The sequence below is a fragment of the Streptomyces sp. NPDC001816 genome, from assembly GCF_042892235.1.
Lineage (GTDB): Bacteria > Actinomycetota > Actinomycetes > Streptomycetales > Streptomycetaceae > Streptomyces.
In genome coordinates this window covers 168,988-331,158 of record NZ_JBIATY010000012.1, presented here as the reverse complement: position 1 = coordinate 331,158, position 162,171 = coordinate 168,988, and the positions used below count along the sequence as shown (strand labels likewise).

General features: G+C 71.2%; 134 protein-coding genes, 2 tRNA genes and 10 pseudogenes (1 of these 146 only partly in view). 73 read left to right on the top strand and 73 right to left on the bottom strand.

All coding sequences use genetic code 11. The features are described from left to right. The coding region (locus ACFYZZ_RS35345; protein WP_389185018.1) for an acetyl-CoA carboxylase biotin carboxyl carrier protein subunit at positions 1-458 on the top strand (458 nt) is incomplete at its 5' end. Then, positions 455-2,143 (top strand): allophanate hydrolase, encoded by a 1,689-nt coding sequence (gene atzF, locus ACFYZZ_RS35340; protein ID WP_389185015.1) that lies wholly within the window; start codon positions 455-457, stop codon positions 2,141-2,143. The genes ACFYZZ_RS35345 and atzF, both read left to right, overlap by 4 nt. A 358-nt stretch (positions 2,144-2,501) precedes the next feature. Here the strand turns inward: atzF and putP are convergent, their stop codons facing one another. Together putP and ACFYZZ_RS35330 are read right to left on the bottom strand one after the other, a co-directional pair. Next, a complete protein-coding gene (gene putP, locus ACFYZZ_RS35335) occupies positions 2,502-6,086 on the bottom strand; it encodes a sodium/proline symporter PutP (protein WP_389185012.1) in 3,585 nt (1,194 codons plus the stop codon). A gap of 412 nt (positions 6,087-6,498) precedes the next feature. Further along, a pseudogene (locus tag ACFYZZ_RS35330) lies at positions 6,499-7,138 on the bottom strand (flavodoxin family protein). A gap of 178 nt (positions 7,139-7,316) precedes the next feature. Between ACFYZZ_RS35330 and ACFYZZ_RS35325 the strand changes: the two are divergent. After that, positions 7,317-8,266 (top strand): annotated as a pseudogene (locus ACFYZZ_RS35325) (thiamine pyrophosphate-binding protein); the annotation flags it as partial. A gap of 252 nt (positions 8,267-8,518) precedes the next feature. Beyond that, positions 8,519-9,007 carry a thiamine pyrophosphate-dependent enzyme gene (locus tag ACFYZZ_RS35320; RefSeq protein ID WP_389185058.1) on the top strand — a complete coding sequence of 163 codons (489 nt, stop codon included), beginning with the start codon at positions 8,519-8,521 and terminating at the stop codon, positions 9,005-9,007. 95 nt (positions 9,008-9,102) lie between these two features. On the opposite strand, the gene ACFYZZ_RS35315 is transcribed toward ACFYZZ_RS35320, so the two are convergent. Together ACFYZZ_RS35315 and ACFYZZ_RS35310 are read right to left on the bottom strand one after the other, a co-directional pair. Beyond that, entirely contained in the window at positions 9,103-9,273 is a 171-nt protein-coding gene (locus tag ACFYZZ_RS35315) for a hypothetical protein (protein WP_389185009.1), read from the bottom strand. Between the two features lie 1,019 nt (positions 9,274-10,292). Beyond that, on the bottom strand, positions 10,293-10,901 hold the full coding sequence (locus ACFYZZ_RS35310) for a TetR/AcrR family transcriptional regulator (RefSeq protein ID WP_389185006.1): 609 nt from the start codon (positions 10,899-10,901) through the stop codon (positions 10,293-10,295). Positions 10,902-11,019: 118 nt separating this feature from the next. On the opposite strand from ACFYZZ_RS35310, the gene ACFYZZ_RS35305 reads away from it, so the two are divergent. From ACFYZZ_RS35305 to ACFYZZ_RS35295, 3 genes are all read left to right on the top strand, one after another. Beyond that, positions 11,020-11,781, top strand: a complete 762-nt coding sequence (locus ACFYZZ_RS35305) for an SDR family NAD(P)-dependent oxidoreductase (RefSeq protein WP_389185003.1) — start codon at positions 11,020-11,022, stop codon at positions 11,779-11,781. A 283-nt stretch (positions 11,782-12,064) separates the two neighbouring features. Continuing rightward, positions 12,065-12,448 (top strand): PPOX class F420-dependent oxidoreductase, encoded by a 384-nt coding sequence (locus ACFYZZ_RS35300; RefSeq protein WP_389185055.1) that lies wholly within the window; start codon positions 12,065-12,067, stop codon positions 12,446-12,448. 311 nt (positions 12,449-12,759) lie between these two features. Then, a complete protein-coding gene (locus ACFYZZ_RS35295; RefSeq protein WP_389185000.1) occupies positions 12,760-13,980 on the top strand; it encodes a metallophosphoesterase in 1,221 nt (406 codons plus the stop codon). Positions 13,981-14,073: 93 nt separating this feature from the next. Here the strand turns inward: ACFYZZ_RS35295 and ACFYZZ_RS35290 are convergent. Together ACFYZZ_RS35290 and ACFYZZ_RS35285 are read right to left on the bottom strand one after the other, a co-directional pair. Then, positions 14,074-14,442, bottom strand: a pseudogene (locus tag ACFYZZ_RS35290) (tyrosine-type recombinase/integrase); the annotation flags it as partial. Positions 14,443-14,822: 380 nt separating this feature from the next. Then, positions 14,823-15,518 carry a type 1 glutamine amidotransferase domain-containing protein gene (locus ACFYZZ_RS35285; RefSeq protein WP_389184997.1) on the bottom strand — a complete coding sequence of 232 codons (696 nt, stop codon included), beginning with the start codon at positions 15,516-15,518 and terminating at the stop codon, positions 14,823-14,825. Between the two features lie 1,453 nt (positions 15,519-16,971). Here ACFYZZ_RS35285 and ACFYZZ_RS35280 point away from each other — a divergent pair. Beyond that, positions 16,972-17,085 (top strand): annotated as a pseudogene (locus tag ACFYZZ_RS35280) (IS5/IS1182 family transposase); the annotation flags it as partial. 58 nt (positions 17,086-17,143) lie between these two features. On the opposite strand, the gene ACFYZZ_RS35275 reads toward ACFYZZ_RS35280, so the two are convergent. From ACFYZZ_RS35275 to ACFYZZ_RS35260, 4 genes and pseudogenes are all read right to left on the bottom strand, one after another. Further along, the gene (locus ACFYZZ_RS35275) at positions 17,144-17,863 is read right to left on the bottom strand and encodes a GMC family oxidoreductase (protein WP_389185052.1); all 720 of its coding nucleotides are present in this window, start codon (positions 17,861-17,863) and stop codon (positions 17,144-17,146) included. Positions 17,864-17,923: 60 nt separating this feature from the next. Beyond that, a pseudogene (locus tag ACFYZZ_RS35270) lies at positions 17,924-18,094 on the bottom strand (GMC family oxidoreductase N-terminal domain-containing protein); the annotation flags it as partial. A 50-nt stretch (positions 18,095-18,144) separates the two neighbouring features. After that, positions 18,145-18,666: pseudogene (locus tag ACFYZZ_RS35265) on the bottom strand (GMC family oxidoreductase); the annotation flags it as partial. Between the two features lie 73 nt (positions 18,667-18,739). After that, positions 18,740-20,176 carry an aldehyde dehydrogenase gene (locus ACFYZZ_RS35260; protein WP_389184994.1) on the bottom strand — a complete coding sequence of 479 codons (1,437 nt, stop codon included), beginning with the start codon at positions 20,174-20,176 and terminating at the stop codon, positions 18,740-18,742. A 364-nt stretch (positions 20,177-20,540) separates the two neighbouring features. Between ACFYZZ_RS35260 and ACFYZZ_RS35255 the strand changes: the two genes are divergently transcribed. Then, positions 20,541-21,158, top strand: a complete 618-nt coding sequence (locus ACFYZZ_RS35255) for a TetR/AcrR family transcriptional regulator (RefSeq protein ID WP_389184991.1) — start codon at positions 20,541-20,543, stop codon at positions 21,156-21,158. A 78-nt stretch (positions 21,159-21,236) separates the two neighbouring features. On the opposite strand, the gene ACFYZZ_RS35250 is transcribed toward ACFYZZ_RS35255, so the two are convergent. Beyond that, on the bottom strand, positions 21,237-22,223 hold the full coding sequence (locus ACFYZZ_RS35250) for an NAD(P)H-dependent flavin oxidoreductase (protein ID WP_389184988.1): 987 nt from the start codon (positions 22,221-22,223) through the stop codon (positions 21,237-21,239). Between the two features lie 137 nt (positions 22,224-22,360). Next, positions 22,361-22,828, bottom strand: a complete 468-nt coding sequence (locus tag ACFYZZ_RS35245; RefSeq protein ID WP_389184985.1) for a VOC family protein — start codon at positions 22,826-22,828, stop codon at positions 22,361-22,363. 360 nt (positions 22,829-23,188) lie between these two features. Here ACFYZZ_RS35245 and ACFYZZ_RS35240 point away from each other — a divergent pair, with 360 nt between their 5' ends. Further along, positions 23,189-24,127: an alpha/beta fold hydrolase gene (locus ACFYZZ_RS35240; protein WP_389184982.1), complete on the top strand. Its 939-nt coding sequence runs from the start codon at positions 23,189-23,191 to the stop codon at positions 24,125-24,127. 63 nt (positions 24,128-24,190) lie between these two features. Here the strand turns inward: ACFYZZ_RS35240 and ACFYZZ_RS35235 are convergent, their stop codons facing one another. Next, positions 24,191-25,018 (bottom strand): sterol desaturase family protein, encoded by an 828-nt coding sequence (locus tag ACFYZZ_RS35235; RefSeq protein WP_389184979.1) that lies wholly within the window; start codon positions 25,016-25,018, stop codon positions 24,191-24,193. Between the two features lies 1 nt (position 25,019). Further along, on the bottom strand, positions 25,020-25,733 hold the full coding sequence (locus tag ACFYZZ_RS35230) for a FadR/GntR family transcriptional regulator (RefSeq protein WP_389184976.1): 714 nt from the start codon (positions 25,731-25,733) through the stop codon (positions 25,020-25,022). 164 nt (positions 25,734-25,897) lie between these two features. On the opposite strand from ACFYZZ_RS35230, the gene ACFYZZ_RS35225 reads away from it, so the two are divergent. The 6 genes and pseudogenes from ACFYZZ_RS35225 (at position 25,898) to ACFYZZ_RS35200 (ending at position 35,270) form a co-directional block, all read left to right on the top strand. Beyond that, positions 25,898-28,729: a SpoIIE family protein phosphatase gene (locus ACFYZZ_RS35225; protein ID WP_389184973.1), complete on the top strand. Its 2,832-nt coding sequence runs from the start codon at positions 25,898-25,900 to the stop codon at positions 28,727-28,729. A 322-nt stretch (positions 28,730-29,051) separates the two neighbouring features. Next, positions 29,052-30,200 carry an ABC transporter substrate-binding protein gene (locus ACFYZZ_RS35220; RefSeq protein ID WP_389184970.1) on the top strand — a complete coding sequence of 383 codons (1,149 nt, stop codon included), beginning with the start codon at positions 29,052-29,054 and terminating at the stop codon, positions 30,198-30,200. Between the two features lie 213 nt (positions 30,201-30,413). After that, entirely contained in the window at positions 30,414-31,265 is an 852-nt protein-coding gene (locus ACFYZZ_RS35215; RefSeq protein ID WP_389184967.1) for an NmrA/HSCARG family protein, read from the top strand. Positions 31,266-31,479: 214 nt separating this feature from the next. Then, on the top strand, positions 31,480-31,830 hold the full coding sequence (locus ACFYZZ_RS35210; protein WP_389184964.1) for a hypothetical protein: 351 nt from the start codon (positions 31,480-31,482) through the stop codon (positions 31,828-31,830). A 51-nt stretch (positions 31,831-31,881) separates the two neighbouring features. After that, positions 31,882-31,971 (top strand): annotated as a pseudogene (locus ACFYZZ_RS35205) (ABC transporter permease); the annotation flags it as partial. A 206-nt stretch (positions 31,972-32,177) separates the two neighbouring features. Then, complete coding sequence (locus ACFYZZ_RS35200) at positions 32,178-35,270, top strand: BTAD domain-containing putative transcriptional regulator (RefSeq protein ID WP_389184961.1); 3,093 nt, start codon at positions 32,178-32,180, stop codon at positions 35,268-35,270. A gap of 39 nt (positions 35,271-35,309) precedes the next feature. On the opposite strand, the gene ACFYZZ_RS35195 is transcribed toward ACFYZZ_RS35200, so the two are convergent. Then, positions 35,310-35,501, bottom strand: coding sequence for a hypothetical protein (locus ACFYZZ_RS35195; protein ID WP_389184958.1), 192 nt, complete (start codon positions 35,499-35,501; stop codon positions 35,310-35,312). Between the two features lie 406 nt (positions 35,502-35,907). On the opposite strand from ACFYZZ_RS35195, the gene ACFYZZ_RS35190 reads away from it, so the two are divergent. The 11 genes from ACFYZZ_RS35190 to ACFYZZ_RS35140 all read left to right on the top strand — a co-directional run bounded on the left by ACFYZZ_RS35190 (position 35,908) and on the right by ACFYZZ_RS35140 (position 48,052). Beyond that, the gene (locus ACFYZZ_RS35190; protein WP_389184955.1) at positions 35,908-37,149 is read left to right on the top strand and encodes a M16 family metallopeptidase; all 1,242 of its coding nucleotides are present in this window, start codon (positions 35,908-35,910) and stop codon (positions 37,147-37,149) included. Beyond that, positions 37,146-37,970 (top strand): hypothetical protein, encoded by an 825-nt coding sequence (locus ACFYZZ_RS35185; protein WP_389184952.1) that lies wholly within the window; start codon positions 37,146-37,148, stop codon positions 37,968-37,970. The genes ACFYZZ_RS35190 and ACFYZZ_RS35185 overlap by 4 nt, the downstream gene beginning before the upstream one ends. Then, positions 37,967-39,040, top strand: coding sequence for a hypothetical protein (locus ACFYZZ_RS35180; RefSeq protein ID WP_389184949.1), 1,074 nt, complete (start codon positions 37,967-37,969; stop codon positions 39,038-39,040). Before ACFYZZ_RS35185 ends, ACFYZZ_RS35180 begins: the two co-directional genes overlap by 4 nt. Further along, positions 39,037-40,008 carry an ABC transporter ATP-binding protein gene (locus ACFYZZ_RS35175; protein ID WP_389184946.1) on the top strand — a complete coding sequence of 324 codons (972 nt, stop codon included), beginning with the start codon at positions 39,037-39,039 and terminating at the stop codon, positions 40,006-40,008. The genes ACFYZZ_RS35180 and ACFYZZ_RS35175 overlap by 4 nt, the downstream gene beginning before the upstream one ends. Further along, positions 40,005-40,778: an ABC transporter permease gene (locus ACFYZZ_RS35170; RefSeq protein WP_389184943.1), complete on the top strand. Its 774-nt coding sequence runs from the start codon at positions 40,005-40,007 to the stop codon at positions 40,776-40,778. The genes ACFYZZ_RS35175 and ACFYZZ_RS35170 overlap by 4 nt, the downstream gene beginning before the upstream one ends. Positions 40,779-40,784: 6 nt before the next feature. Next, positions 40,785-41,600: a hypothetical protein gene (locus ACFYZZ_RS35165; protein WP_389184940.1), complete on the top strand. Its 816-nt coding sequence runs from the start codon at positions 40,785-40,787 to the stop codon at positions 41,598-41,600. Positions 41,601-41,632: 32 nt separating this feature from the next. Beyond that, positions 41,633-42,454, top strand: a complete 822-nt coding sequence (locus tag ACFYZZ_RS35160; RefSeq protein ID WP_389184937.1) for a hypothetical protein — start codon at positions 41,633-41,635, stop codon at positions 42,452-42,454. A 103-nt stretch (positions 42,455-42,557) separates the two neighbouring features. Next, positions 42,558-43,865, top strand: coding sequence for an aspartate aminotransferase family protein (locus ACFYZZ_RS35155; protein ID WP_389184934.1), 1,308 nt, complete (start codon positions 42,558-42,560; stop codon positions 43,863-43,865). After that, positions 43,865-45,124, top strand: a complete 1,260-nt coding sequence (locus ACFYZZ_RS35150; RefSeq protein ID WP_389184931.1) for a hypothetical protein — start codon at positions 43,865-43,867, stop codon at positions 45,122-45,124. The genes ACFYZZ_RS35155 and ACFYZZ_RS35150 overlap by 1 nt, the downstream gene beginning before the upstream one ends. After that, positions 45,121-46,452: an HAD-IA family hydrolase gene (locus ACFYZZ_RS35145; protein ID WP_389184929.1), complete on the top strand. Its 1,332-nt coding sequence runs from the start codon at positions 45,121-45,123 to the stop codon at positions 46,450-46,452. Before ACFYZZ_RS35150 ends, ACFYZZ_RS35145 begins: the two co-directional genes overlap by 4 nt. Positions 46,453-46,462: 10 nt before the next feature. Continuing rightward, complete coding sequence (locus ACFYZZ_RS35140) at positions 46,463-48,052, top strand: class I tRNA ligase family protein (protein ID WP_389184926.1); 1,590 nt, start codon at positions 46,463-46,465, stop codon at positions 48,050-48,052. Between the two features lie 33 nt (positions 48,053-48,085). Here ACFYZZ_RS35140 and ACFYZZ_RS35135 read toward each other — a convergent pair whose 3' ends face one another. Genes ACFYZZ_RS35135 through ACFYZZ_RS35110 form a run of 6 tightly spaced genes read right to left on the bottom strand, consistent with a single transcriptional unit; the run spans position 48,086 to position 54,850 of the window. Next, positions 48,086-49,234, bottom strand: coding sequence for a VWA domain-containing protein (locus ACFYZZ_RS35135; protein ID WP_389184923.1), 1,149 nt, complete (start codon positions 49,232-49,234; stop codon positions 48,086-48,088). Continuing rightward, positions 49,227-50,135, bottom strand: a complete 909-nt coding sequence (locus tag ACFYZZ_RS35130) for an AAA family ATPase (protein ID WP_389184920.1) — start codon at positions 50,133-50,135, stop codon at positions 49,227-49,229. Before ACFYZZ_RS35130 ends, ACFYZZ_RS35135 begins: the two co-directional genes overlap by 8 nt. Then, complete coding sequence (locus ACFYZZ_RS35125; protein ID WP_389184917.1) at positions 50,128-51,054, bottom strand: XdhC family protein; 927 nt, start codon at positions 51,052-51,054, stop codon at positions 50,128-50,130. The genes ACFYZZ_RS35130 and ACFYZZ_RS35125 overlap by 8 nt, the downstream gene beginning before the upstream one ends. Positions 51,055-51,064: 10 nt before the next feature. Beyond that, entirely contained in the window at positions 51,065-53,437 is a 2,373-nt protein-coding gene (locus ACFYZZ_RS35120; protein ID WP_389184914.1) for an aerobic carbon-monoxide dehydrogenase large subunit, read from the bottom strand. Then, positions 53,434-53,976 (bottom strand): (2Fe-2S)-binding protein, encoded by a 543-nt coding sequence (locus ACFYZZ_RS35115; RefSeq protein ID WP_389184912.1) that lies wholly within the window; start codon positions 53,974-53,976, stop codon positions 53,434-53,436. The genes ACFYZZ_RS35120 and ACFYZZ_RS35115 overlap by 4 nt, the downstream gene beginning before the upstream one ends. Before the next feature lies 1 nt (position 53,977). Further along, complete coding sequence (locus ACFYZZ_RS35110; RefSeq protein ID WP_389184909.1) at positions 53,978-54,850, bottom strand: FAD binding domain-containing protein; 873 nt, start codon at positions 54,848-54,850, stop codon at positions 53,978-53,980. A 116-nt stretch (positions 54,851-54,966) separates the two neighbouring features. Between ACFYZZ_RS35110 and ACFYZZ_RS35105 the strand changes: the two genes are divergently transcribed. Both ACFYZZ_RS35105 and ACFYZZ_RS35100 read left to right on the top strand, forming a co-directional pair. After that, positions 54,967-55,923 (top strand): LysR family transcriptional regulator, encoded by a 957-nt coding sequence (locus ACFYZZ_RS35105; protein WP_389184906.1) that lies wholly within the window; start codon positions 54,967-54,969, stop codon positions 55,921-55,923. A 101-nt stretch (positions 55,924-56,024) separates the two neighbouring features. Continuing rightward, positions 56,025-56,987, top strand: a complete 963-nt coding sequence (locus ACFYZZ_RS35100; protein ID WP_389184903.1) for an alpha/beta fold hydrolase — start codon at positions 56,025-56,027, stop codon at positions 56,985-56,987. 76 nt (positions 56,988-57,063) lie between these two features. Here ACFYZZ_RS35100 and ACFYZZ_RS35095 read toward each other — a convergent pair whose 3' ends face one another. Next, positions 57,064-58,038, bottom strand: coding sequence for a 2-hydroxyacid dehydrogenase (locus ACFYZZ_RS35095; RefSeq protein WP_389184901.1), 975 nt, complete (start codon positions 58,036-58,038; stop codon positions 57,064-57,066). A gap of 128 nt (positions 58,039-58,166) precedes the next feature. Between ACFYZZ_RS35095 and ACFYZZ_RS35090 the strand changes: the two genes are divergently transcribed. After that, positions 58,167-58,694 carry a gluconokinase gene (locus ACFYZZ_RS35090; protein WP_389184899.1) on the top strand — a complete coding sequence of 176 codons (528 nt, stop codon included), beginning with the start codon at positions 58,167-58,169 and terminating at the stop codon, positions 58,692-58,694. Between the two features lie 23 nt (positions 58,695-58,717). Continuing rightward, a complete protein-coding gene (locus ACFYZZ_RS35085) occupies positions 58,718-59,542 on the top strand; it encodes a DUF389 domain-containing protein (RefSeq protein ID WP_389184896.1) in 825 nt (274 codons plus the stop codon). Here the strand turns inward: ACFYZZ_RS35085 and ACFYZZ_RS35080 are convergent. The 7 genes from ACFYZZ_RS35080 to ACFYZZ_RS35050 form a co-directional block, all read right to left on the bottom strand. Beyond that, a complete protein-coding gene (locus ACFYZZ_RS35080) occupies positions 59,496-60,536 on the bottom strand; it encodes a cytochrome d ubiquinol oxidase subunit II (protein WP_389184893.1) in 1,041 nt (346 codons plus the stop codon). The genes ACFYZZ_RS35085 and ACFYZZ_RS35080 overlap by 47 nt on opposite strands. Beyond that, complete coding sequence (locus ACFYZZ_RS35075; protein ID WP_389184890.1) at positions 60,533-62,005, bottom strand: cytochrome ubiquinol oxidase subunit I; 1,473 nt, start codon at positions 62,003-62,005, stop codon at positions 60,533-60,535. The genes ACFYZZ_RS35080 and ACFYZZ_RS35075 overlap by 4 nt, the downstream gene beginning before the upstream one ends. A 36-nt stretch (positions 62,006-62,041) precedes the next feature. After that, positions 62,042-62,881: an SDR family oxidoreductase gene (locus ACFYZZ_RS35070; protein ID WP_389184887.1), complete on the bottom strand. Its 840-nt coding sequence runs from the start codon at positions 62,879-62,881 to the stop codon at positions 62,042-62,044. A 166-nt stretch (positions 62,882-63,047) separates the two neighbouring features. Then, positions 63,048-64,874, bottom strand: coding sequence for a glycoside hydrolase family 15 protein (locus ACFYZZ_RS35065; RefSeq protein ID WP_389184884.1), 1,827 nt, complete (start codon positions 64,872-64,874; stop codon positions 63,048-63,050). Positions 64,875-64,899: 25 nt separating this feature from the next. Beyond that, on the bottom strand, positions 64,900-65,424 hold the full coding sequence (locus ACFYZZ_RS35060; protein WP_389184881.1) for a DUF2252 family protein: 525 nt from the start codon (positions 65,422-65,424) through the stop codon (positions 64,900-64,902). 115 nt (positions 65,425-65,539) lie between these two features. Continuing rightward, entirely contained in the window at positions 65,540-67,126 is a 1,587-nt protein-coding gene (locus tag ACFYZZ_RS35055; protein WP_389184878.1) for a GMC oxidoreductase, read from the bottom strand. A 171-nt stretch (positions 67,127-67,297) separates the two neighbouring features. Beyond that, positions 67,298-68,230 carry a cyclase family protein gene (locus ACFYZZ_RS35050; protein ID WP_389184875.1) on the bottom strand — a complete coding sequence of 311 codons (933 nt, stop codon included), beginning with the start codon at positions 68,228-68,230 and terminating at the stop codon, positions 67,298-67,300. Positions 68,231-68,633: 403 nt separating this feature from the next. Here ACFYZZ_RS35050 and ACFYZZ_RS35045 point away from each other — a divergent pair, with 403 nt between their 5' ends. The 3 genes from ACFYZZ_RS35045 to ACFYZZ_RS35035 all read left to right on the top strand — a co-directional run bounded on the left by ACFYZZ_RS35045 (position 68,634) and on the right by ACFYZZ_RS35035 (position 74,157). After that, on the top strand, positions 68,634-70,208 hold the full coding sequence (locus tag ACFYZZ_RS35045) for a GMC family oxidoreductase (protein WP_389184873.1): 1,575 nt from the start codon (positions 68,634-68,636) through the stop codon (positions 70,206-70,208). Between the two features lie 74 nt (positions 70,209-70,282). Further along, positions 70,283-70,525: a hypothetical protein gene (locus tag ACFYZZ_RS35040; RefSeq protein ID WP_389184871.1), complete on the top strand. Its 243-nt coding sequence runs from the start codon at positions 70,283-70,285 to the stop codon at positions 70,523-70,525. Between the two features lie 107 nt (positions 70,526-70,632). Then, the gene (locus ACFYZZ_RS35035; RefSeq protein WP_389184868.1) at positions 70,633-74,157 is read left to right on the top strand and encodes an NB-ARC domain-containing protein; all 3,525 of its coding nucleotides are present in this window, start codon (positions 70,633-70,635) and stop codon (positions 74,155-74,157) included. A 13-nt stretch (positions 74,158-74,170) separates the two neighbouring features. On the opposite strand, the gene glpK is transcribed toward ACFYZZ_RS35035, so the two are convergent. Beyond that, the gene (glpK, locus tag ACFYZZ_RS35030) at positions 74,171-75,685 is read right to left on the bottom strand and encodes a glycerol kinase GlpK (RefSeq protein ID WP_389184865.1); all 1,515 of its coding nucleotides are present in this window, start codon (positions 75,683-75,685) and stop codon (positions 74,171-74,173) included. 45 nt (positions 75,686-75,730) lie between these two features. Then, a complete protein-coding gene (locus ACFYZZ_RS35025; protein WP_389184862.1) occupies positions 75,731-76,498 on the bottom strand; it encodes an IclR family transcriptional regulator in 768 nt (255 codons plus the stop codon). Positions 76,499-76,696: 198 nt separating this feature from the next. Here ACFYZZ_RS35025 and ACFYZZ_RS35020 point away from each other — a divergent pair, with 198 nt between their 5' ends. After that, positions 76,697-77,122 carry an ATP-binding protein gene (locus ACFYZZ_RS35020; protein ID WP_389184859.1) on the top strand — a complete coding sequence of 142 codons (426 nt, stop codon included), beginning with the start codon at positions 76,697-76,699 and terminating at the stop codon, positions 77,120-77,122. Here the strand turns inward: ACFYZZ_RS35020 and ACFYZZ_RS35015 are convergent. The 12 genes from ACFYZZ_RS35015 to ACFYZZ_RS34960 all read right to left on the bottom strand — a co-directional run bounded on the left by ACFYZZ_RS35015 (position 77,062) and on the right by ACFYZZ_RS34960 (position 92,307). Then, the gene (locus ACFYZZ_RS35015) at positions 77,062-78,288 is read right to left on the bottom strand and encodes a PP2C family protein-serine/threonine phosphatase (protein WP_389184856.1); all 1,227 of its coding nucleotides are present in this window, start codon (positions 78,286-78,288) and stop codon (positions 77,062-77,064) included. The genes ACFYZZ_RS35020 and ACFYZZ_RS35015 overlap by 61 nt on opposite strands. A gap of 99 nt (positions 78,289-78,387) precedes the next feature. Then, on the bottom strand, positions 78,388-79,146 hold the full coding sequence (locus ACFYZZ_RS35010; RefSeq protein ID WP_389184853.1) for an IclR family transcriptional regulator: 759 nt from the start codon (positions 79,144-79,146) through the stop codon (positions 78,388-78,390). Positions 79,147-79,188: 42 nt separating this feature from the next. Beyond that, positions 79,189-79,758 (bottom strand): DUF6817 domain-containing protein, encoded by a 570-nt coding sequence (locus ACFYZZ_RS35005; protein ID WP_389184850.1) that lies wholly within the window; start codon positions 79,756-79,758, stop codon positions 79,189-79,191. A 54-nt stretch (positions 79,759-79,812) separates the two neighbouring features. Further along, positions 79,813-81,036 (bottom strand): sensor histidine kinase, encoded by a 1,224-nt coding sequence (locus tag ACFYZZ_RS35000; RefSeq protein WP_389184847.1) that lies wholly within the window; start codon positions 81,034-81,036, stop codon positions 79,813-79,815. Next, entirely contained in the window at positions 81,033-81,170 is a 138-nt protein-coding gene (locus ACFYZZ_RS34995; RefSeq protein WP_389184844.1) for a hypothetical protein, read from the bottom strand. Before ACFYZZ_RS34995 ends, ACFYZZ_RS35000 begins: the two co-directional genes overlap by 4 nt. Further along, positions 81,167-82,912: a cation acetate symporter gene (locus ACFYZZ_RS34990; RefSeq protein ID WP_389184841.1), complete on the bottom strand. Its 1,746-nt coding sequence runs from the start codon at positions 82,910-82,912 to the stop codon at positions 81,167-81,169. Before ACFYZZ_RS34990 ends, ACFYZZ_RS34995 begins: the two co-directional genes overlap by 4 nt. Further along, entirely contained in the window at positions 82,909-83,259 is a 351-nt protein-coding gene (locus ACFYZZ_RS34985) for a hypothetical protein (RefSeq protein WP_389184838.1), read from the bottom strand. Before ACFYZZ_RS34985 ends, ACFYZZ_RS34990 begins: the two co-directional genes overlap by 4 nt. A gap of 113 nt (positions 83,260-83,372) precedes the next feature. Continuing rightward, positions 83,373-84,140, bottom strand: coding sequence for a LytR/AlgR family response regulator transcription factor (locus ACFYZZ_RS34980; RefSeq protein ID WP_389184835.1), 768 nt, complete (start codon positions 84,138-84,140; stop codon positions 83,373-83,375). A gap of 45 nt (positions 84,141-84,185) precedes the next feature. Then, positions 84,186-86,582 (bottom strand): glycoside hydrolase family 65 protein, encoded by a 2,397-nt coding sequence (locus ACFYZZ_RS34975; RefSeq protein ID WP_389184833.1) that lies wholly within the window; start codon positions 86,580-86,582, stop codon positions 84,186-84,188. Between the two features lie 85 nt (positions 86,583-86,667). Then, a complete protein-coding gene (locus ACFYZZ_RS34970) occupies positions 86,668-88,860 on the bottom strand; it encodes an RICIN domain-containing protein (protein ID WP_389184830.1) in 2,193 nt (730 codons plus the stop codon). Positions 88,861-88,882: 22 nt separating this feature from the next. Beyond that, a complete protein-coding gene (locus ACFYZZ_RS34965) occupies positions 88,883-90,241 on the bottom strand; it encodes a lectin (RefSeq protein ID WP_389184827.1) in 1,359 nt (452 codons plus the stop codon). Between the two features lie 188 nt (positions 90,242-90,429). After that, complete coding sequence (locus ACFYZZ_RS34960) at positions 90,430-92,307, bottom strand: ABC transporter ATP-binding protein (RefSeq protein ID WP_389185049.1); 1,878 nt, start codon at positions 92,305-92,307, stop codon at positions 90,430-90,432. 186 nt (positions 92,308-92,493) lie between these two features. Here ACFYZZ_RS34960 and ACFYZZ_RS34955 point away from each other — a divergent pair, with 186 nt between their 5' ends. Both ACFYZZ_RS34955 and ACFYZZ_RS34950 read left to right on the top strand, forming a co-directional pair. Further along, positions 92,494-93,477, top strand: coding sequence for a YbhN family protein (locus ACFYZZ_RS34955; RefSeq protein ID WP_389184825.1), 984 nt, complete (start codon positions 92,494-92,496; stop codon positions 93,475-93,477). 45 nt (positions 93,478-93,522) lie between these two features. Further along, positions 93,523-94,287 (top strand): crotonase/enoyl-CoA hydratase family protein, encoded by a 765-nt coding sequence (locus ACFYZZ_RS34950; protein WP_389184822.1) that lies wholly within the window; start codon positions 93,523-93,525, stop codon positions 94,285-94,287. Between the two features lie 276 nt (positions 94,288-94,563). Here ACFYZZ_RS34950 and ACFYZZ_RS34945 read toward each other — a convergent pair. The 3 genes and pseudogenes from ACFYZZ_RS34945 to ACFYZZ_RS34935 form a co-directional block, all read right to left on the bottom strand. Continuing rightward, positions 94,564-95,496: pseudogene (locus tag ACFYZZ_RS34945) on the bottom strand (NAD(P)/FAD-dependent oxidoreductase); the annotation flags it as partial. Then, positions 95,493-96,896 carry an FAD-dependent oxidoreductase gene (locus ACFYZZ_RS34940; RefSeq protein WP_389184819.1) on the bottom strand — a complete coding sequence of 468 codons (1,404 nt, stop codon included), beginning with the start codon at positions 96,894-96,896 and terminating at the stop codon, positions 95,493-95,495. The gene ACFYZZ_RS34940 and the pseudogene ACFYZZ_RS34945, both read right to left, overlap by 4 nt. After that, on the bottom strand, positions 96,893-98,389 hold the full coding sequence (locus tag ACFYZZ_RS34935; RefSeq protein ID WP_389184816.1) for an FGGY family carbohydrate kinase: 1,497 nt from the start codon (positions 98,387-98,389) through the stop codon (positions 96,893-96,895). The genes ACFYZZ_RS34940 and ACFYZZ_RS34935 overlap by 4 nt, the downstream gene beginning before the upstream one ends. 254 nt (positions 98,390-98,643) lie before the next feature. On the opposite strand from ACFYZZ_RS34935, the gene ACFYZZ_RS34930 reads away from it, so the two are divergent. The 3 genes from ACFYZZ_RS34930 (at position 98,644) to ACFYZZ_RS34920 (ending at position 102,474) form a co-directional block, all read left to right on the top strand. Continuing rightward, positions 98,644-99,624, top strand: a complete 981-nt coding sequence (locus tag ACFYZZ_RS34930) for a hypothetical protein (RefSeq protein WP_389184813.1) — start codon at positions 98,644-98,646, stop codon at positions 99,622-99,624. A 36-nt stretch (positions 99,625-99,660) separates the two neighbouring features. Next, positions 99,661-101,187, top strand: coding sequence for an amino acid permease (locus ACFYZZ_RS34925; protein ID WP_389184810.1), 1,527 nt, complete (start codon positions 99,661-99,663; stop codon positions 101,185-101,187). A 186-nt stretch (positions 101,188-101,373) separates the two neighbouring features. Further along, a complete protein-coding gene (locus tag ACFYZZ_RS34920) occupies positions 101,374-102,474 on the top strand; it encodes a mechanosensitive ion channel family protein (protein WP_389184807.1) in 1,101 nt (366 codons plus the stop codon). A gap of 100 nt (positions 102,475-102,574) precedes the next feature. Here the strand turns inward: ACFYZZ_RS34920 and ACFYZZ_RS34915 are convergent, their stop codons facing one another. Together ACFYZZ_RS34915 and ACFYZZ_RS34910 are read right to left on the bottom strand one after the other, a co-directional pair. Then, positions 102,575-103,015, bottom strand: coding sequence for a TolB family protein (locus ACFYZZ_RS34915; protein ID WP_389184804.1), 441 nt, complete (start codon positions 103,013-103,015; stop codon positions 102,575-102,577). Between the two features lie 99 nt (positions 103,016-103,114). Next, positions 103,115-103,240, bottom strand: a complete 126-nt coding sequence (locus ACFYZZ_RS34910) for a twin-arginine translocation signal domain-containing protein (RefSeq protein ID WP_389184801.1) — start codon at positions 103,238-103,240, stop codon at positions 103,115-103,117. A gap of 137 nt (positions 103,241-103,377) precedes the next feature. Between ACFYZZ_RS34910 and ACFYZZ_RS34905 the strand changes: the two genes are divergently transcribed. From ACFYZZ_RS34905 to ACFYZZ_RS34895, 3 genes and pseudogenes are all read left to right on the top strand, one after another. After that, the gene (locus tag ACFYZZ_RS34905) at positions 103,378-105,597 is read left to right on the top strand and encodes an NADP-dependent isocitrate dehydrogenase (protein WP_389184798.1); all 2,220 of its coding nucleotides are present in this window, start codon (positions 103,378-103,380) and stop codon (positions 105,595-105,597) included. A gap of 175 nt (positions 105,598-105,772) precedes the next feature. Further along, positions 105,773-106,564, top strand: a complete 792-nt coding sequence (locus tag ACFYZZ_RS34900) for an N-formylglutamate amidohydrolase (RefSeq protein WP_389184795.1) — start codon at positions 105,773-105,775, stop codon at positions 106,562-106,564. Positions 106,565-106,637: 73 nt separating this feature from the next. Beyond that, positions 106,638-107,284, top strand: a pseudogene (locus tag ACFYZZ_RS34895) (cytochrome P450); the annotation flags it as partial. A 60-nt stretch (positions 107,285-107,344) separates the two neighbouring features. On the opposite strand, the gene ACFYZZ_RS34890 reads toward ACFYZZ_RS34895, so the two are convergent. Genes ACFYZZ_RS34890 through ACFYZZ_RS34880 form a run of 3 tightly spaced genes read right to left on the bottom strand, consistent with a single transcriptional unit; the run spans position 107,345 to position 109,889 of the window. Next, positions 107,345-107,821, bottom strand: a complete 477-nt coding sequence (locus tag ACFYZZ_RS34890; RefSeq protein ID WP_386576956.1) for a hypothetical protein — start codon at positions 107,819-107,821, stop codon at positions 107,345-107,347. Positions 107,822-107,826: 5 nt separating this feature from the next. Beyond that, positions 107,827-108,465 carry an RNA polymerase sigma factor gene (locus ACFYZZ_RS34885; RefSeq protein ID WP_389184792.1) on the bottom strand — a complete coding sequence of 213 codons (639 nt, stop codon included), beginning with the start codon at positions 108,463-108,465 and terminating at the stop codon, positions 107,827-107,829. Next, positions 108,462-109,889, bottom strand: a complete 1,428-nt coding sequence (locus tag ACFYZZ_RS34880) for a S8/S53 family peptidase (protein WP_389184789.1) — start codon at positions 109,887-109,889, stop codon at positions 108,462-108,464. The genes ACFYZZ_RS34885 and ACFYZZ_RS34880 overlap by 4 nt, the downstream gene beginning before the upstream one ends. Positions 109,890-110,026: 137 nt before the next feature. On the opposite strand from ACFYZZ_RS34880, the gene ACFYZZ_RS34875 reads away from it, so the two are divergent. Continuing rightward, the gene (locus tag ACFYZZ_RS34875) at positions 110,027-112,639 is read left to right on the top strand and encodes a CHAT domain-containing protein (RefSeq protein WP_389184786.1); all 2,613 of its coding nucleotides are present in this window, start codon (positions 110,027-110,029) and stop codon (positions 112,637-112,639) included. Between the two features lie 21 nt (positions 112,640-112,660). Here ACFYZZ_RS34875 and ACFYZZ_RS34870 read toward each other — a convergent pair whose 3' ends face one another. Continuing rightward, a complete protein-coding gene (locus tag ACFYZZ_RS34870; protein WP_389184783.1) occupies positions 112,661-114,439 on the bottom strand; it encodes a LuxR C-terminal-related transcriptional regulator in 1,779 nt (592 codons plus the stop codon). A 254-nt stretch (positions 114,440-114,693) separates the two neighbouring features. Between ACFYZZ_RS34870 and ACFYZZ_RS34865 the strand changes: the two genes are divergently transcribed. Then, positions 114,694-115,302 (top strand): hypothetical protein, encoded by a 609-nt coding sequence (locus ACFYZZ_RS34865; RefSeq protein WP_389184780.1) that lies wholly within the window; start codon positions 114,694-114,696, stop codon positions 115,300-115,302. A gap of 33 nt (positions 115,303-115,335) precedes the next feature. On the opposite strand, the gene ACFYZZ_RS34860 is transcribed toward ACFYZZ_RS34865, so the two are convergent. Beyond that, positions 115,336-116,223, bottom strand: coding sequence for a glutathione S-transferase C-terminal domain-containing protein (locus ACFYZZ_RS34860; RefSeq protein WP_389184777.1), 888 nt, complete (start codon positions 116,221-116,223; stop codon positions 115,336-115,338). 202 nt (positions 116,224-116,425) lie between these two features. Further along, a complete protein-coding gene (locus ACFYZZ_RS34855; protein ID WP_389184774.1) occupies positions 116,426-116,548 on the bottom strand; it encodes a putative leader peptide in 123 nt (40 codons plus the stop codon). Between the two features lie 153 nt (positions 116,549-116,701). Between ACFYZZ_RS34855 and ACFYZZ_RS34850 the strand changes: the two genes are divergently transcribed. The 8 genes from ACFYZZ_RS34850 to ACFYZZ_RS34815 all read left to right on the top strand — a co-directional run bounded on the left by ACFYZZ_RS34850 (position 116,702) and on the right by ACFYZZ_RS34815 (position 123,658). Further along, positions 116,702-117,880, top strand: a complete 1,179-nt coding sequence (locus ACFYZZ_RS34850; RefSeq protein ID WP_389184771.1) for an NAD(P)/FAD-dependent oxidoreductase — start codon at positions 116,702-116,704, stop codon at positions 117,878-117,880. Continuing rightward, positions 117,877-118,179: a (2Fe-2S)-binding protein gene (locus ACFYZZ_RS34845; protein WP_389184768.1), complete on the top strand. Its 303-nt coding sequence runs from the start codon at positions 117,877-117,879 to the stop codon at positions 118,177-118,179. Before ACFYZZ_RS34850 ends, ACFYZZ_RS34845 begins: the two co-directional genes overlap by 4 nt. After that, the gene (locus ACFYZZ_RS34840) at positions 118,172-119,569 is read left to right on the top strand and encodes an NAD(P)/FAD-dependent oxidoreductase (RefSeq protein ID WP_389184766.1); all 1,398 of its coding nucleotides are present in this window, start codon (positions 118,172-118,174) and stop codon (positions 119,567-119,569) included. Before ACFYZZ_RS34845 ends, ACFYZZ_RS34840 begins: the two co-directional genes overlap by 8 nt. 120 nt (positions 119,570-119,689) lie before the next feature. Then, positions 119,690-120,586 (top strand): dihydrodipicolinate synthase family protein, encoded by an 897-nt coding sequence (locus ACFYZZ_RS34835; protein ID WP_389184764.1) that lies wholly within the window; start codon positions 119,690-119,692, stop codon positions 120,584-120,586. A gap of 51 nt (positions 120,587-120,637) precedes the next feature. Continuing rightward, positions 120,638-121,639, top strand: coding sequence for a proline racemase family protein (locus tag ACFYZZ_RS34830; protein ID WP_389184762.1), 1,002 nt, complete (start codon positions 120,638-120,640; stop codon positions 121,637-121,639). Positions 121,640-121,666: 27 nt separating this feature from the next. Then, positions 121,667-122,365 carry a GntR family transcriptional regulator gene (locus ACFYZZ_RS34825; RefSeq protein ID WP_389184759.1) on the top strand — a complete coding sequence of 233 codons (699 nt, stop codon included), beginning with the start codon at positions 121,667-121,669 and terminating at the stop codon, positions 122,363-122,365. Positions 122,366-122,471: 106 nt separating this feature from the next. Next, positions 122,472-122,723 carry a hypothetical protein gene (locus tag ACFYZZ_RS34820; protein WP_389184757.1) on the top strand — a complete coding sequence of 84 codons (252 nt, stop codon included), beginning with the start codon at positions 122,472-122,474 and terminating at the stop codon, positions 122,721-122,723. Beyond that, entirely contained in the window at positions 122,720-123,658 is a 939-nt protein-coding gene (locus ACFYZZ_RS34815) for a radical SAM/SPASM domain-containing protein (protein ID WP_389184754.1), read from the top strand. Before ACFYZZ_RS34820 ends, ACFYZZ_RS34815 begins: the two co-directional genes overlap by 4 nt. A gap of 123 nt (positions 123,659-123,781) precedes the next feature. On the opposite strand, the gene ACFYZZ_RS34810 is transcribed toward ACFYZZ_RS34815, so the two are convergent. Together ACFYZZ_RS34810 and ACFYZZ_RS34805 are read right to left on the bottom strand one after the other, a co-directional pair. Then, positions 123,782-123,855: transfer RNA gene (locus ACFYZZ_RS34810), tRNA-Pro, on the bottom strand. A gap of 45 nt (positions 123,856-123,900) precedes the next feature. Next, positions 123,901-125,328: an MFS transporter gene (locus tag ACFYZZ_RS34805; RefSeq protein WP_389184751.1), complete on the bottom strand. Its 1,428-nt coding sequence runs from the start codon at positions 125,326-125,328 to the stop codon at positions 123,901-123,903. 245 nt (positions 125,329-125,573) lie between these two features. On the opposite strand from ACFYZZ_RS34805, the gene ACFYZZ_RS34800 reads away from it, so the two are divergent. Next, the gene (locus ACFYZZ_RS34800) at positions 125,574-126,152 is read left to right on the top strand and encodes a TetR/AcrR family transcriptional regulator (RefSeq protein WP_389184748.1); all 579 of its coding nucleotides are present in this window, start codon (positions 125,574-125,576) and stop codon (positions 126,150-126,152) included. 1 nt (position 126,153) lies between these two features. On the opposite strand, the gene ACFYZZ_RS34795 is transcribed toward ACFYZZ_RS34800, so the two are convergent. The 3 genes from ACFYZZ_RS34795 to ACFYZZ_RS34785 are packed head-to-tail and all read right to left on the bottom strand — an operon-like array spanning position 126,154 to position 128,951. After that, the gene (locus tag ACFYZZ_RS34795; protein ID WP_389184745.1) at positions 126,154-127,428 is read right to left on the bottom strand and encodes a serine hydrolase domain-containing protein; all 1,275 of its coding nucleotides are present in this window, start codon (positions 127,426-127,428) and stop codon (positions 126,154-126,156) included. 48 nt (positions 127,429-127,476) lie between these two features. After that, the gene (locus tag ACFYZZ_RS34790) at positions 127,477-128,403 is read right to left on the bottom strand and encodes a dioxygenase (protein ID WP_389184743.1); all 927 of its coding nucleotides are present in this window, start codon (positions 128,401-128,403) and stop codon (positions 127,477-127,479) included. A 32-nt stretch (positions 128,404-128,435) separates the two neighbouring features. Next, positions 128,436-128,951 carry a hypothetical protein gene (locus ACFYZZ_RS34785; RefSeq protein WP_389184740.1) on the bottom strand — a complete coding sequence of 172 codons (516 nt, stop codon included), beginning with the start codon at positions 128,949-128,951 and terminating at the stop codon, positions 128,436-128,438. Between the two features lie 143 nt (positions 128,952-129,094). Between ACFYZZ_RS34785 and ACFYZZ_RS34780 the strand changes: the two genes are divergently transcribed. Further along, complete coding sequence (locus tag ACFYZZ_RS34780; RefSeq protein ID WP_389184738.1) at positions 129,095-129,439, top strand: cupin domain-containing protein; 345 nt, start codon at positions 129,095-129,097, stop codon at positions 129,437-129,439. Here ACFYZZ_RS34780 and ACFYZZ_RS34775 read toward each other — a convergent pair. Next, positions 129,429-130,433: a LacI family DNA-binding transcriptional regulator gene (locus tag ACFYZZ_RS34775; RefSeq protein ID WP_389184735.1), complete on the bottom strand. Its 1,005-nt coding sequence runs from the start codon at positions 130,431-130,433 to the stop codon at positions 129,429-129,431. The genes ACFYZZ_RS34780 and ACFYZZ_RS34775 overlap by 11 nt on opposite strands. A gap of 155 nt (positions 130,434-130,588) precedes the next feature. Here ACFYZZ_RS34775 and ACFYZZ_RS34770 point away from each other — a divergent pair, with 155 nt between their 5' ends. Next, positions 130,589-131,749, top strand: a complete 1,161-nt coding sequence (locus ACFYZZ_RS34770; RefSeq protein WP_389184732.1) for a Gfo/Idh/MocA family protein — start codon at positions 130,589-130,591, stop codon at positions 131,747-131,749. Here ACFYZZ_RS34770 and ACFYZZ_RS34765 read toward each other — a convergent pair. Next, positions 131,730-132,761: a LacI family DNA-binding transcriptional regulator gene (locus ACFYZZ_RS34765; RefSeq protein ID WP_389184729.1), complete on the bottom strand. Its 1,032-nt coding sequence runs from the start codon at positions 132,759-132,761 to the stop codon at positions 131,730-131,732. The two genes, ACFYZZ_RS34770 and ACFYZZ_RS34765, sit on opposite strands and share 20 nt — an antisense overlap. Before the next feature lie 142 nt (positions 132,762-132,903). Here ACFYZZ_RS34765 and ACFYZZ_RS34760 point away from each other — a divergent pair, with 142 nt between their 5' ends. From ACFYZZ_RS34760 to ACFYZZ_RS34745, 4 genes are all read left to right on the top strand, one after another. Next, positions 132,904-133,680 (top strand): SDR family oxidoreductase, encoded by a 777-nt coding sequence (locus tag ACFYZZ_RS34760; protein WP_389184726.1) that lies wholly within the window; start codon positions 132,904-132,906, stop codon positions 133,678-133,680. Between the two features lie 39 nt (positions 133,681-133,719). Then, the gene (locus ACFYZZ_RS34755; protein WP_389184723.1) at positions 133,720-134,724 is read left to right on the top strand and encodes a Gfo/Idh/MocA family oxidoreductase; all 1,005 of its coding nucleotides are present in this window, start codon (positions 133,720-133,722) and stop codon (positions 134,722-134,724) included. Positions 134,725-134,814: 90 nt separating this feature from the next. Then, positions 134,815-135,720 carry an RNA polymerase sigma factor SigJ gene (sigJ, locus tag ACFYZZ_RS34750; protein WP_389184720.1) on the top strand — a complete coding sequence of 302 codons (906 nt, stop codon included), beginning with the start codon at positions 134,815-134,817 and terminating at the stop codon, positions 135,718-135,720. 16 nt (positions 135,721-135,736) lie between these two features. Further along, positions 135,737-137,848: an MMPL family transporter gene (locus ACFYZZ_RS34745; RefSeq protein WP_389184717.1), complete on the top strand. Its 2,112-nt coding sequence runs from the start codon at positions 135,737-135,739 to the stop codon at positions 137,846-137,848. A gap of 79 nt (positions 137,849-137,927) precedes the next feature. Here the strand turns inward: ACFYZZ_RS34745 and ACFYZZ_RS34740 are convergent, their stop codons facing one another. The 5 genes from ACFYZZ_RS34740 to ACFYZZ_RS34720 form a co-directional block, all read right to left on the bottom strand. After that, entirely contained in the window at positions 137,928-138,119 is a 192-nt protein-coding gene (locus tag ACFYZZ_RS34740) for a hypothetical protein (protein WP_386577871.1), read from the bottom strand. 94 nt (positions 138,120-138,213) lie between these two features. Then, positions 138,214-139,122 carry a sugar phosphate isomerase/epimerase family protein gene (locus tag ACFYZZ_RS34735; protein ID WP_389184714.1) on the bottom strand — a complete coding sequence of 303 codons (909 nt, stop codon included), beginning with the start codon at positions 139,120-139,122 and terminating at the stop codon, positions 138,214-138,216. Between the two features lies 1 nt (position 139,123). Further along, a complete protein-coding gene (locus ACFYZZ_RS34730; RefSeq protein WP_389184711.1) occupies positions 139,124-140,035 on the bottom strand; it encodes an ATP-binding cassette domain-containing protein in 912 nt (303 codons plus the stop codon). A gap of 6 nt (positions 140,036-140,041) precedes the next feature. Next, positions 140,042-141,118, bottom strand: a complete 1,077-nt coding sequence (locus ACFYZZ_RS34725; RefSeq protein WP_389184708.1) for an ABC transporter permease — start codon at positions 141,116-141,118, stop codon at positions 140,042-140,044. Further along, a complete protein-coding gene (locus ACFYZZ_RS34720; RefSeq protein WP_389184705.1) occupies positions 141,118-142,137 on the bottom strand; it encodes a sugar ABC transporter substrate-binding protein in 1,020 nt (339 codons plus the stop codon). The genes ACFYZZ_RS34725 and ACFYZZ_RS34720 overlap by 1 nt, the downstream gene beginning before the upstream one ends. 173 nt (positions 142,138-142,310) lie before the next feature. Here ACFYZZ_RS34720 and iolD point away from each other — a divergent pair, with 173 nt between their 5' ends. The 6 genes from iolD (at position 142,311) to ACFYZZ_RS34690 (ending at position 150,555) form a co-directional block, all read left to right on the top strand. Then, entirely contained in the window at positions 142,311-144,203 is a 1,893-nt protein-coding gene (gene iolD, locus ACFYZZ_RS34715; RefSeq protein ID WP_389184703.1) for a 3D-(3,5/4)-trihydroxycyclohexane-1,2-dione acylhydrolase (decyclizing), read from the top strand. Between the two features lie 39 nt (positions 144,204-144,242). Then, positions 144,243-145,028 (top strand): GntR family transcriptional regulator, encoded by a 786-nt coding sequence (locus tag ACFYZZ_RS34710; RefSeq protein ID WP_389184700.1) that lies wholly within the window; start codon positions 144,243-144,245, stop codon positions 145,026-145,028. Positions 145,029-145,317: 289 nt separating this feature from the next. Beyond that, complete coding sequence (locus ACFYZZ_RS34705; RefSeq protein ID WP_389184697.1) at positions 145,318-146,631, top strand: ABC transporter substrate-binding protein; 1,314 nt, start codon at positions 145,318-145,320, stop codon at positions 146,629-146,631. Between the two features lie 8 nt (positions 146,632-146,639). Continuing rightward, positions 146,640-147,620: a carbohydrate ABC transporter permease gene (locus tag ACFYZZ_RS34700; RefSeq protein WP_389184694.1), complete on the top strand. Its 981-nt coding sequence runs from the start codon at positions 146,640-146,642 to the stop codon at positions 147,618-147,620. Then, on the top strand, positions 147,617-148,501 hold the full coding sequence (locus ACFYZZ_RS34695; RefSeq protein WP_389184691.1) for a carbohydrate ABC transporter permease: 885 nt from the start codon (positions 147,617-147,619) through the stop codon (positions 148,499-148,501). The genes ACFYZZ_RS34700 and ACFYZZ_RS34695 overlap by 4 nt, the downstream gene beginning before the upstream one ends. A 35-nt stretch (positions 148,502-148,536) precedes the next feature. Then, complete coding sequence (locus ACFYZZ_RS34690; RefSeq protein WP_389184688.1) at positions 148,537-150,555, top strand: beta-galactosidase; 2,019 nt, start codon at positions 148,537-148,539, stop codon at positions 150,553-150,555. Positions 150,556-150,963: 408 nt separating this feature from the next. Here ACFYZZ_RS34690 and ACFYZZ_RS34685 read toward each other — a convergent pair whose 3' ends face one another. From ACFYZZ_RS34685 to ACFYZZ_RS34675, 3 genes and pseudogenes are all read right to left on the bottom strand, one after another. After that, complete coding sequence (locus tag ACFYZZ_RS34685) at positions 150,964-151,563, bottom strand: hypothetical protein (protein WP_389184685.1); 600 nt, start codon at positions 151,561-151,563, stop codon at positions 150,964-150,966. 360 nt (positions 151,564-151,923) lie between these two features. Continuing rightward, a pseudogene (locus tag ACFYZZ_RS34680) lies at positions 151,924-152,130 on the bottom strand (transposase); the annotation flags it as partial. 170 nt (positions 152,131-152,300) lie between these two features. Next, a tRNA-Pro gene (locus tag ACFYZZ_RS34675) sits at positions 152,301-152,374 on the bottom strand. Positions 152,375-152,480: 106 nt separating this feature from the next. Here ACFYZZ_RS34675 and ACFYZZ_RS34670 point away from each other — a divergent pair. Beyond that, positions 152,481-153,002 carry a DUF309 domain-containing protein gene (locus tag ACFYZZ_RS34670; protein WP_389184682.1) on the top strand — a complete coding sequence of 174 codons (522 nt, stop codon included), beginning with the start codon at positions 152,481-152,483 and terminating at the stop codon, positions 153,000-153,002. 66 nt (positions 153,003-153,068) lie between these two features. Next, the gene (gene cobF / locus ACFYZZ_RS34665) at positions 153,069-153,848 is read left to right on the top strand and encodes a precorrin-6A synthase (deacetylating) (protein WP_389184679.1); all 780 of its coding nucleotides are present in this window, start codon (positions 153,069-153,071) and stop codon (positions 153,846-153,848) included. A gap of 16 nt (positions 153,849-153,864) precedes the next feature. On the opposite strand, the gene ACFYZZ_RS34660 is transcribed toward cobF, so the two are convergent. Next, positions 153,865-154,611, bottom strand: a complete 747-nt coding sequence (locus ACFYZZ_RS34660; protein WP_389184676.1) for a cobalt-precorrin-6A reductase — start codon at positions 154,609-154,611, stop codon at positions 153,865-153,867. A 69-nt stretch (positions 154,612-154,680) separates the two neighbouring features. On the opposite strand from ACFYZZ_RS34660, the gene ACFYZZ_RS34655 reads away from it, so the two are divergent. Next, on the top strand, positions 154,681-155,460 hold the full coding sequence (locus tag ACFYZZ_RS34655; protein ID WP_389185046.1) for a TIGR01458 family HAD-type hydrolase: 780 nt from the start codon (positions 154,681-154,683) through the stop codon (positions 155,458-155,460). Here ACFYZZ_RS34655 and ACFYZZ_RS34650 read toward each other — a convergent pair. Together ACFYZZ_RS34650 and ACFYZZ_RS34645 are read right to left on the bottom strand one after the other, a co-directional pair. After that, the gene (locus ACFYZZ_RS34650) at positions 155,449-156,222 is read right to left on the bottom strand and encodes a sulfite exporter TauE/SafE family protein (protein WP_389184673.1); all 774 of its coding nucleotides are present in this window, start codon (positions 156,220-156,222) and stop codon (positions 155,449-155,451) included. The two genes, ACFYZZ_RS34655 and ACFYZZ_RS34650, sit on opposite strands and share 12 nt — an antisense overlap. 203 nt (positions 156,223-156,425) lie before the next feature. Beyond that, positions 156,426-157,613 carry a thiolase family protein gene (locus ACFYZZ_RS34645; RefSeq protein ID WP_389184670.1) on the bottom strand — a complete coding sequence of 396 codons (1,188 nt, stop codon included), beginning with the start codon at positions 157,611-157,613 and terminating at the stop codon, positions 156,426-156,428. Positions 157,614-157,769: 156 nt separating this feature from the next. On the opposite strand from ACFYZZ_RS34645, the gene ACFYZZ_RS34640 reads away from it, so the two are divergent. After that, on the top strand, positions 157,770-158,627 hold the full coding sequence (locus ACFYZZ_RS34640; protein ID WP_389184667.1) for an alpha/beta hydrolase: 858 nt from the start codon (positions 157,770-157,772) through the stop codon (positions 158,625-158,627). A gap of 154 nt (positions 158,628-158,781) precedes the next feature. Then, positions 158,782-159,579, top strand: coding sequence for an SAM-dependent methyltransferase (locus ACFYZZ_RS34635; protein WP_389184664.1), 798 nt, complete (start codon positions 158,782-158,784; stop codon positions 159,577-159,579). A gap of 79 nt (positions 159,580-159,658) precedes the next feature. Here the strand turns inward: ACFYZZ_RS34635 and ACFYZZ_RS34630 are convergent, their stop codons facing one another. Next, positions 159,659-160,513: a Cof-type HAD-IIB family hydrolase gene (locus ACFYZZ_RS34630; RefSeq protein ID WP_389184661.1), complete on the bottom strand. Its 855-nt coding sequence runs from the start codon at positions 160,511-160,513 to the stop codon at positions 159,659-159,661. 171 nt (positions 160,514-160,684) lie between these two features. Between ACFYZZ_RS34630 and ACFYZZ_RS34625 the strand changes: the two genes are divergently transcribed. Together ACFYZZ_RS34625 and ACFYZZ_RS34620 are read left to right on the top strand one after the other, a co-directional pair. Further along, a complete protein-coding gene (locus ACFYZZ_RS34625) occupies positions 160,685-161,530 on the top strand; it encodes an SAM-dependent methyltransferase (RefSeq protein WP_389184658.1) in 846 nt (281 codons plus the stop codon). A gap of 55 nt (positions 161,531-161,585) precedes the next feature. Next, positions 161,586-162,171, top strand: partial view of a glutamine synthetase gene (locus ACFYZZ_RS34620; RefSeq protein WP_389184655.1) — the 5' end (the start) only. 818 nt of this gene lie beyond the right edge of the window; the window shows 586 of its 1,404 coding nt (coding positions 1-586); it begins with the start codon at positions 161,586-161,588; the stop codon falls past the right edge of the window.

Below are 162,171 nucleotides of genomic sequence, written 5' to 3'. Positions count from 1 at the left end.
GCCGGTTGGTGCCGTGTATGGTGGTGGGCTCCTTCGCGCTCGCCGCGTACCAGGGGTTTCTCGCCGAAATTGCCGCGTCGATCGACGTGTTCCGCGCCCGGCTGGGCGTCGGGTTCCGCGCGGAACGCGACGCCTGGGAGGCGGCGGGCGAGTTCGCCCGCGCCGAGGCGGCAGCCGAGGTCGCCCCGCCGGCCACCGAGGTCGAGGTCCCCGTCGGCGGCCACCTGGTCGAGGCCGAGTTCACCGCATCCGTCTGGAAGGTCGAGGTCGCCGTAGGCGACCGCGTGTCGGCCGGACAGCCACTGCTCGCGCTCGAAGCGATGAAAATGGAGTCCCGGGTCCCGGCCCCCGCCGACGGCATCGTCGCGCGGATCCTGGCCAAGCCGGGCAGTCAGGTCGAGGCCGGTGCCGCTCTCGTCGTCCTCGCTCCCGTCGAGACCATGGAGGCAGCCGCGTGATCACCGCTGTGGAACGGGTCCGGGCCGCCTACGCGCGCATCGCGCGGGTGAACCGGCCGGAGGTGTGGATCGGCCTGCGCCCGCAGGCCGAGACCGAGGCGGACGCCGCCGCGGTCGACGCGAGGACCGCCGCCGGTGAGCGGCTGCCGCTGGCCGGGACCGTGGTCGCCGTCAAGGGCAACATCGACGTGGCCGGACTGCCGACCACCGCCGGCTGTCCCGCCTACGCCTACGAGCCGGACGCCGACGCCCCGGCCGTGGCCCGCCTGAAGGCGGCGGGCGCCGTGGTACTCGGCACCACGAACCTCGACCAGTTCGCGACCGGCCTGGTCGGCACCCGCAGCCCGTACGGAGCGGTCCGGGGCGCCGTCGACCCGGAGCGCGTGTCCGGCGGTTCCTCGGCCGGTTCCGCGGTCGCTGTCGCGCTCGGCATCGCCGACATCGCGCTCGGCACGGACACCGCGGGCTCGGGCCGGGTTCCGGCGGCCTTCAACGGCATCGTCGGTCTCAAGCCGACCATCGGGCTGGTCCCGACCGAGGGCGTCGTCCCCGCCTGCGCCTCGCTCGACTGCGTCACGGTCTTCACCCGTACGCTCCCGGAGGCCGAGCTGGCGCTGTCCCTCATGACGGCGCCGCCCGGGCGTGCACCGTCGGCTCCGGCCCCACGCCGCCCCGGGCCGTGGCGGATCGCCGTCCCGGAACCCGGCCAACTGGGCCGGATGGACAGTGGCTGGACCGAGGCGTTCGGCACCGCGGCGCGGCGGCTCGCCGACGCGGGCGCCGAGATCCTGCCCGTCGACCTCGCACCGTTCACCGAGGCGGCGGTGATGCTGTACGAGGGCGCGTTCGTCGCCGAGCGCTACACCGCCGTCGGCGCCTTCATCGACGCGCACGAAGGCTCGCCGGACGTCGACCCGACCGTTGCCGGAATCATCTCGCGGGCCAGGGACATCCCGGCCCACCAGCTGTACGCCGACCAGCGGAAGCTGGCAGACCTCCGCGCCCGCGCCCTGGCCTCCCTCGGCGACGCCGACGCACTGCTCCTGCCGACCGCCCCGTGCCATCCGACCCTCACCGAGGTCGAAGCCGACCCGCTGGGCGTCAACGCCCGGCTCGGCCGCTTCACCAACTCCACCAACCTCTTCGACCTGGCGGCGGTGGCGGTTCCCGCGGGCAACGTGAACGGGTTGCCGTTCGGTGTCATGCTGATCGGCCCGGCCTTCACGGACGAGCGGCTCGCGCGCATCGCCGGGCTGCTCACCTCCCCGCCGCTGCGGCTCGCGGTGATCGGTGCGCACCTGTCCGGACAGCCCCTGAACGGGCAGCTGCTCGCTGCAGGAGGACGGCTGGTGCGTACGACCACAACCGCGCCCGCCTACCGGCTGTACGCGCTGGACACCCTCCCGCCGAAGCCGGGGCTGGTCCGGGTCGGCGACGGCGGGAACACGATCGAGGCCGAGGTGTGGCAGCTTCCCGCCGAGGGACTGGGCACACTCCTCGCCGCGCTGCCCCGCCCGATGGCGCTCGGCAGCGTGGAACTCGCGGACGGAAGCTTCGTGACCGGCTTCCTCTGCGAGCCACAGGCCGTCGAAAGTGCCCGTGACATCACGCCGTACGGCAGCTGGCGGGCGTACGTGGCCGGTCTCCCCCGCCCCGAGCAGAGACCCTGCTGCGACGCATGCTGACCTTTTGCTGACCGGGGGCGAGCCGAAGGGGCTCTGGCCTGCACAAACACCCAGATGCTAGATCTTGGACTTGAACATGGTACGAAGCACGAAGAAACTCCCCATTCGTCTGCTCCCTGCCTGCTTTCTGCAGGTCAAGGGCGATGTTCGGAGGCTACAACGTTTCGCATGTGGGGTCAGCTGTCGCCGGGTGTTTGAGGACTCACACTGACCTGTTGCTGACTTTCCTGAGGGCACGCCAGTCCATGCGCATAGGTGTGAAGCTCGTCGTCAGCGACAGTCAGCGCCCCGCTGCCCCGTCTGCGGGAGCCATCAGATCCACGTTGTGCGGCGATGGCGGATCCGCCCGCCGGCCTAGCTAGCCGGTCGCGTCGGCCGCAATGACCTGCTCCGTCCAGATGATCTTGCCGGACTTCGTGTAACGAGTGCCCCACCGGCGGGCCATCTGGGCGACGATCAGCAGGCCCCGTCCCCCCTCGTCGGTGGTCCGCGCGTGACGCAGCCGTGGCGCGGTGCTGCTCGCGTCGGAGACCTCGCAGATCAGGCCACGATCCCGGATCAAGCGCAGGCAGACCGGTCCGGCCGCATGGCGGATCGCGTTGGTCACCAGTTCGCTGACGATGAGTTCCGTGGTGAACGTGAGATCGGGGATGCCCCACTCCGTCAGCTTCTGAGCCGCGAGGCCGCGGGCATGCGCGACGGCAGCCGGATCGCTGGGCAGGTCCCAGGAGGCGACGCGGTCCGGAGCCAGGACACGGGTACGGGCGAGGAGCAGGGCCGCGTCGTCGGCAGGCGGACCCGTCAGCAGGCTGTCGATCACTCGTCGGCCGGTCTCCGCCAGGGTCGGCAGTGGGGCCGCGAGGGCATCGCCCAGCCGGGAGAGCCCGACGTCGATGTCCCGGTCGACGGACTCGATGAGGCCGTCGGTGTAGAGGGCGATGAGACTGCCGTCTTCCAGCTCGGTCTCGATGGACTCGAACGGGAGGTAGCCGAGGCCGAGTGGCGGTCCGGCGGGCAGGTCCAGAATGTCGGCGGCGCCGTCGGGAGCGACGATCATCGGCGGGAGGTGACCGGCCCGGGCCATGGAGCACAGCCTGCTGACCGGGTCGTAGACGGCGTACAGGCAAGTGGCGCCCAGGAACGCGGTGCCCGTCGCCTCGCCCTCGGCCGCCAACGGAGCATCGATGTCGTGCGCCCCCATGAGGCCGATGACCAGATCGTCCAGATGGGCCAGCAGTTCGTCCGGAGACAGGTCGAGGTTGGCGAGCGTGCGCACCGCGACGCGCAGGCGCCCCATGGTCGCCGCCGCGTTGATGCCGTGCCCGGCCACGTCCCCGACGACCAGGGCGACCCGTGCTCCGGAGAGCGGGATCACGTCGAACCAGTCGCCGCCCACACCGCTGGGGGCATCCGCCGGGAGATACCACGAGGCCACGGCGAGGGCGGACCCTCCCGTCAGGTCCTGTGGCAACAGGTAGCGCTGCATGGAACGGGCCGCCGTGCGCTCGCGGGTGAAACGGCGTGCGTTGTCGATGCACACCGCCGCGCGGGAGACGAGTTCCTCGGCGAGGCGGACGTCGTCGTCCTCGAAAGGGCCCAGCCGCCGGGACCGGGCGAACGTCGCCACCCCCAGGGTGACGCCGCGCGCCCGCACGGGGACCACCATCACCGAGCGGAAGTCGTAGTCCAGGAACGAGGCGCCCAGCGTCTCGTCCACGGTCACCCACGGACTGTTGGTGCGGTCAAGGACCCGTTCGACCAGGGTCCTGCTCTCCAGCAGACAGCGGGTCACGGGCGACGCGGGCGCACGTCGGACTGTTTCCCCCACGGCAAGGGACGCCTCGGGGCATCCCTCACGGACCGACCGCTGGGCCGCACGGCGGATGACGGGTGACATACCGACCGGCCCGGGGGCCGGCTCCTCGCCCCTCGTGACCGAGTCCAGCAGGTCGACGGCGACGAAGTCCGCGACGGCCGGCACCGCGTCGTCGGCCAGTTCCTGCGCGGTCCGCGCCACGTCCAGGGTGCTGCCGATGCGCGCAGCGGCGTCATTGAGCAGGGCCAGGCGCTCCTGCGCCCGCCACCGCTCAGTGACATCGATGATCATGTACCAGACACCGACATTCCGGTCGTGACGGTCCTTCATCGCGAAGAAGGAGGCAGAGATCGCGCGGCCTCGGTCGTGCACCGTGTAGCCGGCGCCGCGGTACTCGAAGTCCATCACCGGCGCACCGGTCCGAAGAACCTCGCGCATCTTCTCCTCGAAGGCGTCGGCCTCGGCCTGCGGCAACACCTCCGCCATCCGCCGCCCCAGCCGCCGCTTCAGCGAGATCTGGCGGTCCAGCGGCTCGTTCACCCAGACGTACCGCAGATCCGTGTCGAGAACGGCGATGCCGACCGGTGCGTGGCTGAGGAAGGGGGTGAGCATCAGCTGGCTCACCCCGCCGCCCGGCATCCGCCAGAAGGCCCGTTTCGGAGGCCGACCGATGAACCTGCCGAAGATCAGGGCCGCGACCGTGGCGACCAGGACGCCCGGAATGATCTCGTAGATGCCCGACCAGAAGGGGCCGTGCAGCGGCTTGACCACACGCCACAGGAGCACCGTGACTGCGCCGGACACGATCCCGGCCATGGCCCCCGCCCAGGTCATGCGCGGCCAGTACAGCGAGAGCAGGACCACCGGGCCGAAAGCGGCCCCGAAGCCCGCCCAGGCGTAGCCCACGATCCCCAGCAGCTCGCCGCCCCTCAGCGCGATCACGGAGGCCACGAGGGTCACGGCGACGACGGCGGAGCGACCCACCCACACCAGTGCCTCGTCCGAGACGCGCCGCTTGAGGAACGCGTGGTAGAAGTCCTCCGTGAGTGCGACGGACGACACGAGGAGCTGGCTGTCCGCGGTCGAGATGATCGCGGCGAGCACCGCGATCAGCATCACACCGGCGCCCCACGGACTGAACAGGGTCCGGCTCAGAGCGATGTATACCGTCTGCGGGTCATGGAGCGGTGTGCCGAACTGCGCGATGCCCAGCAGGCCGACCACTGTGGCACCGGCCAGCACCACGACCACCCACCCGGTCTCGATACGACGGGCCGCGGGTACGGCACTGGTGCTGCGGATGCCCATGAAGCGGGCCAGGATGTGCGGCTGCCCGAAATAGCCGAGGCCCCACGAGAGCAACGAGATGATCGAGACAGCGCCGAGCGACCCGCCGTCTCCCGACCACCGGCCGTCCGTGAAGCCGACTTTGGCACCCATGTCCAGCAGGCTGGGCGTCTTGCTGTCGAGAGAGTCACGAAGCGCACCGAAGCCGCCGAGCGTCGCGATACCCACGACGGGGAGGACCAGCAGGGCGAGGAACATCAGTGTGGCCTGCATGACGTGGGTCAGGCTCACGGCCAGGAAGCCGCCCAGGCATGAGTAGACGACGATCACCAGGGCGGTCAGGGCCACCCCGAGCCGGAAACCGGCGCCGAAGATGTGCCCGAACAGCAGCCCGCCGGCCACCAGTCCACTGGCCACGTACACAGTGAAGAACACAAGGGTCACCGCCGCCGAGACCGTCCGGAGCATCCGTGTGCGGTCCTCGAACCGCTCCTCCAGGTAGGCCGAAAGGCTCACCGCGTTCCCTGCGCGCTCGGTGTAGGTGCGCAGCCTCGGCGCGACGAACAACCAGTTGAAGTACGTACCGAGCACCAGGCCGACCGCGATCCAGCTGGCGCCGACACCGGCCGCGTACACCGCTCCGGGGAAGGCGAGGAACAGCCAGCCGGACATGTCGCTGGCCCCTGCGGACAGGGCGGCGACGAACGCGGGGAGCCTGCGGCCGCCCAGGGCGAAGTCGGCGAAGGTGTGAGTACGGCGGTAGGCCCAGACACCTGTTCCGATCATGACGGCCACATACACGAGGAACGTGGCCACGATCGGCGCACTCAAGTCGGACATAATCCCTCGCCTGCGAGGTTCATGCACGGGCCTACAACCGCACGACTGACAGTCGTGATCCCTACTGCACAAATGTACATATTCCGGTCGCCGTCGGCGGCCGGTGCCGTCCGCGCCGGTGCGGGCACGGGGACTCCGTCACGCCGATGTCGAAGAGGACCGCCATCACAGCGATCAGGCACGAAAGTCTTCTCCCTCAGGCATGGGCAGCCCGATCAGGAGCGGTGTCACGTCATCGTCATGTGTGGCCGTGTCTGGCAGGAGGGTCTTGATCAGCAGGTCGGCGGTCTTGTCGAGGCTCTCCTGAACTGCGGCGGCAGCCCGAGGCGGTGCACAGCCCTCGGGTTATGAACGGTCGCCCACGCCGCCGCAGCCGACCCCGACGGCCGCCCGCCGGTTTCCCTCGGCATCGTTACCGGTGTTCGGGGTTCTCGTAGTCGCGGCGGCAGCCGGCGTCCCAGGCGGTGCGCTGGTTGCCGTAGGCGGGGATGCCGCCGAGGTCCTTCAGCGCACGGGCCCGCCTCGCCGATCCAGCCGGCGTCCGCCTGGGGCGGGATGGTGTAGCCCAGGTGCTGCAGGCTGTAGAGGACGTTCATGGCGCAGTGCTTGACGCCGTCCTCGTTACCGGTGATCAGGCAGCCGCCGACGTGGCCGTGGTAGGCGTACTGGCCTGCTTCGTTGAGCAGGCTGGAGCAGGCGTAGAGGCGCTCGATCACCTGTTTCGTCACTGAACTGTTGTCACCCAGCCAGATGGGGCCGGCCAGCACCAGGATGTCGGCCGCCATGACCTGCCGGTACAGCTCGGGCCAGGCGTCCGTCTCCCAGCCGTGCTCCCTCATGTCGGGCCACACACCGGTCGCGATGTCGTGGTCCAGCGCCCGTACGACATCCACGTGCACGTCCTGCGCGTCCAGGATGGCGGTGCAGCGGTCGATCAGTCCCTGGGTGTTGCTCTTCTCCGGTGAGCGTTTGAGGGTGCGGTTGATCACCAGCGCACGCAGGTCGTCGTACCGGGCCGGCGGTGCGTCGGTGGCGGGCGACGAAGGGGTCACACGGTCCTCTCCCGGAGTTCCGCCGCCGCTCTGTGCATGGCGGTTCGTTCTCACTTCGCCAGCGTGCGGTCCGACCACGGCAGCCGCCAGCACAACGCCTCCAAACAGCCACAGCGGTCCACGCCCGGTCGGCGGCGGACGAGTGGCCCGGGCAGCCACGTGTACCTACGTTCGCCTCATGAGCACCGAAGGCGCGACCAAGTCGCGGACCACGGCAGCAGCGGACGACGTCGCACACCTGCTGGTGCGCTGTCTGCGAGCCGAAGGCGTCGAGTACGTCTTCGGGATCCCCGGCGAGGAGAACATCCGCTTCGTCGACGCCCTGAGCGGCTCCGGGATCCGGTACATCCTGGTGCGCCACGAGCAGGCCGCCTCGTTCATGGCCGAGATCTACGGACGGCTGACCGGCCGGGCCGGGGTGTGTTCGGCCACTCTGGGCCCCGGCGCGATCAACCTGCTGCTCGGCACCGCCGATGCCACGACCAACAGCGCACCGATGGTGGCCCTTGCCGCCCAGGGCTCGCTGCGCCGCATCCACAAGGAGTCGCATCAAGTCATCGACCTGGTATCGATGTTCGCCCCCGTCACCCAGTGGGCAGCCCGCGTGGAGTGCCCTAACGCGGTGCCGGAGATGACACGCAAGGCTTTCAAGATCGCGCAGAGCGAGCGCCCCGGTGCCGTGTTCCTGGCCGTGCCCGAGGACATCGAAGCGGAGCGGCCCGCCGAGCATGTGGCGCCCTTGCAGATCGACACAGTGCACGCCGACGTGCCGTCACTCACGCAGATCGCGCGGGCGGTCGAGGTGCTCACCACGGCGCGGCGTCCTGTCGTGCTGGCAGGCCATGGCGCCGCGAGAGCTCGGGCCTCGGACGCTCTCGTGCGATTCGCCGAACGACTGAACATCCCGGTCGCGACCACCTTCCACGGCAAGGCGTCTTCCCCGACGACCACCCGAACGCCCTCGGCGCGGTCGGCTTCATGCGCCACGACTACAGCAACTTCGGCTTCGACACCGCCGACGTGGTGATCTGCGTCGGCTACGAGATCCAGGAATTCGACCCCACCAAGATCAACCCCAACGGCGACAAGCGCATCGTGCACGTACACCGCTTCCCCTCCGAGGTGGATACACATTACCCGGTCGCAGTGGGCATCGAGGGCGACCTGTCGCAGGCGCTGGACGCACTCGCTTCGGCACTGCCCGAAGGGTTCACCTACGACTCGGAAAGCAGCGTGAAGATCCGTACGCTGCTCGACGACGAACTCGCGTACGGGCGTGACAACGACGCGTTCCCGCTGGTGCCCCAGCGTGTGGTGAGCGATGTCCGGTCCGCACTGGACCGCCACGACATCGTGCTCGCCGACACCGGCGCCGGGAAGATGTGGATGTCCCGCCTCTATCCCACCTACGAACCGGACACCTGCCTGGTCTCCAACGGCTTGTCCACTATGGGCTTCGCACTGCCGGGCGCCGTCGCCGCCAAACTGGCCCGACCCGACCGGCGCGTCCTGGCCATGATGGGCGACGGCTCCTTCCTGATGAACTCCCAGGAACTCGAGACCGCCGTCCGCGAACACATCCCCCTGATCGTCCTCGTCCTGGTGGACGAGGAATACGGGCTGATCACCTGGAAGATGGAACTCGAACTCGGCCGCCACAGCCACACCCGCTTCACCAACCCGGACCTGGTCGCCTACGCCGAAAGCTTCGGCGCACACGGCTACCAGGTCGAGTCCGCCGACCAGTTGCTGCCCGCATTGCGCCGCGCCCTCGACGACGAAGGCGTCTCCGTGATCGCCTGCCCCGTCGACTACACCGAGAACCTGCGCCTGACCGACCGACTCGGCAGCCTCAGCGGACCGTTCTGACCCGCCGGCCCAGGTAGCCGCTCGGACCGCGCAGAGGTAACCGTCCTTCGTGGTGCCTGCTGGAGTGGATCTGCTCGTGAACCCGGTAGACGTGATCAGCCACGCCATTGTTCACATTCACCGAGCGCGCCTCGCCATTTCACAAGCCGCACCCCACCGTCATGACGATCCGGTTCCTGCACCCGGAATATGTCCACCTGGTTTCCGCGCCCGACCCCGTCCGTCTCCAACTCGTCCAGGAAATGCTCGACCACGATCTGGATCACCGAGTTAAGCGTACTCCGTCATCCTCCGCTGCCGCGGCCGCCACTGGTTCGCGTATTCCGCGACCGTCTGCTGACCGAGTTCCCGGCGGGCCTCGACAACGGACGGCTCCGTCGTCCTTTTCTCCGCGTATATCTGCGTAAGGTGCTCGATCGGGCCGTCCTGCGTGTCGTAGCCGGCCTCTTCACGCTGCTTACCGAGAGCGTCCCGGAACCGAATCGTGTACGGGTTCGGGCAACGGGTCGGCCGGGCACAACCGCACTCCTTGAAGAACGACCCCCTTCCGAGCAGTGCGTGGGCGGGGCAGCCGATACCTGTCGCTGGTACAGGTCAGCAAGCCGGAAACCGTCCGGTCTGATGCTGACCGTTTGCTGACCTGGACACGGCGATCAGGGCCCCTGACTTGCGAAAACACCTAACCGCTAGATCTTGGACTTGAACATGGTACGAAGCACGAAGAAACTCCCGATTCGTCTGCTCCCTGCCTGCTTTTTGCAGGTCAAGGGCGATGTTCGGAGGCTACAAGGTTTCGCATGTGTGGTCAGCTGTCGCCGGGTGTTTAAGTACTCACATTGATCCGTTGCTGACTTTTCTGACGGCCACGGGGCGGCTGGGGTCACTCCTGGCGCGCTCCGCCATGAGTCGTAGCCCCGCCGGTGCGGTGGAAGCCGAGGGCGAGGCTTCTTCTCCGGTCAGGTCCGACTCCGCGACCTCGATCCGTACGGAGTCGACGAACTCCCCTCCGGGACAGCAGCAACCCGTGAGGCTTCCCACAAGCGCGCCGATCGGTTGGCGCCCGGACGGTGAGGGGGCTATCGTCGACAAGTAGAACGACCGGTCTTCCTCCCTCTTGAGGAAGGGTCTGTATGGGCCTTCCCGGCCGGGCTGCCTCCAGGCCGAGATCTGCCATCAGGTCGCCGGTGCACGTCGAAGAGAGATCAAAAGTTCCGTGAAACCAATCCGCGCCCCGGCCCAGCCGGGGCACCGCACAGAGCCGCTGCCTCATGAGGCTCCGACGGGATCAGCCTCCCGACCGGATCAGCCGGACCGCGTCCAGCAGGGTCTTGTGGGCGGCAGTCGAGTCGTCCAGGTAGCCAGCTGCCATCGCGCCGTCGTACAGCATCAGCAGCGCACCGGCGGCCGACACCGGGTCGGCGTGGCCGAGCCGGGTGAGCAGGTCCTGGAAGAGGTTGCGGATCCAGTCCCGGTGGGTCGCCACCAGGCCGCGGACCGGGTGGTCGGCGTCCGGGTACTCGGCGGCCGCGTTCAGGAACGGCGATCCGCGGAAGCCACGCTCGCGGGCGTGCTCGGCGATCGCCTCGAAGATCAGGTCGATCGCTTCGGCGGGCGGGTGTGCGGCGGCCAGCGGTTCGGCCACCTGCTTGTAGTAGGCGTCCTTGGTCAGCAGGTAGGCCACGACCAGGTCGTCCTTGGAGGCGAAGTGCCGGTAGAAGGTCGCCTTGGTCACCCCGGCCTCGGCGATCAACCGCTCCACGCCGATCGCGCGTACACCTTCGTAATAGAACAGCCGCGACGCGGCTCGGACCAGGCGTTCGCGAGGAGGCAGGTCTCCTTCGACCGCGCTCTCCTGACGCTTGGCGTTGGTTGTCTTCTGCCCAGTAGTACTCACTTCCCCATTGTGCCCGTGGCCCGGCCCTGAGTGGCCCCCCTCATACGGCCTACCAGGGCCGTCACCCCCTGTCCCGTACGGCCCGAGCAACGTGGCCGCGCATCGAAAGGTTTGAACGATGACTCGTCGTCTTGAAGGAACCGTCGCCCTGGTCACCGGAGCATCCAGCGGCATCGGGCACGCCACCGCCCTGGAGCTTGCCCGAGAGGGCGCCTCCGTGGCCCTGGTCGGCCGCCGCGAGGACCGGCTCACCGCCCTCGCCACAGAAATCACCGGCACCGGCGGAAAGGCCCTGGTCGTGCCTGCCGACATCACCGACGCCCAGGCTGCCGCGGAAGCGGTCGAGCGGACCGTCGAGAACCTGGGCCGCCTGGACACCCTGGTCAACAACGCCGGCCTCATGCTGCTCGGCCCCGCCCCCGGAGCGGACCTGAACGACTGGCGGCGCATGATCGACATCAACCTCATGGGGCTGATGTACAGCACCCACGCGGCCATTCCCCACCTGGTCAAGGCAGCCGCCGAGGCACCGCGTCAGGTCGCCGACATCGTCAACATCGGCTCGCTCGCCGGCCGCAGCGCCTACGCCATGACCGCCGTGTACAGCGCCACCAAGTTCGGCGTCACCGGCTTCAGCGAGGCGCTGCGCCAGGAACTGGCAAAGCAGCACGTCCGTGTGTCCGTCGTCGAGCCGGGCAGCGTCGACACCGAACTGCGCACGCACAACCCGGACGCCGTCCAGCAGTACATCGCCTCGTCCCTGGGCGACATCGAGCGGCTGCAGGGCCAGGACATCGCCGACACCGTCGGCTACATCGTCACCCGCCCCCGGCACGTGGCCGTCGCCGAGCTGCTCGTACGCCCCACCGAGCAGGTCTGAGCCCGAGCCCGAGCCCGGGGTCCGCTCCGAGACAAGCAAGGAGGCGTGGTGGCGGTCGGCACTCCTGTCGCAGCAGCCAACACCATCGTCCGTGTCTGCCTGAGTCTGGCCGCCGCCATCGCGCTCGGAGACGGCCTGCAGCAATTGGCGCAGGGAGGCCCGGCGGACGCGGACGACGTGCACCGCTTCATGGCAGGCGTCCACATCGGCTGGGCTCCCCACACAGTACGCCGCTCAAGTGGCCACCGACCCCGAACGCAAGAGCAAGGAACAGAAACGCATCATGGACGACACGCTGCTGGAGCAGCTCGGCGCCGGCAAGTACATGCTGATCACCAGCTACCGCAAGAACGGCACCCCGGTCGCCACCCCGGTGTGGGTGGTGCGCGACGGAGACACGCTGGGCGTGCGGACCCCCGCCGACTCCTGGAAGGTCAAGCGGATCCGGGCCCGCGGCGACATTCTCGTCGGCCCCTGCGACCTGCGTGGCAACCCGACGGGCGACCCGGTCCCGGCCACCGCCGAGATCACCGACGCGGCGACCGGCGCCCGCTACCGCTCACTCATCGCCCGCAAGTACGGCATCGTCGGCCGCCTCATGATCTTCAACAGCTGGCTGCGGGGAGCGGACCGGACACTGGGCATCCGCGTGCGGCTCACCCCGTGAAAAAAATGACTTACCGTCAGTTCCACGGCACACAAGGGTGAGCGATCAAGGGGGTCGGACTGTGGAGACAACGCTGAGTCAGCAGCAGGCGGCACCCGGCACCTTCACCGCCTTCGCCCAGTGGTCTACAAGAAAGCAGCCGAGCCCAACAGCTCAAAGTCCGCCTGCTGGACCCGCCACTGGAGCGTCGGGAAGGGGCCCTGTGACCGGGATGGTCCGGGCGAAGGCCGCGCCCATGAACGCCGGTCCGGCCGGCCCGAGGGCGACCGGATACATTGCGCGAGACGGCAGCCTGGTCAAGGAGGGGAAGCGTGACCGACACCAGCAACACCCGACCCGCCGACAGCGAAGCGCAAACGCCGCGGCAGAGCCGACTGCACCGCCTGATGCGCTACATCCCCCTGATCGCCCCCGTACTTCTGTGGACCGTGCCCTGCTTGGTTCTCCTGTACACCGGCCAGCACTGGCCGCTGCCCGTCACGCTGGTCGGCACCGCCCCGTTCGTCCTCGGCCTCATCGGTATGCCGCTCTCGATGGTGCGCGGCCACGGCCGGCGTCAGCAGGACCGGGCGGCGATCGTCGGTGACACCCTGCTGGGCACGAGTTGGGTTCTGTTCACCTGGTCCGTTCTGCTCGGCGTCCCTTTGCGGCTCGCCCTGACCGTGTCCGGCGTCGGCGAGAGTCAGGACCGGGCCCGAATCGTCACCTGGGCCGTCCTCGGCGTAACCGCCGTACTGCTCGCCTGGGGGTACGCCGAGGCCCGCCGCGTGCCACGCGTGCGCCGACTCGACGTACGACTCCCACGGCTGGGTGTCGGGTTGGACGGCATCCGCGTCGTCCTCATCACTGACACCCATTACGGCCCACTCGATCGCGCTCGCTGGTCGGCACGGGTGTGCGAGACGGTGAACACCCTGGAAGCCGACCTGGTCTGCCACACCGGCGACATCGCGGACGGCACGGCCAAACGCCGCCGCGCCCAGGCCACCCCACTCGGAACCGTGCGGGCCACCCATGCCCGCGTATACGTCACCGGCAACCACGAGTACTACAGCGAGGCCCAGGGATGGGTCGACCTCATGGACGAGCTGGGCTGGGAGCCGCTGCGCAACCGCCATCTGCTGCTCGAACGCGGAGGCGACACCCTCGTGGTCGCCGGCGTGGATGACGTCACCGCCGAGTCCTCCGGCCTGGCAGGCCACGGCGCCCACCTCGCCGGAGCCCTGAACGGCGCCGACCCCGACCTGCCCGTCCTGCTCCTGGCACACCAGCCCAAGTTCGTCGACCGGGCAGCAGCCGCCGGCATCGACCTCCAACTCTCCGGCCACACCCACGGCGGCCAGATCTGGCCCTTCCACCACCTCGTCCGCATCGACCAGCCCGCCCTCGCCGGCCTCAGCCACCACGGCACCCGCACACTCCTCTACACCAGCCGCGGCACCGGCTTCTGGGGCCCGCCGTTCCGCATCTTCGCCCCCAGCGAGATCACCCTGCTCGTGCTCCGCAGCCCGCACCTGCCCACCTCGCCGTAGCACTGGGCAGGCCAACACATCCGCTTGGAGGTGCGCCACCGACGCTTGACGCGTGTACCACCAGCAGACAAACCTGCTGACCTCAGCATCGAATCAGGCCGCTTCCCACAAGCCTGCATCCAAAATGCGAGCCGCCTTGGCGATGCTCCCAGGCATCAGGTGCCGGTACGTCCGATACGTCTCCTCAATGGACTTGTGCCCCATCCATTCGGCTACGTCGGTGATCGGTATTCCGTTCGCGAGCGCGTTAGAGGCGAAGTAGTGCCGGAAGCTGTACTTGCCGACACCCTCCTCCGCAGGGAGGTTCTTGAAGAGCTTCTGCACACGGCGGCGTTCCATCGGCTCGGTGTAGTAGCCGCTTGGGCCGCGCAGGAGATAACCATCCTGCGTGGTGCCGTGCTTCTCCTCAAACCGCTCCATCGCTTCCCACACCGAGCGCGGCAGGGGGACCTCCCGGAACTGCGGGGTTCTGCCCCGTGTAGAGGTTGCGGTCCACGACCGTGTACGACTCCCACGCAGGACCCCGCGGCCCCTGCCGCGGGTGCAGGTCAGCAAGCCGGAAACCGCCCGGCCTGATGCTGACCGTTTGCTGACCTGGAGGCGGCGATCATGCCTGGAGGCGGCAATCATGGCTCTGACCTGCGGAAACACCCAACCGCTAGATCTTGGACTTGAACATGGTACGAAGCATGGAGGAACTCCCGAATTTGTCTGCTCCCTGCCCGGTTCGGGCAGCTTTCCCATGTTCTTCAGGACTGATCCGGACCGAATGCCGACTTTCCTGACGGCACATCAGGCTGCGGGCTAGGGGGGCGAGGTGGCTCCTCCTGGCGCGCCTTCGGTCAGGAGAGGGCTTTGAGGACCTCCTTGGCGAGGGGGCCCGAGGATGCGGGGTTCTGCCCCGTGTAGAGGTTGCGGTCCACGACCGTGTACGACTCCCATGCAGGACCCCGCGAATACTGGGTGGGCAGCTTCTTCAGCTCGTCCTCCAGCAGCCACTTGGCCCTGTCGGCGAAGCCGACGCCAGCCTCCTCCTCGTTGCAGAAGCCCGTCACACGGTAGTTCGCGAACGGCGTTTCACCGTTCGCATCGCGGGTCGCGAGGAACGCGGCCGGGGCGTGGCAGACGACGGCGAGCGGTTTGCCGGAAGCGAGCGCCTCACGCAGCAGCGCGCCGGAGTCGGGGTCGGTCGAGAGGTCCTCCATCGGGCCGTGACCCCCGGGGTAGTAGACCGCGTCGTAGTCCTCGATACGCACCCCCTTGAGGGACATGGGATGCCTCAGCTCGTCCGCCGACTCGATGACGGCCTCTTCTTCGAGGGCGTTCTCCTCACCGCCCGCCATGCGTGGCTCCAGGCTCATCGTGTCCACAACGGGCACAACCCCACCCGGAGTTGCCACGGTGACCTGGTGTCCGGCGTCGGTGAACACCCTGTACGGCGCGACGAACTCCTCGGCCCAGTAGCCGGTCGGGTGCCGGTGGCCGTCTTTCAGCGTCCAGTAGCTCGCGCCGGTCAGCACGAACAGAATCTTGGCCATAGGAGGCTCCCATGAGCTGGCGTAGCCTGAGAAAGGCACGCGCGATGATCGACCCTTACCCATATAGAACTATTGTGGGCAAGCATTCCCGAAAGGTGCAAACTCGCGGCTGGTCCGGCCGCGATGCACTTCAGGCCGGAAGAGTTGCTCCATGTACAGGGCGGTATGGGGCACGTTGGAGGCGTGCATGAGCAGACCCACGTCGTCGGCCCACTTCCTCCTGGGCTTCTTTCTCCAGGCGGTCGTCCCAGGCGCCCATCCGCACTCACCACCGCAGTCACCGACGAGGAGCTTGAAAGGCTCCGCCGCCGAGTTCCGGGCGCTCCGTGTGCACTCGGGCCGTCAGCGCCACGGAGATGTCGTCGTGCCGAGCACCGAGCGCGGCGTGCCGGCCGCGCCGATCGCGCGCTGCAGGCTTGCCAGCCAGATGGCGGCGTCCACGGCGTAGTACAGGAGCGGGTCGGGGGTCGGCCCGACGATGCGACGCAGACGTCGTTGATCACGGTTCTGTCGGCCGGCGCGTCGTCGATGTTCCCGTCCACGACACCGGGCCGGACGTGGCCCGAGCGCAGGTCGTGGCTGAACTGCAGCGTTCCGAGCCGCAGCCGTTGGGCGGCGTCGCGCAGGTGGGCGGCGCTGCGCAGCGCCTGCGATACCTCCAGCAGCAGCGCCGGATCGGAGCACCGCGGCGGATCCGCCGCCAGGCCGTACAACGCATCGGCGGCCACCCGTCCCGCTCGCGCCAGCCGGTCCTCGTAGCGGCCCGGACCCGCCGCCGGCCACAGCCACAATTCGGCGGCGGCCATCAACACCACCCCGGCCACCAGGCCCGACAGGCGCAGTCCAAGCGTCGACGGCGCGTACGGCGGGAAGCACGGCAGGATGTAGAACAGTTGCAGCCCGTTGGCGAGCCCGAGGAATTTTGGTCCGCCGACCCCGCTGTACGCCACCAGGAACCCCACCACGAGCATCCCCAGCGCCGCCGTCCAACCGTACACGGCCAGCCACGTCCCGAGCGTCACCAGCGCCATCGCAAGCGGCAGCACCGCCAGCAGAGTCCGCGCCCGCTGCCGCGGCGTCCCCGGCACGGACGACAACCCACCCACCGCGACGGCACCGAACAGTGCGTATATCGCGACCGTCCGGTCACCCAGCCCGTATCGCGCGGCGTAGAAGCCTACGGACGCCACCACCATGACCCCGTGCCGCACGCCGCACCGCTGCCAGACCCGGATCCCGGGCCCGAAGCCACACCATCCAGCGCCGTGCTCCCACTGATCAACGGTAAGCCTCGACAGGTAGCCGGACCACCGCACGCGAAGGTACGGCGTACCGCAGGGATCACGGCCCGTCAGCCGCTGCCGACAGCACCCTTGAAGGCCAGTGAGCACTCCGCGGGCCTGCGTGCTCGGTAGCCGTCGGCGGTGACGATCACGGTGTATCGACGCTTCTCCGAGTGGAGCCAGGCCCGGTCCGCTCGCGCCGCGGCCCGAGGCGGCGCAGACCCGCCAAGCTTCACGCCGACAAGGGCTACGACTACGACCACCTGCGCAAATGGCTGCGCAGTAGTGCTGCGTTGGCTGGTCAGGCATCCTCCGCGAGACAGGACTTCCATAGCGTCGAGTTCAGCGGGGCCGCTCCCCGATCAGCTCGGCAGCTTTTTCCGCGATCATGATCGTGGGTGCGTTGGTGTTTCCACTGGTGACCGTCGGCATGACCGAGGCGTCGACGACACGGAGTCGTTCGACTCCGTAGACCTCCAGATCCGAATTGACGACGGAGTCGTGTCCGGTTCCCATGGCACAGGTGCCCACTGGGTGATATGCCGTGGCACTCCATCTGCGGACGTGCTCTTCGAGAGCCGCGTCGCCCAGGCGGTCCAGACAGTCCAGATCGTCACTGCTCGGCAGGTACGGCCGCGCGAGATGTTCGGCGAATGGTGTGCAGTGGGCGATGTCCATGACCGCTCTGAGTCCGGCGACCATGACCGACGCATCCGCGGGCGCGTCGAAGTAGCGGGGATCAATCAGCGGTGGGGTCTGAGGATCAGCCGACGCGAGACGGACGGTGCCGCGAGTCTGCGGGTGCAGCGGGACGCAGTTCATCGTGAACACCGGTCGGTCAGGTTCTTCCTCACCGCTGAGAATGAGTGCCGTGGGCCCTCCCACCAGCTGGACGTCAGGACTGCTTTGGCCGTCCGTCACGTTGAGGAACGCGCCGACCTCGCCGTAGTTGGAGGCGAAAGGCCCGTCGCCGTGGGCGCGCCACCGCTCGAGGTTGTCCGGGGTGAGCAGGTCCCTGACGATGTCAGTGGAGTTCCGGGTCTCCCACACGACGGGAGCCATCAGATGGTCCTGCAGGTTACGCCCGACCCCGGGCAGGGGGACTCGGACGTCTATCCCCACGTCGTGCAGCTCATCGGGATCGCCTATGCCCGACAGGAGCAGCAGTTGGGGCGAGTTGATGGATCCGCCGCAGAGCAGGATCTCCCTGTCGGCGTGGGCCGTCCGCTCCTGTCCGTCCCGGAGATAGGTGACGCCGGCCGCGCGTGATCTGGGCCTGCAGCGCGGCGGCATGTCACCTGGTACAAGCCGGCGCCGGCAGGGGACGCACCCGCGAAGTCGTCGTTGCGGGCCAGTCCCCATTCCACGGCGGCGTCCAGCCAGGATTGTGAGAGTTCGTGGGTGTAGACGCGGTCCTCGACATGCAGGGGTCCGTCCGAACCGTGGTAGGGCTCGCCGAGGCGGTGGTTCGACTCGGACTTCATGAAATAGGGCAGGACGTCGTCGTAGCCCCAGCCTTTCGCTCCGTACTCGTCACGCCAGCTGTCGTAGTCGTACCGGTTGCCCCGGGTGTAGATCATGACGTTGGTGGATGATGAGCCGCCCAGTGTCTTGCCCCGGGGCCAGGCGAAGGTGCGCCCCGGCTGGGGCTGCTCGACCGTCCGGTAGCTCCAGTCGGTAGGCGATCCGAAGAGCATTCCGAGCGCGGCTGGGATGTGGATGAGTTCGTCGGTGTCGGGGCCGCCCGCTTCGAGGAGCAGCACGCGGACGCGGTCGTCGCGGCTCAGGCGGTCTGCGAGTACGCAACCGGCGCTGCCGGCGCCCACGATGACGTAGTCGAATCCTTCGATTCCGGTGGAATTCATGGTGACTTCCTCGCCTGGCGGACGGCCGTCGCCTGGACTCGCCCGAGCCAGGCGACGGATGCCGGCCGTGGCATCAGGGGTGGTAGATCGATTGGAATTGCTGGTATGCCTGGAACCCCTCGGGCCCCAGTTCGCTGCCGAGTCCGCTGGCCTTCCTGCCCCCATAGGGGGAGGTGAGGTCGGGAAGGTAGCCGTTGAGCCCGACGGTGCCGGTCCGCAAACGGCGGGCCACCTGGGCACCATGGTCCAAGTCTGTTGACCATACGGTGCCGGCGAGGCCGTAGGCCGACTCGTTCGCCAGGCGCACTGCCTCGTCCTCGCCGTCGTAGGGCGTGATCGTGAGGACCGGGCCGAAGATTTCTTCCTGCGCGATGGTCGATGAGTTCTCCACGTCGGCGAATACGGTGGGTTCGACGAACCAGCCTCGATCGAGGCCGGATGGCCGGCCTCCTCCGGTGGTGAGCCGAGCGCCTTCGTTGAGGCCGGTCTTGATGTAACCCAGGACCCGTTCGCGTTGGCGCAGGCTGACGACCGGGCCGATCTGGGTGTCGGGGTCGAGCGCGTCACCGACGACGGCGTCACGGGCCATCGCCGTACAGAACTCGACCACTTCCCGATACCTGCTGAAGGGGGCCAGGACCCTGGTACTCGCATAACAGGTCTGACCGTTGTTCAGCAGACTGGCCATGAAGAACTGCTCTACGTTCGCGGCGAGGTCGGCGTCGTCGAGGACGACGGCGGCGGACTTTCCTCCCAGTTCCAGAGTCACCGGCCGCAGCAACTCGGCGCATGCAGAAGCCACTTGGCGCCCTGCTCTGGTGGATCCGGTGAACGACACCTTGTCGATGTCAGGATGGGAGACCAGATACGCGCCGGTGTCGCGGCCGCCCGGAACGATGTTGATCACGCCGTCGGGGATGCCCGCTTCCTCGACCGCCTCCGCCAGCAGCACAGAGTCGAGGACCGTCTCCGGAGCCGGCTTGAGGACGAGCGCGCAACCGGCCGCCAGAGCCGGGGCCACCTTGAAGAAGGCGATGGTCTGAGGGAAATTCCAGGTCATGATGGCGGCTACGACACCTGAGGGTTCCCGGCGGACCAGGGTGGTGCCACGGGGCAGCCCGGTACGCAGTTCCTCGGACGTCATGCTGTCGGCCAGGCCCGCGTAGTAGCGCAGCAGGGCGGACGGCACCACGCCTTCGAAGGACCGGGCGACAGTGATCGGCATGCCGTTCTGCGTGCTGACGGCCGCGGAGGTCGCCTCCTTCCTGGCGTCGAGCGCATCCGCGAGACGGATCATGGCGGCCGCGCGACGTTCAGGGCCCCAGGAGGCCCAACCGGCCGGTGCGTCGAATGCGGCACGAGCGGCTCCGACCGCCCGGTCGATGTCGCCCCGGGAACCGTCCGGCACGGCACCGAGATGATCACCGGTACTCGCGGATGCGACGTTGATGACACGATCGCCGGAAGTGTGCACCCAGCGTCCGCCGATGAACAGATGGTTGAGATCCATGGTGAACTCTCCCCACGGCATGGCCCTGGGGCCACGACACTCCGTGGTGTTCGATAGGTGGATGACCGGCGGGCACGAGGGTGCTCAGCGCGGTACTCAGCCCGCTGCCGGTCATGGCTTTCCTGCGCGGTGGCCCGGCGCGTTGAACCTGCGGGTGGGCCACATCTGCGACGCCCCTTGCGCCCCGGTACCGGCTCCGGGGAACGCTCTCATGATTCACAACTGGATGAATGCGACATTACACCCATCTGGGGTAACCTGTCACCAGATGGAAAGAATCCGGATGTAAAGGCCATCACTGTCACCCGCCCCGGTGCGTGGCCTCGCACCATGCGCGGGACGCCTCAAGGAGAGGTGGCACCTCATGAGGACATATGGCGGAGCCACAGCGGAAGAGCGCGCTTCAGTCCGCCGTCGGCGCCTCATGGAAAGCGGCCTTGAACTCTTCTCCAGCCAGGGATACGCCCACACTTCCATCCGTGCAGTACTCCGCCACGCCGGGCTGAAGGACAGGTACTTCGCGGAGAGCTTCACGTCCCTCGACGATCTCATGGCAGCGCTCATGAGAGACATCTACGAGGAACAGGTCACCCGGTGCGCCGACGCGATCGCCACAGACCAGCCGCTGCGCGACCGGGCTCGAAACGTGATCGGTGCCGTCGTCGGGCTTTCTCTGGAAGACCCGAGAAAAGGGCGCATCAAACTCACGGAATCCCTGGGGGCCGGTCCTCTCACAGCACGCGAACGACGCCTGGGCCTGCAGCGCATGAGCGGCCTCGTGGACTCCCTCCTGAGGGAAGGGCTTCATGATCCCCGGATCGATCCCACCACCCAGTCCGTGGCCGTCGTGGGCGCGGTCAGTGAGATGCTGCTGAGCTGGTTCAACGGAGAGCTGGGCATCTCAAGCGAGGAACTGGTGGAGCAGTGCCTCCTCCTCTTCGAGGCCATCACCGAGCACGCCTCGGCAACATCACGAGAATGACTTCCCGTCGGTGGTGACTCAGGCGTTCACGACCGGGCCGTCGATCTTCGTCGTTCCCGTACGAGCGGGGGTTGCCCCTTAGGTCAGCAGCGATCGAGGACGTGAGGCCAGGATTGCCTCGGCCTCGTCACCGATCGTCCGGACCACTTCTGCGGCGGGACGGACGGCATCGACGAAGATCGCCGACTGGCCATAGAGAATCGCGCTCGTGTGAGGGTCGGGCGGGCCCTCAACGGGACTGACGTCCTTCGGGGGCGCGAATTCCTCCTTGCGGTCCCGCAGCGTCGCCTCGCGCTCCGACCACTCATCGGTGAACCGATTGCGGCGGACTCGTTCACCGATGCCCGCCGGCCACGGCAGCCCCGACACGATGTCATAGGCCCGCGTCCATACGGTGTCGCCGCCATCACTCTCGACGATCAGGCGCTTGTGGGCATCGCGTACCTCGATCGCTTCGGGCGTGGCGAGAAACGCCGTGCCCAGCCAGGCGCCGTCCGCCCCGGCGGTGAGGACGGCCGCGAGTGTTCGGCCATCGCCAATGCCCCCCGCGGCCAGCACCGGAACATCGGGGTAGCGCCTCACGATCCCGGCCAGGAACGGCAGGAGGCCCATCGTCCCGGTATGGCCACCGGCCTCCGTACCCTGCGCCACGAGGACATCGGCACCCGCGGCGACGGCCGTCTGTGCGTCCTCGTAGTTCTGTACCTGGCACATCACCCGGGCTCCCGCGGCCTTGGCGCGAGCAAGCCACGGCTGCGGGTCAGCGAACGACAGCGCGATGACCTCTGGTCGTTCCTCCAGGGCGGCCTCGAATTGCGGTTCGGTGAAGGGGAGGAACGGAGTGATGAAGCCGACTCCGAACGGAAGATGAGTCGTGGCGCGGATGGTCGCGATCTCCGCACGGATCCAGTCAGGCCCTTTCCAGGGATGTGTACCCCCGAAAGAGCCGAGCCCGCCGGCCGCGGAGACCGCGGCGGCGAGTGTTCCGCCACTGTGCATGCCCATCGGGGCTGCCATCACCGGGTAGGTAATGCCGAACATTTCGGTAAATCTCGTGTGCAACATGGGTAGACGTTAGCGAACACAGTGGGCCCGGCCCGCCAGAAGCGCGCCGTCTCGCCCGCGCGACGCGATTCGATCGCAAAGCGGCACCGCGGAGCGCCAGACCGCCGTGTGCGCGCATGCTGATGTGGTGAGTGTGATCAGGAACCAGCGCCGGGCAGCTTCTGCGACAGCTCGATCATGTTGCCCCACGGGTCACGGAAGAACGCCAGTCGCCGGCTGATGTCCTCGATCTCGAAGGGTTCACCAATAAGGTCGACACCACGGCTGGCGAGCTCCGCACGTGCTTCGTCGACATCGTCGACGTGGACGCACATGTGCTGGTAGCCGCCGCGCTGCAGGCTGACTCCCAGGTCGTCGAGGACCTCGTTCGGGAAGGGTACCGGTCCAGCCAGCAGTTCCACATGGAAGTTGTCATCGTTGGGCGGGCAGAGGTACGCGAGCTTCAGCTCACCGTAGGGCCACTCCTGGAGCACTCGGAAGTCCAGCTTCTCCGTGTACCAAGCCTTCGCCTCGTCGTAGTCGGGAACGCGGATACCAACATGGTGACCACTGAAGGACGCAAAGGGGCTTGACGGGTTTTTCGGCGGGTGGGCCGGCATGGGCATCGCAATCACTCCTATCCTGCTGGACCATCAGGGCAGATTATGATCGGTGCCTTTCCGTCGCATCCAGCATTGAGGCTGCGTGCCGACGAGAGAAGCCGTCGTGGAGTTCGGTTCGGCATTCCCAGCGGACGGCGACGCGCATGAACTGGCGGAGCAGGGCGAAGGTCTGCTCAACGACGTAACGGATCCCTTGATGTTCGGCGCGCCCTTGCGGGAGATCACCGTCCGTCGACCAGGCCGAGCCCCTCATGACATCCCCTCCTGGACATTCAAGATCCACTGTCCTGGTGTCCATTCCAAGGGATCAGCTTCATTCACTCGGATGGTCCGTGCACGGGGACACGGCGGCAGGTGCCCGCGATGCTGAAATCCCGGGCGTCGCTCGATGCTTCGCGCCGAAAGAGTGAAATGCGAATACCCTGTAAGTCGCGCCGCAACCTGAACATCGTCCGTTGGAGTGCGGCACTTCTGGCGGTATCGGGAATCACCTCCGCCCTGACACTCGTAACGGCGCAGGCAGGTGGCCCGAGCGGCGATCCCGGAAGGGAGAAGCCCACCATCGTGCTCGTGCACGGCGCCTTCGCCGACTCGTCGAGCTGGAACGGTGTCGTGGAACGGCTCCAGCAGAACGGCTACACGGTGGCCGCACCGGCCAACCCCCTCCGCGGCATCCCCCAGGACTCGACTTACCTCGCGAGTTTCCTGAAGTCCGTCAAGGGACCGATCGTCCTCGTCGGTCATTCCTACGGCGGAGAGGTGATCTCGCAGGCTGCCGCCGGAAACGACAATGTCAAGGCCCTCGTGTACATCAACGCGATCATGCCCGATGTGGGAGAGTCGTTCTCCAGCCTCTCCGCGAAGTTCGCTCCCGCTCCGCTCACCGAGGCTCTGCAGCAGGTGCCCTTCCGCAACGGCGACGGCACCAGCGGCACGGACGTGTACGTGCAACCGGATAAACTGCACCGGGTCTTCGCCGCGGACCTGCCCACGAGTCAGACCGGCATCATGGCAGTCACACAGCGTCCGATCGCGCTGTCGGCGTTCGCGGACAAGCTCACCGGCGCCGCATGGCGGAACAAGCCCGTCTACGTCCTTGTCGGCAAACAGGACCAGGCGATCAACCCGAGCCTGGAACGGTACGAGGCGAAGCGGGCGAACGCCCGAAAGACAGTGGAGATCGACTCCTCGCACGTGTCCCTGGTCTCCCATCCGCAAGCGGTCAAGACTCTGATCGTGGACGCCGCCGAGGATTACATGTGGAACAGGGCGACCGGAAACAGGGCGACCACTGAGAATTAGCCTCAAGGTCGAAACAAGCCGCGTCCCAGAGACCGGCGTCCAGGATTCCGGCGGCCTTGATGTTCACCGCCTGGGTGCCCAGCCGGGCGGCCCGACCAGATACCCGGCACGGTCGCGCCAGCGTCGCGCCGCGCGGACGTCGCGCCAGACGGCCGCGAACTCGTGGAAGGCCACCCGCACCGGGTTGTAGGTGCCGATGTTCTTCGTCAGGCCGTAGACCACCCGCTCGTCCTCCGGTTCGAACGTGCCGAAGAGCCGGTCCCAGACGATGAGGATGCCGCCGTAGTTGCGGTCCAGGTAGACGTCGTTCGAGCCATGGTGGACGCGGTGGTGGGAGGGCGTGTTGAAGAACCACTCCACGGGCCGCCACAGCTTGTCCACCCGCTCGGTGTGCAGGAAGAACTGGTAGACGAGGCTGAAGGCCTGCTGGAGCAGGATCATCCACGGCGGAATGCCGAGCAGTGCCAGCGGCAGCCAGAAGGGCAGGCCCGTCATCGGCGTCCAGCTCTGGCGCAGGGCGGTCGAGAGGTTGAACCGGAGACTGGAGTGGTGGACCACATGGCTCGCCCACAGCACCCGCACCCGGTGGTGGGCGCGGTGGAAGGCGTAGTACGCCAGGTCGTCGGCGAAGAACAGCAGCACCCAGGTCCACGCGGAGGACGGTGACAGTTGCCAGGGGGCGACGGCGAAGAGAGCCGAGTACAGCACGATCGTCACCGCCTTCCAGGGCATCGCGACGACCTGGCTGCCGGCGCCCATGGACATGCTGGTGGCGGTGTCGCGCAGCTCGTAGCCGCGCTCGTCGTCGTCCGGGAGGAAGCGGTAGGAAAGTGCCTCGACGACGACCAGCAGCACGAAGGCGGGTATCGCGTAGACCACGGCCGGGATCATGTCAGCGCACCGCCTTCCGCGGCGTCGCGGGCACGCTGCGGGACAGCAGCTCGCGCGCCAGCCGTTCGGCCGCCTCGGCCTCGCGCGCCGCGATGTGCGCTGCCAGCCGCTGATGCGCTTCGACGTCGAGGAGTTCCGCGGTCCGCAGGTCGTCCGGCACGTCGGCTACCGGGAGGGTGCCGTCCACCAGGCTGTTGAAGGCCAGCAGGTAGGCGACGTTCCCGGAACCCTCCACGATCAGCCGCCACCAGGCGACGTCCGCATCGGCCAGCTCGGTCAGATCGGGCCCGGTGCGCGCGTACCGGCCCGCGGCCTCGACGATCTCCCCGGCGGTTTCCTCGGAGCACCTGATCGTGCACAGCCGGGCCGCGTCGGCGCCTATGCACGCCCGCATCTCCAGGGCGTCGCGGGCGAGGTCCTCCACCGAGGGCCCGGCGTCGGCCGCCGCGATGCCCATGGCGAGGTCGAGGCCGGCGGTGTGCCGCCAGTCCAGGACGATCGTGCGGCCGCCGTGGCTGACCTCGACCAGCCGTGCCTGCTGGAGCCGCTTGACGGCCTCCCGGACGGCATGCCGGTTCACCCCGAACTCGGCTGCCAGACCCCGTTCGGCGGTGAGCGCGGCACCGGCCGGCAGTTCACCGCCGAGGATCCTGTCGCGCAGCAGGGCGAAGAGCTGGTCGGAGACCGCCTCGCGCCGGATGAGTCCATCAGTCATGGCGATCAGGGTGAGGGCGACCAGCTCACTGGTCAACTGGTTGGACCAGATTTTCTGGCGGCGCTCCGCGCGCACAGATCGCCGTCGGCGGACCGACCTGATGCGCGAACCAGTCCGCCCCGGTCGCTTCGCGGTCGGCCACCCAGAAACGATAGAAAGGGAACATGAGCGGAGTTTCAGGTCAATCCGGGCGGGATGAGCCTGATGCGTCCAAGAGGACTCAGCGCCCCGGTCGGCCCCGCAAGGCGGGCCAGGCGTGGCGGTCGGGCTCACTGCTGAGCGTGCACAGCGTCGCGGGCCAGGTCTTCCTGTTCCAGCTGGCGGTGGTGATGCTGCTCGTCGCCGCCGCCCTGGTGGCACTCGTGGTGCAGGCTCAACGCGACGTGATGGCCGACGCCCGCCACCGGACGCTCACCACGGCACAGACGTTCGCGCACTCCCCGGGCATCGTGGCAGCCCTGGACAGCTCGAACCCGACCGCGGCGCTGCAGCCGCACGTCCAGGCGGCCCGGAAGGCCGCAGACGTCGACGCCGTCATCGTGTACGGGCTGAACGGGATCACCCTCGCCCACAGCGACCCGAGTCAGATCGGGAAACGTGTCATCGGGCCCTACGCGGCGGCGGCGACCGGCAAGCCGTTCACGAGTACGTTCAAGGGCTCACTGGGACTCTCCGTGATCTCGGCGGTGCCCGTCAGGGGTCCCGACGGCTCGGTCATCGCCATCGTCTCCGTTCCCGTCACGGTCGAGACGGTGCAGCAGCGGGTGAACCGGCAGCTGCCGTTCCTCCTCGGCGGCGCCGCCACGGCCCTGGTGGTCGCCGCAGGCGGGTCGGGCCTGGTGAGCAGGCGGTTGCGGCGGCAGACCCACGGCCTGGGGCCGACCGAGATGACCCGGATGTACGAACACCACGACGCGGTGTTGCACGCGGTGCGGGAAGGAGTGCTGATCGTCGGCGGTGACGGCCGGCTGCTGCTGGCCAACGACGAGGCACGGCGGCTTCTGGACCTGCCGGCGGACACGGAGCGGCGGCACATCACCGATCTGGGTCTTGACGAGGACCTCGCCGGGCTGCTGGCCTCCGACCGCCCCGCCACCGACGAGGTGTACCTGGCGGCCGACCGGCTGCTCGCGGTCAGCAAGCGGCTCACCGCACCTCACGGACCGGGCGGCAGCGTGGTCACGCTCCGGGACACCACCGAGCTGCGGGCCCTGTCCGGCCGCGCGGAGGTGGCGCGCGAACGATTGCAGTCGCTCTACGACGCCGGACTACGGATCGGCACCACACTCGATGTGAAGCGCACGGCCGAGGAACTGGCCGAGGTGGCGGCGACCCGGTTCGCCGACATCGTCACCGTCGATCTGCTGGACCCGGTCCTGCACGGCGAGGAAACCTCCGGTGCGCCCACCGGGATCACCGAGCTGCGCCGCAGCGCCGTCGCCGGTCTCGACGCGGGCCATCTCCTCCGCCCCGTCCGCGAGCTGGTCCGGCTCGTTCCCGCCCATCCCGTCTCCACGGCGATGGCCGAGGGCCGCCCGGTCCTGGTCGGGGACCTGAGCGCCTCCGACGCCTGGCGGGCCCAGCAGCCCGAACGTGCCCGGCGGATCCTCGATCACGGTATCCACTCCATGCTCGTGGTGCCCCTGCGCGCCCGCGGCGTGGTGCTGGGCGTGGTGGACTTCTGGCGCGCGCAGGGCTCCCAGCCGTTCGAGGACGAGGACGTGTCCTTCGCCGAGGAGCTGGCCGCCAGGGCAGCGGTGTCCATCGACAACGCCCGCCGCTACACCCGCGAGCACACCATGGCCGTCACCCTGCAGCACAGCCTGCTGCCCCGCGCGCTTCCCGAGCAGTCCGCGCTCGACGTGGCCTACCGCTATCTGCCGGCCCAGGCCGGGGTGGGCGGGGACTGGTTCGACGTCATCCCGTTGTCCGGTACCCGGGTGGCGCTGGTCGTGGGCGATGTCGTCGGTCACGGTCTGCACGCCGCGGCGACGATGGGCCGGCTGCGCACCGCCGTGCACAACTTCGCCAGCCTGGACATGCCCGTGGAGGAGCTGCTGGGCCGGCTGGACGAGCTGGTGGCGCAGATCGACGCCGAGGAGGTCGCCGCGGCGGAGGACGGGCAGGGGCTGGTCACAGGGGCGACCTGCCAGTACGCCGTCTACGACCCCACCTCGGGCCGACTGGCCATCGCCACCGCCGGCCACCCGGGGCCGGCGGTGGTCCGGCCCGACGGCACCGTCGACTTCCCTCAGTTGCCCGTCTCCCCGCCGCTGGGACTCGGAGTCGGCCTGCCGGTCGAGACCGCCGAGTTCACCGTGCCCGAGGATTCCCGCCTGGTGCTCTACACCGACGGGCTGATCGAGGACCGCACCCGGGACCTGGACGCCGGCCTGGAGGCCCTGCGCGACGCTCTGGCAGGGCCCGGTCGCACGCCGGAGGCCACCTGCTCGGCGGTGATGGAGGCCATGCTGTCCGACCGGCCACGGGATGACATCGCGCTGCTGGTGGCCCGCACGCGCCGGCTCGGACCGGATCAGGTAGCCGAGTGGGAGGTGCCCCGCGACCCGGCGGCGGTGGCCCCCGTACGCTCCGCCTGTGCCCGCCGGCTGGCCGAGTGGGGGCTGGAGCAGGTCGGTTTCACCGCCGAACTCATCCTCAGCGAGCTGATCACCAACGCCATCCGCTACGGAGCCGAGCCCATCGCCGTGCGGCTGCTCCGCACGGAGCCGGTCAGCAGCCCCGAGGCGGGCAGCCTGATCTTCGAGGTCGCCGACGGCAGCAGCACCTCGCCGCGGCTGCGCCGGGCGAAGGTCACCGACGAAGGCGGCCGCGGACTCTTCCTGGTGGCCCGCTTCGCCGAACGCTGGGGGACCCGCTACACGACCACCGGCAAGGTCATCTGGGCCGAACAGTCCCTGCATCACGACGCCGCGCCGGAGGCGGAAGGACTCGGCGAGCTGCTGCTCGACCAATGGGATGACACCGCGCTGTGAGGTGAGCCGGTACGTCCCCTCCCTCCACCGTCGCGCACGCCCGCGTGCCGAAGTGGGCCGGGCGGGGGCCCAGGGCGTACGGAGAACGTACGGGGAACGTACGGAGAAGCCGAGTGCCGGGGAGAAGACGGTGACCGCGGGCTTCCCGGGCGGCATTCCGCCGTCGAGGCGGCCGGGTACCCTGGCCTCGATGGCCACTTCGTCGGCGCCGAGAAGCCGAGGAGACCGGGAGGCGCGGCGGGAGGCCCGCCACTGCGGACCCGGTGACGCTGCCGGCAGCCGGTCGAGGCGACCACCTCATCCCCCACGTCCGGGAGCAGCCGTGACTACACCGTGTGCCCGAGCAGCGGCGGTCCTCGGCTGCTTCGCTCTCGTGGCACTGGGCCTGAGCGCTTGCGAGGACACACCGACCGCCGGCCTCGCGAAGCCGTCGACGGCCACGTCCGCCGCGAGCATGGGCGGCATGCACGCACTGATCGCCGCAGCGCAACAGGAGGGCACGCTCAGAGCGATCGCGCTGCCGCATGACTGGGCCAACTACGGCCGCCTGATCGACGGCTTCGAGAAGAAGTACGGGATCAAGGTCACGGTCGAGAATCCGCTGGGCCACAGCGAGGACGAGATCGACGCCCTGCGGAAGAGGGGGAACCGGCCGACAGCGCCCGACGTGATCGACGTGGGCGACACGTTCGCGCGGAAAGCAGCGGCGCAGAATCTTCTCGCGCCGTACAAGGTGGCTCCTTACGACTCGATTCCCGATAACCAGAAGGACTCGAAGGCTCGCTGGTCCAACAACTACGGGGGCTACATCTCCATCGGCTGCGACGCCAACCGGGTCAAACCCTGTCCGGCGACCTTCGCCGATCTGCTGAAGCCCGGTTACCAGGGCAAGGTCGCACTCGAAGGCGACCCGCCCCGGTCGGCCACCGCCTTCGCCAGTGTCTACGCGGCCGCGCTGGCGAACAACGGGTCGTTCGACGACGTGCAGCCCGGTCTCGACTTCTTCGCCGAACTCAATGATCGCGGCAACTTCACCCCCGTCAATTCCAATGCGGCGACGGTCGCGAGCGGACGGACCCCCATCAGCATCAACTGGGACTACATCAACCTCCACTACGCCGACACGCTCCGTGACAAGGGCGTGAACTGGCAGGTCGCGATCCCCTTCGACGGCAGCTTCGCCCAGTATTTCGCGCTCGCGGTCAACAAGAACGCCCCGCACCCGGCGGCTGCCCGCCTGTGGCAGGAGTACCTCTTCAGCCCGGAGGGCCAGAACCTCCGGCTGCGCGCCTATGCCCGCCCGGTCCTCATGGACGCCATGAGGCAGGACGGCACCCTCGACAAGGCCGCCGCCGAACGGCTGCCGACGGTTGAGGGAACGCCGCAGTTCCCGACGGACGCGCAACTGGAGAAGGCGAAGGAGACCGTCACCAAGGGCTGGGCCAAGGCCGTCTCCGGCCGGCCGGGATGATCCCTGTCGCCCATCAGCTGTGCGACGAACGGGCACCGACACGGAGCGGGCCCGTCATCGCTTCCCGCACTGACCATGACTGTGCGTGCACGGTGTCGAGTCCTCCAGTGCCCCGCTCCCGCCTGTCGGCACCGTGCGCCGTCGTCCGGCGCGGATGATGAACGCCGGGGCCGGCTGCCAATCCGCCCCTTCTGCTCGGAAAGGAGTTGTTCGATGGTCGATGAACCAGTCTTGGTGCTTGCGGCGACCGGTGGTCAGGGCAGGGTCGTGACCGACGCGCTGCTGGCCCGCGGGACCCGGATCAGGGCGCTGGTCCGCGACCCCGCCCGGAGTGCCGCGCGGCAACTGGCCGACCAGGGTGTGGACGTGGTGGCAGGCTCGCTGAGCGATCCCGGGTCGCTCGCCGCGGCCATGAAGGGAGTGGCCGGCGTCTTCGCGTTCACCACGCCCTTCGAGGCCGGAATCGAGGCGGAGGTGGAGCAGGGGCGGGCCATCCTCGCCGCCGCGGCGCGGGAGCGCGTCGCGCATCTCGTGTTCAGTTCGGTCGCCGGGGCCGACCAGGGCAGCGGGGTACCGCATTTCGAGAGCAAGGCTCGCATCGAGGCGGAACTGGCCGCGGGAGACGTGCCGTACACGATCCTGGGTCCGACGTACTTCTTCGACAACGCGCTCGGCGGAGCCCGGCGCATCCTCGACGGCGTGCTCGACCTGCCGCTGCCGCCCGACCGGCCGTTGCAGCAGCTCGCCCGGCCCGACCTGGGCGCATTCGCCGCGGAAGTGCTGCTCGACCCCGCTCGATACGTCGGGCAGCGCATCGAACTGGCGGGCGACGCGCCCACACCCACGCAGATGGCTGCCGCGCTCGGCGCGGCGCTGGGACGGGAGGTCCGCCATGAGTACGTACCGCTCGCGGCCATCGGCAATCCGGACATGCACGCGATGTGGACGTTCCTGAACGGGACCGGCTACCGCGTCGACATCCCCGCGCTCCGGGCCGCTCACCCGGAGATCCCTTGGACCGACTTCGCCGACTGGGCACGCCACACCTGGGCGATCGCCGACTGAGCCGGCCGTCCGCCCGCTGGGCCGCTCGCCGGGCCGCGCGTACGAGCGCGCCCGGTCGGCCTCGCCGCCCCGGATCTCACGGATTCACGCGATGTGGCCAACAAGCCGCGCCGGCACGGTGTGTCCGGAGGGTGCAGGTCGTCACCCTGGACGGTGATCCGCTGCGGGCCCTGCGCACTCGGCGCTCAACTCGGGGAGCGACAACGACGACTACGTGGTGAAGGTGCTCAGCCGAGGCGTCGCCCGGATCGGGCAGGACACGCGTGACACCCTGGTCCGGCCGGGACAGCTCTTCGTCTACGACATGGCGCGGTCCGTCCGGATGACGCTTCCCGAGCGCTTCCGGACGAAGTCCCTCGTCCTGCCTCGCGACGTGCTCGGCCTCAGCGAGTCCGAACTGTGGCACATCACGGCGTCGCCGCTCGGCTCCGAGGCGCCGCTCGGCGGATCGCTGTCGCCGTTCCTGTCACGGCTCGTGGACACCGCGAGAACGTATGACGGCCGTCCCGCTGCACGGCCCATGACGGCTGCGCCGATCGAGCCGCCGCCCAGGGAGACCGTGTAGACCGACATCACCCGCACGGACTAGGTGGGCCGCGACCGGTTCGCCGCCTGCGTGGAGGCCACCCTCGACCTCGGAACGGCCGTGCTGCCCGTGTCCGCCCTGAGCTTCCTCCGCTACGGCGCACCGCCACCCACCCCCGAGTGATCCCTCGATCTCCTGGTGCCGTCGGTCGAGCCGCGTTGTAAGCCTCCTGTCTTTACATAACCATGTGTCACCGATCGCAACCTGGGAGGAAGAGTGATCATCTTTGAAGACGAAGTGACGGTGGTGTGCAGCTTGCGAGGACGTGCCGATGAGAAGCACGTGACGGAGCAGTGACCACCCGTTCGAGCCGAGGAGACAGAGCATTGAGCGCACGGGCGGCCGAGGACCTGACGTTCCAGGTACTGGGGACGGTGCGGGCCTTACGTGGTGAGAGCGCGATACCCGTCGGCCCTCCCCAACAGGCGGCCGTGCTCTCGGTCCTGCTGCTGCGTGCCGGGCACTGCACGTCTTTCGACGAGCTCGCCGACGCTCTGTGGGAGAGCGACCTCCCCAAGTCCTCGGCGACGACGATCCGTACCTACGTGTGGCGGCTGCGCCGGGTGCTGGAGGCGAACCCCTCGGCTCCGGAGGTCCTGACGTCCGTGGGAGACGGCTACCGGCTCGCCGTGGCGGGCGACGCGGTCGACGCATGGCACGCCGAGTCGCTGGCTCGGCAGACCGCCCGGCTCAAGACCGAGGGCCGCGCCCAGGAGGCCGAGGAAACCGCCGGCCGCGCCCTTGCCCTGTGGAAGGGCACGTCGTTGGCGGGCGTCCCCGGCCCCTTCGCCGAGCGCAGGCGTGACAGGCTGGAGGAACTCAAGGTCTCACTGCAGGAAGAGCGCCTCGCGCTTGCGATCCAGCTCCACCGCTTCCAGTTCTCGCTTCCCCAGCTGGCCGAGCTCACCGCCGAACATCCGCTGCGTGAACGGCCTTACGCGCTGTTGATGCGTGCCCTGTGCGCGACCGGGCGGCAGTCCGAGGCCCTTGCCGTGTACGACCGCGTGCGCCGCCGCCTCGCCGAGGAACTCGGCGTCGACCCGGGACGCGAGCTGGCCGTGGAGTACTCGCGGATCCTCAACGGAGTGCCCGCCATCGACGACGTTCCTCCGGAAGCAACCGGGCCGCGTGCCGAGGTCGGTTCCGCTTCGCACGGCGCGTCCGACCAGCCGGAGGAACGCGACGCCGGGCCGGAGCCGACGCCGCCGTCCCGGCCGGCGGCGGACGGACCGCGCGCGGCCTTTCTGCCCGTCCCGGCCCAACTGCCCGCCGACGTGCCGTCCTTCGTCGGTCGCGAGGCGCTCACCCGACAGATGTGCGAGCTGCTCACCGCCACGGGTCAACGCGCGTTGACCACGGTGGCCGTCACCGGTATGAGCGGGGTGGGCAAGACGACCCTCGCCCTGCACGTGGCCCACCGCGTCCGGGAGCACTACCCGGACGGCCAGCTCTACGCGGATCTGCGCGGCAGCAGTGTCTCACCGGCCGATCCGTTCGTCGTCCTGGGCAGTTTCCTCACCGCGCTCGGTGCACCGGCCGACGAGCTGCCCGAGGAACTCGAAGATCGGGGGCGGCTGTTCAGGTCCCTGCTCGACCGCCGACGGATCCTGGTCGTCCTGGACAACGCGCGTGACGAGATGCAATTGCGTCCTCTGATGCCCGGCAACGCCGGCTGCGCGGTGATCGCCACCAGCCTGCCCCGTCTGTCGGGACTGGACGCCACAGCCCACATCAGTGTGGACGTGCCCACCCGGCAGGAGGCGCTGGACCTGCTGGAGGCGGCGGTCGGCGCCGCCCGTCTCGCCGCCGAGCCGGATGCGGCCGAGGCACTGGTCACCGCATGCGGTCATCTGCCGCTGGCCACGCGGATCGTCGCGGCACGACTGGCGGCACGTCCGGCCTGGACCATCGCGTCCCTGGTCCGCAAGCTCGCCGACGAACGCGGTCGCATAGCCCATCTGCGTCTCGGCGATGTCGCCATCGACGCGGCCTTCGAGCTGGGATACCGGCAATTGTCCGCCGCGCAGGCCCGTGCCTTCCGGCTTCTGGCACCGGTGGCCGAGCCCGACATCGGGCTGCCTGCCGTGGCAGCGGTACTCGATCTGGACCAGGACAGCGCCGAGGAGGTCGTGGAGTCCCTGGTGGACGGCTCCATGATGGTGTCGCCCGCGCCGGGCCGTTACCGCTATCACGACCTGCTGGGAGCCTTCGCCCGTGCTCTGCCCGCACCGCCGGATTCGGAGCCGGGCGAGGCGGCGATCCGTCGCCTGCTCGACTTCCTGCTGGCCAGTGCCTGCTCCGCGTTCCGCCATGTCGTTCCCGGTGACCCGGTGAGTGACTCCCTCGGGCCCGTGCGTTCACCGGGCCTGCGCTTCGCCGACGCGCCCGCGGCCCGTGCCTGGGTGGCCGAGGAGGCCGACGGAATGCTGACCGCCCTGATGCACACGATGCACGATCCGGCCGCGCTGCGCATGGCGGCGGATCTGCTCATCGCTCTCAGCGCCTTCGGTCAGGAAGTGCCCTCGTCCCGGCTGGCGACGGGGGCGCAGGCCCTCGCGGAAGCCGCCGCCGCCCACGGAGACCGGCGGACACTGGGCCGGGCCCGGTGGCTCAGCGGCGCCCTCGCGCTGCGGGTCGGCGATCCGGCCCGGGCCGAGCGGCTCGCCGCCGAGGCGGTGGCGGCCTGCCGTGACACGGGTGACCAGGTCATCCTGCGGCAGGCCCTCAATGACCTCGGACTGGCGGCACAGTTCCTCGGCCGCCACGAGGACGCGCTCGCCCACTTGGAGGCATCACTGGAACTGGCCGAGGAACTCGGGCACCGTTCCGGCAAGGTGGCGACCACCCTGAACGCAGCGCTCACGCGGATCCGCAACGGACAGGCCGCCGCGGCGATCGCGCCGTGCGAGGAGGTGCTGGCGGATCTGCGGTCCCGCGGTGACGACGCCGCCATGACCGCCTACGCGCTCTATGTGCTCGGGCTGGCCCTGCACGCTCTGCACCGGTGGCAGGCGGCAGCCGGGCGTTTCGGGGAGTGCCTGGACGTGTGCCGTGACGCGGGCATCCGGGATCGCGCCGCGCACGCGGGCTATCGGCTCGCGGACTCGCTGGGCCGCCTGGGTGACCTGGACGGCGCCCTCCGGCACGCGGAGGAAGCGGTCACGATGTTGCAGGACGCCGGCGGGGACCGCGATCTGGCCGCGGCCCGGCTGGTGCTCGGCCGGCTGCTGACCGAGCGTGGTGACGTCGACCGGGGCCGGTCACAACTGGAGGAGGCCCACGAGTCGTTCACCCGGCTGGGCCTGCCCGAGGCGCGGCAGACCGCCGACGCGCTCGCGACGCTGAGGGGTTCCGCGACATCCGGCCGGTCTAGCAGGGGAGGGTCGGCCGACCCCGATCGACGGGCCGGCCGACCCTGAGAGAGTGGCCGGCCCCTCCCTCACGCCCTTGAGGACGCCTCAGCTCGTGACCGTGCAGGTGCTGCAGCTGGAGCCCGTGCTGTTCCAGGCGGCGACGTGGTGGCCGGTACGGGCCCCGGCGTCGGCCCCCACGCTCGCGGCGGTGCCGATCATGCCGGTCAGAAGGCCGACGAGCCCGAGGACGGCGGCGTACTGCCACCGGGTCGGCTTCCGTTTCTTCGTGCGCATCATGTCGCGTGTCTCTCACTCCGTGCGGCAGAGCCGCTTGTACCTGTCAGCGCACAGGGTGGCACGGCCGCGTCAACAACTGATCAACGCTTGGTCGAAGTCGGTCACCGACCGGCTGTCGACGGCCTGTTGACACGCGCTGCCTAGCGTTCTCATCGGTCGGGCCTTCCGGCCACCTAGAGAACCGAGAAATCGAAGGAGAGCGACATGACTCGCAACCACGCCGTCGGCATGCGTCCCCGCCTGGACAAGGTGAAGGTCAAGGCCGCCAAGGCCTGAGGCCCCGCATGATGCGCGGCTGCCGGGGAGTTCCGTATCCCCGGCAGCCGCCGGTGCGCTGCCCCTTCCCCCTCGTTCATCCGCACATCGCGTCGGCCCGCCGCCGCGTACGGCCCCGAGAGAGTGGCCCTTGACTGACTACGACCTCACCACCCGTCCTCCGGGGCCGGCAACCGCGTCCGTCCCCCTGCTGACCGTGGTCGACGAACGGCTGAAAACCACCAGTATCTGCTGGGCACTGGCCCACGGTTCCCGCGACGACCCGCAGGACCGCGGCGGGATCGCCCACCTTCTGGAACACCTGGTGATGTCCTGCCCTCTCGGCGACGGCGGGACGCACCTGTCGTTCAGCGAGTACGTGGAGCGCCGCGGCGGTCAAGCCAACGCCCAGACGGGCCTCGAAGTGATGCTGTATTACGCACAGGTGCACGCCGACGACGCGGAGGACGTCGCCGCCGCTCTCCTGCGCGCCGTGCTCGAACCGGAGCTCGACGACAGCACCCTGGACAGCGAACGAACCGTGGTGCTGCAGGAATTGGCGGCAGCGGCCGCCGACCCCGCGGACGCCGTCCAGGACGCGGTGCTCGCCCAGCTCTTTCCCGGACATCCGCTGGGCCGCCCGGTCGGCGGTGAGCCGGACCAGCTGGGCACGGTGACCGCGGGTGATCTGAAGGCCGTCCACCGCGAACGGTTCGTCCGGGCCCCGGGTGTCCTGGTCGTTGTGGGACCGCGCGTCCCGCAGGTGCTGACCCGGGCCGCCGCCCACGCGACCGGCCGGCCGGTGGCCCGGGCGCCCCACGTACCCCTGGAGCCCGTCGGCGCCGGCGATCCACTGCCCGATCCCGCGACCCGCGACTTCGCCTGGCTCTGCTTCGGCGCACGCTCCCCCAGGGCCGGAATCCCGGGGCGCGCCGCCTATGGCGTCCTCGCCCACCTTCTCGGCTCCAGTCCCTCTTCCCTGCTGTACCGCACACTGCGCAGCGAGCACGGGCTGTCCTACTCGTTCCACGCGTGGGACCGCGGTTACCGGGAGGCCGGTGCCTGGCGGCTGCTGATCGGCGCGGAGGCGTCCGCCGCCGACCGGGTCCACGCCGTCGTGGACGAGTTGCTGGCTGCCGTCGCCGAACAGGGCCCGTCACCCGACGACTTCGACGCGGCGTTGCGGCAGGCGGAGATGAGCCTCGTCCTCGAGTCGGAGACACCCCTGGAGTACGCCAAGCTGATCGCCGAGCGCAGCTGCTCGGCCGGACGTCCCTGGAGCCTCGAGGAGGAGATCACCGAGCTGCGCCGGGTGAGCGCCGCGGACGTCCGGCGGGCCGCCGCAGACGTCCGGCGGCATCTCCTGCTGACCGTTCGATCGGTGGCCGCATGATGTATGCCGTCGAAAGCTATCTGGAGGCCGCGCGCGACGCCGGTCTGCTGCGCACGGTGTCCGGCCTGCCCTTCGTGGCGGGCGACTCCACCGATCCCCTGTCGGACGCCCGGCGTCTGCTGGTGGAGTACGCGGACCCCGGGCTGGTGTCGGACTCCGAAACCGCACCCTCCCTGTGGCGGGCCCTGCTTGCCGGCCACCCCGACACCTCGGTCGTCGTCGTGCGCACCGGTGCGCAGGTCCGGCTACCGCGACCGTGGCACCGAGAGCTCACCTACGTACGGCTGGCCGCGGACGCCGACGTCCCGGTCGCCCCGGCCGGCCCCCGCGTCACCCCGGCCGAGGAGGAACACCGGCCGCTGCTGGCGAACTGGCTGGCGCGTGCCATCCTGCACGCCGCGCGCGAGCAGGGCCGGCCGGCGGATCCCGGGGCCGCGACCGCCGAGGCCGACGCCCTGCTCGACACTCCGTCCCGGCACTCCCTGCTGGTGTGGGAGCACGGTGTGCCCGTGGGGCACGCGACCGTCATCGGCCGGGCCTGGGACGAGATCTCGGCACGGTCCCACATGGAACTGGTGGACGTTCTCGTCGAACCCGACGCGGACGCCCCCGCGGGCCGCGCGGCCCTGGTCGCCGCTGTCGCGTATCTCGCCCGGGCGGCACGGACGCCGTTGATCGGGCACGTGGTGCACGGCCCCGACGGCAACGGCGACCGGGTCACCGAAAGCCTGTGTGCGCAGGGCTGGACGGTGGACCACCGCTACTGGACGGCCCGTACCGAGGAACTGACCGCGACACTGAAGGGAGCGGGGCCGGCATGACCGTCACACGACTCGACCTCGCACTGCTGCACCGGCTGCTGCGGGTCCCGGAGCACGAGGGCGCATATCGTCTGGTGCGCCGCGCCCAGCAGACCTCGGGCACGCTCGCCCAGTTGGTCGTCTCGCTGGCCGTCGCGGAAGGCGTCGAGGCCGGCAGCGGCAGCAGGGATCTGCTGGCCAGGGCGGCCTCCCGTGCGGCCCGCTACGCCGAGCTGCGCACGGCTCTGGACGGCTGCACCGGGGTGCGTACCGTCAAGGGGCCCTCCCTCGCCGCACATTATCCGCCCGACGTCCGGCGCCCGGTCGGTGACCTCGACCTCGTCGCATCGGACGAGGAGCAGCTGTGGCGGGCCGCGGGCACCCTGTGCTCGCTGGGCGGCGAGCCGGCGGAGTTGTCGCTGTTCACCGCCGACGGGCGGCTGCACGTCATGCTCGCCGTGCTGTGGCCCTCCCCCGACGCGTTGCTGGAGGAGGAGATCCGTGTGGAGCTGTGCACGGCCGCGTTCTCCGGCGACTTCGCCACCGTGCCCGTCCGTCCAGACCTGCCCGCCGAGCAGTCTCTCGCCGACCTGCTGTCGGTGGCGGAAGAGCGCTTCCAGCGGGAGTTCCACACCAAGGACGCCGTCGACCTGCTGATGCTGCTCGACAGCGGTGCGCCGGCACCGGCGGCGGTGGCGGAGGCGGCGGCCGGCCACCGGCTGGCGCCCGAACTCCTGGAACTGGTCGATCTGCTGAGCGACGCCGTCGTGCACCCGGCAGCCGGGCAGCTTCGGCAGGCCCTGGCCGCCGGCGCGGCTCAGGAGTCCGCCCGCCGTGCCGCCGCAGGCCGGCCGGTACCGCAACAGGACCGCACGGTGGCGGCGCGGCTGGAAGCGGGGCAGCCGGTCTGGGGCATGCCTCTGACCCGTACGGCACGCCCCGGGCAGCGGTGCCTCCTCGAACACCGGGCCGCGCTGTCCCTGGCCCGCACCCCGGTCGGTGACTTCCTGCTGGTGGCGGACGAACTCGTGGATCCGGACGTGCATGCTGCGGCCCTCGCAGCGGCGACGGGCGAGGAGGCCGGCGCGTGACGAACCCGGACGTACCTGCGATCGAAGTGACCGCGCTCACCCGCGAGTTCGGCTCCCGGCGACGGCCCGGCGCGACGGTCTCCGCGCTGCGCGGCATCGACCTGACGGTCCGCACCGGCGAGGTGCACGGCCTGCTCGGGCCGAACGGGGCCGGGAAGACGACCCTGTGCAAGATCCTCACCACCGTCCTGCTGCCCAGCGGCGGCACGGCCCGGGTGTGCGGGCACGACGTGGCCACCGCGCCGCGGGCGGTCAAGCCGCTGATCGGCATCGTCTTCGGCGGCGACCGGGGCCTGTACGGCCGCATCACCCCCCGCCAGAACCTCACCCTGTGGGGCGCGCTCTACGGCCTGCACGGCCGCGAACTCGCGCGCCGGGTCGATGGGTTGCTGGAACGGGTCGGCCTGAGCGAGCGGGCGGGAGACCGTGTCGACGGCTTCTCCCGGGGCATGAAGCAGCGCCTCCACCTCGCCCGCGGACTGGTCAGCGATCCCCGGGTCCTCATCCTCGACGAGCCCACCACCGGTATGGACCCGCTGGCCGCCTTCGACTTCCGCACGCTGGTGCACGAGCTGCGCACGGAGGGCCGCACCGTGCTCATCACCACGCACGACATGGCGGAGGCCGAAGCCGTGTGCGACCAGGTCACGCTGATCGACCGCGGTCAGGTGCTGGTGACCGACCGGCCGGAGGTACTGGCCCTGCAGATGTCCGCCTACGAGTGCGTGCAGGCGGCCGGGGTGCCGGCCGCCGTCGCCGAGGAGCTACGGCGACTCACCGGCGTCTCCTCGGTCGACCGGACGCCGGACGGGCGGATCACCGTGGAGATCTCGGCCGCCGAGACCACCTCCGAGGTGCTGCGCAGGCTGGTCGCGGCCGGCGTCACCTCGCTGGCCACGGTCAGCCCCGGGCTGGCCGAGGTCTACCGGCACCTGGTGCGGGACCGCGGAATGCGGGTGGACCGGTGACCCCCGCCCTGTTCTGGCAGGTCTTCCGCCTGCAGGTGCTGATGACCCTGCGGACCCCGGACACCCTCCACGTCTTCGTGACGGCGCCGCTGTACACATGCGTCTTCCTCGCCATCACCGAACACGCCGACCGGCGCGACCTCGCCGGATTCGCCGTGCTGGCACCGGTGTTGATGTCGCTGTGGTCGATGGCGCTGATGGCGGGTGGAGAGCTGATCGGCCATGAGCGGGAGCGGGGCACGCTGGAGGCCGTGGTGGCCACACCGGCGCGCTACTCGGCGGTGGTCACGGCCCGGATCGCCGCCGTGACGGTGCTGAGCACGCTGAGCCTGGCGGAGGCCTGGCTCGTCGCCTGGGCCGGCTTCGGCCTGGTGGTGACGATCGCCCACCCGCTGCTCTTCGTGGTCGGTGTACTGCTCACCGCGGCCGCCATGGCGGGCACCGCGAGCTGTGTGTCGGCCCTGTTCGTGCTGGCCCCCTCCGCCCGGATCCTGCAGAACACACTGAGCTTTCCCTTCTTCCTGCTCGGCGGGGTCCTGGTGCCCGTGAGCTACCTCCCGGACTGGCTGCGCCCGGCCAGCAAGGCCGTGTTCCTGACCTGGAGCGCGGATGTCCTGCGGGACGCCGTGAGTCCCGGTCCGGCCCGGGACACCACAGGCGGCCTGCTGGCCGTGGTGCTGCTCGGGCTGGCCGGCTACGCCGCCGGAACGCTGCTGATCGACCGAATTCTGCGCAGGGTCCGGGTCACCGGCACCCTGGCCCGGATGTGAGGCCTCATGGACATCACTGCCTCCCGTGTGACCGGCGTCGGCCGGGTGGTCCGCGCGGCCGCCGCCAACGCCTTCGCCGACTTCCGCGCGACCTACACCTGGTACAGCTGGACGTTCGGCTGGCTGGGCCGGATGCTGTGCCAGGTCACCTTCTTCGCTCTGCTCGGCTCCTACCTGCACTCGCCCGGGCAGACCCGCTATCTCGTCCTCGGCAACTCGGTGATGACATGCGTCATCGAGGCCATGACGGTGGTGGTGTCGACCAGCTGGGAGCGCGCGCAGGGCACGTTGGCGCTGCTGGCCGCCGCGCCCAGCGAGATGGGGTGGATCTTCCTCGGCCGCAGCCTGCAGTGGCCCGTGAGCGGCTGCGCGACCTCGCTCGTCGCGCTGGTGCTGCTGGATCCGCTGTTCGGCGTGCAGTTCGCGGCGGCGCGGCTTCCGGTGCTGGTGGCGCTGGTGCTGCTGACCGCGTTCAGCACGTACTGCTTCGGGCTGTTCCTCGGCGCTTTCGTGATCGCCGCGCCGGCCGTCCGCAACATCGTGTTCAACACCGCCTTCCTCGTCACCATGGCGATCAGCGGGATCCAGGTGCCGACCGGTTTCTGGCCGTTCGGCGTGCGCCTGCTGGCCGGTGCGCTGCCGGCGACGCACGGCGTGGCAGCGGTGCGCGCTCTCGCCGACGGTGCCGGCCCGGCCGCCGTCGCACGGCCGGCGGCCTGCGCCGCGCTCGCGGGCGCGCTGTGGCTGGCCGCCGCGCTGACCGCGTTCCGTGTCTCGGCACAGCTGGCCCGCCGGCACGACGGCTACGAGTTCGCCGTATGAGCGACGAACCGTTCGAACAGAAAGGTCATCCCATGTCCCACCCGGCGGCGCCGGGGGAGCTGAGCGTCCTGGTCGTCAAGCCGGACGGCTACCGCTGCCCCCAGGTGCGCGAGTACGTCGACGAGCTCCTCGGGGCCTCGCGGCTGACCGTCGAGCTGCGCTACGAGGTCTGTCTGGAGGACGAGGACGTCATGGACACATGGCCCAAGTTCGCCGGGCCCAAGTACCCGATCACCGCAGAGTTGCTGAGGCTGTACCTGACCAGCGGACCGTGCGAGGTCATCGTGGTCCGTGGGCCGGACGTGGTGCGCCGTTGCGCGCACCTGCGCGGCGAGGTGCGGGCGCGGTTCGGTACCTCGGCGTTCGCCAACTGTGTGCACACCCCGACCGAGCCCCAGGAGATCGGCCCCAACGTGGAGAAGTACCTGGTCAGTCTGCCGACGGGGCAACCGTTCACCCGGCACCGCGACGAGGGCGTCACCGAGGGGATCAGCGGCCGGCTGGCCGCCCTGCCACGTTCCGCGCTGCTCGCGGAGGCGCGGGCCTTCTGGAAGACGGCGCAGAAGGAGGGCTGGCGCGCTGCCTGGCGTCCCCGTCCGGTGAGCGGTGGCTTCGGTGCCTGTCTGCTGCCCGGTGATCCGCATTCCGTGGACCACGGCATGTCCCTGATCGCCGACGCCCTGCCCGGACTGACCGTGCGCGAGGTGATCTCCGCCTACGTGGAGGCCGAGGTGGAGGGCTGGTCCTGTCTTCTGTCCGGTACCGGCTCACAGGCCCGGGAACTGGCCCGCCTGCTGGCAGCGCAAGGCCTGTACACCGAGGTCAGGGCTCTGACCCCTGCCCGGCAGACCTGAACGGCAGCACCGGTCCCACCCCTTGCCGCCGAGCCGCCCCCGCGCCGCCGCCCGCCTCCCGCTTCCCCGTCGAAGAGCGTCAATGAGCCTGGAGAGCCTTCGTATGCCCCTGCCCCCTCATCTCGTAGCCCCGGACCTCGTGCCCGAGCAGCAGGTCGACGACACCAGCGCCGTCTACTATCCGGTCTCCGACACCCGGATGGTGGCCGGCGAGGGCATCTACCTGTACGACTCCGAAGGCCGCGGCTACATCGACTGCGCGTCCGCGACCTTCAACCTCAGTCTCGGGTACCGCCACCCCGCGGTGGTCCGGGCCATCAAGGAACAGGCCGACCAGCTCATCCATGTCACGTCCGGGTTCCAGACGGCACCCATCAACGCTCTGGCCCACCGCCTGGTGAAGCTGGCCCCGAAGACGATCAGCAAGGCCCATCTGAAGGTGGACGGGGGCTCGGCCGCGAACGAGGGCGCGGTGAAGATGGCGCAACGCGCGACCGGACGACGGGATGTGATCACCCTCTTCCGCAGCCACGTCGGCCAGACGGTGATGATGGCCAGCCTGTCCGGCAACGCCTTCCGCAAGCAGCCGCTGGCCCAGCTCTACCACGGCGGACTTCAGGTGCCGGACCCGTACTGCATGCGCTGCTTCTACGGCCAGGATCCCCGCAGTTGCGGCCTGATGTGCGTGGACCGCATCAACGACTTCCTGGAGTACGCCAGCAGCGGCAGCGTGGCGGCGGTGCTCGTGGAGCCCATATCTGGCAACGGCGGCAACATCGTGCCGCCGGACGGGTACTTCGCCGCGCTGCGCGAGCTGTGCGACGCCCACGACATCAAGCTGATCTTCGACGAGGTGCAGACCGGCATCGGCCGCACGGGACGCATGTTCGCCGCCGAGCACTTCAGCGTGGACCCCGACGCCATCACCGTGGCCAAGGGACTCGGCGGTTCCGGCACCCAGGTCGCGGCCATCCTCACCAGTGACGAGCTGGCGGGCCTGCCCACCAACGACCACTCCTTCACCTACGGGGCCAACCTGCTGGCCGCCGCCGCGGCGCTCGCCACCCTGGACGTCATCGACGACCCGGGCTTCCTCGCCAACGTGCGGGCCACCGGCGCGCACGTCCTCGGCCGCCTGGAAAGCCTGCGCCGCACGCACCCGCACCTCGCGGACGTGCGGGGAGTGGGTCTGATGATCGGCGTCGAGATCGTCGACGAGTCCGGACGCCCCAGCGCCGCGCTCACCAACCGGCTGGCCGAACGCGCCCTGGACCACGGTCTGGTCCTGCGGACCTCGCGTTACGGACACGGCAACGTGCTGAAGGTCCGCCCGCCCCTGATCCTCACCCTCGAGGAGGCCGACGTCATCTGCGACCGGTTCACCGAACTGCTGCTGGCGGAGGGAATCTGATGTCTCACCGGCCGGCCCGTCCGACGCCGCGACAGCCCGCCGCCGACAGCGACATCGCGTTCGTCGGAGGCGGCTTCCGCACCACCACGTTCCTCTCCTCCGCCCCCGGCCTGCTGCGCCGGCGGATCCGCGTCTACGAGCGCGGCACCACGGTGGGCCCCGGCGGGTTCGCCCGGTACGGGATCACCACCACCTCCATCGGCTCCCGCTTCTTCAAACACCTGGACCCGAGCGGCCCGTTCGCATCCCTGGCCCACTCCCCCGCGCTGGCCGACGTCGTCCACGCCGAGCAGCCGGTGGCCATGGAGCGGCTGGCCACCGCCCTGACCGCACTCGGAGGCACGCTCGCGGATGCCCTCGGACCGGAGGGGCTGCGACTGGGCAGCGCGGTCGTCGCGGTGCACGCCGACAGCCGGCAGCGGCGGGTGGTGCTGCAACTCTCCGACGGCAGCACGGAGTCGGCACGGCATGTGGTGCTCGCCACGGGGCGCACCGAGCGGCCGCATCCGGAACTGGCCCCCTGGCGGGCGAAGGTACTGGCTTCGGGAACCGTGATCTCCATCGGTCACCGTCAGGACATCAAGGACAGGCTCCTCGCGGCCGCCGGCCGCCCGGTCGTCATCGCCGGCTGCTCGCACAGCGCGATGTCCGCCCTGCAGACCCTGCTCGATGCGCGGGCCGAACTGCGCGCCGAGCACCCCGGCGCGGCCATGCCCGCCCTCCGGGTCGTCCGGCGTGGTCCGGCCCGGCTCATGTACGACAGCGCGGACCTCGCCCGGCTCGGTCAGGTACCGGGCCGGGAGCGCCCGTTCGACCCCGTCGCCGACGTGTGCCCGGCCACCGGCATCGTCTACCGGGACTCGGGGCTGCGTCACCAGTCACGCGCCCTGTACTGCGCCCTCTGGGCGGGCGAGGTGCCCGGCGCCGCTCTCGTGGACGCACCCGTACTCGCCGACGCGGCCGACGGCTTCGACGAGGCCGCACTGATCGTCCAGGCACTCGGTTACCACGGTCAGGCGCCGGACATCCACGCGGACGGCGTGCTGGCGCGCCCCGGCGACTCCCCCGCCCGGCTGCTCGCCGACGACGACGGAGCACTGCTGCTGACCGGGACCGCGCACCCCCTGCTGTCCGTGCTGCGGGTGGAACCCACCCCGCTCGACCGCAGGGACGACACCGCCTACGCGAGCGACCTGTACGAACGGCTGGCGAGCCGCCTGGACCGCCTGGCAACACGGGTGGCGGAGGTGGGCGCATGAGCGGCGGACCGGTTCTGGACGCGCTGGCCGCGCTGATCGGCGAGCGGCGGAGCGGCGGACCGACACGCCCGTACGTGGTCGGCGTCACCGGAGTCGACACCGCGGGCAAGTCGAGGCTTGCCGAACGGCTGCGGGTCGCGCTGCAGGACAGGGGCGTGCCCGCCGCAGTGGTGCACGTCGACGACTTCCACCGCCCGCGGGCCGAGCGCTACGACCCCGCGCTGCCGGAGCCGCGCCAGTACTACGAGCGCAGCATCGACTTCGCCCGGCTGGCCGCCGAAGTCCTGGCCCCCCTGCGGGCCGACGGGGGGTTGCACCGTACCGTGGCGCGCCTCGACCTGCCCACGGACGAGTGGACCACGATCCGCTACGACATCGATCCCGGCAGTGTGGTGATCCTGGAGGGCGTCTTCCTGTACCGCGCGGAGACCAGGCCCCATGTCGACCTCTTCGTGCACCTGCACGCGGACGAGCACACGGTGCTGGAACGGGCCCGGTCGCGCGATCTGCCCGCCCAGGGCGAAGAAGTGATGCGGAAGTACCGCGACAAATACCTGCCGGCCCAACGGGCGTACCTGGACGAGCACGCGCCGCGGACGCTGGCGGACGTGATGCTCGACAACTCCCGCTGGCAGGAACCCGTCGTACTGTCCTGGCCCGGCGAGCGCCACGCCGTGCTGTTCGATCTGTGGAAGACCCTGGTGCCGCTGCCGGACGAGCTGAAGCGGCGCACGTTCGAGGCCACCGCCGTGGCGCTCGGGCAGCGGCCCGAGGATCTCGCGGACGCGTGGAAGCGCACCAGGGAGATACGTGAGACCAGGCCGTTCGCCGACTACCTGGACTGGCTGCGCGACCATCTGGCGGGTACCTGGTCGCCGGCCCAGGCGGCTCAGGCGGCGGCCACCCGCCGCCGACTGCACGGCGAGGCCTTCGCCACCCCGCTGCCCGGCGCCGTCCAGGCCGTGACGGCGGCGAGGCAGTTGGGCCTGCGCACGGCCCTGGTCTCCAACTGCACCTCCGACGTGCGGGAGATGGTGCGTGAGTCGGCCTTCGCGGACCGCTTCGACGAACTGCTGCTCTCCGCGGAGGCCGGTGTCATGAAACCGGATCCGGAACTGTTCCGCACAGCCGCCGACCGGCTCGGTGTTCCACCATCGGCCTGCGTCTTCGTCGGTGACGGCACCGACGGGGAGCTTGCCGGTGCCGCCGCCGCGGGCATGACCGCCGTCCTGGTGGAGTGCGGTGAGCCGCGCTCGTGGACCGGACCCAGGATCGCCGCCCTGCCCGGCCTGACCGACCTGCTCGTGACCGTCCTCGCCAAGGGGTGACCCCGCTCCCATGCACATCCATCACAAGGTCCTGCTCGTTCCCATGCAGCCGACGCCCAACGGCCGGCTGCACATCGGCCACGGCGGCGGCACCTATCTCCGGGCCGACGTCATCGCCCGGGCGCTGCGTGCCCAGGGCCACGAGGTAGCGGTCATCACCGGCAGCGACGCCTACGAGGACTGGGTGGTGGCCGCCGCCCACAGCGAGGGCCGCTCCCCGGAGGAGACCTACCGCGACCACCACGCGGGGATCGCGCGCGACCTCGCCCGCTTGTCCATCGACCTGGACGGGTGGATCGATCCGGCGGGCCCCGACCACCGGGACGCCTACCGGCGACTGCACGAGAACGTCCTGACCCGGCTGCGGACGACCGGCGCCGCCCGTCTGGAGAGGGAGCGGATACCCTACGCGCAGGACACGGGCCGGCCGCTCGTCGGCCCGTGGATCGCGGGCGACTGCCCGCACTGCGAGCGCCCGTGCGGGGGCAGCACCTGCACCTACTGCGGCGAGTACTTCGTCCCCGAGCAGATCCTTCGGGCGCGGTCCCGGCTCACGGACAGCCCCGTCGAGTGGCGCACGGAGGAGAACTGGTTCGCGACGGCCGCCGATCCGCAGGCCGTCGCCGACCGGCACCGGGCGGCCGGGCTGCGGCCCGTGTTCCTCGCTCCGCTGCTGCGTGCCCTGGACAAGCACGGCGGCCGTGTCCGGCTGACCGGACAGGGCGACTGGGGCGTCCGGAGCGGGACACTGCCCGTGGGGAAGGTCATCAGCAACGGATACTTCCTCTACAGCGTCTACTGCGGTGAGGTGCACCAGGCACTGACCGGTGCCGCCGTGAACCCGTTCGCTCCGGGCAGCGGCGTCACGACGGTCGGCCTGTTCGGCAGCGACAACTCCACCCCTGGGCTGCTCGTCCCCGACGTGCTGGCACAGGGCTCGCAGGGGACGCTGAGCCCGTTCGACGCCACGGTCGTCAACGGCATGCTGCACTTCGAGGGGCGCAAGTGCTCCACCAGCAAGCGGCACGGCATCTGGCTCTCCGAGCTGCTGGAAGGCACGTCCGTGACCTCCGACGAGCTGCGCTACGCCCTGCTCCACGCGCCACTCGACCACGGCCCCGCCGAGACGTCGACCGAGACGTTGACCGGGCACGTCAACGCCCTGCGTGACTGGGACGCCAAGGTACTGCGCCCGGCCCTCGACCGGCTGCGTCAGCAGTCCGGTCCGGTGCGGCGGGCAGACCTGGCGCTCAAGGCTGCGGCCGACCAGTACGCGCTGCTCACCCCGTACTCACCCGACCTGACGGCCGCCGTGCGGGCGCTCGAAGACTGGGCGCGCACTCCACTCGACGCCGACTCGGAGTGGCTGGTCGGCCTGGCGCTGCTCGGCCGGCCGCTGCTGCCGGACCTGGCCGGCCTCGTCTGGGCACAGCTCGGCTTCCCCGGCGAACCCGGGCTGGGACAGGCGGAACGCTTCGAACCGCTCCCACGCCAGTTCCCGGCCACTGCTCCCGCACCGGCCCGCGGGCCACTGGACGCGGCGGCACTGCAACCCTACGTTCACCTCGAGGAGCCGGACGGACAGCCCGGCCCCGGCTGACACAGCGGGGTCAAGGGCTGTTTGCAGCGGTGGTCATCGGCGCCGGCGCGGCGCGGACAGTGCGGCGGTGAAGTCGTCCAGGGCCGAGAGGTTGTGGGCGCTGACGACGGCGTCGCAGTAGGGCAGTGCCGCGGCCATGCCGGCCACGAGCGGACGGTAGCGCGGGCTCGCCGTGCGCGGGTTGACCCAGACGACGCGGTAGGCGACCCGGGACAGCCGCGCCATGTGGGTGGCGAGGTCGGCGGGCGGGCCGGTGTCCCAGCCGTCGGAGACGATGGCGACCACGGCGCCGTGCGCCATGCCGCGCCGTCCGAACCGCTCGTTGAACTCCGCCAGGCACTCCGCAATCCGGGTGCCCCCGGACCAGTCCGGGGCCGCCCGTCCGGCCCGTGCCAGGGCGTCGTCGGGCCCGGCCCGCCGGAGGACGGGCGTGAGGCGGGTGAGGCGGGTGGCGAAGGTGAAAACCTCGGCATGGGTGGCGCGGGCGGCGCAGTAGAGCAGTTGCAGCATCGCGCGGGCATAGGGCTCCATCGAGCCGGAGATGTCACAGAGCACGACGAGGTCGCGGGGTCGGGTGCGGGGCACGAAGCGGCGTAGCCGCAGCGGGTGTCCGCCGGTGCGCCTGCTGTCGGAGAGGGTGCGGCGCACATCGATGCGCGGACCGTGGTGTGCGGTGCGGTGTCGGCGGGACGGCCGGGTCGGGGTGCGGAGCACGAGGGTGCGCATCACCTCGGAGAGCAGCGCCAGTTCCGCGGCGGACAGGTCCGCGAAGTCGCGGCTCGCGAGACGGTCGAGCGGACTGGCGGCGAGGGGGACCGGAGCCTGCCGCGGCTGTGCGTCGGCCTCCCGGCCGCGTCCGTCCGCGGTGGCGGCGCGGGCGCCGGGGACGCGGCCGGGAAGGGTGCGCGGGAGCGAGCGCGCCGGGTCACCGGGCTGCCCGCGCTGTACTTCGCGGTCGGCCGGGCCGCCGAAGACGTCCCGGAAGACCGCGTCGAACGGCTCGATCTGCTCGGGGTCGGACACCAGGGTGGCGAGCGCGCAGTGCCGCAGTTCGCGCGTCGTCGACGGTGCCAGCAGGGTGAGCGCCCGGGCGAAGCCGCGGGTGCGGTCGGGACCCACCTCGATCCCCGCGTCGTGCAGGGCGGCGGTGAACGAGGCGGCCAGTTCCGGCAGATCAGGCATCGGTGCCTGCCTCGGCGTCGATCAGCTCCGCCAGTCCCGCCCGGCGCACGGCCTCAAGGTCCTCGGCGTACTTGAGCACGGCCCCCAGGGTGCGGTCGGCGGCGTCGGCGTCGAGGACGGTCAGGCCCAGTGTGTGCAGCGCGCCGGCCCAGTCGATCGCCTCGGCGATGCCGGGCGGCTTGGTGAGCTGCTGCCGGGCCCGCAGGCGCGCCACTGCGTGCGCCACGCGCGGGGCCAGCCACTCGGCCGACTCCGGCACCCGTCTGCGGATGATCGCGGCGACTCGTGCGGTGTCCGGGTAGTCGATCCAGTGGTAGAGGCAGCGGCGTTTGAGCGCGTCGTGCAGATCCCGGGTGCGGTTGGAGGTCAGTACGGCCACCGGGGGTACCGCGGCCGTGCGGGTGCCGAGTTCGGGGATGGTGACGGCGGCATCGGCGAGCAGTTCCAGCAGGAACGCCTCGAACTCGTCGTCGGCGCGGTCCACTTCGTCGATGAGGAGCACCGCGGGCCGCGGTCCCGGGTGGCAGATCGCGGCGAGCAGCGGCCGTGGCAGCAGGTAGTCCTCGGTGAACAGGTCGGCGTCCCGCAGGGGCTCCCCACGGGACTCGGCGAGCCTGATGGCCAGCAGTTGCCGTGGGTAGTTCCACTCGTAGAGGGCCTCGGCCGAGGACAGGCCCTCGTAGCACTGCAGCCGGATCAGCGGGGTGTCCAGCACGGCGGCGAGTGCGCGGGCCGCCTCGGTCTTGCCGACGCCGGGCTCGCCCTCCAGCAGGATCGGCTGCCGCATGCGCACGGCCAGCAGCAGCGCCGTGGCGAGGGCGTCGTCGGCCAGGTAGCCGACCGCGTCGAGACGCGTGCGCAGGGCGGGGACATCGGGTACGAGGGGGTCGAGGTCAGGCATGCGCGTAACGGGAGGGGTCGTCGGCGAAGGCGTGCCGGCACCCCGGCCCGCAGAAGTACACCCTGCTGCCGGCCCGGTCCAGTGAGAGGGTGTCGGGCGTGATCGCCACGGTCATGCCGCACACGGGATCCACGCCCTCGGCCGCGGTCTGCGGCGCGGCGGGGTCGGCTCCGGGGCGAACGGCCCGGGCCGTCTTCGGACGCAGGGCGATGATCTCGGCGTACACCGACAGCGCGATCTCCCCCGGGGTCCGCGCGCCGATGTCCAGACCGGCAGGGGTGTGGACGCGCGCGCGTTGTTCCTCGGTGACGTCCAGCCCGGCGAGCACCGCCGCGCCGCGCTTCGGACTGGCCACCAGCCCGATGTACGGGACCCCGGCGCGTACGGCCTCGCGCAGTACGGTCTCCTCGTCGCGGCCGTGTGTGGCGATGACGACGACGTCCAGGTCGGGCGGCAGCGGCTCCCCGGGCGAGGCCGGCCGGGCGTCGAGGCCGAGCACGCGACCGACGTCGAGCAGGGCGCGGGCGATGGGGGCGTGTCCGTAGACGTACGCCAGCGCCGGGGGGAGGTTGGCCTCCAGGAAGATGTCGAGCGTCCCGCCCGACAGGCAGGGATTGGCCACCGTGACCAGGCCTTCGACGGACTCCTGCGTGCCTTCGGTGCCGGTGTCCGCGCCGGGCGTGATCCTCAGCAGCAGCGACTCGCCGGTCTGCAGCACCCGCAGGCCCTGCAGTTGCACCGTCGTCTCGGCGCAGGTTCCGCCCACGAAGCCCTCGATGGTGCCGTCGGGCAGCACCAGCGCGCTGTCCCCGGGCTTGGCGCTCGTGGGCCGTTCCGCGTGGACGACGGTGGCCAGCACGAACGGGGTCCGGCCGTGCCGGAGCGTGTCCGCCCGGGTCAGCAGTTCGTGGTTCGTCATCGCGAGCGCCTCAGGTGATCGCCAGGTCGGTGCGCAGCGGCCGGCCCTGCGCGGCCCGCCACACCGCGGCGGGCGTCAGCGGCATGTCGACATGGCGTACGCCGAGCGGCTTCAGCGCGTCGACCACGGCGTTGACCACCGCGGCGGGCGAGCCCACGGTGGCGGACTCGCCGACGCCCTTGGCTCCGATGGGGTGGTGCGGGGAGGGGGTGACGGTCTCGCCGAGTTCCCAGGACGGGCACTCGACCGAGGTGGGCAGGAGGTAGTCCATGAACGACCCGCCGAGGCAGTTGCCGTCCTCGTCGAAGGCGATCACCTGCATGAGCGCCATGCCGAGGCCGTCGGCGAGTCCGCCGTGCACCTGACCCTCGACGATCATGGGGTTGATCCGGTTGCCGCAGTCGTCCACGGCGACGAACCGGCGGACCTTCACCTGGCCGGTGTCCGCGTCCACGTCGGCGACGCAGATGTACGCGCCGAAGGGGAAGGTGAGGTTCGGCGGGTTGTAGACGCAGGTGGCGTCCAGGTGGCCCTCGACGCCCTCGGGCAGCTCCAGGTTGGAGTGTGCGGCGAGCGCGATCTCGGCCATGGTCCGTCCCTGGTCGGGATCGCCCGTGACGAACCAGCGGCCCTTCTCCCACTCCAGGTCGTCCGGGCTCACTTCGAGCATGGCGGAGGCGACGATCTTCGCGCGTTCGCGCACCTTGCGGGCGACCATCGCGGCCGCCGCTCCGGACACCGGTGTCGAACGGGATCCGTAGGTGCCGAGCCCGAACGGGGTCTGGTCGGTGTCGCCGTGCACCACCTCGACATCCTCGGGCGGGATGCCCAGTTCCTCGGCGACGATCTGCGCGAACGTCGTCTCGTGGCCCTGCCCCTGGGTCTGCACGGAGATCCGCAGGACGGCCTTGCCAGTGGGGTGAACGCGCAGTTCAGCGCCGTCGGCCATGCCGAGGCCGAGGATGTCCATGTGCTTGCGGGGGCCGGCGCCGACGGCCTCGGTGAAGAAGCTGACCCCGATGCCCATCAGCTCGCCGCGCTCGCGTTTTTCGGCCTGCTCCCGTCGTAGGTCCTCGTAGTGCGCGATGTCCATCGCGAGGCGCAGGGCGCGCGGGTAGTCGCCGGAGTCGTACTCCCATCCGGTCTGCGTCTTGTACGGGAACTGCCCGGGCCGCAGCAGGTTGCGCATCCGCAACTCGGCCGGGTCCATGTCGAGTTCGGCGGCGAGCACGTCGACCATCCGCTCGACCAGGTACACGGCCTCGGTGACCCGGAACGAGCAGGCGTAGGCGACACCGCCGGGTGCCTTGTCGGTGTAGACGCCGGTCACGGTGCAGTGCGCGGCGGCCAGGTCGTACGAGCCGGTGAACACGCCGAAGAAGCCGGCCGGGAACTGCGTCGGCTGCGCGGTGGCGTTGAACGCGCCATGGTCGGCGATCACGTGGACGCGCAGGCCCAGGATCTTCCCGTCTTTCGTCGCCGCGATCTCGCCGTGCATGTGGTAGTCGCGGGCGAAGGACGTGCTCATCAGGTTCTCCGAGCGGTCCTCCACCCACTTGACCGGCTTGCCGGTGACGATCGAGCCGACGACCGCGCACACGTAACCCGGGTAGATGCCGACCTTGTTGCCGAATCCGCCTCCGATGTCCGGGGAGATGATGCGGATCTTGTGCTCCGGAATGCCGGCCACCATCGCGTACAGCGTGCGGTGGGCGTGCGGGGCCTGCGTGGTGGACCACACCGTCAGCTTCCCGGTGATGGCGTCCATGTCCGCGACGGTGCCACAGGTCTCCAGCGGCGCCGGGTGCACCCGCGGATACAGCATGTCCTGCGCCACCACGACGTCGGCGCCCGCGAAGACCTCGTCGGTGCGCTCCTTGTCGCCCGCCGACCAGTCGAAGATGTGGTTGTCCCGCTGGCCCTCCTTGTCGTCGCGGATCACCGGTGCGTCCGGCTCCATCGCCCGCAGGGCGTCGACGACCGGTGGCAGCGGCTCGTACTCCACATCGATCAGCTCGAGAGCGTCCCGTGCGGCGTAGGGGTCCTCGGCGACGACGAAGGCGACCTCCTGGCCCTGGAAGCGCACCTTGTCGGTGGCCAGCACCGCCTGGGTGTCGTACGAGATCGTGGGCATCCAGGCCAGCCCGAGACCGGCCAGGGTCTCCCCGGTGATCACGGCCTTGACCTTGGGGTGCGCCTCGGCGGCGCTGGTGTCGATCGACACGATCCGGGCGTGGGCCAGCGGGCTGCGCAGAATGGCGCCGTGCAGCATGCCGGGCAGCCGTACGTCGTCGACGTAGGTGCCGTGGCCGCGGACGAACCGCGCGTCCTCCTTGCGGGGCATCCGTCCGAAACCGACCGGCCGCTCCTCGGTGGTCGTCATGCCCGCACCTCCTCGCGGCCGGGCGCCGGCTCTTCGCGAGCGGGCGCCGGCTCGGTGCCGGTGTCCGCGGTCCGCGCCCCGCCGCCGTGCTCGGCGGCCCAGCGGATGGAGCGCACGATGTTCTCGTAACCGGTGCAGCGGCACACCTGTCCGGAGATGGCCTCGCGGATCTCCTCCTCGGACGGATCGGCGTTGTGGTCGAGCAGCCAGCGGGCGGTCATCATCATCCCCGGCGTGCAGAAGCCGCACTGCAGCCCGTGGCAGGCGATGAACCCCTGTTGCACCGGGTCGAGTTCGGTCCCGTGCGCCAGGCCCTCGACGGTGCGCACCTCATGGCCGTCGGCCATCACCGCGAGCACGGTGCAGGACTTGACCGGCGTCCCGTCCAGCCACACGGTGCACACCCCGCAGTTGGAGGTGTCGCAGCCCCAGTGGGTGCCGGTGAGTCCGAGTTCGTCGCGCAGGAAGTGCACGAGCAGCAGCCTGGGTTCGACGTCCCTCGTGTGCTGCTCGCCGTTCACGGTCACGGTGATCCGCATGTCATGCCTCCTGCCCCTGGGCACGCGCGGCGGCGGCGCGCAGCGCCCGCGTCGTCAGCTCCCCGGCCAGATGCCGCTTGTAATCGACCGGGCCGCGCTGGTCCGCCGTCGGCCGGCACTCCTGCGAGGCGATCCGGCCCGCCTCGGCGAAGGCCTCGTCGTCCGGCCGTCCGCCGCGCAGGAAGTCCTCGGCCTGCACGGCCACGAACCGTGGGGCACCCACCGCGGTCAGCCCGATCCCGGCCTCGGTGATGACCCCCTCGGAGATCTCCAGCACCGCGCCCGCGGCGACGACCGCCCAGTCGCCGACCCGGCGCTCGACCTTGCGGTAGGCGCTGGCGTGCGAGCGGATGGGCACGCGGATCTCCACCAGTAGCTCCGCCTCGTCCAGCGCGGTCTCGTACGGTCCGAGGAAGAACTCCCTGATCGCGATGGTGCGCCTGCCGCCGGGGCCCTGGGCGACGAGGGTCGCCCGCAGTGCCGAGAACGCCGCGGACAGGTCCTCCGACGGGTCGGCCTGGCACAGCGAGCCGCCCACGGTGCCGCGGTTGCGGACGAGCGGATCGGCGATGACCCGTTCCGCGTCCCGCAGGATGGGGAAGTGCTCGCCGACGACCGGCGAGGCGAGCAGCTCCGCGTGGCGGACCATCGCTCCGACGGCCAGGTCGTGCCCGTCCACCCGGATCCGCGCCAGCTCGCCGAGGCCGTTGATGTCGATCAGGGCTTCGGGCTGGGCCAGCCGCAGCTTCATCATCGGCAGCAGGCTGTGTCCGCCCGCCACCACCCGGGCCTCGGGGCCGTACCGTGTGAGCAGCTCGATGGCCTGCTCAAGGCTGGTGGCCCTCTCGTACTGGAATGCAGCCGGTACTTGCATCGGGCCCTCCTGGATCGCTGTGCCCGTTGCTGAAGTGATGCTGCGCTCTTCCGTACCGGCCGGGCAATGGGTGGATAAGCATTCACTTATCACCCCGAACGCGAGAAAATCGGACGGTGACCGTCACGCAGCTCAGCACGTTCGTGCTGGTTGCCCGGCTCGGTTCGGTGGGCGCCGCGGCGCGGGCTCTGGACGTGAGCGAGTCCGCGGTGTCGCAGGCGCTCGCCGCGCTGCGGAGCCACTACGGCGATCCGCTCATCCGGCGCACCGGCGGCGGTGGGATGCGTCTGACGCCCGCCGGGGCGCGGCTGCTGCCGGTCGCGTCGCGGATGGTCGCGCTGAGCGCGGATGGCGAGGCCGCGGTGCGGGCGGCACGGGGTGCGCCCGACGAACTGCGGGTCGTCGCCACGAGCACGCTGGCCGAATTCGTGCTCCCGTCGCTCGTGGAGGCCTTCGCCTGCCGCTCGGGGCGCAGGACCGAGACGTCGTTCGGGGTGGCCTCCGGCAACGAGATACGCGTACTGGTGGAGAACCGGCTGGCCGACGTCGCGCTCGGGCCGTATCTCGGTGCCGCCCGCAGGGGCGAGCTGGTCAGCGAGCCGCTGTTCCGCACCCAGCTGGTCGTGGTGACCGGCGCCAGGTCGCCGCGGCCGCCCGGTGCGCCGCCGCAGTGGTCGTGGCTGGTCGATTCCTCCGGGACCGATCCGGACGCGGACTCCGGGCGGCTGCTGCGTCGGCTCGGTGTGGCCGAAGGGCATGTGTGGGTGTTCCCCAACCAGGCCGCGACCTGGGCGGCCGCCGCCGAGGGCGCGGGGGTGGCACCGGCGTTGGCCCATCTGGTGTCGCCCCGTATCCTCCGTGACGAGCTGCGCATCCTGGAGACCCCGGCCACGCCGTCGGACGCCACGTGGCACGCCACCGTCCTGCAGCCGGAGCAGCGTTCCCCGGCCACCGACGCGTTCCTGCACTTCCTGCACACGCCCGCGGCGACCCGCATCATGCGCGCGCCCGGCGCGGGCGTCCCGCCCTCCCGGTTCCGGCCCCCGGTGTACGTCACGCTCTGGGGCGCGTGAGGGAGCAGGCCCTCCCCCGTTGGCGCAGGGGTGCGTCCGGCTTGCGTCCGGTCGGCGGGTGAAGCCGCCGGCCGAAGATCACGGCGCCTACGCTCAGGTACATGGTTGAGCATCGCATGGTTGACGTGAACGGCGTTCGGCTGCACATCGCCGAGCAGGGCGACGGCCCCCTGGTCGTGCTGCTGCACGGCTTCCCCGAGTCATGGCACTCCTGGCACCACCAGTTCGGCCCCCTGGCCGACGCGGGGTTCCGAGTGGTCGCACCCGACCAGCGTGGATACGGACGCAGCGACCACCCCCGCGATGTCGACGCCTACACCATCCTCCACCTGGTCGGCGACGTCGTCGGACTGGTCCGGGCCCTGGGTGAGGAGAAGGCGTACGTCGTCGGGCACGACTGGGGCGCGCCGGTCGCCTGGCACACCGCCCTGCTGCGACCGGACATGGTGCTCGGGGTGGCCGGCCTGAGCGTGCCGCCCCCCTTCCGGGGGACACAGCCTCCGCTGGCCGCCATGGACGAGCGGTTCGGCGGCCGCTTCTACTGGAACTACTTCAACCGGCCCGGCGTCGCCGACGCCGAGCTGGCGAAGGACACGCGCACCGCTCTGCGGAAGATCTTCTACTGGGCTTCCGGCGACGCTCCCGGCGCCGGCGAGGGCGAGCAGCCGCTGGTCGACCCCGAGCGCGGCTGGCTCGCGACCATGCCCGACCCCGAGGTACTGCCCGAGTGGTTCACCGAGGACGACCTCGACGCGCTCGCCGAGAGCTTCTCCCAGGGCTTCACCGGGGCGCTCAACTGGTACCGCAACCTCGACCGCAACTGGGAACTGACCGCTGCGTGGCACGGCGCCGTCGTCACCCCGCCCGCCCTGTACGTCTACGGCGACCGTGACGTCGTCCCCGCCTTCCCCGGCACGCCCGAACTCATCGAGCGCCTGCCCGCCCTGATGCCCAACCTGCGGCGCGAGCCCCTCAAGCTGGCGGGCTGCGGGCACTGGACCCAGCAGGAGCGCCCGGACGAGGTGAACGCAGCGCTCATCGACTTCCTCGGGGCGACTTCCTGAGTCGCGGAAGACGGAGACCCCTCCGGGGTCGCTCGTGAGCGTGCGCGCAACCCCGTAGCGGCACACCGCCGCCGTGTCACGCTCGTCGGTCTCTCCCCTGGTCCTGGGGCGTGGTCACCACGTTGGCCAGGGGCTCTCCGGCCGTGTAGCGGGTCAGCTGGGCACGGACCAGCGAAAGTGCCCGGGGGCGGAACGCGGAGGTGGTGGCGGCCGCATGAGGGCTGATCAGGGTGTGGGGGGTCGTCCACAGGGGATGGCCCGGTGGCAGCGGCTCCGGGTCCGTCACGTCGAGTGCCGCGCTCAACCGCCCGCTGCGCAGGGCGCCGACCAGTGCCGTGGTGTCCACCACCGGGCCTCGGGCGATGTTGACCAGCAGGGCTCCGTCCCTCATCCGCGCCAGGAACCGTGTGCCGACCAGTCCGCGGGTCGCGTCCGTGAGCGGCACGGTCAGCACCACCACGTCGGCCTGCGGGAGCAGGGACTCCAGCTCGTCCATGGAGTGCACCGGCCCTTGGGGCAGATGTCGTGCGGTGCGGGCCACGCGCAGCACCTGGCACTCGAACGCCGTCAGGCGCGCTTCGACGGCGGCGGCGATGGAGCCGTAGCCGAGCAGCAGTACCGTCCGGTCGGCCAGCGCGGGCCGGAAGCCGGTTGTCCAGCGCTGCGCGTCCTGGGAGCGGACGAAGTCGGGGATGCCCCGCAGTGCAGCGAGCGTCAGCGCCACCGCGTGTTCGGCCGTGCTGGTCGAGTGGACGTCTCTGGCGTTGCAGAGCGTGACTCCGGCGGGCAGGTGGGGCAGTACGTCGTCGACGCCCGCGCTCAGGGACTGCAGCACGCGCAGGGCCGGCAGTGCCGGCAGCAGGGGCAGCGCCGCGCTGGTGAAGGTGTACGGGATGACGAAGAACTCGACGGCGTCCAGGGCCCGGCCGTCAGGGGCCCGACCCGTGCCGTCCCACACCAGCGCATGCCATCCCGGAGGAAGACCGCCGAGGTCGGCGGGCGTGAACGGCAGCAGGAGGCGCTCTCTGTCCGAGGTCTTGGCGGAGGTCATCGGGCGGACTCCTGGCGCGACGGCCGGCTGCGGTCGGGGGACAGCGGATCGGCTCGTGCAGCACGTCATGAAATGACGGGTGATAGTGGATGTGCACCAGTGTTCCACCGTCACCTCAGGGAGGCTCGTTGACCAGCGCGGTCGGCGGTTCACGCGTGGTGATCGTGATGGGCGTGTCGTCCTCCGGCAAGTCCACCGTGGGACCGCGGCTCGCAGAGCGACTGGGCGTGCCCTTCCTGGAAGGCGACGACCTCCACCCCGCGGCCAACCGCGCCAAGATGACGTCGGGACACCCCCTCGACGACGCCGATCGCAAGCCTTGGCTGGCGGCTCTCACGGAGTGGATTCGCGCGACCGCGGCAGGCGGGCACGGGGGTGTCGCCACGTGTTCCGCGCTCAAACGCGCCTACCGGGACCAGTTCCGGCGCACCGGGGCGGACCTGTGGTTCATCCATCTCGCGCTGGCCCGTGATGTGGCCGCAGAGCGGATCGCCCGCCGCAAGGGTCACTTCATGCCCCCGCAGCTGCTCGACTCCCAGTACGAGATTCTGGATCCGCTGGAGGCCGACGAGCCGGGCGTCACCATCGACGCGTCCGGCGACCGGGAGCAGGTGCTGGCACAGGCGCTGCGCGCAGTGGCCGAGCTGCCCCGGTAGTCCGCGCCCCGCAGGAGGTTCGGATGGACTTGATCCACTTCCGCATGGTCATGCCGCCCGCGCTCACCGAGCGGGCCGTCGACCTGCTGACCTCCAACGACCGCGTCCTCAACCTGGTGGTCGTGAAGTCGGCCCACGTTCCGGACGGCGACGTGCTGGAGTGCGACGTGGTGAAGGGTGCCGCGAACGGCGTGCTGGACGGCTTGCGCAAGCTGGGGATCGACCGTGCGGGGGCGATCGCCGTCGACGACGTCGACCTGATGTTCTCGCACCGTGCGCAGCAGATCGAGGACGACCAGCCGAGCGCGCTCGTCCACGCGCCGCTGTGGGCCGCGGTCGAGGCCCACATCCGGGCCGCGGGGACGTACCCGCCGTCCTTCTACCTGTTCCTGGTCATCGCCGGCCTCATCGGCTCGGTGGGCATCATGACCAACTCGCAGATCCTCATCGTGGCGGCCATGGTGGTCGGCCCCGAGTACAACGCGATCACCAGCATCGCGCTCGGGCTCGACCGTCGTCACCGTCGCCGGGTCTGGGAGGGGACCCGCGCGCTGACGACCGGTTTCCTGCTGGCCATCGCGATCACGCTGGTCTTCGCCCTGCTGGCGCGGGCTGCCGACCTGCAGTCCACGGCCTTCGACCTGGGCCTGCGACCCGTCTCCCACCTCATCGACACACCGGACGCCTTCTCGGTCGTCGTCGCCGCGGCATCTGTGGCGCCGCGCGGCTCGTCGTGCCGCCGCACGGCCGCAGCACTAGCGATCCGGGCGTGTCACACCGATCGCCAGGCCCCCCGCGATGTCACCGCTCGCGACCTGCTCCGCCGTGCTGCAACTCGGCGTCGGTGAGATCCTCCAGCTCGCCATGAGTGTCCAGCCAGTACAGCAGGACGACCGCGGGAAAGACCAAGGCGACGGCGACGAGGGTGACGAGCCCGAGCCAGCGCAGTGTGGTGTGCGCGCCCGCCCCGTCGGCGACGGTGAGTGAGGTCGGGATCAGGTAGGGGCGCTGGGCCATGCCCCAGGCGATGACGGCGGACGCCACCACCCCGACCGCCGTGACCCGGGACCAGTCCGCAAAGGGGCGGGTGAGCAGCCATGCGGTGGCGAGGGTGGCCACCACGGCCACGATCACGAAGACGAGTCCCACTCCGTGGGTGAGCCCGTGCCACACATAAGGGGCGTCCCCGTGCGTGACGACCATGGTGATCACGGCGAGGACGGCGACGACCGCCAGTGCCGCAAGGGCCCGCCGCCGGAAGTAGCCGTCGAGGTCCGGCGCGGAGAAGCGCCGGGCGTCGGCGGCCAGGAACACGGCCCCGAGCAGCGCCGTGGCCGCGATGGCGAGCAGGCCGAACAACAGCGAGGTGGGGTTGGCCCAGGCGTCCGTCGACGCCGTCGCAGCCGCGGTCACCCGGCCCGAGGCCACTCCCCCGGCCGCGGTGCCCAGAAAGAACGGCGTCAGCAGCGAGGCGACGGCGAAGATCGCACCGTACAGACGTCGGCCGGCCAGCCTCGTCAGGGGCTTGCGCAGGGCGAAGCCGGCCCCGCGGAGCACGGTGCCGACGGCGGCCAGCGCCAGCGGCAGCCACATCGCCGTGAACACCCGTTGGAAGAACACGGGAAAGCCCGTCCACATGATGACCAGGACGAAGATCAGCCAGACGTTGTTGACCTCCCACACCGGAGCCATCGCGTGGTCGATCAGCCATCGGGGGCGCTTGCCGCGTTCCGCTCCGCCGGCGGTCAGATCCCAGAATCCGGCTCCGTAGTCGGTGCCGCCACCGCAGGCGTACGCGGCGACCCCGAGCAGCAGGACGACGGCGACGACTCCGGCGATCACGTCCGGCCTCCCTCGGACGAGGCGGTCGCGTCGCCTCCGGATCCGGGCGTGCCCGCGGACCCGACCGCGGAGCGCGGCCCGTACGGCGTGTCCGTCTCCGGAGCCTGCGGTGCGCCCCGCTCGTCGGCGAGCCGCCAGCGTGTGCGCATCTTCAACAGCACCACCAGGAACGACCCGAAGACGAAGACGTACACCAGGACGACCAGCCCGAACATGATCCACAAGCTGCTTGCACGCGTCGACGTCACCGCGTCCGCGACGCGCATGTTCTGGTACACGATCCACGGCTGGCGTCCCACCTCGGTGGTGACCCAGCCGCATTCGACGGCCACGACGGAGGCCACGCCCGCGCACGCGGCACTGCGGTAGAACCACTCGGATGCCGGCAGCCGGCGGTGGCGCAGCCACACGAGGCCGTACCAGAGCGCGAGCAGGAGCAGCAGCGAGCCGAGGCCGACCATGGCGTCGAACGCGAAGTGGGTGATGGTGGCTTCGGCGGCCGTCAGCCGGTCACTGGCCGGCACCGACGTCAGACCGGTGACCTTGGTGTCCGGGCGGAAACCGGCGAGGATCGAGTCGAGTTGGGGGATCTTGATGCCGCCGGAGATGGTCCCGTTCGGGTGCAGTCGGCCGAACAGGTACTCCGGTACATGGGTGTCGGTGTTCCAGACGATCTCCATGGCCGCGAACTTCACCGGCTGCTTGTGGAAGACCTGCCGGGCGATGGAGTCACCGAGCATGAACTGCACCGGTGTGCACACCGCGGCCAGGGTGAAGGGGATCGCGAAACCGAGCCGGTGGTACCGGTCCCGGCGTCCGCGCAGCCGGCCGACGGCGTAGACGCCGGCCACGACGTAGCCCGCCGTCACGAACATCGCCATGACGAAGTGCCAGTACTGCGGACCGAACATGGGCGTGAAGATCGCCTTCCAGATCTTCACGTCGACGGGGTTGCCGGCGGCGTCCAGGGTGAAGCCCCGCGGGGTGTTCATCCACGAGTTGGCGGCGAGGATGCCGAAGGCGCCGAGCAGGGCCGCGAACGGCAGGGGCAGTCCGAGCAGGAAGTGGGTGCGCGCGGGAAGTCTTCGCCAGCCGTACAGATAGATGGCAATGAGGACGGCCTCCAGGAAGAAGGCCCATGCCTCGACCCCGAAGCCGATGCCGAAGACATCGCCCCACCTGCCCATCATGCCCGGCCACAGGAGCCCGAACTCGAAGGTCAGCACGGTGCCGGTGACGATGCCGATGGCGAACTGGACCGCCATCACCGCCGACCAGCGGCGCGCCAGCAGCAGGGCGGTCTCGTCGTCGCGGCGCAGACCGTAGCCGTGCATGATCAGCGTGATCAGCGGCAGGGCCACGCCCAGCGGCACCAGGATGATGTGGGAGGCGAGGGTGAAGGCCATCTGGGATCTGGCCGGGAGCATCTGCGCCGGCGGGTCCGCCAGCAGGGTGACCGTGAAGTGCATGCGCGTCTCTCGGTGGGCCGACGGGAAGAGGGCGAGTCAGCCGCCGGTGGCGAAGCCGGGGAAGAGGGTCATCCCGCCGTCCACGTAGAGGGTGGCGCCCACGACGTAGTCCATGAGGTCGGAGGCGATGCCGACGACCGCGTTGGCGATGTCCTCGGGTTCGCCGACACGGTCGTAGGGGATCAGCCGCAAAAGGTCCTTCTGGGCCTGTGGGGTCTCCCAGGCGCTGCGGTTGATGGGGGTCTTGATGGCCCCGGGGGCGACCGCGTTCACCCGGATCTTCTTCGGGGCGAGTTCCTGGGCGAGGGTCTCCATCATCATCTGGACGCCGCCCTTGGAGGAGGCGTAGTTCACGTGCCCCGCCCACGGGATGATCTGGTGCACCGAACTCATGCAGATGATCTTTCCGGCGGCACGTGAGACCTCGGGCACGACGCCGCGCCGGAGGAACTCCTTCGTCGCCTCGCGCGCGCACAGGAACTGCCCGGTGAGGTTGACGTCCAGCACCTTCTGCCACTGGGCGACGGTCATCTCGGTGAACGGGGCGTCGCGTTGCAGTCCGGCGTTGGCGACCAGGATGTCGATCGTGCCGAACTCCTGGACCATCCGGTCCATCATGGCCACGACCTGGGCCTCGTCGGACACGTCCGCCTCGTAGGCCGCCGCCTTCACCCCGAGGGCTGTGATCTCCTCGACCACCTGCTCGGCGTCCTCACGCCCGGCCACGTAGTTCACGACCACGTCGGCGCCGGCCCGGCCCAGGGCGACGGCCGTGGCCCGGCCGATCCCGGAGTTGGCACCGGTGACGAGCGCTTTCTGTCCCTTGAGCAGATGTGCGGGGATCACGTTCTGCGGTGCACCCGCGGCGGCACTCACGATGTCTGTCTCCTCCACTGCGTGGCCCGGATCAGCCGGGCCGTGGCCCGGAGGTTCAGGCGCCACACAAACACCGTGGACGAGGAGCCGCAGCGGGAGTGAGCGCGCGTTGGGCTGACCGGCTGAGGATCTTCGCCCGATCGGAGGCGGGCTCGTGGGTCGGGGTTCAGTCGGGGGTTCGCCAGAGCCGGTCGAGCGCGTCGTTGAGCGTCGTGGCGGCCATGATGAGGGACAGATGGGTGAAAGCCTGCGGGAAATTGCCGAGTTGTTCTCCGCTCGGACCTATCTCCTCGGCGAACAGGCCGACGTGGTTCGCGTAGGTCTGCATCTTCTCGAAGGCGTAGCGGGCCTCGGCGAGCCGCCCCGCGCGGACGAGGGCGTCGACGTACAGGAACGTGCAGAGGCTGAATGTTCCTTCGCTCCCGCGCAGTCCGTCGGGAGACGCCTGGGGGTCGTAGCGGTAGACCAGGCTGTCGGAGACGAGGACCCGGTCCATGGCGTCCAGGGTGGTGAGCCAGCCGGGGCTTCGGGGGGAGATGAATCCGACCCGGGGGGCGAGCAGGAGGGACGCGTCCAGGACGTCGCCTCCGTAGTACTGGACGAAGGCCTGCTCCTTCTCGTTCCAGCCGCGTTGCATGACCTGTTCCAGGATCTCGTCCCGGGCGCGGGTCCAGCGCACGGTGTCGGCCGGCCTGCTGAACTGGGCCGCCAGCTTCAGACCGCGGTCGAATGCGGTCCAGCACATCACCCGGCTGTAGGTGAAGTCCTTGCGTCCGCCCCGGGTCTCCCAGATCCCTTCGTCGGGCCGGTCCCAGGAGTCGGCGAGCCAGTCCAGGGTGGCCGTAAGGCCCTTCCACCCGTGATAGCCCACTTGTTCGCCGATCTCATGGCCCTCGGCCAGGCCGTACAGGGCCTCGCCGTAGATGTCGAGCTGCAGCTGGTCGGAGGCGGCGTTGCCGGCCCGGACCGGGTAGGAGCCGCGGTACCCCTCGAAGTGCTCCAGGATCTCCTCCGTCAGATGAGGGTCACCGTCGACCCGGTACATGATCTGCAGGGGTTCGCCGTCCGGTCCCTCGTGAGCGCCGAGTCGGGCGCCGAGCCAGCGCATGAAGCTGGTCGCCTCCTCCACGAAGCCGAGATCGAGCAGAGCCCGGACCGACAGGGACCCGTCCCGCACCCAGGTGTACCGGTAGTCCCAGTTGCGCTCACCCCCGACCTGCTCGGGCAGCCCCATGGTGGCGGCGGCGACCGGAGCGCCCGTGGGGGCGTAGGTCAGGAGCTTGAGCGTGATGGCGGAGCGGTACACCGTGTCCGTCCAGCGGCCGCGGTAGCGCGAGGTGCGCACCCACAGCTGCCAGAAGTCGACGTTCGCCCAGAGGTCTGCGCTGACCACTTCGCTGGTGGGTGGTGGCGGCGCCTCTCCGCCCGGCGGGCACATGGTGAACACCACGGCGGCCGTCTCCCCGGCGTTGAGCGTGCGGGCGCCCCGGACGTCCTGCCCGTCCTGTTCGAGCGGGATCGCGCTCTGCAGGTGGGCGGTCGCGCCCGGGGCGTGGAACGTCGCCCGTTCGGGCGTGAGGTCGAGCCGGTGGTCGGCCCGCGCGTAGTCGAACCGCGGCCGGCACACGAGCTCGAAGCGCACGGTGCCGCGCACTGTGCGTGCGATCCGCACCAGTTGGTGCCGGTCGGTCGCTTTCGTTCCCGGCTGGACCGGCATGTAGTCGATGATCTCGCCGACTCCGTCGGGAGACATGAAGCGGGTCACCAGGACGGCGGTGTCCGGGTAGTAGAGCTGTTTCCAGGTCCCTTCGGGGTGCTCCGGCGCAAGCAGGAAGTAGCCGCCGCGGTCGTGGTCGAGCAGGGCGGCGAAGACGCTGGGCGAGTCGAAGCGTGGCGACGCGAACCAGTCGATCACGCCGTGCGACGACACCAGAGCCGCGGTCTGCAGGTCCCCGATGAGCCCGTGGTCGGCGATGGGCGGGTAGCGATCCATGGCGGTCTCCTTGCTGGTCCCCTGCTCAGGCCGCTGCCGCCGTGACCCGTCCGGTACGGACGGCGTCGACGAGTGCCTGGTGGTCCCTCTCGTTCTGGTCGGCGTACAGCTCGGCGAACGTCACGAGCGCCCGGTCGAAGAAGGGTGCCAGCACCGATTCGTCGGCCTCCTTGGCCTGCAGGAACAGCGGGTCCTCGCCGTCCCTGCCGAGCAGCAGCGCGATCCAGCAACGGGTTCCCACGCTGCCGACTCCGACCACCTTGCGGGCCATGTCGACGATCCGGTACTGCTCCAGCAGAAACCGCCGGTCCGGCTGCAGAGTCTTCGCGTACCGTTCGAGCAGCCGGCGGATCTGTTTCTCCAGCGCGCCGCGCTCGGCGTCCGGAAGCAGGTCCCAGATCACGCGGGCGCGGTAGGACCGCACCGTCGCCCGTACGACGCGGGCGCGCTCCTTCGCGCTGAAGCCGCCTGCCCTGCCCGCGATGACGAAGCCGGCGGACAGCTGCGCCGTGATCCCGGACCGCGGGGTGCCGGCCAGGCCCCCGGCCATGATGGCGGCGGCCCCCTGCTGGAACGGGGTACGGAACTCCGGGCCGCCTTGCCGAGTGCGGCCCGCTCCTGTGGCGTACGGTGCCGGATGCTGCCGTCGGCCGGGGGGTGGGAGGTCATCGCAGCCGCTCCGCGATGTGGTCGCCGACCCGCAGGGCGTTGGCCATGGCGGTCAGCGAGGGATTGACCGCTCCGATGCTCGGGAAGAAGCTCGTGTCGACGACGTAGAGGTTGTCGAGGTCGTGGGCCTTGCAGTTGACGTCCAGGGCCGACGTCGCGGGGTCGCTGCCGAAGCGGACCGTGCCCGCCTGGTGTGCCGTGGCGCCGATGGGCATCCCCTTGTGCAGGTAGATGCTGCGCGACAGGAGATGGTGTTCGTGCATGCCCAAGTGGCTGAGCATGCCCTGCAGTTTGTGCCGCAGGCGCTCAAGACCGGCGATGTTGTTCTTCTCGTCGAGGGCGAGGTGGATCCCGTCGTCCCGGTCCAGCGTGACGCGGTTCTCGGCGGCCGGCAGGTCCTCCCCGCACAGCCAGAAGTCGACCGCGTGGTGGGCCAGCACCTCGAACGGCATGTCCGGGGCGACCGCGCCGGCCCAGCGGGGGGCTTCGCCGTGGATCTGCTCGGAGTCGGACTTGCCGAGCATCTGGATCCCGCCCAGGGGGTACTCCCAGTCGTCGGATCCCAGGTACCAGTCGTGCAGCGCCAGAGTCTTCTGGAACTTGGTGTCGTTCGGTTCCCGGGACACGGCCATGAGGGCCATGTTGTTGTGCCGCATGTAGTGCCGGCCCACCACGTCCGAGCTGTTGGCCAGACCCTGCGGATGCCGGTCGCCGGCCGAACGCAGCAGCAGGACGGCGGAGTTGACGGCGCCGCAGGCCACGACCACGATGTCGGCGCTGAACTCCACGGTGGCGGGGTCCGAGTCCCCCACGGTGGCGACGACTTTGGTGACGCTCCGGCCCGTCGCGTCCGTCTCCAGGCGCCGTACGTCCGCGTGGGTGACCATCTCGACGTTGGCCTGTTCCAGGGCGGGGTCGACGCAGATGACCTGGGCGTCGGACTTCGCGCCGACCAGGCAGGGGAAGCCGTCGACGCGGTCGCAGCGGATGCAGGCGCTGGTGTGGACGGCCCGGCCCCGGTCGTCCTGGGTGAGGTTCACGCCGATGGGGAGGTGGAAGGGATGCAGCCCCTGCTTCTCCAGGTCGTGGCTGAGCTGCTCGATGCGCGGCTCGTGCTGGACCGGCGGGCAGGCGTACTGCGCGCTGGTGGGGCCCTCGGTGGGGTCCTCGCCGTGCCGGCCGTGCACCAGGTAGAGGTGTTCGGCCTGTGTGTAGTAGGGCTCGAAGTCCTCGTAGCGCAGCGGCCAGGCGGGCGAGATGCCGTCGTGGTGGCGGATCTCGCCGAAGTCCTCCGGGCGCATGCGGAAGAGCGCCGCGCCGTAGAACTTGGTGTTGCCGCCGACGTAGTAGTTGACCTCGGGCGGAAACTTGTTGCCGCTTTTGTCGAACCAGAATTCCGGAGCGCGGTACTTGCCCTTGACGAACACCGCGGTCGAGTCCCAGTTGTCGCGTTCGCGGGGCAGATAGCCGCCGCGTTCGAGAAGGAGGATCCGTTTTCCCGTGCCCGCCAGCCGGTGGGCGATGGTGCCGCCGCCCGCGCCGGTGCCTATGACAATGACGTCGTAGTGCTGCGCTTCGGTCATGCAGGCCACCGCCCTCGGAGCCTCGTCCGGTCCTGTCCGGGGTGAAGAAATCCACCCCTGCCGTCGTCCCGCCCCGCACACCAACGTAGCTCCGGGTGATCTACCCGGCGAGTTGGGCTTTTCGGGTGAGCCGGGGCGCGGTGGATATCCCCGTCCGGGCCGGGGCGCCCGTCACAGGATCGCGAGGGGATTGACCGGGGAACCGGTGGCCGAGGGCAGCCGGAGCGGGGCGATCACGCAGAGGAAGGACCAGCGGCCCTCCTGGGCGCAGACCGGCGCGAGGTCCTCGAACCGCAGGTAGTCGAGCAGATGCAGCCCCATCGCGTGGACGGCGAGCACATGCACCGGGTGCGCGACCCCCTGCACGGCGCTGGGGCCGGTGTCGTTGTTGCCGTCGCTCCCGAGCACCGACACCTCCCGCTCCGCCAGGAACTCCATGGCGGCCGGATGGAGCCCGGCACGAGCGCCGGACACGTCCCAGGGGCCGAGTTCCTCGCGCCGCAGGCGGTGCCCGACCCGCACGAGGAGAATGTCGCCCCGGCCCACTCGAAGCCCCTGCTCGGCCTCGGCGGCGGTGAGGTCGTCGGCGGTCACGTGCGACCCGGGTTCGAGCCAGGGCACGCCGTGCAGTCGTGGGATGTCCAGGAGAACCCCGCGGCCGACGATGCCGTCGCGGGCCAGATCGACGGACAGGGCCCCGGCGCCGTCCGGTGAGAGCACGTCCGCCGCCGGCAGGCCGCCGTGCAGCGTGCCGTCGTAGATGACGTGGCACAACGCGTCGAGGTGGCTGTTCACGTCACCGTGAACGTTCATGGCGAAACGGTCGCGCGCGAAATCCAGGCCGCTCGCACCAGGGCGGCCACCTTCCGGAGCGGTGAGCCGGTGCTCGGCCGGTTCGGTGTCGTCCGGTGCGACACGTGTGTTCACGGGGGCCGCGAGCGACACCGAGCGACCGGACCGCACCTCGCGGACGGCCGCCAGCACCTGTGCCTCGGTGATCGTCTCCAGGGCGCCCCGGCCCGCGCCGCCGCCGGGTGCCGCGTCCCTCAACCGTCGGTACAGCGACCGGAAGTCGGCCTCGCTCATCACCTGGGACGTCCGCATCTCCCCACCATCCGGCAGCAGCCGGATTACCGCACACCGAGTCGCCCGCGCGGTGTTGATCCGGGGCGCGGGTTCGGGTCCTTCGGTGCGTTTTTCAGCAGGACGTGGTGGAGCACGGCCTCGATGTGACCGGGATCGAGGCGCCTCCCGACTCCATGGAGGTCGGTCGCATGTTCGCCCAGCGTGGCGTACCGATCAGCAAGCTCCTGCGTGCCTTCCGGCTCTCCCCGCCGGGGGGAACCTCCTGAGCCACCTGCCTGGCCTGAATACCCCCTCGACCACTTCGACGTCCACCAGGGACCGTGGCAGTCGTCCTCGGCCGGTCAGCGGGGACGGCACCGGGCTCCCCGGACGTAGCGGCCCGGGAGCGCGGGCAATGCACGCTTCAAGCAAAGGGGACGGAATGAGCATGTACGACTACGTCATCGTCGGCGCCGGATCCGCGGGCTCCGTGCTGGCGGCCCGGCTGTCGGAGGACCCCGAGGTCCGGGTGGCGCTGATCGAGGCGGGCGGCCCCGACACCGCGCAGGAGATCCATGTCCCGGCCGCCTTCCCGCAGTTGTTCAAGTCCGGCCTCGACTGGGACCTCGACTCCGACCCGGAGCCGGGGATCTGCGACCGGCGGACCTACCTGCCCCGCGGGAAGATGTTCGGCGGCTCCAGCTCGATGAACGCGATGATCTACATCCGGGGCAGCCGCGCCGACTACGACGGCTGGGCCGCGGCCGGGGCCACGGGCTGGTCGTACGCCGACGTGCTGCCGTACTTCCGGCGCGCCGAGGACAACGAGCGCGGCGCGGACGAGTTCCACGGGGTGGGCGGGCCGCTGACGGTCAGTGACGGCCGGTCCGTGCACCCGCTCTCCTCGGTCTTCGTACAGGCCGCCCAGCAGGCCGGGCACAAGGCGAACGACGACTTCAACGGCGAGACGCAGTTCGGCGTCGGGCGCTACCAGCTGACGCAGCGCGGCGGCATGCGCTGCAGCACGGCCGTCGCCTATCTGCACCCCGCGCTCGAACGGCCGAACCTCACCGTGCTCTCGCCGGCCAGGGCCCACCGCGTGGTGATCGAGGGCGGCCGGGCGACGGGTGTGGAGGTGGAGCGGGGCGGCAGTGTCGAGGTGATCCGCGCCGAGCGCGAGGTGATCCTGTCCGCGGGTGCCTACGAGTCGCCGAAGCTGCTGATGCTGTCCGGGGTCGGTCCCGCCGCCGCCCTGTCCGCGTTCGGCATCGACGTCGTACGCGATCTGCCGGTCGGCCAGGGCCTGCAGGACCACTACATGACGCTGCTGAACTTCCGTACCGATGTCGAGTCGCTGATCAGCGCGGCGAGCCCGGAGAACGCCGCGCTGCTGCAGAACGAGGGGCACGGCCCGCTGACCTCCAACATCGGGGAGGCCGGCGGCTTCTTCCGCAGCCGGGACGGCCTGGAAGCCCCGGACGTGCAGTTCCACGCCGCCCCCGTGCTCTTCCATCAGGAGGGGCTCGGCGCGGTCACCGAGCACGGCTTCGCCTTCGGCCCGTGCGTGGTGGCCCCGACCAGCCGCGGCGCGGTGAGCCTGCGCTCCACTCGGCCGGACACCGCGCCCCGGATCCTGCACAACTACCTGGTGACGGCCGAGGACCGGGACTGCATCGTCGCAGGGATCCGGATCGCCCTGGAGATCGCGGCGCAGCAGGCGGTGGCCGACGTCGTCACGGGGCCGTACGGCGACGTGCCGGCCTCGGACTCCGACGCGGACCTCCTCGCCTGGGCGCGGCGGTCCGGGCAGACGCTGTACCACCCGGCGTCGACCTGTGCCATCGGCGCGGTGGTCGACCCCGAGCTGCGCGTGTACGACGTGGCCGGCCTGCGGGTCGTCGACGCCTCGGTGTTCCCGTCGGTGCCGCGCGGGAACACCAACGCGCCCACGATCATGGCCGCGGAGAAGGCCGCCGACCTCGTCAAGGCGGGCAACGGCGCCGAGGGAGCCGCGTGATGACGACTTCCGTACCCGCCACCGACCAGATGTAGCTCGCCGATCAGCTCCCGCAGTTCGTCGGCAGCGTCCGGGTGTTCGCTGAGCAGCGACTCCAACTCCAGCTGCCACACGCGGAGCAGGCGCTGCCGCACCCGCTCGGTGTCGTCCGCTCGCACGACCAGGGCCGTATTGTTGTCCAACTGGGCCTCGATGGCCGCCTGCTGACCCTCTCCACGGCGGCCGAACCGCTCGGCGATCCCGCCCCGCGCGACCGTCCAGGAGTCGGGGCCATGGCCCCGACCACCATCGCTCCGTACGCCCATTGTCCATCCTGATGATCAAGTCCGGCACGGGGGCGGGGCTGTCAGTCGTGTCGGGCATGCTGGTGGGTGAGTCGAGGCACAGGGGGCGGCACGTGGGCGGAGTCGATACGGCACGGGGCATGGGGTTCCAGACGGCGTGCGCCATTCTGCAGCTGATCCGCACTCCGGAGGAGCACCCGGAGGCCGACACCTTCCGGGTGGAGGGCGCCGACGAAGCCATCGACTTCGAGGTGCGTGACGCGGAGGGCCGGCCGCTGCTGCTCGCCCAGGCGAAGACCCGCGTCGAGCCGGGCTCGTGGTCCGGCCCGGAGCTGGTACGGCTGGCCCGCCGTTGGGGAGCCGCGGACCCCGGCGGTACGGCGGTGCTGCGGTTCCTCTCGGACGCCCCCGTGCACCAGTCGGGTCAGGCCCTGCGGGACGCGGTGGCGCGGGCCCGGGCCGTGCCCGACCCCGGCCGGTGGCTGGCGGAGTGCGAGGGCCTGGTTCCGGCCTCACTCGGACTCACCACCGAGGACCACGCGCTGCTGCGACGGCTGGAGATCGAGACCCGGATCGGCCCCTGGGAGCAGATCCTCGACCAGGCCCGGCTGGAGCTCCTGCGGCTCTCCCCCGTCGCGATGGCGGCGGCCGAGGTCGACAGCACCGTCGACGCCCTGTTCGTGAAGATGTTCCAGTGGTCCGGGGACCGCCGCCTCGCCCGGCGCACGGTCCGGCTGGACGAGCTTCCCGGTCTCCTGCGCGGCCGTCGGGCGGCGTCCGGGGCGGTGGCCGGCGAGGCGCCCGGGCCCGTCCGGGCCCCGTTCCGCGACGTCCCCTCGGCCGCGGGCGTGCGCGGCCGCGGCCGGGAACTGGCAGCGCTCAGGGAGCGGTTCCTGCAGGAGCCCGATGCGGGCACGGTCCGCGTGGTGGTGTCCGGACTCGGCGGGATCGGCAAGTCGAGCATCGCCCGGCTGTACGCCCACCGGCACCGGGACGCGTACGAGTTCGTCTGGTGGATCCCCTCCGACACCCGGGAGGACGTTCTCGCCGCCTACCGGCGGATGCTCGCCGAGGAGCGGCCGGAGACGGAGGCGACGACCGAGGACGAGATCCTCGCCCAGGTCGGCCGCCGCCTGGCCCACCTCGGCCCCCGGCTGCTGCTGGTGTACGACAACGTGGCCGACCGCGAGCAGTTGGCCGGATTGCTGCCCGCCTGCGACGGCGCGCACCTGCTGGTCACCACCCGCGACTCGGCGTGGGCCGCGGCGGACGGCGGGCTGGTGGTGGAGCGGATGTCGGCCGACGAGGCCACCGAGTGGGCCGGGGAGCGGCTGCCGGGTGCCGCAAGCGCAGAAGTATCCGCGCTGGTCGACGCGGTGGAGGGCATCCCGCTCGCCATCGCCCAGGCCACCGGCTACATAGCGGCGACCCAGTGCCCGGTCGACGTGTATCTGACGGAACTGGCCGACTGCCGGACCCGGTTGCTCGACGACCCCGGCTTCGTGCCGCTCGACTACCGGCAGGGCGCGACGCTGACCGCCGCGGTGACTCTGAGCGTGCGGAAGGTGCTGGAGCAGGCGTTCGACTCGCCCGCGACCTCGGGGAAACGGCTCGCCGCCGAACTGCTCACCCGGTGTGCCCTGTTGGCGCCGGACTTCATCCCGCTGCATCTCGCCACGCTCGACCTGCCGACCGGATCGGCCGTCTACGGCGCCGTGGCCCAGCTGCGCAGGTTCTCTCTGGTCGATCCCCGGGACGGTGTGCTCGCGATCCATCGCATCGTGCAGGAGATCACTCGGGGGATGATGGACGACGACACGGTGGACGGGATGCAGGGCCGCTTCGAGTACGAGCTGGCCATGCGACTGGTGGAGAGCCAGAAGCGGCACACATGGGCCGAGGCGGCCACCCTGATCGAGCACGCGGTCCATGTGGCGCGCAATGTGCGCGGCAGCGGCCGGGCGAGCGGCAGCACCGTCGCGCTGCTGGCCAATGTCGCCGGAGCGATCTCGACCGTGAACGGTGATCCGGCGCGCAGTGAGGAGCTGTTGCGCGAGGCGCTGGAGATCGTGGACGGTGACGACGGGGCGGCCGTGGACCACCCGGTGTACCGGCGGGCCGCGACGACGGTCACCCTGGCCCAGATCCTGATGAACCTGTCGCGGTTCGAGGAGAGCGCGGAGGCGGCGCGGGCCGCGTGGAACCTGCTGGAAGGCATGGACACACTCGACGCGGAGGGGCTGGAACACCTCCTGTTGGCCCATGTCTACGACATGCGCGCGGCAGTGGCGCTGGACCGGATCTTCGACTTTGCCCTGGCCCACAATCGCCTCCAGAAGGTGCTCAGGCGCGAGGACGTGGCTCCCGCACTCGCCTTCCGCATCCGACTGGAACAGATCCAGATGCTCGTGTGGATCCAGCACTGGGACACAGCTGCGATGGTCATCGAGCGAGCCACGGCGGAGGCTCCGGCTGAGGCGGAGACGAGCGCTGAGCTGCGCTTCCTGGACGCCATCGTCAAGGCCTCCACGGGCCTGGAGGAGGAGGCCCTCGCCGTCACCGCCGGGATCCCGGAGCCCGCCGAGCGGACGGCCGTGACCGTCATGCGTCGCCACGCGGACCACATGGTGGCGGCAGCCCATGCCCTGATGGTCGGCAGTCTCGACCGGCACGACGAGGGGCTCACCACGGAGGTCTGGATCCTGCAGGCCGCGGAGTCGATGATCGACCGGGCCGAGGCCTTGCTGAGAGCGCACACCAAAGCCGGGCCGGACGTGCTGGCTCCGGTCGTTCAGCGGCGCGCGGTACTGGCCTGGACCCGGCATGTGGTGGGGCATCCGGACGGCGACATGGAGCTGTGCCGCACGCTCATGCGAGAGAGCCTCGGGCTGTTCGGGGAAGCGGATCAGAGCCACCTACCGCTCGCAGCCACGACACAGCGCTTCCTGGAAGTCCTCGGGCAGGACGCCCAGGCCGAGCGTCCCAAAACGGTGGACCGGCCCGCGCCCGTCCTTTTTCCGCTGTCGCCATCGGGCGGCGGCGGTGCGCAGCCGATGCCCGCGTTCCCATGGAGGGAGGCCGTGACACTCGCCCGGGCCGTTCCGCCGGACGCGCGCCTGCTGTACAGCCTGATCGGAGTGACCTGCTACCACCTGGGCGGGCAGGAAGCCCCCTCCCCCATCTTCCTGTCCCTGGCGTTCGCCACGGCGCTGCGCGCCCTGGGGCTGAAGAGCCGACTGATCCCTGCAGAGTTGCGCGTGACCCAAGGGGACGGCGAGCCACTCCACCTGCCTGAGTGGCGGCTCCCGCCGACGGTCACGGAGGGCGGGGAGGTCCTGGGGCACGTCGCGGTCTGGTGTGAGGGCGCCGGGCGAATGGTGGACCTGGCGCTGCTGCTGGGCCAGAGCCGGTTCGGGCCCGGCGCCGCAGAGCGTGAGATCTTCCGGACTGCGGCGGTCTTCCCGGCGCCCGGGTTGGACGCTCTGCTCGGCAGCCGCCTGGCCACCCACCGAGCAGGACACCTGCTCGCGTACGAGTTCCGTCCTGACTGGGAGGAGCAGCTCAGCGCGGTGGTGGCGCGCCTGGACAGACCGGCCGTCGCCGCCTTCGCACAGGCACTTGCCACATCCGCGGCCCTGGCCGCCGAGACCGGACCGCAGCCCTGACGCAGAGCCCGGCTCAGGAAGGCCGCGGCGGTCTCACCCACCCCAGCGACCGCTCCACGGCCCGCTGCCAGTTCTCGTACTCCCACTGCCGCACCTCGGGGTCCATGTCGGGCAGCCACTGGCCGGCCCGGTGCCAGTTGCGGCGCAGCACCTCCAGGTCCGACCAGTAGCCGGCGGCGAGGCCGGCCGCGTAGGCGGCGCCGAGGGAGACGGTCTCGGCGACCATCGGCCGCACCACGGGGACGTCGAGCACGTCGGCCACGCACTGCATGAGCAGGTTGTCGGCCGTCATACCGCCGTCCACCTTGAGCTGCTTGAGGGCGAGCGAGGAGTCGGCGTTCATGGCGTCGACGACCTCGCGCGTCTGCCATGCAGTGGCCTCCAGGACGGCTCGGGCCAGGTGTCCCTTGGTGATGTACGAGGTGAGGCCGACGATGACCCCGCGCGCGTCGCTGCGCCAGTGGGGCGCGAACAGACCCGAGAAGGCGGGCACGATGTAGCAGCCGCCGTTGTCCTCGACCGACCGCGCGAGGGTCTCGATCTCCGGGGCGCTGCTGATCAGTCCCAGCCGGTCGCGGAACCACTGGACCAGTGCGCCGGTGACGGCGATCGAGCCTTCCAGGGCGTAGGCGGGCGGCGAGTCCCCGATCTTGTACGCGACGGTGGTGAGGAGTCCGTTCCGGGACCGTACGAGGTCGTTGCCGGTGTTGAGCAGCAGGAAGCTGCCCGTTCCGTAGGTGCACTTCGCCTCGCCCGGGGAGAAGCAGGTCTGGCCGAACAGGGCGGCCTGCTGGTCGCCGAGGGCGCCCGTGATGGAGACGCCCGGAAGCAGCGAGCGCGCGTCGCCGTACGTCTCGGCGGAGGACCTGATCTCGGGCAGCATCGAGTGGGGCACGCCGAAGAAGGCCAGGAGTTCCTTGTCCCAGGTGAGGCTGCGGATGTTCATCAGCATCGTGCGGCTGGCGTTGGTGGGGTCGGTGATGTGCAGGCCGCCGTCGGCGCCGCCGGTGAGGTTCCAGATCAGCCAGCTCTCGATGGTTCCGAACAGCACCTCGCCGTCCTTGGCACGCTGCTCCAGGCCCTTGACGTGGTCGAACAGCCAGCGGATCCGCAGCGCCGAGAAGTAGGTGGAGGGCGGCAGACCGCACCGCTCCAGGAAGAACTCCTCTCCGGGTTCCTGTCCGAGCGCCTCGACGAGCGGCGCCGTGCGGGTGTCCTGCCAGACGATCGCCCGGCCCAGCGGGGCGCCCGTGCGCCGGTCCCAGAGCACGGTGGTCTCCCGCTGGTTGGCCAGGCCGATGGCGGCGACCTGTCCCGTGTCGAGGCCGGCGCCGGACAGGGCCTCGGGCACGACGCGCCGCAGGTTGTGCCAGATCTCGACGGCGTCGTGCTCGACCCAGCCGGGCCGGGGGAAGTGCTGCTGGTGCTCCCGCTGCGCGACCGACACCAGCCGTCCACGGTGGTCGAACAGAATGCATCGGGTGGAGTTGGTCCCCTGATCGATGGACATTACGTACCGTTCAGCCATGATCGGGTCTGCCTTCCGACGGGTCGGGGAGCGGCGGGTCCGGGTCTACCAGCGAGTGGCCCCCAGGTCTCTGGAGATCGCCCGCGCGGCCTCGCGGATCAGGGTGATCTGACTCGGGCGGGGGTGGCCCTGGCTGTCGCAGATCCGCTCGACGGGCCCGGACAGCCCGATGGCGCCGACGACGAGGCCGCCGTGGCCCCGGATCGGCGCGGCGAGCCCCGCCTCGCCCATGCTCATCTCCTGGATCTCGGCGGCCCAGCCGAGTTCCCGTACCTCGGCGAGCGCCCGGGTCAGCTGCTCGGGAGTGACCAGGGTGTGCCGGGTGTACGACTCCAGCTGCAGTTCCTGGCCCGGCTCCAGGGACGCCGCCCCGTAGGCCAGCAGTACCTTGCCGAGCGAGGAGGCGTGCAGGGGCAGCAGCGAGCCCACGTCCAGGGTCTGGAAGGTGTCGTCCGGCCGGAACACGTGGTGGACCACGAGAACCCGGCCCTCCAGCGGGGTCCCGAGGCGCACCGATTCCCCGCTGCGGGCGGCGAGGGCGTCGGCCCAGTTGAGGGAGCGCGACCGCAGCTCGTTGACGTCCAGGTAGCTGGTGCCGAGGTGCAGCAGGGCGGCCCCGAGCTGGTACTTTCCGGTCGCCGCGTCCTGTTCCACGAAGTCCACGTGCTGGAGGGTGCGCAGGATGCCGTGGGCGGTGCCCTTGGCCAGGCCGAGCGAGGCCGCCACCTCGCCTAGCCCGAGTCGGCGGGGCCCGGCGGCCAGCAGCCGCAGGATCGCCGCCGCCCGTTCGATCGACTGGACTGGGCCGGCCATGAAGCGAGCGTATTACCGCCACGGGCGCTTCGCTTCATGGGCGGATGGGGCGGCCGCGCTTCGGGCGGGACGCGAGGCGTTCGGTAATGCCGACCGCCGTTCATTGACCCGCCTGGTTTGTCTCCATAACGTGCTTCACAGCCCGGAAAAGCGACCACGGAACGGCGCACGGTCGGCAGGAACACCCGAGGAGTGAACATGGCGGCTCAGCTCAACACGCTGGTGCGTGAGGCGTGCGAACACGTGTGTCCGCTGCCTCCCGTCACCGGCGCCGTCCCGGCCGTACGCCGCCGTGTGCGCGCCGTCCTCGCCGACTGGGACGTGTCCTTGGAGATCGTCGACGACGCTCTGCTGATGGTGTCCGAGCTGGTCACCAACGCGATCGTGCACGCCCTGCCCCCGGCCAGGCTCCGCATGTCGTGGGTTCGGTCCGACGGGCGCTGCACCCTGCGCGTCGAGGTCACCGACACCGGTCCCGCGCTGCTGGGCGGACGGTCCCGGGCCGGGATCGACCCGGACGAACACGGCCGGGGCGAGGCGATCGTGCACGCCCTCGCGACGCGTCACGGCATACGCGTCCACGCCGGCGGGGTCACCCGCTGGGCCGACCTCGTCGCCGCCTGACGCCCGGACTCCGACCGGGACTGCGCGGGGACGGGTTCGGCCACGGTCTCCTTGCGCAGCAGAAGCAGGGCGGCGTCGTCGTGCAGCCGCCCGCCCACGTGGGCCAGCAGTTCGTCATGGAGCGCGGTGAGCGTCCGCGCCGGCTCGTCGCACGCGTGCCGGGCCACTCCTTCGGCCAGCGGGTAGAACTCGCGAGCGTGATCCCGGGCCTCGGTCACCCCGTCGGTGTAGAGCAGCAGCTGGTCTCCGTCGGCGAAGGGCAGGACCTGGAGGCGCGGGGCCTGACCCGACAGGGCGCGCAGCCCGAGCGGCGGAGCGGGATCGTCGGCCTCCACCGCCTCGACCTCACCGGACGCGGAGATCATCAGCGGGGGCGCGTGTCCGCAGTTCACGACCTCCAGCTGCCCCGTCCCCGGGTAGCCGGCGACCACGGCGGTCACGAAGTCGTCGGGGCCGAGATTGCGCGCCAGGCTCCGCTCGATCCGGCCGACGACGGCGAGCAGGTCGGGCTCGTCGTAGGCGGCCTCACGGAAGACGCCGAGCACCAGTGCTGCGGTCCCCACCGCCGGCAGCCCCTTGCCGCGCACGTCGCCGACGATCAGCCTGACCCCGTGCGGGGTGGACACGAGGGCGTACAGATCCCCGCCTATCCGGGCCTCGGCCGCGGCGGCGCTGTAGCGGACGGCCACCTGGAACGGGCCGACGGTCTCCGGGACGGGCTGGAGAAGGGCGTGCTGGGCGGCCTCGGCGACCGTGCGGACGGCCGCGAGGACCCGTTCCCGGCGGCCGCGCAGCGCGCTGGCCAGGGCACTCGCCCCGGTGACGGCCAGCAGGGCGGACAGGACGGCCGCCAGTTCGCGCGCGGGAACCCCGCCCCTGGTGCCCAGCACCGCGCCCAGCACCACGGCCAGGAGACCGACGCAGAGCACGCCACGCGGCCCGTTGGTGGTGGCGGCCAGCGCGGGTCCGGCCACCAGCAGCGGCAGGCAGATCATCCCCGCGCCACCGGCGAGGTCGACGATGACGATGACGGAGACGATCAGCACCGGCAGCACGGGCAGTCCGGCAGCGAGCGGCCCGGCGGTACGCCGGCGGCCGGCTGTCCGGGGCAGGTCCGCTCGCTTGCTCGACAGCCGTATCGGCCAGTGGTGTCGCGCCTGGCTCATGTCTCGTCCGAAGTCCTCGCCTTTACGGGGTACACATCCCGGAATGTCCGGTCAGTCCAGGAAACGGGCTGAGCGTGGGCAGCCACAAGGCGTGGATTTTCAGATAGTGAGCGAGAGGCCCCTGGTCACACGGCTCGCGATCGGGATCAGCCGGGACCGGATCTCCTGGAGCTGCGCGTGCCGCTCCACCGGCAGGGAGACACCGAGCGAGCCGAGCGTGTCCCCGCAGTAGACGGGCACGGCGACGCACACCGTGCCGAGTGCGTACTCCTCGAGGTCCGTGACGGCCGGTGCCAGGGGGGAGGTGTCGAGCCTGCGCAGCAGTTCCGGACGGCTGGTGATGGTCCGCGGCGTGAGATCGGGGAGGCGGTGCCGGGACAGGTATTCCTGGCGGCTGTCCCCGTCCAGTTCCCGCAGCACGGACTTGCCCAGCGCGGTGGCGTGTGCGGCGTCCTCGAACCCCACCCACAGCTCCGCCCTGGGCGCGCGGGGGCCGTCGACGATCTCGGCGACCCTGATCTCGCCGTCCTCGTAGAACGTGAGGTAGGCGGCGCAGGCCAGCTCGTCCCGCAGCGCGGCGAGCGTCGGGCGGACGCGGGTGAGCAGGGCCTGTGTGTTGCCCGCCGAGTGCAGCAACGTCAGCTTCTCGCCCAGCACGAAGACACCGTCGTCGAGTTTGCGCAGGTATCCGTCGTGGACCAGGGTGCGCAGGAGGTGATAGGCGGTGGCCAGGGGCAGCCCGGTCTCACGTGCCAGCTGTTTCGCCGGCGCGCCGTTCTCGTGCGCGCTCACCGCCTCCAGCAGCCGGAAGGCTCGCTGCACGGACGTGATGAGCGTCGGGCCGTCCTGAGCACCCATACGAACAGCCTGCGTCGGGCACCCGGCACAGGCAAGCAGGAATCACAGGGCGGGCGCGGCCAGGACCGTGCGGCAGTCGCGCCCGGCGTCGGCGCTGAGCAGGTCCTGGAGCCGGGTGAAGAGGGCGAGGAGGTCGGGGCCCCACCGGTCGCGGAAGGCGGGGTCGATGCGGGCGAGGTCGAGTTCGTTCGCGGCCGACAGTTCGGCGAAGTCCCGGCGCAGCTGCGGCTCGGGAACCCGGGAGAGGCCGGTGAAGCGGTCGTGGACGGGGGCGTCGGGCCGGGCGAGGTCCGGGTAGGTGGCCTTGCGGTCGCAGGAGGCGTACACGTAGACGATCTCCTCGGCCTCGGCGCCGATCACCGCCGCGAGGTCCGTACGGCGGTCCACGGGCAGCAGTCCGGTGGGAAAGCCGTCGGTGCCGTAGAACGCGTGGCACAGCCCGGCGAGCTGGAGGGCGGGGCGGGCCTGCCACAGGGCGAGCCGGTCCTGGACGCGCCTCAGGTGCGCGAGCAGGGTGCCGCCGGGGTGCGCCATGCCTTCCGCTCCCAGGTCGCGCAGCAGGGCCACGGCCCGGTCGGCGGCGGGGAAGGCGGGCTCGGTGTTCGTGTCCATGCGCTCTTTCTCTCTCAGGTCGTCGCGTTCATGCCGTAGCGGTCATGTCGTCGGTCAGCTTGTCGCGGTCATGTCGTCGGGTGGGGCCGGACGGACGCCGGAGCGGAACTTCGGGACGCGTACGGTGATCTTCGTGCCGGCCCCGACGCCGGTCTCGATGACCAGGCCGTGCGCGTCGCCGTACACCTGGCGCAGTCGCATGTCCACATTGCTCAGGCCGATGCCGGCGGACGGGTCACCCCTGCCGCGCAGGATCTCGCGCAGGCGCTGCGGGTCCATGCCGACGCCGTTGTCCTCGATGACGACCCGGGCCTCGGTGCCCTCGTCCTCCGCGATGATCGTGATGCGGCTGCGCTCGACGGAGTCCTCCAGACCGTGTTTGAGCGCGTTCTCGACGAGGGGTTGCAGGCAGAGGAAGGGCAGGGTGACCGGCAGCACCTCGGGGGCGATCCGCAGGGTCACCTCCAGGCGTCTGCCGAAGCGGGCGCGGGCGAGTTCGAGGTACTGCTCGATGGAGCGCAACTCCTCCGCGAGGGTGGTGAAGTCGCCGCCCCGACGGAAGGAGTAGCGGGTGAAGTCGGCGAATTCCAGGAGGAGTTCACGGGCCCGCTCGGGGTCGGTACGGACGAACGAGGCGATGCTCGCCAGGGAGTTGTAGATGAAGTGCGGGGAGATCTGGGCGCGCAGGGCCCGGATCTCGGCCTCGATCACGCCGGAGCGGGCCCGGTCCAGGTCGACGAGTTCGAGCTGGACGGAGACCCAGCGGGCCACTTCCTCGACGGCCCGCACGATCACGGCGGACTCCTGGTCGCCGAACGCGGCGAGCGTGCCGGGAGCCCGGCCGTCGACGCTGAGCGGTGCCACGACCCCCCGGCGGACGGGGCAGGTGTCGTCGTCGCAGGACAGCGCGAAGGTCTGGGTGCGGCCGGTGCGCAGGGCCTGGGCGAGGTGTGCCTCGGCCTCGTCGCGGTGGTGGTCGCCGACGCCGTCCCAGGCCAGCACGGCCTCCTCGTCGGTGAGGGCGAGGGCGACCGTGCCGAGCAGGGGGCGCAGTCGCCGGGCCGCCTTGCGGGCGGTGTCCGGGGTGAGGCCGGCGCGCAGGGGCGGTGCGGCGAGCGAAGCGGTGTGCAGGGTGTGGAAGGTGGCCCGTTCGACGGGGGTGCCGGGACCCGCCGGGTTCTCCTGCTGTCGGCGGGCGCCGGCATGACCGAGGACGGCACCGAGCACGAACAGGGCAAGCGCGGCGAGGGCCAGAACGACGGTGCCGAGTGCGGTCACGGGCGCCCCTGGGAGTCGAGCAGGGCGGGCCCCCCGGCGAGCGTCTGCGGCAGACGGAGCCGGGCCATCATGGCGGCGCCGATTGCCGGGACGCAGACGCGGACGGCCAGGAAGACGGTGCAGAGTGCGCTCACGGGCGCCCCTGGGAGTCGAGCAGGGCGGGCCGCCCGGCGACCGTCTCCGGCAGATGGAGCCGGGCCATCATGGCTGCGGTGCTCGCCGGGACGCGGGTGCGGGTGGCCAGGGAGATCAGGACCATCGCCGCGAACCCCGCGGGCACCGACCAGACGGCGGGCCAGGCCAGCAGGGTGTGCAGCGGGCCGGTGCGGGCGCCGCCCGCGATGGTCACCGTCACCGCGGTGAGCGCCGAGCCGCCGCCGAGGAGCAGTCCGGCGACGGCGCCGGGCGGGGTGAGGCCGCGCCACCAGATGCCGAGGAGGAGCAGCGGGCAGAACGAGGAGGCGGACACGGCGAAGGCCAGGCCGACCGCGTCGGCCACGGGCAGGTCGCTGACGACGCTGTTGGCGGCGGTGGGTACGGCGATCGCCGGCAGGGTCGCCAGCCGGAAGTGCCGGATGCCGAGGGTCGGCAGCACGTCCTGGGCGAGGACGCCGGCGACGGACATGGTGAGTCCGGAGACGGTGGACAGGAACGCCGCGCAGGCGCCGCCCGCGACGAGGGCGCCGAGCAGGTCGCCGCCGACCCCGCCGATCAGCCGCTGCGGCAGCACGAGGACGGCCGCGTCGGTGTCGCCGGTGAGCAGCAGGTCGGGCGCGTAGAGGCGGCCGAGCGCGCCGTAGAGCGGGATCAGCAGGTAGAAGGCGCCGAGCAGGCCGAGTACGACGAGGGTGGTGCGGCGGGCGGCGCGGCCGTCGGGGTTGGTGTAGAAGCGCACGACGACATGCGGCAGGCCCATGGTGCCGAGGAACGTGGCGAGGATCAGCCCGTAGGTGGCGTACAGGCCCTGCTGTTCGCGGCCGGCCGAGAGCGGGTTCGCCCAGCTCGACGGGGCCGCCCGGGCAATGCCTTCGTCGGGCCGGGGCACGCGGGCGCCGGGCGGGAAGCGCAGGGTGGTGTCGGCGCCGATCCGGTGGGGGCCTGCGTCGAGGGTGAGCGGGCCGCCGTCCAGGGCCCGTCCGTCGACGGTTCCGGTCGCGGTGATCCGTACCGGCTCGTGGACGGTGAGGGTCAGCGGACTGTCGAACCGCACCGGTGTGGAGCGCCGGAAGACGGGCCGTTCGTCCCAGGACGGGGCCGGGGTGTGGTCCGCCCGCCAGGCGAGCAGCAGGAACACGGCGGGCACCAGCAGGGCGGTGAGTTTCAGCCAGTACTGGAACGCCTGGACGAAGGTGATGCTGCGCATGCCTCCGGCGGCCACCGCCACGGTGACCACGGCGGCGACGACCAGGCCGCCGAACCAGCTGGGCGCGCCGGTGAGCAGCCGCAGGGTCAGTCCGGCGCCGCGCAGTTGGGGCAGCAGATAGAGCCAGCCGACGCCGACGACGAGCACGCTCGCGATCCGGCGGACGGCCCGGGACTCCAGCCGTGCCTCGGCGAAGTCGGGCAGGATGTAGGCGCCGGAGCGGCGCAGCGGGGCGGCGACGAAGGCCAGCAGGACCAGGAATCCGGCGGTGTAGCCAATCGGGAACCACAGCATGTCGACGCCCTGGGCGAGGACCAGTCCGGTGACGCCGAGGAAGGAGGCGGCGGACAGGTACTCGCCGCTGACGGCGAACGCGTTGAGCCGGGGCGGCACGCTGCGCGAGGCGACGTAGAAGTCCGAGGTGGTCCGGGAGATCCGCAGACCCAGCGCGCCGACGAGCACCGTGGCCAGGACCACGGCCGTCACGCCGGCTATTGCGTACGTCCGGTTCAACGCGCGGTCACGTCACCCTCGTTGCCCTCGGCACGGTGGACGTACCAGGCGCCGGTGCACAGCAGGGCGGGATACGGCGCCACGCCCAGGACGAGCCAGATGCTCGGCCAGGTGTCGGCGGGCGGAAGCATCCGCAGCAGTACGGGGAGCAGGCCCAGCGAGGCCGCGAGCAGGAGGGTGGCGGTCAGCGCTGCCCGGATCTGACGGCGCATCAACGACCTTACGGCCGAGTCGTCGTCGGCCCGGGCGGTTGCGGGGCGGGGCCGGGGCAGCCTGGTTCGGCCGGTGCGGTCGGTGCTGGGCCGTCCGGTGACCACTTCCCTGCGAGGGACGGACTCCGCACCCATGACGACTCCCCGACACCGCGGTGATCACCTTGTTGCGGCGAGTGTACGCAGCGCGTCATCGGTGAGGTAGACGCCGGACGAGGTTCGCACACGCTCGCCACAGCCGTCCGCGGTCATCGCGGCCTGCCCACGGCTCCCTGGGCCTGCCGCGCCAGCAGGTCCCGCAGTTCCCGGGCGTTGCGGCGGCTCACGGCGAGGATCCGGTCGCCCACGCGGACGGTCAGGTTGCCGCCGTCCAGGCGCAGTTCCTCGATGCGGCCGAGGGCGACCAGGCGGCTGCGATGGATGCGGACGAAGCCGCGCGAGCGCCACTGTTCCTCCAGCGCGGACAGCGGGATCCGCAGAAGGTGGCTGCCGTGCGGGGTGTGCAGGCGTGCGTAGTCGCCCTGTGCCTCGACGTAGGTGATGTCGGCGATGGGGACGAAGCGTGTCACCCCGCCCAGTTCCACGGGCACCTGGTCGCCGAACGCGTGGGCAGGGCCCTGCACGGCCCGGGTCAGCTCGGCGACGCGCCGTACGGCCTCCGCGAAGCGCTCCTTGCGCAGGGGCTTGAGGAGATAGTCCACGGCCTTGAGGTCGAACGCCCTGAGCGCGAAGTCCTCGTGGGCGGTGACGAAGACGATCAGCGGCGGTGCGGCGAAGCCGCCGAGCAGGTCCGCCAGGTCGAGGCCGCTGAGGCCGGGCATGTTGATGTCGAGGAAGACGACGTCGATGGCCTCGGCGCCGTCCGGCCCGGCCTCCCTGGCCCGTTCGAGCAGGCGCAGGGCCTCGGTGGCGTCCGGGGCGGCCAGGACGGTGCCGATCCGCGGGTCGCCGCCCAGCAGGTACAGCAGCTCCTCCAGGGCGGGTTCCTCGTCGTCCACCGCGAGTGCGCGCAGCATCTCCCGCATCTCCTCGTCTCCGCTTCCCTGCGAACACCCAGACTGTCAGTCCGGCAGCCGCATGCGCACCCGCTCCCCCGGACCGACGCGCACCACGCGGTCCGGCAGCCGGATGTCGATGGGCGTGGGCCCCGAGGCCTTCGGCATGGCGGCCTCCAGCTGGCCGTGCCGCAGCCGCAGCCGTACGCCCCAGTGGCCCTGGTAGCGCAACGAGAAGCCGTACGAGGAGAGTTCCGGGAGCGGGACGGGGTCGAGCCAGAGTTCGCTGTCGCGGGTCTCCAGGCCGGTGAGGCAGCGCTGGACGAGGCCGAGGGTGCCGGCCATGGCACCGAGGTGGATGCCCTCGCCGGTGGTGCCGCCCTGGACGTCGGCGATGTCCCCGCGCAGCGCCTCCTGGACGAAGGACCAGGCGTCGGCGCGGCGGGCGCGGGCCAGGATCCAGCCGTGGACCAGTCCGCTGAGGGTGGAGCCGTGCGTGGTGCGGTGCAGGTAGTAATCGACCGTGGCGGTCCAGGTGTCCTCGTCGAGGCGGTGGCCCAACCAGGCGAAGAGGGAGTGGAGTTCGGCCGGTGGGAACAGGTAGCCGAGCATCAGGACGTCGGCCTGTTTGGACGCCTTGTAGCGGTTGACGGTGTCGCCCTCCGCCTCCAGGATCCGGTCCAGGCGCCGGATGTCGCCGTACCGTTCGCGGTAGCCGTGCCAGTCCAGTTCGGCGAGGTTGCCGTAGCCGTCGAACTGGCTGACCACGCCCTCGTGGAAGGGCACGTGAAGGGTGCGGGAGACCTCCTCCCAGCGGGCGAGTTCGCCCTCCTCCAGGCCGGTGCTCTCGACGAGTTCGCGGCGGCGCGGCTCGGGCAGGGAGCGCAGCAGGTCCAGGGTGCGGATGAGGACCCAGGCGGCGGTGACGTTGGTGTACGCGTTGTCGTCCAGGCCGGGTTCGGGTGCGCCGGGATAGGCGTCGTGGTACTCGTCGGGGCCGACCACGCCCCGGATGCGGTGCCGGCCGAGGTGTTCGTCGTAGGTGGCCGAGTCGGCCCAGAAGCGGGCGATCTCGAGGAGCGTCTCGGCGCCCTCGGTGTGCAGGAAGTCCATGTCGCCGCTGGCCTCGCAGTACTGCCACACGTTGTACGCCACGGCCGAGCCGACATGCCGCTGCAGCCGGGAGTAGTCGGGCAGCCAGCGCCCCGAGCGGGGGTTGAGGTGCAGCTCCTGGGTCTCCTCGCGGCCGTCGCTGCCGCTCTGCCACGGGTACAGAGCGCCGCGCAGGCCGGCCTCGCGGGCCGCGTGCCGGGCAGCGTCCAGGCGGCGGTGGCGGTAGTGGAGCAGGGCGCGGGAGACCTCGGGCAGGTGGAGGTTGAGGTAGGGCAGGACGAACAGCTCGTCCCAGAAGACGTGTCCCCGGTACGCCTCGCCGTGCAGTCCGCGTGCGGGCACGCCGACGTCGAGGTCGGCCGTGTGCGGGGAGAGGGTCTGCAGGACGTGGAAGAGGTGCAGGCGCAGGATGCGGCCGGGATCTCCGGGTACGTCGAGTTCGGCCCGCCGCCACAGCTGCTCCCAGGCGGTGAGGTGCGAGGTGAGCAGCTCGTCGAAGCCGGGCGCGTCGGCGACCCGGTCGAGAGCCGCGCGCAGCGGGTCGCTGATGGCCGGGTCGTGGGAGGTGTGCAGGGCGACGATCTTGTCGACGGTGACAGTACGGCCGGCTTCCAGGGAGAGCCGCAGGTTCTGTACGGCCCGCTGCTCCTCGTGCGCGTCCCACATCGGCGCGTCGGCGGCCAGCCGTGAGGCGAGCCCGATGGCGGTGTCCGAGGTTCGGGTGTGGCAGCGCAGCCACACCGTGCCGGGCGTGGCGCTGCCCGCCTCGATGCGGGTGAGGTGACGGCCGTCCAGGTCCCGGTAGCGGGCCACTCCGGAGTTGGTGACGCTCCCGTCGAGCGCGGCCTCGACGTCCAGCTCGACGGTGCGGCCCTCGACGGTGAGATCGGTGCGCAGGGCGGCGAGGTGCGGGTCGGCCATGTGGACGAGACGGAGCTGCCGTACGAGCAGCATGCCGTCGGCGCCGAGCCGGAAGCGGGTACGGCGCTCCAGTACACCGGGGTCCAGGTGGAGGATCTGCTGGTGCTCGGTGACCGTGGCGGTGTCGGGGGTGAGCCAGTCATGCCCGGCGAGGCGGAAGCGGAGGGGCAGCCAGTTGGGCAGGTTGACCATGTCCTCGTTGGTGACCCGGCGCCCGGCGATCTCGGAGGTGAGCCGGTTGTAGCAGCCGGCCGCGTAGGTACCGGGGTAATGCACAGCGTCCGCGGCGCACTCGGGCAGCGCCCCGCGGGTGGCGAAGTAGCCGTTGCCCAGGGTGCACAGGGACTCCCGCAGGCGTTCCTCCGCGGGGTCGTAGCCTTCGTACTCCCACAGCAGACCGGTCACCGAAGCGGTCCTTCCGTCCTCCATGGTCCAGTCTGCCTCGATGTGGGGAGATCGGCCTGCGGAGGGGGTACGACGGGCGAGGACCTCGTGTCCCCGCCCGTCGCGCCGGTCAGGGGTAGCTGACGAGGTTCGCCACGTTGGTGGCCGAGTTGGAGGGTCCTCCTGTGTTGTTGACGACGTGGCTGATGGTGCCGGTGCCGCCGAGTGAGACGGTCACCATGCTGGTGAAGCGGACGCCGGAGGTGTTCGGTGCCTCGATGGCGTGCGCGGCGGTGACGGAGGGGTTGACGTTGAAGTAGCAGTAGCTGCCGAGGCCGTAGGCCTGGTGGCTGGTGACGGAGTCGGCGACTTTGTAGGCGGCGTAGCCCTGGATGGAGCCGTTCATCCAGGCCGCCTGGTTCGGCGGGTCGTAGGGCATCTCGTTCTGGAAGAAGTAGGTGCGGCCGCCGTTGCCGTTCCAGAGCACCTGGTACTTCTGGAAGTGCTCGACGAACAGCCCGTACATGGTCACGTCGTCGCCGTTGACCACGAGCCCGGTGTCGGCGGTGTTGCTGGTCCAGCCGACGCCGCTGCCGTGGTCGGCGCGCCAGATCCACATGTGGTCGCCGATGACGTTGTCGCTGTTGACGACGATGCTGGTGGCGGCCTTGCCGACGCCCGCGCCGCCGACGCGGACGTAGACGTCGTGCACGGAGGTCGGGTCGGCCGCGTGGGAGGCGGTGGAGCCGGTCGGCCCGACCTCGAGCAGGGTCTTCGAGCTGGTGGTGCCGGCGTCGAAGAGCAGGCCTGCGATCTTCACGCCGTCGACGTCGGCGACGGTCATCGCGGTGATGCCGTTGTCCGGGACGAAGGTGGCGAGGCCGAGGCCCAGGACGACGGTGTCGGGGCGGGTCACCTTCAGGGTCTGGTCCAGGTGGTAGACGCCCGGGGTGACGAGGAGGTTCTTGCCCGCGGCGAGCGCGGAGTTGATCTGGGAGGCGGTCGCGCCCGGCTTGACCACGTAGAAGGTGTCCAGGGACAGCGAGCTGCCCGCCGGGCCGGAGCCGGCCCAACTGGTCGCGGTGGAGTGGGACCGCACCGCCGGCACGAACACCTGGTAGGCGCCGTTGCCGTCGACGTACAGGAACGGCTTCTCCCGGGTGACCGGGCTCTGCGCGACCGTCGTGTACGGGGGCTTGGGGAAGCTGGCGGACGGTACGCCCTGGCTGCCGGCGAAGACCATGTTCCAGTTGGAGCCGGTCCAGCTGCCCAGCTGGGAGTTGCGGGTCAGCCACTGCTGCTGGCTGCCGGAATCGACCTGTCCGTCGACCTTGCTGTCGGCGAGGTAGCCGCCGCTGGACCAGCCGCCGTCGTCCAGGGTCAGGTTGCCCCGCAGGTGCATGCGCCGGTACGGCGCCGCCTGCGAGACTGCCCAACGGTCGCTGCCGCCCGTGGGGTTGACCGACAGGTTCTCGGCGCCACGCCAGAAGTTCTGTGTGGCGTTGCCCTGGAACCAGTCCGCCTCCGCGTGCACCGCGCCGTTGACGGAGACGGCGTCGGGGGTGAGGCCGAGGCCCAGCACCTGGGTGTAGAAGCCGACGTTGACGTCCGCGCTGTAGGCGCCGGGCTTGAACAGCACGGCGTAGCGCTGGGAGCCGAACTGGTTGGTCTCCTGCTGCTTGAAGATGGTGTCGAGCTTGCCCTGGATGGCCGAGGACGACATCGACGGGTCGAAGACGACGACGTTCGGGCCGAGGTCGGGGTTGCCGGCGGACTGGGTCACCGGGACCACCTGGAAGCGCTGGGCGGCGGTGCCGTTGCACGTGTACTGCACGAACTGCACGCTGTCCGCGAGCGAGGCGCCCGGATCGTCCAGGCACTTGCCGCTGCCCCGGTTGACGAGGTGGAAGGCGCCGCCGCCGTCGTCCACCGGCAGCCACTGCTGGTTGGCGCCGCCGCCGTAACTCCACAGGTGGACCTGGGCGTTGTCGGCGGTGGAGACGTCGGCGACGTCCACGACCTGGCCCGTGTTGTTGCCGTTGCCGATACGGACGTAGCCGTCGCCGGTCGCGGTGAAGCTCCACTGCTGTGCGGTGGTGCCGTTGCAGGTGTACTGCTGCACGACGGTGCCGTTGGCGGTGCCGGCCGCCTTGGCGTCCAGGCACTTGCCGCTCGCGGCGTTCACCACGGTGGCGAGACCGGTGGGCAGGGCGGCGGCCGCGGAGGTCGCGGCGCGCGCGGGTGCCGCGGTGAGCAGGGACGCGGCGGCCACGGCGACCAGCGCGCCGGCCGTCGTTCTGCGACGGCGGGTGAAAGGAAGCACGGGTTCTCCTGGCGTGTGGGGGTCAGCCGGTGTAGCCGGCGAAGACGCGGGTGTAGTCCCAGGCGGACTGGGAGACGCCGGAGCAGCTGTCGGCGGGGCCACCGGTGCACGGGCGGTCGCGGTTGGCGGACCAGAAGGTGAGGCGGGCGACGTGGTGCTGCTGGGCGTAGGCCAGGATGGTGCGGAAGTCGCTCACCGTGACGGTCTCGTTGTTGTCGGTGATGCCGTTCATGGACGAGATGCCCATGTCCCGGTAGGCCTGGTCGTCGCTGTAGTGGTAGGCGTTCTTCAGCGCGTTCTTCAGGCCTTCGGCGGCCTGCGTGGATAGGTTGCCCATGTTCTGTCCGGCGCCGCCGAAGTCGAACGGCATGATCGCCCAGGCGTCCACGGTCAGCCGGGAGGAGGCGGCCCGGTTGATAAGGCTGGTGTCGGGGCCGCTCTGCCCGGTGCCGATGGTGATGTACACCTTCAGACCGGGGTTGTCGGCCTTCACGGTCCTGAGCGCGTCCACGGTGCGCTGCTGCACGGTGGGGTTGCTGTAGGCGTCGGCCTCGATGTCGATGTCGATCGCCTTCAGGCCGTAGGCGCTGATCACCTTCTGGTAGGCGTCGGCGAGTTCGCCCGCGCTGGAGCAGGAGCTCTCCAGCTTGTTGCCGCTGTAGCCGCCGAAGGACGGGATGATGTCACCGCCGTTCGCCCGCACGGTGTTGACGGTCTGCTGGTCGACTCCGCCGGTCAGCGGGCGGCTGCCGTCCCACTGGGGGTTGCAGTAGCCGTTGCTGAGCACGAAGGCGAGCGTGAACCACTTCACGCCGGTGGCCTGGGTGATCGTGCTCGGGTTCGGCGGGCTGCCCCAGCCGTTGTAGAGGTACGGCGCCACGGCCATGGGCGCGGACGGGGCGGTGCCGCCGTCTGCCGCGGGCGCGTTCCACTTCTGGTTGGCGCCGCCGCTGCAGCTCCAGATCTGGGCGCGGGCGCCGTTGGCCGCGGAGTTGTCGGTGACGTCCAGGCACTTGTCGGCCTGCGGGTTGACGATGTCGTGGGCGGCGGTGACGGTCCACTTCTGGTTCGCGCCGCCGGTACAGGACCACAACTGGACCTTGGCGCCGTCGGCGGTGGAGTTCCCGGTGACGTCGAGGCACTTGCCCAGGGCGCGGACGGTGCCGTCGCTGCCGACCGTCCACTGCTGGGCGGCGGTGCCGTTGCAGTCGTAGAGCTGAACGGCCGTGCCGTCGGCGGAACTTGCCCCGGCGACGTCGAGGCACTTTCCGGCGAGACCGGTGATGGTGCCGGTGGCGGCCTGGGCCGGCGCGGCGGTGAGCAGGCCGGTGGCGAGGGACAGGGCGGCGAGCGAGACGGCTGCGGGGAGTGGTCTGGCCATGTGCGGGGGCGGCCTTTCGCGTGGGGGGTGCCCCGGGCATGCCCAACACAGGTGTGAGGACTGGGTGTTGAGTGCATCCGGAGTCTTTGTTTAAGGCGTGAAGTTAAAGGTCCGGACCACTGGAGTCAAGGGGGCGGGCAGCAAGGGGTGGGCGGCAGCCGGGAAGCAGCCCACCCCCCGCTTCCGGCTCAGACCGCGGTCACCTCGTCGTCCTTCTGGGCGAACTGCGTGCGGTGCAGCTCCGCGTACCGGCCGCCCACCGCGAGGAGTTCGTCGTGCGTGCCCCGCTCCACGATCCGGCCGGCCTCGACGACCAGGATCTCGTCGGCGGCCCGGACGGTGGACAGACGGTGGGCGATCACCACGGCGGTGCGGCCCTCCAGGGCCTCGGTGAGCGCCTCCTGCACGGCCGCCTCGGAGGTGTTGTCCAGGTGGGCGGTGGCCTCGTCGAGGATGACCACGCGCTGGCGGGCCAGCAGCAGCCGGGCGATGGTCATGCGCTGGCGCTCACCGCCGGAGAGCCGGTAGCCGCGTTCGCCGACGACCGTGTCCAGACCGTCGGGCAGGGACTGTACGACCTCGGCCAGGCGGGCGCGGCCGAGGGCGTCCCACAGCTCCTCGTCCGTGGCGGTCGGGCGGGCGAGCAGCAGGTTGGCGCGGACGGTGTCGTGGAAGAGGTGGCCGTCCTGGGTGACCATGCCGAGGGTGGCCCGCAGGGAGGCGGCGGTCAGGTCCCGGACGTCGGTCCCGCCGATGCGCACGGCCCCGGCGTCGACGTCGTACAGGCGCGGCAGCAGCTGGGCGATGGTGGACTTGCCGGCGCCGGAGGAGCCGACGAGGGCGACGGTCCGGCCGGGTTCGGCGCGGAAGGAGATGCCGTGCAGGACCTCGGCGCCGCCGCGGGTGTCGAGTGCGGCGACCTCCTCGAGGGAGGCGAGGGAGACCTGGTCGGCGGACGGGTAGGAGAAGGTGACGTCCTCGAACTCGACCGCGACCGGGCCCTCGGGCACCTCGACGGCGTCCGGCTTCTCCTCGATGAGCGGCTTCAGGTCGAGCACCTCGAAGACCCGCTCGAAGCTGACCAGCGCGCTCATCACCTCCACGCGGGCTCCGGCGAGCGCGGTGAGCGGGGCGTAGAGCCGGGTCAGCAGCAGGGCGAGGGAGACGACCGCGCCCGCCTCCAGGGTGCCGCGCAGCGTGAACCAGCCGCCGAGGCCGTAGACGAGGGCCAGGGCGAGGGCGGAGACGAGGGTGAGGGCGGTGATGAACACCGACTGGGCGGTCGCCGTGCGCACCCCGATGTCGCGCACCCGGCGGGCCCGGTCCGCGAACTCGGCCGACTCCTCCTCCGGGCGGCCGAACAGCTTGACCAGGGTGGCGCCGGGCGCGGAGAAGCGCTCGGTCATCCGGGTGCCCATGGCCGCGTTCAGCGCCGCCGCCTCCCGCTGCATCCGGGCCATCCGGCTGCCCATGCGGCGGGCCGGCAGCACGAACACCGGCAGCAGCACCAGCGCGAGCAGGGTGATCTGCCAGGACAGGGTGAGCATGACGGCGAGGGTGAGCACCAGGGTCACCAGGTTGGTCACCACGCCCGACAGGGTGTTGGCGAACGCCCGCTGGGCGCCGATCACGTCGTTGTTGAGACGGCTGACCAGCGCGCCCGTACGGGTACGTGTGAAGAACGCGACAGGCATGCGCTGCACATGATCGAACACGGCCGTGCGCAGGTCGAGGATGAGTCCCTCCCCGAGCGTCGCCGACAGGCGCCGACCGAGGATGCCGAGCCCCGCCTCCGCGAGGGCGACGAGCGCGATGAGCAGCGAGAGCCGGACGACCTTCCCGGAGTCGTGACCCGCCACGATCGTGTCGACGACGCTGCCGGCGAGCACGGGCGTGGCGACGGCGAGCAGTGCGGTCACCACCCCGAGCAGTACGAAGCGGACGATGCCCGCGCGGTGCGGGCGGGCGAAGGCGGCGATACGGCGCAGTGTGGCGCGGGCGAAGGGGCGGCGTTCCTGCTGCGCGGTCATCACGCTGTGCAGCTGCGTCCAGGCGGTGGTCTCCATGCTCATAGGAGAGAACGTAGGACCTCAAGCTTCGTTGAGGTCAAGGTGCGCGCCATTTCTTCCCCATCCGCGTCCTCGCACCCGAAGGCCACGATGACCCTCCCCTCTCATCCGCTGCCCGTCCGTAAGCCGCCGTCCCCGCTTCGGCCACCCGCCGTTGGCACGGCACGGAAAGCCTCTCCCGATGTGACAGCGGTAAGACTCCCCGACCTCCGTGAGGGACGCCTCCCCCGGCTCGCCCGGCGCGTCCCCGTGCGGCAGATCCTGTGCCTGCTTCCGCTCCTGCTCGTCGCCGTCGTCGCGGTGCGGCACCGGTCGGTGCTCGCCGAGGGCTTCGGACAGCTGCGGACCGCCTCGTGGCCCTGGCTGCTGGCGGCGGCCGGTGCCACCTGTCTGACCTGGGTGGCCGCGGCCGTCACCCGGCAGGGCGCCGTCGTCCAGCGGCTGCCCCGGTGGCGGCTGCTGGCGACGCAGTTCGCGGCGGGCTCGGCCAACCACCTGCTGCCGACGGGTCTGGGCGCGGGCGCGGTCAACCTGCGGTTCATGAGCGTGTGCGGGGTGCCGCTGGCCCGCTCCTCCGCGGCTCTCGCGCTGTACCTGCTCGCCGAGTCGGTAGGCCGGCTGAGCCTGCTGGCCGCGCTGCTGCTCGCCTTCCCCGACGCGCTGCGACTCGGCACCCTCCTCCCCGACGGGGATGCCGGACCGGTGCTGGCCGTCGTGGGCGCGGTGCTCGTGGTGGCGGTGGCCGCGCTGGCCCTCGTACGACGTCTGCGCACGCCCGTGCTCGGCTTCGTCCGCACCGCCCTGGGCGAGGCCCGTTCGGTGCACACGCGTCCGGCCCGGGCGCTGGCGCTGTGGGGCGGCTCGCTCGCCTTCCCCGCGCTCCAGGCGGCCGGCCTGGTGGCGGTGGGGCAGGCGCTGGGGCTGCCGGTGCCGCCCGCGCACATGGCACTCGCGTACCTGGCCGCGACGGTCGCGGTGGCGCTGGTGCCCACGCCGGGCGGGCTCGGCTCGGTCGAGGCGGCACTGATCGTGGCGCTGGTGGCGGCGGGCGGCCCGGTGGCGGTGGCCACGGCGGTGGTGCTCGCCTACCGCATCATCACCGTCTGGGTCCCGCTGCTGCCGGGCGCGTTGACGCTGGGGGCACTGGTGCGGCTGAAGGTCATCTGAGGCAGAGTGGCCCTCCGAGCCGCCCCCTCAGAAGGAGCATCCGCCGTGCCGGTCCGCGTGGAGCACAAGGAACACGTCACCACGATCGTCCTGTCCCGCCCCGAGGTCCGCAACGCGGTGGACGGGCCCACGGCCGCCGAACTCGCCACGGCCTTCCGGGAGTTCGAGGCCGACGAGCACGCGCGGGTGGCGGTGCTGTGGGGCGAGGGCGGCACGTTCTGCGCGGGCGCCGACCTGAAGGCGATGGGCGGCGAGCGCGGCAACCTGGTCGCCGAGGAGGGCGACGGCCCGATGGGGCCGACCCGGATGCGGCTGTCCAAGCCGGTGATCGCCGCCGTCGCCGGGCACGCCGTGGCGGGCGGCCTCGAACTGGCCCTGTGGTGCGACCTCCGGGTCGCCGAGGAGGACGCCGTGTTCGGGGTGTTCTGCCGCCGCTGGGGCGTACCGCTGATCGACGGCGGCACGGTACGGCTGCCCCGGCTGATCGGCGCCGGCCGGGCCATGGACATGATCCTGACCGGCCGCCCGGTCCCGGCTCGCGAGGCCTACGACATCGGGCTCGCCAGCCGGATCGTCCCGACCGGCCACGCCCGCGCGGAGGCCGAGGAGCTGGCGGCCCGGATCGCCCGCTTCCCGCAGGCCTGCCTGCGCGGCGACCGGGCCTCGGCGCTGGACCAGGAGGGCATGGACGAGCAGAGCGCCCTGCGCGGCGAGCTGCGGTACGGCATGAGCGTGCTGGCGGAGGGCTTGGAGGGAGCGGCACGCTTCGCCGGGGGTGCGGGGCGGCACGGGTCATACGGGGACCTGTGAGCAGGGGTCTTACGCGGACCTGGGAGCACCGGTCCTACGCGGACCTGCGAGCAGGGGCCCTGCACGGACCTGTGAGCGCCGGTCCTACGCGGACCTGCGAGCACCGGGCCTACCCGGACCTGTGAGCACCGGGCCTACTCGGACCTGCGAGCACCGGCCCCACGCGGACCTGCGAGCACCGGGCCTACCCGGACCTGCGAGCAGGGGCCCTGCACGGACTGCGAGCGCCGGTCCGACGCGGACCTGCAAGCACCAGCCCTACCCGGACCCGTGTGCCGGCCGCTCCTCTCCCGCCAGCCACTCCAGCACCGCGCCGCCTGCCTCCGCACCGGCCCAGGTCGCCGCCCTCGCCCGTTGTCCGAGGTGCAGCACGGCGCCGACGGCGAAGACGCCCGGCCGCGAGGTGTGCGGGCTGCCGTCCAGCGTGATGCCGGCCCGGCGGGCGAGTTCGTTCTCGGGGACGAAGTCACCGGTGAAGACGACCGTGTCGCAGGGCAGCGTGGCCGTACGGCCGTCGCGGTGCCGGACGCGGACGCCGGACAGGCGGCCGTGGCCGAGGAGTTCGGTGACCGTGGTGTCCGTGAGGAGCGGGACGCGGTGGCCGAGCCGGGCCGACTGGGCGCGCAGCAGCGGGGCTTGGGCCCGAGGGTGTTCGGTCAGCAGGGCGACGACCGCCGCACCGGCCGTGCGCAGGGTGTCGGCCGCGGAGTAGGAGACCCGCTCCGCGCCGACCACCACCGCGCGGGTGCCGATCGGCTGCCCGAACAGGTGCACCGCCTGCTGGAGTTCGCCGGTGGTGTAGACGCCGGCGGGCCGGGTGCCGGGCACCAGCCGGGCCGCGCGGGGGCGTTCACGGGAGCCGGTGGCGAGGACGACGGCTTCGGCCGCGATCGTCTCCAGTCCCTGCGGGCCGACCGTCGTGAGCGTGCGCGGGCCCGCCCAGTCCAGGACCGTCACACCGGTCCGCAGCACGGCCCCGGCGTGTGTGGCGCCCTCGGTGAGCAGCCGGGCGTACTCGGGTCCGGTCAGCCGCCGCGTCCACGTGCCGAAGCCGCCGTGGGCGCAGTGCCGGAGCACTCCCCCGGGCTGTGCCTCCCGCTCCAGTACCTCGATCCGGCCGGCACCGGCGGCGGCCAGCCGGGCCGCCGCCGCGAGTCCGGCGGGACCGGCGCCGACGACGAGGACGTCGACCCTGCGGTCGGCGGTCATGTGCGTGCCTCCTCGAACAGCTGCCGTACCGCCGCCCCGCAGTAGAAGCCCTGGCAGCGGCCGGCCCGGGCCCGGGTGCGGCGGCGCAGGCCCTCCAGGGTGCGCGGCGGGATCGTACTGGCGAGGGCGTCACGGATCTCGCCACGGGAGACGCGCTCGCAGTGGCAGACGAGGGTGCCGTACTCCGGGTCGGCGGCGATGAGTTCGGGCCGCTGATGGGGGCGCGGGAAGGCCTCGCCGAGGCCCGGCATGCGGACCGGGTCGAGGTCGCGCGCCGGTCCGGGGTCGAGCCCGGTCTCGGCCAGCAGGCCGAGGACGTGGGCGGCGATGGCCAGGGACGCGGTCAGGCCGGTGGAGCGGATGCCGCCGACGGTGACGTACGCCTGCTCGGGGTGGGCGGTGATGCGGTAGTCCTCGTGCTCGGTGGCCGCGCGCAGGCCGGCGTAGACGGCGGTGACCTCCTCCCGCAGCAGCGCGGGCAGGATGCGGCCGCCCTTCTCCCGCAGCAGCGCCAGGCTTTCGGCGGTGGAGCCGGTGGCCCGCTTGTCGTGCAGGTCCTCGGCGGTGGGGCCGAGCAGGACGTTGCCGTAGACGGTGGGAGCGACCAGGACGCCCTTGCCGAGGGCGGTCGGGACCGGGAGGAGGATGTGCCGGACCAGGGGGCGGGCGAGCTTGTCGTGGACGATGAGCTGGCCGCGGCGCGGGGTGACGGTGAAGTCGTCGTGGCCGAGCGCCCGGTCGAGGGTGTCGGCGTGCAGTCCGGCCGCGTTGACCAGGTGGCGGGTGTGCAGAGTGCCTCGGGAGGTGGTCAGGAGGTGCCCTTGGGCGTCCCGGCTCACCTGCTCCACACGGGTGTTCAGGTGCAGGTCGACTCCGGCGCGGACCGCCTGGGTGGCGTACGCCAGGGTCGTCGTCCACGGGCAGACGATGCTCTCGCCGGGCACGTGCAGGGCGCCGAGCGCGCCGGGGCCGAGGTGCGGTTCGCGGGCGTACAGCTCGTCGGCGCCGAGGATTCGGGTGTGCGGGTAGTCGTTGCGCTCGGCCTTCTCGGCGAGGCGGGGCAGCGCGGCGAGCTGCTCCTCGTCCCAGGCGACGAGCAGGGCGCCGACCTCTTCGACGGGGATGCCGGACTCGGCGGCGTACGCGGCGAGCCGCTGGTGGCCCTCGCGGACCAGCCGGGCCTCCAGGGTGCCCGGGGTCGCGTCGAAACCGGTGTGCAGGATCGCGGTGTTGGCCTTGGAGGTGCCCTGGCCGACGTCGTCCTGGGCCTCGACCAGCGCGATGCGCAGCCGGGGGTGGCGGGCGAGTTCACGGGCGACGGCGCAGCCGACGACTCCGGCGCCGACGACCACCACGTCGTACGTCTGCCCGGGCAGCGGCCCCTCCGCGGTGACCGTCATGAGTCGAGCAGGGCGGCGACCGCACTGCGGAAGCCGGCGAGGCGTTCGGCGGCCTGGTCGGCCGGGATGCGGGGCTCGTACACGGTGGCGGGCTTCCAGTCGGGCAGGGCGTCTTCCACGCTCAGCGCAGGGTCCGCGCCGAGCCGGGCGAGGGTGGCGGCGCCGAGTGCGGTGGCGTCGTGCAGCGCGGAGACCTCTACGGGGCGTTGCAGCAGGTCGGCCTGGGTCTGCATGAGCAGGGCGGAGCGGGTCAGGCCGCCGTCGACGCGCAGCGCGTCCAGGGCCGGTTGCGAAAGCCCCGTCGTCCGCCCGGAGGGCGTGGCAGGCGGGTTCGCAACAGGCCCCAGCGGGGTGCCGAGGTCGGCCGCGGCCGCCTCCGCCAGCTCGACGACCTGGGCCGCCAGGCCCTCGCACAGGGCGCGCACCAGGTGTCCGGGTCCGGTGTCGAGGCCGAGCCCGGTAATGGAGCCGCGCAGGTCGCCGCGCCACCAGGGGGCGGCGAGCCCGGCGAGGGCGGGGACGAAGGTGACGCCGCCGCTGTCGGGGACGGCTCCGCCGACCGGGTCGAGGTCGGCGGCCGAGGAGATGACGCCGAGGTCGGTGAGCCAGCGCACGGCGGAGGCGGCCGTGTAGACCTGTCCGTCGAGGCAGTAGCCGGTGTCTCCGGCGAGCCGCCAGGCGACGCAGCTGACCAGGCCGGAGGTGCCGCGCCGGGGGGCGCTGCCGGTGTGCGCGAGCAGGAACGCGCCGGTGCCGTAGGTGCACTTGGCGGCGCCGGGTCCGGTGATGCGCTGGGCGAGCAGGGCGGCCTGCTGGTCGACGGCGAGTCCGGTGAGCGGGATCTCGGAGCCGAACGCGCTTGTGGTGCCGACGGGTTGGGCGTTGTCGACCACCTCCGGGAGCCGTTCGTCCGACAGCCCGTAGGCCTCCAGCGCCCGTGGCGACCACTGGGCGCGGTCGAGGTCGAGGAGCTGGGTGCGGCCGGCGGTGGCCGCGTCGGTGACGAAGGTGCCGGTGAGTCGGTGGACCAGCCAGGCGTCGGAGGTGGTGACGACGCCCTCGCGGGTGAGATGGCGGCGGATCCAGGCCATCTTGGGTGCGGCGAAGTACGGATCGAGGGGCAGGCCGGTCAGCTGTCGCAACTCCTCGGCGTGATCGATGAGTTCGGCGCAGACGGTCTCGGCGCGCCGGTCCTGCCAGACGAGGGCGTCGGTCAGCGGGCGTCCGGTGGCCGGGTCCCAGGCGAGGACGGTCTCGCCCTGGTTGGCCAGGCCCATCGCCACGACGTCCTCGCCCGCCTCGGCGAGTGCGCGGTGACCGGCGTCGACGACCGAGGCGTACAGCTCGGCCGGATCCACCTCGACCAGACCGCCCGGCAGGTGGCGGGGCGTCACATCAGCGAACCCGGCGCCGAGTACGCCGCGTTCGGGGCAGACCACCAGGGCCTTGGTGCCGGACGTGCCCTGGTCGACGGCGAGCACAGGCCCCGTCATCGCATCCTCCCGCACGCCCCTTCGAAGATCGGCGCGACCAGCCTGCCGTCGGGCCGCGTCCGGCGTCAAGCTCGGCCGATTTTCGGCCAACTACCGCTATAGATAGTTGAGTTGACAACAATGGCAAGGCGGAAGTGACACCCCTATAGTGACCGCCGACCCGCAGGAGGCGCTCGACCACCGCCCGGAGGAGGGCTGTTGCTACCGCACCCCGCCACCCCGCCCGTCCGCTCGCGGACCGGGGCGGGTGGCTGATGGCCAGAGAAGGAGCACGCCCCTCCTACGACCCCGCCGGCCACGACGGGGCCTTACGCACCGCCCTCCAGGATCTGCGCACGGGGCGCTGGATGGCGATGCGCGCCCTGCTCGCGGACACCACGAGCTGGTGGCAGTGGACCCAGCGCACCCAGATCCTCGCGGCCGCCGCGGCCGGTACCGACGTGGTGCGGGCCTGGCTCGCGGAGGAGCCGCACAGCGTGCCGGCCACAGTGATGCACGCCCGGGTCGGCGTGGAGCGGGCCCTGCGGGCGCAGCGCGAGGGGCACCGCCGTACACACGAGTTGTGGATCGAGGCGTGGGACGCCGCGCAGTCCGCCACCCAGACCGCCCCGCACGACCCCGTGCCCTGGATCTGCCTGCTGGCGCTGGCCCAGCTGGACCCGGAACAGCGCTGGGACGAACACCGGGCGCCGCCGCCGGAACCGATACTGCCGCCGGGCCCGTGGGGGCTGCTGGCCGAGGCCGGCCGGCGTGACCCGCACAACCGCGAGGCCCACCACCGGATGCTGCAGTTCCTGTACACGATCGGCTCCTCGGGCCGGCTCGCCGAGGCCGCGGGCTACGCCCAGTGGGCGGCCGGTTCGGCGCCGCCCGGGTCCGCGCTGCACCTGCTGCCGCTGTACGTCCGGGTCGAGCGCTACCGGCGCTCCAGCGGGCACGACGCGGCGCTCGACCTGCACTGGGTGGCGGAGGACGCGACCCGCGAGGCGCGGCGCGCGCTGCACTCCTGGTTCGAGCAGACGCCCCGGGCCGAGCGCTCGCTGCTGGACCTCAACCATCTGGCGCACGCCCTGTGGGGTGCGCATCAGTTCCCGGACGCGGCCCGGGTGTTCGACTCGATCGGCCCGTACGTCACGCCGCCGCCGTGGATGTACCGCACCCCGGACCGGGGCCGTGCCGTGGAGGTCTTCCTGCAGGCCAGGGACCGCTGCCGCACGGCCGTCGAGGGCGCGTGACGCCCGTTCTCCTTCCTCACCCCCGGAGGTTTCAGCATGTCCCCCGATCCATCGCCCACGCCCGCCCGGCCGCAGCACGACGAGGAGCGGCGGCTGCGCGAGCTGGGCTACCGCCCGGTGCTGGCCCGCCGCATGGGCGGCTTCGGCAACTTCGCGATCAGCTTCTCGGTGATCTCGATCCTGTCCGGCTGCATGACCCTGTACGGCTTCGGTCTGGGCGCCGGCGGGCCCGCCGTGATGCTGTGGGGCTGGGCGGGTGTCGGCCTGTTCGTGCTGTGCGTGGGCCTCGCGCTCGCCGAGGTCACCAGCGCCTATCCGACCTCCGGCGCCCTGTACTACATGGCCGACCGGCTCGGCGGCCGGCGCTGGGGCTGGTACACGGGCTGGCTGAATCTGCTCGGTCTGCTCGGCGCGATCGCCGGCATCGACTACGGCGCCGCCCTGTTCACCGGAGCCTTCGCCAACCTCCAGTGGGGCTTCGAGCCGACCCCGGGCAAGACCATGCTGATCTTCTGCGCGATCCTGCTGCTGCACGCCGTGCTGAACCTGTTCGGCGTCCGCCTGGTCAGCGTGCTCAACTCGGTCAGCGTCTGGTGGCACCTGGCCGGTGTCGCGCTCATCGTCGGCGCGCTGGCGATCGTCCCGGACCACCACCAGTCGCCGTCGTTCGTGTTCACCAAGTTCGTCAACGACACCGGCTGGTCGAACCCGCTCTACGTGGCCGCGATCGGCCTGCTGCTCGCCCAGTACACGTTCTCCGGGTACGACGCCTCCGCCCACCTCTCCGAGGAGACCTCCAACGCCTCGGTGTCCGCGGCGAAGGGCATCGTCCGGTCGATCTGGGTGTCGTGGATCGCGGGCTTCGTGCTGCTCGCCGGCCTGACCTTCGCCATCCAGGACTACGACGCCACGCGCACCACCGACACCGGCGTGCCGCCCGCCCAGATCCTGCTCGACGGCCTCGGCACCGACGGCGCGAGCGCGCTGCTGCTCGTCGTGATCGTGGCCCAGTTGTTCTGCGGGAACGCCGAGGTGGCCGCGGCCAGCCGCATGGTGTTCGCGTTCAGCCGGGACGGCGCCCTGCCGGGCTCGCACCTGTGGCGCAAGGTGAGCAGCCGCACCCAGACCCCGGTCGCGGCCGTGTGGCTGTCGGTGATCGTCGCGGGCGTCCTGGCCCTGCCGTCCCTGTACTCGGCGACGGCCTACGGCGCGGTCACCGCCATCAACGTCATCGGCATCACCCCCGCCTACGCCATCCCCGTCCTGCTCCGGCTGCGCGCGGGCGACCGCTTCCAGCCGGGTCCGTGGCACCTGGGCCGGTGGAGCAGACCGGTCGGCTGGATCGCTGTGGTGTGGGTGGCCTGTGTGACGGTGCTGTTCTGCCTGCCGCAGTCCTCGCCGGTCACCGCCGACACCATGAACTACGCGGCCGTGGCCCTCGTCGTCGTGCTGGTCCTGGCCAGCATCTGGTGGTACGTCGCCCGCCGTTCGTACGGCACGCCCACCACCGCCGCCTACGGCAGCGACCGCGACCAGGCCGAACTCGCGGAGGGCATCGTCTGAGACGTCCGCCCGGCGCACCGGTCCGGGTACGAACTGGTGCGCCGGATACGGCAGGATGAGCGATCGCGCCGACCGTCGTTGTCCCGGCGGCGGCGCGATCGCACATTCCGGACATCGAGCAGGTGGCAACGTGACGACACTTCACATCAGGCTCTCCGCAGCAGCTTTGCGCCCTGGAGGTGACCGGTGAACCGCGCGCTGACCCTGGACGACCTCGTCCTCGCCGGCATCGCCCTGGCCGCCGGCCTGGTGCTGGCCTTCCTGTCCCGCACGGTGCTGCGCTGGCTGGCCAAGCACGCCAAGCGGACCAAGTGGAGCGGTGACGACGTCATCGTGGACACGCTCCGCTCCGTCGTCCCCTGGGCGGCGATCGTGGGCGGCCTCGCGTCGGCCGCGGCGGTGCTGCCGCTGACCCACACCGTCCAGCACCACACCAACCAGCTCCTCCAGGTGTGGCTGATCTTCGTGGTGACCCTGTCCGCGGCCCGGGTCGTGGCGGGTCTGGTCCGCTCGGTCACCCAGTCCCGCTCCGGCGTGGCGGGCTCGGCCACCATCTTCGTCAACATCACCCGGGTCCTGGTCCTGGCGATCGGCTTCCTGGTGGTGCTGCAGACGCTGGGCATCTCCATAGCGCCCCTGCTCACCGCCCTCGGTGTCGGTGGTCTGGCCGTGGCCCTCGCCCTCCAGGACACCCTCGCCAACCTGTTCGCGGGCATCCACATCCTCGCCTCCAAGACCGTCCAGCCGGGCGACTACATCCGGCTGAGCAGCGGCGAGGAGGGGTACGTCGTGGACATCAACTGGCGCCAGACGACGGTGCGCCAGCTGTCCAACAACCTGGTGGTCATCCCCAACGGCGAGCTGGCCAAGTCCAACATGACCAACTTCACGCGTCCCGAGCAGCAGTTGACGATCCTGTTGCAGGTGGGCGTGAGCTACGACAGCGACCTGGACCACGTCGAGCGTGTCACGCACGAGGTCATCGCCGAGACCATGACCGAGATCACCGGCGCCGTCCCGGACCACGAGCCCGCGATCCGCTTCCACACCTTCGGGGACTCCCGCATCGGCTTCACGGTGATCCTCGGCGTCGGCGAGTTCAGCGACCAGTACCGCATCAAGCACGAGTTCATCAAGCGCCTGCACCGCCGCTACCGCGAGGAGGGCATCCGCATCCCGGCCCCGACCCGGACGGTGGCGCTGCAGCAGGGCGCGGTGGTGATCCCGCAGCAGCGCAGCGAGGAGGACGTGGTGTCGGGTTCGCCGGGTTCGCCCCTGACCGACTAGTACGTGTCCCTGTCTCCGGCATGGCAGCACGAGTCGCGCCGGAGAGACCGGGCGACCTCGAGCCAGTTCACGACGGTCAGGTCGGCGATCCTGCCCTCCTCTACGGTGCCGAGGTCGCCGTCCAGGCTGCAGATACGCGCCGGGACGGACGTGGCGCACCCGGCGAGACGGACGAGCACAGCAGTCTGCCTTCCGCCACCGTGCGCACTGCCTCCGTCGTGCCGTCGGCGCCGGACACCCGTACCAGGGCCGGGCCGCCGTCGCTTCCGCCGTCGGGCCGGCGCGCCGCCCGTAGGCAGACCAGCGACCGCCCGTCCGGCCGCCACGCCGGATCGAGGTCCTCGAAGTCCCCGCCGGTCAGCCGACGCAGCCGGCCGCTGTCCGGATCCACGGTCCACAGGCCGAACGCGGTGCCGGTCACGGGGTCGCCGCCGCGCTCGGACGAGAAGGTGATGTACGTCCCGTCCGGTGACCAGGCCGCCCCACGGTCGTCCCACGGCCCGTCGGTCAGTTGCCGCGGCGCGCTGCCGTCCGGCCGCATCGACCACAGATGGAAGGCGCCACCCCGGTACCCGCAGACGGCGAGCCGCGTACCGTCCGGCGACAGCGCGGCGGCGGGTCGCCTCCAGCGTCCAGTCCGTCAGCCGGCCGGCCCACCGCCGGAGCCGTCGCTGGACACGACGGCGGCCACTCCGGCGGCGGAGGCACTCAGGAAACCCCGACGGCTGACGAAGCCGAAGCCGATCTCCTTGCCGCTCCCTCCCACGTGACCCCGGTCCGACCGGTGCAACGAGCGGTTGCACCCGTACGGCACGTTTTCCGGCCAGGACCCCTGTCGAGTCCAGCCCGATCACGAGATATCTTGATGTCGAGCAATGTTGCAGACGTGGAGCGGAGCACCCGGTGACTGACTCGACCATCATCTACACCTACACAGACGAGGCCCCGGCCCTGGCGACGCATTCGTTCCTGCCGGTGATCCAGGCGTACGCCTCGCAGGCCGGTGTGCCCGTGACGACCCGGGACATCTCGCTGGCCGGACGCATCATCGCCCACTTCCCGGAGTACCTGAACGAGGACCAGCGGGTCCCGGACGCGCTGGCCGAGCTGGGTGACCTGGCCAAGACTCCCGAGGCCAACATCGTCAAGCTGCCGAACGTCTCGGCGTCCATCCCGCAGCTGCGTGCCGCCGTCGCCGAGCTGCAGGGCAAGGGCTACGCGCTGCCGGACTACCCGGACGACCCGAAGACCGACGAGGAGCGCGAGATCCGCGCCCGCTACGACAAGATCAAGGGCTCCGCCGTCAACCCGGTGCTGCGTGAGGGCAACTCCGACCGCCGTGCCCCGGCGTCGGTGAAGAACTACGCCAAGACCCACCCGCACCGCATGGGCGCCTGGAGCTCCGACTCCAAGACCAACGTGGCGACCATGGACACGGACGACTTCCGCTCCACCGAGAAGTCCGTGGTGATCTCCGAGGCCGGTGCGCTGCGCATCGAGCTGAAGGGCGACGACGGCTCCACCACCGTCCTGCGCGAGTCCGTACCGGTGCTCGAGGGCGAGGTCGTCGACGCCTCCGTGATGCGCGTCGCCGCGCTGCGCGAGTTCCTGACCGCGCAGGTCGCCCGCGCCAAGCAGGAGGGCGTCCTGTTCTCCGTGCACCTGAAGGCCACGATGATGAAGGTCTCCGACCCGATCATCTTCGGTCACGTGGTGCGCGCCTTCTTCCCGAAGACGTTCGCGAAGTACGGCGAGACGTTCGCCGCGGCCGGTCTGACCCCGAACGACGGTCTGGGCGGCATCCTCAAGGGCATCGAGGCCCTGCCGGAGGGCGCCGAGATCAAGGCCTCCTTCGAGGCCGAGCTGGCCGAGGGCCCCGCGCTGGCGATGGTCGACTCCGACAAGGGGATCACCAACCTGCACGTCCCGTCCGACGTGATCGTCGACGCGTCCATGCCGGCCATGATCCGCACCTCGGGCCACATGTGGGGCCCGGACGGCCAGGAGGCCGACACCCTCGCGGTGCTGCCGGACTCCTCCTACTCCGGCGTCTACCAGGCCGTGATCGAGGACTGCCGCGCCAACGGCGCCTACGACCCGTCGACCATGGGCTCCGTCCCGAACGTCGGCCTCATGGCGCAGAAGGCCGAGGAGTACGGCTCCCACGACAAGACCTTCGAGATCCCGGTCACCGGCACCGTCCGCCTGGTCGACCAGGCCGGCAACGTCGTCCTGGAGCAGACGGTCTCCGCCGGCGACATCTTCCGCGCCTGCCAGACCAAGGACGCCCCGATCCGCGACTGGGTCAAGCTGGCCGTCACCCGCGCCCGCGCCACCGGCGACCCGGCCGTGTTCTGGCTGGACGAGGGCCGCGCCCACGACGCCAACCTGATCGCCAAGGTCAACCAGTACCTGCCGGAGCACGACACCGAGGGCCTGGACATCCGCGTCCTGTCCCCGGTCGAGGCCACCAAGCTGTCGGTGGAGCGCATCCGCCGCGGCGAGAACACCATCTCGGTGACCGGCAACGTGCTGCGTGACTACCTGACCGACCTGTTCCCGATCCTGGAGCTGGGCACCAGCGCCAAGATGCTGTCGGTCGTCCCGCTGATGGCGGGCGGCGGCCTGTTCGAGACGGGCGCCGGCGGCTCCGCGCCGAAGCACGTCCAGCAGCTGGTCAAGGAGAACTACCTGCGCTGGGACTCGCTCGGTGAGTTCTTCGCCCTGGTGCCGGCCTTCGAGCAGTACGCGACGTTCACCGGCAACAACGGCGCCAAGGTCCTCGCCGACACCCTCGACCGCGCCACGGCGACCTTCCTGAACGAGGACAAGTCCCCGACCCGTCGCCTCGGCGGCATCGACAACCGCGGCAGCCACTTCTACCTGTCCCTGTACTGGGCGCAGGAGCTGGCCGCGCAGACCGACAACGCCGACCTGGCGAAGGCCTTCGCCGCGTTCGCCGAGTCCCTCGCGGCGAACGAGCAGACGATCGTCGACGAGCTGCTCGCGGTCCAGGGCTCCCCGGCCGACATCGGCGGCTACTACCAGCCGGAGAAGGCCAAGGCGGACGCGGTCATGCGCCCGTCGGCCACCTGGAACGAGGCCCTCGCCTCGCTGAGCTGACGCCCGCGGCACCTGAGCCGCAGCTGTGAGCGGACTCCGCCCCGGTCGGGTTGCCCCCGGCCGGGGCGGAGTCGTGTCCGGCGCCGGTGCCGGTGTGACACCTTGATCCTGGACCGCTTGATCCTGGACCGCTTGATCCTGCACCGCGCCACCGACAACGCCCCTGGAGCAGCCCGTGACCGAGTCCGCCCCCTCGTTCGAACTCCTCCCCGGCGCCGCCGAGTCGCCCGTGCTGCTGCACGTGCCGCATTCCGCGCGGGCGATCCCGGAGGACGTTCGCAAGGGGATCCTGCTCGACGACACGGCGCTCGGGCTGGAGCTCGACCACATCACCGACGCGCACACCGCCCGGATCGCCGAGCGGGCGGCGGGGCTGGCCGGGCTCACCCCCTGGCGGTTCGTCAACCGGCTGTCGCGGCTGGTCGTGGACCCGGAGCGGTTCCCGGACGAGCGGGAGGAGATGCTTGCCGTCGGCATGGGGGCCGTGTACACGCGGACCACGCACCGGGGCGAGCTGCGGGCCGCGGACACCGACCCCGAGCCCCTGGTCGAGCGGTACTTCCGGCCCTACGCGCGGGCGATGACCGAGGCGGTGGCCGGGCGGCTCGCCGCGACCGGGCGGGCGGTCGTGATCGACGTCCACTCCTACCCGGGCCAGGCGCTGCCGTACGAGCTGCACGGGACGGGTCCGCGGCCGCCCGTGTGCCTCGGCACGGACGCGTTCCACACACCGCCCGAGCTGCGGGAGGCGGCGCGGAAGGCGTTCTCCGCGTGCGGGGAGACGGGGCTGGACAGCCCGTTCAGCGGGACCTACGTACCGCTGGAGTACTACGGGCGTGACCGGCGGGTGAGCGCGCTGATGGTGGAGATCCGGCGGGACACGTACATGACCGAGCCGGGCGGCCCGGCCGGACCGGGCCTGGAGCGACTCGCCACCGCGCTGGCCACGCTCGTCAACGCCCTGTAGCACTCAGGCTGGAGCGCACTCCCGCAGGACGGCGGGCGGGGCGCGTACAGGGGGTGCATGACGACCGAGGAGCGTCAGCGAGGTGATGGGTGTGCCGCCCGCCGACCGGGAGCGGGTGCACGCCCGGACCCGGCAGATCATCTCCACCTCCGGCGGCGCCGAGGCCGCCGAGCGGGCCAAGCAGGGCCTGTACGGCTGGATCACCGAGACCGTACGGGCCCGGTCCGACGGCGCGGGCGAGGGCGTGTACGCGCTGCTCGGCGCGGCCGTGACGCGCGGCGAGACCGCGGAGGAGGAGCTGATGGAGCGCATGCGCGCCCGTCCCGAGGCGCGCGGACCGGTCCTGGACGAGCTGCTGCGGCACATCCCGCACCACCGCACGGTCGGGCTCGCCCGGATCGCGCTGGAGGCCTGGAGCCGACCGGCCACCGGATCACGGAGGGCGAGCCCGTGTACGTCTCCTACCTCGCCGCCGACCGCGACCCGGAGGTCTTCCCGGACCCGGATCGCTTCGACCCCGACCGCGCCCCCGACCCGCGCCTGGCCTTCGGCAACGGCCCGCACCACTGCACCGGCGCCGTGCTCGCCCGGCTGCAGACCGAGCTGCCGGTCGGCATGCTGCCGGACCGGCTGCCCGGCCTGCGCCTCGCGGTGGAGCCCGGGCAGGTGCGTCGGCGGCACAAGACGATGATCCGCGGGCCGCGGACGCTGCCCGTCACCCGGCGACCCGGTTCGGGACCCGGTGACCTGGTGACCCGGTTCGGGACCCGGCGAGCCGGCTCAGGCCCGCAGCCACTCCGTGACGATCACCTCGCCGCCGGTCCGCAGCCGCAGGGCGAACGGGCCGGCGGGCGGCTGCTCGCTGGTGAAGCGGCCCAGGGTGTCGACCGTGACCGGCCGGGTCGTCTGCGGGCCGCCCAGCACCTCTATGCGCGCCGACTGCGGCGGCAGCACCTGGCCGATCAGCCCCTCCCCGGTGACCTCGACGTCGACGGTCAGCTCGCCCGCGCGGAAGGTCAGCATCCGCGGGGCGTCCGGTACTCCCCTGACCGGCAGCGCGTCCACGAGCGAGTCGAAGGTCAGCTCGGCGATCCGGGCGTCCAGGTCGTGCAACGCGTAGGCGTCGAGCGCCAGTTGGCGCAGCTCGACCGGGACCGGGTCCAGGACGGCGGCCGCCTGGCGCAGCTCCTCCTCCAGCAGATCGCCGTCGAACCCGGCGTCGTCGAAGTCCTCTTCGGGAAATCCGTTCCCGTTCACGCCGCTCACGCCGCCCCCCGTGCGTCCAACCGCGCCCGCAGCCGGCGCAGACAGCGCTGGCGCAGGGGCCCGATGCTGCCGACCGCGATACCGAGCGCGGCCGACACCTCCAGATAGCTCGGCGGCGGCGAGGCCATCAGCACCCGCAGCAACTGCCTGCACCGCTCGCCCAGCGCCTCGAACTCCTGCCACAGCCGGCGGATCCGCTCGGCCTGGTCCGCGTCTTCTTCGGCGTCGATCAGCGTCTGCTCCGGCGTCCGCTCCTCACTCGCCCGGTCCAGCACCTGCGGATCGTCCGTCAGCGTCAGCCGCGTCAGCCCTTTGAGCACCTTCAGGCACTCGTGCCGGGCCGTGCTGGCCAGCCAGGAGCCCGCCTTGTCGGGCTCCCGGAGCCGACCGAGGTGCTGGGCGAAACGGAACCACGTGGTCTGGTAGACCTCGTGCCCGTCCGCGTCCGAGAGCCGGTGTGCGCGCACCACCGACCACACCAGCGGACTCATCCCTTCCACCAGCGCCTTCCAGGCCGCGGCGTCGCCGTCGACGGCTGACCTGACCAGCGCCCCGACCTCTGTACGGTCCACGGCTCCACCCCTCGTGTACGGCACGTCATCGTACGCCGTGGAGCGGAGGGTTCCGGCACTCATGCGGGCCGGGCCGAGATCGCGACCGGAACCGGACGCCAGGTGGGCGGCCGGAGCGCCGGAACGTGCGCCCCGCGCACGTCGGCGGATTCCGTGAGGGAAGCGAGCAGTTGCGCGCGGGCCGCGCGCGGGTCGCGCTCCTTGTGCGCCGTCATGTGGGCGGCGACGAGGGCGGCGACGGCCGGGGTGGCGAACGAGGTGCCGCTCCACTGCGCGAGACCGTGGAACATCACCTGGTCGGGCTTGGCCGCGCTGTCCTCGCCCGTCTCGCTCAACACGCCGGTGTGGCGCGGGTACTGGCAGGTGCAGGCGTAGGTGGAGCCGAACCGGCAGGCGTCGTAGGTGGAGTGCTGGTACACGTACGGCACCGGGATGTCGAAGCCGGTGAGGGCACTGGTCAGGCGCTCGCCCGGGGCGTAGACGTGCACCCAGGGGCCGTGGTTGCTGAAGCAGGCGCCCGACTCGCCGTCCCCGCGCAGCGCGCCGACCGACAGCACGCTGTCCGCGTACTCCGGCAGAGCCCCGTAGGCGGCAGGCCAGAACGGGGCGTCGCTGCCGTTGTTGCCCGCGGCGGCGACCAGCAGCGTGCGCTGCTCGCGGAGTTCGCGCATGAACGCCTCAAGACCGATGAGGCTTTCGCCCGACCCGGTGGTGGTGCCCGCGGAGAGGCTGATGATGTCGGGCCAGCCGCCCTCGTCGACGGCCTCGAACAGCTTCGCGCCGAACTCCGACTCCAGCATGGCGCCCACGTCGCTGAGGGTGCCCCGCACGGTGACGTCGGTGTTGGGTGCGACGGCCGCGACGATCCCGGCGATGAACGTGCCGTGGCCGACGTACTGCCGGAGCACTCCGTCGGGACCGGTCTCGGTCACCTGCGGATCGCCGGTGGTGTGGGCGAGGAGCGGGTAGGACCGGTAGTCGTGCACCAGACCGGTGTCGATGACGAGGACGCCGACGGCGGTGTCCGGGTCGTGGACGCCCTCCTGGGACGCCGGGTTGGGCGGCTCGCTGCGCGGCGCGGGCACGGGCTCGTCACCGGGGCAGGCGTTGACCGGGGCGATGTGGATCACGTGGTTGCGGCGGACCAGCCGGCGTCCCTGGCGTCCCTCGGCCTCGGTGAGGGCGCGCAGGGCGTGCGGGACGACGTCGTCGCCCTGGGTGGGGTCGCCGACCCGGATGCGGGTGACGCCGGTGCGGTTGGTGTCCGGGCCGGTGCGGCGGACGTGGTCGGGGACCAGGCCCTGGGTGTCGGTGAAGTGGGTGCGCACGGTGTCCTCGACCAGGCGGGCCTCCTCGCCGTCGCGGGCGAGGACGACACCCTTCTCGTAGAGGAAGTGGGCGTCGTCGTCCGGGCCCATGGCCAGGGGCACGTCGGGCATCGAGCGCTGGATGTGGTGGAACTGCTCGCGGAATCGCTGTGGTGCCATGGTGTGTCCTCCCCCTGAGGCGGTGCTCCGACAGTCAGAGTCGCCCGTCGACCGATTGATACAGCCCACAAGTACGCGCGGTACAGCCCGAGGAGACCGCGGAGAACCCGTGTGACGGGTTTGCCCAGGCCACTACCATGCGAGGGGTGACAGCGGGAAGCGAGTCGGTTCTTCAGCTGCTGCCGATGGTGTTCGCCGACCCGGGCGAGGCCCGGGCACGCGCGGATCAGGTACTGCACACCGATCCGTCGCCGCTGCACGCCAGCGTCGCGCATCAGGTACTCGGCATCTGGCAGCGGGACTTCGGCGACCTGAAGATCGCCCTCCGGCATCTGCGCCGGGCCCGGGACCTCGCCGCGCGCGCCGAGTCGGCCGAGCGGGAGGCGGACGTGCTCGCCACGCTGGGGGTCGCACTGGTGCACGCAGGGCGCACGCGACAGGGACTGGCGTCGTTCGAGCAGGGTGTCGCGCGGGGCAGCGGACACACCAGGGCACGGGTGTTGTACCGGCGGGCCTATGTGTGGTGGGTGCTGGGGCATCACCGGGAGTCTCTGGAGGACGTACGGCGGGCGCTCCCGGTGCTGCGGCACGCCGGCGACGGGATCTGGACCGCGCGGGCGCTGACCCTGCGGGCCACGGTGCATCTGGCACAGGGCGCGGTGGACCGGGCGGTCGCGGACTTCACGGCCGCCGAGCGGTTGTGGGAGACCACCGGCCAGGAGCACGACAAGGCGGACGCCGTGGAGAGCCGGGGCCTCGCCGCGTTCCGGTCCGGGGACATCCCGGCGGCGCTGCGGCTGCTGGACGAGGCCGAGGAGCGGTACGGCAAGCTCGGCACGCCCACGTTCATGCTGTCCATCCGGCGCTGCGAGGTGCTGATGGCGGCGGGGCTCGCCCCGGAGGCGCTCGCGGAGGCGGACACGGCGATCGCGCTGCTGGACCGGATGGGCGGGCAGTCCACCCGCAAGGCCGAGCTGCTGCTGGCGGCCGCGCGCGCCGCCCGCTCGGCCGGGGATCCGGACACCGCCATCGCCCGCGCCGCCCATGCCGTACGGCTGTTCGCGGGGCAGCGGCGAACCTGGTGGGAGACCCATGCCCGGCTGGTGCTCATCGAGGCGCGGGCTGCGGCCGGGCGCGGCTCGGGTCGCCTGGTCGCGGACGCGGCGGCGGTCGCCGGGCGGCTGGCCTCCTCCGGCTCGCCCGTGGCGCCCGAGGCCTCGCTGCTCGCCGGCCGGATCGCGCTCGCGCTCGGCCGGACGGCCGAGGCGGAGCGGCACCTGGCGGTGGCCGCGCGCAGCCGGCACGCCGGTCCCCCGCCGGCCCGGGTGACGGGCTGGGCCGCGCAGGCGCTGCGGGCCCGCGCGGCCGGTTCCGGGCGCGGTGTGCTGGAGGCCTGCCGGCGCGGCCTGGACGTCCTCGACGACCACCGGATGACGCTCGGCGCCTCGGAGCTGCGGGCCCGCGCCACCGCTCAGGGCGCCGAACTGGCCGCGCTCGCCCAGGAGGCGAGCCTCGTGAACGGCGGTCCGCGGCGGCTGCTGGAGTGGAGCGAGCGCTGGCGGGCGACCGTGCTGTCCGCGCCGCCCGCCCGGCCGCCCGCCGACCCGGCGCTGCTCGGCTGCCTCACCGCCTACCGGGAGATAGCGGCCCGCGCGGAGGAGGCCCGCAGGGAGGGCCGCCCGGTCCCGGCCCTGGAGCGTGAACAGCGGCGGCTGGAACGGGAGATCCGCTCCCGCACCCACCACATGCGCGGCGACGGGCCCGGCGAGGGCGACCGCTTCGACGCGGGCCGCCTGCTGGACCGGCTGGGCGAGGCGCGGCTGGTCGAACTCGCCGTCGTGGACGGTCAGGTGCACATCCTGCTGTGCGGGCAGGGCCGGGTACGACGGTTCCCGGGCGGCCGGCTCGCGGAGGCGGTGGCCGAGGCCGAGCACGTACAGGCCGGGCTGCGCCGCCTCGCGCACCCCGGAGGAGAGGCGCGGCTGCCGCTGGTGGAGGCGGCGGGCCGGCGCCTGCAGGAGCTGCTGCTGGGCGGTGCCGTACCGCACCTCGGGTCCGGGCCGGTGGTGATCGTGCCGCCCGGCGCGCTGCACCGGGTGCCGTGGGCGCTGCTGCCCGCGCTGCGGGAGCGGGTGCTCAGCGTGTCGCCGTCGGCGGGCAGTTGGCTGCGGGCCCGGGAGACCGAGCCGCCGCCCGGCGGCCGGCCCGTCCTGGTGCGCGGCCCCGGCCTCGCCACGGGCGGCGCCGAGGTGCCCGAACTGGCCGACCGGTACGGCACGGCGACGGTCCTGGAGGGCGAGGCGGCGCAGGTCCCCCAGGTACTGGAGGATCTCGACGGCGCGGCCCTCGCACACCTGGCCGCGCACGGCACGTTCCGCGCCGACAGCCCCCTGTTCTCGGCTCTCCGGATGGCCGACGGCCCGCTGATCGTGCACGACTTCGAGCGCCTCGCCCGCAGCCCGTACCGGATCATCCTCTCCAGCTGTGACACCGCCCGCCTCGCCTCGGTCGGCGCCGACGAACTCCTCGGTCTGGTCACCGCGTTGCTTCCGCTGGGCACGGCCGGAGTGGTGGCGAGCAGCGCACCCGTCAACGATGCCGCGGTGGTCCCCCTGATGCTCGCCCTGCACAAGGGCCTCGACGCGGGCCTGAGCCTGGCCGAGGCCCTGCGCGACGCCCGCGCCGCCCAGCCCGGCGACCCGGTCCACCAGGCGACGGGGTGGGCGTTCGCGGCGTTCGGGGCGGCGTGAGGGGTTTCTCGGTGAATCGGCTCAAGCCGGCGCAGCCAGATCGCTCAGCCAGGGCAGAGCACCCCGATCACTCGCACCCAACCGCGTGTACGCGCCGTACAGATGGTTCCCCACAGTCCGAACGGACAACGTCAGCTTCTCAGCGATCTCCCGGTTGCTCAGCCCGCTGGCCGCAAGAGCAACAACCTGCCGCTGCCGAGCCGTCAACTCCCCCAACACGAGCCCGGCCAGCGCCGGAGTGCACGCCCCCTGGCAACGCCGCGCGAGCGACACCGCGCGGGTGCGGGAGAGGCGGGCGGCGCGCGGGTCCCGGTGAGCGCGTACCGCCTGGGCGTGCGCCTCGGCCGCGAACAGCAGGAAGCCGCGCCCTTCGAGCGCCTCGGCGACTCGGTCCAGCGCTGGCCCGTCACCCCGGGCGAGCGCTTCGGCGTGTCGGGCGAACACCCCGTCGTCCGGCAGCCGCCCTGCGACCCGCTCGGGAGCGCCGAGGCGTACGGCGTCGTAGCGGGCGAACACATCGTCCCCGGTGGTGGTGGCCAGGGCGGTCTCGATGTCACCGCGGGCTGCCGCCGCCCACGCGCCCGCTCCCGTCGTCTCCCCCAACTGGCCTGCGATTAAGTCGAGTTCCGTGACGCAGTCGGTGTCGTCCGGAGCCGCCCGCAGCCCTTCCCGCGCCCATGCCGCCGCCTCCCGCAGTTCTCCGCGCAGCCGGGCGTACCGGGCCCGTACGACCGCGTACCCGGCGGGGACGGGCAGTCCCTCGGAGAGCAGCCAGTCCCCCACCGGGGTCGGTACGACCCGCACGTCCTGCCGCTCCAACCCCTGCTCCAGAGAGGCCTGTTCGGCTTGCAGCGCCTGGCCGCACCGGTCGGGTGTGCGGGTCAGCCGCCGGGCCCGCAGCCGGCCGGCGGTGGCGCGCAGGGCCGGGCCGTGCAGGGGGTGGGCAAGGGTGACCGAACCCTCGTCGTCCACGTCGATCAGGCCGTTCGACTCCAGCCGTTCGAGGACGTCCAGGTCCAGCTCGTCCAGGGCGAGCGGCAGGGGTTCGGCGAAGGCGAGCCGGTCGAGTGTCTCGCGCTCGGCGGTGTCGGGCCGCTCCAGGGCGGGGGCGAGGCGGTCGCGGACGCTCGCGGTGACCGGGACCGGTCCGCGCCACGCCCACTCGTCGCCGCCCGGGACCCTGGTGAGCCCGCCGGACTGGCGCAGCGCGCCCAGCAGGTCACGCAGCAGCCGTAGATCGCCCCGGCACATCCGGTGCAGCCGTCCCATGGTGAGCGGTTCCAGACCGGCCGGGGCGAGCAGGTGGGCGGTGTCCTCGCGGGGCAGCGGCTCCAGCGTCAGGCGGGGCAGCAGCTCCCCCGTCCACAGGCGGGACACCGCGCCGGGCGCCGGCACGTCGTCCGTGGCGGTCACGGCCAGGCGGGTGCGACCGTGCACGGCGAGCTGGTGGACGAGCGCGGCGGAGGCCTCGTCGAGCAGCTGGGCGTCGTCGACGACCAGGAGGCGTACGCCGGACAGGAGGTGCACCGCGCGGTGCAGCGAGACGGTGTCGGGCAGCAGGTGCGCGAAGGCGGCGAAGCGTACTCCGCGGGTCTCGGGTGTCCCGGTCACCCGGGCGCAGTCCGTGCCCCGGACCGCCTCCGTGATCAGCCGGGTCTTGCCGCAGCCCACCGGTCCGGTCACCACGATGCCGGGTCGTCCGGCCGCCAACGACCTGCGCACCAGCTCCAGTTCGTCCTCGCGGCCGGTGAAGGGCCAGGGCAGTTCGAGCGTCTTCGCGGCCTGCTCGTAAGTCGTCACACAAACTGGAGCACGACTACTCAGGTTTGATACAGGGCGACTTGAGTAGCCCCCGACTCAGGCGTCCGGCACCCGGGGGCGGCAGTCTGTCAGTCCAGGCCACAGTCCGGCACCGGGGGAGCGGGTCGAGGGACGTCGCCTTCGGGGGAGGGAGACGTCCCTCGACCACGCCGATACGCCGTTCGCCTCCTGGGCGAACGGCGTCTGCGGCTGCCCGGAACCGCGATGTCAGTGGTGGCCGATAGGTTCGTGGCATGAGTTCAGGACTGAGCGTGTATCTGCTGGACGTCGCCGCGACGCGGGCCCTGGTCGGCTCGGGTGACGACCAGCTCCTCCAGGTCGTCCGCGACAGCTTCGGCGACGAACTCGCCCGCGACGACGACTACTTCCGGTACCAGATCGAGCGGGGCGCCCCCACCGCGTACGAGGCGCTGCGGGCCGTCGTGCACGGCGGGCCCTTCAGCGAGGACAAGGAGCACGCCTTCCAGTACGGCTACGCGTACCGGCGGCTGTGCGATCTGACCGGCTCTTTCCTGCCCAACGACTCCTTCATGCCGTTCCGGGGCGACTGGCTGTCGGTGGTGGACGAGGGTCTCGCCGCGCTGCGCGTGACCGCCGTGTCCGTGGAGTCCTTCAGCTACTCCGACCTGCCCGATCCGCTGCCGTACACGTACATTCCGGGATGCGGTGAGTGCACGCCCGGTCAGATAGCCCGGGCGCTGGAGCAGTTCGAGGCCACCAAGGCGGCCGGCCACGCTCCCCCGCTCGAACCCGAGGTCGTCGACGCCGTCATGCAGTGCCTGGGCTGGATGCGGCACGCGGAGTCCCGGCCCGGGTTCGGTGTCATCGGCTTCTGCTCCTGACCGGCTTCACGAGACCGCCCGCCCGACCCGCTCTCACCTGCCGGAAGTACCCGAGGCGTCCGCGGCGTGCCCCGTCCAGTCCAGGATCTGGACGGCGGCTCCGGCGGCCTCCAGCCCCCGGCAGCGCCCGTGGTGGCGGCGGGCGATGCCGTCGAGGTCCAGGTGGGCACCGAAGGCGGGGTGGGCGGCCAGGCGGCGGGCGTGGCCCCACAGCGCCGGGTGGCCGGCGATACGGTGCACGGCACTGGCGTCGAGGTGGCAGCGGTGCACGGTGTCCAGCTGCACCAGCGTCACCCACAACTCGACGTCGGCTGCAGTGAGCCGGCCGTCGACGAGGTACTCCTCGCCCGCCAGGTACCGCTCGATCCGGCCCAGCGTGTCCAGCAGCAGATCGAGCGCGGCGGCCCGCTCGGCAGGGTCGGCGTCGGCCCGTCCGGCGCGCTGCGCGGCCTCCTCGATCCCCTCGGCGCAGAGCCGTTCGACGGTCTCGATCTGGCTCTCCGTGCCGCACGGGTACAGGAAGGGGCGCCCGTCTGGGGGGAAGCGGTCCAGGTCGCGCAGGATGTCGGAGGTGCGGGTGCTGACGATGCGTCCGGACCAGTCGTCGCTGAGCACCGGTGCGAGCGCCGGTCCGGTGTAGTGGTGGGCGCTCGCCTCGTACAGCGGGCGCAGGGCGGAGTGGCCGCCGCCGGGACGGTCGGGGACGGCGGGCAGGAAGGCTACCGGACAGCTGTCGCCGAGGCCGAGGAGGCTGTGGCCGATGGCGAGGCGCAGTCCGTCGGGACAGGCGGTGGACAGATGGAGCCGGTAGCGGTGCGGCACGGCGTAGTGGCCGCTGCGCGCGTCCCGGCCGATCCGGCCCCGGAAGGCGGGAGCGGTGCGGTGGGCGGTCGGGACGGCGGCGAGCGGAGTGATGGACATGCGTCTCCCCTGAAGCGGGCGCGCGGACGTACGCGCGGCGGAAGCGTCGTCGGTCGGTAGGTGCGGAGGGGTTGGGGTGGGTACCGGACCAGGTTCGGTGCAACGGCGGGCCCGCTGAGCCATAAAGGGCCTGCCTCGGCTCCGAAGGCTCAACCCGAAGTCTCGATTCGGAGGCTCAGCCGCGAAGTCTCAATCCGAAGGTTCAGCCACGAAGGCTGATCGCGCTGCAGACGCGCAGCAGGTCGATGTGCAGGCGGGAGGTGAGAAGGGGTGCGTACAACGGCGTACGGCCCGCTCGGCCGACCACCGTCCGGAGGCGCACCATGTTTCCCTACCTGTTCACTAGGATTCTCTCCCCTGGAGTGTCGATCCGCCGTCCTGCGACGTCAAGGGGGCGTCCACGTCTGGGACTCCGGGCGGGTGACGAGAACGGTGCGGGGGACTCCTCAGAGAGTGCGACATGTGACATAGTACTGATGTGGCGAAGCGACTGACCTGCGATGTCGTGGTCGTCGGAGCCGGGATGGTGGGCGCGGCCTGTGCGCTGTACGCCGCGCGGACCGGCCTCGACGTGACGGTGGTGGACCGGGGCCCGGTGGCCGGCGGTACCACCGGCGCGGGCGAGGGCAACCTGCTGGTCTCCGACAAGGAGCCGGGCCCCGAACTGGAACTCGCCCTGCTGTCGGCCCGCTTGTGGGCGGAGCTGGCCGGGGAACTGGGGGCGTCGGTCGAGTACGAGCCCAAAGGCGGTGTGGTGGTCGCCTCGACGCCCGGCACGCTCGGTGCGCTGACGGACTTCGCAGCGGGCCAGCGCGCCGCCGGTGTCATCGCCGAGACCGTCGACGCAACCGAACTCCACGAGCTGGAACCCCACTTGGCCCCCGGCATGGCGGGCGGTGTCCATTATCCGCAGGACGCGCAGGTCATGCCCGCGCTGGCCGCCGCCCACCTGATCCGCGCCTCCGGCGCCCGCCTGCTCGCCGGGCGGACCGTGACCGGGGTGCTGCGCACGGTGGACGGGGCGGTGCTCGGCGTCCGTACCGACCAGGGCGACATCCACGCGCCGGCGGTGGTGAACGCGGCCGGGACCTGGGGCGGCGAGGTCGCCGCACTGGCGGGCGTACACCTGCCGGTCCTCCCCCGGCGCGGCTTCGTCCTGGTCACCGAGCCGCTGCCGCGCATGGTCCGGCACAAGGTGTACGCCGCCGACTACGTGGCGGACGTGGCGAGCGACACGGCCACGCTCCGGACCTCGCCGGTCGTCGAGGGCACGGCCGCCGGGCCGGTCCTGATCGGGGCCACCCGTGAACGGGTCGGCTTCGACGGCTCGTTGTCCCTTCCGGCGGTACGGGCGCTCGCGGCCGGGGCGATCGGGCTGTTCCCCTTCCTGGAGCGGGTGTGCGCCCTGCGGACGTACGCGGGTTTCCGGCCCTACCTGCCCGACCACCTACCGGCGATCGGCCCCGATCCCCGGTTGCCGGGCCTGTACCACGCCTGCGGCCACGAGGGTGCGGGCATCGGACTGGCCACCGGCACCGGGCAGTCCATCGCCCGGGCGCTGACCGGGAAGACGCCGGACCTGAATCTCGCGCCCTTCCGTCCGGAGCGGTTCGAGGCGGCCGCCACCCCTGGGACGAACGGAGACGACACCCCATGAATCCGAGGGAGTTGGCACAGGCTCGGCCGGGTGCCGCGTTCACCGTCACCTTCGACGGCCGGCCTGTCGAGGCGCTGCCCGGCCAGACGGTCGCGGCCGCGCTGTGGGCGGCCGGCGTGACCTCCTGGCGCAGTACGCGCGGAGCAGGCCGGCCGCGCGGGGTGTTCTGCGGGATCGGGGTGTGCTTCGACTGCCTGGTGACCGTCAACGGCCGGGCGAACAGGCGGGCTTGCCTGGTCCCGGTACAGCCGGGTGATGTGATCCGCACACAGGAGGGGACGGGGCGGGACGATGACTGAGCGACCGCATCTCGCCGTCGTCGGGGCGGGCCCCGCGGGGCTGGCCGGGGCGCTGGCCGCAGCCGCGCGCGGCGTGCGTGTGACCCTGCTCGACGCGGCCGAACAGGCGGGCGGTCAGTTCTACCGGCAGCCCGCCGCCGCACTCGGCGCCCGCCGCCCACAGGCCCTGCACCACCAGTGGCGCACCTGGGAACGGCTGCGCGACGGACTCGACCGGCACATCGCAGCCGGGCGGGTCACGCACCTGACGGATCACCATGTCTGGTGTGTGGAAGGTGAGTCCGGGGCTTTTGCGGTGCACGCGCTGCGCGGTCCCGCACAGGAGGAAGGCGTCACCGTCCGCGCCGACGCCGTCCTGCTCGCCACCGGCGGCTACGAGCGGGTACTGCCCTTCCCGGGCTGGACGCTCCCCGGTGTCGTCACCGCGGGCGGCGCGCAGGCCATGCTCAAGGGCGGCCTCGTGCTGCCGGGCCGGACCGCCGTGGTCGCCGGGACCGGACCACTGCTGCTGCCCGTGGCCACGGGACTCGCGGCGGCGGGCGCCCGCGTGGCCGCCCTGATCGAGTCCGCCGACCCGAAGGACCTGCTGCGGCGGGTCCCGGCACTGGTCGCGCAGCCCGGCAAGCTCGCCGAAGGCGCCTGGTACGCGGGCCGGTTGGTACGGCACGGTGTCCGCACCCTGCCCCGGCACACCGTCGTGGAGGCGCACGGCACCGACCGGCTGGAGGCGGTCACCGTCGCCGCGCTCGACCGGGACGGACGGCTCAGGCCCGGCAGCGCCCGCCGCATCCCCTGCGACACCCTTGCGGTGGGACACGGCATGCTGCCGCACACCGACCTGGCCGAGACCCTCGGCTGCACCCTGTCCGGTACGGACGTCCGCGTCGACGACGAGCAGCGCACCGACGTACCCGGCGTCTGGGCGGCCGGCGAGACCACCGGGATCGGCGGCGCCGCCCTCTCACTCGCCGAGGGACACATCGCCGGCCGCTCCGTCGCCGCCCGGCTGCACGGCGCCACGCCCGACCCGCGCCGATGGGCCGCGGCCTCCCGCGCCCGCACTCGGCTGCGGGAGTTCTTCACGGCGCTCGACACGGTGTACGCCCCGCCCGCCGACTGGGCCGACCGGATCACGGACGACACGGTGGTGTGCCGCTGCGAGGAGGTCAGCGCCGGACAGGTCCGTACGGCCGTCGGCACGCTCGGAGCCGGGGACCTGCGCACCGTCAAGCTGCTCACCCGGGCCGGGATGGGCTGGTGCCAGGGCCGGATGTGCGGGCCCGCGGTGGCCGGACTGACCGGATGCCCGCTCACACCCGGGCGCCGGCCGTTCGCCCGGCCGGTGCCGCTCGGGGTGCTGGCGGGCCTGCCCGAGCAGGAGACCGACTGACCGGTGCATCCACTGACCGGCCCAGCGACTGACCGGCGCATCGACTGACCGCTGCCGGGGGCGTGCACACGCCTCTGGATCTCAGTAATATGTCACACTCTATTGGATTGGGGACCACTCATGACCCTTCCGGAGAACCGCCCCTGGCGCGGTGTCCTCGTCGCCACCGCGCTCCCGCTGCGCGCCGACCTCTCGGTGGACTACGACCGTTACGCCGAGCACTGCGCCTGGCTGGTGGAGAACGGCTGCGACGGCGTCGTACCGAACGGCTCCCTCGGTGAGTACCAGGTGCTCACGCCCGAGGAGCGCGCCCGGGTGGTGGAGACGGCCGTGGCCGCGATCGGCGGCGAGCGGGTGATGCCGGGCGTCGCCGCGTACGGCTCCGCCGAGGCACGGCGCTGGGCCGAGCAGGCGGCCGAGGCCGGCTGCGCGTCCGTGATGCTGCTGCCGCCCAACGCCTACCGCGCCGACGAGCGGTCCGTGCTCGCCCACTACGCGGAGGTCGCCGGGGCGGGCCTCCCGGTGGTGGCGTACAACAACCCGATCGACACCAAGGTCGACCTCGTACCCGAACTCCTCGCCCGCCTGCACGGCGAGGGCCACATCCACGGCGTCAAGGAGTTCTCCGGCGACGTCCGCCGCGCCTACCGGATCGCCGAACTCGCCCCGGAGCTGGACCTGTTGATCGGCGCCGACGACGTCCTGCTGGAGCTGGCCGTGGCCGGCGCCAAGGGCTGGGTGGCCGGCTACCCCAACGCACTCCCCCGGGCCTCGGTCGAGCTGTACCGCGCCGCCGTGGCCGGGGACCTCACCACCGCACTCCCCCTGTACCGGCAGCTGCACCCGCTGCTGCGCTGGGACTCTCGCGTGGAGTTCGTGCAGGCCATCAAGTTGTCCATGGACGTGGTAGGCCGCTACGGCGGCCCGGTGCGCCCGCCCCGCGTCCCGCTGCTGCCCGAGCAGGAGGCAGCGGTCCGCGCGGCCACGGAAAAGGCGGCCGCCTCGGGACTCGCGTGACGCACGACAGGAGGGAAGGCGCCACGACCGACCACGGGAAGGAAACCGGAGATGCGCAGCAAGCTCGTCCTGCACGCCGTCGACTCGCACACCGAGGGCATGCCGACCCGGGTGATCACCGGCGGGATCGGCACCGTACCCGGTGCGACGATGAACGAGCGGCGGCTGTACTTCCGTGAACACCGCGACCCCGTCAAACAGTTGCTGATGAACGAGCCGCGCGGGCACTCCGCGATGAGCGGCGCGATCCTGCAGCCGCCGAGCCGCCCCGACTGCGACTGGGGTGTGATCTACATCGAGGTCTCGGGCTATCTGCCGATGTGCGGGCACGGCACGATCGGCGTGGCGACCGTGCTGGTCGAGACGGGCATGGTGGAGGTGGTGGAACCGGTGACGACCATCCGCCTGGACACCCCCGCCGGGGTCGTGGTGGCCGAGGTGGCGGTGGAGGACGGCGCGGCCACCGCCGTCACCTTGCGCAACGTGCCGTCCTTCAGCGTCGGGCTGGACCGCAAGGCGGTGCTCGCCGACGGGCGGACGGTGACGTACGACCTCGCCTACGGCGGCAACTTCTACGCCATCCTGCCGCTGGACGAGTTCGGCCTGCCCTTCGACCGGGCCCGCAAGGACGACATCCTCGCCGCCGGGCTGGCACTGATGGAGGCGATCAACACCGGAGAGGAGCCGGTCCACCCGGAGGACCCGTCCATCCGCGGCTGCCACCACGTCCACCTGTACGCGCCCGGCGCCACCGCCCGCCACTCCCGGCACGCGATGGCCATCCACCCCGGCTGGTTCGACCGCTCGCCGTGCGGCACGGGGACGAGCGCGCGCATGGCACAACTGCACGCGCGGGGCGAACTCCCGTTGCACACCGAGTTCGTGAACGAGTCCTTCATCGGCACCCGGTTCACCGGCCGGCTGCTGGGCACGACCGAGGTCGCCGGCATGCCCGCCGTCCTGCCGAGCTTCACCGGCCGCGCCTGGATCACCGGCACGGCCCAGTACCTGCTCGACCCGACCGACCCGTTCCCGGAGGGGTTCGTCCTCTGACCACCGACAGCCACCGACTAGACTTCGATGATGCGTGACATGGCACAGAAACCGCAGGACGCGGACGCACCCGTACTCCCCCGGCTGGGCGGCCGGCGGAGCAGCTTCCGCGAGCGGGTCGCCGACGCGCTGCGGGCCGCGCTGATCGCGGGCGAACTGCGGCCCGGCGAGGTCTACTCGGCGCCGTCGCTCGCGGCCCGCTTCGGCGTCTCGGCGACGCCGGTGCGGGAGGCGATGCTGGACCTGGCCAAGGAGGGCCTGGTCGACACGGTGCCCAACAAGGGCTTCCGGGTCACCGCGGTCTCCGACCGGCAGCTGGACGAGTACACGCAGATCCGCGCCCTGATCGAGATCCCCACCGTGGTGGACCTGGCCCGCACGGCGGACCGGGTCTCCCTGGAGGCGCTGCGCCCGGCGGCCCGGGAGATCGTCGCCGCCGCGGCGGCGGGCGACCTGATCGCCTACGTCGAGGCCGACACCCGCTTCCACCTCGGCCTCCTCGCCCTGGCCGGCAACGCCCACCTGGTCGAGGTGGTCGCCGACCTGCGGGGGCGCTCCCGCCTCTACGGCCTCACCGCTCTGGTCGAGGCGGGCCGCCTGCTCGCCTCGGCCGAGGAGCACCTGGAACTCCTGGACGCACTGCTGGAGCGCGACGGGAAGGTCGTACAGGAGGTCATGACCCGGCATCTGGGGCATGTGCGCAGCTTGTGGGCCGCGCGGGAGTAGGACTTGTCCGGGCGGCGCCCGTTCGGGCGATGCGGTGTCCGAAGCGGGCGTGCCCTGATCGCGGTGTCTCGGTATGCGGTGATGCTGGGTCGCGTCCATCGAGCGCATGACCGCCAGGAGGGCGACAGCCGTGTCCCAGGACGAGGAAGCTCTGCCGACCATTTCCGGTCCCCCGCAGTTCGCCGTCCGGGCGAGGACCAAGCCCGGCGGCGATGTGTGGTTCACCATCGGCCAGGGGTGGGAGTTTCGGGCCGACGACGGTGTCGCGTACCGGCTCCGGTTCACGATGACGCCGGTGAACTGGGACGGGGAGCTGGCCCTGATGCCGATTCCGGATCAGGCGGAGGGAAGCCGGTGAGCACTCAGGAAACAACACGGACCAAGACCCCCACGACGCTCGAAGACGTCGACGGAGTCCTGGACTTCCTCTGGCTGGAACTGACGAACCGCTGCAATCTGCGGTGCGTCCACTGCTACACGGAGTCGCATCCGCTCAGCGGCGACCGGGACGTGCTGACCACGGAGGACTACGGGTCGGTGCTGAGCCAGGCCTACGACCTGGGCTGTCGCCGGATCCAGTTGATCGGGGGCGAGCCCCAGCTGCACCCGGACTTCGACGAGCTGCTGCGCCGTGGCGTGGACACCGGTTTCGACTTCGTGGAGGTGTTCACCAACCTCACCCGGCTGGACGAGGAGACGCTCACGTTCTCGGCGGAGAACGCCGTGCACTTCGCGACCTCGGTCTACTCCGACGATCCCGACGTGCACGATGCCGTCACCACCGTGCGCGGCAGCCACCGGCGTACCGTTGCCAACCTCCGCCGGCTCGTCGAGAAGGGGGTGCCGACGCGGGTGGGTGTCATCGCGGTCAAGGGTGACACCGAGGCCGCGGAGCGCACCCGGCAGTTCCTGCTCGACCTCGGGGTGGACGGCCCGGTGCGGACGTCGGAGGTACGGGAGTTCGGCCGGGGGCAGGACCTTCTCGGACAGAGCGCGAGCCTGTCGGGCCTGTGCGGGCACTGCTGGAACGGCAACCTCGCCGTCGCGCCGGACGGCAAGGTCTTCCCCTGCGTGATGTCCCGCGACTGGGCTGTCGGCGACGTCCTCGAGCAGACGCTTCAGGAGATCCTGCACGGGGACGAGCTGGCGCAGATCCGCCGCGAGATCCACGACACGGTCTGGCAGAAGAAGGCCGATACCGCACGGTGTCCCCAGTCCTGCGGGCCCGATCTCTCCTGTCCCTGCGACCCGCTGCTGTGCCCCCAGTCGTGCGGCCCTCTGGAAACGAGGTAGGCGGAAAGAACTGGGTTACCCGTGCGATCACCCTGATCGGTGGCGAGGCATGCCCTTGTCGCGAGAACCGTCGAAGGCGGCCTGCTCTGTGTGAGCAAACCGCCTCTGACCTGCGACTTTACGTCGGGACGACAGGATTTGAACCTGCGACCCCTTGACCCCCAGTCAAGTGCGCTACCAAGCTGCGCCACGTCCCGTTGCGGGGTCACGCGGGGTGTTCCGCGTGATCACGCAGGTCAACCCTACCGCACGCGCGCGGGTGCCGGTGTCGCCCCCGCCGCAACGGGTTCCGCCGTACGGGCGGCGCGGCGGACGGGGACCAGGAGGGCGGCGCCGGTGGCAGCCAGGCAGAGGACGGCGAGCAGGGCCCAGCCGTGGGTGTAGCCCGAGGCCTGAGGCAGGCCGGAGGGCTGAAGGTGAGCGGTGACCAGGACGCTGGTGAGGGCCGCGCCGATGGAGCCGCCGATGGTGCGGATGTTGGCGTTCATGCCGGTGGCCGCGCCCGTCTGCTCGGGCGGGACACTGCCCACGATCAGGTTGGCCATCGAGGCGAAGGCGAGTCCGATACCGAGGCCGAACAGGCCCGCGACGACGGCGATCTGCCACTGCGCGTCATGCCAGAGGGTCAGAAAGCCGCAGGCCAGTGCGCCGAGCGCGGCGCCCGCGGTGAGCAACGCCTTGGCGCCGACGCGGGGTTCGAGCCGCCCGGACAGGACGCCCGACAGGAACATCGCGACGAGCATCGGCAGCATGAGCAGGCCGGACTCGGTGACGCTCGCGCCGAAGCCGTAGCCGGCCGCGGTCGGTGTCTGGACGAAGCCCGGCAGGAAGGACCAGATCGCGTACATGCCCGCGCCGAACAGCAGGGCGGCCACGTTGGTCGTCCAGACCGCGGGCAGCCGCATCACGCGCAGGTCGATGAGGGGGGAGCCGGAGCGGGCCTCGGTGGTCAGCCACAGCGCGAACAGCAGGACGGCGGCGGCGAACAGGCCGAGCGCCTTCGGCGAGCCCCAACCCCACTGCCCGGCCTGGCTGAGCGGGAGCAGGAGCGCCACCAGCCAGCCGGAGAGCAGCACTGCGCCCAGCCAACTGACCTTCCCCTGGCCCTTGTTGGGCGACTCGGGGATGTAGCGCAGGGCGATCAGGACGGTCGCGGCGACGATGACCACCGGGATCCAGAACAGCCAGCGGTAGTCGAGGGCGGAGACGATGGGCCCGGCGGCCACGATGCCGACTCCGCCGCCCGCGGCGATCACGGCGGACAGGTTGCTGATACTGCCGCTCACCCGGGACGCGGCGAACTCGTCGCGGATGATGCCGAAGGAGAGCGGGAAGAGGGCGCCGCCCACACCCTGGACGACCCGGGCGACGATCAGCACGCCGATGTTCGGGGCGAGCGCGGCGAGGAGACAGCCGGCGAGCACGGCCACCAGGACCGCGACGAGGGTGCGTTTCTTGCCGACGAGGTCGCCGACGCGGCCGAGGATCGGGGTGAACACCGAGGCGGACAGCAGGTACGCCGTCATCACCCAGGTCGCGGTGGACTGCGAGGTGTGCAGTGCGTGCTGGACGGTCGGCAGGGCCGGTGCGATCAGCGACTGCAGCATGGCGAACACGCCGGCACCGGTCGCCAGGACCGCGAAGGTGAGGCGGGTGGACTTGCGGGGCATGAAGAAGCCTCTCCGGAATCGGGACGCGGAGGGTGGATGTCTTGGGGGACGGGCGGTGCGCGACGCGCAGGGCCCGTGCTCACGGGGGTGCGGGAGGCCGGCGCCGGGACGCGTCCGTCCACGGCGAAGCCACCCCCGCACTGCTAAAGTGGAGGTACCCCTCCACTGTAGCGGAGGCATACCTCCGGTTCAAGCGGATCGGAAGGGTTCCTCCGGTTCAATCGATTCCCTTCCGGGAGGCAGCAGTGACGGCCACGCCGTTCCCCGTCAGCGAGATCGTCGCGACCCGCCGGCCGCACCGTAAGGATGCGGCCCGCAACTACGACGCGCTGCTCGCGGCCGCCCGCGAGGCGTTCGCCGAGCACGGCGCGGAGGCCTCCCTGGAGGACATCGCCCGCCGGGCCGGCGTCGGCATCGGCACCCTGTACCGGAACTTCCCCACCCGCCGCGACCTCTTCGAGACCGTCTACGCGGACGAGGTCAACGCCCTGTGCCGGGCGGCCGTCGAGCTGGCGGAACGGGAGCCGTGGGAGGCCCTGACGGCCTGGCTGGACCGCTTCGCGGGCTACATGGTCACCAAGCGTGCGGTCCGCGAGGCCCTGGACGACGAGTCGGACATCTTCATGGCCTGCCGCGAGTCGATGTACGCGGCCGGCGGCCCCCTGCTGGAGCGCGCCCAGAAGGCGGGCGTGGCCCGCGCGGACATGGACTTCGGCGACCTGCTGCGGATGGTCGCCGGCATCACGGCGACGGTGTTCGAGAACGAGGCCCAGCGCGACCGGGTGCTCGCGATCGCCCTGGACGGGGTGCGCACCGGCCGCTGAGTCAGCCGGTCAGCTGGTGGTCGGGGGCGAGGGCCGCCGCGATGCGCTCGGTGATCGTCTGGGCCGTGTTGCCCTCGGGCGCCTTCTTCCCGACGGTCGTGGACACGGCGATGGCCAGCCGCTGCGCCGGCAGGTAGGCCTGCACGGCCGCGAACCCGGCGAAGGACGGATTCTGCAGGATCCAGCCGTTCTTGACGACGACGCCCACCCCGAAGTGGAAGTCCTCGGTCTGCTTGAAGCACACGGTGGCGGGGCAGCTCGCGGTTGGCGCGCCCAGGCCGACGGTGCCGGGGTTCAGCTGCACCTGGTAGGAGCTGCGGGAGAGCAGTTGTCCCGAGCCGATGCCCTGGGCGGAGCGGGCCAGATCGCAGATGTTCGTGGTCTGTACGGCGCCGGGTGCGGTGGTCCAGGACGGGTCCCAGTAGGTGGCGTCCTCGTAGGGGCCGCGTTCGTCGTCGTAGGCGTGCAGTACGGGCGCCGGGATCTCGGGCGTGAAGCCGTTGCTGGTCTCGTCGAGCCCCAGGGGATCCATGATGTGCTCACGCAGCAGCTTGTCCAGCGGGGTTCCGGTGATCTTCTCCAGGGCGCGGCCGAGCAGCACGAAGTTGGCGTGCGAGTAACTCCAGCCGGTGCCGGGCTCGTACCAGAGGGGATGGGCGAGGGAGAAGGCGACCAGTTCCTGCGGCGTCCAGTGCTGGAACGGGTCCGCGTAGAGCTGCTTCACGAAGGCCGGGTCGGTGACGTAGTCGTGCAGGCCCGAGGTCGAGTCGCCGAGCATCCGCAGAGTGATCCGATCGCCGTGCGGCAGGTCCGGCAGCCAGCGGGAGACGGGATCGTCCAGGCCGACCCGGTGCTCGTCGACGAGTTGGAGCAGCGCCGTGCCCATGAAGGCGATGGCGACCGAGCCGGACCGGAAGTGCATCGCCGGGGTGGCCGGCACGCCGTTCATCGAGTTGCCGTCGGCGAAGGTGGCCACCTCCCGCCCGTCCTGCGTGACCCGGACCAGCGCGGCCTTCAGATCGAGGTCGCTGCGCGCCTTGCGCACGATGTCGAGGATCTGGCCGGCCGTGCCAGCGGGCTTGCCCGCAGTGGCGACGCAGCCGTTGTCCGGGGGCGGGGCGGCCGCGGCCGTCGTCGTCTGCAGCGTCGCGGCGAGCAGCGCGGCGGCGCACAGGGCCGCCGTGCGGGCGCGGCGCGAGGGTGACCGCCGCACGCCCCGGGAGACCTGCGCGTCCCGTGCCGCGTCGGAAGCCGTACGGCCCACCGCGCCCAGCATGTTTCCAGGGTGCCCCCGTCCCGTCCGGCCCGCAGCACGAGGGGCGTCTCACTCGCGTTCCAGTACGAGGTCGAAGCGGGCGTGCCGGAAGGGGTTCGGTACGCCGAACTCGCGGGCCAGGGACGGATCGTCGGTCGGGGTGAAGTCCTTGACCAGGCTGTCCTTCACGGCGAACACCGCGTCCGAGTCGAGGTGGGCGCCGCCCGCCACGAAGATGTGGGTGGTGACCGGGGCGTGGCCGTCGGCCGTCGCGATGAAGTGGATGTGGGCGGGCCGGTAGGGGTGGCGGCCGGAGGCCTTGAGCAGGGTACCCACGGGTCCGTCGGTGGGGATCGGATACGGGCTGGGCACGCAGGTGCGGAACCAGAAGGCGCCCTCGGCGTCGGTGGTGAACAGTCCGCGTCCGTTGCCGGGGGGTTGGGCGTCCGGGCGCTGCACGTCGTAGAAGCCGTGCGCGTCGGCCTGCCAGACGTCCACGACCGCGCCGGGCAGCGGGGTGCCGTCGGCGGTGCGGACCCGGCAGCTGACCACGCAGGGTTCGCCGTCGCCCACCAGGTCGATACTGTCGCCGAGTTCGCGGTCCGGGGACTGTGTGAGGTGGAAGGGGCCGAGGACCGTCGACTCGGTGGTGCCGGGCGCGCTGTGGCCGTGCAGCGTCTCGACCAGCATGGACAGGCCGAGGACGTCCGACAGGAGGATGAACTCCTGCCGGGTGTCCGTGCAGGCCTGTCCCGTGGCCGTGAGGAAGCCGACGGCCTGCTCCCACTCCGTCTGTGTCAGCCGGGTCTCGCGGGCGAAGGCGTGCAGGTGCCGGACGAGGGCGGTGAGCAGGTCGCGCAGCCGGGGGTCGGCGGTGGCGGACAGGCTGTCGACGGCCTGGCGGGTCACGGCGTCGACGGCCGCTTCGGATGCGGTGGTTGTGCTCACGGCTTCTCCGGTCGCGGCTGCCGCGGCTACGGCGTCTTCGGTGGTCATACCGACTCCATGCCCAGCAGCACTCCGGTCGCCTACTTGATGACCGCGTTGGCCACGACCACGACCACCCCGAGCACCGAGTCCACCAGGCCGATGCCGACGGCGGCCGGCCAACTGCGCCTCGACCAGCGGGCGGTGACCAGGCCGAGGGCGAAGAGGATCGCGATGTTCAGGGCGAACACCGGGTACTCGACGCCGCTCGGGGGCCACCAGCCCCAGCCCGCGCCCGCGAGCAGGAACACCGTCGGTACGACGGCCATGACCAGCGGCCACTCGTCGACGAGGGTGCGCAGGACGTCCCAGCGGCGGTGCGGGGAGCGCTCGGCGATGTAGTGGGCGTAGCCGTGGGCCAGTGCGGAGGCGCATGCGGTGACCAGCAGCCAGAGGGCGTCGTAGCGGCGGTCGGCGGCGGAGCCGTGGCCGTACTGGGTGAGCGCGGCGACCATCGAGCTGGCCAGGACGGCGCCGTAGACCCCGCCGAACAGGACGGCCTCGCGCGTGGTGTGCTGCCGGTGCGGCTCGGCGGCGACCGCCGTGGAGTCAGCCATGCACCCCACGATCACCCGCGCCCCGGGCCGCCGCCAGTTCGCGCGGCCGGTCCGCGCGGCCCGACGAAGTGTCCTCCCACCAGGCCCGATGCCGCACACTCTGTCGACGGTCGGACGGCGCCGGCGCTGGTTAGGGTCAGCCCATGACGCACAGCTTCGCGCTCCACATCCCGGGCGCCGACCTCGAGCCCGAGCCCCTCGACCCGGAGCAGATCGTCTCCGGGAACCCGGAGGTGACCGGGAAGGTGGTCTGGGAGTCGGCGGACGGCCGGCAGATCCGCGGGATCTGGCAGATCACCCCGGGCGTGGTCACCGACACCGAGGCGGACGAGCTGTTCGTGGTGATCAGCGGGTCGGCGACGATCGAGGTCGAGGGCGGGCCGACGCTGCGGGTGGGTCCCGGGGACATGGCGGTGCTGCGCGCGGGCGACCGTACGACGTGGACCGTGCACGAGACGCTGCGCAAGGCGTACGCGATCAACCTGTGAGGCGGGGCGGCGCCGCCGTCGTGCCTCGGATCTCCAGGGTCGGTGCGGCCAGATGCAGTCGCCCCTCGCCCTCCGGCCGCTCGAAGCGGTCCAGGAGGCAGCGGGCGGCGCGCCGGCCGACCTCGTGCGGGGCGGTGTCGACGGTGGTCAGCCAGACGTGCCGCAGCCGGGAGATGCTGGTGTTGTCGTACCCGGCCACCGACAGGTCGCGCGGGACGGTGAGGCCCAGCTCCCCGGCCGCCGAGAGCGCACCGACCGAGGCCATGTCGTTGACGGCGAAGACCGCCGTGGGCCGCTCCGGGCGGCTGAGCAGCCGTACGGTGCCCCGGTAACCGCCCTCCTCGGTCAGGTCGCCGGGTTCGACCAGCGGTTCGGCGCCGTGCGCCCGCATGGCCTCCTCGAAGCCGCGCCGCCGCAGCTCGCCGACGGCGCCGTGGCCCGCGAGATGGGCGATCCGGCGGTGGCCGAGGCCGAGCAGGTGCTCGGTGGCCAGCCGGGCCCCGAGTTCGTCGTCGCCGGCGACGACGTCCACACCCGGCGGCTGCGGCTCGCGGGCGCCCGCCACGACCACCGGAATCCGCCGGGCCAGCGCGCCGAGTCCGCCCGCGTCCGGCACCGTCCCGACCACCACCAGGCCGTCGGCTCCCAGGTCCAGGAAGGGTTCGGCGAGGTCGTGGCCCATGCGCCGGTTCAGCCGGGCGTCGGCGAGCAGCATGTGCAGGCCGGCCGCGTGCAGCAGGGAGTTCAGGCCGTCGAGCAGGTCGACGAACCAGGGGTTGCGCAGGTCGTCCAGCAGGACGCCGACCGTGCGGGTGCGCTGCTCGCTGAGGCTGCGCGCGGCGGCGTTCGGCCGGTAGCCCAGGTCGCGCACTGCCTTGAGGACGGCGTCCCGTTTCTCGGCACGCACCTGGCCGGAGCCGCGCAGCACCAGCGAGACCAGCGATTTCGACACTCCGGCTCGTTCGGCCACATCGCGGATCGTCGGCGGTCTCATGGGATGGACCGTTCCATGTGGTGTGCCGGGCTGTCAAAGGGGTGACACGAAACCGTTCTCGCTACCGTTCTCCCCGACCGAAGGGTTGACGCGCGCGCCATGTCCGTACAAAGGTGGCTCGGACAGTATGTGGACCGGTCCAAAGAGGGGCTGTCATGGTGGATGCTCTCGGTGTCGCCGTCGTCGGGTTCGGCTGGATGGGGCGGGTGCACACCCAGGCCTACGCCCGCGTCCGGCACCACTATCCGCAACTCGCCCTGAGGCCCGAGCTGGTGGCGGTGGCCGAGGAGGTGCCGGGCCGGGCCGAGGAGGCCGCCGAGCAGTTCGGGTTCGCCTCCGCCACCCGCGACTGGCGTGCGGTGGCCGCCGACCCGCGGGTCCGGGCCGTCAGCGTCACGGCGCCCAACTTCCTGCACCGGGAGATCGGCGTGGCGATGGCCGAGGCGGGCAAGCACCTGTGGATCGAGAAGCCGGTGGGTCTGACCGGCGAGGACGCCCGCGCGGTGGCCGACGCGGTCGCCGAGGCCGGGGTCCAGGGCACGGTCGGCTTCAACTACCGGAACGCGCCCGCCGTGGAGGCCGCCCGCGACCTGATCGCCTCCGGTGAGATCGGCACGGTCACACATGTCCGCATCCGTCTGTTCAGCGACTACGCGGCCCATCCGGACGGCGCTCTGACCTGGCGGTACGAGCGGGAGCGCGGCGGCAGCGGGGTGCTCGGCGACCTGGCCTCGCACGGCGCCGACCTGGCCCGCTTCCTGCTCGGCGACATCGCCTCCCTGACCGCCGACACGGCGGTCTTCGTCCCGGAGCGGGCCCGCCCCACGGGCGCCACCGCCGGTCACGCGCTGGCCTTTGGTGGCGAGCCGGGCCCGGTCGAGAACGAGGACTACGTCAGCTGCCTGCTGCGCTTCGCCTCCGGCGCCCGCGGCGTCCTGGAGGCCTGCCGGGTCTCGGTCGGCGAGCAGAACAACTACGGCTTCGAGGTGCACGGCACCCGGGGCGCGGTGTTCTGGGACTTCCGCCGGATGAACGAGCTGGCGGTCAGCCGCGGTACGACGTACCAGGACCAGCCGGTGAGCACGGTGTACGTCGGCCCGGGCGACGGCGAGTTCGCCGCGTTCCAGCCGGGCGCGGCCAACGCGATGGGCTACGACGACCTGAAGGTGATCGAGGCGTACCGCTTCCTGCGCTCGATCGCCGAGGGCCGGCCGTACGGCGCCACCCTGGCCGACGCGGTGCACAGCGCGGCCGTGCTCGACGCGATGGCAGTGTCGGCCGAGAGCGGGGCGTGGGTCAGCCTGCGGACGCCGTAGGCATGTTGTAGGGCGTGACCACCTGGATCGCGGACGGCAGGGTGGGTCCCGCCGGGGGCAGGGCGCCATGGGCGCGCATGACGAGATGGCAGGCCTCGCGCATGTCCTGGCGCAGGTCGTGGTGGAGCACGGCGGACAGGCGGTGCTCGCGCAGCAGCCGGGTGTTGTCGTGGTCGAGGTCGTGCGCGACGAACACGGCGCACGCGCGGCCCAGGTCCTCGAAGGCCCGCAGCGTCGCGATGTTGCCGCCGCCGATCGAGTAGACGGCCCGGATCTCCGGGTCCCGCTCCAGGGCGGCCCGGACCAGGTCGTACTGCGTGGCGTCCAGGCCCTGCCCCTCGGTCAGCTCCACGAGCACGCGGCCGGGGTGCCCGGCGCGCATGGCGCTGCGGAAGCCCATCTCACGCTCCTCCTCGTTGCGGAAGAAGCCGCTGCTCAGGCTGGTGAGGACGTTGCCGGGGCGGTCGCCGAGCCACTGGCCCATGAGGTAGGCGGCGGTGGCACCGGCCGCGCGGTTGTCGATGCCCACGTAGGCGAGCCGGCCGCTCGCGGGCAGGTCGGTCACCAGGGTGACGACCGGTATGCCGGCCACGGTGAGCCGGCCGACGGCCGCAGTGACCTCGGGTACGTCCGGGGCCTTGAGGATCACCCCCTGGGAGCCGCGCCGGGCTATCCGGTCCAGGATCCTGACCAGCTCCCCCACCGGCGCGGTCTCCCGGAAGTGGAAGCGGGAGCGCAGCACGGCCGGGTGCAGGGAGGGCAGTTCGGCCTCCAGGGCGGCCCGTACGGCCGTGGTGAACCGATCGGGCGCCTGGATCACGATGTCGACCATGAAGGTGCGGCCGACGAGCCGGACCTGGGTGCGCTGCCGGTCGAGGTCGGCGATGGCCCGGTGCACCTCGTGCGCGGTGCTGGCCCGCACCCCTCCCCGTTCGTTGAGCACGCGGTCCACGGTGGCCTCGCTGAGGCCGGCCTGACGGGCGATCTCGCGGATCGGGAAGGGGTGGCCCACGGCTCGGCTCCTTGAAGGGTTTTTGATGGATCGCTGCCGGTTGTTCGAGGGGTTTGTACTGACAAGAATGACAGCACGGCGTCGCCCCGGGAACGGAAGAAGGACGACGATGTAGCGCGAGAGCTGAAAGAACAAGGAACTCATGGGACTTCTCGACGACAAGGTCGTCCTCGTGAACGGCGGCAGCCAGGGCGTCGGCGCGGCGATCGCTCGGGCCGCCGTGCGTGAGGGCGCCTCGGTGGCCGTGACCGGGCGCCGCCCCGAACCGGGCGAGGCCCTGGTGGCCGAACTGTCCGCGGCCGGCGGCAGGGCGATGTACATCCAGGCCGACCTGTCGGACGCCGACCAGGCCAAGGCCTCGGTGGCCGAGGTGGTCGACGCCTACGGCCGGATCGACTGCCTGGTCAACTCGGCGGGCCTGACCTCACGCGGCACCCTGCTCGACACGACACCCGAGCTGTTCGACGCGCACATCGCGGTCAACCTCAAGGGGCCGTTCTTCGCGATGCAGGCGGCGGTGGCCGACATGGTGGCGCGGAAGGCGCCCGGCACGATCGTCAACATCATCACTTCGTCGGCGCACGGCGGGCAGCCGTTCCTCGCGCCGTACGTCGCCGCCAAGGCCGGCCTGGTGGGCCTGACCCGCAACGCCGCGCACGCCCATCGCTGGGACCGGATCCGGATCAACGGCCTGAACATCGGCTGGACCGCGACGGAGGGCGAGGACGCCACCCAGCGCGCCTTCCACGACGCGGGCGACGACTGGCAGGAGCAGGCCGCCGCCCGGCTGCCGATGGGCAAGCTCGGCCGGCCGGACGAGATCGCCGACTTCGTGGTCCTGCTGCTGTCCGACCGGTCCGGGGTGGTCACCGGTTCGGTGATCGACTGGGACCAGAACGTGCTCGGCGGCCTCGACTAGCTCTCTCTTTCAGCCCTCGCACCTAGGAGCTGCACCCTCATGCGCATTGGAATCCTCGGCCTCGGCCGCATCGGCGCGTTCCACGCCGAAACTCTCTCCGGGCTCGACGCCGTCGAGTCCCTCGTCGTCACGGACCCGTTCGCGGACGCGGCCAAGGCCGCGGCCGAGCGGTTCGGGGCCGAGGTCGCCGACTCGCCCGAGGCGCTGCTGGCCGCCGGCGTGGACGGCATCGTCGTGGCGGCCGCGACCGACGCCCATCCGGCGCTGATCCGGGCGGGTGTGGAGGCGGGCGTCCCCGTCTTCTGCGAGAAGCCGGTCGCCCGCACCATGGCCGAGGGCGTCGAGGTGCTCAGGGCCGTGCAGGGCAGCGACGTGCCGATCCAGATCGGCTACAACCGCCGCTTCGACGCCGGTTTCGTCGCCGCACGGGCCGCGGTGCAGGCCGGCGAGCTGGGCAAGCTGCACACGGTCCGCTCGACGACCCTGGACCCGGCGCCGCCGCCGGCCGCATACATCGCCGCCTCCGGGGGCATCTTCCGCGACTGCTCCGTCCACGACTTCGACATCATCCGGTGGGTGACCGGCCGCGAGGTCACCGAGGTGTACGCGGTGGGCGGCAACCGGGGCGCCGACTACATCCGGGAGGCGGGCGACGCCGACACCACCGGCGCGATCCTCACCCTGGACGACGGCACGATCGCGGTGGTCTCCAACTCCCGCCACAACGCCCGCGGTTACGACGTCCGCATGGAGCTCCACGGCTTCGCCGACTCGATCGCGGTCGGCCTGGACGACAAGCTCCCGCTCCGCTCGGTCGAACCCGGCGTGACCTTCCCGGCGGGCACACCGCACGACTTCTTCATGGACCGCTTCACCGAGGCCTACCGCGCCGAACTCACCGCGTTCACCGAGGTCGTGGCCGGCACCCGCCCCTCCCCCTGCACCATCGAGGACGCCCTGGAGGCGGGCTGGATCGCCGATGCCTGCACCCTGTCCCTGCACGAGCACCGACCGGTGACGATCGCGGAGGTGCGGGGGGCCTGAGATCTGGATCACATCCCGTGAGTGAATGTCACACTCCGGGTGCCCGGGGCGCTCTCAGTTCGGAAAGCATCCGCGACGAGAGGCCCCGCGATGTCCGACACCGCGACACAGGTGTTCCACGACCACCGTGAACTGCTGTTCTCCATCGTCTACAACATGCTCGGCAGCGTCGCCGACACCGAGGACGTGCTCCAGGAGACCTGGCTGTCGTGGACAGCCAGGAAGCAGGCACCGAATGCGGAGCCGATCGACAACCCGCGCGCCTACCTGGTGCGGATCGCCGTGAACCGGGCCCTCGCCCACCAAGCCACCGTCAGCCGCCGCCGCGAGACCTACGTCGGGCCGTGGCTGCCCGAACCGCTCATCGGCCCCCTCGCCGACACTCCCGCCCCGGACGATGCCGCCGATGGGGCGGTGCGCGCCGAGTCGGTGTCGATGGCGCTGCTGGTGGTCCTGGAAACCCTCACTCCGCTGGAGCGCGGGGTGTTCGTCCTGCACGAGGTGTTCGGCTACGCCCACACCGAGATAGCGGACATCCTCGGCCGCAACCCCTCGGCGATTCGCCAGCTCGCCCATCGCGCCCGGGAGCACGTCCACGCGCGACGCCCCCGCTACGAGCCCGACCCTCAGGTCCGCCGGCAGGTGACCGAACGGTTCCTGGCCGCCGCGCTCGGCGGTGACCTGGACGCCCTCCTGAGGATCCTGGCACCGGAGGTGACCCTGTGGGGCGACGCCGGAGGCAAGGGCCGGGCACCGGCGGGCCTGCGGCCGCTGCACGGCCGGGACAAGGTCGCCCGTCTGCTCGCCGCTGCCGCCCCCCACTCCGGCAAGGGCCTCGACATCGCCTACCGCACCGTCAACGGCGCCCCGTCGGCGCTGCTGTTCGCCGGCGACACCCTCTACGCCGTCCTCGTCCTCGACCTCACTGCGGACGGCGACCAGGTGTGCGGGATCTATGTCGTCGCCAATCCCGACAAGCTCGCTCACGTCGACTGAACGCCGAGGAATCCACATGGTGCGCAAACTGGCGTCCCTGCCCAGTGGCAGGGTGGCGAAATGGGTCGTCCTGGCACTCTGGACGCTCCTGCTGGTCCCGGCCCTCCTGCTGGCCGGCAAGCTCGGTGACGTAGAGGAGAACGACAACTCGGCCTGGCTGCCCGGCAACGCGGAGTCGACACGGATCCTCGACCGGGCCGAGAAGTTCCGGCTCGCCGACACCCTGCCCGCGATCGTGGTCTACGACCGGCCCGGGGGTGTCACCCCTGCCGATATGGCCAAGGCCCGAGCCGACGCCGAGGCCTTCAAGGGCATCAAGAACGTCGTGGGGCAGCCGCAGGGCCCGGTGCAGGCCCAGGACGGCAAGGCCGTCCAGACCGTGGTCCAGGTACGCAAGGACAGGACGGGCTGGGAGGGAATCGGCAAGGTCGTCGACGCGATGAGCAGGGTCGGCGAGGCGAACGCGGGCGGTCTCGGGTTCCATGTCACCGGACCGGCCGGGTACGCGTCGGACTCGATCAAGGCGTTCAGCAAGGGCGGCGGTCTGACGACGATCACCGCGGCGGTGGTGGTCGTGATCCTGCTGCTGACCTATCGCAGCCCGGTGCTGCCCGTGCTGCCGCTGCTGACCATGGGCGGCGCCCTGGTCACGTCGGAGGCGGTGATCTACCTGCTGGCGAAGAACGCCGGACTCACCGTCAACAAGCAGACCAGCTTCATCCTGACGGTGCTGGTGTTCGGCGCCGCCACCGACTACGCGCTGCTGCTCGTCTCGCGGTACCGGGAGGAGTTGCGGCGGCACGAGGACCGGCACGAGGCGATGGCGGAGGCCCTGCACCGCTCCGGTCCGGCGATCGTCGCCAGCGCCGCGACCGTCGCGGTCAGCCTGACGCTGCTGATGCTGGCCACCCTCAACTCCACCAAGGGGCTCGGGCCCGCCTGCGCCATCGGCGTCCTCGTCGGGCTGCTCGCCATGGTCACCCTGCTGCCGGCCCTGCTGGTCATCTGCGGCCGCTGGATCTTCTGGCCGGTGCGGCCGTCGTACGGATCGGCCGGTGCGACCGGGGACGGCATCTGGACGCGGGTCGGCACCGCCGTCTCGGGCCGGCCGCGGATCGTGTGGATCGGCACCGCGCTCGTCCTCGGCGCCATGGCGACCGGACTGTTCGGGCTCAGGGCCGACGGGCTCTCCAACACGGACCAGTTCACCGGCAGACCGCAGACGGCCGTCGGCGAGGAGATCCAGTCCAGGCACTTCCCGGCAGGGTCGGGCGACCCGGTCTACGTCGTGGCCAAGGCCGCCTCGGCGCAGCGGGTGCGGGCCGCGCTGTCCGGCGTACCGGGAGTGGCCGACGTGTCGAGACCGAGGGTCGTCGCCGGTGAGGCCATCCTGCTCGGGGAACTCGAGGACGACCCCAGCGGTACGGCCGCGCTGCGCACCGTCGAGCGGGCCAGAACCGCGGTCCACCGGATCGGTGGTGCGGACGCCCAGGTCGGCGGCAACACGGCGGTCATCCTCGACACGCGGGAAGCGGCCGCCCGCGACTCCGCGGTGATCATCCCCATCGTGCTGGTGATGGTGTTCCTCATCCTCGCGCTGCTGCTGCGGGCGATCGTTGCGCCCCTGCTGCTCATGGCGACGGTGGTGCTGTCGTTCGCGGCGGCCCTCGGCGTGAGCAGTCTGATGTTCGACCACGTGTTCCACTTCGCGGGGGCGGACGCCTCCTTCCCGCTGCTGACGTTCGTGTTCCTGGTCGCGCTGGGCATCGACTACAACATCTTCCTGGTCACCCGGGTGCGCGAGGAGGCGCTGGTGCACGGCACCCGGCGCGGCGCGCTGACGGGTCTGTCCGCCACCGGGGGTGTGATCACGTCAGCGGGTCTGGTGCTGGCCGGTACTTTCGCGGCGATGGCCTCGCTGCCGCTGGTGTTCGCGGCCGAGCTCGGGTTCGCGGTGGCGTTCGGCGTGCTGCTGGACACCGTGATCGTCCGCTCGGTGCTGGTCACCGCGCTGACCCTGGACGTGGGTCGCTGGATGTGGTGGCCCAGCGGGCTGTTCAGGCGTCACGACGACCCCCGGCCGCCGTCGGGCACGTCCGACCCCGAACCCGCACTCGCGGGCGCCTGACCACGCACCGTCATGGGCCTTCCGGCTCCGGCCGGAAGGCCCGTTCCACAGGACGCGCCGCGCTGGAACGGCGTCTGCGTCAGCCGCAGTACCGGATCAGCCACTCGTCCGCGTTGTACGTGTCCCGCGCCGGGTCCGGCAGGGTGGCCGGCCTCGTCTCCACCGTGTCCTCCGGGCGTATCCGCTCGGGCAGCCGGCTGAAGCGGCCTGGGGTGTCGGCCGCCTCGGCGGCGTGCTGGGTTGTTTCGCGGAGTTCCGTGCGGTGAGCCATGTGGTCCGTCCTCCCGTACTCGCGGGCGTTACCCGTTGTCGGTCAGAACGCGCGCACGCCACCGTTCGTTCCCGGCAGGTCCGGGCCGAACCGCTCAGGCCCCGCACGACCTCAGGAACCTGCGTGTCCGCACCGCGATCGGCAGCGGCTTGTCCGGCTCGCACGGGTACATGTCCTGCTCGACGATCGCGAACAGTTCCACGCCGAGCCGCTGCGCCGCCTCCAGCACCGGCCCCAAAGCGGGGACACCGGAGGGCGGTTCGCACATCACGCCCCGCTGCACCGCGGGGCCGAACGGCACCTCGTTCGCCACGACCTCGGCGAGGATCGCCGGGTCGACCTGCTTGAGGTGCAGGTAGCCGATGCGCTCGCCGTAGGTCTCGATCAGCTTGACGCTGTCGCCGCCGCAGTAGGCGTAGTGCCCCGTGTCCAGGCAGAGGTTGACCAGCTCGGTGTCGGTCGAGTCGAGGAACCGCTCGACGTGCTCCTCGGTGTCGATGTGCGTGTCGGCGTGCGGGTGCACGACGAGTTCGAGGCCGTACGTCTCCTGCACCTCGTGGCCGAGCCGTTCCATGCCCTTGGTCAGGTGCGCCCACTGCTCGGCCGTCAGCTCCGACGGCTCCAGGATCTCGGCGGTCTTGTCGTCCCGCCAGAAGGAGGGGATGACGACCAGGTGCCGCGCGCCCATGGCCTGGGTGAGGGAGGCCACCTGGCTGACGTGGGTCCAGGTCTCCTCCCAGACGGACGGGCCGCGGTGCATGCCGGTGAAGACCGTACCGGCCGACACCTTCAGGTTCCGCCGCCCCAACTCGTCCGTGAGCCGGGCCGGGTCGGTGGGGAGGTAGCCGTAGGGGCCCAGCTCGATCCAGTCGTAGCCGGCCTCGGACACCTCGTCGAGGAAGCGTTCCCAGGGGACCTGCTGCGGGTCGTCCGGGAACCACACGCCCCAGGAGTCGGGGGCGGAGCCGACCCGGATGCGGTCGAGCGGAGACGGGTTCGCCATGTCAGGAGGTCCCTTCCGAGGGGGTCGCCACGGGTGCGGTGAGGTCCTCCTCCTCGGGGAGTTCCTCGACGTCGACGCCGCGGACCTGGGCCAGCTCGTGCTTGAGCGCGGCGAGTTCGGCGCCGCCGGCCATGTGGTTGGTCAGCTCCTCCAGGCTGACCTCGCTGCGGTCGGCGCTGAGTTCGAGGGTGCCCAGGCGCAGCACGCTGAAGTGGTCGCCGACCATGTAGGCGTGGTGCGGGTTGTGGGTGATGAAGATGACGCCGAGGCCGCGGTCGCGGGCGGCGGCGATGTACTTCAGCACCACCCCGGACTGCTTGACGCCGAGGGCGGCGGTGGGCTCGTCCAGGATCAGGACGCGGGCGCCGAAGTAGACGGCGCGGGCGATGGCCACGCACTGGCGCTGGCCGCCGGAGAGCGTGCCGATGGGCTGCTCCAGGTCGTCCAGGACGATGCCCATGTTGCGCAGTTCCCGGTCGGCGGTCTTCTTCATCGTGTCGATGTCGAGCCGGCGGACGGGCCAGGGGCCCCGGGTCACCTCGGAGCCGAGGAAGAAGTTCCGCCACACCGGCATGAGGGGGACGGTGGCGAGGTCCTGGTAGACGGTGGCGATGCCCTTGTCGAGGGCCTCGCGCGGGCTGTTGAAGCGCACCGGCCGGCCGTCGACGAGGAAGTCGCCCTCGGTGTGCTGGTGCAGCCCGGAGATGATCTTGATGAGGGTGGACTTGCCGGCGCCGTTGTCGCCGAGGACGCAGGTCACCCGGCTCGCGTGGACCGTGAGGTCGACGCCGTGCAGGGCGCGGATGTTGCCGTAGGACTTGCCCGCGCCGCGCAGTTCGACGAGGGGGCCGTCCTCGGCGGGGGCGGTGTCCTGGAGGACGGCGCCGTGGGTTCCGGTTCCGTTGCTTGTCATCGCGTCTTACCTCCGGGTCGCCGTGCGCTGGACCCACAGATTGATCAGGACGGCGCCGAGCAGCATCACGCCGAGGAAGGCCTTGAACCAGTCGGGGTTCCAGCCCGCGAAGACGATGCCCTGGTTGACCATGCCGAACATGAACGCGCCGAAGACGGGGCCGATCGCGGAGCCGGAGCCGCCGGTGAGCAGACAGCCGCCGATGACGGCCGCGGCGATGTAGATCAGCTCCTGGCCGACGCCCTCACCGGACTGCACGGTGTTGAACGAGAAGAGGTTGTGCATGCCGATGAACCAGGCGCCGAGGCCGACCAGCATGAACAGGGTGATCTTGGTGAAGTTCACCGGGACACCGACGGCACGGGCGCTCTCCTTGTTGCCGCCGACGGCGAAGATCCAGTTGCCGTACTTGGTGCGCAGCAGCAGCCAGGTGGCCAGGGCCGCGAAGGCCAGCCAGTAGAAGACCGTGATCTTGACCTCGACGCCGCCGATGTCGACGGAGGACGCGAAGATCTTCTTCGCCTGGTCGAAGCCGTCCATGTTGCTGATGTCGTCGGTGGCGACGTTGTCGGTGATCAGCTTGGTCACGGCCAGGTTGGCGCCCTGGAGGATCAGGAAGGTGCCGAGGGTGACCAGGAAGCTGGGCAAGCCGGTCTTGACCACCATCCAGCCGTTGAAGGCGCCGACCGCGAGCGAGGCGAACAGCGCGACGATCACGCCCACCCACACGTTCATCGTCAACTGGTAGCTGATCATGCTCGCCACGAGCGCGGAGCTGATCACGGCCACACCGGACGACAGGTCGAACTCGCCGCCGATCATCAGCAGGGCGACCGGGAGAGCCATGATGCCGATGGTCGAGGACTGGTAGAGGACCGTGGCTATCGAGCTGCCCTGGCGGAGCGAGGGCGCGGCGATCAGGAAGAAGATCAGGACGGCCACAGCGCCCAGGAAGACGCCCACTTCGGGGCGGGCCAGCAGCCGGATCACCAGCGGGCGCCGGGCGGTACGCCCGTCGGTCTGTTCGGGGCCGGACGCCGGCGGCCTCCCGACCGCCGGCTCAGCCTGCTGAGTCATGCTCATCACCGGGTGCCCTTCGCGGCGAACTGGGCGATCTGGTCGACGTTGGACTTGTCGACGAAGGCCGGGCCGGTCAGCACCGGCTGCTCGCCACCGCCGCTGTAGTTGCCGTTGTTCTTGTACAGCCACAGGGAGTCGATCGCGAGGTAACCCTGCAGGTACGGCTGCTGGTCCACCGCGAACTGGATGGTGCCCTTCTTGATGGCACTGGTCAGCTGGTTGTTCAGGTCGAAGGTGGCGACGTTGGCCTTGCTGCCGGCGTCGCCCACCGACTGCACCGCGGTCAGCGCGAAGGGGGCGCCCAGCGTGACCACGTAGTCGATGGCGCTGTCCTGCTTCAGCTTGGCCGTGATCGTGGACTTCACGGACGGCATGTCGGTGCCGTTGACGTACAGCGTCTCAGTCTTGCCGGAAAACGTCTTCTTCACGCCGTCGCAGCGCTGGGTGAGGCCGACGTTGCCCTGCTCCTGGATCACGCAGACGGCCTTCTTGGCGCCGACCTCGTTCAGCTTCTTGCCGAACGCCTCGCCCGCCACCGTCTCGTCCTGCCCGAAGAACTGCAGCAGACCGAGCTTCTTCCAGTCGCTGACCCCGGAGTTCAGGCCGACCACGGGGATCTTCGCCGCGCCCGCCTTGCCGACCACGCTCTTCATGGCGTCCGGCTTGGCCAGGGTGATCGCTATGCCGTCGACCTTCTGGTCGATCGCGTTCTGCACGAAGTTGGCCTGGTTGCCGGCGTTCGGGTCGGCGGAGTAGATCAGCTTGATGTTGTCCTTCGCGGCGGCGGCCTCCGCGCCCTTGCGGACGATGTCCCAGAAGGTGTCGCCCGGCGACTGGTGGGTGACCAGCGCGACCGTCATCCGGGGAGTGTTGGCCTTGCCCGCTGAGGCACCCGACCCTCCCTCTTCGGCCTTCTTCCCCCCGGAGCTGCTGGAGCAGCCGGCGAGGGTCAGGGCTGCCGCAGCGGCCACGGCGACAACGGGGGCCAGTCTGCGGGGGCGGGAGTGCGAAGAGCGGTCCATCTGTCCTGCACCTCACTGTGCTACGGGGGAAGGGACGCTGTTGCGTTGGGACGGGATACAAGCCCCTGCAGAGCCCGCTGTCAATACTTTGTTAAGACATCATTTCACAAGCAGGTCCGAATGTAAGTACAAATCATTGACAGTGCCGCTGTTCCCGCATACACCTGTGAGGCATGAGCCACTCGACGAGCGCATCGACGAGCCGTCTGACCGTCGCCCAGGCACTGGTGCGGTTCCTGGCCGCCCAGTACACCGCACGCGACGGCGAACGGCACCGGCTGATCACCGGTACCTGGGGCATCTTCGGGCACGGCAACGTGGCGGGGATCGGCCAGGCACTGCTCGAATACGGCGATGTGATGCCGTACCACCAGGGCCGCAACGAGCAGGCGATGGTGCACGCGGCCGTCGGCCACGCCCGCCAGCTCGACCGCCTCTCGGCGCAGGCCGTGACGACGTCCATCGGCCCGGGCGCGACCAACCTCGTCACCGGCGCCGCCCTGGCCACGATCAACCGGCTGCCCGTGCTGCTCCTGCCCGGCGACTACTTCGCCACCCGCCCGGCCGATCCGCTGCTGCAACAGCTGGAGCATCCCGGCCAGTTCGACGTCTCCGTCAACGACACGCTGCGCCCGGTCTCCCGCTACTTCGACCGGGTCACCCGCCCCGAGCAGCTGATCCCGTCGGCGCTCCAGGCGATGCGCGTCCTGGCCGACCCGGCCGAGACCGGCGCCGTCACCCTCGCCCTGCCGCAGGACGTACAGGCGGAGGCGTACGACTGGCCCGAGGAGTTCTTCGCCGAGCGCGTGTGGACCGTACGCCGGCCCGCGCCGGACCCGGCGGAGCTGGCGGAGGCCGTCCGGGCGGTCCGGGCCGCCCGCAGGCCGCTCCTCGTCGTGGGCGGCGGAGTCCACCACAGCCGCGCCGAGGACGCACTGCGGGCCCTGGTCGACGCCACCGGCATCCCGGTCGCCGCCACCCAGGCCGGCAAGGGCTGCCTGCGGCACGACCACCCGGCCGACCTCGGCGGCATCGGCCACACCGGCACCGCGGTCGCCGACGACCTCGCCCGCGGCGCCGACCTGGTCATCGGCGTCGGCACCCGCTACACCGACTTCACCACCGCCTCCGGCACCCTGTTCCAGCACCCCGAGGTCCGCTTCCTCAACCTCAACATCGCCGCCTTCGACGCCCACAAGCTCGCCGCGCGGACCGTGGTCGCCGACGCCCGGGCCGCCCTGGAGGCGCTCACCGAGCAACTGGCCGGCTTCCGCGTCGACCCGGCGTACGAGGCCGGGTACCGGGCGGGCAAGGAGCGCTGGGAGCAGGTCGTTCAGAGCGCCTTCGGCGCCGCCGACGCGGACGCCGTACCCACCCAGACGCAGGTGCTCGGCGCGCTGGACGCGGTCGTCGGGGACGACGACGTGGTCATCAACGCGGCGGGCTCGCTCCCCGGCGACCTGCACAAGCTGTGGCGGACCCGCTCGCGGCGCCAGTACCACCTGGAGTACGGCTACTCGTGCATGGGCTACGAGATCCCGGCCGCGATCGGAGTGCAGCAGGCGGCCCCGGACACGGTGGTCTGGGCGCTGGTCGGTGACGGCACCTACCTGATGATGCCGACCGAGATCGTCACCGCCGTACAGGAGGGGCTGCCCGTGAAGCTGGTCCTGATCCAGAACCACGGGTACGCCTCCATCGGCGGCCTGTCCGAGACGGTCGGCGGCGAACGGTTCGGCACCGCCTACCGGTACCGCACGGCCGACGGCACCTTCAGCGGCGCCCCGCTGCCCGTCGACCTCGCCGCCAACGCGGCCAGCCTCGGCATGGACGTCCTGCGCGCCAAGACCGTACGGGAGCTGCGCGCGGCGCTGGCCACCGCACGCGCGGCCGACACCCCCACCTGTGTCTACGTGGAGACGGACACCTCGGGCGCGGCGCCCACCGCCCCCGGGGCCGAGGCCTGGTGGGACGTACCGGTGGCCGAGACCGCGACCCGCGAGGCGGCCGTCCACGCCCGCGAGGACTACGACCGCCAGGTCGCCGGCCGCCGCCGGCACCTGTGAACCGCCCCGCCCTGTCCGTGCTCTGGAAGGAGGTGCCCCGTGGCGAGGACCGGTGACTCCGCTCGTCCCGTGGCCGGCTCCGCGCTCGACTCACTGGACTTCGACCTGGACCGCACGAGTCCGGTGCCGCTCTACTACCAGCTCGCGCAGCAGCTGGAGGCGGCCATCGAGCACGGGATCCTCGCCCCCGGGAACCTCCTGGGCAACGAGGTCGACCTGTCCGTGCGCCTCGGCCTGTCCCGGCCCACCGTCCGCCAGGCCATCCAGTCCCTGGTCGACAAGGGGCTGCTGGTACGCCGCCGCGGTGTCGGCACCCAGGTGGTGCTCAGCCAGGTCAAGCGGCCCCTGGAACTGAGCAGCCTCTACGACGACCTGGAGTCGGCCGGGCAGGGCCCGACCACCCGGGTGCTGCGGGGCGAACGCGTCCCGGCCGGCGCCGACGTGGCCGCGGCCCTCGGCATCGCGGAGGGTGCCGAGGTCGTCGTGCTGGAGCGGCTGCGCTGCACCCACGGCCAGCCGGTGGCGTTCCTGTGCAACTACCTGCCCGCGGCGCTGCTCGAACTCGACACCGAGCGGCTGGAGTCGACGGGCCTGTACCGGATGATGCGCTCGGTGGGCATCACCCTGCACAGCGCCCGCCAGACCGTGGGCGCGCGCAGTGCCACCGCCGAGGAGGCGGCCCTGCTGGACGAGAAGGAGGGCGCGGCCCTGCTCACCATGCAGCGCACCGCCTACGACGACACCGGGCGGCCGGTGGAGTACGGCACCCATGTCTACCGGGCGTCACGCTACGCCTTCGACTTCCAGCTTCTGGTCAGACCCTGACAGTCCTGGTCAGACCAGGAAACGGAATCACTCGTGTTCACACAGCCCCCGCGGCCGCAGCTGCCGCGGGGGCCGTTCTGCCTGCTCTTCAACAAAGTTGCAGGTAACGATGACGATTACGTTTCGGGCAAGAGACACCCCAGGGCGACCCGAGCTATTGACGCATGAGCGGACATGGGGCTGTTATTACGCCACGATGTTCGGTCGAGTTGGTTTCTGATCGGTTTCGAGGACCTTTCGGTGATCGACTCATCCCCTTGACCGAACCCTGTATGCCTCAGGAGCCGCCATGCGCCTCTCGCCTTCCGGTCTTTCGGTCCCGGGTCCCAGCCGTCGCTCGCTGCTGCGTGGAGCGGGCGGTGCCGCCCTCCTCGCAGGTGCCGGCATACCCCTGCTGTCCGCCTGCGGCGGCAGTGGCTCGTCCTCCGACCCGAAGACCGTCACCCTCGGCTCCAACGCCTCGGACGCCGTGCCGAAGAAGGCCTTCGCGGATGTCTACGCGGCCTTCAAGAAGCAGTCCGGCATCACGGTCGATGTGAACACGAAGGACCACAACACCTTCCAGGAGCAGATCAACTCCTATCTGCAGGGCACTCCGGACGACGTGTTCAACTGGTTCGCCGGTTACCGCATGCAGTTCTTCGCGGCGAAGAAGCTGGCCACGCCGATCGACGACGTGTGGGCCAAGATCGGGGACAACTTCCCCGACGCGATGAAGAAGCTGAGCAAGGGCGAGGACGGCAAGTACTACTTCGTGCCGCTGACCACGTACCCGTGGGCGGTCTTCTACCGCAAGAGCGTCTTCCAGCAGCACGGCTACAAGGTCCCCGCCACGTGGGACGAGCTGGTCGCCCTGTGCAAGCAGATGAAGAAGGACGGCCTGGTCCCGATCGCCTTCGGCGACAAGGACGCCTGGCCGGCGATGGGCACCTTCGACCAGATCAACTTCCGCCTCAACGGCTACGACTTCCACGTCCAGCTGATGGCGGGCAAGGCCTCCTGGACCGACGCCAAGGTCAAGGCAGCCTTCGACCACTGGGCCGAGCTGCTCCCCTACCACCAGGACGGCTTCATGGGCCGCACCTGGCAGGACGCCGCCCAGTCGCTCGTGTCCAAGAAGGCCGGCATGTACCTCCTGGGCTCCTTCGTGGCCCAGCAGTTCACCAACAAGGCCGACCTGGACGACCTCGACTTCTTCCCCTTCCCGGAGATCAACCCCACCTACGGCCAGGACACCGTCGAGGCGCCCACCGACGGCTTCATGGTCAGCAAGGCCCCCAAGAACCACGCCGGTGTGGTGAAGCTGCTGGAGTACCTGGGCTCCCCGGACGCCGAGCAGACCTACCTCAAGGGCGACCCGAGCGTGGTGGCCGCCTCCAGCAAGGCCGACACCTCCTCCTACTCGGCGCTGCAGAAGAAGGCGTTCGACATGATCAGCGGCGCCAAGAGTCTCACCCAGTTCATGGACCGCGACTCCCGGCCGGACTTCACCTCGACGGTGATGCAGCCCGGACTGCAGAAGTTCCTCCAGAACCCCAAGGGCGTGGACAGCTTGCTGTCGTCGATCGAGCGCCAGAAGAAGCAGATCTTCGCGTCCTCGTGAGCAGCGGCATGACGACCGACACGACGACGAAGACCCCGGAGGCGGCTGCCGTGCCGCCTCCGGGCGCTGCTTCCGCATCCAAGCGGGCCGCGCAGGGCCACCGGCGCCTGCTGACCCGCCGTGACCGGCTCACGCTCGCCCTGATGGCGGGCGTGCCCACGGTCCTGCACGTGGCCCTGGTCTGGGTCACCGCCCTCGCCTCCATCGCCCTCGCCTTCACCACCTGGGACGGCATCGGGTTCGACTCGATCAAGTGGGTCGGCCTCGACAACTTCACCCAGCTGTTCAACGACAACCCGCAGTTCTGGCCTGCCGTCCAGCACAACGTCATCTGGTTCGTGGTGCTGATCCTGATCCCGACGCCGCTCGGCCTGTTCCTCGCCGTGCAGCTGGACAAGAAGATCCGGTTCAGCCGCGTCTACCAGACCGCGTTCTTCCTGCCGGTCGTCATCTCCATGGCGTGCATCGGCTTCGTCTGGCAGCTCGTCTACAACCCGGACACGGGCCTGATCAACAGCATCATCGGGGCCAACAAGCCCGGCCACTACATCGACTGGATCGGCGACCCCAAGCTCAACCTGTGGGCCGTCCTCATCGCCGCGTCCTGGCGGCACACCGGCTACATGATGATCCTGTACCTGGCCGGTCTGAAGAGCGTCGACCCGTCGCTCAGGGAAGCCTCCGCGCTGGACGGCGCAAACGAGTGGCAGACGTTCAAGAACGTCATCTTCCCGACGCTGCGCCCCACCAACACGGTGGTCCTTGTCGTCACCATCATCGAGGCGCTGCGCGCCTTCGACCTGGTCTTCGTCTTCAACAAGGGCGCGCAGGGCACCGAGTTGCTGTCGATCCTGGTGACCAACAACATCATCGGCGAGTCCAGCCGGATCGGTTACGGCTCGGCCATCGCCGTCGTCCTGCTGGTGATCTCCCTCGCGGTGATCATCCCGTATCTGATCGCCACCTTCCGGAAGGAGCGGCGCGCATGAGCACGACTGTCACGCTGAAGCGGCGCACTCCCGTCCGGCCGGCTCGCGTCCTGCTGCACGTCTTCCTCGCCGGTACGGCCCTGGCGTGGCTCGCGCCCCTGCTGTGGGCGGTCTTCTCGGCGCTGCGGCCGTACAGCGAGACCAGCGCCAAGGGCTATGTGTCGTGGCCGGACACGCTGAACTTCGACAACTTCAAGAACGCGTTCGTCCAGTCGGACATGATGCACTACTTCGGCAACACGCTGATCATCGCCGTACCGGCCGTGCTGCTGGCGCTGTTCCTGTCGTCGATGGTCGCCTTCTACGTCAGCCGGTTCGACTTCCGGCTCAACCTGGCGCTGCTGCTGGTCTTCACGGCGGGCAACCTGCTCCCGCAGCAGGTCATCATCACCCCGCTGTACCGGCTGTACCTGCTCACGGACCTGCCCGGCATCACGGCGAGCGGCAAGCTGTACGACTCCGCGCTCGGGCTCGTGCTGATCCATGTGGCGTTCCAGTCCGGCTTCTGCGCCTTCGTGCTGAGCAACTACATGCGCTCGCTCCCGCACGAGCTGACGGAGGCTGCGCTGGTCGACGGTGCCTCGGTGTGGCGGCTGTACTGGCAGATCACGCTGCCGCTGTGCAAGCCGGCGATGGCGGCCCTGGCGACCCTGCTGTCGATCTGGATCTACAACGACTTCTTCTGGGCCCTCGTGCTGATCTCGACCGGTGAGAACATGCCGATCACCTCGGCGCTGAACAACCTCTCCGGCCAGTACTTCACCGACCCGAACCTGGTGGCCGCCGGCGCCCTGCTCACCGCGATCCCGACGCTGATCGTGTACTTCGCGCTCCAGCGCCAGTTCGTCAGCGGTCTCACCCTGGGCTCCAACAAGGGCTGAGGCACGCGCACTTGAAAGAGAACGAAGAAAACCCAGTGAAACGCACCCTGTCCGTCCCCGGCCTCGCCTACGGCGGCGACTACAACCCCGAGCAGTGGCCCGAGGAGGTGTGGGCCGAGGACATGCGCCTGATGCGCGAGGCCGGGGTGACCATGGTCAGCGTCGGCATCTTCTCCTGGGCCCTGCTGGAGCCGTCCGAGGGCGAGTTCGACTTCTCGCGCCTGGACCGGATCCTGGATCTGCTGCACGAGAACGGTATCGCCGCCGACCTGGCCACCCCCACGGCGGCGCCTCCGGCGTGGTTCTTCCGCGCCCACCCCGAGACGCTGCCGGTCGACCGGGACGGCCGCGCCCTCTCCTACGGCAGCCGCCAGACGTTCTGCCCGTCCAGCCCCGCCTACCGCAAGGCGGCGCTGCGCATCGCGGGCGCGCTGGCCGAGCGGTACGCCGGTCATCCGGCCGTCGCCATGTGGCACGTGCACAACGAGTACGGCTGCCACAACGCCGCCTGCTACTGCGACACCAGCGCGGCGGCCTTCCGCCGCTGGCTGCGGGCCCGCTACGGCGACGACCTGAGCGCCCTCAACGACGCCTGGGGCACGGCCTTCTGGTCCCAGTGGTACTACGACTGGGAGGAGATCCTGCCGCCGCGCGCCACCGGCGCGGTACCCAACCCGACGCACCAGCTGGACTGGCGCCGCTTCTGCTCGGACGAGCTGCTGTCGCTGTACACGGCCGAGCGGGACGTGCTGCGGGCGGCGGCCCCTGAGATCCCGGCCACCACCAACTTCATGGTGATGGCCACCTTCGACGCCCTCGACTACTGGCGCTGGGCGCCGGAGCTGGACGTCGTCGCCAACGACCACTACCTGATGTCCGCCGACCCCGAGTCGGAGATCGACATCGCGCTCAGCGGCGATCTGATGCGCTCGCTCGCGGGCGGCCCGTGGCTGCTGATGGAGCACTCCACCGGCGCGGTGAACTGGCAGCCCGTCAACCGGGCGAAGAATCCTGGTGAGTTGCGCCGCAACGCGCTCGCGCATGTGGCGCGCGGGGCGGACGGCATCGCGTACTTCCAGTGGCGGGCGGCGAAGGCGGGCGCCGAGCAGTGGCACTCGGCGATGCTGCCGCACGCGGGCACCGACAGCCAGATCTGGCGGGACGTGGTCCGCCTGGGCGCCGACCTGAAGGCCCTGGCCGAGGTCCGCGGCAGCACCGGCCCCGCCGAAGTCGCCGTCGTCTGGGACTGGAACGCGCGCTGGGCCCTGGAACTGCCCTCCCAGCCGAGCGGCGAACTGCGGTACCTGGACCTGGTCCGGGCCTGGTACGAGCCGCTGTGGCGGGCGGGCGTGGCCGTGGACTTCGTCCGCCCCGACTCGGATATGTCCGCCTACCGCCTGGTCCTGGCACCGAACCTGTACCTGGTCGACGACACGGGCGCGGCGAACCTCGCGGCGTACGCCGAGCGGGGCGGCACCCTCGCCGTCGGCTTCCACAGCGGGGCGGTGGACGAGAACTGCCATGTGCGGCTGGGCGGTTACCCGGGGGCGTTCCGGGACGTGCTGGGGGTGCGCTCCGACGAGCCGTTCCCGCTGCTGCCCGGACAGCAGGTCGCCCTGAGCGGCGAGGTGCCGGACGGGGCGACGGGCACGCTGTGGTCGGAACGGCTGAGGCTGGAGGGCGCGGAGGCGCTCGCCTCCTACGCCGACGGCCCTCTGCACGGCGTCCCGGCGGTCACCCGGCACGCCTACGGCACCGGGGCCGCCTGGTACCTGGCCACACTCCCCGACCCGGCCACCCTGACCGCCCTCCTGGACCGCATCCGCACCGAGGCGGGCGTGGAGCCGGTGCGTACCGCCCCGGCCGGTGTGGAGGTGGTCCGCAGGCGCGGCCCGGCGGCGGACTACGTCTTCGTGATCGACCACTCCGGCCGGGGCGCGGACCTGCCCGTCGCACCGGGCGCCACGGAACTCCTCACCGGCAAGGAGACGGCCGGCACGGTCACGGTCGCGCCCGGGGACGTGGCGGTGGTGAGGGAGCCGCGCGGTCGGTGAGCCACGTCCGGCGCTGGGGCGCACACGCAGTCAGGCGTGTGAGCACTGGTGATCAGATGATCGCGCGGAGTGCTCAAAAGGTGGCGGGTGAGCGACAGCTCACCGCTGCTGCGGTGTGCGCTGCGGCGACGGTCGTGCTCAGTGGGCTGTGGGTGTGTTGTCTGCTTGAGGGAGGAGGAGACCCGCCATCTGCGGCGCGAGACCCACGACGGGCTCGGCCCGACACTGGCGGGCCTCAGACTGCGCGTCGCGAACGCCACCGCACGCCTGCCCTCCAGCGATCCGGTACGTGACGCGCTCCGTGCCGCCTCCAACGAAGTTGGCGAGATGGTTACTTCGGACCTACTGTGAGGCGCTGCTTGGAGCTCGTAACACGATCTTGTGGCCTCAGAGAGGGAGCACCGATGCTCACTTGTCGGGGTCGGACCAAGTCGCCACGAGTGCTCGCCAATCTGGAAAGCGGGGACTGGAGACCATCTCCTGGGTGGGTTCACCGTTGAGCCAGCACACTTGCTCGGGGGCGCCGTCGCCAGTGTCGAAAAGGCAGCACACCCCGCCGCTGTCGGCGGTGAGGTCGGTGAACACCTTCCTGATGTTGGCCGACCGCGCGAACAAGCGGCTCATCCTCGACGTCGCTGCCCAGCACTCCACCGACGTGTAGCCGGGGTGCAGGAGGGACTCGAACCGGATCGTCGCGTAGATGTACCCGATCTGGATGCGCCCGTCCGCCTCGGGTTCTGGGCCGTTCATCTGCGCGTACTCGCGCAGTGCGTCATCGACGTCGAACATGAGGGACGTGTCGAGCTCGAGCGTGCTGCTCGTGGAGCAGTCGACGGGCTCGCTCTTGAAATGGGACGTGAACGGGAGGACGAGCCGGTCACCGCCGGGCAGGGTGATCTCAAGCGGCGGCACGGCACGTGCCGGTGGCGCCAGCTCGGCCAGATTGGCCAACGCCCTGGCGACATTCCGAGGACGCAGATAGATGTCGTAGCCGTAGATCAGTCCCACAGTTCCCCCTGTCCCAGATCGAACCGCACCCTCTCACGACCCGCCCCTTGGGCGCTTGTCGGTTTTGAGCTCGCAACACCTTCATGAGTGGGTCCTCTTGAGGCGCCGCCAGCAGATCAGGCTGCAGGCCAACGAGAGGAAGGCGTCGTGGAGTTCGAGGCGTCGTTCTCATCGGACGGCGAGGCGTCTGAACTGGTGGAGCAGGGCGAAGGTCTGCTCGACGACGTAGCGGAGCTTGCCCCGGCCCTGGATGTCGTTTGCGCAGTTCACGACGGACGGCCCGGGAGTCGTACGCCTTGTCGCCCAGCAGGGCGTCGGGGCGTCGCGGGGATGGCCCGGACGTCCGGCGACGGGCGGAATGCCGTCGACGAGGGCGAGGGTCTGGGTGATGTCGTTGACGTTCGCCGCGGTGGTGATGGCCTGGAGCGGGGTGCCCTTCCCGTCGCAGATCAGGTGGTGTTTACTACCCCGTCTTGCGCCGGTCGACTGGCGACGGGCCGGTCGCGGCTCCCCCCTTTCACGCGGATGATGGAGCTGGCCGGCGTTCGTCGGGTCCGTCTCTACGATGCACGCTGTGCCGTGCTGTCCTGAATGGCCAACAACGTGAACTCCTCGGCTGGACGGGTCAGTCCGACCTCGTGAGGAATTGTGAGAGGTTCATCCCTGAAACGATCAAGGGCCCCGTTCCACCGAAGTGGAACAAGGCCCTGACCTGGGCTGATCGCCCAAATTTCCCGTCGGGACGACAGGATTTGAACCTGCGACCCCTTGACCCCCAGTCAAGTGCGCTACCAAGCTGCGCCACGTCCCGATGCGCTCACTCGCGGTGACCCGCGTGATCGCGCGAACAGAACTTTACCCCACCGGCGGGGGTGCGCCGAAGAGGGACCGGGGCGAGGCGCGGGACAATCGGTCGTATGGGAGACGCGGGCGCAGCAACGGGGAGGCCGGCGGGCGGCCGGGACCGGGACGTGGCCGGGCGGGCGCGGAGCGCCCGCCCGCGGGACGGGCTGGGGCGGCCACTGCCGTACGGGGCACAGGGGGTCGAGCGTCAGCCGGAGGGAGTCGTACGGACCCCGGCGGAGACGGTCACCGAGGCGCAGGCGCTGCTGAACGCGGGTAAGCCCTTCCATGCGCACGAGGTGTTCGAGGACGCCTGGAAGTCGGGTCCCGACGAGGAGCGCACGCTGTGGCGGGGGCTGGCCCAGCTGGCGGTGGGGCTCACGCACGCGGCCCGCGGCAACACCACCGGCGGGGCGCGGCTGCTGCGGCGCGGCGCGGGTGCGATCGAGGGGTGGGCGGCAGAGCGGGGCGATGCGCGGCCGTACGGGATGGATGTCGCCGGGCTCGCCGGGTGGGCCCGGGGCCTGGCCGGTCGGGTGGAGCGGGGGGCGGGGCCCGTCGACGCCGGGGCCGAGGCGCCGCGGCTCCGTTCCTGAGCGGCGCCGTCACGGGCCCGCGGAGGCGGTGGGTTCACTGTCGGTGGCATGCGGCAGACTCGGGGTGTGCGAAAGATTCATGTCATCGGTATCGGTGCGGGCGATCCCGACCAGCTGACCCTGCAGGCGGTCAAGGCACTGCGGAGCACGGACGTGTTCTTCCTGCTCGACAAGGGCGAGGTGAAGAGCGATCTGACCCAGCTCCGCCGGGACATGGTGGACGCACACCGGCCCGAGGGCGGCTATCGGGTGGTGGAGGCCCGTGACCCGGAGCGGGACCGCGGGGCGGGCGGGGCCGCGTACTCGCCGGCCGTGGAGGACTGGCGCAGCGCCCGCGCCGGTATCTACGAGCGGATGATCGCCGAGGAGCTGGGCGAGGACGGCACCGGGGCGTTCCTGGTGTGGGGGGATCCGTCGCTGTACGACAGCACGCTGGGGATCCTGGAGGAGGTGCTGGCCCGGGGCGCGGTGGAGTTCGAGTACGACGTGGTGCCCGGCATCAGCAGCGTCTCCTCGCTGGTGGCCCGGCATCGTACGGGGCTGAACCGGGTCGCCCGGCCGGTCCAGATCACCACCGGGCGACGGCTGGCGGAGGGGTTCCCGGAGGGGGTGGACGACGTCGTCGTGATGCTGGACGCACACCAGACCTTCCGGAAGTACGCCGCGGAGGACATCGACATCTACTGGGGCGCGTACCTAGGCACCCCGGACGAGATCCTGGTCTCCGGTCCCCTCGCCGAGGCGGCCCCCCGCATCGAGCGGCTGCGCGCCGAGGCCCGGGAGCGCAAGGGGTGGATCATGGACACATATCTGCTGCGCAGGCAGCCCGGTCTCCGGGAATCCTGACGTCCTGACGGGCGAGTCAGGAGCCGTCGAACCCCAGCCGGTCGAGTACGGCCGTCACGTCCGGCACCGCCGCCACGCCGTCGGGGAGCGGGGGGCGTCGTACGACGACCACGGGCAGCCCGAGTTCCCGTGCGGCCGTCAGCTTGGCTGCCGTGGCGTCGCCGCCGCTGTCCTTCGTCACCAGCACGTCGATGGCGTGGGCGCGCAGCAGCTCGGTCTCCTCGGTGAGGGTGAAGGGGCCGCGGGCCAGGATCACTTCGGTGTGCGGCGGCAGGGGTGCTTCGGGCGGGTCGACCGACCGTACGACGAAGTGCAGGTCCGTCAGGTGGGCGAAGGTCGCGAGGCCCAGTCGGCCGGTGGTGAGGAACACCCGGCGGCCGAGGCCCGGCAGGGCCTCGGCGGCAGCGGCCAGGGACGCGACCTCGTACCAGCGGTCACCGGGGCCCGGGCGCCAGCCGGGGCGGCGCAGGACGACGGCGGGCACTGAGGTGGCCGTCGCCGCGCGGGCGGCGTTCGCCGTGATCGACTCGGCGAAGGGGTGCGTGGCGTCGACAACGGCGTCCACGTCGTGCGTGCGCAGCCAGTCGGCAAGGCCCTCCGCGCCGCCGAACCCGCCGATCCGTACCTCGCCCGGTAGCGCATCCGGGCGGGCGACCCGGCCCGCCAGTGACGTGGTGACCCTGACTCCGGGGCGGGCGGCGAGGTCGGCGGCGAGGCGCCGGGCCTCGGCGGTGCCGCCGAGGATCAGGATGTGTGGGGACATGGGGGTGAGCGTACGAGGTGGTCCGCGGCGATCTGCCGCCCGGGTCGCTAGGGTCCGGCCATGGAATCCGTGGAATCCGTGCGTGCCGTGCTGATCGACATCGACGGTGTCCTCACCGTCTCCTGGAAGCCGCTGCCGGGTGCGGTGGAGGCGTTGCGGAGGATCCGTGCGGCCGGTCTCGGCGTGGCCCTGGTGACCAACACGACGTCCCGGACGCGGGCGTCGATCGCAGAAACCCTGGCGGGGGCCGGTTTCGAGGTGGATGCCGAGGACGTCCTCACCGCGCCCGCGCTCACCGCCGCCCACCTCGCCGAGCACTTTCCGGGTGCCCGATGCGCTCTGCTCAACAGCGGGGACATCGAGGAGGATCTCGGTGGCATCACCCTGGTCGACGAACGTCCCGACGTGGTCGTCCTGGGCGGTGCCGGGCCGGAGTTCGACTACGCCGCTCTCAACCGGGCCTTCGGGTTTCTGCAGCAGGGTGCGCGGCTGCTCGCCGTGCACCGCAACCTGTACTGGCGGACCGAGGCCGGGCTGCAGCTGGACTCGGGCGCCTTCCTGCTCGGGCTGGAGAAGGCCGCGCGGGTCGAGGCGGAGGTCATGGGCAAGCCGTCCCCGGCGTTCTTCGAGGCGGCGCTGGCCCGGCTGGGTGTGACCGCGGACCAGGCGCTGATGGTCGGCGACGACGTCGAGTCGGACGTGCTCGCGGCACAGCGCGTCGGCATCGCGGGGGTGCTGGTCCGAACGGGGAAGTACCAGCCGGAGACGCTCGCCGGCGCGAGCGGCACCCCGGACCATGTCGTGGACTCCTTCGCGGATCTCCCGGCGCTGCTCGGGCTAGGGCAGTAGCAGCTGCAGGCCGCCCACGATCGTGGCGGCGATCACCAGTTGCTCGAACAACCGCTGGTTGATCCGGTTCACAGCCCATTTTCCGAACAACGCGCCGGGCACGACGAACACCGCGAGCGCCGCGTCAAGGAGCAGCGAGGGGCCGTCGATCAGGCCGAGTCCCGCGCTGAAGGGCACCTTGGACACGTTGACGATGAGGAAGAAGAAGGCCGACGTGCCGAGGAAGCCGAGCTTGCGGAAACCCGCCGACAGGAGATACATCGACATCACCGGCCCACCCGCGTTCGCGACCATCGTCGTGAACCCGCCGAGGACGCCGTACGAGCGGGCCTTCATCCGGCCCGCCCGGGTGGTCACCGCGTCCGGCTCGTCCCCCGCCTCGGCCCCGCGCCGCCGCCACAGCGTGACCCCGGCCATCAGCAGCAGGATCGCGCCGATCGAGGTCCGTACGACCTCGTCGTCGGCCCACACCAGGAACAGCGTGCCGACCACCACGCCGGCCGCCACCGCCGGGAACAGCCGCCACAACGTGGGCCAGTGGGCGTGCCGCCGGTAGGTGAGGACGGCGAGCACGTCGCCCGCGATCAGGACCGGCAGCAGCACGCCGGTGGAGGCGCGGGCGGGCAGGACCGCCGCGAAGACGGCGAGGCTGACCGTGTTGGCCCCGCTGACGGCGGTCTTGGAGAAGCCCACGAGCAGGGCCGCGAAGGCGAGGGCGGCGAACTCCCAGCCGGATATGTGCCAGAGCGTCATCGTGTTCATGCGGGAACCGATGCTATGCGCACGCATCCGGCGTCGTAAGGACCGTCTCGCAAGGCGGTCCGCACGCCCGGTGTGCCGGGACCGGTGTGCCGGGCCCGGCTCAGCGGCCGCCGTAGCGGGCCCGCAGCTCCCGCTTCCGGGGCGGCGCCGGGCGTTCTGGGCGAGGATGGCGGCGACGGACAGGGTTGCCATGGACCGAATCGCTAGTGCCGCTCGACCAGCACCGCGCTCCCCTGTCCCACTCCCACGCACATGGTCGCCAGGCCCCGCTCCGCACCCGTGCGGCGCATGCGGTGCAGCAGGGTCGTCAGGATGCGGGCGCCGGAGCAGCCGAGCGGGTGGCCGAGGGCGATCGCGCCGCCGGTGGGGTTCACCAGCTCGGGGTCGATGCCCAGCTGGTCGACGCAGGCGAGTGCCTGCGCGGCGAACGCCTCGTTGAACTCGGCCTCCTGGAGGTCGCCGATCTCCCAGCCGGCCCGGGCGAGCACCTTGCGGGTGGCGGGGACCGGGCCGATGCCCATCACGTCGGGGTGGACGCCCGCCGAGGCACCGGCGACGTAGCGGCCGAGGGACTCCAGGCCCAGCTCGTTCAGGGCCTCCTCGCTGACCAGCAGGAGCCCGGCGGCACCGTCGTTCATCGGCGAGGCGTTGCCCGCCGTGACCGTGCCGCCCGCGCGGAAGACCGGCTTGAGGCGGGAGAGCTTCTCCAGTGAGGTGTCCTCGCGTACGCATTCGTCCTGCTCGACCGTGACGCCGTCCGGGCGCTCCACGGGCAGGAGTTCGTCGTCGAAGTGGCCGTTCTTGCGTGCGGCGGCGGCCAGTTGGTGGCTGCGCAGCGCGAACTCGTCCTGCCGGGAGCGGGAGACGCCGTATCGTTCGGCGACCTCCTCGGCGGTCTCGCCCATGGCCAGCAGGCCGTGCAGGTCCTTCATGGCCGGGTTGACCAGGCGCCAGCCGAGCCGGGTGTCGAAGGTCTCGATGCGGTGCGGCAGGGCCTCGTCGGGGCGGGGCAGGACGAAGGGGGCGCGGCTCATCGACTCGGAGCCGCCCGCGATCACGATGTCGGCCTCGCCGGCGGCGATGGTGCGGGCCGCGGTGGTGACGGCTTCGAGGCCGGAGGCGCACAGCCGGTTGACGGTGGCGCCGGGCACGGTCTCGGGCAGGCCGGCCAGCAGCGCGGCCATGCGGGCGACGTTGCGGTTGTCCTCGCCGGCCTGGTTGGCGGCGCCCCAGTAGACGTCGTCGATGCGGGCGGGGTCGAGCGCCGGCAGGTCGGCCACCAGGTGGCGGATCACGGTCGCCGCGAGATCGTCGGGCCGTACGGCGGACAGGGCTCCGCGGAGCTTGCCGATGGGGGTGCGGCGGGCGGCCGCGAAGTGGACGGGACGCACGGCTGGGACTCCTGACCTACGACGCTGTGGATCAGCACGAATCTACGGGTGTGCGCCAGGCGCACTTAATTAGCACTGCTAGTTTTGGACTATAGACCTCCGAACGGCTCCCTGGGAAGATCCTCCGGAACCTTCACCCAGACAGCCGGAGGAGACATGGCCGACGTCCGCGAGCACATCCTCGACGGCATCGTCGTACGCGAGTGGCCGCACCCGGAGCCGCGCTATCTGGCCCTCGTGGTGCACGGGTACGGGGAACACGCCGGTCGCTACGACGAACTGGCGGGCGTTCTCAACGCGCACGGGGCGGCGGTGTACGGGCCCGATCACGTCGGGCACGGAAAATCTGCCGGTGAGCGGGTGGTGATCGAGGACTTCGAGGACGTCGTCACCGACGTGCACGCGGCGGCGGACCTCGCCCGCGCCGCGCATCCGGGCCTGCCGCTCGTCATGGTCGGCCATTCCATGGGCGGCCTGATCGCGGCCCGGTACGCCCAGCGGTACGGCGCGGAGCTGAGCGCGCTGATCCTGTCCGGGCCGGTGATCGGCGTCTGGGAGCTGCCCGGGCGGTTGCTGGCCCTGCCCGAGATCCCCGACACCCCGATCAGCCCGGCCGCGCTCTCGCGTGACCCGGCGGTGGGCGCCGCGTACGCCGCCGACCCGCTGGTCTGGCACGGCCCGATGAAGCGGCCGACGCTGCGGGCGTTCGTCCGCACCCTGGAGACCGTGGCCGAGGGCGGAGACGTCGGCCCGCTGCCGCTGCTGTGGCTGCACGGGGACGACGACCGGCTGGTTCCGCTGCCGGGGAGCAGGGTCGGGGTGGAGCGCCTCAGCGGCGGCCGGCTGACCGAGCGGATCTTCGCCGGGGCGCGGCACGAGGTGTTCAACGAGACGGACCGCGCGGACGTCTTCGCGGAGGTGCTCCGCTTCCTCGACGCGGAGGTGCGTCAGCGTCCCGGTGGAACGCAGGCGGCGCACCCGGCCGGCCCGGCGGATCCGGCACTCCCCCACTGATCGGAACCCCAACCGGCCGCGCCGACAGGCAGGTTGGCAGAACACTCCGGACGGACAAGCAACCGAAGACCACCTCCGCCCCATCCCAAGATCGTGTCAGACTGCCGGCATGCCCCCGGACGGCAAGGGGGCCTCTCGAACGGAGGAGCAGGACGTGACGGGGACCGAGCCGGCCGCTCAGGAGATCGACACCACCCGGCCGCATCCGGCGCGGGTGTACGACTGGTTCCTCGGCGGCAAGGACAACTACCCCGTCGACGAGGAACTCGGCCGCCAGATCGCGGCGATCGACGGGGGCGGCGCCCCGCGGGCCGCCCTCGCCAACCGGGGGTTCATGCGCCGGACCACGCGCGCGCTGGCCCAGGAGTCCGGCATCCGCCAGTTCCTGGACATCGGCACCGGCATACCGACCGAGCCCAACCTGCACCAGATCGCCCAGTCCGTCGCCCCGGACGCCCGCGTCGTCTACGTCGACAACGACCCGATCGTGCTGGCCCACGCGAACGCGCTGCTGCGCGGCACCGCCGAGGGTGTGACCGAGTACGTCCAGGCCGACGCCCGCGATCCGCGCGCCATCCTCGAACAGGCGGGCCGCGTCCTGGACTTCGACCGTCCCGTCGCCTTGTCCCTGATCGCCCTGCTGCACTTCGTCGCCGACGAGGACGGCGCCCACGAACTGGTCGCCACGCTGGTCGACGCGCTGGCGCCGGGCAGCTGCCTGGTGCTGTCCATGATGACGGCCGACTTCGAACCGGAGAACGTCCGCAAGGGCATCGCCGCGTACGCCGCCGGCGGGGTGACCCTGGTGGCCCGCTCACAGGCCGAAGTGGGCACGTTCTTCAAGGGGCTCGACCTGCTGGAGCCCGGCATCGTCTCCGTGGCGGACTGGCGCCCCGAGAGCGAACCGGACGGACCGATCTCGCTGTACGGCGCGGTCGCCCTGAAGCGCTGAACCGCGCGCGGTTGTCACTGTCCACCACTGCGCTCGGGGGACAGAGGAGTTGACGGTCCCGTCGAGCCTTACGGCGCAGCTAGAGACCGAGAACGTGCGCGATGGTCCGCAGCACCCCGTTCTCGTTGTTGGACGGGGCGAGATGGCGTGCCCGGCGGACGACCTCCGGGTGGGCGTTGGACATGGCGAAGGACCAGTCGGCGGCGTCCAGCATCTCCAGGTCGTTGAGGTAGTCGCCGAACACCATGGTCTGCGCGGGCGTGATGCCCAGCTCGCGCTGCAGGCCGCGCAGGGCGGCGCCCTTGTTGGCGGTGCGGTTCATGACGTCGACCCAGTGCTCGCCGGAGACGACGACCTGGTGGGAGGCGGTGAACGCGTCGAGGGCCGGGGCCGTGGTGTGCTCGGCGGAACCGAAGTCGAACAGCGCCACCTTGATCACGTCGTCCTCGACGGCGGTGACGTCCTCGACGATCCGGTGCTCGACGTAGTACTTGCGCACCTCCGCCAGGAACGCCTCGTCGGTCCGCTCGACATACGCCGACCGCTTGCCGCAGACCACCGCGCCGACGTCGACGCCGTCCGCGACCAGGCGCCGTACCGTCCGGGCGAGGTCCGCGGCGACGGACCGGTCGAGCACGTCGGAACTCAGCTCCACACCGTCGCGGACCACATAGGTGCCGTTCTCCGCGATGAACACCATGCCCTCGGCGACCGCGGCGAACTGCCGGGCCAGCGTGGCGTACTGACGCCCGCTCGCCGGGCTGAACAGCACGCCGCGGCGGCGCAGTTCGGCGAGCGTCGGCCACAGGCCGTCGGGTATCCGCTTGGCGTCGTCCAGCAGGGTGCCGTCCATGTCGGTGACGACGAGCCGGATGTCGGCCGAGCCGGCGGGCAGGCCGGGGGTTTCGAGCAGGGACGCGGGCGTGGCGGGCATGTCCTTCTTCCGGTCGGGAACGGGATACGCGGTGGGCGGGCGGGTAGGAACCGAGGGTTCCAGTGTTCCTCATGCGACCGGACGCCTCGGAGGTGCAACCGGATGCCCCGGAGGGTGGCCAAACCCTCACGCTGCGCGTTTCCCCGGACAGCGAGATCAACGGGCGGCACAATGACCACGACAACCGCACAGGAGAAGGGCGGCGACGTGAGCGCGGGCGACTCCCCGACGGCCGGACCGGCGAGGCTGAACACCTCGGTGGCGCACAACGCGCGGGTCTGGAACTACTGGATCGGCGGCAAGGACAACTACGAGGTCGACCAGCAGGTCGGCGAGCACGTCGCCGGGATGTTCCCGGTGATCCGGTCGGTGGCCCGGGCGGACCGGGACTTCCTGGGCCGGGCGGTGCGGTACCTGGCCGAGGAGCGCGGGTTGCGCCAGTTCCTCGACGTCGGCACCGGGCTCCCGACGGTCGACAACACCCACGAGATCGCCCAGCGGATCGCGCCCGAGTCGCGGATCGTGTACGTCGACAACGACCCGATCGTGCTCGTGCACGCCCGCTCCCTGCTCACCAGCTCCCCCGAGGGCGTCACCGACTACATCGACGCCGACGTGCACGACCCGGACGCCATCGTGCGCCGGGCCGGCGACACACTCGACCTGGACCGGCCGGTCGCGGTGATGATGCTGGGCATCCTCAACTTCGTCCTGGACACCGAGGCGGCCCGGGACATCGTGCGGCGGATCATGGCGGCGGTCCCCTCCGGCAGTCACCTGGTGCTCACCCACCCGACCTTCGACGCCGAGGTGGGCGGCGAGGGCAACATCGCCGCGATGGAGTTCTGGAACGCCAACGCCACCCCGCCGATCACCGCCCGCAGCGGCGCCGAGATCGCCTCGTTCCTCGACGGTCTGGAGCCGGTCGAACCGGGTCTGGTGCCGTGTTCGCAGTGGCGCGCCGAGCCCGGTGCCGCCGCGGTACCGCAGTACGGCGCGGTGGCCGTGAAACCCTGAGGCCGACGACACCGGGGCCTGGGCCCTGTCGGACCTGGCCCGCCGAGGAGGACGTATGACCACCCTTGCCGACCCGGTGCCCGGCGGGCGCCCCGGCGACCTGCGTCGGGTGGCCTCGCTCACCGCCGAGCTGGCCGCCCGGGGCGTGCACGGGATCGTCCTGGCCTATGTGGACACGGCGGGCATCGGCCGGGTCAAGACGATCCCGACGGCACGCCTGGAGGCCGCCGTGTCCTGGGGTGTCGGCATGTCACCGGTGTTCGACACGTTCCTGGCCGACGACACGATCGTCACCACCGACGTCCTCGGCTCCCCCGACGGCGACCTCAGGCTCTACCCCGACCTCGACCAGCTGGTGGTCCTGGCCGGGCAGCCCGGCTGGGCGTGGGCGCCCGTGGACCGGATCACGCAGGAGGGCGAGCGGCACCCCGGCTGCGCCCGGACCTTTCTGCGCCGGACCGTCGCCGACGCCGCCGACCGGCACGGCCTCGCCTTCAAGGCGGCCGTCGAGGTCGAGTGGGCGGTCGGCCTCGACACGGCGCCCGGTGCGGAGTTCGTGCCGGCGGTCTCCGGGCCGGCGTACGGCGCGGCCCGGCAGATCGAGCTGAGCGACTACACCGCCGACCTGCTGGCGGCGCTCG

Coding starts and splice junctions, on each gene's coding strand:
- putP (WP_389185012.1), bottom strand. CDS start 6,086: ATGTCCGACTTGAGTGCGCCGATCGTGGCCACGTTCCTCGTGTATGTG.
- ACFYZZ_RS35320 (WP_389185058.1), top strand. CDS start 8,519: ATGTGGATGTCCCGCCTCTATCCCACCTACGAACCGGACACCTGCCTG.
- ACFYZZ_RS35305 (WP_389185003.1), top strand. CDS start 11,020: ATGACTCGTCGTCTTGAAGGAACCGTCGCCCTGGTCACCGGAGCATCC.
- ACFYZZ_RS35300 (WP_389185055.1), top strand. CDS start 12,065: ATGGACGACACGCTGCTGGAGCAGCTCGGCGCCGGCAAGTACATGCTG.
- ACFYZZ_RS35285 (WP_389184997.1), bottom strand. CDS start 15,518: ATGGCCAAGATTCTGTTCGTGCTGACCGGCGCGAGCTACTGGACGCTG.
- ACFYZZ_RS35275 (WP_389185052.1), bottom strand. CDS start 17,863: ATGGCTCCCGTCGTGTGGGAGACCCGGAACTCCACTGACATCGTCAGG.
- ACFYZZ_RS35260 (WP_389184994.1), bottom strand. CDS start 20,176: ATGGATCTCAACCATCTGTTCATCGGCGGACGCTGGGTGCACACTTCC.
- ACFYZZ_RS35255 (WP_389184991.1), top strand. CDS start 20,541: ATGAGGACATATGGCGGAGCCACAGCGGAAGAGCGCGCTTCAGTCCGC.
- ACFYZZ_RS35250 (WP_389184988.1), bottom strand. CDS start 22,223: ATGTTGCACACGAGATTTACCGAAATGTTCGGCATTACCTACCCGGTG.
- ACFYZZ_RS35245 (WP_389184985.1), bottom strand. CDS start 22,828: ATGCCCATGCCGGCCCACCCGCCGAAAAACCCGTCAAGCCCCTTTGCG.
- ACFYZZ_RS35240 (WP_389184982.1), top strand. CDS start 23,189: ATGCTGAAATCCCGGGCGTCGCTCGATGCTTCGCGCCGAAAGAGTGAA.
- ACFYZZ_RS35235 (WP_389184979.1), bottom strand. CDS start 25,018: ATGATCCCGGCCGTGGTCTACGCGATACCCGCCTTCGTGCTGCTGGTC.
- ACFYZZ_RS35230 (WP_389184976.1), bottom strand. CDS start 25,733: ATGACTGATGGACTCATCCGGCGCGAGGCGGTCTCCGACCAGCTCTTC.
- ACFYZZ_RS35225 (WP_389184973.1), top strand. CDS start 25,898: ATGAGCGGAGTTTCAGGTCAATCCGGGCGGGATGAGCCTGATGCGTCC.
- ACFYZZ_RS35215 (WP_389184967.1), top strand. CDS start 30,414: ATGGTCGATGAACCAGTCTTGGTGCTTGCGGCGACCGGTGGTCAGGGC.
- ACFYZZ_RS35195 (WP_389184958.1), bottom strand. CDS start 35,501: ATGATGCGCACGAAGAAACGGAAGCCGACCCGGTGGCAGTACGCCGCC.
- ACFYZZ_RS35185 (WP_389184952.1), top strand. CDS start 37,146: ATGATGTATGCCGTCGAAAGCTATCTGGAGGCCGCGCGCGACGCCGGT.
- ACFYZZ_RS35180 (WP_389184949.1), top strand. CDS start 37,967: ATGACCGTCACACGACTCGACCTCGCACTGCTGCACCGGCTGCTGCGG.
- ACFYZZ_RS35165 (WP_389184940.1), top strand. CDS start 40,785: ATGGACATCACTGCCTCCCGTGTGACCGGCGTCGGCCGGGTGGTCCGC.
- ACFYZZ_RS35160 (WP_389184937.1), top strand. CDS start 41,633: ATGTCCCACCCGGCGGCGCCGGGGGAGCTGAGCGTCCTGGTCGTCAAG.
- ACFYZZ_RS35155 (WP_389184934.1), top strand. CDS start 42,558: ATGCCCCTGCCCCCTCATCTCGTAGCCCCGGACCTCGTGCCCGAGCAG.
- ACFYZZ_RS35150 (WP_389184931.1), top strand. CDS start 43,865: ATGTCTCACCGGCCGGCCCGTCCGACGCCGCGACAGCCCGCCGCCGAC.
- ACFYZZ_RS35145 (WP_389184929.1), top strand. CDS start 45,121: ATGAGCGGCGGACCGGTTCTGGACGCGCTGGCCGCGCTGATCGGCGAG.
- ACFYZZ_RS35140 (WP_389184926.1), top strand. CDS start 46,463: ATGCACATCCATCACAAGGTCCTGCTCGTTCCCATGCAGCCGACGCCC.
- ACFYZZ_RS35135 (WP_389184923.1), bottom strand. CDS start 49,234: ATGCCTGATCTGCCGGAACTGGCCGCCTCGTTCACCGCCGCCCTGCAC.
- ACFYZZ_RS35130 (WP_389184920.1), bottom strand. CDS start 50,135: ATGCCTGACCTCGACCCCCTCGTACCCGATGTCCCCGCCCTGCGCACG.
- ACFYZZ_RS35125 (WP_389184917.1), bottom strand. CDS start 51,054: ATGACGAACCACGAACTGCTGACCCGGGCGGACACGCTCCGGCACGGC.
- ACFYZZ_RS35120 (WP_389184914.1), bottom strand. CDS start 53,437: ATGACGACCACCGAGGAGCGGCCGGTCGGTTTCGGACGGATGCCCCGC.
- ACFYZZ_RS35115 (WP_389184912.1), bottom strand. CDS start 53,976: ATGCGGATCACCGTGACCGTGAACGGCGAGCAGCACACGAGGGACGTC.
- ACFYZZ_RS35110 (WP_389184909.1), bottom strand. CDS start 54,850: ATGCAAGTACCGGCTGCATTCCAGTACGAGAGGGCCACCAGCCTTGAG.
- ACFYZZ_RS35100 (WP_389184903.1), top strand. CDS start 56,025: ATGGTTGAGCATCGCATGGTTGACGTGAACGGCGTTCGGCTGCACATC.
- ACFYZZ_RS35095 (WP_389184901.1), bottom strand. CDS start 58,038: ATGACCTCCGCCAAGACCTCGGACAGAGAGCGCCTCCTGCTGCCGTTC.
- ACFYZZ_RS35085 (WP_389184896.1), top strand. CDS start 58,718: ATGGACTTGATCCACTTCCGCATGGTCATGCCGCCCGCGCTCACCGAG.
- ACFYZZ_RS35075 (WP_389184890.1), bottom strand. CDS start 62,005: ATGCACTTCACGGTCACCCTGCTGGCGGACCCGCCGGCGCAGATGCTC.
- ACFYZZ_RS35065 (WP_389184884.1), bottom strand. CDS start 64,874: ATGGATCGCTACCCGCCCATCGCCGACCACGGGCTCATCGGGGACCTG.
- ACFYZZ_RS35060 (WP_389184881.1), bottom strand. CDS start 65,424: ATGGCCGGGGGCCTGGCCGGCACCCCGCGGTCCGGGATCACGGCGCAG.
- ACFYZZ_RS35055 (WP_389184878.1), bottom strand. CDS start 67,126: ATGACCGAAGCGCAGCACTACGACGTCATTGTCATAGGCACCGGCGCG.
- ACFYZZ_RS35050 (WP_389184875.1), bottom strand. CDS start 68,230: ATGCGGACGTCCCAGGTGATGAGCGAGGCCGACTTCCGGTCGCTGTAC.
- ACFYZZ_RS35045 (WP_389184873.1), top strand. CDS start 68,634: ATGAGCATGTACGACTACGTCATCGTCGGCGCCGGATCCGCGGGCTCC.
- ACFYZZ_RS35035 (WP_389184868.1), top strand. CDS start 70,633: ATGGGGTTCCAGACGGCGTGCGCCATTCTGCAGCTGATCCGCACTCCG.
- glpK (WP_389184865.1), bottom strand. CDS start 75,685: ATGGCTGAACGGTACGTAATGTCCATCGATCAGGGGACCAACTCCACC.
- ACFYZZ_RS35025 (WP_389184862.1), bottom strand. CDS start 76,498: ATGGCCGGCCCAGTCCAGTCGATCGAACGGGCGGCGGCGATCCTGCGG.
- ACFYZZ_RS35020 (WP_389184859.1), top strand. CDS start 76,697: ATGGCGGCTCAGCTCAACACGCTGGTGCGTGAGGCGTGCGAACACGTG.
- ACFYZZ_RS35015 (WP_389184856.1), bottom strand. CDS start 78,288: ATGAGCCAGGCGCGACACCACTGGCCGATACGGCTGTCGAGCAAGCGA.
- ACFYZZ_RS35010 (WP_389184853.1), bottom strand. CDS start 79,146: ATGGGTGCTCAGGACGGCCCGACGCTCATCACGTCCGTGCAGCGAGCC.
- ACFYZZ_RS35005 (WP_389184850.1), bottom strand. CDS start 79,758: ATGGACACGAACACCGAGCCCGCCTTCCCCGCCGCCGACCGGGCCGTG.
- ACFYZZ_RS34985 (WP_389184838.1), bottom strand. CDS start 83,259: ATGGGTGCGGAGTCCGTCCCTCGCAGGGAAGTGGTCACCGGACGGCCC.
- ACFYZZ_RS34980 (WP_389184835.1), bottom strand. CDS start 84,140: ATGCTGCGCGCACTCGCGGTGGACGACGAGGAACCCGCCCTGGAGGAG.
- ACFYZZ_RS34975 (WP_389184833.1), bottom strand. CDS start 86,582: ATGGAGGACGGAAGGACCGCTTCGGTGACCGGTCTGCTGTGGGAGTAC.
- ACFYZZ_RS34965 (WP_389184827.1), bottom strand. CDS start 90,241: ATGGCCAGACCACTCCCCGCAGCCGTCTCGCTCGCCGCCCTGTCCCTC.
- ACFYZZ_RS34960 (WP_389185049.1), bottom strand. CDS start 92,307: ATGGAGACCACCGCCTGGACGCAGCTGCACAGCGTGATGACCGCGCAG.
- ACFYZZ_RS34940 (WP_389184819.1), bottom strand. CDS start 96,896: ATGACGGTCACCGCGGAGGGGCCGCTGCCCGGGCAGACGTACGACGTG.
- ACFYZZ_RS34935 (WP_389184816.1), bottom strand. CDS start 98,389: ATGACGGGGCCTGTGCTCGCCGTCGACCAGGGCACGTCCGGCACCAAG.
- ACFYZZ_RS34930 (WP_389184813.1), top strand. CDS start 98,644: ATGGCCAGAGAAGGAGCACGCCCCTCCTACGACCCCGCCGGCCACGAC.
- ACFYZZ_RS34925 (WP_389184810.1), top strand. CDS start 99,661: ATGTCCCCCGATCCATCGCCCACGCCCGCCCGGCCGCAGCACGACGAG.
- ACFYZZ_RS34915 (WP_389184804.1), bottom strand. CDS start 103,015: ATGCGGCCGGACGGCAGCGCGCCGCGGCAACTGACCGACGGGCCGTGG.
- ACFYZZ_RS34885 (WP_389184792.1), bottom strand. CDS start 108,465: ATGAGTGCCGGAACCCTCCGCTCCACGGCGTACGATGACGTGCCGTAC.
- ACFYZZ_RS34880 (WP_389184789.1), bottom strand. CDS start 109,889: ATGGCACCACAGCGATTCCGCGAGCAGTTCCACCACATCCAGCGCTCG.
- ACFYZZ_RS34875 (WP_389184786.1), top strand. CDS start 110,027: ATGCGAGGGGTGACAGCGGGAAGCGAGTCGGTTCTTCAGCTGCTGCCG.
- ACFYZZ_RS34865 (WP_389184780.1), top strand. CDS start 114,694: ATGAGTTCAGGACTGAGCGTGTATCTGCTGGACGTCGCCGCGACGCGG.
- ACFYZZ_RS34860 (WP_389184777.1), bottom strand. CDS start 116,223: ATGTCCATCACTCCGCTCGCCGCCGTCCCGACCGCCCACCGCACCGCT.
- ACFYZZ_RS34855 (WP_389184774.1), bottom strand. CDS start 116,548: ATGGTGCGCCTCCGGACGGTGGTCGGCCGAGCGGGCCGTACGCCGTTG.
- ACFYZZ_RS34845 (WP_389184768.1), top strand. CDS start 117,877: ATGAATCCGAGGGAGTTGGCACAGGCTCGGCCGGGTGCCGCGTTCACC.
- ACFYZZ_RS34840 (WP_389184766.1), top strand. CDS start 118,172: ATGACTGAGCGACCGCATCTCGCCGTCGTCGGGGCGGGCCCCGCGGGG.
- ACFYZZ_RS34835 (WP_389184764.1), top strand. CDS start 119,690: ATGACCCTTCCGGAGAACCGCCCCTGGCGCGGTGTCCTCGTCGCCACC.
- ACFYZZ_RS34830 (WP_389184762.1), top strand. CDS start 120,638: ATGCGCAGCAAGCTCGTCCTGCACGCCGTCGACTCGCACACCGAGGGC.
- ACFYZZ_RS34825 (WP_389184759.1), top strand. CDS start 121,667: ATGATGCGTGACATGGCACAGAAACCGCAGGACGCGGACGCACCCGTA.
- ACFYZZ_RS34820 (WP_389184757.1), top strand. CDS start 122,472: ATGACCGCCAGGAGGGCGACAGCCGTGTCCCAGGACGAGGAAGCTCTG.
- ACFYZZ_RS34805 (WP_389184751.1), bottom strand. CDS start 125,328: ATGCCCCGCAAGTCCACCCGCCTCACCTTCGCGGTCCTGGCGACCGGT.
- ACFYZZ_RS34795 (WP_389184745.1), bottom strand. CDS start 127,428: ATGCTGGGCGCGGTGGGCCGTACGGCTTCCGACGCGGCACGGGACGCG.
- ACFYZZ_RS34790 (WP_389184743.1), bottom strand. CDS start 128,403: ATGACCACCGAAGACGCCGTAGCCGCGGCAGCCGCGACCGGAGAAGCC.
- ACFYZZ_RS34785 (WP_389184740.1), bottom strand. CDS start 128,951: ATGGCTGACTCCACGGCGGTCGCCGCCGAGCCGCACCGGCAGCACACC.
- ACFYZZ_RS34780 (WP_389184738.1), top strand. CDS start 129,095: ATGACGCACAGCTTCGCGCTCCACATCCCGGGCGCCGACCTCGAGCCC.
- ACFYZZ_RS34775 (WP_389184735.1), bottom strand. CDS start 130,433: ATGAGACCGCCGACGATCCGCGATGTGGCCGAACGAGCCGGAGTGTCG.
- ACFYZZ_RS34770 (WP_389184732.1), top strand. CDS start 130,589: ATGGTGGATGCTCTCGGTGTCGCCGTCGTCGGGTTCGGCTGGATGGGG.
- ACFYZZ_RS34760 (WP_389184726.1), top strand. CDS start 132,904: ATGGGACTTCTCGACGACAAGGTCGTCCTCGTGAACGGCGGCAGCCAG.
- ACFYZZ_RS34755 (WP_389184723.1), top strand. CDS start 133,720: ATGCGCATTGGAATCCTCGGCCTCGGCCGCATCGGCGCGTTCCACGCC.
- sigJ (WP_389184720.1), top strand. CDS start 134,815: ATGTCCGACACCGCGACACAGGTGTTCCACGACCACCGTGAACTGCTG.
- ACFYZZ_RS34745 (WP_389184717.1), top strand. CDS start 135,737: ATGGTGCGCAAACTGGCGTCCCTGCCCAGTGGCAGGGTGGCGAAATGG.
- ACFYZZ_RS34740 (WP_386577871.1), bottom strand. CDS start 138,119: ATGGCTCACCGCACGGAACTCCGCGAAACAACCCAGCACGCCGCCGAG.
- ACFYZZ_RS34735 (WP_389184714.1), bottom strand. CDS start 139,122: ATGGCGAACCCGTCTCCGCTCGACCGCATCCGGGTCGGCTCCGCCCCC.
- ACFYZZ_RS34730 (WP_389184711.1), bottom strand. CDS start 140,035: ATGACAAGCAACGGAACCGGAACCCACGGCGCCGTCCTCCAGGACACC.
- ACFYZZ_RS34725 (WP_389184708.1), bottom strand. CDS start 141,118: ATGAGCATGACTCAGCAGGCTGAGCCGGCGGTCGGGAGGCCGCCGGCG.
- ACFYZZ_RS34720 (WP_389184705.1), bottom strand. CDS start 142,137: ATGGACCGCTCTTCGCACTCCCGCCCCCGCAGACTGGCCCCCGTTGTC.
- iolD (WP_389184703.1), top strand. CDS start 142,311: ATGAGCCACTCGACGAGCGCATCGACGAGCCGTCTGACCGTCGCCCAG.
- ACFYZZ_RS34705 (WP_389184697.1), top strand. CDS start 145,318: ATGCGCCTCTCGCCTTCCGGTCTTTCGGTCCCGGGTCCCAGCCGTCGC.
- ACFYZZ_RS34700 (WP_389184694.1), top strand. CDS start 146,640: ATGACGACCGACACGACGACGAAGACCCCGGAGGCGGCTGCCGTGCCG.
- ACFYZZ_RS34695 (WP_389184691.1), top strand. CDS start 147,617: ATGAGCACGACTGTCACGCTGAAGCGGCGCACTCCCGTCCGGCCGGCT.
- ACFYZZ_RS34670 (WP_389184682.1), top strand. CDS start 152,481: ATGGGAGACGCGGGCGCAGCAACGGGGAGGCCGGCGGGCGGCCGGGAC.
- ACFYZZ_RS34660 (WP_389184676.1), bottom strand. CDS start 154,611: ATGTCCCCACACATCCTGATCCTCGGCGGCACCGCCGAGGCCCGGCGC.
- ACFYZZ_RS34650 (WP_389184673.1), bottom strand. CDS start 156,222: ATGAACACGATGACGCTCTGGCACATATCCGGCTGGGAGTTCGCCGCC.
- ACFYZZ_RS34640 (WP_389184667.1), top strand. CDS start 157,770: ATGGCCGACGTCCGCGAGCACATCCTCGACGGCATCGTCGTACGCGAG.
- ACFYZZ_RS34630 (WP_389184661.1), bottom strand. CDS start 160,513: ATGCCCGCCACGCCCGCGTCCCTGCTCGAAACCCCCGGCCTGCCCGCC.
- ACFYZZ_RS34625 (WP_389184658.1), top strand. CDS start 160,685: ATGACCACGACAACCGCACAGGAGAAGGGCGGCGACGTGAGCGCGGGC.